General features: G+C 38.4%; 212 protein-coding genes, 3 tRNA genes and 1 pseudogene (1 of these 216 only partly in view). 102 read left to right on the top strand and 114 right to left on the bottom strand.

The window, feature by feature from the left end; genetic code table 11:
• Positions 1-9: 9 nt before the first annotated feature.
• On the bottom strand, positions 10-987 hold the full coding sequence (locus AC1DDK_RS11325; RefSeq protein WP_337716559.1) for an IS110 family RNA-guided transposase: 978 nt from the start codon (positions 985-987) through the stop codon (positions 10-12).
• Between the two features lie 407 nt (positions 988-1,394).
• Here AC1DDK_RS11325 and AC1DDK_RS11320 point away from each other — a divergent pair, with 407 nt between their 5' ends.
• Positions 1,395-4,592, top strand: coding sequence for a TonB-dependent receptor (locus AC1DDK_RS11320; RefSeq protein WP_337717036.1), 3,198 nt, complete (start codon positions 1,395-1,397; stop codon positions 4,590-4,592).
• Positions 4,593-4,738: 146 nt separating this feature from the next.
• Here AC1DDK_RS11320 and AC1DDK_RS11315 read toward each other — a convergent pair.
• A tRNA-Asp gene (locus AC1DDK_RS11315) sits at positions 4,739-4,883 on the bottom strand.
• 57 nt (positions 4,884-4,940) lie between these two features.
• Positions 4,941-5,048 (bottom strand) — tRNA-Asp (locus AC1DDK_RS11310).
• 152 nt (positions 5,049-5,200) lie between these two features.
• Here AC1DDK_RS11310 and AC1DDK_RS11305 point away from each other — a divergent pair.
• Positions 5,201-5,674, top strand: coding sequence for an Lrp/AsnC ligand binding domain-containing protein (locus AC1DDK_RS11305; RefSeq protein WP_048908245.1), 474 nt, complete (start codon positions 5,201-5,203; stop codon positions 5,672-5,674).
• 88 nt (positions 5,675-5,762) lie between these two features.
• Here AC1DDK_RS11305 and AC1DDK_RS11300 read toward each other — a convergent pair whose 3' ends face one another.
• From AC1DDK_RS11300 to AC1DDK_RS11285, 4 genes are all read right to left on the bottom strand, one after another.
• Complete coding sequence (locus AC1DDK_RS11300; protein ID WP_172662232.1) at positions 5,763-8,087, bottom strand: Tex family protein; 2,325 nt, start codon at positions 8,085-8,087, stop codon at positions 5,763-5,765.
• Positions 8,088-8,190: 103 nt separating this feature from the next.
• Positions 8,191-9,177, bottom strand: coding sequence for a pyruvate dehydrogenase complex E1 component subunit beta (locus AC1DDK_RS11295; RefSeq protein ID WP_477633906.1), 987 nt, complete (start codon positions 9,175-9,177; stop codon positions 8,191-8,193).
• A gap of 131 nt (positions 9,178-9,308) precedes the next feature.
• On the bottom strand, positions 9,309-12,182 hold the full coding sequence (locus AC1DDK_RS11290) for a PD-(D/E)XK nuclease family protein (RefSeq protein WP_477633905.1): 2,874 nt from the start codon (positions 12,180-12,182) through the stop codon (positions 9,309-9,311).
• Positions 12,182-15,487, bottom strand: a complete 3,306-nt coding sequence (locus AC1DDK_RS11285) for a UvrD-helicase domain-containing protein (RefSeq protein ID WP_172662234.1) — start codon at positions 15,485-15,487, stop codon at positions 12,182-12,184. Before AC1DDK_RS11285 ends, AC1DDK_RS11290 begins: the two co-directional genes overlap by 1 nt.
• Positions 15,488-15,617: 130 nt before the next feature.
• Between AC1DDK_RS11285 and AC1DDK_RS11280 the strand changes: the two genes are divergently transcribed.
• Complete coding sequence (locus tag AC1DDK_RS11280) at positions 15,618-16,157, top strand: thioredoxin family protein (protein WP_172662235.1); 540 nt, start codon at positions 15,618-15,620, stop codon at positions 16,155-16,157.
• 8 nt (positions 16,158-16,165) lie between these two features.
• Here the strand turns inward: AC1DDK_RS11280 and AC1DDK_RS11275 are convergent, their stop codons facing one another.
• The 3 genes from AC1DDK_RS11275 to AC1DDK_RS11265 form a co-directional block, all read right to left on the bottom strand.
• The gene (locus AC1DDK_RS11275; RefSeq protein ID WP_288884306.1) at positions 16,166-17,872 is read right to left on the bottom strand and encodes a glycoside hydrolase family 3 protein; all 1,707 of its coding nucleotides are present in this window, start codon (positions 17,870-17,872) and stop codon (positions 16,166-16,168) included.
• 253 nt (positions 17,873-18,125) lie between these two features.
• Positions 18,126-18,758 carry a porin family protein gene (locus AC1DDK_RS11270; RefSeq protein ID WP_172662237.1) on the bottom strand — a complete coding sequence of 211 codons (633 nt, stop codon included), beginning with the start codon at positions 18,756-18,758 and terminating at the stop codon, positions 18,126-18,128.
• A gap of 274 nt (positions 18,759-19,032) precedes the next feature.
• Positions 19,033-19,647: a porin family protein gene (locus tag AC1DDK_RS11265; RefSeq protein ID WP_172662238.1), complete on the bottom strand. Its 615-nt coding sequence runs from the start codon at positions 19,645-19,647 to the stop codon at positions 19,033-19,035.
• A 308-nt stretch (positions 19,648-19,955) separates the two neighbouring features.
• Between AC1DDK_RS11265 and glpK the strand changes: the two genes are divergently transcribed.
• From glpK to AC1DDK_RS11250, 3 genes are all read left to right on the top strand, one after another.
• Complete coding sequence (gene glpK, locus AC1DDK_RS11260) at positions 19,956-21,446, top strand: glycerol kinase GlpK (RefSeq protein WP_172662239.1); 1,491 nt, start codon at positions 19,956-19,958, stop codon at positions 21,444-21,446.
• 32 nt (positions 21,447-21,478) lie between these two features.
• Entirely contained in the window at positions 21,479-22,210 is a 732-nt protein-coding gene (locus AC1DDK_RS11255; RefSeq protein ID WP_172662240.1) for an MIP/aquaporin family protein, read from the top strand.
• Positions 22,211-22,361: 151 nt separating this feature from the next.
• Positions 22,362-22,571: a hypothetical protein gene (locus AC1DDK_RS11250; protein WP_172662241.1), complete on the top strand. Its 210-nt coding sequence runs from the start codon at positions 22,362-22,364 to the stop codon at positions 22,569-22,571.
• A gap of 88 nt (positions 22,572-22,659) precedes the next feature.
• On the opposite strand, the gene AC1DDK_RS11245 is transcribed toward AC1DDK_RS11250, so the two are convergent.
• Positions 22,660-22,827, bottom strand: coding sequence for a hypothetical protein (locus AC1DDK_RS11245; RefSeq protein ID WP_477621950.1), 168 nt, complete (start codon positions 22,825-22,827; stop codon positions 22,660-22,662).
• A 155-nt stretch (positions 22,828-22,982) separates the two neighbouring features.
• Here AC1DDK_RS11245 and AC1DDK_RS11240 point away from each other — a divergent pair, with 155 nt between their 5' ends.
• A complete protein-coding gene (locus AC1DDK_RS11240) occupies positions 22,983-25,562 on the top strand; it encodes a hypothetical protein (RefSeq protein ID WP_288883826.1) in 2,580 nt (859 codons plus the stop codon).
• Positions 25,563-25,689: 127 nt separating this feature from the next.
• Here the strand turns inward: AC1DDK_RS11240 and AC1DDK_RS11235 are convergent.
• The 3 genes from AC1DDK_RS11235 to AC1DDK_RS11225 form a co-directional block, all read right to left on the bottom strand.
• Positions 25,690-25,777, bottom strand: a tRNA-Ser gene (locus AC1DDK_RS11235).
• Positions 25,778-25,824: 47 nt separating this feature from the next.
• Positions 25,825-27,255, bottom strand: coding sequence for a pyruvate kinase (gene pyk, locus AC1DDK_RS11230; protein ID WP_172662243.1), 1,431 nt, complete (start codon positions 27,253-27,255; stop codon positions 25,825-25,827).
• A gap of 139 nt (positions 27,256-27,394) precedes the next feature.
• A complete protein-coding gene (locus tag AC1DDK_RS11225; RefSeq protein WP_048908234.1) occupies positions 27,395-27,814 on the bottom strand; it encodes an IPExxxVDY family protein in 420 nt (139 codons plus the stop codon).
• Positions 27,815-27,972: 158 nt separating this feature from the next.
• Between AC1DDK_RS11225 and AC1DDK_RS11220 the strand changes: the two genes are divergently transcribed.
• Genes AC1DDK_RS11220 through rnc form a run of 3 tightly spaced genes read left to right on the top strand, consistent with a single transcriptional unit; the run spans position 27,973 to position 30,270 of the window.
• On the top strand, positions 27,973-28,209 hold the full coding sequence (locus tag AC1DDK_RS11220; protein ID WP_008508386.1) for an acyl carrier protein: 237 nt from the start codon (positions 27,973-27,975) through the stop codon (positions 28,207-28,209).
• A 27-nt stretch (positions 28,210-28,236) separates the two neighbouring features.
• Positions 28,237-29,490 carry a beta-ketoacyl-ACP synthase II gene (gene fabF, locus AC1DDK_RS11215; protein ID WP_048908233.1) on the top strand — a complete coding sequence of 418 codons (1,254 nt, stop codon included), beginning with the start codon at positions 28,237-28,239 and terminating at the stop codon, positions 29,488-29,490.
• Between the two features lie 51 nt (positions 29,491-29,541).
• Entirely contained in the window at positions 29,542-30,270 is a 729-nt protein-coding gene (gene rnc, locus AC1DDK_RS11210) for a ribonuclease III (protein ID WP_172662244.1), read from the top strand.
• Between the two features lie 9 nt (positions 30,271-30,279).
• On the opposite strand, the gene AC1DDK_RS11205 is transcribed toward rnc, so the two are convergent.
• Entirely contained in the window at positions 30,280-30,945 is a 666-nt protein-coding gene (locus AC1DDK_RS11205) for a hypothetical protein (RefSeq protein WP_246269683.1), read from the bottom strand.
• Positions 30,946-31,104: 159 nt separating this feature from the next.
• On the opposite strand from AC1DDK_RS11205, the gene AC1DDK_RS11200 reads away from it, so the two are divergent.
• Genes AC1DDK_RS11200 through nadD form a run of 3 tightly spaced genes read left to right on the top strand, consistent with a single transcriptional unit; the run spans position 31,105 to position 33,143 of the window.
• Positions 31,105-31,968, top strand: coding sequence for a YicC/YloC family endoribonuclease (locus AC1DDK_RS11200; protein WP_172662430.1), 864 nt, complete (start codon positions 31,105-31,107; stop codon positions 31,966-31,968).
• Positions 31,969-31,997: 29 nt separating this feature from the next.
• A complete protein-coding gene (gmk, locus tag AC1DDK_RS11195; RefSeq protein WP_172662246.1) occupies positions 31,998-32,567 on the top strand; it encodes a guanylate kinase in 570 nt (189 codons plus the stop codon).
• Positions 32,568-32,570: 3 nt separating this feature from the next.
• On the top strand, positions 32,571-33,143 hold the full coding sequence (gene nadD, locus AC1DDK_RS11190; RefSeq protein WP_172662247.1) for a nicotinate (nicotinamide) nucleotide adenylyltransferase: 573 nt from the start codon (positions 32,571-32,573) through the stop codon (positions 33,141-33,143).
• Here nadD and AC1DDK_RS11185 read toward each other — a convergent pair.
• Positions 33,140-33,853 carry an SAM-dependent methyltransferase gene (locus AC1DDK_RS11185; RefSeq protein ID WP_337717038.1) on the bottom strand — a complete coding sequence of 238 codons (714 nt, stop codon included), beginning with the start codon at positions 33,851-33,853 and terminating at the stop codon, positions 33,140-33,142. The genes nadD and AC1DDK_RS11185 overlap by 4 nt on opposite strands.
• 298 nt (positions 33,854-34,151) lie before the next feature.
• Here AC1DDK_RS11185 and AC1DDK_RS11180 point away from each other — a divergent pair, with 298 nt between their 5' ends.
• The gene (locus AC1DDK_RS11180) at positions 34,152-35,456 is read left to right on the top strand and encodes a DUF6600 domain-containing protein (protein WP_288883833.1); all 1,305 of its coding nucleotides are present in this window, start codon (positions 34,152-34,154) and stop codon (positions 35,454-35,456) included.
• 117 nt (positions 35,457-35,573) lie between these two features.
• Positions 35,574-37,154 carry a peptide chain release factor 3 gene (locus tag AC1DDK_RS11175; protein WP_172662250.1) on the top strand — a complete coding sequence of 527 codons (1,581 nt, stop codon included), beginning with the start codon at positions 35,574-35,576 and terminating at the stop codon, positions 37,152-37,154.
• A gap of 3 nt (positions 37,155-37,157) precedes the next feature.
• Here AC1DDK_RS11175 and AC1DDK_RS11170 read toward each other — a convergent pair whose 3' ends face one another.
• The 11 genes from AC1DDK_RS11170 to AC1DDK_RS11120 form a co-directional block, all read right to left on the bottom strand.
• On the bottom strand, positions 37,158-38,411 hold the full coding sequence (locus tag AC1DDK_RS11170) for a pyridoxal phosphate-dependent aminotransferase (RefSeq protein WP_337717039.1): 1,254 nt from the start codon (positions 38,409-38,411) through the stop codon (positions 37,158-37,160).
• A 20-nt stretch (positions 38,412-38,431) separates the two neighbouring features.
• Positions 38,432-39,763 carry an argininosuccinate lyase gene (gene argH, locus AC1DDK_RS11165; RefSeq protein WP_172662252.1) on the bottom strand — a complete coding sequence of 444 codons (1,332 nt, stop codon included), beginning with the start codon at positions 39,761-39,763 and terminating at the stop codon, positions 38,432-38,434.
• A gap of 30 nt (positions 39,764-39,793) precedes the next feature.
• Positions 39,794-40,861: a M20 family metallo-hydrolase gene (locus tag AC1DDK_RS11160; RefSeq protein ID WP_172662253.1), complete on the bottom strand. Its 1,068-nt coding sequence runs from the start codon at positions 40,859-40,861 to the stop codon at positions 39,794-39,796.
• 6 nt (positions 40,862-40,867) lie between these two features.
• Positions 40,868-41,686 (bottom strand): pyrroline-5-carboxylate reductase, encoded by an 819-nt coding sequence (gene proC / locus AC1DDK_RS11155; RefSeq protein ID WP_172662254.1) that lies wholly within the window; start codon positions 41,684-41,686, stop codon positions 40,868-40,870.
• A gap of 2 nt (positions 41,687-41,688) precedes the next feature.
• Positions 41,689-42,477: an acetylglutamate kinase gene (argB, locus tag AC1DDK_RS11150; RefSeq protein ID WP_172662255.1), complete on the bottom strand. Its 789-nt coding sequence runs from the start codon at positions 42,475-42,477 to the stop codon at positions 41,689-41,691.
• Positions 42,478-42,492: 15 nt separating this feature from the next.
• Positions 42,493-43,455: a Rossmann-fold NAD(P)-binding domain-containing protein gene (locus tag AC1DDK_RS11145; protein ID WP_172662256.1), complete on the bottom strand. Its 963-nt coding sequence runs from the start codon at positions 43,453-43,455 to the stop codon at positions 42,493-42,495.
• Entirely contained in the window at positions 43,452-44,585 is a 1,134-nt protein-coding gene (locus AC1DDK_RS11140) for an aspartate aminotransferase family protein (protein WP_477633904.1), read from the bottom strand. The genes AC1DDK_RS11145 and AC1DDK_RS11140 overlap by 4 nt, the downstream gene beginning before the upstream one ends.
• Before the next feature lie 121 nt (positions 44,586-44,706).
• Complete coding sequence (gene argC / locus AC1DDK_RS11135) at positions 44,707-45,678, bottom strand: N-acetyl-gamma-glutamyl-phosphate reductase (protein ID WP_172662258.1); 972 nt, start codon at positions 45,676-45,678, stop codon at positions 44,707-44,709.
• Entirely contained in the window at positions 45,668-46,861 is a 1,194-nt protein-coding gene (argG, locus tag AC1DDK_RS11130) for an argininosuccinate synthase (RefSeq protein ID WP_048908220.1), read from the bottom strand. The genes argC and argG overlap by 11 nt, the downstream gene beginning before the upstream one ends.
• An 11-nt stretch (positions 46,862-46,872) precedes the next feature.
• A complete protein-coding gene (locus tag AC1DDK_RS11125; protein ID WP_048908219.1) occupies positions 46,873-47,577 on the bottom strand; it encodes an N-acetyltransferase in 705 nt (234 codons plus the stop codon).
• A gap of 347 nt (positions 47,578-47,924) precedes the next feature.
• Positions 47,925-49,127, bottom strand: coding sequence for an NAD(P)/FAD-dependent oxidoreductase (locus tag AC1DDK_RS11120; protein ID WP_477633903.1), 1,203 nt, complete (start codon positions 49,125-49,127; stop codon positions 47,925-47,927).
• Between the two features lie 111 nt (positions 49,128-49,238).
• Here AC1DDK_RS11120 and AC1DDK_RS11115 point away from each other — a divergent pair, with 111 nt between their 5' ends.
• From AC1DDK_RS11115 to AC1DDK_RS11105, 3 genes are all read left to right on the top strand, one after another.
• Positions 49,239-50,387: a M28 family metallopeptidase gene (locus tag AC1DDK_RS11115; RefSeq protein WP_172662260.1), complete on the top strand. Its 1,149-nt coding sequence runs from the start codon at positions 49,239-49,241 to the stop codon at positions 50,385-50,387.
• A gap of 76 nt (positions 50,388-50,463) precedes the next feature.
• Positions 50,464-50,769, top strand: a complete 306-nt coding sequence (locus AC1DDK_RS11110) for a YbaB/EbfC family nucleoid-associated protein (RefSeq protein ID WP_048908217.1) — start codon at positions 50,464-50,466, stop codon at positions 50,767-50,769.
• Positions 50,769-51,446, top strand: a complete 678-nt coding sequence (locus AC1DDK_RS11105) for a metal-dependent hydrolase (RefSeq protein ID WP_172662261.1) — start codon at positions 50,769-50,771, stop codon at positions 51,444-51,446. The genes AC1DDK_RS11110 and AC1DDK_RS11105 overlap by 1 nt, the downstream gene beginning before the upstream one ends.
• A 54-nt stretch (positions 51,447-51,500) precedes the next feature.
• On the opposite strand, the gene polA is transcribed toward AC1DDK_RS11105, so the two are convergent.
• Entirely contained in the window at positions 51,501-54,314 is a 2,814-nt protein-coding gene (gene polA / locus AC1DDK_RS11100) for a DNA polymerase I (RefSeq protein ID WP_337717043.1), read from the bottom strand.
• Between the two features lie 116 nt (positions 54,315-54,430).
• Here polA and AC1DDK_RS11095 point away from each other — a divergent pair, with 116 nt between their 5' ends.
• Positions 54,431-55,123, top strand: a complete 693-nt coding sequence (locus AC1DDK_RS11095; RefSeq protein WP_172662263.1) for a hypothetical protein — start codon at positions 54,431-54,433, stop codon at positions 55,121-55,123.
• A gap of 8 nt (positions 55,124-55,131) precedes the next feature.
• On the opposite strand, the gene AC1DDK_RS11090 is transcribed toward AC1DDK_RS11095, so the two are convergent.
• From AC1DDK_RS11090 to trmB, 4 genes are read right to left on the bottom strand one after another with little or no spacing between them, the layout of a single operon-like run.
• Positions 55,132-55,692, bottom strand: a complete 561-nt coding sequence (locus AC1DDK_RS11090; protein WP_172662264.1) for a DNA-3-methyladenine glycosylase I — start codon at positions 55,690-55,692, stop codon at positions 55,132-55,134.
• A gap of 3 nt (positions 55,693-55,695) precedes the next feature.
• Positions 55,696-56,037, bottom strand: a complete 342-nt coding sequence (locus tag AC1DDK_RS11085; RefSeq protein ID WP_172662265.1) for a carboxymuconolactone decarboxylase family protein — start codon at positions 56,035-56,037, stop codon at positions 55,696-55,698.
• A gap of 51 nt (positions 56,038-56,088) precedes the next feature.
• Positions 56,089-56,415: an MGMT family protein gene (locus tag AC1DDK_RS11080; RefSeq protein WP_172662266.1), complete on the bottom strand. Its 327-nt coding sequence runs from the start codon at positions 56,413-56,415 to the stop codon at positions 56,089-56,091.
• Positions 56,416-56,441: 26 nt separating this feature from the next.
• Complete coding sequence (gene trmB / locus AC1DDK_RS11075) at positions 56,442-57,092, bottom strand: tRNA (guanosine(46)-N7)-methyltransferase TrmB (RefSeq protein ID WP_172662267.1); 651 nt, start codon at positions 57,090-57,092, stop codon at positions 56,442-56,444.
• 167 nt (positions 57,093-57,259) lie between these two features.
• Between trmB and fcl the strand changes: the two genes are divergently transcribed.
• Complete coding sequence (gene fcl, locus AC1DDK_RS11070) at positions 57,260-58,189, top strand: GDP-L-fucose synthase (protein WP_288883836.1); 930 nt, start codon at positions 57,260-57,262, stop codon at positions 58,187-58,189.
• 38 nt (positions 58,190-58,227) lie between these two features.
• Positions 58,228-59,160, top strand: a complete 933-nt coding sequence (locus AC1DDK_RS11065) for a hydrogen peroxide-inducible genes activator (protein ID WP_172662269.1) — start codon at positions 58,228-58,230, stop codon at positions 59,158-59,160.
• 31 nt (positions 59,161-59,191) lie between these two features.
• On the opposite strand, the gene AC1DDK_RS11060 is transcribed toward AC1DDK_RS11065, so the two are convergent.
• From AC1DDK_RS11060 to AC1DDK_RS11040, 5 genes are all read right to left on the bottom strand, one after another.
• On the bottom strand, positions 59,192-59,602 hold the full coding sequence (locus tag AC1DDK_RS11060; RefSeq protein WP_477633902.1) for a VOC family protein: 411 nt from the start codon (positions 59,600-59,602) through the stop codon (positions 59,192-59,194).
• Between the two features lie 78 nt (positions 59,603-59,680).
• Positions 59,681-60,253, bottom strand: a complete 573-nt coding sequence (locus AC1DDK_RS11055) for a Crp/Fnr family transcriptional regulator (protein ID WP_337717044.1) — start codon at positions 60,251-60,253, stop codon at positions 59,681-59,683.
• Positions 60,254-60,341: 88 nt separating this feature from the next.
• Positions 60,342-60,947, bottom strand: a complete 606-nt coding sequence (locus AC1DDK_RS11050; RefSeq protein WP_172662272.1) for a superoxide dismutase — start codon at positions 60,945-60,947, stop codon at positions 60,342-60,344.
• Between the two features lie 146 nt (positions 60,948-61,093).
• Complete coding sequence (locus AC1DDK_RS11045; protein ID WP_172662273.1) at positions 61,094-61,567, bottom strand: nucleoside deaminase; 474 nt, start codon at positions 61,565-61,567, stop codon at positions 61,094-61,096.
• On the bottom strand, positions 61,568-61,903 hold the full coding sequence (locus tag AC1DDK_RS11040; RefSeq protein ID WP_172662274.1) for a tRNA-binding protein: 336 nt from the start codon (positions 61,901-61,903) through the stop codon (positions 61,568-61,570).
• 101 nt (positions 61,904-62,004) lie between these two features.
• On the opposite strand from AC1DDK_RS11040, the gene AC1DDK_RS11035 reads away from it, so the two are divergent.
• Both AC1DDK_RS11035 and AC1DDK_RS11030 read left to right on the top strand, forming a co-directional pair.
• On the top strand, positions 62,005-62,640 hold the full coding sequence (locus AC1DDK_RS11035) for a LysE family translocator (protein WP_477633901.1): 636 nt from the start codon (positions 62,005-62,007) through the stop codon (positions 62,638-62,640).
• Positions 62,641-62,672: 32 nt separating this feature from the next.
• Positions 62,673-63,857, top strand: a complete 1,185-nt coding sequence (locus AC1DDK_RS11030) for a class I SAM-dependent rRNA methyltransferase (RefSeq protein WP_477633900.1) — start codon at positions 62,673-62,675, stop codon at positions 63,855-63,857.
• Between the two features lies 1 nt (position 63,858).
• On the opposite strand, the gene AC1DDK_RS11025 is transcribed toward AC1DDK_RS11030, so the two are convergent.
• From AC1DDK_RS11025 to AC1DDK_RS10995, 7 genes are all read right to left on the bottom strand, one after another.
• Positions 63,859-64,098, bottom strand: coding sequence for a DUF6814 family protein (locus AC1DDK_RS11025; protein WP_048908201.1), 240 nt, complete (start codon positions 64,096-64,098; stop codon positions 63,859-63,861).
• 21 nt (positions 64,099-64,119) lie between these two features.
• The gene (locus AC1DDK_RS11020; protein WP_337717046.1) at positions 64,120-65,655 is read right to left on the bottom strand and encodes an MFS transporter; all 1,536 of its coding nucleotides are present in this window, start codon (positions 65,653-65,655) and stop codon (positions 64,120-64,122) included.
• An 87-nt stretch (positions 65,656-65,742) separates the two neighbouring features.
• On the bottom strand, positions 65,743-66,798 hold the full coding sequence (locus AC1DDK_RS11015; RefSeq protein WP_172662278.1) for a nucleoid-associated protein: 1,056 nt from the start codon (positions 66,796-66,798) through the stop codon (positions 65,743-65,745).
• A gap of 8 nt (positions 66,799-66,806) precedes the next feature.
• On the bottom strand, positions 66,807-67,598 hold the full coding sequence (locus AC1DDK_RS11010; protein WP_048908198.1) for a TerC family protein: 792 nt from the start codon (positions 67,596-67,598) through the stop codon (positions 66,807-66,809).
• A gap of 85 nt (positions 67,599-67,683) precedes the next feature.
• A complete protein-coding gene (locus AC1DDK_RS11005) occupies positions 67,684-68,985 on the bottom strand; it encodes a hypothetical protein (protein WP_337717048.1) in 1,302 nt (433 codons plus the stop codon).
• Complete coding sequence (locus tag AC1DDK_RS11000) at positions 68,982-69,509, bottom strand: hypothetical protein (protein ID WP_337717050.1); 528 nt, start codon at positions 69,507-69,509, stop codon at positions 68,982-68,984. The genes AC1DDK_RS11005 and AC1DDK_RS11000 overlap by 4 nt, the downstream gene beginning before the upstream one ends.
• 1 nt (position 69,510) lies before the next feature.
• Positions 69,511-70,056 (bottom strand): RNA polymerase sigma factor, encoded by a 546-nt coding sequence (locus tag AC1DDK_RS10995; RefSeq protein WP_172662280.1) that lies wholly within the window; start codon positions 70,054-70,056, stop codon positions 69,511-69,513.
• 232 nt (positions 70,057-70,288) lie between these two features.
• On the opposite strand from AC1DDK_RS10995, the gene aspS reads away from it, so the two are divergent.
• Positions 70,289-72,034 (top strand): aspartate--tRNA ligase, encoded by a 1,746-nt coding sequence (gene aspS, locus AC1DDK_RS10990; RefSeq protein ID WP_337717052.1) that lies wholly within the window; start codon positions 70,289-70,291, stop codon positions 72,032-72,034.
• Between the two features lie 44 nt (positions 72,035-72,078).
• On the opposite strand, the gene AC1DDK_RS10985 is transcribed toward aspS, so the two are convergent.
• The 9 genes from AC1DDK_RS10985 to AC1DDK_RS10945 form a co-directional block, all read right to left on the bottom strand.
• On the bottom strand, positions 72,079-72,528 hold the full coding sequence (locus tag AC1DDK_RS10985; protein ID WP_172662282.1) for a hypothetical protein: 450 nt from the start codon (positions 72,526-72,528) through the stop codon (positions 72,079-72,081).
• On the bottom strand, positions 72,506-72,895 hold the full coding sequence (locus tag AC1DDK_RS10980; RefSeq protein ID WP_172662283.1) for a phage holin family protein: 390 nt from the start codon (positions 72,893-72,895) through the stop codon (positions 72,506-72,508). Before AC1DDK_RS10980 ends, AC1DDK_RS10985 begins: the two co-directional genes overlap by 23 nt.
• Before the next feature lie 23 nt (positions 72,896-72,918).
• Positions 72,919-73,185, bottom strand: a complete 267-nt coding sequence (locus AC1DDK_RS10975; protein WP_048908192.1) for a YtxH domain-containing protein — start codon at positions 73,183-73,185, stop codon at positions 72,919-72,921.
• A gap of 52 nt (positions 73,186-73,237) precedes the next feature.
• A complete protein-coding gene (locus tag AC1DDK_RS10970) occupies positions 73,238-74,290 on the bottom strand; it encodes an AI-2E family transporter (protein WP_172662284.1) in 1,053 nt (350 codons plus the stop codon).
• 11 nt (positions 74,291-74,301) lie between these two features.
• Entirely contained in the window at positions 74,302-75,759 is a 1,458-nt protein-coding gene (locus AC1DDK_RS10965; protein WP_172662285.1) for a hybrid sensor histidine kinase/response regulator, read from the bottom strand.
• A gap of 13 nt (positions 75,760-75,772) precedes the next feature.
• A complete protein-coding gene (locus AC1DDK_RS10960; protein ID WP_172662286.1) occupies positions 75,773-77,410 on the bottom strand; it encodes a sensor histidine kinase in 1,638 nt (545 codons plus the stop codon).
• A gap of 1 nt (position 77,411) precedes the next feature.
• Complete coding sequence (locus AC1DDK_RS10955; RefSeq protein WP_477633899.1) at positions 77,412-78,812, bottom strand: sigma-54-dependent transcriptional regulator; 1,401 nt, start codon at positions 78,810-78,812, stop codon at positions 77,412-77,414.
• Positions 78,813-78,982: 170 nt separating this feature from the next.
• Positions 78,983-79,765, bottom strand: a complete 783-nt coding sequence (locus tag AC1DDK_RS10950; protein ID WP_172662288.1) for an enoyl-CoA hydratase/isomerase family protein — start codon at positions 79,763-79,765, stop codon at positions 78,983-78,985.
• Between the two features lie 3 nt (positions 79,766-79,768).
• The gene (locus tag AC1DDK_RS10945; protein WP_172662289.1) at positions 79,769-80,188 is read right to left on the bottom strand and encodes a cobalamin B12-binding domain-containing protein; all 420 of its coding nucleotides are present in this window, start codon (positions 80,186-80,188) and stop codon (positions 79,769-79,771) included.
• Between the two features lie 79 nt (positions 80,189-80,267).
• On the opposite strand from AC1DDK_RS10945, the gene AC1DDK_RS10940 reads away from it, so the two are divergent.
• Positions 80,268-81,929, top strand: a complete 1,662-nt coding sequence (locus AC1DDK_RS10940; protein ID WP_477633898.1) for a glutamine--tRNA ligase/YqeY domain fusion protein — start codon at positions 80,268-80,270, stop codon at positions 81,927-81,929.
• A 99-nt stretch (positions 81,930-82,028) separates the two neighbouring features.
• Here AC1DDK_RS10940 and AC1DDK_RS10935 read toward each other — a convergent pair whose 3' ends face one another.
• Positions 82,029-82,862 carry an N-acetylmuramoyl-L-alanine amidase gene (locus AC1DDK_RS10935; RefSeq protein WP_337717055.1) on the bottom strand — a complete coding sequence of 278 codons (834 nt, stop codon included), beginning with the start codon at positions 82,860-82,862 and terminating at the stop codon, positions 82,029-82,031.
• Positions 82,863-82,988: 126 nt separating this feature from the next.
• On the opposite strand from AC1DDK_RS10935, the gene AC1DDK_RS10930 reads away from it, so the two are divergent.
• A complete protein-coding gene (locus AC1DDK_RS10930) occupies positions 82,989-84,671 on the top strand; it encodes a dipeptidyl-peptidase 3 family protein (protein ID WP_172662292.1) in 1,683 nt (560 codons plus the stop codon).
• Positions 84,672-84,802: 131 nt separating this feature from the next.
• Here the strand turns inward: AC1DDK_RS10930 and AC1DDK_RS10925 are convergent, their stop codons facing one another.
• From AC1DDK_RS10925 to gltX, 8 genes are all read right to left on the bottom strand, one after another.
• Positions 84,803-85,171: a response regulator gene (locus AC1DDK_RS10925; RefSeq protein ID WP_172662293.1), complete on the bottom strand. Its 369-nt coding sequence runs from the start codon at positions 85,169-85,171 to the stop codon at positions 84,803-84,805.
• Positions 85,172-85,196: 25 nt separating this feature from the next.
• The gene (locus tag AC1DDK_RS10920) at positions 85,197-85,763 is read right to left on the bottom strand and encodes a chemotaxis protein CheB (protein WP_172662294.1); all 567 of its coding nucleotides are present in this window, start codon (positions 85,761-85,763) and stop codon (positions 85,197-85,199) included.
• Positions 85,760-86,581, bottom strand: coding sequence for a CheR family methyltransferase (locus AC1DDK_RS10915; RefSeq protein WP_172662295.1), 822 nt, complete (start codon positions 86,579-86,581; stop codon positions 85,760-85,762). Before AC1DDK_RS10915 ends, AC1DDK_RS10920 begins: the two co-directional genes overlap by 4 nt.
• Positions 86,582-86,947, bottom strand: coding sequence for a response regulator (locus AC1DDK_RS10910; protein WP_172662296.1), 366 nt, complete (start codon positions 86,945-86,947; stop codon positions 86,582-86,584).
• Positions 86,948-86,951: 4 nt separating this feature from the next.
• The gene (locus AC1DDK_RS10905; protein ID WP_288884268.1) at positions 86,952-90,539 is read right to left on the bottom strand and encodes a response regulator; all 3,588 of its coding nucleotides are present in this window, start codon (positions 90,537-90,539) and stop codon (positions 86,952-86,954) included.
• Between the two features lie 13 nt (positions 90,540-90,552).
• Positions 90,553-91,677, bottom strand: coding sequence for a hybrid sensor histidine kinase/response regulator (locus AC1DDK_RS10900; protein WP_048908180.1), 1,125 nt, complete (start codon positions 91,675-91,677; stop codon positions 90,553-90,555).
• Positions 91,678-91,818: 141 nt separating this feature from the next.
• Positions 91,819-92,655 carry a KPN_02809 family neutral zinc metallopeptidase gene (ypfJ, locus tag AC1DDK_RS10895; RefSeq protein WP_288884270.1) on the bottom strand — a complete coding sequence of 279 codons (837 nt, stop codon included), beginning with the start codon at positions 92,653-92,655 and terminating at the stop codon, positions 91,819-91,821.
• A gap of 65 nt (positions 92,656-92,720) precedes the next feature.
• Complete coding sequence (gene gltX, locus AC1DDK_RS10890) at positions 92,721-94,229, bottom strand: glutamate--tRNA ligase (RefSeq protein WP_337717057.1); 1,509 nt, start codon at positions 94,227-94,229, stop codon at positions 92,721-92,723.
• 48 nt (positions 94,230-94,277) lie between these two features.
• Between gltX and AC1DDK_RS10885 the strand changes: the two genes are divergently transcribed.
• The 6 genes from AC1DDK_RS10885 (at position 94,278) to AC1DDK_RS10860 (ending at position 99,088) form a co-directional block, all read left to right on the top strand.
• Positions 94,278-95,498: a sensor histidine kinase gene (locus AC1DDK_RS10885; RefSeq protein WP_172662300.1), complete on the top strand. Its 1,221-nt coding sequence runs from the start codon at positions 94,278-94,280 to the stop codon at positions 95,496-95,498.
• Positions 95,476-95,979 carry a DinB family protein gene (locus AC1DDK_RS10880; RefSeq protein WP_288884272.1) on the top strand — a complete coding sequence of 168 codons (504 nt, stop codon included), beginning with the start codon at positions 95,476-95,478 and terminating at the stop codon, positions 95,977-95,979. The genes AC1DDK_RS10885 and AC1DDK_RS10880 overlap by 23 nt, the downstream gene beginning before the upstream one ends.
• Positions 95,976-96,398 (top strand): hotdog fold thioesterase, encoded by a 423-nt coding sequence (locus AC1DDK_RS10875; protein ID WP_172662302.1) that lies wholly within the window; start codon positions 95,976-95,978, stop codon positions 96,396-96,398. Before AC1DDK_RS10880 ends, AC1DDK_RS10875 begins: the two co-directional genes overlap by 4 nt.
• A 161-nt stretch (positions 96,399-96,559) precedes the next feature.
• Complete coding sequence (locus tag AC1DDK_RS10870) at positions 96,560-97,717, top strand: ATP-binding protein (RefSeq protein ID WP_477633897.1); 1,158 nt, start codon at positions 96,560-96,562, stop codon at positions 97,715-97,717.
• Positions 97,718-98,139: 422 nt separating this feature from the next.
• On the top strand, positions 98,140-98,502 hold the full coding sequence (locus AC1DDK_RS10865; RefSeq protein WP_246269685.1) for a hypothetical protein: 363 nt from the start codon (positions 98,140-98,142) through the stop codon (positions 98,500-98,502).
• A 31-nt stretch (positions 98,503-98,533) separates the two neighbouring features.
• Positions 98,534-99,088, top strand: coding sequence for a DUF2911 domain-containing protein (locus AC1DDK_RS10860; RefSeq protein WP_337717059.1), 555 nt, complete (start codon positions 98,534-98,536; stop codon positions 99,086-99,088).
• A gap of 2 nt (positions 99,089-99,090) precedes the next feature.
• Here the strand turns inward: AC1DDK_RS10860 and AC1DDK_RS10855 are convergent, their stop codons facing one another.
• From AC1DDK_RS10855 to AC1DDK_RS10840, 4 genes are all read right to left on the bottom strand, one after another.
• Positions 99,091-99,471, bottom strand: coding sequence for a hypothetical protein (locus AC1DDK_RS10855; protein WP_288881249.1), 381 nt, complete (start codon positions 99,469-99,471; stop codon positions 99,091-99,093).
• Positions 99,462-100,049: an RNA polymerase sigma factor gene (locus tag AC1DDK_RS10850; protein WP_172662306.1), complete on the bottom strand. Its 588-nt coding sequence runs from the start codon at positions 100,047-100,049 to the stop codon at positions 99,462-99,464. The genes AC1DDK_RS10855 and AC1DDK_RS10850 overlap by 10 nt, the downstream gene beginning before the upstream one ends.
• 134 nt (positions 100,050-100,183) lie before the next feature.
• Entirely contained in the window at positions 100,184-100,507 is a 324-nt protein-coding gene (locus AC1DDK_RS10845; RefSeq protein ID WP_172662307.1) for a DMT family transporter, read from the bottom strand.
• A gap of 70 nt (positions 100,508-100,577) precedes the next feature.
• The gene (locus tag AC1DDK_RS10840; RefSeq protein ID WP_288881255.1) at positions 100,578-101,144 is read right to left on the bottom strand and encodes a Crp/Fnr family transcriptional regulator; all 567 of its coding nucleotides are present in this window, start codon (positions 101,142-101,144) and stop codon (positions 100,578-100,580) included.
• Positions 101,145-101,289: 145 nt separating this feature from the next.
• Here AC1DDK_RS10840 and AC1DDK_RS10835 point away from each other — a divergent pair, with 145 nt between their 5' ends.
• The 6 genes from AC1DDK_RS10835 to AC1DDK_RS10810 all read left to right on the top strand — a co-directional run bounded on the left by AC1DDK_RS10835 (position 101,290) and on the right by AC1DDK_RS10810 (position 109,296).
• Positions 101,290-101,643, top strand: coding sequence for a DUF6249 domain-containing protein (locus AC1DDK_RS10835; protein WP_172662309.1), 354 nt, complete (start codon positions 101,290-101,292; stop codon positions 101,641-101,643).
• A 274-nt stretch (positions 101,644-101,917) separates the two neighbouring features.
• Positions 101,918-102,538, top strand: a complete 621-nt coding sequence (locus tag AC1DDK_RS10830; protein WP_172662310.1) for a TetR/AcrR family transcriptional regulator — start codon at positions 101,918-101,920, stop codon at positions 102,536-102,538.
• Entirely contained in the window at positions 102,535-103,851 is a 1,317-nt protein-coding gene (locus AC1DDK_RS10825; protein WP_172662311.1) for a TolC family protein, read from the top strand. Before AC1DDK_RS10830 ends, AC1DDK_RS10825 begins: the two co-directional genes overlap by 4 nt.
• 21 nt (positions 103,852-103,872) lie before the next feature.
• Positions 103,873-104,916: an HlyD family secretion protein gene (locus AC1DDK_RS10820; RefSeq protein WP_288881261.1), complete on the top strand. Its 1,044-nt coding sequence runs from the start codon at positions 103,873-103,875 to the stop codon at positions 104,914-104,916.
• A 2-nt stretch (positions 104,917-104,918) separates the two neighbouring features.
• Positions 104,919-106,466, top strand: coding sequence for a DHA2 family efflux MFS transporter permease subunit (locus AC1DDK_RS10815; protein ID WP_288881264.1), 1,548 nt, complete (start codon positions 104,919-104,921; stop codon positions 106,464-106,466).
• A gap of 241 nt (positions 106,467-106,707) precedes the next feature.
• Entirely contained in the window at positions 106,708-109,296 is a 2,589-nt protein-coding gene (locus tag AC1DDK_RS10810) for a phosphoenolpyruvate carboxylase (protein WP_172662314.1), read from the top strand.
• Between the two features lie 128 nt (positions 109,297-109,424).
• Here AC1DDK_RS10810 and AC1DDK_RS10805 read toward each other — a convergent pair whose 3' ends face one another.
• The 4 genes from AC1DDK_RS10805 to AC1DDK_RS10790 all read right to left on the bottom strand — a co-directional run bounded on the left by AC1DDK_RS10805 (position 109,425) and on the right by AC1DDK_RS10790 (position 111,962).
• Positions 109,425-109,676 (bottom strand): DUF6952 family protein, encoded by a 252-nt coding sequence (locus tag AC1DDK_RS10805; protein ID WP_048908165.1) that lies wholly within the window; start codon positions 109,674-109,676, stop codon positions 109,425-109,427.
• Positions 109,676-109,984, bottom strand: a complete 309-nt coding sequence (locus tag AC1DDK_RS10800; RefSeq protein ID WP_172662315.1) for a thioredoxin family protein — start codon at positions 109,982-109,984, stop codon at positions 109,676-109,678. The genes AC1DDK_RS10805 and AC1DDK_RS10800 overlap by 1 nt, the downstream gene beginning before the upstream one ends.
• Positions 109,985-109,997: 13 nt before the next feature.
• On the bottom strand, positions 109,998-110,630 hold the full coding sequence (locus AC1DDK_RS10795; RefSeq protein ID WP_172662316.1) for a peroxiredoxin: 633 nt from the start codon (positions 110,628-110,630) through the stop codon (positions 109,998-110,000).
• 162 nt (positions 110,631-110,792) lie between these two features.
• Positions 110,793-111,962, bottom strand: coding sequence for a hypothetical protein (locus AC1DDK_RS10790; RefSeq protein WP_172662317.1), 1,170 nt, complete (start codon positions 111,960-111,962; stop codon positions 110,793-110,795).
• A gap of 120 nt (positions 111,963-112,082) precedes the next feature.
• Between AC1DDK_RS10790 and AC1DDK_RS10785 the strand changes: the two genes are divergently transcribed.
• Positions 112,083-113,483 (top strand): aldehyde dehydrogenase family protein, encoded by a 1,401-nt coding sequence (locus tag AC1DDK_RS10785; protein ID WP_477633896.1) that lies wholly within the window; start codon positions 112,083-112,085, stop codon positions 113,481-113,483.
• Here AC1DDK_RS10785 and ygiD read toward each other — a convergent pair whose 3' ends face one another.
• Together ygiD and AC1DDK_RS10775 are read right to left on the bottom strand one after the other, a co-directional pair.
• Entirely contained in the window at positions 113,484-114,311 is an 828-nt protein-coding gene (gene ygiD / locus AC1DDK_RS10780; protein WP_477633895.1) for a 4,5-DOPA-extradiol-dioxygenase, read from the bottom strand. It lies immediately after the preceding gene.
• Positions 114,312-114,363: 52 nt separating this feature from the next.
• Positions 114,364-114,936, bottom strand: coding sequence for a YceI family protein (locus AC1DDK_RS10775; protein WP_172662320.1), 573 nt, complete (start codon positions 114,934-114,936; stop codon positions 114,364-114,366).
• 147 nt (positions 114,937-115,083) lie between these two features.
• Between AC1DDK_RS10775 and AC1DDK_RS10770 the strand changes: the two genes are divergently transcribed.
• The 4 genes from AC1DDK_RS10770 to AC1DDK_RS10755 are packed head-to-tail and all read left to right on the top strand — an operon-like array spanning position 115,084 to position 118,753.
• Positions 115,084-115,770 carry a peptidylprolyl isomerase gene (locus AC1DDK_RS10770; protein ID WP_288881274.1) on the top strand — a complete coding sequence of 229 codons (687 nt, stop codon included), beginning with the start codon at positions 115,084-115,086 and terminating at the stop codon, positions 115,768-115,770.
• On the top strand, positions 115,767-116,537 hold the full coding sequence (locus AC1DDK_RS10765) for an exodeoxyribonuclease III (RefSeq protein ID WP_477633894.1): 771 nt from the start codon (positions 115,767-115,769) through the stop codon (positions 116,535-116,537). Before AC1DDK_RS10770 ends, AC1DDK_RS10765 begins: the two co-directional genes overlap by 4 nt.
• A 3-nt stretch (positions 116,538-116,540) precedes the next feature.
• Positions 116,541-117,785 (top strand): imidazolonepropionase, encoded by a 1,245-nt coding sequence (gene hutI / locus AC1DDK_RS10760; protein WP_288881278.1) that lies wholly within the window; start codon positions 116,541-116,543, stop codon positions 117,783-117,785.
• Entirely contained in the window at positions 117,785-118,753 is a 969-nt protein-coding gene (locus tag AC1DDK_RS10755; RefSeq protein WP_288881280.1) for a formimidoylglutamase, read from the top strand. The genes hutI and AC1DDK_RS10755 overlap by 1 nt, the downstream gene beginning before the upstream one ends.
• On the opposite strand, the gene AC1DDK_RS10750 is transcribed toward AC1DDK_RS10755, so the two are convergent.
• The 7 genes from AC1DDK_RS10750 to AC1DDK_RS10720 all read right to left on the bottom strand — a co-directional run bounded on the left by AC1DDK_RS10750 (position 118,714) and on the right by AC1DDK_RS10720 (position 125,333).
• Entirely contained in the window at positions 118,714-119,292 is a 579-nt protein-coding gene (locus tag AC1DDK_RS10750) for a 5-formyltetrahydrofolate cyclo-ligase (protein ID WP_288881281.1), read from the bottom strand. The two genes, AC1DDK_RS10755 and AC1DDK_RS10750, sit on opposite strands and share 40 nt — an antisense overlap.
• Positions 119,293-119,376: 84 nt before the next feature.
• Positions 119,377-119,937 carry an elongation factor P gene (gene efp / locus AC1DDK_RS10745; protein ID WP_048908156.1) on the bottom strand — a complete coding sequence of 187 codons (561 nt, stop codon included), beginning with the start codon at positions 119,935-119,937 and terminating at the stop codon, positions 119,377-119,379.
• A 156-nt stretch (positions 119,938-120,093) separates the two neighbouring features.
• Entirely contained in the window at positions 120,094-120,708 is a 615-nt protein-coding gene (locus AC1DDK_RS10740) for an ABC transporter ATP-binding protein (RefSeq protein WP_172662326.1), read from the bottom strand.
• Between the two features lie 11 nt (positions 120,709-120,719).
• Positions 120,720-121,505: an acyl-ACP--UDP-N-acetylglucosamine O-acyltransferase gene (gene lpxA / locus AC1DDK_RS10735; protein ID WP_477633893.1), complete on the bottom strand. Its 786-nt coding sequence runs from the start codon at positions 121,503-121,505 to the stop codon at positions 120,720-120,722.
• Positions 121,502-122,914 carry a bifunctional UDP-3-O-[3-hydroxymyristoyl] N-acetylglucosamine deacetylase/3-hydroxyacyl-ACP dehydratase gene (locus AC1DDK_RS10730; RefSeq protein WP_477633892.1) on the bottom strand — a complete coding sequence of 471 codons (1,413 nt, stop codon included), beginning with the start codon at positions 122,912-122,914 and terminating at the stop codon, positions 121,502-121,504. Before AC1DDK_RS10730 ends, lpxA begins: the two co-directional genes overlap by 4 nt.
• Entirely contained in the window at positions 122,914-123,990 is a 1,077-nt protein-coding gene (gene lpxD / locus AC1DDK_RS10725) for a UDP-3-O-(3-hydroxymyristoyl)glucosamine N-acyltransferase (RefSeq protein ID WP_048908152.1), read from the bottom strand. The genes AC1DDK_RS10730 and lpxD overlap by 1 nt, the downstream gene beginning before the upstream one ends.
• Positions 123,991-124,109: 119 nt before the next feature.
• Complete coding sequence (locus AC1DDK_RS10720; RefSeq protein WP_172662328.1) at positions 124,110-125,333, bottom strand: HD domain-containing protein; 1,224 nt, start codon at positions 125,331-125,333, stop codon at positions 124,110-124,112.
• 103 nt (positions 125,334-125,436) lie between these two features.
• Between AC1DDK_RS10720 and porX the strand changes: the two genes are divergently transcribed.
• The 4 genes from porX to AC1DDK_RS10700 all read left to right on the top strand — a co-directional run bounded on the left by porX (position 125,437) and on the right by AC1DDK_RS10700 (position 129,396).
• Positions 125,437-126,990 (top strand): T9SS response regulator signal transducer PorX, encoded by a 1,554-nt coding sequence (porX, locus tag AC1DDK_RS10715; RefSeq protein WP_172662329.1) that lies wholly within the window; start codon positions 125,437-125,439, stop codon positions 126,988-126,990.
• A 2-nt stretch (positions 126,991-126,992) separates the two neighbouring features.
• Complete coding sequence (gene tsaE / locus AC1DDK_RS10710; protein ID WP_172662330.1) at positions 126,993-127,409, top strand: tRNA (adenosine(37)-N6)-threonylcarbamoyltransferase complex ATPase subunit type 1 TsaE; 417 nt, start codon at positions 126,993-126,995, stop codon at positions 127,407-127,409.
• Positions 127,410-127,474: 65 nt separating this feature from the next.
• A complete protein-coding gene (locus AC1DDK_RS10705; RefSeq protein WP_477633891.1) occupies positions 127,475-128,701 on the top strand; it encodes an alanine dehydrogenase in 1,227 nt (408 codons plus the stop codon).
• 8 nt (positions 128,702-128,709) lie between these two features.
• Positions 128,710-129,396 (top strand): M15 family metallopeptidase, encoded by a 687-nt coding sequence (locus AC1DDK_RS10700; RefSeq protein ID WP_172662331.1) that lies wholly within the window; start codon positions 128,710-128,712, stop codon positions 129,394-129,396.
• Position 129,397: 1 nt separating this feature from the next.
• Here AC1DDK_RS10700 and AC1DDK_RS10695 read toward each other — a convergent pair whose 3' ends face one another.
• On the bottom strand, positions 129,398-130,636 hold the full coding sequence (locus tag AC1DDK_RS10695; RefSeq protein WP_337717065.1) for a D-alanyl-D-alanine carboxypeptidase: 1,239 nt from the start codon (positions 130,634-130,636) through the stop codon (positions 129,398-129,400).
• A 122-nt stretch (positions 130,637-130,758) separates the two neighbouring features.
• Between AC1DDK_RS10695 and AC1DDK_RS10690 the strand changes: the two genes are divergently transcribed.
• From AC1DDK_RS10690 to AC1DDK_RS10680, 3 genes are all read left to right on the top strand, one after another.
• On the top strand, positions 130,759-132,012 hold the full coding sequence (locus AC1DDK_RS10690; RefSeq protein WP_172662333.1) for an aspartyl protease family protein: 1,254 nt from the start codon (positions 130,759-130,761) through the stop codon (positions 132,010-132,012).
• 18 nt (positions 132,013-132,030) lie between these two features.
• Positions 132,031-132,972, top strand: a complete 942-nt coding sequence (locus AC1DDK_RS10685; RefSeq protein ID WP_216854442.1) for a hypothetical protein — start codon at positions 132,031-132,033, stop codon at positions 132,970-132,972.
• 98 nt (positions 132,973-133,070) lie between these two features.
• On the top strand, positions 133,071-133,262 hold the full coding sequence (locus tag AC1DDK_RS10680) for a cold-shock protein (RefSeq protein ID WP_008241764.1): 192 nt from the start codon (positions 133,071-133,073) through the stop codon (positions 133,260-133,262).
• A 66-nt stretch (positions 133,263-133,328) separates the two neighbouring features.
• Here AC1DDK_RS10680 and AC1DDK_RS10675 read toward each other — a convergent pair whose 3' ends face one another.
• Positions 133,329-134,141, bottom strand: coding sequence for a glycerophosphodiester phosphodiesterase (locus AC1DDK_RS10675; protein ID WP_477633890.1), 813 nt, complete (start codon positions 134,139-134,141; stop codon positions 133,329-133,331).
• Between the two features lie 92 nt (positions 134,142-134,233).
• Between AC1DDK_RS10675 and AC1DDK_RS10670 the strand changes: the two genes are divergently transcribed.
• The 5 genes from AC1DDK_RS10670 (at position 134,234) to AC1DDK_RS10650 (ending at position 143,875) form a co-directional block, all read left to right on the top strand.
• A complete protein-coding gene (locus AC1DDK_RS10670; RefSeq protein WP_337717069.1) occupies positions 134,234-137,551 on the top strand; it encodes a hypothetical protein in 3,318 nt (1,105 codons plus the stop codon).
• Positions 137,552-137,562: 11 nt separating this feature from the next.
• The gene (gene ybeY, locus AC1DDK_RS10665) at positions 137,563-137,997 is read left to right on the top strand and encodes an rRNA maturation RNase YbeY (protein ID WP_172662336.1); all 435 of its coding nucleotides are present in this window, start codon (positions 137,563-137,565) and stop codon (positions 137,995-137,997) included.
• A 295-nt stretch (positions 137,998-138,292) separates the two neighbouring features.
• Positions 138,293-140,155, top strand: coding sequence for an ABC-F family ATP-binding cassette domain-containing protein (locus AC1DDK_RS10660; RefSeq protein WP_477633889.1), 1,863 nt, complete (start codon positions 138,293-138,295; stop codon positions 140,153-140,155).
• 85 nt (positions 140,156-140,240) lie between these two features.
• On the top strand, positions 140,241-142,103 hold the full coding sequence (mnmG, locus tag AC1DDK_RS10655) for a tRNA uridine-5-carboxymethylaminomethyl(34) synthesis enzyme MnmG (RefSeq protein WP_172662338.1): 1,863 nt from the start codon (positions 140,241-140,243) through the stop codon (positions 142,101-142,103).
• A 143-nt stretch (positions 142,104-142,246) separates the two neighbouring features.
• Positions 142,247-143,875, top strand: a complete 1,629-nt coding sequence (locus AC1DDK_RS10650) for an Ig-like domain-containing protein (protein WP_172662339.1) — start codon at positions 142,247-142,249, stop codon at positions 143,873-143,875.
• A gap of 1 nt (position 143,876) precedes the next feature.
• Here the strand turns inward: AC1DDK_RS10650 and AC1DDK_RS10645 are convergent, their stop codons facing one another.
• Together AC1DDK_RS10645 and nadB are read right to left on the bottom strand one after the other, a co-directional pair.
• A complete protein-coding gene (locus AC1DDK_RS10645) occupies positions 143,877-144,386 on the bottom strand; it encodes a gamma carbonic anhydrase family protein (RefSeq protein WP_172662340.1) in 510 nt (169 codons plus the stop codon).
• A gap of 2 nt (positions 144,387-144,388) precedes the next feature.
• Complete coding sequence (gene nadB, locus AC1DDK_RS10640; RefSeq protein WP_172662341.1) at positions 144,389-145,975, bottom strand: L-aspartate oxidase; 1,587 nt, start codon at positions 145,973-145,975, stop codon at positions 144,389-144,391.
• A gap of 503 nt (positions 145,976-146,478) precedes the next feature.
• On the opposite strand from nadB, the gene nadA reads away from it, so the two are divergent.
• A complete protein-coding gene (gene nadA / locus AC1DDK_RS10635; RefSeq protein ID WP_172662342.1) occupies positions 146,479-147,471 on the top strand; it encodes a quinolinate synthase NadA in 993 nt (330 codons plus the stop codon).
• Between the two features lie 134 nt (positions 147,472-147,605).
• On the top strand, positions 147,606-148,646 hold the full coding sequence (thiL, locus tag AC1DDK_RS10630) for a thiamine-phosphate kinase (RefSeq protein WP_172662343.1): 1,041 nt from the start codon (positions 147,606-147,608) through the stop codon (positions 148,644-148,646).
• Here the strand turns inward: thiL and AC1DDK_RS10625 are convergent.
• Both AC1DDK_RS10625 and AC1DDK_RS10620 read right to left on the bottom strand, forming a co-directional pair.
• Positions 148,641-149,966 carry a DNA recombination protein RmuC gene (locus AC1DDK_RS10625; protein WP_288881327.1) on the bottom strand — a complete coding sequence of 442 codons (1,326 nt, stop codon included), beginning with the start codon at positions 149,964-149,966 and terminating at the stop codon, positions 148,641-148,643. The two genes, thiL and AC1DDK_RS10625, sit on opposite strands and share 6 nt — an antisense overlap.
• Positions 149,967-150,037: 71 nt before the next feature.
• The gene (locus AC1DDK_RS10620) at positions 150,038-151,177 is read right to left on the bottom strand and encodes an NAD(P)/FAD-dependent oxidoreductase (RefSeq protein ID WP_337717075.1); all 1,140 of its coding nucleotides are present in this window, start codon (positions 151,175-151,177) and stop codon (positions 150,038-150,040) included.
• Positions 151,178-151,263: 86 nt separating this feature from the next.
• Between AC1DDK_RS10620 and AC1DDK_RS10615 the strand changes: the two genes are divergently transcribed.
• Positions 151,264-151,959, top strand: a complete 696-nt coding sequence (locus AC1DDK_RS10615) for a zinc metallopeptidase (protein ID WP_172662346.1) — start codon at positions 151,264-151,266, stop codon at positions 151,957-151,959.
• On the opposite strand, the gene apaG is transcribed toward AC1DDK_RS10615, so the two are convergent.
• The gene (gene apaG / locus AC1DDK_RS10610; protein WP_048908132.1) at positions 151,956-152,342 is read right to left on the bottom strand and encodes a Co2+/Mg2+ efflux protein ApaG; all 387 of its coding nucleotides are present in this window, start codon (positions 152,340-152,342) and stop codon (positions 151,956-151,958) included. The genes AC1DDK_RS10615 and apaG overlap by 4 nt on opposite strands.
• A gap of 32 nt (positions 152,343-152,374) precedes the next feature.
• Positions 152,375-153,382 (bottom strand): tRNA dihydrouridine synthase DusB, encoded by a 1,008-nt coding sequence (dusB, locus tag AC1DDK_RS10605; RefSeq protein ID WP_172662347.1) that lies wholly within the window; start codon positions 153,380-153,382, stop codon positions 152,375-152,377.
• A 53-nt stretch (positions 153,383-153,435) separates the two neighbouring features.
• Between dusB and AC1DDK_RS10600 the strand changes: the two genes are divergently transcribed.
• The 3 genes from AC1DDK_RS10600 to AC1DDK_RS10590 are packed head-to-tail and all read left to right on the top strand — an operon-like array spanning position 153,436 to position 155,364.
• Positions 153,436-154,368, top strand: a complete 933-nt coding sequence (locus tag AC1DDK_RS10600; RefSeq protein WP_288881334.1) for a CPBP family intramembrane glutamic endopeptidase — start codon at positions 153,436-153,438, stop codon at positions 154,366-154,368.
• Entirely contained in the window at positions 154,349-154,555 is a 207-nt protein-coding gene (locus AC1DDK_RS10595) for a putative signal transducing protein (protein WP_172662349.1), read from the top strand. The genes AC1DDK_RS10600 and AC1DDK_RS10595 overlap by 20 nt, the downstream gene beginning before the upstream one ends.
• Positions 154,555-155,364, top strand: a complete 810-nt coding sequence (locus tag AC1DDK_RS10590) for a phosphatidate cytidylyltransferase (RefSeq protein ID WP_172662350.1) — start codon at positions 154,555-154,557, stop codon at positions 155,362-155,364. Before AC1DDK_RS10595 ends, AC1DDK_RS10590 begins: the two co-directional genes overlap by 1 nt.
• Positions 155,365-155,613: 249 nt before the next feature.
• Here the strand turns inward: AC1DDK_RS10590 and AC1DDK_RS10585 are convergent, their stop codons facing one another.
• Together AC1DDK_RS10585 and mfd are read right to left on the bottom strand one after the other, a co-directional pair.
• Complete coding sequence (locus AC1DDK_RS10585; RefSeq protein WP_048908127.1) at positions 155,614-155,832, bottom strand: DUF3820 family protein; 219 nt, start codon at positions 155,830-155,832, stop codon at positions 155,614-155,616.
• A gap of 11 nt (positions 155,833-155,843) precedes the next feature.
• Positions 155,844-159,185 (bottom strand): transcription-repair coupling factor, encoded by a 3,342-nt coding sequence (mfd, locus tag AC1DDK_RS10580; RefSeq protein ID WP_477633888.1) that lies wholly within the window; start codon positions 159,183-159,185, stop codon positions 155,844-155,846.
• Positions 159,186-159,264: 79 nt separating this feature from the next.
• Between mfd and AC1DDK_RS10575 the strand changes: the two genes are divergently transcribed.
• The 5 genes from AC1DDK_RS10575 (at position 159,265) to AC1DDK_RS10555 (ending at position 163,590) form a co-directional block, all read left to right on the top strand.
• Complete coding sequence (locus AC1DDK_RS10575) at positions 159,265-159,591, top strand: DUF2752 domain-containing protein (protein WP_172662352.1); 327 nt, start codon at positions 159,265-159,267, stop codon at positions 159,589-159,591.
• Positions 159,584-159,943: a TM2 domain-containing protein gene (locus tag AC1DDK_RS10570; protein ID WP_477633887.1), complete on the top strand. Its 360-nt coding sequence runs from the start codon at positions 159,584-159,586 to the stop codon at positions 159,941-159,943. The genes AC1DDK_RS10575 and AC1DDK_RS10570 overlap by 8 nt, the downstream gene beginning before the upstream one ends.
• Positions 159,944-160,041: 98 nt before the next feature.
• Positions 160,042-161,139 carry a Nif3-like dinuclear metal center hexameric protein gene (locus tag AC1DDK_RS10565; protein ID WP_172662354.1) on the top strand — a complete coding sequence of 366 codons (1,098 nt, stop codon included), beginning with the start codon at positions 160,042-160,044 and terminating at the stop codon, positions 161,137-161,139.
• On the top strand, positions 161,139-161,882 hold the full coding sequence (locus AC1DDK_RS10560) for a zinc ribbon domain-containing protein (protein WP_048908124.1): 744 nt from the start codon (positions 161,139-161,141) through the stop codon (positions 161,880-161,882). Before AC1DDK_RS10565 ends, AC1DDK_RS10560 begins: the two co-directional genes overlap by 1 nt.
• 199 nt (positions 161,883-162,081) lie before the next feature.
• Entirely contained in the window at positions 162,082-163,590 is a 1,509-nt protein-coding gene (locus tag AC1DDK_RS10555; protein ID WP_337717080.1) for a YfgM family protein, read from the top strand.
• 9 nt (positions 163,591-163,599) lie between these two features.
• Here AC1DDK_RS10555 and AC1DDK_RS10550 read toward each other — a convergent pair whose 3' ends face one another.
• The 4 genes from AC1DDK_RS10550 to rsfS all read right to left on the bottom strand — a co-directional run bounded on the left by AC1DDK_RS10550 (position 163,600) and on the right by rsfS (position 167,949).
• Positions 163,600-164,682 carry a 3-oxoacyl-ACP synthase III family protein gene (locus AC1DDK_RS10550; RefSeq protein WP_477633886.1) on the bottom strand — a complete coding sequence of 361 codons (1,083 nt, stop codon included), beginning with the start codon at positions 164,680-164,682 and terminating at the stop codon, positions 163,600-163,602.
• A 65-nt stretch (positions 164,683-164,747) separates the two neighbouring features.
• On the bottom strand, positions 164,748-165,392 hold the full coding sequence (locus AC1DDK_RS10545; protein ID WP_048908122.1) for a LutC/YkgG family protein: 645 nt from the start codon (positions 165,390-165,392) through the stop codon (positions 164,748-164,750).
• 61 nt (positions 165,393-165,453) lie between these two features.
• Positions 165,454-167,544 carry an ATP-dependent zinc metalloprotease FtsH gene (ftsH, locus tag AC1DDK_RS10540; RefSeq protein WP_172662356.1) on the bottom strand — a complete coding sequence of 697 codons (2,091 nt, stop codon included), beginning with the start codon at positions 167,542-167,544 and terminating at the stop codon, positions 165,454-165,456.
• 30 nt (positions 167,545-167,574) lie between these two features.
• Positions 167,575-167,949 (bottom strand): ribosome silencing factor, encoded by a 375-nt coding sequence (rsfS, locus tag AC1DDK_RS10535; protein ID WP_048908120.1) that lies wholly within the window; start codon positions 167,947-167,949, stop codon positions 167,575-167,577.
• A 41-nt stretch (positions 167,950-167,990) separates the two neighbouring features.
• Between rsfS and AC1DDK_RS10530 the strand changes: the two genes are divergently transcribed.
• The 4 genes from AC1DDK_RS10530 (at position 167,991) to pfkA (ending at position 172,156) form a co-directional block, all read left to right on the top strand.
• The gene (locus tag AC1DDK_RS10530) at positions 167,991-168,764 is read left to right on the top strand and encodes a biotin--[acetyl-CoA-carboxylase] ligase (protein ID WP_172662357.1); all 774 of its coding nucleotides are present in this window, start codon (positions 167,991-167,993) and stop codon (positions 168,762-168,764) included.
• 29 nt (positions 168,765-168,793) lie between these two features.
• The gene (locus AC1DDK_RS10525; protein ID WP_172662358.1) at positions 168,794-169,243 is read left to right on the top strand and encodes a protein-disulfide reductase DsbD N-terminal domain-containing protein; all 450 of its coding nucleotides are present in this window, start codon (positions 168,794-168,796) and stop codon (positions 169,241-169,243) included.
• A gap of 218 nt (positions 169,244-169,461) precedes the next feature.
• A complete protein-coding gene (locus AC1DDK_RS10520) occupies positions 169,462-171,180 on the top strand; it encodes a protein-disulfide reductase DsbD family protein (RefSeq protein ID WP_477633885.1) in 1,719 nt (572 codons plus the stop codon).
• On the top strand, positions 171,173-172,156 hold the full coding sequence (gene pfkA / locus AC1DDK_RS10515) for a 6-phosphofructokinase (RefSeq protein ID WP_477633884.1): 984 nt from the start codon (positions 171,173-171,175) through the stop codon (positions 172,154-172,156). The genes AC1DDK_RS10520 and pfkA overlap by 8 nt, the downstream gene beginning before the upstream one ends.
• A gap of 35 nt (positions 172,157-172,191) precedes the next feature.
• On the opposite strand, the gene AC1DDK_RS10510 is transcribed toward pfkA, so the two are convergent.
• Entirely contained in the window at positions 172,192-172,512 is a 321-nt protein-coding gene (locus tag AC1DDK_RS10510) for a YbjQ family protein (RefSeq protein WP_048908115.1), read from the bottom strand.
• Between the two features lie 43 nt (positions 172,513-172,555).
• Positions 172,556-173,074, bottom strand: a complete 519-nt coding sequence (locus AC1DDK_RS10505; protein ID WP_246269689.1) for a 5' nucleotidase, NT5C type — start codon at positions 173,072-173,074, stop codon at positions 172,556-172,558.
• Between the two features lie 161 nt (positions 173,075-173,235).
• Here AC1DDK_RS10505 and AC1DDK_RS10500 point away from each other — a divergent pair, with 161 nt between their 5' ends.
• From AC1DDK_RS10500 to trmD, 3 genes are all read left to right on the top strand, one after another.
• Positions 173,236-173,826, top strand: a complete 591-nt coding sequence (locus AC1DDK_RS10500; RefSeq protein WP_172662361.1) for a 30S ribosomal protein S16 — start codon at positions 173,236-173,238, stop codon at positions 173,824-173,826.
• 182 nt (positions 173,827-174,008) lie between these two features.
• Complete coding sequence (rimM, locus tag AC1DDK_RS10495; RefSeq protein WP_048908112.1) at positions 174,009-174,536, top strand: ribosome maturation factor RimM; 528 nt, start codon at positions 174,009-174,011, stop codon at positions 174,534-174,536.
• 15 nt (positions 174,537-174,551) lie between these two features.
• A complete protein-coding gene (gene trmD, locus AC1DDK_RS10490) occupies positions 174,552-175,229 on the top strand; it encodes a tRNA (guanosine(37)-N1)-methyltransferase TrmD (RefSeq protein ID WP_172662362.1) in 678 nt (225 codons plus the stop codon).
• Here the strand turns inward: trmD and AC1DDK_RS10485 are convergent.
• Entirely contained in the window at positions 175,226-175,585 is a 360-nt protein-coding gene (locus tag AC1DDK_RS10485) for a hypothetical protein (RefSeq protein WP_172662363.1), read from the bottom strand. The genes trmD and AC1DDK_RS10485 overlap by 4 nt on opposite strands.
• A 131-nt stretch (positions 175,586-175,716) precedes the next feature.
• On the opposite strand from AC1DDK_RS10485, the gene AC1DDK_RS10480 reads away from it, so the two are divergent.
• The 5 genes from AC1DDK_RS10480 to AC1DDK_RS10460 all read left to right on the top strand — a co-directional run bounded on the left by AC1DDK_RS10480 (position 175,717) and on the right by AC1DDK_RS10460 (position 179,518).
• Positions 175,717-176,025: a hypothetical protein gene (locus AC1DDK_RS10480; RefSeq protein ID WP_337717082.1), complete on the top strand. Its 309-nt coding sequence runs from the start codon at positions 175,717-175,719 to the stop codon at positions 176,023-176,025.
• 47 nt (positions 176,026-176,072) lie between these two features.
• Positions 176,073-176,366, top strand: a complete 294-nt coding sequence (locus AC1DDK_RS10475; protein ID WP_172662365.1) for a hypothetical protein — start codon at positions 176,073-176,075, stop codon at positions 176,364-176,366.
• Between the two features lie 202 nt (positions 176,367-176,568).
• A complete protein-coding gene (gene rplS / locus AC1DDK_RS10470) occupies positions 176,569-176,916 on the top strand; it encodes a 50S ribosomal protein L19 (RefSeq protein WP_048908108.1) in 348 nt (115 codons plus the stop codon).
• A 247-nt stretch (positions 176,917-177,163) separates the two neighbouring features.
• A complete protein-coding gene (locus AC1DDK_RS10465; RefSeq protein WP_172662366.1) occupies positions 177,164-178,390 on the top strand; it encodes a Glu/Leu/Phe/Val dehydrogenase dimerization domain-containing protein in 1,227 nt (408 codons plus the stop codon).
• Positions 178,391-178,393: 3 nt separating this feature from the next.
• Positions 178,394-179,518, top strand: coding sequence for a mechanosensitive ion channel family protein (locus AC1DDK_RS10460; protein ID WP_288881364.1), 1,125 nt, complete (start codon positions 178,394-178,396; stop codon positions 179,516-179,518).
• Positions 179,519-179,594: 76 nt separating this feature from the next.
• Here the strand turns inward: AC1DDK_RS10460 and AC1DDK_RS10455 are convergent, their stop codons facing one another.
• The 3 genes from AC1DDK_RS10455 to AC1DDK_RS10445 are packed head-to-tail and all read right to left on the bottom strand — an operon-like array spanning position 179,595 to position 183,068.
• Positions 179,595-180,254 (bottom strand): phosphatidylserine decarboxylase family protein, encoded by a 660-nt coding sequence (locus AC1DDK_RS10455; RefSeq protein ID WP_172662368.1) that lies wholly within the window; start codon positions 180,252-180,254, stop codon positions 179,595-179,597.
• 46 nt (positions 180,255-180,300) lie between these two features.
• A complete protein-coding gene (gene hpt, locus AC1DDK_RS10450; protein ID WP_337717084.1) occupies positions 180,301-180,858 on the bottom strand; it encodes a hypoxanthine phosphoribosyltransferase in 558 nt (185 codons plus the stop codon).
• 32 nt (positions 180,859-180,890) lie between these two features.
• Positions 180,891-183,068, bottom strand: a complete 2,178-nt coding sequence (locus AC1DDK_RS10445; RefSeq protein ID WP_172662370.1) for a transglycosylase domain-containing protein — start codon at positions 183,066-183,068, stop codon at positions 180,891-180,893.
• Positions 183,069-183,229: 161 nt separating this feature from the next.
• Between AC1DDK_RS10445 and AC1DDK_RS10440 the strand changes: the two genes are divergently transcribed.
• The 3 genes from AC1DDK_RS10440 to AC1DDK_RS10430 are packed head-to-tail and all read left to right on the top strand — an operon-like array spanning position 183,230 to position 185,285.
• A complete protein-coding gene (locus tag AC1DDK_RS10440) occupies positions 183,230-184,306 on the top strand; it encodes an Mrp/NBP35 family ATP-binding protein (RefSeq protein WP_172662371.1) in 1,077 nt (358 codons plus the stop codon).
• A 37-nt stretch (positions 184,307-184,343) separates the two neighbouring features.
• The gene (locus AC1DDK_RS10435; protein ID WP_048908103.1) at positions 184,344-184,589 is read left to right on the top strand and encodes a NifU family protein; all 246 of its coding nucleotides are present in this window, start codon (positions 184,344-184,346) and stop codon (positions 184,587-184,589) included.
• Positions 184,590-184,643: 54 nt separating this feature from the next.
• Positions 184,644-185,285 (top strand): peptidase associated/transthyretin-like domain-containing protein, encoded by a 642-nt coding sequence (locus tag AC1DDK_RS10430; RefSeq protein ID WP_172662372.1) that lies wholly within the window; start codon positions 184,644-184,646, stop codon positions 185,283-185,285.
• On the opposite strand, the gene def is transcribed toward AC1DDK_RS10430, so the two are convergent.
• Genes def through AC1DDK_RS10405 form a run of 5 tightly spaced genes read right to left on the bottom strand, consistent with a single transcriptional unit; the run spans position 185,282 to position 189,778 of the window.
• On the bottom strand, positions 185,282-185,848 hold the full coding sequence (def, locus tag AC1DDK_RS10425; RefSeq protein ID WP_048908101.1) for a peptide deformylase: 567 nt from the start codon (positions 185,846-185,848) through the stop codon (positions 185,282-185,284). The two genes, AC1DDK_RS10430 and def, sit on opposite strands and share 4 nt — an antisense overlap.
• Before the next feature lie 18 nt (positions 185,849-185,866).
• Entirely contained in the window at positions 185,867-187,096 is a 1,230-nt protein-coding gene (locus tag AC1DDK_RS10420; RefSeq protein ID WP_337717085.1) for a M16 family metallopeptidase, read from the bottom strand.
• Between the two features lie 36 nt (positions 187,097-187,132).
• A complete protein-coding gene (locus AC1DDK_RS10415; protein ID WP_172662374.1) occupies positions 187,133-187,585 on the bottom strand; it encodes a hypothetical protein in 453 nt (150 codons plus the stop codon).
• Positions 187,586-187,622: 37 nt separating this feature from the next.
• Complete coding sequence (locus AC1DDK_RS10410) at positions 187,623-188,801, bottom strand: hypothetical protein (protein ID WP_172662375.1); 1,179 nt, start codon at positions 188,799-188,801, stop codon at positions 187,623-187,625.
• A complete protein-coding gene (locus AC1DDK_RS10405) occupies positions 188,798-189,778 on the bottom strand; it encodes a DUF2157 domain-containing protein (RefSeq protein ID WP_337717087.1) in 981 nt (326 codons plus the stop codon). The genes AC1DDK_RS10410 and AC1DDK_RS10405 overlap by 4 nt, the downstream gene beginning before the upstream one ends.
• Before the next feature lie 140 nt (positions 189,779-189,918).
• Between AC1DDK_RS10405 and htpG the strand changes: the two genes are divergently transcribed.
• The 9 genes from htpG to AC1DDK_RS10360 all read left to right on the top strand — a co-directional run bounded on the left by htpG (position 189,919) and on the right by AC1DDK_RS10360 (position 198,086).
• Positions 189,919-191,808 carry a molecular chaperone HtpG gene (htpG, locus tag AC1DDK_RS10400; RefSeq protein WP_337717089.1) on the top strand — a complete coding sequence of 630 codons (1,890 nt, stop codon included), beginning with the start codon at positions 189,919-189,921 and terminating at the stop codon, positions 191,806-191,808.
• Positions 191,809-191,987: 179 nt separating this feature from the next.
• Positions 191,988-192,692 (top strand): DUF4397 domain-containing protein, encoded by a 705-nt coding sequence (locus AC1DDK_RS10395; RefSeq protein ID WP_172662377.1) that lies wholly within the window; start codon positions 191,988-191,990, stop codon positions 192,690-192,692.
• Positions 192,693-192,841: 149 nt separating this feature from the next.
• A complete protein-coding gene (locus tag AC1DDK_RS10390) occupies positions 192,842-193,378 on the top strand; it encodes an RNA polymerase sigma factor (RefSeq protein ID WP_235207316.1) in 537 nt (178 codons plus the stop codon).
• On the top strand, positions 193,365-194,615 hold the full coding sequence (locus AC1DDK_RS10385) for a porin family protein (RefSeq protein ID WP_172662378.1): 1,251 nt from the start codon (positions 193,365-193,367) through the stop codon (positions 194,613-194,615). The genes AC1DDK_RS10390 and AC1DDK_RS10385 overlap by 14 nt, the downstream gene beginning before the upstream one ends.
• 33 nt (positions 194,616-194,648) lie before the next feature.
• Positions 194,649-195,236: a TlpA family protein disulfide reductase gene (locus AC1DDK_RS10380; RefSeq protein ID WP_172662379.1), complete on the top strand. Its 588-nt coding sequence runs from the start codon at positions 194,649-194,651 to the stop codon at positions 195,234-195,236.
• A gap of 96 nt (positions 195,237-195,332) precedes the next feature.
• Positions 195,333-195,695 (top strand): hypothetical protein, encoded by a 363-nt coding sequence (locus AC1DDK_RS10375; protein WP_337717091.1) that lies wholly within the window; start codon positions 195,333-195,335, stop codon positions 195,693-195,695.
• A 39-nt stretch (positions 195,696-195,734) separates the two neighbouring features.
• The gene (locus tag AC1DDK_RS10370; RefSeq protein ID WP_477633883.1) at positions 195,735-196,328 is read left to right on the top strand and encodes a penicillin-binding protein activator LpoB; all 594 of its coding nucleotides are present in this window, start codon (positions 195,735-195,737) and stop codon (positions 196,326-196,328) included.
• Between the two features lie 29 nt (positions 196,329-196,357).
• Complete coding sequence (locus AC1DDK_RS10365; RefSeq protein WP_337717096.1) at positions 196,358-197,791, top strand: COG3014 family protein; 1,434 nt, start codon at positions 196,358-196,360, stop codon at positions 197,789-197,791.
• A gap of 31 nt (positions 197,792-197,822) precedes the next feature.
• Complete coding sequence (locus AC1DDK_RS10360; RefSeq protein WP_337717097.1) at positions 197,823-198,086, top strand: hypothetical protein; 264 nt, start codon at positions 197,823-197,825, stop codon at positions 198,084-198,086.
• 26 nt (positions 198,087-198,112) lie between these two features.
• Here AC1DDK_RS10360 and AC1DDK_RS10355 read toward each other — a convergent pair.
• From AC1DDK_RS10355 to ruvX, 9 genes and pseudogenes are all read right to left on the bottom strand, one after another.
• A pseudogene (locus AC1DDK_RS10355) lies at positions 198,113-198,280 on the bottom strand (magnesium chelatase subunit ChlI family protein); the annotation flags it as partial.
• Positions 198,281-198,319: 39 nt separating this feature from the next.
• Entirely contained in the window at positions 198,320-198,514 is a 195-nt protein-coding gene (locus AC1DDK_RS10350; RefSeq protein ID WP_337717099.1) for a hypothetical protein, read from the bottom strand.
• Between the two features lie 79 nt (positions 198,515-198,593).
• Entirely contained in the window at positions 198,594-199,934 is a 1,341-nt protein-coding gene (gene ffh / locus AC1DDK_RS10345) for a signal recognition particle protein (RefSeq protein WP_172662385.1), read from the bottom strand.
• Between the two features lie 95 nt (positions 199,935-200,029).
• Positions 200,030-201,028 (bottom strand): DUF3078 domain-containing protein, encoded by a 999-nt coding sequence (locus AC1DDK_RS10340; protein ID WP_172662386.1) that lies wholly within the window; start codon positions 201,026-201,028, stop codon positions 200,030-200,032.
• Positions 201,029-201,432: 404 nt separating this feature from the next.
• Positions 201,433-202,185 carry a hypothetical protein gene (locus AC1DDK_RS10335; protein ID WP_172662388.1) on the bottom strand — a complete coding sequence of 251 codons (753 nt, stop codon included), beginning with the start codon at positions 202,183-202,185 and terminating at the stop codon, positions 201,433-201,435.
• Positions 202,186-202,235: 50 nt separating this feature from the next.
• On the bottom strand, positions 202,236-203,141 hold the full coding sequence (locus AC1DDK_RS10330; protein WP_337717101.1) for a glucosaminidase domain-containing protein: 906 nt from the start codon (positions 203,139-203,141) through the stop codon (positions 202,236-202,238).
• Positions 203,141-203,821 (bottom strand): glucosaminidase domain-containing protein, encoded by a 681-nt coding sequence (locus tag AC1DDK_RS10325; RefSeq protein WP_288881390.1) that lies wholly within the window; start codon positions 203,819-203,821, stop codon positions 203,141-203,143. Before AC1DDK_RS10325 ends, AC1DDK_RS10330 begins: the two co-directional genes overlap by 1 nt.
• A gap of 3 nt (positions 203,822-203,824) precedes the next feature.
• On the bottom strand, positions 203,825-204,460 hold the full coding sequence (locus AC1DDK_RS10320; protein WP_477633882.1) for an O-methyltransferase: 636 nt from the start codon (positions 204,458-204,460) through the stop codon (positions 203,825-203,827).
• Between the two features lie 20 nt (positions 204,461-204,480).
• Positions 204,481-204,897 carry a Holliday junction resolvase RuvX gene (gene ruvX / locus AC1DDK_RS10315; protein WP_337717105.1) on the bottom strand — a complete coding sequence of 139 codons (417 nt, stop codon included), beginning with the start codon at positions 204,895-204,897 and terminating at the stop codon, positions 204,481-204,483.
• Between the two features lie 220 nt (positions 204,898-205,117).
• On the opposite strand from ruvX, the gene AC1DDK_RS10310 reads away from it, so the two are divergent.
• From AC1DDK_RS10310 to AC1DDK_RS10290, 5 genes are all read left to right on the top strand, one after another.
• On the top strand, positions 205,118-206,266 hold the full coding sequence (locus AC1DDK_RS10310) for a DNA polymerase III subunit (protein ID WP_337717107.1): 1,149 nt from the start codon (positions 205,118-205,120) through the stop codon (positions 206,264-206,266).
• 2 nt (positions 206,267-206,268) lie between these two features.
• The gene (locus tag AC1DDK_RS10305; protein ID WP_288881399.1) at positions 206,269-207,738 is read left to right on the top strand and encodes a PSP1 domain-containing protein; all 1,470 of its coding nucleotides are present in this window, start codon (positions 206,269-206,271) and stop codon (positions 207,736-207,738) included.
• Entirely contained in the window at positions 207,731-208,204 is a 474-nt protein-coding gene (locus AC1DDK_RS10300) for a gliding motility lipoprotein GldH (protein WP_288881402.1), read from the top strand. Before AC1DDK_RS10305 ends, AC1DDK_RS10300 begins: the two co-directional genes overlap by 8 nt.
• Positions 208,205-208,535: 331 nt before the next feature.
• A complete protein-coding gene (locus AC1DDK_RS10295) occupies positions 208,536-208,808 on the top strand; it encodes a hypothetical protein (protein ID WP_337717108.1) in 273 nt (90 codons plus the stop codon).
• An 18-nt stretch (positions 208,809-208,826) separates the two neighbouring features.
• Positions 208,827-209,285 (top strand): hypothetical protein, encoded by a 459-nt coding sequence (locus tag AC1DDK_RS10290; RefSeq protein ID WP_337717111.1) that lies wholly within the window; start codon positions 208,827-208,829, stop codon positions 209,283-209,285.
• Between the two features lie 298 nt (positions 209,286-209,583).
• On the opposite strand, the gene AC1DDK_RS10285 is transcribed toward AC1DDK_RS10290, so the two are convergent.
• Positions 209,584-210,885: a UDP-N-acetylmuramoyl-tripeptide--D-alanyl-D-alanine ligase gene (locus tag AC1DDK_RS10285; protein ID WP_288881408.1), complete on the bottom strand. Its 1,302-nt coding sequence runs from the start codon at positions 210,883-210,885 to the stop codon at positions 209,584-209,586.
• Between the two features lie 58 nt (positions 210,886-210,943).
• Here AC1DDK_RS10285 and AC1DDK_RS10280 point away from each other — a divergent pair, with 58 nt between their 5' ends.
• The 7 genes from AC1DDK_RS10280 to AC1DDK_RS10250 form a co-directional block, all read left to right on the top strand.
• Positions 210,944-213,430 carry a M14 family metallopeptidase gene (locus tag AC1DDK_RS10280; protein ID WP_288881410.1) on the top strand — a complete coding sequence of 829 codons (2,487 nt, stop codon included), beginning with the start codon at positions 210,944-210,946 and terminating at the stop codon, positions 213,428-213,430.
• Positions 213,431-213,739: 309 nt separating this feature from the next.
• Positions 213,740-216,919 (top strand): SusC/RagA family TonB-linked outer membrane protein, encoded by a 3,180-nt coding sequence (locus AC1DDK_RS10275; protein WP_477633881.1) that lies wholly within the window; start codon positions 213,740-213,742, stop codon positions 216,917-216,919.
• Positions 216,920-216,929: 10 nt separating this feature from the next.
• The gene (locus AC1DDK_RS10270; RefSeq protein WP_288881415.1) at positions 216,930-218,441 is read left to right on the top strand and encodes a SusD/RagB family nutrient-binding outer membrane lipoprotein; all 1,512 of its coding nucleotides are present in this window, start codon (positions 216,930-216,932) and stop codon (positions 218,439-218,441) included.
• A 29-nt stretch (positions 218,442-218,470) separates the two neighbouring features.
• The gene (locus AC1DDK_RS10265; RefSeq protein WP_288881417.1) at positions 218,471-219,115 is read left to right on the top strand and encodes an immunoglobulin-like domain-containing protein; all 645 of its coding nucleotides are present in this window, start codon (positions 218,471-218,473) and stop codon (positions 219,113-219,115) included.
• Between the two features lie 15 nt (positions 219,116-219,130).
• Positions 219,131-219,616 carry a lipid-binding protein gene (locus AC1DDK_RS10260; protein WP_477633880.1) on the top strand — a complete coding sequence of 162 codons (486 nt, stop codon included), beginning with the start codon at positions 219,131-219,133 and terminating at the stop codon, positions 219,614-219,616.
• Between the two features lie 451 nt (positions 219,617-220,067).
• Positions 220,068-223,223 carry a SusC/RagA family TonB-linked outer membrane protein gene (locus tag AC1DDK_RS10255; protein WP_337717113.1) on the top strand — a complete coding sequence of 1,052 codons (3,156 nt, stop codon included), beginning with the start codon at positions 220,068-220,070 and terminating at the stop codon, positions 223,221-223,223.
• A gap of 5 nt (positions 223,224-223,228) precedes the next feature.
• A protein-coding gene (locus tag AC1DDK_RS10250; protein ID WP_172662403.1) for a SusD/RagB family nutrient-binding outer membrane lipoprotein crosses the window boundary here: on the top strand, positions 223,229-223,934 show its beginning. The gene runs 776 nt beyond the window's last position; the window shows 706 of its 1,482 coding nt (coding positions 1-706); it begins with the start codon at positions 223,229-223,231; the stop codon falls past the right edge of the window.

The raw sequence follows: 223,934 nt of genomic DNA, 5'->3' as shown, positions 1-223,934 counted from the left end.
TCTCGATTTCTATGACAAAACCAAATCATTTTTATAGATGGTTTGGTTTTTTATTACAGCGAATATCCTATGGATGATTTTGTTTCTTACCGCATTTAAAACGCTCATCTTGTTCTTTCCCTCCTGAACTTTTCGTTTATAATATGTCCCCAGATCATTATTTAGCCTTATCGAACTCATTGCCGCAAGGTGGAGCAGGCTTTTCATCCCTTTATCTGCAAATACCGACACCCTGGGCCTATATCTTATTGAGGTTCCCGATTGATGGTCAAATGGCACCACTCCACAGTAACATGCCATTTTGCGTGGGTCGCTGATCGATGTAAAGCCCTCGGTCTTTGCAATCATCATCCATGAGACCACCTTTCCAACTCCTGGAACAGACCGTATAAGTTCCGCTTTGCACTTGAGTTCGCTATCCAGCATAATGTTCATTTCAATATCGGATTCAATCTTCTTTATCTGCACATCGATCGATTCAATGAGCTTTTTATTCAGTTTTAGCAGTTCTTTGTCCAACGCGATTGACTTCATCATCTTATAATCATGTTGCTGTCTGACAAAACTGCTTTTCATTGCTACCCTAGTTGCCCGCTCGGTTAGCAGAACTTTAAGCCTTCTTATCGATAACGATAACTGGCTCCATTGTTTAGTTCCTTGCTGGTTCTTTTCGATGTAGCTACAGATCCGAAGCGAATCAATCTTATCGTTCTTTCCTCGTGAGAGACCAAGGCTCTTCTTCAAGTGCAATGGTGAGAGCACATAAACGAATAGTTCTAGCTCGGCTAGAACCTCAAACAGGTTCCAGTTGTAGCGCCCGGTATTCTCCATAGCAACTACGGTTCCTACTGTTGTGTGCTTTTTAAAGAACAATCTAATGGGTTTTAGCTGGTTCTGAATGTTGAAATACTCAACCTTTCCATCAGTCTTTAAACAGATATCTAATGTTTTGCTGCTGATGTCGATTCCAATAAAAATCTTTTTCATAAATTTGTTTTAAGAATTGAAATGAGAATTCATCAGTTCGGCTCAAGTCCTTAATAATGGGTCATTAGCCCTAATTTCTATTTGAGTTCCTGATGAAAGGGAGGCAGAAGTCTAAATCGAGACATGAGTCCAAACTCTGACGAAAGGATAGTTTACTTCTGCTTCCTTCTCATTCTAAAAATAATCAAAACAAATCTAAAGGACGTAGGAGAGATCTCTTGAACTCTGGCATAATCAAGAGATCTCTCCTACGTCGAGATGACGAAAGCTTTAAACTCCTGTGATTGGTAATCTATTTCGTAGCATCATTAATATCCAAATCGTTGCAGAATTTCTTAATATAAATCTATTTCTGAGCTAATATTCCAACCCTAATTTCGTCATCAAAAATCAACCTACTAACTCAGATGATGAAAAATTTACTATGTACAGCTCTCCTGCTTCTATTCTGTTGCTTTGCCCAAAATAAACTCCTGGCACAAACAACACAAACTTCAATATCAGGAACCGTTACTGATACTCAAAAAAAACCTGTTCCGGGCGTATCTGTCAGGGTTCGTAATGAATCTACAGGATTTAACACCTCCACCACTACCAACAGCAATGGTGTGTATACCTTTAAAGAACTTCCCCTTGGGAAACCCTACACTATTACTGCAACTTATGTAGGTTTTGGCGACCAAAAAATAACCGGCTACTCATTAAATCAGGGTGATGCCCTGAAAATCAATATCACCATGCAGGATGCAGTAGAAAACCTGGCAGTAGTAGAGATTGTAGGATCAGGACTTAAAAACAAAACTGAAAACCTCGGTGCTGCAACCACCATTACGGCCAGAGACATTGAGAAACTTCCTGTTAACGGCAGGAATTTCACCAATCTTATGGACTTGTCTCCTTTAAGCCGCGGTGGCACAATATCTGGCCAGCTGGGCTCTTCTACTAATTACACTATTGATGGTATGACGGCTAAGAATCCAACTTCAGCAGGTTCTACCACCAGCCGAAGCGGTGCACCTTATTCTTTATCTATGGAAGCTGTCCGGGAATTTCAGGTAGTCACCAACCAATATGACGTAACCTTTGGCAGAAGTGGCGGTGGGACCATTAGTGCAGTAACCAAATCGGGTACGAATACTTTTAGTGGAGGAGCATTTACTTATGGCCGGGCAGACTGGCTGGCAAGTCCTTATGCAATCAATGGCAACAAACGCCAATCTGATTTCTCTACCTATCAATATGGATTTTCATTAGGCGGTCCGATCATTAAAGATAAACTGCATTTCTTTGCTGCATGGGACCATCAGCGTGATGCAAGGCCTTTGATGATTGCCAATCTGGAAACCGACGCCGATATTACTCGACTGAGGATTACTCCTGCCACACTAAAAGAGTTTGTGGATATCGCCCAGGATAAATATGGGGTAAAGGGACGCCAGACTGGAGAATTTGATAAGCTACGCGGTTCAGATGCAGGTTTTGCAAGAATCGACTGGCAAATCAATGAGAAAAACCTGTTGACAATCAGAGACAACTACACCAATGACCGCAACAAGCAGGGCCTGGAAGACAATAGCCCGATCAATTTGTACGAATCTTATGGAAATGACCAAAACGTAGATAACAGCTTACTGGCTACTTTACGTTCATCCATCAATTCCAAACTAACCAATGAGCTAAAGGTACAGCATTTGTACACCTACCAATTAAGCAGTCCAGGTGATCAGTTGCCTGCCGCAAACATTCCAAGAGCCGTTGTAGAAAACGTAATTTCAAGTATTAATGGAGCCAATGCAGCAACAAATATTCAGATAGGTGGTCACCGTTTTGCACAGGAAGGTTTTACTAATAATGTATTACAGATTGTAAATAACCTGTATTACAACACAGACAAGATTAAATATACTTTTGGCGCAGACCTAATGTATACCCGTGCACATTCTGTTTACGGAAGTGAGCTGAACGGCAGGTTTTGGTTTAGAAATACCGCAGATCTGGCCAATCCGGCAAACAATAGAACTGCCTTGCAGAATTTCAATGACCTTAAACCATACAGATACACAAGGGAAGTGCCTTTAGTGGCCGACCCAAGTGTAACTCAGGGAATCTTCAATACCGCTCTTTATGGACAAATGCAAACGAAGCTTGCAACGGGCCTGGAGATGACGGCAGGTATTCGTGCCGATTACAGTTTCTACCCTGCTGCGCCTCTGAATCAGTTGGTTCTGGATGAGCTTGGTTTACGCACAGACAACTCGCTGTCGACTTTCCAGATTCAGCCAAGACTGCAGTTCACATGGGATGTGAATGAGGAGCACAGGGATTTCATCAGGCTTGGTGCTGGTATCTTTGGATCGGACATCAATAATTACATGACGATCAACAACAGGGTATTTGACGGAACGCGCATTGCCTCAGTTGATGTGAGAGCACCGAATGTGCCAATACCAAATTTCATAGATTACCGCAATAACCCTCAGAATGCGCCCGGACTGGAATTGTTTGACATCCCGGGTGTTAACAAACTTCTCACGATCAACACTAACGCAAGTGATGCCCGCGTGCCAGTAGTTTATAAAGCAAATGCTTCTTACTCACATTTTATTAATGAGAAATTTAAAGTCACTATAACAGGTTTTGCCACATTAGGACGCAACAATTACGTATACGTAGATCGCAATATGGCAGTAAATCCATTCTTTAGATTGGAAAATGAAGGCGGCCGAGGTGTGTACGTTCCGGCAGCAAGTATTACCAACGCTGCACCAGACTGGCAACAGGGGCGTATTAGTCAGAAGATCGGTAGGGTATTGGAAATGAACAGCAAGGGGCGTGTAAACCAGTTCGCAGCAGTTCTGGATGCTACTTATCAATACTTTAAAGACGGAACAATCACCTTTAGCTATACATTAAACGATACCAAAGACAATACTTCTTATAATGGAAACGTAGCGAATACCGCGACACTAGCCTTACCTGTAAAAGATAATCCAAGAGACCTGAGTAAGATGAGTTATTCAGACAACCACTTCAGACATAAAATTGTATTCTATGGCACACTACCTACCTTCTATGGGGTAAGTGTAGGTATTCGTTATTCAGGTATCGGTGGCACACGCTATTCTCTATTGTCGGGCGGTAATACTAATGGCGACTTTGTTTCGGGAACAAATGATCTTGCTTTTATTTTCGACAGGAACAACACTGCTGTACCAGCCAACATTCAAACTGGTTTAAAGGCCATCATGGATAATCCTAATGCAAGTCAGAGCCTTAAAGACTACATCAACAGGTACAGCGGTCAGATCGCTGAGCGGAACGGCGGTATCAACGGGTTCTATGGCATTTTTGATCTTAGAATCAGCAAGAAATTTAAAGTTTATAAAACCCACAGCATTGAAATTTCAGGAGATCTTTTCAACGTAGCCAATCTCTTGAATAAGAAATGGGGTGTGAACGAATCAATGGGAAACCAGGCACTATATTCAGTTAATTCGTTCAACAACACAACCAACCAGTTTGTTTATAACGTAAACAATTCTGGTATTGCCAATCCATCAGGCAATCCTTATCAGGGGCAGATCGGTATCCGCTACGGTTTCTAAGCTTTCGATCTCAAAAACAAGAAGGGTGTGTTTCACAATCTGAAACACACCCTTCTTGTTTTGCATTAAATAGGTCATAACAAAAAAAAGAGTGGCCCTATCCGGGGTCACTCGTTTTTTAACTAACTTATTATTCATAAAAAAACTGGCTGTTGGGGAAGGAGTCGAACCTTCAAGGGGTAGTTAGCTACAGTTCAAAAATTAATTTGTGGTCAACCCATAAACTGCGTTTATCCATTTATCCCCACCACCGAGACAAGAAGGCGTGTCTGCCAATTTCACCACCCAACATTATATAAAGTACTAATTCTTAAGTAGTAGGTTTAGGTTGATTTAACTACTTAATAGCTGTAGGGGAAGGAGTCGAACCTTCAAGGAGTGGTTAGCCCTTACGGGTTTTCCAAATTCTCCACCACCGAGACAAGGAGGTGCGTCTGCCAATTTCACCACCCTACAGAGTATAAACAAGTTTTAAAGAACTATTTTTTGTTACTTGCTTGATACAAATGTAACAACAACCTATATACGTTGCAAATATTTTAAACATTTTATTTTATTTTTACGATATTTCTAATTAACTTAGAATATTGTTACCAAATATCAAAACGATGCTTAAAAAAGAAACCCAAAATTTAGAAATTGATAACCTGGATATTGATATCTTGAAGCAGCTGATGCATGATGCAACTAAGCCTTACACTGAAATTGCTAAAGATCTGATTGTTTCTGGTGGAACAATACATGTCCGCATGAAAAAACTTCAGGAAATGGGTATCATCAAAGGGTCACATCTCATTATTGATCCGCAAAAGGCTGGTTACGACATCTGTGCCTTCCTTGGTATCTATCTTGAAAAGGGAATTCAATATAAAGATGCTGTAGAGCAACTAAGCAAAATTAAAGAAGTTGTAGAACTCCATTACACTACCGGTGCCTATAGTATGTTTGCCAAGATCATTTGTCGCGATACGAGCCACCTTAGACATGTATTAAACGAAGAAATCCAGGCTGTATCTGGCATACAACGTACAGAAACATTAATCTCTCTTGAAGAAAGTATCAAAAGACAGATTGAGCTGTAGTTAACAAAATGAGATTACCAATGACGTTTTTTTAAATCGTCCGTCATCTCCACGATAGGAGAGATGACGGACTGCAATGCTCTTTTTACTATTTAAACATGTTTTTCAATGCTTCAAGCTTCAATTGTAAATCCCCATCTGGTAGCGGTTTATCTTTCTTCCCTCCAACACCATTAGTTTGAGGTTTTGACGGCTTTCTATGTTGATCCGGTTTACCTGCACTTACCGGTTTTTTAAAGCTATTTGGTTTTTGATCTGCCTTTTTAACCTGAGGCTTTGGAGCAGCGGTGGCTGTTTTCATAGAAAGCGAAATACGCTTTCTTGCCACATCCACTTCAACTACCGTAACTTCTACTTTTTGATGAACTTTAACAACATCATTGGCATTGGTTACAAATTTATTGGAAAGCTGACTCGTATGCACTAATCCATCCTGATGAACTCCTATATCTACAAAGGCTCCGAAATTGGTAATATTGGTAACAATGCCAGGCAATTTCATACCGATCTTTAAATCAGCTATTGCATTTATGCCATCAGTAAAGCTAAATATTTCGAACTGCTCACGAGGATCTCTTCCTGGTTTTGCAAGCTCACTCATAATATCATTTAAGGTTGGCAAACCAATTTCTTCACTTACATATTGCTGAAGTTTGATCTGTTTTCTTAATTCAGCATCCTTCATTAACTGAGCTACGCTGCAGTTCAGGTCTCTTGCCATTTTATTAACCAGGGCATAGCGCTCTGGGTGAACAGCGCTAGTATCAAGCACATGCTCAGCATTTCTAATTCTCAAAAATCCAGCGGCCTGCTCAAAAGCCTTGTCTCCTAAACGAGGTACCTTTTTAAGGCTTTCTCTATTTTTAAAAGCACCATGCTCATTACGATAACTTACTATGTTTTGTGCAAGCTGCGGACCAAGCCCTGATACGTACGCCAGAACCTGTTTGGATGCCGTGTTTAACTCTACGCCTACAGCGTTCACACAACTCATTACAGTGTCATCTAAAGAAGCCTGCAGCTTATTCTGATCTACGTCATGCTGGTACTGCCCTACACCTATAGACTTAGGATCTATTTTAACAAGCTCTGCCAACGGATCCATTAAACGACGTCCAATTGAGACTGCCCCACGAACGGTGATGTCCTGAGTTGGAAATTCTTCTCTGGCAACCTCAGAGGCTGAATAGATAGATGCACCATTTTCATTAACCATCACCACAATTACGTCGGCTATAGCCAACCCACGGATAAACACCTCGGTCTCTCTGCCTGCAGTTCCATTTCCAATAGCGATAGCCTCAACATTGTGCTTAGCACATAATTTTTTGATGGTTTCGGCAGCTTCAAGAACACCTCTTTGACCGTTATGCGGATAGATAGCAGTATTTTCAAGTAATTTACCTTGCATATCCAAACAAACAACCTTGCATCCGGTACGGAATCCAGGATCTATTGCCAAAACATTCTTTTGTCCCATTGGAGCAGCCAGCAGCAATTGCCTTGCATTCTCTGCAAATACACGGATCGCTTCTTCATCGGCCTTTTCTTTTGAAATACCGCGAACCTCTGTTTCCATTGCTGGGCCCAGCAAACGCTTATAGCTATCTTGTATGGCTAATTTAACCTGTGCTGAACTGCCATTGTTGCTTTTCACAAACTGCTTCTCCAGAATTTGAATTGCTCCCTCTTCCTCAGGCATGGTTTCAAGCTTTAGAATATCCTCATTTTCTCCTCTGCGCATTGCAAGGATTCTATGAGAAGGGGCTGTTTTAAGTGGCTCGTTCCAGTCAAAATAGTCTTTGTATTTAATCCCCTCTTCTTCTTTTCCCTTTACCAGGGTCGATTTAAAAATCGCATTGTTTTGAAAATATTTTCTCATTGATGTTCTTGCATCAATGTTTTCATTTATAATTTCTGCAATGATATCTCTAGCCCCGGCAAGCGCTTCATCTGTTGATGATACGCCAAGCTCATCATTAAGAAACTTACCGGCTTCAAGTTCCGGATCTTGTTTGCTTTGCTCAAGTATGGCAATAGCAAGAGGCTCCAAACCTTTTTTACGGGCTTCTGATGCTCTGGTTTTACGCTTTGGTTTATACGGAAGGTAGATATCTTCAATGGTGGCAATATTTGTTGCCGCGTTTATTTTTGCTTCAAGCTCTGGTGTAAGTTTTTCAAGTGCAGCAAGTGCTTTTAAAATTGCTTCTCTACGCTTATCGAGCTCACGAAGCTGCTGAAACCTGTCGCGGATGGCGGCAACCTGTACCTCATCCAAACTCCCTGTCATCTCCTTGCGGTAACGGGAAATAAAGGGAACAGTTGCTCCTTCATCCAATAATTCAATAGTAGCGATAACCTGCTTTTCCGCCACTGCGAGTTCAGCAGCGATTATTGTAGAGTGATTACTCATTTTGATCTCTATTTGATGTTGTAAAGTACAGTGGGGTCAAAAATAAAAAAAATCCCGCAGAGGGTTTAACCAGCGGGATTATATTTCTTTTAAATAATTAGTCTTATTTTGCTACGTACATAACTTCTTTTACAGCTTTAACTACCTTTTCTGCATTAGGTAAGCTAGCCGCAATAAGAGTTGGTGCATAAGGCAACGGTACATCTGCACAAGTGATACGCAATACCGGAGCATCAAGATAATCGAAAGCATTTTTTTGGATATTAAATGCAATTTCAGAAGAGATAGAAGCCAATGGCCAAGCCTCTTCAACAATTACCAAACGATTGGTTTTCTTAACAGATTCAATGATAGTTGCATAATCAATAGGACGTACAGTACGTAAATCAATTACTTCAACACTAACGCCTTCTTTAGTTAATTCTTCTACAGCTGGGTTTACAACACGGGTAAGCATCTTGCCAAAAGTTACGATGGTTACATCAGTACCTTCTTTTACAACGTTAGCCTTACCTAGAGGAATATAAAATTCGCCTTCAGGAACTTCGCCTTTATCGCCGTACATAACCTCAGATTCCATGAAGATAACCGGATCAGGATCAATAATAGATTGTTTAAGCAAGCCTTTAGCTTCGTAAGGAGTAGATGGAACTACAACTTTTAAACCCGGACAGTTTGCATACCAGTTCTCAAAGTTTTGAGAGTGCTGAGCACCTAACTGACCTGCATTTCCAGTTGGTCCGCGAAATACAATAGGCACAGAAAACTGTCCGCCACTCATAGATAGCATTTTTGCTGCACCATTAATGATCTGATCTATAGCAACCAGAGAGAAGTTAAAAGTCATGAATTCTATGATTGGAACCAATCCGTTCATTGCTGCGCCAATAMCTATACCGGTAAAGCCCAACTCAGCTATAGGCGTGTCTATAATGCGTTTGTCTCCAAATTCATCCAACATTCCCTGACTAACTTTATATGCACCATTATATTGTGCAACTTCTTCGCCCATCAAAAAAATGTTCTCATTTTTGCGCATTTCTTCGCTTAAGGCCTCACGTAAAGCTTCTCTAAATTGAATCTCTCTCATTGTATATTCAAATGTTAATTGCGGCAAACTTAGATAAAATTGTTTTTATATGCAATTTATTCGCACCACTGCCCGCCTTTGAAAAGAAAGTTTTACACTTGAAATATATCCATAATGGTTTAATTCCTTAACTATCTCTGACAAATGTCTTTATAAGGGCAATACGAGCAGTTTTCTTTATTCTCAGTTTGCAGAAACGGAATGTTTTCATCAAACAGTTCATTCAGCTTTTCATTTAATTTATCAGCAAACATAGATTTAAACGCTTCAAGGCTCTGATCCTGCAATACCAATCCCCCTTTTTGCTTTTCTTTAAATAAAGTACCCTCTTTAAAATCTCTAACGGTATAAAGATGAGGCTCTACATATTGCCTACCTTTAACCTGCTCATACACATACGTGTAGAATAATGTTTGTATAAGAGCTTTGTTATGATCTTTTGCCTGATCCTCGAAAAGAGAAGGAAAATCTTTGTACTTAAGCTGATCTTTGCCTGTTTTATAATCAACGATCCTGATCTTTCCATCTTTTACATCAACGCGGTCAATGATACCGTACAGCCAGATATTACGATTCTTTCCTTCTGTATCAATTGGATAAAGCATCACATAATCGCTTTTATTTTCAAGTTCCTCTATTTTAAAAGGCGTAAGCTTTTCATCATTTCTTAAAATTTTAAGCGCATACTGCTCTAATACCTGTAACACAATTTGTTGCAAAGCCGGAGTTTGCGTTCCCGCTTTGGCCGCATTAAGCTTAAGTTCTTTAGCCAGGGCAAATTCACAAATATCTGACAGCTTCTTTTCCCTTTCCTTAATAAAATCGGCGGTTATCTCAGCTCCTACACTAGGCTCATAAAAAACTTCCATTACCGTATGTAGTGCACTTCCAATTAAATTGGCTTCTATTCTATCCGGTAAATCTTTAGGCTCCTTTAACCCGGCAATATTTTTATAGAAAAACCTTAGAGAGCAGGTATTATAATCTGTAAACGCAGTAGCAGATATTTTCTTGTCGTATTTGGGGGTAGAATTTCTTTTGAAATATTTCTCCAGTCCTTTTAATACATCTCCCTTTTTTTCTACAACAATTTTCAGGTTTCTGGGATTCTCAATTGATTGGTTCTGCTGCACCCTATGCGAAAACGTACAATTGGTTTCGAACTCCAGCTGTTTTACAAATCGGCTTTCCTCTCCTGTACTTTTCTCGTCTGTAACACCATTATAAACCAGTGTAATTTTTTTGGCAACATGCAGTAACMTATAAAACAGGTAAGCCGAAATTGCATTCTGATGTTCAAGTATAGGCAAACCAAAAGCACRTCTAATATTATCAGGAATAAATGAGGGGTTATTATTGATTTTAGGAAGGATACCTTCATTTACACCTAAAACGATAAGTTCATCAAAGTCCAGGTTCCTGCTTTCCAAAAGTCCCATTACCTGCAAACCGGCCAAAGGTTCTCCTTCAAAGGGCACGGTTAATCCTTGAAGTGCTTTTCTGATAAGCTTAAAAACAAACCTCGGATTCAAATCCTTTACTCCCTCTGCTTTTAGCTCTTCAAAACTATCTGTAAGTGCATTAAGTGCTTTTACTGCTTCGGTACACAATAAGCTGTCCATTCTTTGCAGCTTGCTTTCTTCTGAAACGTATAATAATACACTTGCAAGATGCCTTATCGTTGTAAAGGAATCGACAAAAGTGTTGAAGGTGATGGTTGCGATCTTGCCCATCCGCAAGAGTTCTGCTCTATCAAAAGATGCCTTTTTCTCATCAACAACTTTATTATGCAACTCATTGCGTAGATCCGGGTCAATAGGAATCAACGGATTAAAAAGGAAAGATAAAACATGCTTATAGTTAACCTCTGCATCAGACAACAGGGCTTCCTGGATACTGAGCCAAAGATCACATAAGCCATATAAGGCCGATTGCTCAAAAGGATAGCCCATAGTAACATTCACACTATCGTCGTCAATAGTTTGCAAAGCCGGGATTAGCAACTTTTCATCGGCAAGAATAATTGCTTTTCCACCTGCACTTTTAGCCCCATTTTCTGATAAAAGCTCCGAAAGTAACTTGCCCTGAGCAACATTACCCAGTGCCTGCACAACAACAAATTCCTTTGCCGCATCGTTCAGTCTTGCCAGCGCTACTTTAAACTGGTTAACCAGTCCAACAGTATGTATATTTCTTCTGATAAAATGTCCGGCTTCCTGCAATGGATTTGAAAAATAATGCGCGTCTACATCAAAATAGAAAGAACACCATCCTTTTTCCTGCCACTGCTTAAAAAACTGCTCTTCCGCTTTTGACAAAGCGTTGAAACCAACAAATACAGTATGTTTAAATGCTTTTAAAAATTCGGGATCTGAGTTCTTACCTTCTGCAAGGTTACGGTACATCCTGGCATTGGTAACCAGATTTTCCTTAGCTAATCTTGAGTGAAAATTAACATAAAGCAAGGGCATTCTTTGCCATAGCTCTATAAACCTTTCTTGCATTTGGTTCTGCTTTTTTGCAGAAAAAGAGCCCCAGAATGTTCGCATAAACTGTAATTGCTCCTCATCAAAGTTTGGGAATTGCAGTTGCAGTTCGGCTATATCTTCAATTAACCCAAATATCTCTTTAGCATTGGCCAGATAATAATCTACCTGACTAAAATCGCCAAGAATAATTTCTGCCAGCGGATAAAACTCATCCGGCGAAACATCTTCTTTGCCCTCTCCTTTTAATAGTTCATTATAACAGGTATATAAAACAAAGAATTGTTTAAGCTGACCTGCAGGAACAAGTACCGTGCCTCGTGAAAGAAATTCCTGAATAGTATACATCTGTGGGCTCCAAATTGGCTTACCGCTCACTTCTGCAAGGTATTTCTTTAAGTATAGCTGAGGTCTTTTATTGTTAAAAACAATGGCTACATCCTGTAGTTCATTACCAAAACGTTCTAAAAGATCGGCGGCAACTCTGTTCAAAAACTTTCCTTCGTTCACACTTTCCATTACGATACTTTTAATAATTTTCCTGTTTCGGCATACCAGATGTAAGCGTCTATTTGTTTAAACTCATCCATTTTCAACAGGTTTTCCCTGTAATGATTGATATCGTCTATGTATTTATTATGAGGGGCACCAAATTTAAAATCGAGCAACACAGCCTTATCCTCCATTACAAAAAGCTTATCCGGACGTTTCACTTCTCCCCCCTCCAAAATCATATCTCTTTCACTAATTATGCTTTTAGAATTCTTAAACCACTCTGCTATTTCCTGTTGATTGATCACATCTATAACTGCTTGCTTTACTTCATCACGCTCACTGCGCCTGATCAGACCTTCCTGCATTTTCACCGAGATCAATTTATCAAGATCTTTTAAATCTGTAATGGTTTCCAGAATACCATGTAACACTACTCCTTTTCGTTGGCGGGCATTAAACCAACCATCATCATTATTCTTTTGGTAATTAAACTTAGAAGTCAGGCGCTCATTCACATAATAATTAGAAACCTTTATGGCGCTTTCATTAATTTCAGATGCTTTTTTAACTGCAGGCCGTAATTCTCCAAAAGACATCAGGTTTTCTTCAAGTACAAAACCTGATTCCTCTTCATTTTTAAAAAGGTTCAGTAATATATTCTGAAGCTCATTTTTAACCGTACTTTCCTTTTTCTTCTCTACAGTTGTTGTTTTAGGGCATACCAGATATAAATATTCTCTTGCCCTGGTGGTTGCTACATATAATGTATTTAGGGCATCCATATAGTTTAGCAGCATTTCTTCAAAGTACTCACGTGCAAACGCTGTAGACGCAAGTTTACTGCTATAATCCACTGGTAAAGTACTAAAGTTTTCAAACCCTGCCTGTCCGGCATTTACCCATAGTATTTTCTTAATAAATCCACTTGGGATATTTAATTTCCAGTTTAAAAATGGAATAATTACCGCCTTAAACTCTAATCCTTTCGATTTATGAATGGTCATGATTTGCACCGCATCCTGATCATCAGCGTTAGGCAAAGCTTTATTTAAGCCTTCTTCATCCCACCATTCCAGGAACCTACCCAGACCCTGATCACCTCCTCCGGCAAAAACACCTATCTGATCTCTAAGCGCCATAATAAAAGGAATATGATTTTCATTCCGGCCCGTCCCCAATCCAAAAAACTGCACCATTCTTTCCATTAAGCTGGTCATAGGCAACTGCCTGAAATTCTCAAAACCGTTGCAGAAGTCCTCAGGAAAATAAGAGGTAAGATTTTGAATAGGCTGACTAGCAATATCCATCCAATCCTGAGCAGTTAGCGCTACTTTCTCATCCATCCCTTCCGGGTTGTTAATCTGGCTATACAACCTTGCGCATGTAGCCCGATAAATAGCCTGTTCATCCTCTCTTGCCACCAACATTCTAAATATATTGATCAGCAACTGGACGGCAAGGTTAGACGATATCTTTAAAGCATCTCCGGAAATAACCTGAAACGTTTTGCCCGCAGCGGCCGATAAATCGTCTTGTCTATCCAATAAGGCTGAAATCATTATTTCTGCCTCTCTATTAGTCTTTACCAACACACAAATATCTTTCATAAAAAACCCATGAACCGATAGCAGTTCAATGATTTTGTTAACGGAATGAATAGCCGCAACGGGACTTTCATCCTCTGACTCTGAATCATCTTCCTTGTTCAGAAATTGCATCTCGATTTTACCCCCCGTTAGCGTTTGAGGAGTAACGTTTTGAAAGCTTCCTTCATAAGCGCTATCAATAATTTGGTTATACTCCTGATTCCAATAACTTAAAAGATCTTCTCTCTGCGTCTCTGCCAGGATTCCATTGAGTTGTCTTTGCAAAATAGATGGCAAATGGCTGTACAGAAAATTGTTAAATGCAATCACATTAGCTGTACTTCTCCTGTTAAACTCCAGGTTTTCCTCTACAACATTATGCGCCTGCACATCATGTCTTACATTACTATGCAAAATGCGCCAGTCGCCACTACGCCATCTATATATTGACTGCTTTACATCACCTACAATGAGGTGCTCGGTAGTATTCCCTTCAAATTCTGATAGCGCATTTCTAATAAGTGGCAAAAAATTAAGCCACTGCATGGTGCTGGTATCCTGGAATTCATCGAATAAAAAATGCTTATACCTATTTCCCGTTTTTTCCCAGATAAAAGAAGGATTTTCCGCATCCGCTCCAGTTATGCCAACCAATAACTGTTGGGCATCACTGATAAGGAGTGCTTTATTTTCGGCCCTATAATTTTTTAATTGCTGTGCCATTTCCTGCATCAACCGTAAGTAAGAACTGTTTTTATGAATGGCCAGCCATGTTGAGTATTGTTCGGCACCTTCCTGATAAAAGTCGACCATTTTCTTTAACCCTGGATTAAGGTCATCATACAACTGCCTTACTCCTGATGTATCCTTTAATGAGGTATGCGGCCACTGCTCAAAATCATCAACCATATTGGCCAGGGCAGGAAAAATACTATAATCTTCATTCAATATCTTATCCAGCTTTAACAAAGGATTAAGAGATTTACGTGCCAGTTCTTCGGGCAAAACACCAGAAAGATCAAATATGTATTTCAGGTCCGTAGCTTGGTCAAACAGGGTTTTATTAAATGCTTTTATGCCAGAGGTTACAGTTTGTTTTAAAGTATTAAATTCTGCCGATCTATCTTCTCCCATAAGCAACATCGCTTCCTGAAAAGGATAGTATCGTTCTTTAAAAATCTCATTGGCCAGATCCTTTAACGCACGCTGATAATTCCAGTCCTTACCATCGCTTATCCTGTCTATGGCAAGCGCCGTTACCCATTCCAGCAATTCAGGATCAGCTTCCATCTGTAAGTTCAGTGCTTTAACCAGCTCCTCCTTTACTTTGTCATGATTCATTTCCAGCTTATATCCACTATCCAGATTTAGTTCAAAAGCAAAGCTTCGAATTACCTTTTGCACAAAGCCATCAATTGTGCTTACAGAGAACCTACCAAAATCATGAAGTATGTTGCTGTAAATTATCTGTGCTTTTGCTTTAATATCCTCATCAGAAAGCTCAGGATAACTAGCCTTTAAGAGCGGCTTAAAATCTGAGGGATCGCCTTTTGCTATCGCTTGTAAGGCCCCCAATATCCGCTCCTTCATTTCGGCTGTTGCCTTATTTGTAAAGGTAACTGCAAGAATTTCCCTGTATTTACCCGGGCCGCTAAATAAAAGTGTAAGGTAATGCAGGGTTAGGCTAAAAGTCTTACCCGATCCGGCAGATGCTCTAAGCAATTTTAAAGGTTGTTGAGGCATTACGTAAAGCTATAACTTATTTAGAAAAATATGGCTACAAATAAAATCTACTATTTAACTAGAGAATATTAAACTGGTATTACAATTGATGTTAGCTATTCTATTAATTTTGCAATTAAATTACTGAACAATGAAAAGGATAGCCTTAATACTACTTATTGCCATAGCAACTGTAGGCGCAAGCTCTGCACAAGAGAAAAAAGAAGCGGTACATATTTATAATCCACAGGCCAATGCCCGTGCAGATATTGATGGCGCTGTAGCTAAAGCTAAAAAAGAAGGAAAACATGTGTTTTTGCAAATTGGTGGTAACTGGTGCAGCTGGTGTATTGCTTTTCATAAAATGGTTGACAATACGCCTGAATTAAAACAATTCATTAACGACAACTACGAAGTTGTTTTGGTAAACTACAGTCCTGAAAACAAAAACGAGGCTGTGCTTGCCAGCCTTAATTACCCGCAACGTTTCGGATTTCCTGTTTTTGTAATACTTGATGGTAACGGAAAATTATTGCATACCCAAAACTCTGCTTACCTGGAAACGGATGAGAAAGATGCAAATGGCAAAAAGAAAACGGGACATAGCGTAAAAGCTGTTACCGACTTCTTGAAAAACTGGACGCCAAAAGCAGTTGATCCGGAAACTTACAAACAACAAAAAGCAAAGTAATTTAACAATTACTCTTTGTCTCCATACTTAAAAAAAGCATTCACAGTAACGGGCAGTCTCCCTGTAGGAATCAGTTGATTCTTAATTACAGATGCGGCCGCCTTTTGCATGAAATCCTCTTTTTGATAGGCTACTATAAGCCCTTTGCTGTTCTCAAGACCAGGCAATGCCGATAGGTTATACGGATTGGCAAACAAAGCAAAAATTGCATTACTTAACGACATATCCTTAATAAACATCTTCAAGTCGTTACTTAAAATCATCCCGTTTCCAGGCCTGATACGAGTATCATGAATGCCAACAATTACCTGATCAAAAACATTAATGTATCTCAAAACCTTTGCAATAGCTGTAGCATTGGCGTTCCTATCCAGTGTATAGAATACAGAATTTTTATAGTAAGCCCCTAGATCACGTTGAAAATCTGTAACTCCAGGTGTACCTAAACTGATGATTACCGTTCTTCTATCCTTAGACAATTGACTAATATTTGCCTTGCCCCTTAACAGCGTCATAGAAGCATCAGCCAGCTTTTGCAAAAGCACTTTACTTTCCGGTCTGTTTACATCAGCAACCACATTTCTTTCATTAATAGAATCGCGGGCATTTAAGCCCGCCCAGTATTTAGCCGTAAGGATCTTTTTAACACTTTCGTTAATTCTATCCATGCTAATCCGGTCTTGTCTAACCGCTTTACGAACTAGTTTTATTGCTCTATCGCTATTTTCTGAAAGCTCCAGAATATCGTTACCTGCAATTACACCCATTACATCAGCTTCTCCGTCCTTAAAATATTTAACCACCCCTTTCATGCCCATAGCGTCAGAAATAATCAGTCCCTTAAAACCCAATTCCTGTTTTAAAATACCAGTAACAATGGGTTTTGATAATGTTGAAGGCATATTCGGTGTGTTGTCTAGTGCCGGAATATTCATGTGTGCAATCATAACACCTGCAGCACCCTGACGAATTAATTCTCTAAATGGATAAATCTCCAAACTATCCAAACGTGCTTTAGAAAACTTAAGCTGAGGAAGGTCGTAATGAGAATCTACATCGGTATCTCCATGTCCGGGAAAATGTTTAATACTAACCAATAGACCCCCATCCTGCATTCCCCTCATATATTCGCCAGCCTTTGTAGCTACGTTGTATTTATTTTCTCCGAAAGAACGATAGTTTATAACCGGATTTTTAGGGTTATTATTTACATCAACATCAGGTGCAAGATTCATGTGCATACCAATGCGTTTATAATCTTTAGCCACTTCCAGGCCCATTTTATATAACAGCTCTTTATCCTGAATTGCTCCTAAGGCCATTTGGTAAGGATAAGAGATAGTGCTATCTAAACGCATCCCCAGACCCCACTCTCCATCAGAAGTAATCAATAAGGGTACCCTTGATAATGACTGATATTGATTTGTTAAAATAGCTTGTCGGCCAGGTCCTCCCTGAAAAAACACCAAGCCACCAACATCTTCCTTTTTAATTACGTTGGCAATAGAGTCTTCATAAGCCTTCCCCAAATTGGTGTGTGCTCTCACAAAGAACATTTGGGCAATTTTCTCGCGTCTATTCAATTTATTGAATACAGAATCAACCCAGTGATTCTTCTCTGTTAAAGTTTGTAAATAAGATTTTTTTTGAGCCTTTGTTGACGATACTGAGATAGATAAAAGGAGGGTAGCAATAAGCAGATGTTTAACGTTCATTACGGCAATGGATTGTTTAAATTTCAAAGTTATAAAAAAAGCACCCTATTCAGGATGCTTTTTAAGGTTAAATAGGAATATTATCCTCACACACAATTAGGGATTAATTTCGTTCCTGCTCTCGTTGGTTATCTTTTTGAAGTATGAAGAAGAAAGAAATATCTCTTTCATAACTTTTTAAAGTTACATGCAATTTTTGATATTTTTGCAAAGACCTCAATTTCTTTTACTTACACTTTAAAAACCGGCCAACTTAAAAAGTGTAACCTAATGATAATGCAAATCCTTTATTCTTAATCTTATCCTGGTTTACATCATCCTTAAGAGCCTTTTGGAAGTCCATCATATATCGTGCGTTAACATTGATATTTGGTGTGATACTATATCCCAAACCAACAGCACCACCGGCCAGCGACTTACTAAAATTCTCTGTATCGGTCGATTCTCCCTCAATACCATTATTGAGTGCACCTGTCGATTTTTGTGAAAGAAGGAATGATACCTGAGGGCCTGCAAATACAGTTAGTTCCGGAGTAGCCTTATACCCTATTAATACAGGAACATCTATATAAGATACCTTGGTATCAAAATCCACCCCGTTTTCACTTAATTTAGCACCTTTTTGTATAAACATCGCTTCTGGCAAGAAGGCAAACCCTCCGCCCATAGGTAAATCGGCATAAATACCTGCCTGAAATCCGACCCTTGAGTCTGTTGAATAATCTTGGCCACCCCACTGGATTTTGCCCATATTCATCAAGTTGGCACCGGCTCTAATACCGAAGCTCATTTTGTCGTTAGCAGCCGACTGTGAAGTCTGTGCATTTGCCTTAAAAGCTAAACTGCTTACTGTTAATCCTAGTCCTATAATGAATAATTTTTTCATAATTTTCTGTTTAAAATTCACAGAGTGTATTGTAATAACCATGCCAAAGACCCCAAAACCAATCATCTAAAGGGAGGCAAACAAATAAACAAACAGCTCATTTACTGCTGTTTACAAACAAAACCAAACACTCATCAGAACCTAATGAACCCGTGCGTTGTGAGTGTCTCGGAATTGATACACTCTAATGGGATTAGCATAAACAAAAGAGCCCGACCATTAATAGTCGGGCTCTTCCGTAAAAATTGAGTATCTAATTATCCAACCGAAACAATTAGAATTTCAATCCTAATCCTACAGAGAACACCTGGTTCTTGTATTCAGGAGTTTCTTTTGATCCATTCTCGTTGTTCTTTTGGAAATCCAATGCATAACGGCCATGAATGTCTACCTTATCAGTTACATCATATCTGAATCCAATTACACCTCCAACCAGACTTTTCTTAAATCTATCCGATTTATCTTCAATAATTGTTTCTTCAGCAGTTCCAAATCCATTTTCAAATTTGTTTTTAGTTGAAGTAAGGAAAGATACCTGAGGACCAACCACTAAATTCAATCCTGAACCACCAACGTTAATACTTGCTAAAATAGGAATATCAATAAAATGAGTTGTTTGCGTAAATTCACCAAAAGGAGTCTCTGCTTTATACCCTTTTGTAGAATACAGTAACTCCGGAGTAAATGCCAATCCTTTAATCAGATTAATATCCAAAGTAATACCGGCATTGAAACCAGGATTAACTTTTGTTTTAAAATCATTATTACCGTCACCTTTAATAATGTTCGGTAAGTTTAAGCCTCCCTTAATACCCAATCTGATTGGGCTCTGTGCATTTGCTGCACCGGCTACGAATAGGCCAATGGCCAAAACAATTAATTTTTTCATTTTGTGTAGTTTTTCATGTTCATCAGAAAGAAATGTGCCAATTTTAAAAACAACGCCACTATATCCTCTTTAAACACTGTCTACCACCCATTTAAAACTTGTTACAACATCAATTTTTGCCTCTAAATATTATCTTCCAATTCGTTGGCTTCCTATTAAATTGTATCTAATTTGATACAAACAATTAAACATACACCTCTTCAAAACTATAGATCAGAAAAACAAAATAATTTCACACGACTTGCTTTTACTTTCGATAATGATTTCTTATACTTACGTTTTATTACACATTATTCCAAATATAAAGTATGAGCAAGTATATTCTATCCTTAGATCAGGGAACTACAAGTTCGAGGGCAATTGTTTTTGATAAAGAAGGAAGCATTATTTCAATTGCACAGAGAGAGTTTAAGCAAATATATCCTCAACCAGGATGGGTAGAGCATAATGCTACAGAAATTTGGTCTAGCCAGGTTGCTGTAGCAACTGAAGCGATCATAAAAGCCAGTATAACGCCTAACGACATCGCTGCCATAGGCATCACTAATCAGCGAGAAACAACGGTATTATGGGATAGAAAAACCGGAGAACCACTACACAACGCTATTGTATGGCAAGACAGACGCACGTCTGCCTACTGTGATGAGTTAAAAGCGCAAGGCCTGGCCAAAAGCGTACAGGAAAAAACAGGGCTTATTATAGATGCCTATTTCTCGGCCACAAAAATCAGATGGATACTGGAAAATGTTCCCGGAGCAAGAGAAAAAGCTGAAGCCGGAGATATCGCCTTTGGAACCATAGATTCATGGCTGATATGGAAACTAACTGATGGCAGGGTGCATGTTACTGATGTGACCAACGCATCAAGGACAATGATTTATAACATCCACACCCTTGACTGGGATCAGGAATTGCTTGATCTTTTTAATATACCACGCAACATCCTTCCCGAAGTAAAATCATCAAGCGAAGTCTATGGAGAAACCACAGGCAATGTACTTGCAGCCAAAATACCTATTGCAGGGATAGCTGGCGACCAACAAGCCGCTCTTTTTGGTCAAATGTGCACAGAAGTAGGTATGGTTAAAAACACTTATGGAACCGGATGCTTTATGTTGATGAATATTGGAGATAAACCTATAGTATCGCAAAACAACCTCGTAACTACCATTGCCTGGAAAATAAACGGAAAAGTACAATACGCATTAGAAGGAAGCATATTTATAGGGGGAGCAGTTGTACAGTGGCTAAGAGATGGGCTAGGCTTAATTGCCACATCAGCCGATGTAGAAGAACTGGCTTTAAGGGAAGCAGACACAGGTGGTGTATACCTTGTTCCTGCCTTCGCAGGTCTTGGGGCTCCACATTGGAATCAGGATGCCAGAGGTACCATTACCGGAATTACCAGAGGCACGAATGCATCTCACCTTGCCAGAGCAGCCATTGAAAGTATCGCTTTCCAAACAATGGAGGTGTTAAAGGCTATGGAAGCAGATTCAGGACTTAGAATTAAAGAGCTAAGAGTAGATGGGGGTGCAACTGCCAACGACATACTTATGCAATTTCAGGCTGACGTGCTTGAAACAACAGTAATCAGACCCCAGGTAACAGAGGTTACCGCCTTGGGAGCGGCATATCTGGCTGGCTTGGCTGTTGGCTACTGGAACAACATGGACGACATTAGCGGTCAGTGGAAAATAGATAAGAGCTTTAAAGCCGGAGAAGCGAAAAATATAGAAGAGCGTATTAAAGGATGGAATAGGGCTGTAAAGGCAGCAAAAGCGTACGCTGAAAATTAACCAAACTAGTAACATATTTAAATCTTATCAGCATGTCTGCATTTTCAGCCGAAATCCTCGGCACTATGTTTATGATTTTATTGGGCAACGGTGTTGTTGCCAATGTGGTTCTAACCGGAACTAAAGGAAACAATGGTGGCTGGATGGTAATTACCACAGCCTGGGCACTTGCCGTATTTGTAGGCGTAGTTATTGCCGGCCCATACAGCGGAGCTCACCTTAATCCAGCTGTAACAATTGGTTTGGCTATTGCAGGAAAATTTAACTGGGCAGATGCCCCGACCTATATTGCGGCTCAATTTATAGGCGCGATGCTGGGATCCTTTCTGGTCTGGCTTTTATTTAAAGATTTTTACAGAGGAACCGCAGACAAAGGAGCAAAACAGGCTACTTTTTGTACAGCACCAGCTATACCAAATACCATTTCAAATTTGATTAGTGAAATAATAGGCACTTTTGTGCTGATTTTTGTGATATTTCACTTTACAGATGCGTCATTAGGTGCAGATAAATCTCCAATTGGTTTAGGTTCCGTTGGTGCCTTGCCAGTAACCTTCCTGGTTTGGGTTATCGGATTATCTCTTGGTGGTACAACAGGATATGCCATTAATCCGGCGAGAGACCTTGGCCCTCGAATTATGCACGCCGTGCTTCCGGTTGCAGGTAAAGGTGGAAATAACTGGAATTATGCATGGATACCAGTAATCGGGCCTATTATAGGTTGTTCATTAGCCGCTTTGTTATATTTATGTATAAAAGTTTAGTTTTGCGACCGTAGGAGCACTATTTAAATTGAGGTTAAAATATTACATTAGAGTAAATTTTCTCGTGTTGACAAATTACAGATTTTTATACCTTTGTAATTGGGATAAGTCTATTCGTTAGACATACTAAACAAATATAAATTAACGCTCTATGGCCAAACACATACTATTGTCGTATGAACCAGATCCAAGTACAGCACATAATGCCGTTGGTATCATATACATATTAAAGATTCAACGCATAACCTGGTGGGGCTTAAGGAAACGTATTATCGAACATCATGCGCTAATTCCGTTTCATTCAGATGCTCAAAAGTATTTTGATGCGTGGAACGCTGACATTGGCAAGGAAATCAAATAAATCAATTAACAAAAATTCTGACTCAGTCTCCCTTTATTATTAGCGGTAATTTCTGCATAAGGAATCGGCCAGTCAAAGTTATCCAAACTTAGGTATTGCCCCATTCATCAGGCTTGCCACTGCGAGCCAGGTAAAGCGACACCCGAATCAGTTTAACATTCCTCCATTCTTCCCAATACAATTCGCGGGCACGTTCATTCATAATATCCCCAATGGTAACAGCCCCATGATATATATATAAGTTCAGGTGAAACAAACAAGTTAGAGGAACAGATATTCTTATCGAAGCGAAGATGTCGAAAAACAATAATATCAAAAAATGCAAATAATAACAACTTTTGAACAGTAAGGATTTGTCATGGACCTATATTTTTGTGCTCAACCAATTATAAACATTGAATCGATTTACTTATGATATGTAAACAATTTAACCTTGTTTGGAGAAACTATCTGAAATATAATCCTGATAAAGCCATAATAGCATTCGTTTTATTGATAAACTTTTTAGGGAGCAACTGTTCGGCAATTGCACAAGGCAAAGATTACCCGTCGATAACAGCAGAAAAAAATGGTACTCCAAACCTTTTTTCACCGGATCCGATAATCGACTATACCTGGAGTGATCCAAAGGCAAGTGACGGTATGGAAACTTATCAGTTGTCTCCAAAAAGTTGGACAGTCTCTAATACCAGGAACTTTAATATGTCCGATTTCAAACTGAATCATAGCATCATAGTAAACGGCGAGGGCGATATTCGTTTTGATTTCGGACAGAACAATGCCGGTTGGTTAGAATTTGACAGCCCAGACCAAATTGGGAGTGTAGAAATGAGCATTAGTGAATACAATGAAACACCTGATTACCCAGCAAATTACCCAACAAAGACTGCTCGTCCAAAAAAGTATGGAAATACCTATCGGCTTGAATTGAATCCTGAATTATATGAAGGAGTAAGATTTGGCTGGATACATGTCCGGTCATTCTCAAAAACCTGGAGAATTACCTCAGTACGACTTATTTGTCAAACCAAACCGGTTAACTATAAGGGACGTTTCTCATGTAGTGACACAACACTTACACGCATATGGTATACGGGTGCATACACGGTAAAGCTAAACCTACTTAAGGATTATCTGGGCGCGATTTTAATGAATCGCGGCGATAGATTTTCCTGGACAGGGGATGCGCATCCTGCTCAGGCAGCTTCTATGGTTGCCTTCGGGAATTTCGACTTTATCAAGAAGAATATTGAATATACTTCTACTCAGAGTAACGGCATCAGGAGTTATGCGCTTTACTGGGTTCTGAGCCTGATAGATTATTATAGGTATACTGGTGATACCGAAACATTGAACAATTATATTGCCAACGTGTGTGTAAAACTGGATGATGCCTACAAGGTTTACGGAACCGATCCAAATCTGGAGTTTTTCGGCTGGGATGAACGTTTGGGATCAGGATTTGAGCACCCCAATCTTCCCGAGCCACAAAATGCCTACAAAATGCTTTCCATACGCGCATGGAATGAATTTTCCGAAGCCATGGCTACGTGTGGACGCAAAGATCTTCAGGAAAAATATCGTGGATATGCAACTGAAAAAATCCTTGAATTGAAGAAAACTCATGAATGGTATCATTCCTTTGGTCTCCATGCCGGAGCAGATGCCATTACAACCAATCTTTTGAACGATAAAGAAAAAAAAGCGATATATAATAGAAATTTTACTGACAGGGTAAATCGGGTTTCGTATTCTCCGTTCAATCAATATTTTGTTATCCAGGCATTTGCGAGGATGAATAAATATGACGAGGCTTTAAGTTCCATACGTGATCTTTGGGGAGGTCAGTTAAGATACGGGGGCACCACATTTTTTGAAGACTACCGTCCATCATGGAACTCAGTAATCAGTACCAATGGTCCGGTGCCCAACAACCAGTGTGGTTTTACCAGCCTTTGCCACCCATGGGGTGCAGGAGTTACAAAATGGCTTAGCGAAGAAGTGCTCGGCATAAAGCCGACTGCTCCCGGCTTTACTACATTTGACATACTACCCCACCTTGGCCGAACGTTGACAGATGTCTCAGGAAGAACTCCAACCCCACTCGGCGATATCAGCGCAAATTTTGATATTTTAACTGGGCTATCTGTCATATCCACCCCTGCCGGCAGCATCGGAAGAATTGGCATTCCAAAAGCTGAAAAAAAAATTAGTCGCATCACGATCAATGGCAAATTGGCCTGGGATGGGAAATATCATTCAGTATCGGGCGTTTCCGCTGCGAGAGAGGATACGCATTTTTTGTACTTTACCGGTGTACGCCATGGCACATATAAAATTGTCACAACCTATTTAGGTAACACACCAAAATATCCTGAACCTATTGAACAATATCCTGCAAAGTTCATGGGTATGGATACAACCACGAGCGGAAATTGGGGTAAGATCTTTGGAAAAGACGGCTATGTCCTTTGCAATTATAATGGAGCTGGAGTCGATAAAAGAGCGCTTCCCAGCTATGTTTCCGCTGTTTCTTATTACAAAGTCAAGGGTAACGGCGAACCGCTCAATACAGTATGGGAACCTAAGACCAATGACCAGCGGGCGTTAGCTCCAGATGCAGGAAACGGAACACCCAGAACTGCCTCCTGTCTCTACAGTGCAGACGCTGATCAGATCGGGTACACTTTCACCTGTACCATTGACATCAAAGGCGTAAAAAACCATCAGGTATCGCTCTACTTTGTCGACTGGGATAAAAAGCGCAGAAAAATTTCGGTGGAGATGTTCGACGCAGCAACATCAAACCTAATCGCCCCGGTAAAAATAGTTGAAAATTCCATCGGTGGAACCTACCTGAAGTTTGCTTACAATAAATCCGTGAAATTCAGGATCAATATGGTTAGGGGCGATAATGCAGTATTGAACGGAATATTTTTTGATCCTGTATCAAGTAACAAACCTATCAGGCAAGAAAGGAGTGGCTATTGAAATATGGACTATTTATAGCCTGGGTTTGTTTTATAGATATCATTTGCCGAACCAGGTATAAATTAAAGCAAATAGGGCTGCTCGACATCGAACAACCCTATGAGTTTAAAAATTCATTTGCATCTTGCGGAGAGTGAGAGATTCGAACTCTCGATACCCTTTTGAGGTATACACACTTTCCAGGCGTGCTCCTTCAACCACTCGGACAACTCTCCTTTTTTCAGGATTGCAAAAGTAGTATTTTTTTTCCTGTTACTGAATATTAATCAATAACAGTGATTTTTAACATATTTGTTTTGCCTTTCTGTTCCATTGGAATAGCAGCAGTGTTAATAATCACGTCTCCTTTTTTAACCATTTTGTATTCCTTAAGCAGGCTGTTTACATCTTGAATGGTCTCATCAGTACTTTCAAATTTATCGTAATAAAAACCTTGAACACCCCATAAAAGGCTCAAAGTATTTAATAGAGATCTGTTACTGGTAAAGATATAAGTTAATGCCTTAGGTCTGTGGCTTGAAATTTCAAATGCAGTATATCCGCTCACGGTCATAGAAACGATACCAACTGCGTTTGTTTGCTTAGACAGGAAACAAGCAGTATCGCAAACTGCATCGCTTAAAAAGCTCTCAGATTTTGGTTTAAGGAACTTTTCAGGGTGGAATGGATAGTTATTAGTTTCGATATTCTGAATGATCTTCTGCATAGTCTCAATAACGATAAGCGGAAACTCACCTACTGAGGTCTCGCCACTTAGCATTACTGCATCAGCACCATCAAGAACAGAGTTAGCAACATCATTAACCTCAGCACGGGTTGGCCTAGGTGTAGTAATCATACTTTCCAACATTTGGGTAGCAATAATTACCGGTTTCGAAGCAGCTCTGCACTTTTGTACAATCATTTTTTGTAACAAAGGAACTTCTTCCATTGGCATTTCAACTCCCAGGTCACCACGGGCAACCATGATACCATCAGAAACAGCAATGATTTCATCGATATTAGCGATTGCCTCGGGTTTTTCGATTTTAGCGATTACACGGGCAGTTTTACCTCTTTGCTTGATGATGTCTTTTAATTCAATAATGTCTTCAGCATTACGAACAAATGAAAGTCCAATCCATTCTACATCGTTTTCGAGAACAAACTCAAGGTTTTTTCTGTCTTCAACTGTAAGAGAAGGAATAGAAACTTTTGTATTAGGTAAATTCACACCTTTTCTTGAGGTAAGAATACCACCGTGAACTATTTCGCAAAGAACTTCGTCTTTAAGGTTAGTTTCGATAACACGCATTTGCAGCTTACCATCATCTAAAAGGATGATTTCGCCAGCTTTTACATCTTTTGGAAAAGTATCGTAAGTGATGTAAATCCGTTCTTCATTTCCTATGCATTCTTGCGTAGTAATGATGGTACGGTTTCCATTAACTAAGTTGATACCACCATCCTTAACCATACCAATCCTAATTTTAGGCCCTTGTAAATCGGCAAGGATACCTACATTATAATTGTATTTTTCATTGATATTACGAATGGTATCCAATACTTCCTGATGATCTGCCTGAGAACCGTGAGAAAAATTTAAACGGCAAACGTCTAATCCGGCGTTAAACATACTGTATAAAACTTCCGGTTTAGCTGAAGCAGGGCCCAGGGTGGCCACAATTTTTGTTCTGGAATGAAATGGTTTCATTTAGTTACTTAAATTTATTATTGACGCGCAAATCGATGATTTTTCACATAAAAAACCCATGCTCGTCTGATTATTAATGTTATTTGTCTGATAATGTAAGTTCAAATATAGTGTATTTAATACACCTACAATATAAAATTTACATTATCAAATTTTCCCTCGACTTCAATTTGCGCGGATCTATCTGCGCAGCTACCTGAATATCAGGTAGTTTATTCAATCCGTTGATTATAAAATTAAGATCTTCTTTATCAATGTACTGATGAATAATCATAAAAAAATCTACTTTATTCATTTCAGGAATTAAAAACCCTTCGGCATTTCGGTTGTTAAGGATATAATATTCAATTTCACCTTGTTCAACGTAAAAATAATACTTTGAAAACGGTAATGGGTCTTCATCAATATTAAAGTAAACCTCGTGATCCTCAACCTTTTCAAAATTAAAATTAAGACTAGTATTTACTTTATGACAAAGCATATAATCCTTTAGCGATGCAGTAATGGCAATTAGTACAAAATCGAGGTCTAATGATAGTTTTAAATAAGTTTTGTTCAAAACGCAGTATATTTACGGGATTACGAAATTATAAAACTAATTTTACTTTAATGTTCGAAATAAAAACATTAAAATTGATAGAGAAATAAAAACATTTGAAATGTGTAAGAATTTATTTTTCTTTGCACTGAATTATTTAACCATTAAATTATAACATTATGTCTGATATTGCTTCAAGAGTTAAGGCTATTATCGTTGAAAAATTAGGTGTGGATGAAAGCGAAGTTACACCAGAGGCTTCTTTCACTAACGATTTAGGTGCGGATTCTTTAGATACAGTAGAACTTATTATGGAGTTTGAAAAAGAATTCAATGTAGCAATCCCTGATGATCAGGCTGAGACCATTGGTACAGTTGGTCAAGCAATTGCTTACTTAGAAAAAAACGTTAAGTAAAATACGGTCTCCGTATAATCCGTATAAATGGAAGTAAAAAGAGTAGTAGTTACAGGGTTGGGTGCGCTCACTCCTATTGGCAGTACAATCCCGGAATTCTGGGATGGCCTGTTAAATGGGGTGAGTGGCGCTGGCCCCATTACAGGTTTTGACACCTCAAAGTTCAAAACCAAATTTGCATGTGAGCTTAAAAACTTCAATCCAGAAGATTTTTTGGACAAAAAGGAAGCGCGCAAGCTAGATCCATTTGTTCAATATGCTTTAGTAGCCACAGATGAAGCTGTAAAGGATGGTAATTTCGATTTTTCACAAATCGACACCAACCGTGTTGGCGTAATTTGGGGCTCAGGCATTGGCGGCTTTAAAACATTTCAGGATGAAATGAAGAACTTCTTTTTAGGCGATGGTACTCCGCGCATGAATCCGTTCTTTATTCCGAAAGTAATAATTGACATTGTTCCTGGCCATATTTCTATAAAATATGGACTTAGGGGGCCTAATTTTGCTACAGTTTCTGCATGTGCTTCATCTACAAATGCAATGATCGATGCGTACAATTATATTCGTTTGAATATGTGCGATATCGTGATTAGCGGTGGATCTGAGGCAATCATTAACGAAGCAGGTATTGGTGGTTTTAATGCAATGCATGCCTTATCGACCAGAAATGATGATCCTCAAACAGCTTCAAGACCGTTTGATAAAGACCGGGATGGCTTTGTTGCCGGCGAAGGTGCAGGAACCATTATTTTGGAAGAACTGGAACATGCTAAGAAAAGAGGTGCTAAGATCTATGCCGAATTAGTTGGGGGTGGAATGAGTGCAGATGCTAACCATATTACAGCTCCACATCCGCAAGGACTAGGCGCAAAAATGGTAATGACAAACGCGCTTAAAGATGCTGGTTTAACTACTGCGGATATTGATTACATTAATGTTCATGGAACCTCAACTCCTTTGGGAGACATTTCTGAGACTAAAGCTATCGTTGATTTATTTGGAGAAGATGCTTATAAATTAAACATCAGCTCTACAAAATCTATGACAGGACATTTATTAGGTGCTGCAGGTGCCATAGAAGCAATTGCATCTATCCTTGCAGTAAAAAATGACATAGTACCTCCTACTATTAATCACTTTACTGATGACCCTGCGTTTGATCCGAAATTAAATTTCACATTTAATGTGGCACAAAAGAGACCTATCCGCGCTGCTTTAAGTAATACTTTTGGCTTCGGAGGTCACAATGCTTCTGTGATTTTTAAAAAATACGAAGAATAAAAAGCACTTTGCGGAGGCTATTGTTAGCCTCCTTTAATTTTGCAATAATTAATGCCATTATTTGACCTGTATAAGCTTTATCTATCATCCGATAAAGACTTTATAAAAAAGTTGAACAACATTTTAGGCTTTGTGCCTGGAAATACTGTTTTGTATAAAATGGCGTTCAGGCATAGGTCTGTGGCAAAAATCCTAAAAAACGGTAGTAGGAGTAGTAATGAACGTTTAGAATTTCTAGGCGATGCTATTTTAGGCTCTGTAATTGCCGAATTACTGTTTAAAAGCTATCCTTATAAAGAAGAAGGCTTTTTAACGGAAATGCGTTCAAAAATTGTGAATCGTGCCAACCTTAATCAGCTTGCCAGAAAAATGGGCTTTGATCAATTGATCGTTTTTGATCAAAAAGCTGTAAATATCCAAACCAAACATCATTCTATGCTGGGAGATGCATTTGAAGCGCTTGTAGGCGCCGTGTATCTTGATAAAGGCTATAATTTCACCAAAGACTTCCTACTTAAAAGAATAGTGAAACCGTACATCGATATTCACACCCTGGAGCTCACTGAAACTAATTTCAAGAGTAAATTGATTGAATGGTGCCAGCGTCATGGAAAAGATATATCTTTTGATATGGTTCAAAATAGCGAAGGCGAAAGCACAAAGTTATTTACAATACAGGCAGTTATTGAGGGTGAAAGCTTCGGTACGGGCAGGGATTACAATAAAAAGAATGCCGAAAAGCTTGCGGCAGAAAAAGCCTGCGAGGCCCTTTCTATTTAGAATTTTAGCTTATTTTTTTAAGGTGTCTGTATACGATTTATAAGACTCTTTTATGTATTTGACCGCGTCGTATTCTGTCCAGTTTTTGGCTTTCTCGTATTCTGGTCTATAATCAAGCATGTATTTTTCCAATGCTTCTCCTTTTAAATCGGTATTGTTCTGAATGATAACTTCATTAAAGAATCCATCGATTAAAGACTGTTGCATCTCCGTTTCATAATAACGTCCAAATCTTCTTGCATTTTTTGGCGTCCGGCCTAACAATTCATAAACAGCAGTAAGCGGTTTAAAAAGAAATGACAAAAGTGGAGGCTTTCCCTGATAGAATGAGCCTTTATTTTTAAAATCCCTCTTTATATCGTTCAATTCCTGTTTTTTGCTTTGCCCCGTAATGTTAACCTCTCTAAGCGTTCTTCCCCTATCTAAATAAACAATGAGGTCTTTACCCGCAGGCACAACAGCCTCGGCATCCGAATATTCAATTTTAATTACTAAAAGCGTATCGCCCTGTACGGCTCTGATCTGGAACAAACCAAAGTCGCTGCTTAAAACTGATAATCCTGTTCTTTTATTTATAATTTGTGCGGCTGCAACACGTGTAGAGGCTCCTTTTTCCATTACTGCTCCCTTAAGAACAAACTCTTGCTGAGCTGAAACAGAGGATATGGATGTCACAAAGAACAATAGGAATACTAAAATATTTAAATAACCAGGCCTTATCATCTAACGAATATTTTTTGTAAACTTAACCATTGTTTGCCAATGAACTAAGTTAAAAAAAGTTAAATGAGTTTGAAAAGGCAATAAATTATATCTTTGCACATGATAAAATCAATGACAGGGTATGGCCTGGCCTCTACTGACCACGAAAACGTAAAGTTTGCAGTAGAGATAAAATCTTTAAACAGTAAGTTCCTGGAACTGAATTTAAAACTACCCAGGGCTTTCTCGGATAAGGAGTTATTGCTGCGTAATATCTGCAGCAAAGAAATTGAACGTGGAAAAGTAAGCGTTTCTATAAACATAGAACGCAGTGAAGAAAACTTAAAAGGTGCAACTATTAATGCTGCCTTATTGAGCAAGTATTACAAACAGCTTGAAGAAATCAATATCCAGTTAGGGGCCAATTCTAACAACCTTTTACAGGCGGTTCTTAATTTCCCTGAGGTAATCAGTTATTCTGACGAAGATGTTAATGAAAATGACTGGGACATTTTAAACAATACGTTTATTAAGGCCCTTGAAAGTTTTAATCAATTCAGACTTGCCGAGGGTGTTGTTTTAAAGACTGATCTTGAATTGAGGATTAAAAATATTCTTCAGTTCTTTTCCGAAATTGAAGTTTTGGAACCGCTTAGAATTCCTCAGATCAGAAGCAGATTAAATCAGTTTCTTGAAGATAATGTGGGAAAGATAAACGTAGATCAGAACCGTTTAGAGCAAGAGTTAATTTATTATATTGATAAACTTGATATTACCGAAGAAAAGATTCGCCTAAGAAGTCATTGTGATTACTTTATTGAAACCTTAAAAAGCAAAGACGCAAATGGGAAAAAACTTGGTTTTATTTCTCAGGAAATAGGTAGAGAGATCAATACCATGGGTGCAAAGGCTAACGATGCGCAAATACAGCAGTTGGTTGTGGGTATGAAGGAAGAGCTCGAAAAAATAAAGGAACAACTATTAAATGTTTTGTAAGCCATTGGCTGAAAAACAACAACACAAAAATGAAACAAGGTAAACTTATCATATTTTCTGCACCATCGGGAGCCGGAAAAACAACAATTGTAAAACACTTACTTAAAAAATTTCCTTCACTAAGTTTTTCTATCTCTGCAACAACACGCCAGTTACGTGGAGATGAGAGAAATGACAAGGATTATTATTTTATCTCTAAAGAAGATTTTCTGCACAAAGTTGCTCATCAGGAATTTGTAGAATTTGAAGAAGTTTATAACGGTACTTTTTATGGCACTTTAAGGTCTGAAATTGAACGCATCTGGAATGATGGCAAACATGTGATATTTGACATTGATGTAGAGGGTGGATTGCGCCTAAAGCGCAAGTATGAAGATGATGCCTTAGCTATCTTTGTTCAACCGCCTTCTTTACAAGTGCTAAAAGAACGTTTGAGCGGCCGGGGTACTGATAGCGCCGAAAAACTACAGGAACGTTTTATAAAGGCTGAAAAAGAGCTTGGCTATGCAGATAAATTTGATGTTATCTTAAAAAACTACGAATTAGATACCGCATGTGCCGAAGCTGAAAAACTTGTTGGAGATTTTATCAATAGCTAAATCATGAAAACAGGGTTATTCTTTGGTTCATTTAACCCCATACATACCGGACATCTGGTAATTGCTAATTATATGGCAAGCTTTACGGGGCTAAAGGAAGTTTGGTTAGTGGTTTCGCCTCATAACCCACTGAAGAATAAAAACGGTCTGACTAATATGTATGACCGATTGGAGATGGCCAAGCTAGCGACCGAAAACTCAGAAAAAATCAGGGTTAGCGACATCGAATTTGCCCTTCCGCAACCTTCTTATACCATTGATACGTTGACTTATTTACAGGAAAAGTATCCTGGGAAAGAATTTGTATTAATAATGGGAGCAGATAATTTGGTTTCCCTTAAAAAATGGAAAAATTACGAGGTTCTTTTAAAGAACTATCAAATATATGTATATCCCAGACCTGGTATAGATATTGGTGAATGGGAAAATCACCCTTCAATTGTTATTACTGAAACTCCACAGATGGATATTTCATCTACTTTTATTCGCAAGGGGATTAAAGAGGGCAAAAATGTTCAATATTTTACCCCCGACAATGTTCTTGCTTTTATAGAAAGCAAAAATATGTATCGTTAAACCTGACGGTACAGCAAAAAGATTGTAGGCTTTTTATGCAAATCTATTCGTTCTTTCCTCCACAATGCAATTGGCATTGTTTTAATGTATTCTTCATCTGATGTAATATTGCTGGCAACACTAAGTAATGTTGGCGGTTGGCAACTCTTTAATACATCTTCAAATAAATGATTATTCCTGAAAGGCGTCTCTATAAAAATTTGGGTCTGTTTATTTTTATCTGCTAATTGTTCCAGTTCTTTAATTTTCTTCCCTCTTTCTACTTTATCAATTGGTAAATAGCCATGGAAAGTAAAACTTTGTCCGTTAAAGCCAGAGGCCATTAATGCCAGTAAAATAGAACTTGGACCAACAAGAGGAACTACTTTAATACCTCTTTTATGTGCTTCTGCAACTATATCAGCTCCCGGATCTGCAACACCAGGACACCCGGCTTCGCTCATTAAACCAACGTCTTTCCCTGTCATTAGTTCCTTAAAATATGGGACAAAGGAGTCGTTGCGTTTATGTTTACCATAATCATGAATTACAAGATCACTCTGAGGTACTTTTATTCCAGCTTCCTTCAAAAACTTACGCGCTGTTTTCTCATTTTCAACAATGTAGGTATTTATGGAATTGATGGTATCTACAAGAAAGCTTGTAAAAGATTTATGGGCTGCGTTTTCTGCCAGAGGTACTGGAATAAGAAATAAGGTGCCTTTTGTCATAGATTTTGTTTTGCTTACAAAAGAAGAAAATAATTTGCTGGAAAGCGCATTTGGTGAAGTAAATATTATAAGCAAAGGGTAATCTTCCATCTGAATATAGCCGCTTGCAAATTATTTTTCGTAATTTGTTTAAATGGAAAACCGATTATACATTGGCCTAAATAATACTTAAACCAATAAAATTACGCCATACCTCATAATCGTAATGTAATATTTCTTAAACAGATTAAACTTTTTAGATTATTTGGAACTCAAATTGATAGATAAAGATCGTTAGGTAAATTTAAACACACACACTATGAAAAACATCATCAAATTACCGGCTATTGTGCTGGGGCTTATGCTCCTCTTAACCGGGACCGCACAGCGGGTTATGGCACAAGACGAGGATATCTCCTTGCAATCTTTTTACGACGAATTATCGCCTTATGGCACTTGGATTCAGGATTCTCAATATGGCTATGTTTGGCGACCAGATGTAGAACAAGCAGACTTCAGACCGTATTATTCGAATGGCCGATGGGTTATGACAGAATATGGTAACACATGGGTTTCTGATTACGACTGGGGATGGGCTCCTTTCCATTATGGAAGATGGGTTTATAACCGCTACAGCCAATGGGTATGGATTCCCGATACCGTATGGGGTCCGGCATGGGTAAGCTGGAGAAGCGGTGGCGGCTATTATGGATGGGCTCCTATGGGTCCTGGCATGAATATTAATGTTAACATCAATATTCCGGATCTTTGGTGGGTATTTGTTCCTCAAAGAAATATCTATTATAGCAACTTCCCACGTTACTATTCGCGTAGAAACGTAACTATCATTCACAATACAACTATCATCAATAATGTTTATTCAAGAAACAGCCGTAATTATTATACTGGCCCAAGGGCAGATGACATCAGACGCTCGACCAGACAGGCAGTTCCTGTTTATAACATAGATAGAAGCAGCAGACCCGGCAGAAGTAGTATTAGCGGAAACAAAGTTGAAATCTACAGGCCAAATGGCAGAAGTAGCAGAGAAACTAATGCCGGAAATGTAGCTCCAAGAAATCCGGTTCGTGGCGAAGGGTATGCAAGTCCTAGAACTGACCGCAGCAGCAATGATAGAAGTAATGTTGATGGAAGAGTAACTAATGGTAGGGTATCAAGAGATGGTAGCCAACCAACTGACAACAGAACAAATGAGGGCACAAGAGTAAACAGCCGTCCTGAAAGAGTACAGCAAGAAAACACTTCTCCTTCTCAAAGACCTGCTCGTTCCACAAGAGAGAATCAGGCTCAACCGAGACAGGAAGCTCAACCTCAGCAACAAAGACAGGAGCCGGTTCAACAGCCAAGACAAGAAAGGATTCAGTCGCAACCTAGACAAGAAGCGCAGCCTAGGCAAGAGCCGGTTCAACAACCTAGGCAAGAAAGACCTCAGCCTAGACAAGAACAACCTAGGCAAGAACAGACCAGACCTCAGCCTCAACCTCAAAGATCTGAAAGGGTTGAGCAAAGCAGGCCTTCCAGAGGATCTGAAAGCCGAGGAAATGGGGGCGGCGGAAGAGAAAATAACTCCTCTTCAAGATCATCCAGAAGCGGAAGAGGCTAGATAAATGTTATAAAGAAAAGCCGGCATAAATGTGCCGGCTTTTCCTTTTACACATTCCACACTTTTTTTTCCTTATCTTTGCAGCCTTTTATCAAGCACAACACGCTTAAACTCTTTATGATTAACCCGGAAATAGAAAAACGAAAAACATTTGCCATTATCAGTCACCCCGATGCAGGTAAAACTACATTAACAGAGAAATTTTTACTTTTTGGAGGGGCTATTAATACTGCCGGGGCAGTTAAACGGAATAAAGCAAATCAAAGCAATACCTCCGATTTTATGGAAATAGAAAAGCAACGTGGAATATCCGTAGCTACTTCTGTAATGGGATTTGAGTATAGCAACAAGCGCATCAATATATTAGATACCCCTGGTCACAAAGACTTTGCTGAGGATACTTATCGTACCCTATCGGCAGTTGACAGTGTTATTCTGGTAGTAGACTGTGTAAAGGGTGTTGAAGAGCAAACTGAAAAGTTAATGGCTGTGTGCCGGATGCGTAATACCCCTGTGATCATCTTTATTAATAAGATGGATCGTGAGGGTAAGGATGCATTTGATCTGCTTGATGAAATTGAGAATAAACTTAACATCAGCTTATGCCCTCTTTCCTGGCCTATTGGGCAAGGACATACTTTTAAAGGGGTTTATAGCATTTACAATAATCACCTGAACCTATTTGAACCAGATAAGACTAAGATTAGCGAGCCTGTTATTGAAGTAAGCGATCTGAACGATGAAAACCTGGGTAAGTTTTTAAAGCCGAAGGAGCTTGATGGCTTAAAAGGTGACTTAGAACTGGTAGAAGGCGTTTATGGTAAGCTTGACAAAAGCATGTACACCGAAGGTTTGCTTGCTCCTGTATTTTTTGGAAGTGCTATTAACAACTTTGGTATAAAAGAGCTTTTAGACACTTTTGTTCAGATTGCCCCAAGCCCTAGAAGCCGGGAAGCTGAACAGCGTGAGGTTCTGGTTAATGAAAAGAACTTTTCAGGCTTTGTTTTTAAGATCCATGCTAACTTAGACCCTAAACACCGTGACCGTATTGCCTTTTTAAGAATATGTTCAGGAAAATTTGAGCGTAATAAATTTTACTTCCATACCAGACAAGGTAAAAAACTAAAATTCTCTAACCCAATGGACTTTATGGCCAATGAGAAGAGCATTGTAGAAGAGGCTTGGCCAGGTGATGTTGTAGGATTATATGATAGTGGCAATTTCAAAATTGGCGATACCCTTACAGAAGGAGAACAATTGCAGTTTAAGGGCATTCCCAGCTTCTCTCCTGAAATATTTAAGGAAGTTGAGAATAGAGACCCTCTGCGCACTAAACAGCTGGAAAAAGGCATACAACAGCTTACCGAAGAAGGCGTTGCTCAGCTATTTATACAACAGCCTGGAAACAGAAAAATAATAGGTGCTGTTGGAGAGCTTCAATTTGAAGTTATTGCCTTCAGACTTGAGCATGAATATGGTGCTAAAGCATATTTCAGAACCTTAAGCTATGGCAGATCAAACTGGGTAACATCTAAAGACAAGAAGAAATTAGAGGAGTTCCTAAAACGTAAGCAACAGCATATTGGTCAAGATAAAGATGGCAACCCCGTTTTCCTTGCAGATAATGAATTCATGATCAATATGACCATGAGGGATTATCCGGATATCGAATTTCACAAAACTTCGGAATTCAAATAGCTTTTATTTTAGCTTTCCTAGCGCGGCTTTAATTCTCGGTAACATATCTTTAATATCCTGCAAAGAGCATCCACCAACAGAAGCTCTGAACCAGGCCATTGATTCGTCGTTTCCAAAAGCCGAAAAAGGGACCAGCGCTGCCTGAGCTTCTTTAATTAAGTAGAAATTTACGTCTGCACTGTTTTTAATCAAGTCTCCGGATGGTGTTGTTTTACCTATGTAATCGATTTTAAGCGTCAAATAAATAGCTCCCATCGGAATTACAGAATCCACATTAAAGCCTTCTGATTTTAATTGCTGAAAGCCATTATGAAGCTCATCCAGACTTATTTGAACTTGCTCTTTAAACGAGCCCAGGAAAAGATCAACAAGATTGTTGTTTTTAAAGTACTTAGCTACCGCTACTTGCTCTGCCTTAGGTGCCCATGCACCAATATGACCTAACAATGCCTTCATTTTACTGATAATAACTTCCGGACCAAAAGCCCATCCTACCCTAACACCTGTGGCAGAAAGGCATTTAGAAATTCCATCTATATAGATTACATACCCTTTTAGTTCTGGACGTAAACTTACCGGATTAACATGTGTGCGGCCAAAGGTTAGTAAAGAGTAGATCTGGTCGTATAGGATATATAGGGGCTTTTCGTTTGCTCCTCTTGATTTGTTTTCTTCAATCACCACTTCACAGATCTCTTCAAGCTGCTCCTGAGTAAACATTGTACCGGTAGGATTTAATGGAGAACAGAGCGCAAGTAACGTTGCTCCTTTTAAATGTGGCCTTAACTGATCTGCAGTGGGCATAAAGTTATTCTCTACCGTAGTTACTACAGCTATACCTTTTGCTGATGAAAGGTGACAATAATGATTATTATTCCATGATGGTGCAGGATAAATCACCTTATCGCCAGGATCAATTAAAGCGAGGTAAGTGGCATAGATCAAGGGTCTTGAACCTCCTGCAATTAAAATATCAGATACAGAATAGTTCAATGAATACCTGTCCTTTAAAATGTCTACTACCGTTTCGCGAAGGGGTAAGATACCATCAGCAGGCGGATAATTGGTATGGTTATGATGGTAAGCATCAATAATCTCGTCTTTAAGTTCAGCAGGGATTGGAAAAATCGAAGGATCAAAATCTCCAATGGTCAGGTTTGCAATCTGCGCTCCTTTTCGCTTCATATCATTAACCTCGTTACCAATTTTAATGATTTCAGAGCCTATAAGGGTGTTTGCTAATACTGATACATTCATTTCTTATGCTTTATTTATAGTTAAGATAGCAATTGCTGAATAGCTTCTTTGGTTTTTTCAAATTTAAACTGAGACAGGATCTCGTCCATCATGTCTTCAATATCACTATTGCATAGGTTGCCAATGCTTCCCTCATGAGTATGGTGTATTTCTGTGCCAGGTATAAATGTTCCGTTCTCTATTGACTCACCTACGATTTTATAGGCCTCTCTGAAAGGAGTCCCTTTTAATGCCAATTCATTTACCACTTCTACACTAAACAAGTATGCATACTTTTTATCAGCCAATATATTGTCTTTAACAGTGATGTTTTGCAACATGAAAGTGGTCATCTCCAAACACTCGTTTAATGAGGTAATTGCAGGAAATAGATTTTCCTTTAATAATTGAAGATCTCTATGGTATCCCGAAGGAAGATTGGTGATCATCATAGCAATTTCGTTTGGCAAAGCCTGTATCTTATTGCAGCGAGAACGAATCAGTTCAAACACATCAGGGTTTTTCTTATGAGGCATGATGCTAGATCCGGTGGTTAGTTCATCAGGGAAGCTAATGAAACCAAAGTTCTGGTTAATGAATAAGCAAACATCCATAGCCATTTTAGCTAATGATGCTGCTACAGATGACATGGCCTGTGCCAGAATGCGTTCAGTTTTCCCTCTACCCATTTGAGCATACACTACATTATAATTTAGCCTTTCGAAGCCTAATAATTCAGTAGTCATTGTTCTGTTTAATGGGAAAGAAGAACCATATCCTGCTGCAGATCCTAAAGGGTTTTTATTACAGATCTTCCATGCCGCCAGCATTAATTCCATATCATCAACCAAGCTTTCAGCATATGCGCCAAACCACAATCCAAAAGAAGATGGCATTGCTATCTGCAAGTGGGTATAACCTGGTAAAAGTTTATCTTTATGCGTGTTGCTTAATTCCAGTAGCTGGCCAAATAAAACAGAAGTGTTGCCAACCATTTCTTCGATGCAGCTTCTAAAGAAAAGTTTAAGATCAACTAAGACCTGGTCATTACGAGATCTACCGCTATGGATCTTTTTACCCGCATCTCCAATTCGTTGGGTAAGCAGCCATTCTACCTGAGAATGTACATCTTCTACCGTATCATCAATAGTAAATTTACCGGCTTCAATATCGGCATAGATATTTTTAAGTTCTTTTTGAATTGCCTTAAGCTCATCCGCGGTAAGTAATCCTATACTTTCAAGCATTTCAACATGTGCAAGGGAACCAAGCACATCAAAAGCAGCCATTTGCAAATCCAATTCCCTGTCTTTACCGACGGTAAAGGTTTCAATATCTTTATTTACGTTTACGTTTTTTTGCCAGATCTTCATTATAATCTATTATAGATACCAAAAATACAATTATTTGCCCTTTATTACCGGCTTAAGCATTTCAATATAAAGCTCAATCCCCTCGGCAATCTCGTTTACATAAACGTATTCATCAGCCATATGAGAACGTGCTGAATCGCCAGGACCAACCTTTACTGAAGGGATACTCAACAAAGCCTGATCTGAAGTTGTTGGAGATCCGTAAGTTGTTCTTCCAAGTGCAATGCCCGACTGAACCAACGGATGTTCTTTATCTATTGATGATGGTTTTAATCTTATAGATCTTGGAGTTACTTCACAATCTACATTGGTACGGATAATTTTTAATACCTCTTCATTGGTATAGGCATCTGTTACGCGGACATCTACAGTAAAAGTACATGTAGCCGGAACAACATTATGCTGAGAGCCGGCATTGATGATTGTAACCGACATTTTTAACGGACCAAATACCTCAGAGATTTTAGAAAAGCGGTAGTTTCTGAACCACTCAATATCTTTAAGGGCTTTATAAATTGCATTGTCTCCTTCCTCACGTGCAGCATGTCCCGCTTTTCCCGTTGAAGTACAGTCTAATACTAACAACCCACGTTCAGCAATTGCAAGATTCATTTGCGTAGGCTCCCCTACTATCGCAAATTCCAGTTCACCTAAATCAGGGAGTACACATTCCAAACCGTTGTTACCTGAAATTTCTTCTTCGGCCGTTGTAGCCAAACAAATGTTATAGCTCAATTCTTCCTGATTATAAAAGTAGAGAAATGTTGCAATAAGCGATACCAGGCATCCTCCTGCATCATTACTTCCCAACCCGTATAATTTGCCGTCTTCAATAGCTGCATCATAAGGATCACGCGTATAGCCTGAATTTGGCTTTACGGTATCATGATGAGAATTTAAAAGCAAGGTAGGTTTACGCTTATCAAAGTGCTTATTATATGCCCAGATGTTATTAAGCTTCCGGTAAGTTTTTATATCACGTTGCTGCAAAAACTGTTCAATCGCATCAGCCGTCTTATCTTCCTCTTTACTAAAAGACTGAATGCCTATTAGCTCTTTTAACAATTCTAAACTATCTTTTTGCAGTTGTTCTATCATAAGTAATTATTCTTTAGTGTATAAAGCCCCGGCTTTGATTGCCGATAACTTAATACCTTTAATTAAAGATGAGCTGAAGCCATTATGCTCCATCTCGTTTAATCCTGCTATTGTACACCCTTTAGGGGAAGTAACTTTATCGATTTCCTGTTCAGGGTGTGACTGCATTTGCAATAGCAGATCCGCAGCACCTTTTGCCGTTTGCACAGCCATTTTTAATGCTTCATCGGCATGGAAGCCAATTTCTACTCCACCCTGTGAAGCTGCTCTTATTGCACGTAAGAAAAAGGCAATTCCACAGGCACATAGTGCAGTTGCAGAAGTCATCAGGTCCTCGTTAATTTTAACAACAGCCCCAACAGTTTCAAACATTCTAACGACCTCATCTACGTTCTCTTTAGACGCATTATCGGTGGCCACACAAGTCATGGATTGGCCTATAGCTATAGCTGTATTTGGCATTGCCCTTACAACCTGTACAGCATCTCCCAGTTTATTTCTGATATCAATACAGCTTACACCTGATGCAACAGAAATGAAAACCTGTTTCTTTGGATCAACAGCTGGGCGTATTTGATCTAATAATTGATTCAATTGCTGAGGCAAAACCGCCAGAACAATAATATCAGCCGCAGCAACTACGGCAGCATTTTCGCCGCTAACCATAAATCCCTGATCAGAAAATGCAGTTAAATTAGAAACATTGCGCCTAGTCAAAGTAATCTGACCGGGTTCTGCATAACTCGCCTTAACTAGCCCTTTGGCTAAAGAGACACCAATATTTCCGCTTCCTAAAATGGCAATACTGCCTTTAAACTGGTTCATAATTATCTGATTAATCGGGTTCCGAAATTCTGTTGATCTATTTGTGGCAATTCATCTGCTTTGCCAATATATACTGCACTAACTCCACTTTTTATAGCTTCAAAAGCATTATGTAATTTAGGTATCATTCCGCCCGAAACTACGCCTTCATTTTTCAGGGTTTCAAATTCACCCATTCTAATCACCGGTACTAAAGACTGGTCATCATCAATATCCCTCATTACTCCGCGCTTTTCGAAACAGTAAATTAAAGACGTATCATAAAGGGAAGACATAGCAACAGCAACTGCAGATGCAATCGTATCTGCATTGGTATTTAGCAATTGTGAAGCACCATCATGGGTTATCGCACACAATACAGGAACCAGGCCAGCCTTTAGCAGACTATCTAAAGTATCTGAGGAAACGGAAGTCTCATCAAGATCTCCAACAAAACCATAATCAATATCCTTTACAGGTCTTTTAACAGCTTTTATTATGTTTCCGTCTGCGCCGGTTAAGCCAATAGCATTGCTGCCCTTAGCCTGTAACTGGGCAACCATATTCTTATTAATCAATCCGGCATAAACCATGGTAACTATCCGAAGCGTTTCTATATCAGTTATACGCCTTCCTTCTACCATTTTGGCCTCTACGCCCAATGAAACCCCCAGTTCAGTTGCAATTTTACCGCCGCCATGAATTAAAATCTTATCTCCGGGAAGCGCTGTAAAATCAAGCAAAAACTGATGTAGTTTTTCTGAATTATCTATAACATTCCCGCCGATTTTAATTACACTGAGTTTCTTCATATGGTTACCAGATTATTATAATTTTTCTAACATTTGTTTTAATACGGCCTGTGCTGCCCATAAACGATTTCCCGCTTCATGGATAACCAACGAGTTAGGGCCATCCAATATTTCAGAAGAGAGTTCAAGGTCTCTGCGAACAGGCAGGCAATGCATTACTTTTGCATTATTTGTGCCTACTAATTTCTCATTATTAAGCATCCATCCTTCCGGATAGGTAAGTACTTTTCCGTACTCCTTAAAGCTAGACCAATTTTTAACATAAATATAATCCGCCCCTTTTAATGCTTCATCTAAACTATGTGTAATGGTTGCACCAGGAGTAAAATCTTCACTTAATTCATATCCTTTTGGCTGAGCAATGGTAAAATCAAGCATTCCATCCACTTGAGCCTTACACATCCATTCTGCAAATGAGTTAGGAACTGCCTGAGGCAAGGCCTTAATGTGGGGTGCCCATGCTAGTACCACTTTTGGTCTAGCTGCACCACCCCAGGTCTCTTTAATTGTAACAAGATCAGCTAAACTTTGTAAAGGGTGACGGGTAGCACTTTCTAAACTGACTACAGGAACATTACAATATTTAATGAATTTATTAAAAAAGTCCTCATTATAATCTTCATCTCTGTTTATCAGCTTAGGAAAAGAACGCAAGCCTAAAATGTCGCAATATTGCCCCATTACAGCTGCTGCCTCACGAATATGTTCAACAGTAGTTCCGTTCATTACCACACCATCTTGTGTTTCTAATGCCCAGCCCTCTTTATCCATATTCATCACCATCACATTCATACCAAGGTTTAGTGCAGCCTTTTGAGTACTCAAACGCGTGCGCAAACTTGGATTTAGAAAAACCAGACCAAGAGTCTTATTCTTTCCTAAATGCTGATGCGAATAAGGGTTTTCCTTTAGTGCCAATGCGTCTTTAACCAATTGGCCGATGTCTTGTACATCATTTACTGAGGTGAATTGGTTCATCCTTTTAAAGCAATTTTAAATTCTTTCAAAAATTGATCTGCTTGATCCTTAGTTAAATTTAATGCAGGCAAAAGTCTAATTACGTTAGGCTTAGCTTCACCTGTAAATATTTTATGTTTAAATAAAAGCTCTTTTTTAACGTGTGAAAGGCTTTCAGGAAGGTCTATGCCTATCATTAAACCACGTCCACGTACTTCCTTTACTTCTTCAATTTTCTTTAATTCCTCGATCAGGTAGCTTCCTACTGTTTCGGCGTTTTTCAATAAATCATTTTGTTCAATGATCTCAAGAACAGCCAAAGCAGCTGCGCAAGCAAGGTGGTTACCGCCAAAAGTAGTACCCAGCATACCATGCCAAGGCTTAAATTTTGGTGCAATAGAAATTCCGGCTACAGGGAAACCGTTGCCCATTCCTTTTGCCATAGTGTAAACATCAGCGTTAACACCGGCATAATCATGAGAATAGAACATTCCTGTTCTGCCATAGCCACACTGAACACTGTCTGCTATGTAAACCGAATTATACTGATCACAAAGGAAACGGATCTTTTGTAAAAAGCTTATCGAAGCTTCTTTTATACCGCCAACACCTTGAATCCCTTCAATAATTACAGCTGTAATATCATTTCCAAATTCAGCAAATGCCTGCTCCAGGGCAGCTGTATCATTATGAGKAAGAAAAACAATATTATCGGTTTCATTTACTGGAGCAATAATTTTAGGGTTATCAGTAGCCGAAACTGCTAAAGATGTTCTACCATGAAATGCGCCTTTAAAGGCAATTATTTTCTTTCTGCCATTGTAAAAAGAAGCTAATTTTAAAGCATTTTCATTAGCCTCTGCACCAGAGTTACACAAAAACAATTGATAGTCTGTTTTTCCGGAAACCTTTCCTAATTGTTCAGCTAACTGCACTTGTAAAGGAATCTTAACAGAATTAGAATAAAAACCAACCTTATTAAGCTGGTCGGTTAAACGCTGCACATAGTGCGGATGGGTATGGCCTATTGAAATAACAGCATGTCCGCCATAAAGGTCCAGATATTCTTGTCCTTCAGCATCCCAAACGGTACTGCCTTGTGCTTTTACTATTTCTATATTATTTAATGGATATACGTCKAATAAGTTCATTTTTTTAGATTTTTGCTCCGCGTCATCCTGAATTTATTTCAGGATCTCGAAGTAGCATGGGTTAAATGGTTAAATGGAAATCCGGGATCCTGAAATAAATTCAGGATGACGAAACAACAAATTAAAATGCAGCTGCTTTTAGCCGGAGTCCAGTACCTTCTTCTAATCCAAATATCAAATTCATATTTTGTACTGCCTGCCCACTTGCTCCTTTTAACAAATTATCTATTATACTTACAATAAAGAGTTTATTGCCATGTTTTTCTACATGCACTAATCCTTTATTTGTATTTACCACCTGTTTTAAATCAATATTTCTTTTACTTACATGAGTAAAAGGATGTGATGCATAAAAATCTTCATAGATACGCTGTGCCTCCTCTGCAGTCAAATCACTCTCAAGATACATTGCTGCCAAAATACCTCTTGTAAAATCACCACGTTGCGGAATAAAGTTTAAAACTTCATTAAAACCGGGCTCAAGTTGTTTCAAACTCTCTCCTATCTCATTAAGATGCTGATGTTCAAAAGCTTTGTATACTGATAAGTTGTTATTGCGCCAGCTAAAATGAGAGGTTGAAGCCAAGCTTTGTCCAGCTCCGGTTGATCCTGTTGTTGCGTTGATATGCACTTCGCTTTTCAACAAACCCTTTGATGCCAAAGGCAGTAGTCCCAACTGAATACAAGTTGCAAAACAACCCGGATTAGCAATATAACTTGCCTTCTGTATTGCTTCACGATTTAATTCCGGTAAGCCATACACCCATTTATTTCCGGCATTCACTTTTAGTCTGAAATCCTGACTCAAGTCAATTATCTTAATGCTGCTATCAATAACGTTTGCAGCTAAAAATTTCTTCGCATCACCGTGTCCTACACAAAGAAACAAAACATCAATATCCGACGATAATTCATCTGTAAAGCGCAAGTCAGTATCGCCAAATAAATCTGTATGCACATCCGAAATATGGTTTCCGGCATTACTGTTACTATTTACGAATACAATATCAACAATTGGATGGTTCACAAGAATACGAAGCATCTCGCCACCTGTATATCCTGCACCGCCAACTATACCTGCTCTAATCTTCATGACTGTTTACTTTATGCCAGATCATTACCTGGTTACCAAAAATCTTTGAGAAGCCTTTAACATCTTCGCCACTCCATGCGTTGTTCATTTCGCCATAGCTACCGAATTTATTGCTCATCAAATCGTGTTCTGATTCAATTCCGATAATATTGAAACGATAAGGCAACAACTCAACAAACACATTTCCGCTAACTGTTTTCTGTGTATCGGTTAAAAAAGCCTCAATGTTTCGCATAATAGGGTCGTGGAATTGACCTTCATGTAACCAGTTACCATAGAAAGACGACAGTTGTTCTTTCCATGAAAGCTGCCATTTTGTTAGAGTATGTTTTTCTAGCGTATGGTGAGCTTTAATGATCACCATTGGCGCCGCAGCTTCAAAACCCACACGTCCTTTAATTCCTATAATTGTATCACCTACATGGATATCTCTGCCAATACCATAAGGCTGAGCTATTGCCTGTAATTTCTGAATTGCTCTAACCGGCTCAAAAGTTTCGCCATCAATAGCTACCAGTTCACCCTTAGTAAAAGTTAAAGTTAATTTGCGAGGTGTTGTTACGGAAACCTGAGTTGGCCATGCTTCTTCTGGCAACGTCTCATTAGAGGTTAAAGTTTCTTTTCCTCCTACAGATGTTCCCCATAAACCTTTATTAATAGAATATCTTGCTTTTTCAGCGCTATAATGAACACCATGGTTGCTCAAATACTCTATTTCCGCTTCGCGTGACAGCTTTAAATCTCTGATAGGAGTAATAATCTCTACATTCGGAATGATGATATTAAAGATCATATCAAAACGAACCTGATCATTACCTGCACCTGTACTTCCGTGAGCTACGTAATCAGCACCTATTTTCTTAACATAATTTGCAATTGCAGTAGCCTGACTTACACGTTCTGCACTTACCGATAATGGATAAGTTGCATTTTTTAACACATTCCCGAAAACCAAATATTTAATACAGCTGTCATAATAGTTTGTCGTTTCGTCAACCACAGCATGAGAAGCTACACCTAAAGCATAAGCACGTTTTTCTATTTCCTCTAATTCTTCATCAGAAAAACCACCAGTATTTACAATAACAGAATGCACTTCTAATCCGCGATCCTGGGCTAAATAAATACAGCAAAATGAGGTATCCAAACCTCCGCTAAACGCTAAAACAACTTTCTTCTTCATCTTTATAACAGCTATTTAAATAAAACGGTAAACATTAAAAACAGAGATTTTAAACCTCCTTTATTTTCGGGTTTTGAACTAAGTACCAAGCGTTGCTTAATGCGCATAAAGCGCTCGTAAAGCTTAGGCTTCTTGTGCAATTCCTCTGCAAATTTCTTGGCAACATCATGTTTTTGTTCTACAGGATCATACAGCATTGCAGTACACATGCAATTTTTGCGTTCCTTCATCTTTAGAATTTCGAAGTTCACACAACTTTGACAGCCTTTCCAAAATTCCTCATCCTGAGTAAGCTCTGAATAAGTTACAGGTTCATAACCAAGATCAGAATTGATTTTCATTACAGCCAATCCTGTAGTTAAACCAAAAATCTTTGCTTTAGGATATTTTTGTCTCGAAAGCGCAAAAATCTTCTCTTTAATAGCATGAGCAAGTCCCGCTTTTCTGTATTTAGGACTAACTATTAAACCTGAATTGGCTACAAATTGTCCATGTGTCCAGGTTTCTATATAGCAAAACCCAGCCCATGAGCCATCCTTATGGAAAGCAATTACAGACTTCCCGTCTAAAATTTTATTTGCTACGTACTCCGGAGAGCGTTTAGCGATACCTGTACCTCGAGCTTTTGCCGATTCTGCCATTTCTTCGCAAATTTCTTCTGCAAAGACACGATGTTCAGGAAGTGCAACTTGCACTATAAAATCGTTTATATTCATTAATATGATAACGAAAAAAAATAAATGTTCTGATTAATTGTTTTTTGAGAGGCAATCCTCTGTGGAAATGCGTAGAGACATTACGCAGAGATTTACTCAAATCCGCGGCGTATAATTTTGCCGGTTAGTGGTTACAAAAAAAACGGGTCGCAAACGTTCAATAAACAAACTTCTGGAAGCAATATTTTTTGCTTCTACAATAGAAAGTTTATGGGTCGCGTGCTTAATCATTTTCTGTGTATAATAATTCTTTGAATGAGTTGAGGCGCAAAGGTTTAAATAAATATCGAGTTGTGCAATACGTTTTTAATTTTTTTACATTTTTATAATGAAAATCTGCACTTAATTTAACGTCCAAATCTGAAGAAATGAGACAGAATATTTGGCCTTCCCTCCATTATCTCAATAATCATATCCATTCCCATTACCGAAAAAGTAATTCCATTACCCCCAAAACCGAGCAAAAAGTGGCTTTTAGGGTATTTAGGGTGCATTCCTATGTATGGTAAACCATCTTTTGTTTCACCAAAAGTACCAGCCCAGCAAAAGTCCTCAACGAATGAACTATTGGGTAAATATTTTTTTAACGTTTTTTCCAATCTTTCTTTTTTTCTGCTCAAAAGCAGATCTCTTCGAATTGCATTTTTAAAATTTTCATCTTCACCGCMAACAAGAAATCTTCCATCAGCCGTTGTCCGCATATATAAATATGGAGAATCTGTATTCCAAAACAAGGTTCTTTCGTAAATCTCAGGATGTAAATCCTGTCTTTCACTAACCATTGCATAGGTACTTTTCAATTGCACCACCTTATCAGAAAGCATATTTTGAGTTTCATATCCTGTGCAATAAATAATATGTTTTGCAGCTATTTCAGCTCCAGTATTTAATTGAACCTTTACGGCATCCTTTTCGTATTTTACTTTTTTCAATTCAGTTTTATCAAACACCTTTAACCCTCTTTCTGAATTATAGCGCAGCAAATCGTGGGTCAAACAAAAAGCATCCACACTACCCCCATCTGCAGAAAGAATTGCTCCTTCGGCCACAATGCCATATGTAGCCTTTATTTCTTTTTTGTCTAGCCAGTTCACCTCAATACCAGCCATTTTGCGGGCTTCATACTCCTGCTTTAGCCATTTAACATCCTTACTTTTCCCTGCAAAATAAAGGGATTCCTTTTTTTCAAATCCACATGATGAATCAATCTCTTTTACCAGATTCTCCAGTTTATAAATAGAATCTCTGCAAGCAAGGTAGCTCGCAATGGCACCGTGCTCTCCTATCAATTCTTTTAATTTATATAGTGGTACATCAATTTCATATTGAAGCATGGAGGTAGTTGCCGAAGTACTGCCATTAGCAATTTCTCTTTTATCAATCAATATCGTCTTATAACCTTTAGCTATGCAGGCATGCGCCATTAAAGCCCCGGTAATCCCTCCGCCAACAATCAGCACTTCACAGTTCGCATCTGCCCTTAAAGAGGGGTAGGAGTGCATTATTCCATTTTTTACCAGCCAAAACGGCTCATTTGAGCGAACATCCATAAATTTCAATTAATCAAACTATAACAATCTTGTTTGATATGTGTTTTAGATTCGCAAAATTTAAACTTTATGTAAGTTTAACCATATATTGAATTTTCCTTTGGGGTTATTATGAAAACGCATTTCTTAATATTATTTCTTTTTATCGCAGGACCTGCGCTTTCGCAGGACATTCACTATGCCCACGAAATGGTAAAGGAGCTCAGCTCAAAAGAACTTTGGGGCAGAGGGTATACCAATAATGGAATGGCAAAGGCTGCAGATTTGATTTGCTCAGCATTTAAAGCTTACGGGCTTAGCCCGATGAACGGAACGGATTTTAAACAAGCATTCTCTTTTCCTGTAAACACCTTTCCTGGAAAAATGCAGGTTACCATTAATGGCAAGAAACTTAGTCCTGGTAAAGATTTTATTGTAATGCCCCAAAGTATCGGAAAAATAGCCAAAGGAAAGTTTGAACAAAAAGACAGCATTACGTTTGCCGATTCAAGCGAGCGCGTAATTGCCATACTTAAGGATAAACTCACCTGGTCTGTTGCTCCTGAGCAAGGCGACTTCACCGGCATAGAAATAAAAAAAAACGCCATCAAAGGCCTTCCTCTTAACTTTCAAATCAACGTTGAAAACTCGTTTATCCCCGAATTTAATACGGCCAATATCTGTGGAGTAGTAAAAGGAACTACAAAACCCGATTCCGTATTGGTTATAACGGCTCATTACGATCATTTAGGTGGTATGGGTAACAAAACCTATTTCCCCGGGGCCAACGACAATGCCAGTGGCATTTCTTTTTTACTATCTCTGGCAAAATACTACGCCGCCAATCCACAACCTTACACAATGGCGTTTATTTGTTTTGCCGGAGAAGAGGCGGGATTACTTGGATCCAAATACTTTACAGAGTACCCATTGCTTGCGCTCCAAAAAATCAGGTTTCTAATTAATGTTGATATGGTAGGAACAGGAGAAACAGGCATTACCGTTGTAAATGCAACAATCCACCAAAAGGAATTTTCATTATTAAATCAACTCAACGATAAAAACAAATACCTGAAAAAGATCAATTCAAGGGGCAAGGCGGCAAATAGCGATCACTACTTTTTCACTGAGAAAGATGTTCCTGCCTTTTTTATTTACACTACCGGAGGCATCAGTGCGTATCATGATATTTACGACCGGTCTAAAACCCTTCCATTAACAGAATATCAGGATTTATTTAAGCTCTTTGTCGACTTCAATGCGGCATTAATGAATAAATAACCCATGTTTTTCATTTTATTGGCTTTACTTTAAACCAAATTCCTTTAATTTCGTTTTATAATAAAAACAACAACTTATGTTTGATAAATTAATGGCAGCCCAGCAGAAGGCTGACGAAATAAAAAAAAGACTAGATACGATCTCTGTTTTTGGAGAAGTTGAAGGTGGTGCAATACGCGTTACTGCAACGGCAAACAAAGCGATCACAGCAGTTGAGATCAGCGAAGAATTCCATAAGCAGGCCGACAGAGAAGAACTTGAAGAATTACTATTGACAGCTATTAATAAAGCCTTAACACAAGCAGATCAGGTTAGTGCGACAGAAATGCAGGCAGCGACTAAAGATATGTTTGGCGGATTAGGCGGAATGTTTGGACAATAATGAAATATACATATTATGGCCAATCCTGCTTCCTGCTAGAAGCCGATGGCAAAAAGTTTCTTTTCGACCCTTTTATCACACATAATCCGCTCGCTAAGCATATAGATATTAAAAGTATAGAGGCTGATTATATCCTGGTAAGTCATGGCCATGGCGATCACGTTGCCGATCTCGTGGAAATTGCAAACCAAACCAATGCACTTGTTATTGCGATAGCAGAAGTTGCTGATTGGGCCGGCAAGCAGGGGATAAAAAATGTACATGGAATGAACTTTGGAAGCCAAAACTTTGATTTTGGAAAGCTAAGAATGGTGTGGGCTACACATTCAGCAGCTCTACCCGACGGTACCTGCGGCGGAAATCCGGCAGGTTATGTACTGGAACTTGAAAATAAAACCATTTATTTTGCAGGAGATACCGCACTAACGATGGAAATGAAACTTCTTGCTGAGCTTTATAACCTAAGTTATGCAATCCTGCCAATTGGAGGTAACTATACAATGGATGTTGATGATGCCATTATCGCTACAAAATATATTGATTGCAACACCGTGATTGGTGTGCACTACAACACCTTCCCTGTAATAGAAATTGATACAGAAGAAGCCTTAGCTAAATTTAAAAGAGAAAATAAAGTTCTATTATTGCCGGCAATTGGCGAAACCATTGAGCTTTAAAATAAAAAGCCTCGTTATGAAAATTCAAAACGAGGCTTTTTTTATACGCATTAATTAATGCGCCGCTAACCAGTTATCTCCTTCGCCAATTTCAACTTCAATTGGAACGGATGTTTTAATCGCTGTTTTCATTCTATATGAAATGATCTGTTTCATTGCTTCAACTTCAGATCTAAGCACATCAAAAACCAACTCATCATGCACCTGCATGGTCATTTTTGATTGAAGGTTCTGATCCTGAATATCCTTATGAATATTGATCATGGCCACCTTAATCATATCTGCTGCAGAACCTTGTATAGGTGCATTTATGGCATTTCGCTCTGCAAAACCACGTACTGTCTGGTTGGCAGAGTTGATGTCTCTTAAATATCTTCTTCTGCCTAAAATGGTTTCCACAAATCCATTTTCGCGGGCAAAATTCATCGTGTCCGACATGTATTTTTTAATCCCCGGATATTGCTCAAAATACTGCTCAATAATGGCCGCGGCCTCTTTACGTGGAATGCCCAGGTTTTGCGACAAGCCAAAAGCAGATTGGCCATAGATAATCCCAAAGTTTACCGCTTTTGCATTCCTTCTTTGGGTAGAATCAACCTCTTCAATTGAAATGCCATATACCTTTGCTGCTGTTGCGGTATGAATATCGATACCCTTACTAAAGGCATCCAGCATGTTTTCTTCTTTACTGATCTCAGCGATAATGCGAAGCTCAATCTGAGAATAATCCGCAGAAAGCAGCACGTGATCTGCATCTCTAGCAATAAATGCTTTGCGCACCTCTCTACCCCTTTCCGTACGGATTGGAATGTTCTGCAGATTCGGGTTATTAGAACTTAACCTTCCTGTTGCGGCAACAGCCTGATTATATGAAGTGTGAACGCGACCAGTCCTTGGGTTAACTAGTAAAGGCAAGGCATCAACATAAGTAGACTTTAATTTTTGCAGCTGTCTGAAATCTAAAATATCCTGAACGATGTCACTTTTATGAGCGAGGGCCAATAACACATCCTCACCGGTTTGGTACTGACCTGTCTTTGTTTTTTTTGCTTTAGGATCTAACTGTAGTTTATCGAAAAGAACCTCTCCCAGTTGTTTTGGTGAGGCCAGATTAAACTTAATACCACACTTATCATAAACATTCTGCTCAAACCTTCTGATGTCTAGCTCAAGCTCTTTAGAATAGTTAATCAAGGTGTCCATATCTATTCTAACCCCCTCTTTTTCAATATCCGCAAGCACATAGATCAAAGGATTTTCAACATCAGTGGCAAGCTGTTCTGCATTAAGCTGTTTAAGCATTGGCTTAAACACGTTGGCAAGCTGCAAGGTTATATCGGCATCTTCAGCCGCATAATCTACCACCTGCTCAACTGGAACATCCCGCATATTCCCTTGCCCCTTTCCTTTGGCACCAATAAGCTTAGTTATTGAAATGGGCGAATAGCTCAAATAATTCTCGGCCAGCACATCCATGTTATGTCGTGTGTCCGGATCAATCAAATAATGTGCAAGCATGGTATCAAATAGCTTTCCTTTTACAGATACACCATACCATTTAAATACAAGCATATCATATTTAATATTCTGTCCTATTTTGGCTATATTTTCATTTTCAAGAACAGGCCTAAACTCATCAACAATTACCTGGGCTTCTGCTCTTTCTGCCGGTACAGGGATATAATATCCTTCCCCTGGCGTTATACTAAACGAGATTCCCACCAGATCTGCAAGGTTGGCATCCGTTCCTGTTGTTTCTGTGTCAAATGAGATGCTTTCCTGCTTTAAAAGGAAGTCCACAAGCTCCTTACGCAATTCCGGAGTATCTATTAATTTATAATTATGTTCCGTATTTTCAATTGTTTTAGCGGCAACGGCTTGTTCAAATACTTCCGAAATAACTATAGTAGTTTTAGTTTTTACCTCAACTTGATCTGCCACATTACCAAAAAGATCAATTTGTTGTGATCCCCCTGTTTTACCTTCGGCTACATTAAACCCATCACCAAAAACGCGCTTACCAATTGTTCTGAACTCCAACTCCGCAAACAACGGCTCCAATAATTCTCTGCTAGGTTCTTCAAGCTCTAAGGCCTTTTCATCAAATGGAACGGGAACATTAAGTATAATGGTGGCTAATTTCTTAGAGATCATCCCCTGTTCGGCGTAGGTCTCCACATTTTCACGCTGTTTTCCTTTAAGTTCGTGTGAATTTGCAATAATGTTCTCTATAGAACCATATTGTTTAATCAATAATTTCGCAGTTTTTTCTCCAATTCCCGGAATTCCGGGAATATTATCAACCGCATCGCCCCATAAACCAAGAATATCAATTACCTGTTCAACATTTTCGATCTCCCACTTAGCCAGTACTTCTTTTACACCTAAAATCTCCATCTCATTACCCATTCTCGCAGGCTTATAGATAAAGATGTTTTCAGATACCAATTGTGCAAAGTCTTTATCCGGCGTCATACAATACACCTGAAATCCGGCTTTCTCAGCCTCTTTTGCCAAAGTTCCAATAATGTCATCCGCCTCAAATCCATCCTTTGTAATTACTGGAATATTAAACCCTTCTATCAGCTTAAAAATATATGGAAGTGCGGCCGATAAATCCTCTGGCATTGCTTCTCTGTGAGCCTTATAGGCTTCAAAATCGGTATGCCTTTCAGTAGGTGCTTCAGTATCAAATACAACCGCTATATGTGTTGGTTTTTCCTTTTTAAGTACTTCCAGTAAAGTATTTGTAAAGCCCATAACTGCCGAAGTGTTAACTCCTGTAGAAGTAAACCTTGGGTTTTTACTCAGTGCAAAATGGGCCCGGTAAATAAGCGCCATGCCATCAAGAAGGAAAAGTTTTTTCATTGGTATCTGATTCGTTTAATGATCGTGAAAGTTACTACTTTCAACATATCTCAAAGTTAATAATAGAGATCGGATTAGATAACAAACACAAAAGAAATTCCGTTATTTGAGTAATTATGAAAAGAGCAATTAAAACCTTCGCCTTATTAACGACGCTTTTGGTAATCGCATTACGCTCATCAGCACAAGATGCAGTAGTCATTGCCTCTGGAGATTTTGTAAGAGGAACCATACAGGGCACCAATTTTTCGACAGTTATTCTTAAAAACGACGACGAGACCCTCGTTCAGTATAAAGCCAGCGACATTAAAGAGTTTTTATGGAATGGGGAAACCTATGTTAGCAAGCCCATTGTAATTAAAAAGAAAATGGAGCATCGGTTTTTTAAAATTATAGAACAGGGCGCAGTAAATTTATATGCAATTGGTGGCGCCACAAGTATTGAACAACCGCAGCCAAAAAGAGCACGAATCAGGCCATCTGTTGGTATTGGCACAGGAACCGGTGGTTTTGGAGGAGTAGGTGGCGGTGTTGGTATTTCATTTGGAGGAGGCAGAAGAAACGATGCTGAGCAAACTAATCGTAACCTCCCGACAGCCTATTTTATTGAAAAATTTGGAACAGGACCAATGCAGGAAATCCCTGCTGATGGCAATTCATCGGGAAAAACAGACCTGATTAAAAGTATTCTGCTTCAAAAACTTACCAACGATGAAGATCTTGCTGAACGTATAAAGGCAACAGAAGCTTTTGATGCCAAACTCATAAAAGCTTTTGTTGCAGCATATAACGATATGCAGAAAAAATAATCTCTAAATTATCGGCTTATACAGCCTTCAACATGGTCATTTACCATACCCGTAGCCTGCATATGGGCATAACAGATTGTGGTTCCAAAAAATTTAAACCCTCTCTTCTTCATGTCCTTGCTAATTAAATCTGATATCTCTGTTCTTGGAGGCACATCTCCTAAAGACTTAACCCTATTCAGAATGGGTTTCTTATTTGGCAAAAAGCCCCACATATAGTCGGCGAATGAACCAAATTCCTTTTGTATGCCTATGAAAAGCTTTGCGTTGTTTATTGCTGCATTAATTTTCAATCTGTTTCTAATAATACCGGCATCATTCATTAACCTTTCCACATCCGCCTCGACAAATGCGGCAACTTTTTCTACATCAAAGTCCGCAAAGGCTTGTCGATACCCATCTCTTCTTCTTAGAATAGTGATCCAGCTTAATCCGGCCTGGGCACCTTCAAGAATTAGAAATTCGAATAATGTTTTATCGTCGTAAACAGGCTTTCCCCATTCTTCATCATGATATTTCACATACAAAGGATCAGTTCCACACCAACCACATCTAACTATTTCTGCCATTATTTAAAGACTAAGTTCATCCCAATATTCAACTGCCCTTCTGTAATGAGGAATTACAATAGAGCCCCCAACTAAATTAGCGATCATAAATACTTCGTTGATCTCCTCATTGGTTACTCCTTCATCGTAACATTTTTCCAGGTGATATTTTATGCAATCATCACAACGCAAAACCATTGACGCCACAAGACCAAGCATCTCTTTAGTTTTTACATTTAATGCTCCTTCCGCATATGTGGTTGTATCTAAAGCAAAAAACCGCTTTATGTTTGTATTTGCGGTTTCCATAATCCTGTCATTCATTTTAGAACGATAGTCATTAAACTCTTCTACTAATTGTCCCATTATATTAAAATTAATTCCACGTGCCCGTTCATCAAAGTTTTTATTTTAAGGCTACAATTCAACCAGAGGATCCCAGAAATGCTGTCTAAAATTCTGGATTTTATCATTTTTAACTACTACTCCTTCTTTCTCCAGCATTTCCTGCATCAGATCGGGCTCAGAGAAATGGAATTTACCAGTGAGCAACCCACTGCTGTTAACCACCCTGTGAGCAGGTATTTCCGGATGGGCCAAATGTGCATTACTCATTGCGTATCCCACCATTCGGGCCGAACCGCCTGCGCCTAGACTTTTAGCTATGGCTCCATAAGAGGTTACCCTTCCTTTAGGTATTAACCTCACTAACTCAAAAACCTGGTCATAAAATGATTGTTCCATCTAATCAATTTATATTCAGTTCTAAACTAATCAAAAGAGAACTGGATGTAATTTATATTCTTATCATGTTTCAGATAAATCCTTTCGTAATGCGTTTTAATAGCTAAAACTGCATCTGCATACTCTGATTTATACAATTGATCCGTATTTTTATGGCAAACTAACCCTAGCTCCTGAACTTTCTCCACAGTATAAAGATACAAACCGTCGTTGTCAGTTTTCAAGTTTATTTTACCTCCCGGTTTTAAAAAAGTTCTGTACTTATCTAAAAACCCTGGAAACGTTAAGCGTTTTTTCTCACGACTATCCTGTGGTTGCGGATCAGGGAAAGTTATCCATATTTCGTCTACTTCATGTTCGCCAAAGAACTCCACAATATCTTCAATCTGAATCCTCAAAAAAGCTAGATTTGATATTCCCTCGTCCATGCCAGTACGTGCGCCACGCCAAATCCTGTTTCCCTTAAGGTCAACACCAATAAAATTTTTCTCAGGAAACATCTTTGCCAATCCAACAGAGTATTCGCCCTTACCGCACGCGAGTTCTAAAACAACAGGATTGCTATTTTTAAAATGCTGAGACGCCCATTTACCTTTTAATTCTTTACCTGCATCAAGCTGATAAACATTAGGAAAGGTATCTATTTCCGCAAATTTTCTTAACTTATCTTTACCCACTACTAAAATTATTTTTATGCAAACTTAAACAAATAGTTATTTCATATATTCCGTCATCCTGAATTTATTTCAGGACCTCGCATTAGCAAGGCTTTCTGCATTTCCAATTCTAACCTCTATCGATGCCAACAGGATTTTGTACTTTTGTAATAATCATTAAAAGCAAATTGGAAAAGAACGCAAAAATATATGTAGCTGGTCACCGTGGTATGGTTGGCTCCGCAATTTATCGTAAGCTGATCAAAGAAGGTTTCACAAATTTAATCATCAGAACTTCAGCAGAATTAGACTTGCGCAATCAGCAGGCTGTAACCGATTTTTTTGAATCAGAAAAACCTGAGTACGTATTCCTGGCAGCTGCCAAAGTAGGCGGTATTATTGCCAACAATACTTACCGCGCAGATTTCCTTTACGAAAACCTTTGTATCCAAAATAACGTTATCCACCAATCATATAAAACAGCTGTAAAGAAGCTGATGTTTTTAGGTTCAAGTTGCATTTACCCTAAGCTTGCACCACAGCCATTAAAAGAAGACTACCTGCTTACAGGGTTACTAGAAGAAACCAACGAACCTTATGCTATTGCTAAAATTGCAGGTATAAAAATGGCCGACGCTTACCGGTCACAATATGGCTGTGATTTTATTTCGGTAATGCCCACCAATTTGTACGGGTATAACGATAACTATCACCCACAAAACTCACATGTCCTCCCTGCTTTAATTCGGAAATTTCACGAAGCCAAAGTTAATGGCACACCAGAAGTTATCATCTGGGGATCCGGAGCTCCAATGCGAGAATTTTTATTTGCTGATGATCTGGCCAATGCCTGTTATTTCTTAATGCAAGAATACAATGAGCCTGGTTTTGTAAATGTTGGAACAGGAAAAGACCTGACGATAAAAGACCTTGCATTATTAATTAAACGCATTGTTGGATTTAAAGGAGAACTAACCTTTGATAGTAGCAAACCAGACGGAACCCCACGCAAATTAATGGATGTTTCTAAATTACATTCACTCGGATGGAAGCATGAGATAGAACTTGAAGAAGGAATTAAACTGGCTTATCAGGATTTTTTAGCTAAGCATAGTTAAAATTGATATCTTTGCTAAAGAGAATAAACTTTAGCTATATGACCTTAGTTCAACTAGAATACATTGTAGCGGTAGATACTTACAGAAGTTTTGTAGGCGCTGCCGAAAAGTGTTTTGTTACCCAGCCCACCCTCAGTATGCAGGTACAAAAGCTTGAAGAAATGCTAAATGTAAAAATCTTTGATCGAAGTAAACAACCCATAATTCCGACAGAAATAGGTGCGCAGATTATTGAACAGGCTCGCCTCGTTCTTCAGGAAAGCCACAAAATTAAAGAGATTATTAGTAGCCAGCAGCAAGATGTTGTTGGTGAACTTAAAGTAGGTATTATACCCACAGTAGCCCCTTATCTGTTACCAAGAGTAATCGCTGCAATGATGGAAAAATATCCCGATCTAAAACTTCTGATTTGGGAATATACTACAGAAGATATCATTCATCATTTAAAAACAGGAATACTGGATTGCGGAATATTGGCCACTCCACTTGGAGACGGCGCAGTAGAAGAAGCTCCATTGTATTACGAAAACTTTGTTACTTACATCAGCAAAAACAGTAAACTTTATAAAAAGAAAACCATAGATGCCGATGACCTGGAGGATGAAAATATCTGGTTGTTAAACGAGGGACATTGTATGCGGTCGCAGGTATTAAACATCTGCAGATCAACCAAGCAAAATCGTCTGCAAGGGCTTACCTATAATACAGGAAGTGTCGAAACGCTTATCCGCATGGTAGATATGAATAATGGCGCCACTCTGCTGCCAGAGCTTGCACTAGAAGAGTTAAGCAACAAGCAGCTAAGCAAGGTAAGGTATTTTAAATCTCCTGAACCTGTCCGTGAGATCAGCCTTGTTACCCATAAAAATTTCATAAAAAAAAGAATGCTTAATGCGTTGAGAGAAGAGATTTTGGCAGTTATACCAAAAACAATGCGCCAGAAAAAGAAAAAGGATATTGTAGGGATATAACTTACATCCCTACTTCACTAACTTACACCCTTTACTTTTCTGCATGAAGTCCGACTTTGTTTCCTTCTGAGTCAATAATAATTGCTATATATCCCGMGGGAATTAGTGTTTTGGGAGCAATAATTTTTCCTCCTGCCTGTTCCACTTTGTCAAGAACAGTTTGAATGCTTGGACTCGCATTAATGTAAACTATCGTCCCGTTACCAGATGGGCTGTTTCTCTCTGTTTTTGACAATACTCCTGTAACTCTCCCTGATGTTGCCTGAACAACATTAGGATCAAACGGAAAGAAAACGGCTTCGTCGTGCCCATCTGCTCTTTTAACCATTTCAATGTCTAAAATGGTTTCATAAAAAGTCTTTGCTCTTTCAGTATCTACTACTGGGATTTCAAACCAAGTCAAAACATTGGTGTTTTTATCAATTTTCTTAAGTAATTCCATGATGTTTCTTTTATAAAAGCCTATTACTACAAAGTTGATAAATGAAAAGGCTAATGACCTGTGACAATCGTCACAAAATCACGAAAGAGTTCTTCTTTTGCGTATTCTGCTTAAGGTTTCCCTTGAAACACCAAGAAATGAAGCCAATTGAGATAGTGAGACCCTTTGCAGGATTTCAGGATGTTTGGTTTCTATATATTCCAGGCGTTCCTGAGCCGAATAGATCTTAAATAGGTTTGCAAATTCTTCCTGTTTAGAGGCAAACAAGCGGATGCAATTACGCCCTAAAGTCTCTATTTCAATCGCCTGTTTTGCAGCCTGAAACAATTTATTCTTATCAAAAACGACTACTGTTAATGGCTCACAGGCGATGATATTAAATTCAGATTTCAGCCCATTGCCAAAACTGTTGACGTTTGTTGCAATATCATTTTCAAAGAAAAACCCTGTGTTTTTTACAACTCCATCAATTTCATAATAGCTTTTACAATAACCATCATCTATATAAAATAGTGAATTACAGACCTGTCCCTCTTTTAATAGGAACTCATTTTTCTTCAACTCTTTTTTGTTTAACGCAGGTTGAAGCAATTCCCAGCTTTTATCAGAAAACGCCGTTAGCGAATGAATATATTTTAATAGACTGTTCATTTGTTCAGATAACGCAAATCAAAAAAGGCCCCTATGATTCGCATCGGGGCCTTTTATATAGTTTCCGTCTGACGGAAGTTTATGTAAATTATGCTTTTTTGAAACGTTCTGCAACAGCATCCCAATTAACTACATTCCAGAAAGCTGCAATATAATCAGGACGTCTGTTTTGATATTTTAAGTAGTAAGCGTGTTCCCAAACATCCATACCTAAAATTGGTGAACCTTTTACTTCAGCGATATCCATTAATGGATTATCTTGATTAGGAGTAGAAGAAACTACTAATTTTTTATCAGCACCAACGCTTAACCAAGCCCATCCTGAACCAAAACGGGTTGCACCTGCTTCAGCAAATTTAGTTTTGAAATCAGCGAAAGATCCAAAAGCTGCATTGATTGCTTCAGCTAATTCACCTTTAGGCTCGCCGCCTTTATTTGGACCAATAACTTCCCAGAATAAAGAGTGGTTATAATGACCGCCGCCATTGTTTCTAACAGCAGCAGGAAATTTAGAAATGTTTTTAACGATTTCTTCGATGCTTTGGCTAGCTTCCGGCTTGCCTTCTAAAGCTTTATTTAAGTTGGTAACGTAAGCCTGGTGATGTTTACCATGGTGAATTTCCATAGTTTGTTTATCGATATGCGGTTCTAATGCATCTGTTGCGTATGGTAACGCAGGTAATTCAAAAGCCATATTATTTATGATTTAAGTTTAAAAAATATTTTCKGACAATCCTGGTTCAATTGTGTTTCAAAAGTTTAGGATTAAACACCAGAAAACAATTCAACTGAGCAAATATAACATTCGGAGGTTAAGTTTTGTTCAATTATTTGTCAATATTAACCCCTTTTATTTATAAAAAACCGTTTCATCAGATTTCCGCATTGCATGGCCAAAACATTTCCTTGCAGAATTGTTTTTGGATGCAATAAAGATGCTCCTTTGGTCGTAAAACCTCTTTTTGGTTCCGGGGCACCGTAAACGATGCGACCTATTTGTGCCCAATAGCTTGCGCCTGCGCACATTACACAAGGCTCAACGGTTACATACAGGGTGCAATCTTTTAAATATTTGCCACCAAGAGTTTGCGAAGCTGCTGTAAATGCCTGCATTTCTGCATGTGCAGTTACGTCATTTAACTGTTCGGTTAAATTATGCCCGCGCCCCACTATCCTGCCCTTACATACCACTATTGCTCCAATTGGGATTTCTTCTGCGTCAAATGCTTTTTGAGCTTCCTGAAGCGCTAAAAGCATGTAATGCTCGTCTTCTGCGGCAGGGTTCTCTTCTTCTGAAAAATTATAATAACTCATTTAGCACAATTTACTGCCATTAGGCACTTTACCATTTAGGGCTGTTAATACAATATCTCCATTTTCGTCAGCAAAGCCTGTTACCAAGAACTCTGACATAAATTTCCCTATCTGTTTTTTAGGAAAATTAACCACTCCTACTATTTGTTTACCAACCAACTCTTCTTTAGTATAATGTGCTGTAATCTGGGCACTACTCATTCTGATTCCAAGCGCGCCAAAATCTACCTTTACTTTATAAGCTGGCTTCCTCGCCTCCGGAAAATCAAAGACTTCAAGAATAGTTCCTGCCCGAAGTTCTACTTTTTCAAAATCATTCCAGGTTATTTCTTCCATGCGATAAAATTACAACTTCTCGGCAATACTGCCTATCATATCTCTGCTCTTCTGCATATATTTGTAAAGCAAGGCCCCTTAACATAACAATTCCAACCCCAATGATACCGTTTAAAGAGATTTCCTATTTTGCCCTGGCCGCGTTGATCCTTGTGATCAGCCCCRGTCCAAATATGATCTATTTAATATCCCGTTCCATTACCCAGGGACAACGATCGGGGTTAATTTCACTGGCAGGAATCATATCTGGTTTTCTCTTTCACATTGTTATGGTTTCTGCAGGTCTAACAGCTGTACTCTTTGCCGTCCCTTTTGTATACACTACCATTAAAACACTGGGGGTACTATATCTGTTGTACCTGGCCTATCAGGCAATTAAGCCAAACGGAAAAAGTCTTTTTGAAGTCAGACAAGACCTGGCTAATGACAAACCAGCCAAATTGTTCAAAATCGGGGTATTAACCACTGTATTGAATCCTAAAGTTGCTGTATTCTATTTATCTTTTTTTCCTTACTTTATAAAACAGGAATATGGTTCTGTATTCATACAAAGCCTGCAACTCGGCATTACCCAAGTAAGCATCAGCTTTACGATTAACTTTATCATCGTACTAACTGCCTCAAAAGTCGCGCTGTTCTTTTCAAAAAGCCCGGGCTGGGTAAAAATCCAGAAATGGTTTATGGCAAGTGTTTTGGCTTCGTTAGCTATAAAAATGGCATTAAGCAAAGAAAAGTAGCTGCTAGCCCCCCTTTTTTTTATCTTTGTGCCATGATCGATGTAATACTCAAAAAAGGCAAAGAAAAAGCTGCCGTACTTCGCCACCCCTGGATTTTTTCCGGTGCACTTGATAAAGTTAAAGGTAAGCCTTTAAATGGCGAGATTGTATCAGTATGGTCGGCAGAGAAAGAGTTTCTGGCTTATGCCTATTACAACGACCAATCCAGAGTGGCATTGCGCCTGCTAGAATGGGACCAAAATACCGAAGTAAACAAAGCCTGGTATCAGCAAAAGCTTAAAAGCGCAATTGCGTCCCGCAAACACGTATTAAGTGAGAATACCAATACCTGCAGGCTTGTATTTAGTGAGGCTGATTTTTTACCGGGCTTAATTGTAGACAAATATGCTGATTTCCTTTCCTTGCAGATTTTAAGTGCAGGTATAGAAACAGTAAAAGATGATATCATCGATATTTTAAGGGAAGAGTTAAACCCCATCGGAATATTTGATAAAAGCGATGMCGGAGCACGTAAACACGAAAACCTGGAGGTTACACAAGGGTTGTTATGGGGAGAGACACCTCCCGAGTTTATTGAAGTGAAGGAAAATGGAGTTGTTTACCACATCAATATTGCGGATGGGCAAAAGTCAGGCTTCTATTGCGATCAGCGAGACAACAGATTAATTCTTGCGGAATATACTAAGGACAAAACGGTATTGGATTGTTTCTGTTATAGCGGTGGTTTTTCATTAAACAGCTTAAAACAAGGTGCATCTCATGTAACCAGTGTAGACAGCTCTGCTCTTGCCATAGAAACACTGCAGCACAATCTTACGCTTAACGGACTTTCGCAGGATAAACAAACCAGCATCCAATCCGACGTAAACAAGCAACTGCGTGTATTTAAAGAAGAGGGTAAGAAATTTGATGTTTTAGTACTTGATCCACCAAAATATGCACCATCACGTTCTGCATTAGACAGAGCTGCACGTGCCTATAAAGACTTAAACAGACTTGGCATGCTTCTGCTTGAAAGCGGTGGTATCCTTGCTACTTTCTCGTGCTCTGGTGCAGTAGATCTTGAAACTTTTAAACAGATTATCGCCTGGGCAGCATTAGATGCAGGTAAGGAAGTGCAAATCATTAAGCAGTTTAGTCAGCCCGAAGATCATCCTGTGCGCATTTCTTTTCCAGAAGGTGAGTATTTAAAAGGCTTGCTCTTAAGGGTATTGTAGACTAATCTTCCGGAAGTTTATCGTACTCCCCTTTTAGGGCATAGTAGCCGAAAACAACAAGCCCTGCACTGATGGGGATAAAAATAAACAGGATAATACCCCACTGTAAAGCTGTGTTTGTTTTTGCCACTCCTTCTGGGGCAAGGCCTACTTTTTCAATAGCCTGTATAAACATAAATATGATAGATGCCGGACCTAGTAAGATCCAGAATATTCCTAATGCTTTTTTTAATCCGTTCATGGTAATTTCTCTTTTAATTGATTAATGATCAGCCTCGCCATGGTCCGGCTTTTTATTCGATAAATAAATCGCCCCTATAATAAAACTTAATGCGGCTATTCCAATTGGATACCACAAGCCAGATAATGGCGTAGAACCCGAGAAACTAGCTATAAGCGTTGCAATAAACGGCACCAACCCCCCAAATACGCCATTACCCACGTGGTATGGCAGCGACATGGATGTATATCTTATTTTGGTTGGGAACAACTCTACTAAAAATGCAGCGATAGGACCATATACCATTGTTACCAGCAAAATCTGAAAGAAAATAAGGAACACAAATTTCCAGAAAACAGGAGTAGAAAGCTTTTTATCCTTAAAAGCATCAGGCGAAATACTTTCAGGCTTACTTAAATCAGCGTATTTAGTATGCGCCTGTATTTTTGTAAACGACGCTCCACTTAATAAAGTAACCTGAGATGCGGTGGTAATTAAACTATCTGAAGTATTCTCAATCAAGGTTTTTGTTACCGCAGGATTGGAAATTTCTTTAATATCTTTCTGCTCGATCTTGGTTACATCTGTATCATCAAGGAATATCTGATATATTGGCCGGTAAAAGATAATCCCCAGCAACATCCCTGTCAGCATAATCCACTTTCGACCCACCTTATCGCTCCATGAACCGAATATTACAAAGAAAGGCGTTGCAAAGGCTATACCCCACAAAAGAATGTATCTGGAGTCGTTAAAATCGACCTTACAAGTGTTTTCAATAAATGATTGGGCATAAAACTGACCGGTGTACCAAATAACCCCTTGCCCCATGGTTGCACCAAAAAGAGCCAGTAGCACCATTTTAAAGTTTGCTTTGTGGCTAAAGCTTTCTTTCAATGGATTTTTAGATATATTGCCCTCTGTTTTTAATTTAGTAAACATTGGCGACTCATGCATTTTCATTCTGATGTAAATGGAAACGCCTACCAGTAAAATGGATAATAGGAATGGAACTCTCCAACCCCAGGCAGCAAAATCTTCGGCACCTAGCAGGTTTTTAGTTAACACAATTATCCCTAATGAAAGGAACAATCCTCCGGTTGCCGTAGTTTGAATCCAGCTGGTAAAGAAACCACGTTTATTTGCAGGGGCATGTTCAGCCACATAAGTAGCGGCTCCGCCATATTCACCACCAAGGGCAAGGCCTTGTATCAATCGTAAAATCAACACCAAAATTGGCGCAGCATAACCAATACTGGAATAGGACGGGATAAGCCCAATAAGAAAGGTTGATCCACCCATGAGTACCAGAGTCAAAAGAAAAGTATATTTTCGACCAATAAGATCGCCCAAACGGCCGAACACCAAAGCACCAAACGGCCGCACAATAAACCCAGCAGCAAATATTGCAAGGGTATTTATTAATGCTGAAGCTCCTGCATCTGCAGGAAAAAGCTGTGATCCGATAATGGTGGCCAGACTGCCGAAAATGTAGAAATCATACCATTCGATTAGTGTACCCAGGGACGACGCCCCAATTACTTTGAAAATGCTATTCTTTTGTGGTTCAACGTTCATATTATAGTTTAGGATATTTGGCTTACCACTAAACTACAATTATTTATTAATTACCGACAAACATTTTAACTATAATGCCAAAGCCGGTTACTCTTCCTCTCTGAAATAAACCTTATAGTAATTCATAGATTTATCATCGTCGAAACCTTTTTCTATCAGCTCTTTATCTCCATGGATATAAATATGAAAGTTCTTATCCAGTTTAAGCACACTTTTAAAAACACGCGCCTGTTTCTTTACCGCAGCGCCTGAGATATCAAAACTATCTGGAATAGGTGCATCAAATTCTTCTTCGTAATTTTTCTTATAGTTTTTAAAGGCCTCAATCCCTTCAGAATTGCCAATAACTTCATTCGAGAACTCATCAATATCAAAGCTTTCTTTCTCTTTAAAGTATTTCATAGACTTGTTTAATAAATCTATTTTATCGGCCTTAGAGATATCAAATTCCTGATCCAGTTTCTCCGTAACAAAGTTTTTGTATACACCCAATACATTGTTTGTCTGGTTGAAATTATCATTTCTCGTTTTCAATTTCAGAAACTCATCTTTCCAGTAAACAGCCTCTGCACTACGGTTTGTTTGATCTATCACCGCTACTCTGAAGCCTTCTTCTTTATCGGTATTAAAAATAAGACAGCCTTTATCAAGCTTATTGATGTTAATAGCATCCTGTTCGTAGCTTAAACCAAATCCGCTATTTTCTGGATATACTTTTAAATAAGTCTCTTTAGTTTCTGATTTAAAGATACCAATAGCATCATGAAGCTCACCTTCTATCTGCACATTTTCGAAATAGGCAAGATAAAGCTCTCCCGATTTTATTTTCGGATGCCCTGATACATCGTACAGGTATTTAGCAAGTTCTTTACTGTTTTCGTGAAAGGTTTCGCCTTTTTCAAATATTTCTGACGCAAAATGATATACTTCATTTAAGTTCAGATCTGAGTTGGGATGAAAGAAACGATAAATCTCGTTTACCTTTTCGTACGGACCAAGAAAATACTGCTGTAATAGGTTGCTCAACATATTGTCTTGTATTGCTACAGACTGCTCAGACAACACGTAAAATTCGTCTTGCGATTTATTTCCAATTCTATGTATGGAAAGCTCAGCAAGGGAGGCTTCAAAAAAAGAAATCATTAATGGTATTAGTTTTTAGTTTCCTCTTCACGAGGGGTATTTCTCAACTCAATAGGTTTTTTCGCATTTTTCTTCATTTTCAAATTCAGCATCTCTACTAAAACTGAAAAAGCCATAGCGAAATAAATATATCCCTTAGGAATATGCTGATCTAAACCTTCTGCCAATAGCGAAACACCAATTAACAACAGGAATGACAAAGCAAGCATTTTTACAGTAGGATGATCGTTTACGAAATTACTGATTGCACTAGCCGAGAACATCATTATAATCACAGCAATAACAACTGCAGCAATCATTATTTCAACGTGTTCTGCCATGCCTACGGCAGTAATTACCGAGTCTAAAGAAAATACAATATCTAAAAGCAAAATTTGAATGATTACACCGGCAAAGGAGTGAACCTTCCCCTTTATTTCTTTTTCTTCTTCACTTTCCAGTTTATCATGTATTTCATGAGTACTCTTATAAATTAAAAAGAGCCCCCCTACAATAAGGATTAGATCACGCCCCGATATCGAAAGTTTTGCTAACCATTCTGCGTTAGAAACACCTATTAAATTGCCTAGATTAAACAATTCGGATGTTAATGTCATCACCCAGGTAAGTGACAATAATAAAAGAACACGGGTAATCATTGCAAGAGCCAAGCCCAATTGTCTGCCTTTTTTTTGCTGATCAGCTGGCAATTTGCCCGACAGGATAGAAATAAAGATAATGTTATCTATCCCCAAAACGATCTCTAAAACGGTCAGGGTCAGTAGTGATATCCAAGCTTCCGGGCTGCTCAAAAATTCCATAGTTTTTAAATTATATTTTGAAGCTAAGATATAAAAAAAGCTTGCTGAATTATCAACAAGCTTTTGTAGTGTTTGGTTTATAATTTTATTTAAATGATACTGACCCGTAATCAGAATTGACCTTTACTCTGGCACCACCTCCATTACCTATTTTACCGGTATAGTTTTTAGTTGTCGACCCTCTATCTCCTCCATCAGTAATTCTTGCAGAAACCCTGTCGCCATAATTAAATGAAGCATAGCTGGTATGCACATCAAAATCGGCATTAAATGAATTGTTAAAATTAATAGAGATACCTAGGTATCCACCGTCAACAGTTAGCAATTTGCAACCATTGGTTACCTCATCAATACTTAGTTTGTTGTATTGCATATCGAACTTTCCATCGCCTCTTAAAGTTCCAATGCTGGCGCTTGTATATTGGGCATTCAGATCCAGATTGCCTACTGATGAAATGCTGATATTGTTATATTGCTGTCTGATTTTGGCATTTCCCTTAATGGCATTTATATTAACATTCGCATATTGAACATCAAGGTCAAGGTTTTCTACAGATCCTAGGGTAAGGCCTGAACCATATTGTTGCTTAATAATTGCATTTCCTTTAATGTTGGTTACATTAACTGCGGCATATTGGGCATCGATGTCAAGCGTATTGGCTGCGCCTATAGTTAATCCCGATCCATATTGGTGTTTCACAATGGCTTTGTTTACAGATTGAACATTATTGTTGCCATACTGAACAGAGATGTAGTTATTGGTGCTATTTAAGTTCTGCGCTTTGAAATTGCCATATTGTACTTTTACATAGAGTGGCCCGTTTAGGTCACCCATAGTTACATCACCATAATTTTGCGACATGGTTAATGCATTTGATGCGGGCATGTAAACAACATAATTAATCTTCACTTCTCTGCGCCACCTTCGACCATTTCGACTTCCATTGCCCCAATTGCCATTTTTTTGCTCCATTGTGGTTTTAAAAACAATCTGGTCTCCAGATTTTCCGGCTTCTATGGTAGTGTTATCCAACAATTTCTGGGCTTCTGCATCATTGCTGCTGTAAGCTTTAATATCAACATCTACTTTTACTTCTTTTCTGTCCCATACTTTAACCAGTATTGATCCGTATTGGTTACTCAGTATAATTTTATCAGAATTATCTGCAGGAAATGTTTTGCTGAATGTTTTTGATCTCATCGGATCATCATCCGCTTCAGTTGTGCTTTGCACAAAGCTTACAGGCGCCTCAATATTGATGTTTGTTTTCTGCGAAACATTAACGGCCAGTTCTGTATTTCCGTTACTTTCAATATTTACAGATTGTGCATTGGCAAAGCTTGATACAAGCAGCAGGGCTGCAAGAATTCCCCCTAAATTTTTCATATTTTATTTTCCCTTTTATATTGACTGACCTCGTTAATAATAGATAACTGCTGATTTATTACCTGTAGCTGAAGCTCAAGATTCTTTACCATCGCTCTCACAACTAGCTTCTGATTTGGGCTGCTCTCCAACTGTTTCTTTAAGTTCTCGTAGTCGGCGCCCAGTTTTTGTAAATCGGCACTAAACTCACTGTATAGTTTTGGATTTTCCTGTGCATAAACCATCAGGCTATCTTTTTTCTGCGCAATAAGGCTGGCAAATTTCATCTCTTTCTGCGCATATCCCTGATTTACATCGGCTATTTCTACACCTGTTTCCCTGTTACGATAAGTATATATAAAAGTAACTGTCATCACCACGATCAGGGATGCAGCTATAGCGAACCACAACGGCACCCTCAAAGGCTTTTTTACTTTTTCTTTGTCTAATGCTGTTTCAATTTTACCCCACAACTGATCTGATGGTGTTCCAACATCAAAAGATTTTTTATGTTCTCTAATATACTCTTCTAACTTTTTGCTCATCTTATGCTCCTCTCTTTTCTAATAAGCCGTTCAACTTCATTTTGGCTCTCATATACTGTGTACGTGATGTATTTTCTGATATTTTTAGGATATGTGATATTTCTTCATGGTCATATCCTTCAAATAAGTACAGCGTTAACACCACCCTATATCCATCTGGAAGCCTGGCCACGGCCTCTCTGATTTCATTTACCTTAAATTCTAAATCTTCTTCATCCTCTGCCTCGGTATCCGCAATATCTACTTCATCAATGTTTATAAATTCTGCTTTTCGTTTCCTCAGCTGATTAATTGATTTATTAATGATGATCTGCTTTAACCATAATCCAAAAGTAGTTTCGCCTCTAAAGGTTTCTATTCTTGTAAAGGCATCTAAAAACCCCTCCTGCAAAACGTCTTCTGCCTCGGCTTCATGATTAACTATCCTCAGAGCTACATTGTACATAGCTTTAGCATACAATTTGTAAATTTCAAATTGTGCTTTCCGATTGCCTTGTCGGCAATCGGAAACTAACTCTACGTGTTTATCTATGTATACTGTTTCCAATGTTTTTCTGATTCGTTTAATATGACAACTACTTTTTTAAAACGTTGCATGTAGTATTAAAAAATTTTCATTTTCTTGATTTTACAGGCTACCATCCTCACCTCTTCTAAGCATAGTCATGACTTTTTTTCTTAATTCAAACAGATAATCAATTAAATATAGCAAGTAAAATCGCCAGCATTTAAAATATGTGGTTCAAAATGAATATTTTTGCCGCTTAATAATTTTAATAATGTTAAGAACAACTACTTGCGGCGCTTTAACCATTAAGAACTTAGGAGAAAATGTAATCCTTTGCGGTTGGGTACAGAAATCAAGAGATTTAGGAGGCATGACCTTCATAGATATCCGTGACAGATACGGGATTACCCAATTGGTTTTCAATATGGATGATAATCGTGAATTATGTGAAGCTGCCCGTGGTTTAGGAAGAGAGTTTGTAATTAAAGCCAGCGGATTGGTGGTAGAACGCTCTAACAAAAACCTTAAAATGCCAACAGGAGAGGTTGAGATAAAAATCACTGCCCTTGAAATATTAAATGCAGCTAAACTACCTCCCTTTTTAATAGATGATGAAACTGACGGCGGTGATGACTTACGAATGAAATACCGCTACCTTGATTTGCGTAGAAATCCGGTTCGTAACAACATGATATTACGCCATAAAATGGCGCAGGCAGTTCGCCGTTATTTAGATGGATTAGACTTTATAGAAGTTGAAACACCGGTACTTATTAAATCTACGCCTGAAGGCGCAAGGGATTTCGTTGTTCCAAGCCGTATGAATGCAGGTGAGTTCTATGCACTTCCGCAATCTCCGCAAACMTTTAAACAATTGTTAATGGTATCTGGCTTTGATAGATACTTCCAAATTGTGAAGTGTTTTAGAGACGAGGATTTACGTGCTGACAGGCAACCTGAATTTACCCAGATAGACTGTGAGATGTCATTCATTGAGCAGGAAGATATACTAAATACTTTTGAAGGTTTGATCCGCACTTTATTTAAAGAAGTTAAAGATTTTGATTTACCGGAAGTACCAAGAATGCAATATGCAGATGCAATGCGTTTTTATGGTTCTGATAAGCCCGATACCCGCTTTGACATGCAATTCGTTGAGATTACCGACCTGGTTAAAGGCAAAGATTTCCCTGTTTTTGACAATGCAGAACTGGTTGTTGGTATTAACGCAAAAGGTTGTGCCGGCTATACCCGCAAACAGGTTGATGAGCTTACAGACTTCATCAAACGCCCCCAAATTGGTGCGACAGGGCTCATTTATTTAAGACACAATGAAGATGGCTCATTAAAATCATCTGTAGACAAGTTTTACAATGAAGACGAGCTAAAGAAATGGTCAGCAGCGTTTAATACTCAGCCGGGTGATTTAGTATTAGTTATGGCTGGCATTCAAGACAAAGTGCGCAAACAATTGAGCGAGCTACGTTTAGAGATGGGGAATCGTTTGGGTTTACGCGATAAAAATAAATTTAGCGCTTTATGGGTACTCGACTTCCCTCTATTGGAATGGGATGAAGAGACCGAGAGATACCACGCAATGCACCATCCATTCACCTCTCCTAAGCCGGAAGACATTGATCTTTTAGACTCTAAACCAGGAGAAGTAAGAGCAAATGCCTATGATATGGTGGTAAATGGAACTGAAATTGGCGGTGGTTCAATTCGTATCCATGACAGGGCTTTACAGGCATTAATGTTTAAGCATTTAGGTTTTTCAGCTGAAGAAGCACAAAAGCAATTTGGATTCTTAATGGACGCATTTGAGTTTGGCGCTCCACCACATGGCGGCATTGCATTTGGATTCGATAGACTATGCTCTATTTTTGCTGGTCTTGATACCATCCGTGATGTAATTGCTTTCCCTAAAAACAATTCCGGTAGGGATGTTATGATTGATAGCCCTTCTACAATTGATGAAAAGCAATTGAAAGAATTGAAAATAAAGACAACGGTTTAGTTGTTAAAAGAGAAAAGGGAGTTCAAACAACTCCCTTTTCTCTTTTAATACGTTTCACTGTCAGGTGGAATACCATAATCAACATCCGCGCCTTCTTTCTCTTTCTTTTTCTTAGAACCAGTAAACCACGATTTAACGGAATTAAAAATAGCTGACAAATGTTCTGCATCTAAGGTTTTTCCTACTTTATTCGATGCCAGTCCAACAAGGGTTTTAGTAAGAAACCCGGATCCTCTGAATAATGTAGTATTCATAATAAAAGGCAAGATATAAGACATCACGCTACTGCTCAGATTCAGTTTATCATCCATCTTAAGAAAAGCTGACGGAGTTGCATATTTTTTAATTAATCCTCCTAAAGTAAACTGCCTGAAGTACACTTTGGTGTCATTAAACAATACTTCTTCCTGCATTGTATATTCAGCCTTTAGGCTAGCTACCGTTGCGTGCAGGTCTTCCAGGTTCCGAATATTATATCTTCTTATCTTCTTCATCCTTATCCGCCAATTTGTTAAAGTAATTTCTGATAGTAAAGTTAATTATTGCCTTCTCGATGTATTTTTCTTTCGTGTAATAAACAATCAGCGCCAAAAAGACATAGATTAATGCCACACAACCAAAACCCCTTGCATAGCTTCCAAGCAGGTCTGACAAGAATAAGGCTAACGTAAAGGTACCAAACAAGAAAGCAAGTATAAAGCATATAGCTACTACAGCATTGGTTACCAAATCTGCAAATATCTTCGAAATCTTCTCCACAAGATATAAGCGAGTATACTCGACCCTGGTATCTAAATAACTCTTTGCATCTTCATATAAGTCCTCAATGCCCTTTTCCTTATTTTCGTGATTTTCCTCCATGCTGCTGGTTTAAAGCTTGTTTATTAAGCGTGTTCTACATCGTCAACAAATTCCTCTTCAGATTGACGAAGCTTGCTTTTAACAGACCCTACAACCTTATCTTTCAAACTGGCCAGATGGTTTATTTCATCTGCGGCTTTATCTCTGATAGAATCTCCAAGATCTTTTAATGATTGACTTAATTTATCTCTGGTATCACTTCCTTTTTCAGGTGCTAAAAGTAATCCCAATGCTGCACCCGCAGCCAAACCGGCTAAAAGCCCTATTAATACTTTTGAATTATCACTCATGACATTTTAATTTATGTTTAACATTTATATTCTATTTCCGCTCTCCGTATTATTATAACTCGCCATGCTCTGAAATTGTTTTAATTCTCTCCAATCTTTCAGATGCCATAGCGCTTGTTTCATATATTTTTATCAATAATACAAAATAAGATATCAATAATGGGCCAAATACCAACCCCAATATCCCAAATAAAGGTATACCAATAACTACGCCAATTACAGTGGTTATGGGATGAATATTTCCAATCCGCTTTGCAATCATAAAACGGATTACATTGTCGATGTTAATGATCACCACAAATCCAAATATCAGCATTGCCCAGCCAGCAAAATTGTTGCCTTCTGCAACTTGCAACAACGCAGCCGGCACAAAAATAACCGGAGGCCCAAGTATTGGAACAAACGATATAAAGGCCGTTATCACACCCCAAAATACCGGATCAGTATAACCTAAAACATAAAAGGCAAGCCCCAAAAGAGATCCCTGTACCAAAGCAATAAACCCCTGACCTACAACATTTGCATAGGTTGTGTTTCGCATTTCTTCGGCAAATCGTTGTGCGTTTTGCTCTCTAAAAGGCGCATATTTTACCAGAGCAGATTCAAATGTTTCTCGCTCTACCAGCATAAAGTAGAGTAAAAAATACATTAAAAGTAAGCCCAGAATAATATTAAACGCTCCGGTAATAAGTGAAGGGAATAATTCCGTGGCCCATACCCCAGCTTTTTTCACTCCCTCTTCAACAAGATTTTGAAGATCCCCATCGATTGGGATCAGGTGCTTTAGTTTAAAAATAACATTTTTAAAATATGATGGATCACTCTGCAGTTCCGCAATCTTATTGATCATCATACTGCTTAATGCATAAAAAGGGAGGATGATAACAATTACTGAAACAAAAAGCAATAAAATGGCCGAAAAACGTCTATTCATCCCCTTCTCGTCAACAAAGTAGATAAAGGCGGGCCGCAATAATGTATACAAAACAAGCGTGCTTAATATCGACCCAAAAATACCTTGTAAAGAAAATGCGATTAAACAGCCCAGGGCTATTATAATTACAAGATTGATATTATTCCTCTGCTTATATGTAAATATTGACATAATTCTTTAGGTTAAAACCAGAGCGTTCCTTCATGATATATCGGAATGCGAATCAGGAATAAACTCCCTTGTGCAAGTTGCTTAAGTTTAATGGAACCATTGTGAGTAGTTAATACACGTTGGGCATGGGTAAGCCCCAATCCGCTGGCACGTTTTTTTGTTGTGAAAAATGGTTCAAAAATCTTTTCCTTATTTTTTGGATCTACCCCCATACCATTATCCTCTATGGCGATTTCATACATCCCCTTATCAGCTGTGCATGTAATGTGAATAATTTTGGGGTAACTCTGCATGGCTTCCGCCGCATTTTTAATAACACTAACCAACGCATTTTTTATTTTAGGTTTATCGAGTAATACCTTCTGCTCAGATTGATGAAATTGCCTTGTTAACTTTATATTGTGCCCAACTATTAAATCCTCCACATCAGAGATAGCTTCCTCTATTACCGTTAATATATTATGCCGCTGAAGATTTAAGGTTTTTGTTTCAGTGCTGGAAATGAAGTTTTGCATCAGTTGGTTCACTCTGTCGCAATTACTTTTTATAATTTCCAGGTACGATTGAATTGTTTCATTACAAATAATTGCAGGATCAGCCGCCAGTTCGTCCAATGCAAGGTTTATAGTGCTTAAAGGATCCCTGATTTCTTCTCCAAGTCCTTTTGCAATATGTTCTGAAATTGACATTTTACCCAGGCTAACAGATCGTTCCTCTAAGTTCTTTCTATGGCTCAGATCATGAATAATGGTATGATAAACCTCTTTCACATTTACCATATCCGTTTGAATAAATGAAGATAAGCTACAGCAGTACACCTCTGATTTACTTGAAATCAATTCGCACTCAAAACCACTTAGAGAGCCATTGCTTTCCATTAGCTCCCTAAATCTTTCTCCTTCTTCTGTATTATTAAAAATTGCACTTGTATTTAATTGCAGTATTACTGATCGCTCATAATCAAGAAACTTTAATCCCGCACTATTGATATCATAAATTCTTCCTGAGGAGTCAGACACGAGAATTGGATCTTTTGCCTGTTCAAAAATGGCCCTGTATTTCCGTTCACTATCCTTCAACGCCTTTGTTGCGCTCGCTTCCTTAATTGAATATCGAATACTTCTATCCAATGAGGAGGAGTCTATCTCATCTTTCACCAAGTAATCAGCAGCACCAATATTCATAGCTTGTTCGTCGATAACCAAGTCGCCCTTACCTGTAAGTATAATTATTGGTTCTTCACATCCAGAGTTAATTGCTTCATTTAGCAAATCTATTCCTGTCCCCTTTCCCAATCGGTAATCAACCAGGTAAACATCAAATTGCTTCTTTAAAATGGCATAAATCCCCTTCTCATAACTGTTGACCCACGACAGCTCATATGACGCCGAAGTCTGATCAAAAACCTCCTTTGTAAGGATGTAATCATCTTCATCATCATCTATTAATAAAACTCTTACCTGCCTCATTCTCAGATTATTTTCATTTATTTTGTTTCTTCGGAAGAATCACCACAAAAGCAGTCCCTTCACCAGGTTTGCTTTCTGCAAAAATAAAACCAGAATGATTATCCGCTATCCTCTTACATATAGCCAACCCAATACCTGTCCCTTCGTAGTCAACTCTTGAATGTAAGCGATGAAAAATGTCAAATATTTTCAAAGCATCTTCGGTTTCAAAACCAATTCCATTATCTTTTACTTTAACAACACAATATAACTGGTTTTTGTTAATCTCAGCTATATTCAATTCATGCCCATACTTGGTGGTTCCAAATATTGAAATGTTGGGAACCTCATTTTGACTTGTGAACTTTAAAGAATTTCCTATCAAATTTTGAAAAAGTTGTACTAGCTGGCTTTCAACACCTTCAATTTCGTCCTCTTCAAAATCAATGTCAACTATGGCTTTCTTAAGCTCTATTGTAAAATCAAGATCGCTTAATGTCTTTCTTACAACATCGCCAAGTTTAAGTTTAGAATAACTTTTACTACCCCTTGTTAGCTTGGAAAATGCCAGAAGGTCATCAATTAACGCACGCATTCGCTCAGAGGCTCCCCTCATTCTACCGATGTAATCCTGAGCCTCTGCATTCATCTGCTCACCATACTTATCTTTCAGCCGGTCTCCAAAAGCTTGTATCTTTCTTAAAGGCTCCTGTAAATCGTGTGATGCAACATAAGCAAATTGTTCTAAATCCTGATTAGAGCGATTCAGTTCAACTACTTTTTCTTCAAGCTGTACCTGAGCTTCTCTTAATTGCGTTACGTCCTGTGTGTTTCCAATATAGGCATAGTTATCATTTAAACCTATTCGTTTATGCTCTGCTGTAGTAAGCACATGCCGGATCTCTCCTGAAGGCAACACAATTCTATAGTTTATTTTAAAAGAGATTTTATCCTTTTTGGCCTTATAAAAGTTATCCATAAAAAGCTGGAGATCATCCTCGTGAACAAGCCTTTTATAAAATGCAAAATTGACGAATACTGAATGAGGAAGAAAACCATGTATGTTATACATCTCATCAGACCAAAGAATAAACTCCTTACCATCCATCCATTCCCAACTTCCGCTATGCGAAACCATTTCTGCTTCTCTTAATAACGATTCGTTTATCTTGAGCTTTAAAACAGCTTCTTTTAACTCAGTAATGTCCTGGATGGTACCAACAAGTTTGTCTTCACCCTCGATATAAAACCCCTGACCCAGCACGTATTTTCTTTTACCTGAAGGTTGTATGATCTGGTATTCAACAGCAAAAGATGTTTTATTATCAATCGCAGATTTTAATTCTTTAGATACCTTTTCTCTATATTCAGGTGCTATAACCTGTTCATTAATGTGTATATCAGGTAAAAAATCATCATTTTTAAATCCGTACACTTTATAAAGCTCTTCTGACCATTTAACTTGCCCGCTTACTACAAAAATCTCCCAGCTTCCAAGGTGGGTAATTCGCTCGGCAAGATTAAGAACTTCAACTCTTTCTAAAAGATACTTATTCTGCTTTTGTAGCGCTGCGACTTCATCTCTTAGCCCACCCACTACCAACATACTCCTAAAAAGGAGATATCCCAGGATCAATAGCCCGATAAAGATGACAATAACTACCAGTAACACTTTATGTATCCAAATTAATCGCTCTCATTTTGTTGTACAACGTTTTTCGGTCGATATTTAGAATTTTTGCTGCCTTTGTTTTATTAAAATTTACTTCTCTTAAAACTTTTAAAATAGCATCGTACTCAGCTTCAAGAGCTGCATTTTTCAAATCCCTCGGTTTTTCGATACGAGAAATTGAACTTTCAATAGCTGATGCTTTGGCATAGGTTGAGATTTCAAGAGGAAGTGCCTTTAATTGTATTTCCTGGTTCTCAGTAAGCAAGGTCGCCCTTCTAACCACATTTTTAAGCTCTCTTACATTACCTGGCCAATTGTAGGTAAGGAAACAATCTACAACCTCTTCAGAAAACCCCTGTACGTTCCTCGACAATTCCTGATTTGCCACATCCAAAAACGTATATGCAAAAACCATAATATCGTCACCTCTCTGACTTAACGGAGGCAAACCGATAGAAAATTCATTGAACCTATGATAAAGGTCCTCTCTGAATTTCCCTTTCTGAATAGCATTGGAAAGATTTTCATTTGTTGCAACAATAATCCTTACATCCAAATCAATCTCTTTGGTGCTACCTATTCTTTTAATTTTTCTCTCCTGTACAGTTCGCAATAAAGCAGCCTGGATATCATAAGAAAGGTTCCCTACCTCATCCAGAAAAAGCGTTCCTCCATTCGCCATTTCAAAATGACCGATTTTAGTATAAAGGGCTCCTGTAAATGACCCCTTTTCATGACCAAAGAATTCGCTACCAGCCAATTCTTTAGTAAGTGAACCACAATCCATTGCCACAAACGGGCGATCTTTCCTTGGACTATTTAGGTGGATTGCTTTTGCTACAGACTCTTTTCCTGTACCGCTTTCGCCTGTTAAAATAACACTATAGGAAGTTGGCGCAACCAATTGAATCTGCTTCAATAACTCTTTTGAAGCAGGGCTTTGGCCCGCAACAAAATTATCCACCTGCTTGTAGGCTTGTTTTGCTGCCTTTTGTTTAGTCGTTTCGGAAGAGGTTTCAGATTGATTTGTGTTTAATGCAATCTGAGTTTCTATTGCCTTATTAATTGTATTTAAAATTTCATCGGGATATAGAGGCTTAGTAATATAATCATATGCCCCTAATTTAATCAGTTCTACTGCAAGCTTAATATCCGAATAACCTGTAATAATAATAACTCCGGTGCTAGGATAGCTTTCCTTTATCTTGATCAGCATTTCTCTCCMGTCCGTATCCTCAAGTCTATAATCACATAAAACAAGGTCATAAGCTTCTTTAGCCAGGTAATCCATTGCCGTCACACCGCTTGTAGCCGTTGATACACTAAAGGAATTTCTGGTTAAAAACTTGGATAACAGCACGCCGATGTTTACCTCATCGTCAACAATTAATATTTTTCTCATATTACCTAAAAAATTAGAGCGCATTTTATGAAATAAATATAACTAGTTTTTTTTATCTGGGAAATATTTTCTACAGTTTTATAAAAAAAGTATACAATTTTTTTCTCACTTTATGACAAAACCCCAATAAATCCCTCAAAGACTTAATGAGGTTCAGCGAATTGAGGACTTTATTTCCCGAAAAATACCGGCTTTCTTTTCTCAAGAAATGCGGTAGTTCCTTCTTTAAAATCCAAAGTACCAAAGCATTTACCAAATTCCTTTATCTCGGTATCAAACCCATCAACATCGGGTAATAATGATGCATTTACGGCTTTTATAGCACTGGCGATTGCTAATGGGGCTCTTAATTTTATTTTATTTAATATCTCTTCGGCCTTAGCAATAAGCTCGCTCTGAGGAACTACATAATTCACCAACCCTATTTTTTCTGCCTCTGAAGCAGTGATCATCTCTGCTGTTGTAATGATCTCAATTGCTTTTCCTTTACCTACCAACTGAGTTAACCTTTGTGTGCCCCCATATCCGGGAATTAAACCAAGACTAACTTCCGGTAAGCCAAGCTTTGCATTCTCAGAAGCAATACGTAGGTGACAAGCCATAGCCAATTCTAATCCTCCTCCTAAAGCAAATCCATTAATTGCTGCAATTACCGGCTTAGGACAATTCTCGATAGCATCAAACACGCTATTTTGTCCTACTCGTGCAAGCTCCTCTCCTTCGGCAATATTGTAGTTGGAAAATTCTGAAATATCTGCCCCTGCAACAAAAGCCCTCTCTCCGGCACCGGTAATTAAGACTCCTCTTACCTCATTGTTGTCTGCGGCAATTGAAATTGCTTCAGCTAATTCAGCCAATGTAGCTTTATTTAAGGCATTTAATTTATGCTCGCGGTTTATAGTAATATAAAGAATCTCATCTGTTATTTCCAGTAAAATGTTCTGATAAGTCATAATCTAAAAATTTCTGTTTTCAACAACCCAATTTTTAATATAGTCTACTATAGTAACCATTGTAGTTCCGGGGGCAAACAACTCTCCTACACCCATCTCCTTAAGCTTTTTTATGTCATTTTCAGGAATAATACCTCCGCCTGTCAGCAAAACATCTGTTAATTGTTTTTGCTTCATGATCTCTACAATTTTCGGAAAAACAGTCATATGAGCTCCTGATAGAATGGAAATACCAATTGCGTCTACATCTTCCTGCAAGGCGGTATTTACAACCATTTCCGGCGTTTGGCGCAATCCGGTATAAATCACTTCCATACCGGCATCTCTGAGAGACGTTGCAATAACTTTTGCCCCTCTGTCATGCCCGTCGAGCCCAACCTTCGCGACTAAAACACGTATTGGCCTGTTTAACGTTTTGCTCATAATTTATACTAATAGTAGGTGGTAAATGTAAGTAAATTAGCGCTTTTATGTTAACTTTGGCGCTAAATTTACAGTTTTTATGAGTGAAGAAAGATCATTGAACTTTATTGAAGAAATCATTGAGAACGATTTAAATAGCGGAAAATACGAAACACTAATCACACGTTTTCCACCAGAACCGAATGGATATTTGCATATAGGCCACGCAAAAGCTATATGCTTAAACTTTGGGCTAACAAAAAAATATGGTGGCTACACAAACTTAAGGTTTGATGATACCAATCCGGTTACAGAAAAAACCGAATATGTAGACAGTCAACAGGCAGATATTAAATGGCTGGGCTTTGAATGGAAAAACGAATTATATACTTCTGATTATTTCGATTCACTTTATGAATTTGCCGTAACCCTTATCAAAAAAGGTTTGGCCTACGTGGATGACAGTACCGCGGAAGAAATTGCTGAATTAAAAGGAACACCAACTGAAGCTGGTAAAGACAGTCCATACAGAAACCGCAGCATTGAAGAGAATCTTGATCTCTTTACCCGAATGAAGGGTGGTGAGTTTCCAGACGGCACCTGTACACTCCGTGCTAAAATAGACATGGCCAGCCCCAACATGATTATGAGGGATCCGGTGATCTATAGGATTAAACATGCTGAACACCACAGAACAGGAAATAAGTGGTGTATCTACCCAATGTACGATTTTGCACATGGACAAAGTGACAGCATCGAAACCATTACGCATTCTATTTGTACGCTTGAGTATGTGGCACATCGCGAATTGTACGATTGGCTAATCGAGAAACTTGAAATATTTCCATCAAAACAATACGAATTTGCGCGTTTAAACCTTTCATATACTGTTATGAGTAAGCGCAAGCTGCTTCAATTGGTAAATGAGGGTGTAGTAAGTGGATGGGATGACMCCCGCATGCCAACAATAAGCGGATTAAGAAGACGCGGATACACCCCGGAAAGTATCAGAGAGTTTTGTGACAGAATTGGAATTGCCAAAAGAGAAAACCTTATAGAGTTAAGTCTTTTAGAATTCTGTGTGCGTGAGCATTTAAATAAAACAGCGAACAGAGTTATGGCGGTGCTTGACCCGATTAAGCTGATCATTACCAACTATCCTGAAGGACAGAATGAAATACTAATAGGAGAAAACAACCCTGAAGCAGAAGATAAAGGCGGAACAAGAGAAATCCCCTTCAGCAATGAATTGTGGATTGAGCGAGAAGACTTTATGGAAGAGCCCGCCAAAAAATGGTTCAGACTTGCGCCAGGAGCAACCGTAAGGCTTAAACATGCTTATATTGTAAAATGTGAAGACTTCAAGAAAGATGCGAATGGGAATGTGACTGAAATATATTGCACTTATATCCCGGAATCTAAAAGCGGCGAAGATACCAGTGGCATAAATGTTAAAGGTACCATTCACTGGGTGAGCAGTAAACATGCAAAAAGCGCTGAGATCAGAATGTACGATCGTCTGTTTACCTCTGAATCTCCGGATTCCGAAGAGGGTGATTTCAAAGACTATCTTAATCCGAACAGCATTGAGGTTATAAAACAAGCATATATTGAACCTTATCTTGCAAATGCAGATAAGGATGCGCGTTACCAGTTTATCAGAAAAGGGTACTACTGCCTAGATAAAGATTCTATTCCTGGAAACTTGATCTTCAATCGTACCGTTTCCTTAAAGGATGCCTGGGCAAAGGCTAACAAATAGGCTACACCCGTCATCTCGACGATAGGAGAGATCTCTTGCTCATGTAGTTCAGGAGATCTCTCCTATCGTCGAGATGACGAATTCATAATGATCTCCATCTTACATATACTTCTTGTACAAGTTAAACAGAATTAGTTTAACTGCAGGGGTTAACTCAGGCGTTACATCTGTTTGCACAAAGTGGATCTTAAACGCCACAATTGCTGCAGGCAAATTGCTCACATCATACCCAATTATTTTTAGCGCAAGAGTTGCATCGAAATTATCTGGTGGCATTACAAGCACACTGTCGTACCATAATCCATACCCTTTTTCGGCAAACCTCTTCCAGGGGAAATTAGTGGGATCAACCTTTCTCCTTGGTGCCAGATCTGAATGGCCTATAAAATTTGCCGTTGGAATTTTATACCTGCTTTTTAAGGTCGACAGCAAAGTCATCAGACTTTGTAACTGCACTTCAGAATAAGGTTCAGTTCCCGAATTATCAATCTCTATTCCAATAGAAGACGAGTTTAGATCCGTATCGTTACCCCATTTTCCCACACCTGCGTGATTAGCTCTTAAATAGTCATTTACCATTTGAATAACCTTTCCGTCCCTCCCAACTACATAATGAGCGCTCACCTCTGTTTTAGCAATGGTAAAAGTTTTTATTGTCTGATCAGAAGATTTCTGGGCAGTATGATGAAGAACTACAAAGTTTGGTCTTCGTATACCGAAATTCACAGATCCAACCCAAGATTGAAGCGTCGGATCAGAAAGCACAACGCCTTGGCCTACTGGTGGCATTGATTTTATTGCTTCAGCAAACTCYCCTGCCTTTTTCTTATACACTTTATTTGTAGCTGCGTATTTACCTGCAGAGCATGATGCAAGCATAAGCATTGCTAAAATGTAGGGATAGCCTTTTTTTAATTTGATCTGATATACCATAATGAAAAGATAGAAGGCGTGAAATTACTATTTTTTACTATTTTAGTCGCAATTAAATCTGCACTATCAAACCTGTCTTGCCTAAAAGCAGGTCATATAGTCATAAAAGTACTAATATATTCATATATGAAAAACATTAGCAAAGCAAGCCTTTTTATTGCTGGATGCTCAATCATTGCAGGAATTGCTTCGTGCGGTAGCCCGCAGGACAAAAACACAAAAACAACAGAAAAGAAAACATCATCAAACGACAGTTTACAGAAGTATGTAAATGAGCGACTAGATATTTATGAAAAGGTAAAACTCACTACCAATTTAAATGACCTGACTATTAATGAACGTAAAATACTTCCTCTGCTAATACAATCTGCTCAAATAATGGATGAGCTATTCTGGAAACAGGCATACCCTCAGAGAGATAGTTTACTAAACACCATAAAGGATGAAAAAACAAAATCTTTCATCTGGATTAACTATGGGCCATGGGACAGACTTAATGGCGACAAGCCCTTTGTTGCGGGCATCGGCCCTAAACCGGATGCGGCTAGCTTCTATCCTGCGGGAATGACTAAAGAAGACCTCAAAAAATCTGACGCAAAAGATAAATACGGGCAATACTCTGTTATAAAAAAGGATAGCACAGGAAAACTAAATTCAATTCCTTACCATGTTCTTTTTGCTGCAGAATTACAAAAAGCTTCAAATCTTCTAAAACAAGCTGCACTGCTTGCAGAAGACGCGGGGCTTAAAAAGTATCTGAATCTACGTGCCGATGCGTTAGTAACAGACAACTATACTGCAAGCGACTATGCATGGCTAGACATGAAAACCAACAACCTTGATATCATTATTGGTCCTATTGAGAATTATGAAGACAAATTATTCAATGCTCGTGCCTCTTACGAGGCTTATGTATTGATAAAAGACAAGGTATGGAGCAAGCGTCTTGCCAAGTATGTAAGCATGCTCCCTCAGCTACAGCAAGGCCTGCCTGTTGATGCTAAATACAAGAAAGAAAAGCCAGGTACAGACTCCGAGCTAAATGCTTACGATGTGATCTACTATGCGGGTGATTGTAATGCTGGTTCAAAAACAATTGCAGTAAACCTTCCAAATGATGAAATTATCCAACAAAAGAAGGGCACAAGGCGTTCACAGCTAAAAAATGCAATGAAAGCTAAGTTCGACAAAATTCTAATACCTATAGCCCAAGAACTTATCGACAAAGATCAGCAACAATACATCAATTTCGATGCTTTCTTTGCCAACGTAATGTTTCACGAGGTTGCTCATGGCTTAGGAATCAAAAAAACAATTACAGGTAAGGGATTTGTTAAAGAAGCTTTGCAAGAGCAATATTCATGGCTTGAAGAAGGTAAGGCGGATGTTTTAGGGCTTTACATGGTAACCGGATTACTTAAAAAGGGAGAACTGAAAGGCGACATTAAGCAGTTTTACACCACATATATGGCGGGCATACTTCGCTCAGTAAGATTTGGAGCTGCAAGCGCACATGGAAAAGCTAACATGCAATGCTTCAATTTCTTTAAGGAAAATGGGGCTTTCATCAGAAATGAAAATGGCACATACAAGGTCGACTTTGCTAAATTTGAAATGGCTATGAATAAATTAAGCGGCTTAATTATAACCCTTCAAGGAAACGGGAATAAAGCGGCTGTAGAAAAGGCTCAAAAAGAAAAGGCTGTTATTTCAACTGAACTTCAAACCGATCTTGATAAATTAACCAAAAAGGGAATCCCTGTTGATATCATTTTTGAGCAAGGCGTTGATGTTTTGGGTGTGAAGTAACCTAAGCGAAATTCTTTCGTCATCTCGACGATAGGAGAGATCTCTTGAAGTAGCATAAAAACGAGATCTCTCCTATCGTCGAGATGACCCGCTATCCTCTTACCACTATCGTCTTAAGATCCTGTCTTCCTTTAAACGGAAAGGTGTTTGTGAATGATATCCTCCAATTCTTGGATATCAAAAGGTTTAGACAAATAGCCATCTGCCCCAGCTTCTGTTGCAAGCGCCTGTACATCGTTATTTGCAGAGAAATAAATTACAGGTATACCTTTCAGTGCCTCATGGCCTTTAAGCGCTCTGGTTGCGTCAATACCCCCCACATCCGGCAGCCAATTGTCCATAAAAATAATATCCGGTATATATGCCAACACCTGATCTATAATATTATTAGAGGTCGAAGATGTCTTAATATCGAAACCTGCATCTTCCAGAATAATTGTACATAATTCTAAAATTTCTGCATTATCATCAAATACAAATACTCTTTTATTCTTCTCCATTTGCGGGTATGGTTAACTACAACGTTTAGGGCAACAAATTTATGAATTCTGCTATATCTTCTATGCTTAAAACATGATCTATTTTTACGTTAGCTTGAGCTTGGGCAGGCATATATGCTACTTGAGCACTATTTGGATCCTGAATCAAGGTTGTTCCACCCCAAAGCTTAACACTTTTCAACCCATTTACACCATCAGCGTTCGATCCTGATAGCAAAAGACACACTAGGGTATCTTTATAAACCTCTGCTGCGGTTTGAAATGTTGCGTCTATTGCCGGTCTGGAATAGTTTATTTTTTCGGAATAATCCAAAGAAAATGAACGATCCTGCTCAATCAGCAAATGATAATCTGACGGAGCTATATAAATAGTGCCAGCAATTAACGGCTCTTTTTCGTCTACCTCTTTAACCTTAAGCTTAGTTCTGGTTGACAACAATTCAGGCAATAAAGAATCTGCGCCATGTTTACGATGGATAACAATGACTATTGGGAATTTTATTGCAACATTAACTAATGGAAGCACTTTTAAAAGCACATCCAAACTCCCTGCAGAGCCTCCGATAATAAATGCTTCACATTTTTTTATCATTGTATTTTCCTCCAGATCTTCTCTGAATCCAATCGTTTATACTTGTCCGAAATGCCCGAAAAATTAATTGTTTCCTTTGTTCCAAGTGCTAAATACCCCAGCTCTTCAAGGCTCTCATCAAAAAGGTTTAGCACCTTCTGCTGTAGTTCCCTATCAAAATAGATCAATACATTTCTACATAAAATGAGCTGAAACTCATTAAAGGAGTAATCAGAAACCAGATTATGTGTTGAAAATATGATCTTACTTTTTAAGTCCTCATCAAATTTAGCAAGCGAATAATTCGCTGTATAATAACTTGAAAAATCCTTTAAACCTCCAGATAAAATATAGTTCTCAGAATATTGCTTCATGCTATTCATGCCAAACATTCCTTGTGCGGCCTTTTCCAACACAATTGGGTTTAAATCTGTTGCGTAGATTAAAGATTTATGCAGCAGGTTAAGTTCTTTTAAAATAATTGAGATCGAATATGCCTCTTCTCCTGTTGAGCAGCCCGCCAGCCAAATTCTGATAAATGGGTATGTGCCCAACTTTGGCAATACAACGTCTCTTAATGTTTTAAAAAAAACAGGATCTCTAAACATTTCAGTTACATTAACTGTAATCTGTTCTACAAACCGTTTAAAATATAGATTATCGTTATTTATCTTATATCTGAACTCAGCAAAACTTACGGCTCTATCCAAACTGTACAGTCGTATAATTCTTCTCTTTAAAGATGCTCTGGAATACCCGGTAAAATCATACCCATACTTTTCCAGAAGGTCTGAAAGTAAGATCTCAACATGATCGTCGTTAATTACAGAGAGTTCCAATTATATATACTTTATGAGTAAACTTGTTAACTCTTCAACATTAATAGGTTTAGAGACATAGCCGGCAGCCCCCGCATTCATACACCGTTCTCTATCTCCAACCATGGCCTGGGCCGTAACAGCTATAACAGGAATATGTTTAATTTCCGGACTTTCATCTATTTTAGCTATTGCCTCATATCCATCCATTCCCGGCATCATCATGTCCATTAAAACCACTGCAATCTCTTTATTCTCTTTAAGCAGGTCTATTCCTTCTTCCCCTCCGGTTGCGGTTAAACATTGGTAGCCTTTTGCTTTTAAAACAGCCGATAACGCAAAAATGTTCCTGTTATCGTCATCAATTATCAATATCTTTTTCGCCATATAGCTACACTTTGTTGTAAAGCCAAACACGTAATAACGAGATTAGCTGATCAATATCAACAGGCTTAGAGATGTAATCAGACGCCCCTGCGGCAATACATTTTTCCCTGTCGCCCATCATTGCTTTGGCAGTAACAGCCAAAACCGGTAATTGTTTATATGCAGGGATTTTCCTGATCTCTTTAGTGCTTTCATATCCGTCCATCTCGGGCATCATCATATCCATTAGCACAATATCTATCAATGGGTTCTCTTTGAGCATTTGTAGCGCTTCCTTTCCATCCGTAGCTGCTAAAACTTTCATTTTATGTTGTTCCAATGCTTTTGTTAATGAGAATATATTTCTCACATCATCATCAGCAATCAGAACTGTTTTGTTATTCAGCACCTCATAAAGGCCTCCAAGTTTTTCAGTTGCCTGTTTTTTATGCTTACCATCCAATTCCTTCTCCTCTATTAGATGCAAGAACAGTCCGGCTTCATCTAGTATTCTTTGATAAGAATGGGCTGTTTTTACTACAATTGAATCGGCATATTGTTTAATCCTACTCTCCTCGCCCTTCGATAAGTTTTTCCCGGTAAAGATGATGATAGGTAAATTTTCCAATCCTTCACTTTTCTTAATCGTTTCAAGCGTTTCATATGCATTTTTATCTGGTATACCCATATCCAGAATCACACAATCCACTTCTTTTTCCTGTAACGCACCAATCCCTTCTTTAACATTATTAGCAACCTGAGTGTTGATGTTATAGTTACTCAAGAAATAACTCAAGGCTTGGGCATGCTGCTTGTTTTCTTCAACAATAAGAACTTTTTTGGGTCCTTTAGTTAATGCTTGTTCAAGCTTTTGGAATATCTGCGCCATATGCTCAAGAGCTACAGGCTTATTTATAAAATCTACCGCTCCCTTTAGCAAACTTTCCTTTTTAACCTCAAGAGATGACATAATATGAACTGGAATATGTCTGGTTTTAGGATTTGACTTCAGCTCCTCCATTACCTGCCATCCATCCTTAACAGGAAGTTGAATGTCCAATAAAATAGCAAGAGGGTTATAGTGATTGGCCAGTTCAATCCCAACATCGCCTCTAACGGCTACAATCCCTTTATAATTTCTTTTTCGGGTAAACTTCAAAAGCGTTTTCGCAAACGCAGTATCATCTTCTACTATTAAAATTACTTTATCGTCTTCTTTAATATCGTTCCTGTCGTCCTCAACCTCTTGTGGAATATGGTCAACAGTAAATCTTTCTAAAATAACCTCCCTTTGTTTTTCAAGGGGAGCGAAAGTATCGGTTTCCTGCTCTTCTTGTTTTTTAACTGCAGCCAATCTATCAATGGGTAAAGCGAACGTAAACTCACTACCTACATTTTCTTTACTGGTAAGCTCAATTTCTCCTCCCAACAGTTTCGATAGCTCCCTGCTTATAGAAAGGCCTAGCCCGGTACCGCCAAACTTCCTTCTGGTCGAACCGTCGGCCTGTTGAAATGCTTCAAATATAAGCCCAAGTTTATCTCCCGGAATACCTATGCCGGTATCTGTGACTTTAAACAAGATGAACTTATTCGTATCGTCTCTTTTAACCGTTAATGAGACCTTGCCATGATTTGTAAATTTGATCGCATTAGACAGCAGATTCTTTAAAATCTGCTCAAGTCGCATTTTATCTGTATTAATAACACCCTTGGTCTCCTCAGCATCAATAACCAACTCAAGCCCTTTATTCTTTGCCAATGGCTCAAATAAAGACCGCATATCAGTTATTACCTCATTAACACTAATATCATCAAACTCAAGTTTCATTTTCCCAGCCTCTATTTTAGAGAGATCCAGTATTTCGTCAATAAGCCCCAACAACCCCTGTCCTGAGCTTTGAATCACATCCGCATACTCCACATATTCCTTATCAAGCTCCTTATTCTCCGACATTAATTTAGACAAGAGTAATATTGAGTTTAGAGGAGTACGCAATTCGTGCGACATGTTTGCAAGGAATTCCGATTTATACTTGGTGCTTTGCTCCAATTGCTCGGCTTTCTGTTGTATATCCAGATTTCGCTCCTGAATGAGTTGATTCTTCTCTTCCAATAAACTGGTTCTTTCCTCAAGTTCCTGATTGCTCTGCAATAATTCTTCCTGCTGCACCCTCAGCTCTTCCTCAGAAGTTTGTATTTTTTGCGTCTGAGCTTCTAATTCGGCATTGAGTCCCTCCAGTTCACTATGCTGGGCCTGCAACTCTTCGGCCTGGGCCTGGGTTTCCTCTAAAAGCTCCTGTAATTTCTTGCGATTCTGTGCAACATGTACTGCAATTCCGATATTATGCGAAATATTGTTAAAGAACTCCAATTGAAGGGGGGTGTAAATATTCAATGAACCAAGTTCCATTACCCCAATAGTTTCATTATGTCTAACCACAGGAAAAGCAACAACATTTCTTGGTTTGGTAGCGCCTGTTGCATAGCTAATGGTCATTTCGCCCTCGGGAATATCATTGATCAAAATTTGTTTCCCCGATTTAAACACCTGTCCCGCAATACCTTCTCCGGCATTTAACCTATACTTTTCTCTATCTATTATCAGAGAATAGCTTCCTGCAAGATGTAATTCCGAATCATCTCCCGCCAGGTAAAAAGCTGCAACAGCACTATTCGTATGTACTATAATGTTCTCAAGAATATCATTAGCAAGCTCCTCTACGCTTTTTTCTCCAACCATCTTATCATTAAGAGTGGCAATGCCCGATTGGAGCCATTCTTTATCGGCCAAAAGGGCAAAAGAATACTGAAGTGATTCGGCCATTGAATTTAAGGACCCCGCTAAACTACCCAGGCCATCTTTTTGTTCCGCATTCATCCGGATCTGGTAATCGCCATTAGAAATTTGAGCAGCAATGCCTTGAATAACTTCAATCCTATTGGCTATCTCCTCATTCTTATCCTCCAGCTCTTTTTGTAATTGCCTTCTGGTATTAAAATCTGAGGAAACTCTTTTGTAGAAAATCACGGTAATCAAAATGGCAAAAAAAGCAGCTATAAGAATTAAAATTGGGGTATAGCCCGCCATCTTATTCATATTAGCGGTCCGTTCATCAAGCAATCTCTTTTCTTCAGCCTGCATTCTTTTAATAACAGTCCTCGACTTATCCATGTAAACCTTTCCGTCAAGTAATTGGGCAGTAGAAACACTTTCGCCTTTACCTTTTAACGCTATGGTTTTTTCAATAATACTTAACCGGTCATCAATAATCCCCTGTAACTCCTTCGCATTTTGCTGCTGAAAAGGATTGTCCTTTGTATCTGAGCTTACTTTGCTTAAAAGATCAATTGCGGTTTGCCTTGCACCGTTATAAGGCTCCAAAAAAACCTTATCACCAGTCAGCAAGTATCCTCTTTGTCCTGTTTCTGCATCTTTTAATGTCGAAATTACACCATCAAGGTTCGTCATAACTTCATTGCTATGCGAAACCAGATCTGCATTTTGAATCAGGTTCTTTATACTAATAAAAGACGCAAGTGATGAAATAAAAAGGATCAATAATGATAGCCCTAAACCAATTCGTAGATTATTTCTTAAAGATTTTTCTTTCATAAATTAATGTCTTTTAATCCGTTTCAGTGCCAGAATTTACAGGTAAAATGAAATAAAACTCAGATCCCTCACCAAGTGTACTTTTAACCCCAACTTCCCCGCCATGCCGTTTTATGATTTCGGCAGAGATGAACAGTCCAATGCCCAGACCCTGAAAATGGATTGAGGTTTCTTCCACTCTATAAAATTTATCGAAAACCGATTTTTGCTGGTCCGGGGCAATCCCGATCCCAAAATCCCTTACCCCCACGTACACCTTATCAGCAATCACGTCTACGTGAATATGAATTTCATTTGTACCAGGAGAGTATTTAATCGCATTTGTTAAAAAATTAATAATTACCTGTTCAATCCTCATTTCATCGGCATAAACCTCAATGCCTACTTTCCCTTTCCTAATGATGTTAAACTCAGGATTAGCCTGACGAATAATGTCGATTACACTATCCAGCAGATCATCAATTGCAAAGTCTTTTTTGTTAAACTTAAGTTTCCCGCTTTCGATTTTTGATATATCCAATAAATCGGCAATCAGCTCGTGAAGCTTTTCTAACTGGATTTGTGCTTTCTCAAGATGTTTTTTGACTGTGGGGATGTCTCCCTTTTCTACGCTTCTTCCCAGCAATTGCATGTACCCCTTAACACTTGTTAATGGCGTTTTTAATTCATGACTGGCGATACTGATAAATTCATCTTTTTTACGTTCGGCTTGCTTTCTATATTCTATTTCATCCAGTAATGCCTTTTGAATTTCAATCAGCTTCCTGCTCTGCTCATAGATGCGGTAAAACGTTTTTACTTTTAAAAGCAAAATATCCATATCAACGGGCTTGGTAATGTAATCGAGCCCGCCAGAAGAATAACCCCTGGTAATAAATTTGAGTTCTTTATTTACGGCAGATAAAAAAATTATAGCCGTTTCTTTGGCCTTACTGTACCCTGAAATAGCTTCCGCTACTTCAAAGCCATCCATCCCGGGCATTTGCACATCCAAAATAATCAGGACATATTCATTCTTAAGAACTTTTTTTAAAGCTTCTTCACCTGAGGATGCGGTATCAACTTCAAAATTATGCCTTTCAAGAACCCTTTTTAAAGAGATAAGGTTCTCTGGCGTATCATCTACAATTAATATCATTATTAAAGGGGAATAAGCTTCTAAATAGCATTAGCAAAATAATTTGTATAATAGTTTTGTTCTAAAGTTATACAACTCTTGATAATATTAAGCGTTTAAACTTATATATATATCAAAAAAATTGCAAACCTGCGAGCTTATTTATAATTGTTTTGAACTGAATGTATCCCCTTGGTTAATATCTCCGGTCTCAAATCCCTTCTTAAACCAATACATTCTTTGTGCAGATGTACCATGAGTAAATGCATCAGGAACAACCTCTCCTTGAGCCTGTTTCTGCAATTTATCATCACCTATTGCATTCGCTGCATTTAAAGCTTCGTCAATATCTCCCTCTTCTAATTTAAAGTCTTTTAAGTTTTGAGCATGATGTGCCCATAAGCCCGCAAGAAAATCCGCCTGTAATTCCAGTTTAACAGACAACCGATTGTACTCAACCTCACTTACCTGCCCTCTGGCCTTTTGCAATTTATCAGAGATACCCAACAAATTCTGAACGTGATGGCCTACCTCATGAGCAATTACATAAGCTTGTGCAAAATCACCGGCGGCACCAAATCTGTCTTTTAGATCCTGATAAAAGGACAGGTCAATATATACTTTATGATCTCCCGGACAATAGAATGGACCAACCGCCGAGCTTGCATTTCCACAGGCCGACTGTACCATATTGGTAAACAAAACCATTCTTGGCTTTTCGTATTCCTGTCCCAGGCTTTGAAATTGCTGTTCCCAGACTTGGTTTGTAGACTCAAGAACGCCATCCACAAACTTACCTTCCGCATCAGTCGGGTCTCCTTGTTTACCCTCAGATTGTGTCACATTATTTACAGGCAACTGGCTAACCAGACCTGTCAAATCTTTTCCGAAGAGAAGACCTAAAACTACAATGATAATACCAACGCCACCACCAATGGTGCCGCCACTCATACCCCTTCTATCGTCGATATTACCACTTCCTTTTCCGAACCACTGCATATAATTATTTTTTAATTTGATAAGACAAGAATCCGAGACAATTGTCATACCAAATTACAAAATAATTAGTTAAACGCAGTCAATGCATTCTTTATTCTTTGCACAGTTTCAGCTGCCCCTAAAACAAGGGCAATATCAAATACGCCGGGACCGAATTTACCACCAACAAGCATTATTCTAAGTGGCAGCATTAGCTCCCCCGGTTTAAATTGATGTGTGCCAGCTAATTCTTTAAATTTCTCTTCTAACTCTAAAGCAGTAGCATGATCGGTTACCAATAAAGTATACGCATCAAAAAATGCAGCCTTCTCGGCTGTCCACTTTGGTTTTACCGCAGCCAGGTCATATTCAGCAGGGGCCACAAAAAAGTAAGCGGCCTGAGTAACAAAGTCGCTCAACAAATTACATCTATCTTTAACCAAATCAATTACTTTCAGCAAATAAGCATCATCTTTAACCGTAACACCTTGATCCGCAAATGCTGCTTTTACTGTAGGTAATAATTTTTGGGCATCAGCATTTTTAATCCATTCATGGTTATACCACTTGGCTTTTTCGAAATCAAATTTTGCTCCGGCCTTGCTTATACGTTCAACCGAGAACTTATCAATTAATTCTGCTAAAGAAAACAATTCCTGATCTGTACCATCATTCCAGCCAAGCATTGCCAATAAATTCACAAACGCTTCAGGCATAAAACCAAGTTCTTTAAACCCTTTGGTTAAATCACCGCTTTTTGGGTCAGTCCAGTTTTGTGCATAAACCGGGAAGCCTAATCTGTCGCCATCACGCTTACTTAGTTTTCCGTTCCCATCTGGTTTTAATATCAGTGGCAAATGAATCCATTGAGGCATTATATCTTCCCATCCAAGGTAACGCCACAACAAGATATGTATTGGAGCAGACGGAAGCCACTCCTCGCCTCTAAAAATATGACTGATTTCCATTGCGTTATCATCTGCAACAACGGCTAAGTGATAAGTAGGCATCCCATCGGCCTTTAATAAAACTTTATCGTCAACTAAATTTGTATCAAAACTTACATGCCCCCTAATCAGATCTGTAAAAGAAACCAGTTCATCTTTAGGCATTTTAATACGCACAACGTGCGGGGTATTATTGGCCAAAAGTTCAGCTACTTCATTTTCGCTAAGTGTGAGGGAATTGCGCATCCCTTCGCGTGTTGCTAATCCGTAAGTAAAATTAGGAATCTCCTTACGTTTTGCGTCCAGTTCTTCCGGGGTATCAAAAGCATAGTAAGCATAGCCATCAGCAATTAACTGATCCGCATACTGTTTGTAGGTTGCTTTACGTTCACTTTGACGATACGGCCCAAATTCCCCACCTTTTTGCGGGCTCTCATCTGGCGACATCCCACACCATTCCAAACAAGAAACGATGTATTCTTCTGCTCCCTCAACAAAACGCGTCTGATCCGTGTCTTCAACACGCAAAACAAACGTTCCGTTATGTTTTTTAGCAAACAGATAATTAAACAAAGCGGTACGTACACCACCTAAATGCAGCCCTCCTGTCGGACTAGGGGCAAATCTTACTCTTACTTTCTTTTCCATAATAACACTGCAAAGATATATTTTTGTAATTTGCATTTTTCATATTCTATGAATCCTTACGAGAAAAAACGACGATGGAAGTTCTTTTTGCTGTTCTTTGCCATTATTATTGGAGCAGCATCTGTTTTCTACAGCGACTTCTTTGTTAAAAAAATGGAGCGGGAGGAGCAATTACAGCTTCAACTCTATGTAAAAGTAACAGAGCAGTCGCTGGTTATGTACGATGATGACCGCTATACCAGTTTGATAGAACTCATCAGAACCAATACCAAGCTTCCGGTTATCATGACGGATTCTACAAAGATGGAAATCCTTAGTTTTCAGGGGCTGGATTCGACTAAAACAAACTACGATCTCGAAAAAAAGACAAACGTTACTTACGATCCTGCCTATTTCGCACGTGAATTAAGAACCATGAAAAAACAGCATCCTCCTACTCCAATTACAGGGTTGGATGGCACCCGATGGTGGATTTTCTATAAAGATTCGCCTACCCTAACACAGCTTCGTTACTTCCCTTATATACAATTGGGGGTAATTGCCCTATTCCTGCTTACAGCATATGTAGCTTTCAGTTCTGCTCGTAAGGCAGAGCAGGATCAGGTATGGGTGGGTATGGCTAAGGAAACAGCACATCAGCTGGGCACCCCCATATCGTCGCTCATGGCCTGGGTTGAACTGATAAAATCGAGATTCGATGCAGAAGACGATCCGCTCATTGCCGAAATGGAAAACGACATTAAACGCCTTGAAGTAATTACCGACCGTTTTTCAAAAATAGGCTCCAAACCAATAGTAGAAGACCACGTGGTATACACCGTTATCTATAATTTTGTAGAGTACTTTAAATTGCGCACATCAGACAAGATCATCTTTACCATTAACGGCGATGAGCAGGTGCGTGCATTATTGAACGTTCCATTATTTGATTGGGTAATAGAAAATTTGCTTAAAAATGCAGCCAACGCCATCGAAAACGAAGGCACAATTACCATAAATATCATAGAAAATCTGACCAAAGAAGAGGTCTTTATTGATGTAACCGATACCGGAAAAGGAATTGCAAGATCTAAATTTGATGCCGTTTTCCAACCCGGCTATACAACCCGAAAACGGGGATGGGGCTTAGGGCTATCTCTAACCAAGCGCATTATCGAGAACTATCATAGCGGACAAATATTCGTTAAAGAATCTGAATTAGGTAAAGGCACAACATTTCGTATCGTTTTAAAAAGCAGTATAACTTATGAACCGACCTCAAACACATGAGTACCCCGCCTGGGCTGAAACATACATTAAGCTTGTAGGCGAAGATGTAATTGAATTACTGGAAAAACAAGCCATCGAATTTCCAGATTTTATAAACTCGTTGATAGAAAAGGCAGATTACGCCTATGCCCCCGGAAAATGGACCATCAAAGAATTGATCGGCCATATCATTGATACTGAGCGTGTATTTGTATACCGGCTAATGTGCTTTGCCCGCGGAGAACAACATGCACTTCCCGGCTTTGAAGAAGATGATTATGTAGCAAACGCTCATTTTTCAGATAGAAGTCTATTGAGCCTTTCTGAAGAATTTGCGCATTTACGTAAGTCGAATCTTTATTTAATTAAGTCGTTTACAGAAAAAGAGCTTAACAGAAGCGGAACGGCTTCTGAAAGACAAATCACGGTAAGAGCAATCCTTTTTGTAATGGCAGGCCATATTATGCATCATGTTGGTATTATTAAAGAAAGGTACTTATGATCTGGTTTACAGAATTTTCACCGGCAAAGCTAAATAACCAGCCCAAAAATCACATGGGAGGCTTTTTAGATATACAGTTCACCGAAGTGGGCGAAGATTTTTTAACAGCAACCATGCCGGTTGATGAGCGCACACACCAGCCTGCCGGAATTTTACATGGCGGGGCTTCTGTCGTGCTGGCCGAAACCCTTGGCAGTGTTGCTTCCTATATGTGTATTGATCCGGAAAAGTATGTGGCTGTAGGTTTAGAGATCAATGCAAATCATTTGCGCCCGGTAAAAAGCGGCCTTGTAACCGGGATTTGCAAGGCCCTGCATATTGGTGCAAAAACCCATGTATGGGAAATCAAGATTTATAGCGACAAAGGCAAAATGAATTGTGTAAGTCGGCTTACTGTGGCAATCATCAATAAGCCTTGATAAAAGTTGATTACAAAAAAGGCAACAGAATATGTTGCCTTGTGAATAATTCTATAGAGCATCTATTTAGGCTCAAAACAGAAGCCATGCAAATTCAAAATAAATCTCATGCAAATTCAAAATAAAATACATGTAAATTCAAAATTACCGTATATTTGATAATGGAAAAATTTATTACACGACAGATTTCCAGACATATACATCTGCAAAAAAATAAATTCCCAATCATCGCTTTAACTGGTCCCAGGCAGTCAGGGAAAACTACATTATTAAAAGAATTATTTCCTGAATATCGCTATATATCATTAGAAAATCCAGATATACGCGCCTTCGCAACAGATGATCCTATTGGATTTTTAAACCTATATAACCAGCATGTTATTTTTGACGAGGTGCAACGCGTACCCCAACTTTTTTCTTATATACAAGGTATCGTAGACGACAGTGGACAAATGGGTCAATTTATCCTATCAGGCTCTCAAAATTTCCACCTGTTAAACAGTATCACACAAACGCTAGCCGGACGGGTAGCTCTATTTAAACTTTTACCATTCGATTTTTCTGAATTAAAAAACGCTGGTATCCAGAAAAATTCCTATTCTCAAACAGCGGTTAAAGGATTTTATCCCGCTATTTACACCCGAGAAATCGATCCTGTAGTATTTTACGCCAATTACATCCAAACCTATATAGAAAAAGACGTAACCGAGTTGTTAAATATCCGCGATTTAAACCTTTTCCGTACATTTATTGGTTTGTGCGCGGCTCGTGCTGGGCAACTGTTAAATATTAGCGCGCTGGCTAACGAATGTGACATTTCGCAACCTACCGCAAAAGCATGGMTTTCTATTCTCGAAAGCAGTTATATTACATTTCAGCTACAGCCTTATCATCAAAATTTCAATAAACGTCTGGTAAAAAGTCCTAAGCTTTATTTTTATGATACAGGTTTACTTAATTACCTGCTAGGCATCAGAACACCAGAAGATTTTGAACAAAACAGACTCAAGGGCAACCTTTTCGAAAATATGATCATTGCCGAATATCAGAAGAAAAACAATCATCAATATCTCCATCAGGATTATAACTTCTGGCAGGCAAGTAATGGTAGGGAAGTAGATTTATTAATAAAAACACACAATGGCTTTGACATTTTTGAAATCAAGGCAACTCACACCATTTCTGCCTCTTTATTTAAAGAGTTAGATTATTTTGAAGAATTAACGACTGGATTATTTATCAAAAAGCACTTAATTTATGGTGGTGATGAAGATCAGAAACGTACTAAATATGATGTAATCAGCTGGAGAAATACTTAGTTGTATTCTTTAGCGCCATGTTCCCTTCCTGGCGAACTACAACATACTACCTAAATTATTTTCAATCAAAAACGGAATAGACAAGGGAACCTGACCCCTGTCCACTTATTAACTAACATTCCGTAAGAGGACGGAAAGATCTTTATATTATAACAGCAATATTTATCCTCCGCATCCCAATTATTGAGATAAAATTAATCTGGATTCGAAATTTAATGCGGTAATATACCTCCGTATTCGGAAGTTTATGCTCAGAACGAATCGTAAGATTTTTACTCCTATATCTCTGTATCTTTGGTATGGCTCCAGGCAACCCCTGCATTTTTTCCCAATACCGGTTATAAATAGCAGTAAACACAACTTGGTCTCCAGACTTCAATAAGCCTGAGAGCTCCTGATMAGAATAATTACTGTAAATAGCCATGAAAAATAAGTCCCTTTCTGTAAAGCGATACAAACTCCCGCACATAAAGGGTATTTACATCTGCTTCGTATCAGATTGGGATCTGCTTAGGAGAAAAGGTGCCTTTTGCCCAACAATTAGAGATAAATTATACACAGATAAAATAAATCAATATCTTTGCGGCCTAAGTATTTTAACAATGACTGAACAAGAAAACAACAACAGTTTTGACTGGGTTTACTACATTTTAGGTATGTTTTTTGGAATTTTAACAGCCTTTATCATTTCCGGAAGTTTTGGGTATGCAATTCTTGGCGGTATCGTCGGTTTTATTTTTGGTGCCATTTTCTTAAACGGAATCGTTAAAGGCCGCGAATATTAAACTACATTTTTCTTTACTACACCTTCTCCCTATGAAGAAAATAATGCTTTTTGCTCTGTTTGCAATATTTGCCGGCAACACAATGGCGCAGGATGTAAAATTCCCGGCTATTGATTCGAGCCCTGCTGATATTGCTTATTTCCCTTTAAGTGTTGCAAAGGCTAAGGACGATTCTAAACCATTAATCAAAGTCGTCTATTCTCGCCCTTCAAAAAAAGGTCGGGAAATTTTTGGTGTACTTGAGCAATTTGGCAAAGTATGGCGTGTAGGTGCAAATGAATCGACAGAAATTAAATTCTATAAGACCGTAGTTATTGCCGGCAAGAAGATAAAAGCTGGTTCTTATAGCTTATTTGCCATCCCAAATAAAGACAACTGGACACTTATCATCAATAAACAGACTGATAAATGGGGCGCTTTTACTTATAATCAGGAAAAAGATTTGGTAAGAGTTGATGTTCCGGTAAAAACGCTAACCAGCACGGTTGAGTCACTGTGTATTACTTTTAAATCACAGGAAAAGGGCGCTAATTTAATTATTGCCTGGGATAAGACCTTTGTGGAACTCCCTATAGAAATAAAGTAGTTTTATTGAAGGCTCTTGCCTTTTTTTCTTCTCAGGATACTATCGAAATAGATCAATGCAATAACTACATCTATAAACAGGAAAGCAGTTAAAAAACCGGGAGTCAAGGTTTTGTCAACCGCCCCGGTTAGGTCAATTTTAACTTTAGGCAGTTCGTATGTAACAGTGCTATTGCCTATTGCATATATAAAAACCCCTGCAATGAAAGCTCCAAAAATAGCAGCTATACCATAAATAATTCGATTATCTACCCGTGTCTTTAGAGCTACAGGTTGCTTTTCAAGCTTTATCTGCTCCATCACGTTACGAGTAAAAGACATTGATGGCTCTTCCATCTCCATGCCTTTCAGTAACCTGGTTAATTCTTCGTCTTTTAATTCCATAATAATTCCTTTACCTCGTCTTTTAATAAAAATTCTAACCGCTCTTTTAGTCGCGCCCTTGCTCTGTGCAGCCTGACTTTAACTGTATTTGCCGGCATATTTAGTGCCGCCGCAATTTCTTCTAAACTTTGTTCGCCCTTATAAAACAACGTAACTATCGCGATATCATCGTTAGAAAGCGTAGAAATTGCCTCATCAAGATATTTGTTTGTAGATTTCCTTTCGGCCAGGTTATCACTCAAATCAGATTTATGTCCTTCCAGCTCCAGTTCATTTTCATTTCCGTGTATTGATTGTGTATCAATTCGCTTTTTCCGTAAAAAAGACATAGCCGTGGTATAAGTAATGGTATACAACCATGTAGAAAATTTAGACGTTTGCTTAAAGGTACCTAAGGCTTTGTATGCCTTTACAAAGCAATCCTGAGCAATTTCTTCTGCATCTTCCCTGTTTTTAGCAAAACGTATAGCAAGCGTAAATACAAAGCGCTGATGGCGTTTTACCAATTCCGAATAAGCGGAGGTATTACCCATCAGGACTTCTGCAATTAGGTCTTGATCTGTTTGCTGTTGCTGCATATACAGCTATGACGCCGAGGTAGGCCTGCAGGTTACAACAATTGATAAAAACTAATGGCTTACATTGGCCGTGATCTCCTTTGGTTAATCAAAGGAGATGACGAAGGTTGCTGCACCACACTTAAGCCCAAAACCTAATGGCTTCCAGCAAAGAATTTTAACCCCAGAATAGACCCAATTAGCGTTGCGATAAAAAAGATGCGCCAGAAATTGGCAGGTTCCTGAAAATACAATATTCCAACTATTACAGTTCCTACCGCTCCTATACCTGTCCACACTGCGTATGCCGTTCCCATTGGTAAAGTTTGGGTGGCTTTATTTAGGAAGTAAAAACTTAACGAAATACAAACAGCAAAAGCCAAACTCCATTTAAAGTTGGTAAAGTTATTGGATAGCTTTAAACAGGTGGTAAATCCAACCTCAAACAATCCGGCAATTATTAAAATAATCCAGCTCATAATTTTTTTTTCTGCAAAATTAGGCCGAATTAACAGGCCATTTTTTTACAAATGTTAAAAAATGAGTTTGCTATTTTATTTCTGCACGGATTCGGCTAAGCGTAACCTGGGTAACGCCAAGGTAAGAAGCAATATATCCCAGTTGGATTCTTTGGATCAAATTAGGTGAGTTTTTTAGCAACTCAGCATAACATTCTGACGCCGATTTAAATAATCTGGAAATATAGCGTTCTTCGAGCTTAATCAGCTCAAGCTCTGCCAGCTTTCTGCCCCAGTTTGCAAGGTCTATATTTTCCAAAAATAAGCGTTGTAAGGCTTCATCTTTAATTTCATAAAGAGTACTGTTCTCTAACAATTCTATGCTCTCGTAGCCCGGCTGTCCATTTATATAGCTGTTATAGGAAAACACAAAATCGCCTTCAAGGCCAAACCAAAAGGTGATCTGGTTATCCCTTCCTTCGCAATAAGCACGCGCAATGCCTTTCTGGATAAAGTAAGCCGAGCGGCCTATATGTCCCGCTTCAACTAAAACCTTATTTTTTGGCAGCGCTATCTTATGCATTTCACCAAGCAAAAGCTTAAGACTATCGGGCTTTAGCGGATAAATGCTGTTTATTTTTTTTATAAGCTCATCCAATGTATCTCAAAATTTAAATAAAGATAAAATAACAGCGACAAACATTTTTTTAAAATCTGTGTAACCTGAAATATTTTGATGTAGTCATAGCACACAGAACACAGATTCAAAACAACAGAATATTTAAAATATAAAATAGAATAACATGGGACCAGAATTAGTATTTATATCGCTTTTTGTTTGCACAACAGCAATGGTTTTTGGCATAAGATACATGTCTAACAAAGAAAAAATGGCAATGATAGAGCGCGGAATAGATCCGGGAATTGCCCGATCAAGGCAAAGCGCCCCTACTCCTTTTTTGAGTTTAAAATTTGGATTACTGATGGTTGGTTTAGGATTGGGTATACTAACTGCACTATTTTGCGTGCTGCAAGCAGGTATAGATGATGAAGAGGCTGTAGCAGTATATTTTGGATCAATCTTCATTTTTGGAGGCCTGGGGCTAATTGTATCTTATGTTGTAGAGAAAAAATGGCTTGATCAGCACAACAACTAAAATTACGGTAAGAATGTTTTTAGAGAGCCTGCTCATATTTGAGCAGGCTTTTATATTTTGTATCGCACAATTCGTCATCTCGAATGCATGTGAGAGATCTCTTCAACCTGCATAACCAAGAGATCTCTCACATGCATTCGAGATGACGGAAAGAGTGGAGGATACGACGACATGTGCTGACTTTTGTCAACCCAAAGTCAACAAACATTTTCTATATAAAATTAGATATAAATTAATCAATCGATTGATTAATTTTGCCTCACAATTTGATTACATGGAAAAAGCAGATAAGAGATCGAGTATTCTGGAGGCAGCTTCAAAGCTGTTTGCTGAATTAGGATATGAAGGTGCCTCAACCCGTCAGATTGCGAAAGAGGCAGGCGCAAATATGGCTATGATTAACTATTATTTTGGGTCAAAAGAAGGCGTATTCGTTGAAATGATGAATAACCGGATACAGGGATTCAAAGAGGAACTGAATAGCATTAGCAAAGACCGCCTATCGGGAATGGAAAAACTGTTAAAAGTAGTTGATGGCTATGCCACACGCATACTTTGCAATCACACTTTTCATAAAATGATGCATAGAGAGTTGTCTTTATCTCAAAGACCAGAAATGTTCATCACCATCAAAAATGCAATGGCCGAAAATCTGTTGGTTATCCAGCACATTATTGAAGATGGAATTGAAGATGGAAGCTTCAAAAAAGTGGATGTAAAAATGCTTATCGCTACTGTAATGGGAACCATAAGTTATGTAGCCATCTCCCCTTCTAAAATAACATCAGGAACTACGCTCGACATCAACAACAAAGAAGACCGAAAAATCATCACAGATCGTTTAATTACCCATTTAAAGGATCTCATCACTATTTATCTAACACCCCAACAATGATACGCAACACAATTAAATTAAGCCTTGTGGCTTTTCTGCTCCCTGGAATGCTATATGCCCAAAACATAAAAAAGCTAAGCCTACAGGAAGCAATTGAGTTAGGCATAAGTAACAGCAAGAATTTAAAACTATCACAAAGTAAAATTGATGAAGCTGTTTCTAAACTCGCATCAGTTAAAGACAACGCACTGCCTACAGCCAGTGCTTCCTTTTTATACAACCATGCCGAGATCCCCACTAATAAATTAAGCATTGGTGGCGCAGATCCAATTAATTTACCCAACAGAGCAGATGCATTTATAGGAACTGCCGCGGTGGAACAATTAGTATACGGAGGGGGTAAATTAAGGTATGCAGAAGCATCAACAAAATTGCTTACCGATGTTGCCCGTTTAGATGCCGATAAAAACAAAGAAGAAGTTAGCTACGCAGTAATAAACACTTACTATTCGTTGTTTAAAGTATTGCAAAGCAAAAAAGTAGTTGCCCAGAATCTGGAATCTATTGCCGGACAATTAAAGCAATCGCAGCGCTTTTTTGAGCAGGGAATAGTAACTAAAAACGATGTTTTAAGGTTTCAATTACAACAAGCCAATGTTTCGCTAACCGAAATGGAGATCGAAAACAACAGGAAAGTAATTAACTACAACCTGGATATTTTATTAGGGCTGGATGAAAACACGGAGATAGAAATTGCTGATCCGGATAATGCTTTAAAACCGGTTTCGCCATTAACATCATACATCGATTTGGCCTTATCCAACCGTCAGGAACTAAAACAGGCCGATTTGCAGAATAAGGTTGCAGATATGAACATCAAATCCATTCAGGCAAATACAATACCTACAGTTGGTGTTGGCGCAAACTTGTACTACATTAACCCAAGCGGGAAATTTATCCCTCCAACCAATCAGTACATTGTACCAATGACGCTTGGAGCCAATATTTCATGGAATATCGGAAGCTTATGGACCAATAAAAACAAAGTAACCGAAGCTCGCATTCAACAGAAAAATGTAGGTATCCAAAAAGATATTTTATCAGATCAGGTGAAAACGGAGATCAACAAAAATTATCAGGATTATCAACTGGCTTTAAATAAAATAAAAGTGCTTGAAACTTCTATTGCACAGGCTACTGAAAACGACAACTTACTGGCTTCGAAATACAAAAACAATGTTGCCTCAGCCATCGACCGCATTGATGCAGAAACGTTGCTTTACCAAGCCAAAATCAATTTAGAATTAGCTAAAGCAGATGCCGGACTGGCCTACTATACGCTATTAAAATCAACAGGAAAAATCGCCCAATAACTACCATAACAAATTACAGCAATGACAACTGAAAAGAAAAAGAAAAACAAAGTTATACCAATCATATTAGGGGTATTAATTGTAATTGGAGCCATATTTGGCACCAAAGAGTATATTTACTACAGCAAACACGTTGATACGGATGACGCACAGATTGATGGAGACATTAGCCCGGTAGTTGCACGTGTTGGAGGCTATGTAAAGGAAATTAAATTTGAAGAAAACACCGCTGTAAAAGAAGGCGATATCTTGGTTAAGCTTGATGATAGCGATTACAAAGTAAAGCTTGAGCAGGCCATGGCCGGACAAAAAGGTGCCAGTGCTGGCGTGGGTGTTTCTGAATCACAAATTGCGGCCACTGCAGCAAATACAAGTACTGCAAGGGCTAATATTGAAGAGGCAAGAGTTAAATTATCATTAGCCCAAAAGGATTACGATCGTTATGCAAACCTGATTAAAGATGGCTCTATTACCCAGCAGCAATTTGACCAGGCTAAGGCGCAAAAAGAATCGGCCCAAGCTGCATTTACTGCCGCTAACGACCAATATACTGCCGCAGTTAAGCAGGTTGGTACTACTCAGTCGCAGTTAGCAGTAAGCAATACTGGAGTTAGCCAGCATCAGTCGGAAGTTGATTTTGCTAAATTGCAGCTATCATATACCGACATTAAAGCACCGGCAACAGGAATTGTTTCTAAAAAGAATGTTCAAAAAGGGCAGCTGGTACAGGCCGGTCAGTCTTTGTTTTCTGTTGTAAATGAAAACAGTATTTATGTTACTGCAAACTTTAAAGAAACCCAGCTTGAAGAAATCAATCCCGGGTTAAAAGTTAAGGTAGAGGTTGACGCTTATCCGGATGCCGATGTACAGGGAGAGGTTTACAATTTTGCGCCTATTACCGGTGCAAAAGGCTCTTTGTTACCTCCCGACAATGCTACAGGTAACTTTGTAAAAGTAGTACAACGTGTGCCCGTAAAAATAAAAATCACTAAAGCACCTAAAGAGATCATGGCAAAATTACGCCCTGGTATGAGTGTTAAGGTTTCTGTTTCTATAAAAGACTAAAAATGGCCGAGAAAGGTTTAAAAAAGTGGATAATAACCTTTACAGTGATCACAGCTTCCTTACTGGAGCTGATTGATACCACTATTGTAAACGTTGCTATACCCCAAATACAAGGTAACCTGGGCGCCACCCTAGAGGATGTTGCCTGGCTATCTACCGGCTACGCTGTAGCTAACGTAATCGTATTGCCTATGTCGGGATGGCTGGGTAGTCGTTTTGGCCGTAAAAACTATTTCCTGTTCTCTATTATACTTTTTACCGTTGCATCATTTCTTTGCGGAAATGCAACCAACCTCGAAGAGCTGATCCTGTTCCGTATATTACAGGGGCTAGCCGGAGGAGGCTTAATTTCAACTGCTCAGGCCATATTAATTGAGACCTGGCCACGAGAAGATGTTGGTATTGCCACAGCCTTGTTTGGATTGGGCGCCGTTGTAGGGCCTACTGTAGGGCCAACAATTGGTGGTTATTTGTTAGAGATCAGTTCATGGCCGTTAATTTTTTATGTAAATATTCCCGTCGGCATCCTGGCGGCCTATTGTACCTATATGTTTGTTCGAGAGACACCTAAGGATGGAAAGGGTATGCCTGTAGATTGGTGGGGTATTGCATTACTTGCCGTTGCAGTTGGAAGTTTACAGACCGTATTGGAAAAAGGCGAAAGTGAAGACTGGTTTGCCACCCCTTATATCACAGCACTTGCAGTTACATCTGTCCTTGGCTTACTGCTGTTCATTTGGAGGGAGCTGAGCACCGACCACCCTATTGTGAACTTTAAGATTATGCGCCACAGGAGCTTTTCAGTGGGTATGTTTACCTCGTTTATCCTGGGCTTCGGGCTTTATGGGTCCGTTTTCGTGTTCCCTGTATTTTGCCAGAATTTACTGGGCTTCTCGCCTCTCCAAACGGGCGAATTGTTGTTCCCTGGTGGTTTATGTACCATCGTGATGATGCCATTTATTGGGATTTTCCTTAAAAAAGGCATTCCGGCTCAGTTTATGGCAACCATCGGGATGTTCCTCTTCTTCGTATTTTGTTCTATGCTGAGTAAATCTACCCTGCAATCAGGTACCAATGATTTCTTTCTTCCTTTAATGATAAGGGGTGTTGGTATGGCATTATTGTTTGTACCGTTAACCACTTTGGCCATTCAGGATCTGAAAGGTGCCGAGATTGGACAAGGCTCTGGTTTGAACAACATGATGAGACAACTTGGCGGTTCATTTGGTATCGCTGCATTAACTACTTTGATACATGTTCGTCAGGGTTTTCACCGCAGCAATTTACTCGTAAACATTAATGAATATAACCCTGCATTTACCGATCGTTTTAATGGCTTTATAAAGAATTTTATGGCCAAGGGATATAACTATTTAGACGCAAAAGCTTTGGCCGCAAAGGCCGTTGAAGGTGTGGTTACAAAACAGTCATTACTGCTCACTTATAGTGATGCATATTGGGTGGCGGGACTGATCCTTTTATGTTCAATTCCGCTGCTGTATCTTCAAAAGTTCAAAAAGAATGTTGAAGTTCCGGCAGACTTACACTAAACAAAACAGCCGTTAAGAAAATCTTAACGGCTGTTTTACCCCAAAAAATTAACAATTAAATTGCTTCATTTATTGCGTTTCCGCCCTCAAATCAGCACATAAGTTTAAAAGGATTTGTTTAACCTCTATGGTACTAAGTTAGTTTTTTTTGCAAAAAAATCAAAATTAAATTAATAGCACTTTGGGGTCTTTTTTTTGAATCATTTTTGGTAGCTTAAGCGCGAAAAAATACCCTTTAAATATGATGCAGAAACAACGCGCAAAAGGTCAGAGAGAATCAGTATTTAACAACGAAGTAGTATCCAGATTTGAACTCTATAACAGCCTTTTCCTTACCCTTCCTTTTTACAAGATTAAAGATACCGGCACACTGTTGCCATTATTTATAAAATACTGTGAAGATGGTGTAAATAACCATGAAACTCCGGCAGAAATTATTAATGCTTTTTTCAAGAAGTATACGCAAAATAACGGAGCTAAGGACGTGATTGATCTTCTGTTCAGATTTATCCAATATATTGAGCGCCAGGTGGTGTTATTTGATGCTGTTGAAGATGCATCTTTTAACAAACTTAATGCTTCTGATGAGCATAATGCATTGCTTTCTTATCTAAAAAAAGGAATTGATGACAGCTCTTTAAATCAGAAAATAGAAAAACTGATTGAGGAATTCTCTTTAAGACTTGTTTTAACCGCACACCCAACTCAATTTTATCCCGGAAGCGTATTGTCTATCATCACAGACCTTACCGCAGCCATTAAAATTAACGACATCACCAGCATCCACCTTTTGCTTCAGCAATTAGGTAAAACGCCATTTTTCAATAAAAAATCACCAACCCCGGTTGATGAAGCGCTAAGTTTAGCATGGTACCTCGAAAATGTGTTTTATTTTGCTGCAGCAAATATCCAATCGGAAATAGACAAAAGCCTGAACGATTACAGCCTTGACTCTAAAAAGATTATAGAATTAGGTTTTTGGCCGGGTGGCGATAGAGACGGTAACCCTAATGTACATACCGAATCTACCGTGCAGGTATCAAAAATGCTTCGCCAGATCTTGTTCAGATGCTATTACCGCGATTTTAGAAACCTAAAGAGACGCATCACCTTTAGAGGTGTGGATGAGCCTATCGCGATAGTTCACGATGTATTATACAAAAATGCATTTGATCCGAATATTGAAATGGAAAACATTTCAGACTTTCTGATCGAACACCTGAATAAAATTAAAAACACACTGATAGATAGCCACGACGGCCTGTTTGCCGATATCGTTTCTGACCTGATCCGTAAGGTTGAGCTTTATGGCAGTCACTTTGCCTCACTTGATATCAGACAGGACAGCAGGGTATTAAGAGACGTGCATGCCTATTGCCGACAAAGTAAACCGATCAATTCTATGTTCCCTGAGAACTACGACAGCTTATCGGAAGAAGAAAAAATCAAGACCCTTTCCTTTAAAAGTGCCAGAGTATCGCATAGCGATAAGGCCGATTCATTGGTTCAGGATACGCTTCAAACCATTACTGAAGTGAAACAAATACAGCAAAGCAATGGAGAACTTGCCTGCCACCGATTCATTATCAGTAATTGCCAGCAAGCGAGCGATATTTTGCAACTCATAGAGCTTTTCTTATGGAATGGATGGGAAGAAGATGATCTTTCTATTGATTTTGTTCCGCTATTTGAAACAGTTCATGACCTTGCTGATGCGGCTACAATTATGGAAACCTTGTATTCTCATCCGTTTTACAAAAAACATTTAAAGAAAAGAGGGAATAAACAAGACATTATGCTGGGCTTCTCTGACAGCACAAAAGATGGTGGTTATTTAATGGCAAACTGGTCCATTTTTAACGCCAAGGTTGCTTTAACAGAAACGGCAAACAAACACAATATTCAACTTGCATTTTTTGACGGTCGCGGTGGTCCGCCTTCAAGAGGTGGAGGTAAAACGCACCGTTTCTATGCCTCTATGGGTAAAGAGATAGCTAATAAAAACATCCAGCTTACCATTCAGGGACAAACAATCAGTTCTCAGTATGGGTCTATAGACAGTGCCGAATTCAACATTGAACAATTAATAAACGCAGGTATTTCTGCGGGTATTAAGGAGAGACATAATATTTTATTAGATCCTGTTCATAAAAATCTTTTGGATATAATGGCGCAGGAAAGTTATGAATCATTTGTAGCCCTGCGTAAGCATCCATTGTTTTTAAGTTACCTGGAGAAATTCTCGCCACTTACTTTGTTGTCTAAAATTACCATCAGCAGCAGGCCGGTAAAAAGAAATTCTGGTGGCGCATTAAAACTGGAAGACCTGAGAGCGATAAGCTTTGTTACTGCATGGAGCCAGCTTAAACAGAATATTCCAGGATTTTATGGTATGGGTACGGCATTAAAAAGCCAGGAAAAAGCAGGAAACTGGGATAAGGTTGTTAAAACCTATCAGGAATCCGGCTACTTTAAAACCATCATAGACAACTGTATGATGTCTATGAGCAAGTCTGACTTTGCTGTTACGGCTCATTTTATAAACGACAAGGAATACGGTGCTTTCTGGAAGATTCTTTTTGATGAATTTACGCTTTCTAAAGAGATGCTTTTAAAGTTGGCGGGTCATGAGACACTAATGGAGAATTATCCTGTAGAAAAGCGCTCTATTGCCGTTAGAGAGAAGATCGTACTGCCTTTGGTGCTTATCCAGCATTACGCTTTAGAACAGCTACAGAACGAAATTACAGAGGAAGAAAAACAATCATATGAGAAGCTTGCCATCAGAACGGTATATGGCATTGTAAATGCCGGACGTAACCTGGCATAAGATGGTCCCGTCATCTCCTTTGATTAACCAAAGGAGATGACGGGCGGAATGACGAGTGTGCTAAAAAAGTTTAAGCAATAAAAAGGGGGATCTCACACTGAAATCCCCCTTTTTATTATGTTGCTAAATTAATGCCTGTCAATTGATCCCATTACTTTTTGACCAAATGCATTTAATGCATCTTTTTCAACTGCTCCTGCTTTTACGTTCTCATGAACTTCAAGCGCTCCGCAGATATTGGTGATCATCTCTCCTGCTACATCAATTTCTTCCTCACTTACCCCTCTGAATTCACAAAAAGCTTCTAAAACTGATAAAGTTGCCTCAAGATTTTCTGGAGTAGTATTTTGGAATAGCTGTCTTATAACCGGAATTTTCATTATTTTATTTTATTAAATAATTCGCTTAATACTTCTGCTTTGTTCGTTTGAACCTGATCTACCAAAACGCCGCCTTCAAAGGCTGCAAAAGTTGGTAAATTGTCAACCGTTGCCAGTTTACGTGAAGCCGGAAGTTTTTCGGCATCCACAATTAAGAAAGCAACATCTTCGTTTTCAGCAGCTAGTTTCTTAAACTTAGGCTTCATGATTCGGCAATTCCCGCACCACGATGCAGCATACTGAACCATTACTTTCTTGTTTTCAGCAACATATTGTTGAAGATTATCTTCTGTTAATTCTAAAAACATAATTTTTAATTGATTAGTTAGCGCTTAAATATTCAGCAACGCCAGTTCTGTTTGCATTCATTGCTTCTTTTCCTTCTTCCCAGTTTGCAGGGCAAACTTCGCCATGTTTCTGAACGTGAGCGTAAGCATCAATTAAACGTAAATATTCTTTAACATTTCTACCTACTGGCATATCGTTAACGCTTTCATGGAAAACTTTGCCGGTTTCGTCAATTAGGTAAGTTGCTCTGAATGTAACGTTTGATCCAGAGAAGATTTCGTTTCCTTCTTCATCATATTCAACCTCTTGCTCAACAATACCTAAAATGTTAGACAATTGTCTATGAGTATCTGCTAAAATTGGATAAGTAACGCCTTCAATACCACCATTATCTTTTGGAGTGTTTAACCATGCAAAGTGCACTTCGTTTGTATCGCATGATGCACCAATTACAATTGTATTTCTTTTTTCAAAGTCAGGTAAAGCTGCTTGAAAAGCGTGCAATTCTGTTGGACAAACAAAAGTAAAATCCTTTGGATACCAGAATAATAAAACTTTTTTCCCTTTGCTTACTGCTTCTTCAAATACATTGATCTTTAAATCGTCACCCATTTCTGACATCGCATCGATACTAACACTTGGGAATTTTTTTCCTACTATAGCCATAATTATATTTTGTGTTTTATTGTTGTTTTTGATGGTGCAAAGGTAAGCCTATCTGTACTCAAAAACAACCATATTCAAGATATAACAGATACTTAATCTTGATAGGCACATAGACACAAACTATAACACAGAAAAACAAATTAGTTTTTATCTATTTGTGTTTTACCTCATTATTCTTCCTGCTTTATCAGTATTAACAGCAAATGGTTTTAGATATTCGTTTACCAGAACGGCAAACTCTCTTCTTGTAATATTTCGCGCAGGATCGTATTCCGTTTTAAACTTATATACAGTTTTCCAGTTCTTCTTAATCTCGTCTTCGGTATTCTTTGGCGATTTCCCTCCCACATAACAAACAAGGTTTAGTGTTGCGCCGATAGTCATTTCGGGCTCCTTATGTTCATCAAACCAGATCTGTGCCTTATAATAATACTCCTTAACAGGTTCTTTTATTTCTGCGGTTGATACCGTCCGCTCCGGTTCAAAATTAGCCACTCCGTTAACTATATCTGCTTTTAAAAATCCCGAAAGACCCAGAAACTGAATAGATTTCCAATTGGTATCAGTTGGTTTAATATCTGAAAATGGCATTAGGGACAACTGGTACTTCATTAGCTCGCCCTGAATCTCCTTTAACGGAGCCTGAGAGGTTTTAGTTTTGAAAAAAGCAGCATAAGCAGCCACAGCTCCGGCAGCCTGTCCTGCGGCGATGCTTTCAATTCCTGAATTTAGCAGCACAAGATTATCCTGTTCAGGAATAAGCAGATCGCTTAGAAATAGCTGATTTGAGGACGTATTTCCTGTATGTTCACCAGAGGCAATACTTGTTCTGTAAAGATTGTTATTATAAGTAAGGGAATGCCACGACTTATTTACATTTTGCAAAGGAATAGCAGCATTAACCTTTCCTGTTTTATCCGCATTAACCATGGCAATAGCCTTTATTGTTCTGCCGTCACTTAGCTGCGCACTCCAGCCGCTTCCAGATCTTTTTAATTTTATCCAGTTCGCATTTTTTATTATTGTCAGGTTTTTAAGTGTGTCTGTCCATGATTTTATCGCGGAGTTGATTTCGGCTTTATCTTGGGGCTTTTGCCTCTTAATCAGGCTGGCTTCTATCCCAGAAGATAAATTCCCTGAGGCGAGTGTGGCTTCAAAATCTTCTCCCGGTAATAATAAAACTGTTTTAGCACCAGAAACACTTGATTGAATGCTTGCTGCCAATGCACCCCTGCCATTACCAATAACCAAAACCCCTGTTTTAACGGTCTGGGCATTCCCCAACTGGAGAAATAATATAGTGGCTAGTACAGTAAAAAATCCCCTTTTCATTTTGTATATTTATTTTACATGTGCAATATCCCTTAAATCAATCTATTTTCAATACAATAGTAATTAAGGACAATTAATTTAACCTATTTTAACAATTTTAGGCCGGTTTGGCAAGCTAACATGACGCAAACGATCAACTCTGTTTTTAATGCCCAGCAAGCGCATAAATATACGCTTAGGACCAGTAATGCCGCACAAAGAATTAATAAATTAAAGGCATTAAAGCGCGGTATAGAAAAGCATGAGGCTGAGGTATATGTTGCTTTACAGCAGGATCTTCGCAAAAGCCAGTTTGAAGCTGCCGTTACCGAACTGATTTTTACTTATGCTGAAATTGATTTTGCGATTAAGAACGTCAAAAATTGGATGAGGCCTAAATACATTGGCAAAACAATAACCAACCTTTTTGCAAAAAATAGGCTTTATTATGAACCAAAAGGCGTTTGTTTGATCATTTCGCCGTGGAACTATCCTTTTCAATTGCTGATGGCCCCCTTAATCTCTGCCATTGCAGCAGGGAACTGCGCTATATTAAAACCATCAGAGCTCAGCCCGGCAACCAGCTCAGTTATTGCACGGATTATTGCCGAATGTTTTGAAGAGCAGGAAATCTGCTGCTTTGAGGGCGATGCCTCGGTATCAACAGCTTTGCTTGAACTGCCATTCGATCATATTTTCTTTACAGGAAGCACCGCCATTGGAAAGGTGGTGATGGAAGCCGCTGCAAAAAACCTCACTTCTGTAACATTGGAATTAGGAGGGAAATCTCCTACTGTAATTGATGGTACCGCCAACTTAAAGAGTGCAGCAGAAAAGATTGCCTGGGGGAAATTGATGAATGCCGGACAAACTTGTATTGCACCTGATTATGTTTTTATTCCGGAAGAAAAACAAGCTGAATTTATTGGGCATTATAAGGAATCCGTAAACAAAATGTTCTGCAACGGGAACAATACCATCGATCACTCCGTTTATGCTAAAATTATAAACGACAGGCATTTTAAAAGATTAACAGGACTGATTGCTGATGCAACAAATAAAGGCGCCAATGTGGCGTTTGGAGGCGAAACAGACCAGGGAAATAACACCATTAGCCCTACGGTTCTTACGCGAATCAGCGATGATTCAAATATCATGAACGAAGAAATTTTTGGCCCTCTATTGCCAATCATTACTTATAAAAGTTTAGATGAAGTAATTGACCGCATCAACAAAAAAAGCAAACCGCTGGCCCTATATATATTTAGCGATAGCAAAGAGAACATCCACCGTATTATAGCAAATACCAGTGCAGGTGGCACCTGTGTTAATGATGTATTAATTCATATCTCAAACCCGAAATTGCCTTTTGGGGGGGTAAACGGAAGCGGCATGGGAAGTTGCMATGGAGAATTCGGCTTCAAGTCGTTCAGCCACGAAAGAGCTGTTGTTTTCCAATCTAAGTTAGATATGACCGGGATGATTTATCCTCCTTATTATGGCAAAGACTGGGTATTAAAGTGGCTGAAAAAACTAATGTGATTAGCCTACCTTAACAGAAGTCATGGTTAATGAACCGCCGACTGCCTTATCGTTAAATAACGAAACTTCCTCATTATCATTTTTCAGACCAAGGGTATACATTAAGGGCAGATAATGCTCCGGAGTAGGGATGGCCAGCATAGCCTCTTTACCAAGCGATTGATAGTTCATCAAGGGATTGTGCTCATTGTTTAGAATCAGGCTTTTAAACTTATCGTTCATTTGTAAAGCCCAGTCATAGCCTCCGCCATTTATCATTTCCCAGCTCATCATCCTAAGATTGTGAACCATATTTCCGCTCCCAAGAATTAAAACCCCCTTCTTTCTTAAAAGTTGCAATTCCCTGGCCAGCTCATAATGATAGCGCGCATCCTTGGTATAGTCGATGCTCAATTGCAATACAGGGATATTTGCMTCTGGGTACATGTGTCTTACAACAGTCCATGCACCATGGTCAAGCCCCCAGTCATGATCCAGGCCAACTTGCGTATGTTGTATAAGTCCTGCCGTTTCAGCAGCAAGTTCCGGATTTCCGGGTGCGGGATAAACTACATCAAAAAGTGCCTGTGGAAACCCGCCAAAATCATGTATAGTTTTAGGGAAATCCATGGCAGTAATGTGCGTGCCTTTGGTAAACCAATGTGCAGAAACCACCAGTACTGCTGTTGGAACTGGCATATTTTGAGCCATAGAGGCCCATTTGTTGCTAAACTCATTACCCTCAATCCCATTCATTGGAGATCCGTGCCCCACAAATAGAACAGGCATAAGGTTTTCCTGAATTGGCAACCCGCTTGTGAATGTTTTGAATTGAGATAAGTTAGTCATAATGAGTAGAAATTAATACAGGCCGTCTTATCCAGACGGCCTGTAAAATCAATTATTTTGCCTGAACAAATTCCAGGTTTAAGGCTATTTTAACGTCTTTACCTACACCCATTCCTGTTGGATCATATTTGATATTATAATCTAAACGATTAATGGTTGTGTTAGCTGAGAAACCTGCTTTGGTATTTCCTTGCTGATCTTTAGCTGTTCCGCCGAATACTACATTGAACTTAACATCTTTCGTTACATCACGAATTGTCAATTTTCCACTCAATTCATAGTTATTTCCTTTCAATTTTTTAAATGAAGTGCTTTCGAAAGTCATGTATGGAAAAGTTTCAGCATTAAAAAAATCATCAGATTTTAAGTGCTTATCGCGAGGTTCAACACTTGTAGAAATACTGTTTACATCAACTGAAAAGCTGATTTTTGCATCAGTTAAATCCTCTTTAGCTGCAGTAACTGCGCCATCAAACTTTTTAAATGATCCATCTACAAATGAGATTCCCATGTGTTTCACTGAGAAATTTATAAATGAGTGCATCGGATCTACCGTCCACTTTGTTTGTGCGAAAGACGCAACACTGATTGAAATTGCAACCAGGAATAAAAATACCTTTTTCATAATTTTTTTGAGTTTTAATTTTACAAAAGTACACCTCTGGGTTTTAGCCGGCCTTGATGTATGGTAAGAAAGATAATCAATAAAATTGAAGCTTCCCACATTTCAATAAAGCCATTTTTAACTTACCTTAGCTCCAAAGTAATATTAATGAACAGGATTCTAGCCTTACTACTATGTCTGGGTGTTTTCTCTGCTTTCGCTGCAAAGCCAAAACACCAATACGTTAAAATTAAAACGGATATGGGCGAATGTATAATCATGCTTTACAATGAAACTCCCCAGCACCGGGATAATTTTGTATCCCTCATTAAAAAGGGTGTTTTTGAGGGCACTTTATTTCATCGGGTTATCAAAAACTTCATGATTCAGGGGGGCGATCCGGATTCAAAAGTTGCAAAACAAGGGGAATTGCTGGGAAATGGAACTGTAGGCTATACCATTCCCGCTGAATTTAGAGACAGTTTATTTCATAAAAAAGGTGCGCTTGGCGCTGCAAGAGACGACAATCCCGAAAAGGCATCAAGCGGATCTCAGTTCTACATTGTTCAGGGTAAAAAATTTACAGATCAGGGATTAGATTCATTAGAAACGAATCGCCTCCATTTCAAAATACCGGTTTGGCAGAGAGAAGTCTATAAGAATTTAGGCGGCACACCACATCTGGACAGAAATTATACTGTTTTTGGTGAGGTTGTTCAGGGCTTAGATATGGTTGATAAAATCGCTGCTGTTTCCAGGGATTCAAACGACCGCCCCTTTGCTGATGTGAAGATGTCTGTTTCTGTATTAAAAAGGCGCGCAGCTAAAAAATTAGAAAAATTATATAATTTATGAAGATCATCTCTTACAATGTTAACGGCATTCGCTCTGCATCAACAAAAAATTTTTTTGGGTGGCTACAGTCAACCGATGCCGATATGGTTTGCTTGCAGGAAGTGAAGGCCCTGCCTTCTCAAATTCCGGAGATACTTGCCTTAATTGAGCAATTAGGGTATCATCACTACTGGTTTCCGGCAGAGAAAAAAGGATATAGCGGAGTGGCTATCCTTACCAGAATAAAACCAAATCATGTGGAGTACGGTTGCGGAGAAGAATGGATAGATAAAGAAGGACGTATTTTAAGAGCTGATTTTGACGGTTTCTCTTTAATGAGCCTCTACATGCCATCTGGATCCAGTGGGGACGACAGACAGGTCAAGAAGTACGAATTCATGCATTTCTTTGATACATATATTGGAGACCTGCGCAAGGAGTATCCTAATTTGATTATTTCAGGCGATTACAACATTTGCCATACCGCCATCGACATTCACAACCCAAAATMAAATGCAAACTCTTCGGGTTTCTTACCTGAAGAACGTGAATGGATGGAGCTGTTTTTAAACAATGGGTTCATAGATACTTTCAGGCACTTTAATAAAGATCCGCACCACTATACTTGGTGGAGTTTTAGAGCAAATTCAAGGGCTAAGAACCTGGGGTGGCGCATCGATTACCATTTAGCAACCCAACCTCTTTTAAATAGGCTGAAACACGTTTCAATACTTCCCGACGCAATTCATTCGGATCATTGCCCTGTTCTATTAGAGCTAAATCCCTAAACCATGTCTGCCCTCTTAATAACAGATATTGACACGCTTGTAGGCACTCACCCTAAAAACATTTCTGTTTTAAAAGGTGGTGCTATGAATACTTTGCCTGTTATAAACAACGCCTGGATATTATGTGAGGGGGGATTAATAACTGGTTTTGGCAGTATGGACAACCTACCTGCTGATCTGCCTACATCATTAACCTCCATTTCTGCTAAAGGAGGTTATGTTTTTCCCTCTTGGTGCGACTCACATACACACATTGTATTTGCTGCTTCCAGAGAAGAGGAATTTGTAATGAAGATTAAAGGAAAAGGCTATGAAGAAATAGCGGCTGCAGGGGGTGGTATTTTGAACTCGGCCCGTAAACTCCAGCACGAATCTGAAGATCACCTATTCGAAAGCGCCTCCATCAGGCTAAACGACATGATTAAGCAGGGAACCGGAGCCGTTGAAATTAAGAGCGGCTACGGACTAACTTTTGATAGTGAATTAAAAATGCTTAGGGTAATCAGGCGGCTTAAAGACGCTTTTAAAATTCCTGTTAAGGCGTCGTTCCTTGCTGCTCATACTTTTCCTGAAGACTATAAAAAAGATCGTAACGGATACATTAGGCTTATTATAGAGCAAATGCTCCCTGGAATAGCTAACGAAGGACTGGCAGACTATATGGATGTTTTTTGTGAAAAAGGCTTTTTTTCTGCGGAAGAAACGGATAAACTTTTAGAAGCCGGTGTGAAATATGGATTACCGCCTAAAATTCATGCAAACCAATTGTCTATATCAGGCGGCGTTCAGGTTGGTGTAAAACATAATGCGATTTCCGTGGATCACCTTGAAGCTACCGATGAGGATGTGATTAACTGTTTAAGCACAAGCAATACAATTGCTACCCTTCTTCCATCTTGTTCTTTGTACCTTGGTATTCCCTTTGCAAATGCCCGCGGCCTAATTAATGCGAATGTTCCCGTGGCATTAGCCTCTGATTTTAACCCCGGCTCTACGCCTTCAGGAAATATGAATTTTGTGGTTTCGTTAGGCTGTATTAAATTAAAGATGCTCCCGGAAGAAGCTATTAATGCCGCTACTTTAAATGGAGCTGCCGCAATGCAGTTATCAGATGTTGCAGGAAGCATTGCAATAGGGAAAAAAGCGAACCTTTTCATTACCCGCCCCATGAGTTCAATAGCTTATCTGCCTTATAGTTTTGGGCAGTCGCAAATAGAAAAAATCATTTTAAACGGAGAAGTAAACTAATGGATGGACTTAGAATTTATTCGAATAAGGATATTCTAAAATTAGTCAATATCCGCAGCCGCGAAACAAAATTAGGTGAGCGCGTGAAGGTCATTGCTACTTTAGAAGATCTGAATACTTCCGAGGCCCGTTTTGTATTACTGGGAATTCCTGAAGATATCGGGGTAAGAGCCAATTACGGTCTGTCGGGCACATCTACAGCATGGGGTCCGGCGCTTAAAGCTCTTCTTAATACCCAAAGTAACCGCTTTTTAGATGGGTCAGAATTAGTCGTTCTAGGCCATTTTGAGTTTACTGAACCCCAAAATAATACGATTGAAGCATTCCAGAAAAAGGTATCAGAAATAGATAATCAAGTTTACGAATGTGTTCTTAAAATTATAGCTGCAGGCAAAACCCCCATTATTGTTGGCGGAGGGCACAATAATGCCTATCCCATCATTAAAGCGCTGGCCTCAGTCCACAAGAAGGCTGTTGATATACTCAATATAGACGCTCATGCCGACTTAAGAGAGCCAAAAGGCAGGCATAGTGGCAATAGCTTCAGTTATGCCTTAAAAGAGGGTTATTTAGCCAAATACGGGATCTTTGGATTGCACCATAATTACAACAATGAAGCAATTCTAAAACAAATAGAAGAGAATGAAAAAATACAGGTTGTTTTCTTTGATGATATCTTATTGTCGGACGCTACAGTAACCCTTTGGACCCCATTCATCAGTGCCTTTAAAAATCCTGGTCTAGAAATCGATCTTGATAGTATAGAGAATATGCTGTCAAGTGCTGCTACGCCTTCCGGATTTAGCTTAAATGACATCAGAAAGCTCATTCTTCGGTCATCAAAACAATTTGCCTATTTGCACATATGTGAAGGCGCAAGCGAAATGGCCGATGGAAGAACCAGTTCCTTTACTGGCAAAAGTATTGCCTACCTGATCACTGATTTCCTGAAATCATACACCCTATGAGGTGTAATACATAAATCCATTTGGACATCATGTTCATTTACATCCTCTATATCATCTCCTGATTCGAAAAAGGAAACACCCACCTTAAGTGTGGTCAAGCCCTGTAGAAACCTGTCATAAAACCCTTTCCCATAGCCAACCCTATAGCCTCTTTCATCAAAAGCCAATAATGGAATGATCACCATTTCCACATCCCCACTGTGGAGTTCTCCTTTTTGAGGCTCTAGAATATCATATAAGTTCTTTTCTAAACCATCCTTCCCTGAATAAACATAATTGTGCATTAAGGCCGTTTCAAAATCTGCTTTTGGGACAATAATTTTTATATCAGGATGGTTATTTCTAAGCCAATCGATGAAAAGAAATGTATCTGGTTCGTTTTTCTCAACTATGGGTAAAAAAACATGGATTGTCTTCACCTCCGAAAAATCAAGTCTTGAAAAATGAGCTAATAATTGGTTACTAAGTGCAGGTATTGCCGAGGGGGAGAGTAATTTTCTCTTGTTCAATGCTAATTTCCTAAGTTCTGCCTTTTTCATTTAAACAAATATAAAAAAAGATGGCTTCGGGAACCACTCCGAAGCCACAATCAACCTAAACCTAAAACTAAACTATGAAAATTCTTATTTTACTCTTTCTACGTAATCGCCAGTGCGTGTATCTATCTTAACTTTATCGCCTTGATTGATAAACATTGGCACTTTTATTTCAACTCCGGTCTCTACTGTTGCATATTTAAGTGCGTTTGTAGAGGTATCGCCTTTAACTGCTGGCTCAGAGTACGTTATTTCTAATTCAACATGTGAAGGTGTTTGTGCCATAATAGGCTCGTCACTTTCAAATGCGATAATTACATTCATTCCTTCTTTCAAAAAGCGAAGGCTTTTACCAAATAACACCTTTGGTATGTTAAACTGCTCGTAAGTAGTATTATCCATTACTACAAGTGCTTCACCATCTTCATACAAGTATTGGTAATCGTTGGTTTCAACACGGCAAATCTCAACATCTTCATCAACACGGAACCTATATTCTACAAGTTTCCCTGTTTTTACATTCCGCATTCTTGCTTGATAAAAAGCGCGTAAATTACCTGGTGTACGGTGTAGAAACTCTTCTACTTGCACTAATTCTCCGTTAAAACGAAGGATATTACCATTTTTTACTTCTGATGCTTTTGCCATTTTATTCTGAAATTTTGCCTAAACCACCGGCTCTTTTTCGTGCCGCAAAGGTATAAACTATTTATTAATTCTACAATAGTAATTTAAAAATATTTTTTTATCGTTCTTTAATGCCCAAATCGACCGCTTTTGCACTTATCACAAATATAATTTTTGTTATTTATAATCCGTTATTTGAACGAAATGGTTACAAAACGAATACTCAGCTTCCTGATTTGAGCCTACTATTACAAGCCGGTCAGCCGTAAAACGTGCGATCAGTTCATGATACCATACAACACCTTGCTTATCTAAGTTTGAGGTCGGCTCATCCAATAAAAGTATTGGTGTATCTGTACAACATGCCAGAACGAGCTTGGTTCGCTGTTTCATTCCAGACGAGAAGTGTTTTAGTGCCTTGTCTTGCGATTTCTTTAATCCAAGCAGATCCAAGACCATCTCTTCATCAAAGCCCTTCTGCAGCGTCTTAAACCTGAAATGGAAATCGATGGTTTCCTGCAGCGTAAATTCTTCGATCAAATCTAAATACGGTGCCGCAAAACTGATATATTCATAGATTCGCTCTACGGGTATATTCTTCTGATTATTATAGGTTATAGCACCCTCCGACGGAGATAAATTTCCCAGTACAACACTCAAAAGTGTCGATTTTCCAGAGCCATTTGGGCCTAAGATTGCGTATTTGCCGCCAGAATTAAATTGATAATTTATTCCTTTAAAAATCCATTCCTGGTTAAACCTTCGCCCAATGTCCTCTAAAGTAATTGTCATTGATTGATCAATTAGCTTCCAGAACCAAAGCCCTTCATTACACCTCTGTTTGAGTTTCTAATAAAATCAACTATTTCATCACGAATTTMTGTTGGTTTAAATTCTGCTTCAATCATATCCAACGCTTTAGTAACGTTATTATGTTTCACAAATAAAACCCTATAGATCTCCTGTATCTCGTTAATCTTTTCAGACGAAAAGCCTCTCCTTCTCAAACCTACTGAGTTAATTCCTGCATACGAAAGCGGCTCTCTTGCTGCTTTAACGTAAGGCGGAACATCTTTCCTTACCAGGGAACCTCCGGTAACAAAGGCATGGGCACCAACTTTTACAAATTGATGGATAGCCACTAGTCCTGCCAGTACTACATAATTACCAATGGTAATATGGCCTGCCAAGGTGGTGCTATTAGAAAAAATGCAGTAATCTCCAACTTCACAGTCATGAGCGATGTGAGAATATGCCTGTATAAGGCAATTACTTCCTATTACCGTCTTCCACTTGTCTTTTGTTCCCCTGTTTATAGTCACGCACTCTCGGATAGTGGTATTGTCTCCAATCTCAGCTGTGGTTACCTCACCAGCAAATTTTAAATCCTGAGGCACACCAGAAATTACTGAGCCCGGAAAAACCCGGCAGTTCTTTCCAATACGCGCTCCATCCATAATGACTACGTTAGAACCTATCCAGGTTCCCTCACCAATCTCTACGTCCTTATGTATCACTGCAAAAGGCTCTATTACCACATTATCGGCAATTTTTGCCTGAGGGTGTATATACGCTAGGGGTTGTATCATGCTACTGGTTCGCTATCTTTTACTTTTACAATTTGTGCCATCATCTCTGCTTCCACAACTACCTTGCCTCCAACCATTCCGACACCCTTCATCTGGGCAATTCCCCTTCTGATTGGTTCCATCAAATCGCATCTGAAAACAATAGTATCGCCTGGCGATACTTGAGCCCTAAAGCGTACATTATCTATTTTTAAGAACAAGGTAAGGTAATTTCTTGGATCTGGAACTGTGCTCAGAACCAAAATACCTCCGGTCTGCGCCATTGCCTCAATTTGAATTACTCCCGGGAACACTGGCGCTCCAGGGAAATGTCCTTTAAAAAACTCTTCATTCATGGTAACATTCTTAACGCCAACTACGTGTGTTTTAGAAAGTTCCAATATTTTATCAATAAATAGAAAAGGTTGTCTGTGCGGTAAAATATCCATGATTTGAACCACGTCGTAAAGTGGTTTTACCGATGGGTCATAAACGTGCTGTACCTTTTTGTTTTTTTCTTTTTTGATTGCTGCTTTAATCTTTTTTGCAAAGGCAACATTTGCTGCATGACCTGGGCGGGCAGCCATAATATGGCCCTTTAAATGCACTCCAACAAGCGCAAGATCACCTATCATGTCCAACAATTTATGTCTGGCAGGTTCATTTTGATACCTTAATTCCRTGTTATTTAAGATCCCCTGTGGAGCAACCTCTATCGCCTTTCTATTAAAAATAGTGGCTAAATGGTCTAGTTCCTCTTTGGTAACTTCTTTGTCAACAATAACTATGGCATTATTTAAATCACCTCCTTTAATCAGATTATTTTGTAATTGATATTCAAGTTCGTGTAAAAAACAAAAAGTTCTGCACGATGCAATTTCCTTTCTGAATTCAGCAATACTTGAAATGCCAGCATGCTGACTGCCTAAAACAGGTGAATTATAATCTATCATACAGGTAAACCTATAGTCGTCAAGCGGCATTGCTACAATCTCAACTTTTCTATCCGGTTCTGTATAAGTTATATTATGTGGTATTTGAAAGTACTCGCGATCGATATCTTGTTGCTGAATTCCGGCTGCTTCTAGTGCTTCTAGGAATAGGATTGCGCTGCCATCCATAATTGGCGTTTCCGGACCATCCACTTTCATAAGCACATTATCCAGATCCATACCTACAAGCGAGGCCATTACATGCTCAACGGTACTTACACTTGCGCCATTCTGAGAAATAGTTGTGCCTCTGGCAGTATCAGTAACATTATCACAATCTGCATCAACTATTGGCGCTCCTGGTAAATCTACTCTTTGGAATTTAAATCCATGATTTTCAGGTGCGGGACAAAAAGTTAATGTAACATTTGCTCCGGTATGCAGGCCTACCCCTTTTACGGAAACCTCGTTCTTAATGGTCTTTTGCTTAACGTTCATTATTTATCTTGTATTGTACTGTTTTGCTCAATTAACGCTTTTAATTGTGCGATAGTTGTTTCTAAGGCTGCTATTCTTTTTTCAACAGCAGGTAATTGTTTAAATATTACAGATGCGCGCATCCAATCTCTTAGTGGCTGGGCAGGGCTGCCGTGCCATTGTTTATTTTCTTCTGTTGTACTAAAATTAATACCCGCCTGTGCGCCAATTTGTGTTCCCTTAGCTAATGATAGGTGACCCGCAATACCAACCTGTCCTCCAACAACGGATTTCTCACCCAGTTTGGTACTTCCCGAAATTCCGGTTTGCGCGGCAACAACACTGTGTTCACCAACATCAACATTGTGGGCAATTTGAATAAGATTATCCAATTTAACCCCTTTTCTAATGAAAGTGGATCCCATTGTTGCCCTATCGATCGTAGTATTCGCGCCAATCTCAACATCATCTTCAATAACCACATTGCCAATTTGGGCAATTTTTGAATAGGTCCCGTCAGCTTGTGGGGCAAACCCAAAGCCATCACTACCTACTACAGTGTTTGCGTGTATAAAAACCCGATCTCCAATAACTGACCGGTTATAAATCTTTACCCCCGGAAAAAGTGTACACCCCGTTCCAATTTTGGTATCAGGGCCCACGTAAACCTGAGCAAGTATTTTCGAGTTATCTCCTATTTCTACGTTTTCTGCGATATAAGAAAAGGCTGCTATAAAGACATTTTTACCCAATTTTGCAGTTGGGTGCACAAAGGATGGCTGTTCAATTCCTGATGAGTCATTAACCTGACTAATCACTTCATTGTACCTGTCTAACAACACAGAAAATGCACTATAAGGATCTGCAACCTTAATTAAGGTACTTTTTACAGCCTGTGCAGGCAAAAAATCTTGACTAACAATAACTACAGAGGCATTGGTAGAATATAAATAGTTCTCGTATTTCGGGTTGGACAAAAAGCATAAAGATCCCGGCTTGCCATCTTCTATTTTAGAAAGCTCTTCGACTTTTACATTTTCGTCGCCCTCAATGGTGCCATTTATAAATTCGCTTATCTGCTTGGCAGTAAATTGCATTTTACAAAGTTATATGTTAAATTGATATGAACAAATAAACCTATTTAGGTTATTATAATTCCATCTTAGATTAAGAAACTAAAAACGGGATTAAAAACTAATTATTTTGTTAAATTATGCTAAATAATTCTCGGGTAGCAAAGTATGTGCTTTTTCACTGTTTTGTCTAAAGATTCTAAGTTAGATAAATCTGATGCTTTTGCAATATCAATTATGATATTGTTTTTTAATAGGATATTAATATTGCTGTTCCCCGCATCATATGCCCTGTTTCTTATTACATCGGTAAAAACAAAATAGGACACTTCATCATCATTAAGTTTCAAAAATTCCGCGGTGTTCTCCTTAAGCACATCTACTCTGTTCTGATCTGGAGCATCATTTGTAATTTCAACTTTATAAAGATTCCTGTTAGTAAGCATTTTGCACAATTGGGCCAATATTCTATCCGGATGGTCTCGCCAAACTTTAATGGAGGCAAAAATGTCCTGATCATCAAGTTGGGCGAACATATTTAAATGAATCTCTTCAGAAAAGAAACTTGTCTCCGTAACGTCATTTATTAAAAAATGCTGAAGCGCAGGTGTTGCAAAAAGAGCCTCTCCCTTAACTGCAAGTTCCTTTGCGCGTTTCAAAATTTTCACCAGCACCATTTCTCCTGCAATAACTGTTTTATGCAAATAAACCTGCCAATACATCAGTCTTCTGGAAATCAAAAAGTTCTCTATTGAGTAAATTCCCTTTTCTTCAATTACCAGGTTATCGTCCAGCACATTAAACATCTTAATGATGCGGTCAAAACTGATTACACCTTCGCTTACTCCGGTAAAAAAGCTATCCCGGTTCAGGTAATCCATTCTGTCAAGATCCAGCTGACCAGAAACAAGTTGAGCCAGAAAATTCTTATGGTATTTGCCTTTAAAAATATCAATTGCCGGGGTTAATCTTCCGCCAAATTCTGCATTAAGCTTTTCCATAATAAGCATGGAAATATCTTCATGCTTTATTCCGTTAACCAACGAATACTCAAGCGCATGCGAAAAAGGCCCATGTCCGATGTCATGTAGTAAGATTGCAATTGTGGCAGCCTCTTCTTCTTCCTTATTAATCTCATGCCCTTTGCTTCTTAAAATTTCAATAGCCAATCCCATCAGATGCATTGCCCCTAAAGCGTGGTGAAATCGGGTATGTAACGCTCCCGGATACACCAAATGGGTCATCCCCAATTGCTTTATATACCTCAACCTTTGAAAATAAGGATGAGAGATGAGATCAAATACTATTTCTGAAGGAATATTTATGAAACCATAAACAGGATCATTTATTATTTTCTTTTTGTTCAATCCTTAAAAATAAATTATACGGTACAAAAATTGCTATTTTTATCCATAGTAAGAAAGACACAGTCTCTTTTTGACAAATTAATTCACATTATAAAATACGATAATGCAGGAAACCAAGATTCTATGGGCCGACGATGAGATAAACTTATTAAAACCACATATATTACTGTTAAACGAAAAAGGATATCATGTTACCACCTACACTAATGGTAACGATGCCCTTGAAGCATTTGGGAAAGAACACTTTGACCTGGTTTTTCTTGATGAAAACATGCCTGGTATGAGTGGTCTCGAAACCCTTACCGCAATAAAAAACATTAGAAATGATGTTCCGGTTGTACTAATTACCAAAAGCGAAGAAGAAAACCTGATGGAAGATGCCATCGGGTCTAAAATAGATGACTACCTTATTAAGCCCGTTAATCCGAAACAGGTTTTATTAACCATAAAGAAAATTATAGACAATAAGCGTCTTGTAAGCGAAAGAACCTCCATGGCTTACCAACAGGACTTCAGGCGCCTGGGAATGACTTTAAACGATAAGTTAAGCTACGAAGAGTGGGTAGATGTTTATAAAAAATTAGTCTTCTGGGAACTTGAGCTAGAGAAACTTGATGATCCGCAAATGCACGAGATTCTGACAATGCAAAAGTCAGAAGCAAATATGCAGTTCTCAAAATTCATTGAAGACCATTACTTAGGCTGGGTTAATGGCAAAGGCAAAGCCCCCTTGCTTTCAAACGAGTTATTAAAGAAAAAAGCATTCCCTTTAATTAATAACAATGTTCCTGTCTTCTTTATTCTTATTGATAACTTAAGGTACGATCAATGGCGGATTATTAATCCCCTGATTACTGAACATTTCCGTTTGGACGAGGAAGATACGTATTCAAGTATCTTACCTACTGCAACCCAATATGCACGTAATTCGATATTCTCTGGGTTAATGCCGCTGGAAATGGAAAAACGCTTTCCTGGATTATGGCAAAACGATGATGATGAGGGCGGAAAAAACATGCACGAAGGTGCCTTTTTGGCAGATCAGATTAAGCGTAGCCTGCGTAAAGATTGTAAATTCAGCTACAACAAAATATTAACTTACGACGACGGGAAGGCCCTTAATGAGCAAGTGAACAATTTGCTGCAAAACGAGTTTAATGCTATTGTATATAACTTTGTCGACATGCTATCGCATGCCAGAACAGACATGCAAATGATTCGTGAGCTGGCCAACGACGATGCCGCCTACCGTTCACTAACCCTCTCATGGTTTGAGCATTCTCCTTTAATGGATCTTTTGAAAAAAATCTCTCAGAAGAATGTTAAGCTGATTATCACGACAGACCATGGAACAATAAGGGTAAAACATCCAAGCAAAGTTATTGGCGATAGAAATACCAATACAAATCTTCGCTACAAGCAAGGGCGTAACCTTAATTTTAATGCAAAAGAGGTTTTTCTTATTAAAAATCCTCACGAGGCCCAATTGCCAAAAATTAATATTAGCTCCAATTATATCTTTGCAAAAGAAGACCGTTATTTTGTTTACCAGAACAACTATAACCAATTCGTAAATTACTACAATGAAACCTTCCAGCATGGGGGTATTTCATTAGAAGAGATGATTATACCAATTGCCACATACAGTTCAAGATAATAATGAATATTAATGTAAACAGCTTATCTGATTTAGATCAAGCCGCTATTGCCCTGTTAGATTTTGCCGGAACTGAAAAAATATTTGTTTTTGAAGGAGACATGGGGGCTGGAAAAACAACTTTTATTAAAGTCATAGCAAAAGCGCTTGGCGTAAAAGAACTGGTTTCAAGTCCAACCTTTTCCATTGTAAACGAATACGAGGGAAAAGGCAACATCTTTTATCATTTTGATTTCTATCGTATTAAAAACCTCCAGGAGGCATACGATATTGGCTACGAAGAGTATTTTTTTTCAGGAAATACCTGCTTTATCGAATGGCCCGAAAAAGTTGAAGAGCTTTTACCGGAGCACTATATTAAAGTTGAGATCAAAATGTTAAGTGAAAACGAGAGGGTACTGTCCATCAATAAAATATAAAATGGCAAACCCTGATTTTTAGGTTATTTTTCTTAATTTCAAGCTAAAATATCACATAAACAAATATGGCTACAGGATTACGCGAAGGTATGGCCTCCATTGCTCAAAAAGGGCTTTTACAACCCAAAGAGACAATGTCAGAAACCAGTCAGAAAAGCAATAGTTTGTATATTGGCATTCCAAAAGAAATCTCTTTCCAGGAAAACCGAATTGCACTGACTCCTTTATCGGTTGCCCTCTTGGTTAACAATGGGCATAAAGTTATAATTGAAACCGGCGCTGGCGTTGGTTCAAATTTTTCAGATAACGACTATAGCGAACAGGGTGCGATTATCTCTTTTAATAAAAAGGATGTATTTAATGCTGATATCCTGGTTAAAATAGCCCCGCCAACTTTAGAAGAGGTTGCCCTCATGCATAAAGGACAGACTTTAATATCGGCGCTTCAAATGGGCGGACTAAAAGAAACCTATCTAAAAGCGCTTCTTAATAAGAAAATCAATGCCATTTGCTTTGAAAACCTTAGAGATGAAGGAAATATTCTAAGCGTAGTACGTGCAATGAGTGAAATTGTTGGAGCAACCTCTATTTTCATCGCTGCAGAATATCTCAGCAATGTAACAGGAGGAAAAGGATTGATGCTTGGGGGCTTTACAGGCGTTCCGCCAACCGAGATTGTAATTCTTGGCGCAGGAACCGTTGGAGAATATGCCGCGCGTACAGCCCTTGCGCTAGGCGCGGAGGTAAAAGTATTCGACAGTTCTATTTATCGCTTAAGACGCCTTCAAAATAACCTGGGAAGCCGGGTATTCACCTCTGTAATGCAACCTATAGTCCTTGGTAAAGCAATTACTACCTGCGATGTTGTTATTGGCGCCATCAGAGCAACTCACGGAAGAAGCCCCTGCATTGTAATGGAAGAAACCGTAACCCGAATGAAACCCAATTCGGTTGTAATCGATGTAAGCATAGACCAGGGTGGTTGTTTCGAAACCTCAGAAGTCACCAATCATAAGGACCCCGTGTTTAGGAAACATGATGTAATCCATTATTGCGTTCCTAATATCGCTTCTCGGGTGCCTCGCACGGMGTCATATGCCCTCACAAATATATTTACACCAATTCTTGTAGATATAGGTGATATGGGCGGATTAATGAATGTGGTTTGGAGCAAGCCCGGTATCAGAGAAGCGCTATACATTTATCAGGGGCATTTAACGAACAAAGACCTTGCTAACATGTATAACCTTCCATACAAGGACATTGAACTGCTTGTGGTCTCAAATCAATAGCTCCTGGCATGAGGAAATACCTGTACCTGCTACTGCTTTTCATTTTTCCGTTATGCACAAAAGCGCAAAAACTTAAGGCCAACCCTTACGGTTTACAAGTCGTCAATTCATATGAAGATTACCACTCATCCTATGCTAAAGACCCAAAGAATAAATTAATAGAAATCCAAAAAGCAATTCCGAACATTAAGCTCGATATCAGGTACGCCACCAAAAACAACTTCATGAATCAGGTGATGTACAAAGAGGCCCGGGCTTTTGCAAGGAAGCCTGTTGTTGAACAGCTAAAAAAGATACAATTTGCCCTTAACAAAAAAGGCTACGGCTTAAAAATCTTCGATGCGTATCGGCCATATACCATTACACTTGCTTTCTACCAAAAAGCTAAAGACAAAAATTTTGTCGCTAACCCTAAAAAAGGATCTAAACACAACCGGGGCTGTGCCATAGACCTAACACTTATCGATTTAAAAACGGGAAAAGAACTTCAAATGCCGACACCGTACGACAGTTTTGCGGCCCAAGCCTCACCATCTTACTCAAACCTGCCAGCACCAGTAATAAAAAACAGAACATTACTGATAACAACAATGCAAGCCTATGGATTCCGTGTAATAACAAATGAATGGTGGCATTTTGATTTCGTTGGATGGAAAAAATATCCCCTCATGGATATTCCATTTGAAAAGCTATAACCTAAAAGTTTTCATGCACGTAGGTTATAATTTTGCCCATCTCATTTCTCACTCCGGTTGTAGACGAAACAAAATTATTATTCATAAAGGAGAACAGATATATCTTGTTTTTTTTGGTCACAACATAACCGCTCTGACAGTGAACATTCGATAGCGTTCCTGTTTTGCCAAAAACAAAGGGATCATTGGTTTTAGGATAGGCATTTTTTAAGGTTCCGCTCTTCCCACCGGCCGGGAGCATCGCAAATAATCTCTTTTGATCATTCACCTCTTTGTAAATAAGCTCCAGAAGCTTAATAATATCCCTTGGGGTGAATAAATTATACCTTGACAAGCCAGAACCATCAATCCATACGGGTTTATCCTGTAGCTCCTTTAAATAGGTTTTTTCGATGTGCTGTATTGCCGCCTCTGCACTCAAATGCTCGCCAATCTGATTTGAATATACCAGGAGCAACTGTTCGGCAATAAAATTGTCACTTGGAACCAGCATCTCTTTAAAAACAGAATCCGATTTTAAAGAATACAACATTGATGCATTAGCGGGCATATTCATGTTAACTAATTCAACCTTTTTTCCAAGCGTATCCGACAATAATGCTAATGTTGTTTGCAAACTGACTTTATATGGCACGGCCTGCTTATATCCCAAAGGCACAGCTACTGAGGGATAATTAAATCTATTTTCATTGAAATCCCTCTTTACAAGAAAAGAAGTATCTTTTATTGAAGAATCCTGACCTACACAATCAGCAAACAAGGTAGGCGAAACCTTCAATTTACCCTTCTCTTCATTAATTTCAACCAGGTTCCCCATAATCGGGAACTCATTGATCTCTGCCTGATAATAATCATTGTAATCATCCCATTGCCAACCCTTTCCATAAAAATCCCCCTTGTATCTTCCATGCGCAAAAAAGAGTTTCTTTTTTGTAGCTCTTAGAAAATCGAAAGCTTTCGTTCCTTTTAACTGGATTTGTAAAAAAGAAGGATCTCCTGTCCCCCAAAATATAAGGGAATCACCACGCTCAATATACCGCAAGGCTGGAATTGAATCAGGGGTCATTTTTAGTCCCCCATAAAAAGTAAATAATTTAGTGTTTGATGCCGGAGTAAAATATTTATCAGCGTTATTTTCAAAGACCATTTTATCCGCAGACATATCGTATAAAGCAAACCCAACATAGTGTTTTTTTAGCCCCTCAGACTGTTTAAAAAGGCTATTCACCTTTCTGGCCATACGACGGTCAATGGAGCACCCACTTAAAAAAAAGCCCCCACAGACAACCAATAAAAGAAATAAGCTTTTAATTTTAAATTCAGATCTACACATACTGACTACTAATTTATTAAATTAGTTCAATGAATTCGCTTATGCGTGCCGTTAATTTCTTTTTCTTAAAAGTTATTCTGATTTCCATAATAATTGGAATTTGCTCGGCATATGCCCTAAAAGCCCAGCAATTTAGTTTTCATGGTTCTCGTACAAAAGGCGCTGTCAATTTTACCCTTATCCGGAATTTAATTATTATTCCCTTGTACATTAACAACAAAGGCCCGTATAACTTCATTCTTGATACCGGTGTAGGACCATTGGTGATCACAGATACTACAATTGTTAAAGATTTAAACCTCAAAGATCTTCGGCCTATTAAAATAACCGGTCTCGGTAAAGGAATAGAAATCGACGCTTTTCTTTCCAATGAGCTCTCAGCCAAAGTAGGCAAAGCAAGTATTGATTACATCCCTACGGCAATATTAAAAACAGATATTTTAGGTCTTTCAAATTTTATGGGCATCAGAATTTATGGCCTTTTGGGTTACTATTTCTTCAATAGCTTTACAGTCGAAATTAATTACTCTTCTAAAAGAGTAATCTTTAGCTTGCCGGGAACTAAAAAGAAAATAAAAGGAGATATTGTTCCATTGCAAATCATCAATAACAAGCCCTATATCAACGTAGAGCTAGACACCAAAGAATTGGGTATAATAAACGCAAAAGTTGTTGTTGATAATGGTGCCAGTCATGCCATTTCACTTGAAACCTTAAACGAAAAACCTTTCCCTGTCCCTGCAAATTCAATTCCTGCAAATCTCGGAATTGGTTTAAGTGGTCCAATTAGCGGAAATGTTGGGCGTGTGCCCAAAATAAGGATAGGAAACTTCGTGTTAAAGGATGTCATTTCTTCCTATCCTATTTATGATGATGTAGCGGCAAAAACGTTTATTTTAAATCGAAATGGGAATCTGGGAGCCGACATATTAAGTCGGTTCAATGTTACTTTTGATTATGCAAATGAAATCATGTACCTCAAACAGAATCAATCCTTCAAGCGGCCGTTTGAACACGATATGTCGGGTATCGAAGTCTATGTAGAAGAAGACCCAAACAAGCGATATTTCATCAGCAGAATTGAACCCAATTCTCCGGCCCAGTTGGCAGGAATACATGAAGGAGATGAGATTATATCCATCAATTTTTCTAGCGCCAAAACCCTAAACCTTAATGACATTACCAAAACATTACGCTCGGGAGATGGCAGGGGCATTTTCCTTTCCATAAACAGAAATGGAGAGCTCCTTATCAAACTTATAAAATTGAAGAAACGGATATAAATATTTATTTTTACAAATATGACGAAGATACCCCGTTTTAAATTATTATTCAGCTTAATCTTACTCACTACATCTTATGCCTGCAACAGCCCTAAAGAGGAGAAAAAAGTCGTAAAAAAACTTTCATTTGATTCAATCATTGGAATTAGATATCAGGAAGTAAAGCGTAGATTTAGCAACGGCCTTTCTTTCAATGAAATGGGATTCCAGCAGGAACCATCGTGGATCATTCAGTTTAAATCAAACGATACAGTGATGGCTTATAGTCCTCAAAAGAAAAAGATGCAGCCCTTTTTTCTCATGTTTGATCATGGCGATGTATATAATTTTGCAAATGAATACTTCCGGATAAAAAAAGTAAACAAAGATAGCCTTGTGTTTCAAAGGCTTCATCTTCAAAAAAAGGAAATCTCGAAAGACATCAGATCTGATGTTAACATAACTTACTATTCCGATAATTATATAAAAAATGTATTAAAAACAACTGCAGAGGAGCTGCAAAAGCCCTCCAAAGCCGATACACTTTATGTTCAATGGCTCTCTGCAAAATCAAATCGCAACCCGAAAAATTTAGATAGTGCGTTCGCGGGCCGGCAGCCGGTGGAGTTTACCCCGGTAAGCAAGCTAATTAAAGTAAAAAAAATCACAACCGTTGACCCCTTTATGGGCAGAACACAATCCTACGATTATTTATTCCCGGAATATCGTATCGACATTGATAAGGCTTACAAGGACTTTGCATACGCATTTAATGTGCTTGTAAATGCTAATGGCAAAATGTATTTAACTTCATTTGGAAACGTTTTGCCAGAACACAAAGAGGCAAGAAAGAAATCATTAGAAGCAATTATCAATGTCTATCTTCAAAATCTACTGAGGGTTACACCGGGAAAAACACTTGGAATACCCCACTCTAGCGAAATTAAATTGGTTGTTCAGGGCAAAAAAGACAATAAATGATGCTTTTCGCATTTTATATTAATCAAAATATAAAGCACTTGCATTTTAATAAAAAAATAATATGTACATTGCACACTTAATTTTTAATAAATAATACAATGCAAGAAGGAACAGTAAAATTTTTTAATGTAACTAAAGGTTTCGGATTCATCATTCCAGCAAACGGAGATAGCGAAATTTTTGTACATTCAACAGGCCTTATCGATGAAATTCGTGAAAACGACAAAGTTGAATACGATGTTGAAAGCGGTAAAAAAGGGTTGAATGCGATTAATGTTAAAGTAATCTAGATTATTAAAAACATAAATTGTACAGCATCGCAGATAACCTGCGATGCTTTTTTGTTTTATAGCCTTTTATTTATTCTCCGTCTGTGTTGCTTTGATGGTCTCGAAAGCCAATTCAGGTTCGTTTGTAGTTATAAACTCCACCTTATTCTTAAGCAGCCATTTCATGTCCTCAGCATTATTAACTGTCCACGCATTAATAGTTAAACCCAATTCTTTAGCCTTAGCAAACCACTCTCCTTTTTGGTAAACGCTGTAGTGATAATCCGCACCATAAAATCCATCGGCTTTAAGTTTATCTAAAGATGCATCTCCATTCAAATAAGCCACCCTAGCCTTAGGGTCCAATTCCAAAACCCGCTTCAGAACATCATAGCTAAAACTAATGTAATCAACCCATTCTTTTGCTTTCAATTTCTTAACCATTGCAACTGCACGGTCAGTTAATTTCTGATCTCTTTCCGGATCTGCTTTCGATGGTTTTATCTCCAGAATCAACTTCATTTTCTTCTGCTTTATTCCCTCTTTTAAATACGCTTCCAGAGTAGGAATATTTTCGCCATTTGGATGTTTTTTAGTCAAAAGCTCTTTATACGTTACTTGCGCAATATGAAGCCCATAAAAGTCCGGATCGTGGTTAATAACCAAAACGCTATCCGAAGTCATATKAACATCGAATTCAGAACCATAACAGCCCAATCTTATCGCTTCTTTTAGAGAGGCAATAGAGTTTTCAGGTAAATTATTCTTTTTCCATGCCCCACGATGCGCAATAACAGGATTATTATTCCATGAACTTCCCTTAACAATTGCTTTAGGCTCCGGATCAAAACTTTTCGTAAATACAGCCATAAGGGTAATGACTAAAATTGATGATTTCATAAATATACTTTTTCTAAAAATACTCGTTAAATGTTTATCTAAACGTTTTCTTAAAGTTATTTTTTAACTTTATTACCCATTCCACTGTTTTAATGAATAATAATTACGCCATTTTAATAGCTAAAGTTAATGAGTTTACGCAAAAGTTTTATCTGAATAAGCTGGTGCGGGGGTCTATCTATGCAGCAGCCTTGCTACTTCTGGGTTATCTTTTCCTCTTTCTGTTTGTTTATTATACAAACCCTGGTGTAGGCACTAAAACCTTCCTTTTTTTTTCGTTTATAGTGTTTTCTGTAGCAGTAATATCATTTCTCATTATAAAACCAGCACTTTCTTACTTCAAACTAAGTAAGAATCTAAGTATAGAAGAAGCGGCTACATTAATTGGCGATCATTTTTTTAATGTAAAAGATAAGTTACTAAACACCCTTCAGCTTCAGGCGCTTGCCAATCAGCATCCAAACAACAATCAATTGATTTTAGCAGGGATTGATCAGAAAATAATGGAACTCAGACCCGTTCCTTTTGCAAGCGCAATCAAACTAAAAGACAACAAAAAGCACATTAAATACTTCCTCATACCTCTCTCTGTTATCCTGCTAATTGGCATAATTGCACCAGCCATATTAAGAGAAGGAACTAGCAGTTTTGTTCAGTACAATAAAGAAATTCTCCCTAAAGCTCCTTTTGATTTTGTGATGTTAAACAAAAGCCTAATGGTTCCGCAGGGCGATGACTTTACGCTTAAACTTAAAACCACAGGAAACGAACTCCCTCAGGAAGTATATGTTTCAGATGGAGCAAATACCTATAAATTAGAAAAAGAAGGCAACAACCGCTTTACCTATATATTCAAAAACCTACAAAAGAATAAAAACATTCAGTTCTCTGCCGGGGGCTTTAACTCTATTTCTCATACAATTGAGGTTAAACCCCGTCCTTCCGTACTCAATATTACAGCTAAACTCCAATACCCCGCATATCTAAACAAAAAAGAAGAAACCATCCAAAATGCAGGTGATTTATTAATCCCTGAAGGAACGATAGTTACCTGGTTGTTAAACACAGAGAACAGTAGTGCGCTTAACTTTATCATTGGGGGCAAGCAGTACGCTTTAAATTCTAGTAGCAATAGCTTTAGTTTTACCAAAAAGCTACAAGAAAATACAGGATATCAAATTACTCCTAAAAACAGCTTTATAAACAGCAAAGACTCTCTCTCTCATCAAATAGCCATTATTAAGGATGAATTCCCTAACATCTCAATAGTAGAAACCCCAGATTCTGTTAGTAGCAAGGCCTTATATTTTTCGGGGAATATATCAGACGATCATGGATTTAGTTCCTTAAAATTTCAATACAATATCAAAGAAAATGGTATCCTAAAAAGCACTGTCACAAAATCCATTTCAATAAAGAAAAATCAACAGGAAGACGCATTTTTCTATCTATGGAATCTAAACGAGACGCCTCTAAAGCCCGGACAAGCACTAGAGTACTATTTTGAGGTGGCAGATAATGATGCGGTAAACGGAGCTAAAAAGACTAAATCAGCGATAAAGATATTTGAAGTTCCCACCCAACAGCAGGTTGCCGAAAAAATAAACCAGGGAAACACAGAGCTGAAGCAGAAAATGGAAAAAACCATCAAACTGGCCTCCGAAGTTGAAAAAGACAGCAAAAAGCTTGGAGAAACGCTGCTGGATAAGAAACAACTCTCTTTCGATGATAAAAAACAGATAGAACAACTGCTGGATAAGCAGCAGCAACTTGAAAAAGCAGTTGAGGAAATCAAGTCATTAAATGAAAAAAACACACTCCAAAAAGAAGAGAACAATGCTTTAAAAGACGAATTAATGGAGAAACAAAAGAAGATTGATGACCTGTTCAACAATGTTCTTAATGAAAAAACCAAAGAGCTTCTTCAAAAGCTTCAAAACCTAATGGACGAGAACAATAAGGATCAAACTCAAACTGAGTTGTCTAAAATGCAGATGGACAACAAGTCTTTAAAGAATGAACTTGACAGGATATTAGAGCTTTACAAGCAATTAGAATTCGAACAAAACTTAAAAAACAACACAGACAGGCTAAATGACCTTGCTAAGGAGCAAAAAGAATTATCCCAAAAAAGTGCAGAAAAAGACTCTGGGCCCAACAAGCTTAAGGAAGAACAGAAAAAACTCTCTTCTGAATTCGACGACATTAAAAAAGAACTCGAGAAACTAGATGAGAAAAACCAGCAAATGGAGCGTCCAAATCCATTTAAAAATCCTGAAAAAGAAACATCCGAAATCAAACAACAACAAAAGGACAGCGAGAACAAACTAGATCAGAACAATAAAAAAGATGCGTCCAAAAGTCAGCAGAAAGCGGCCGAACAAATGGAAAAGGTTGCTAAACAAATGGAACAGATGCAGCAGGAATCTGCTGAAATGGAAAGTAACCTGAGTATTGCCGAGCTGCGTCAGTTATTAAAAAACCTGCTGAACACCTCTTTTGATCAGGAAAAGGTAATGCTGAACCTAAAAGGAATGAATAGCAATGACCCTCTTTATACACAGAACGTGCAGAAACAACGCAGTATTAAAGACAATATGAAAACCATTGCCGATAGTTTATTCTCTTTAAGTAAAAGGGTGCCACAAATTGAAACTGCTGTTAATGAAGAAATGCAGAAGATTAACTTCAATATTGATAAAAGCCTGGAAAACCTTGGAGAAAGAAACACTGCCATGGCAAACAGGAATCAGCAGTACACCATGACGTCAGTAAACAACCTAACCTTAATGCTGAATGAAGCGCTGGACCAGCTCCAGAATATGAAGAAAAACACCAAAGGAGGCGGGCAAGGAAAAGGAAAAGGAGGCAGCATGCAGCAACTTCAGCAAATGCAAAAGCAGCTTAACAACAGCATGCAAAAGGCACGCGATGAGCTTCAGAAGAACGGGAATAGAGGCTCTGTACCAAAAGGGCAAATGAGCCAGGAGTTTGCAAAAATGGCCCAGCAACAACAAATGATAAGAGAAGCACTTCAGAAAATAAATCAGGAGCAAAATAAAGACGGAAAAAATGGGCTCGGAAACCTCAATCAAATGATAGAAGACATGAAGTCTACTGAGAATGAGTTAGTTAACAAAAAAATAGAACAGGAAACCCTTAATCGTCAAAAAACCATTCTTACAAAACTACTTGATGCAGAGAACGCGCAGCGAGAACAAGATCAGGATGCTAAAAGAGAGGCAAAAGCCGCTAAAGATTTCCCCCCTTCTTACAAACAGATGCTCGAAAAATTTAAAAAACTTCAGCAATCAGAAACAGAATGGCTGCAGAAATTGCCTCCTGATTTAAACTTCTTCTATAAAAAGAAAATAACAGAGTACTTTAAATTGCTAAATTCGCCCCAATAATTTATGATCTGATGAGCAAACCGAGCATTAATTTTTTTACAGAAGACACCAATTATACCATAAAAAAGAAGACCGTTATTAAGGATTGGCTCAAATCTGCCATTGCAGCAGAAGGATATCTTTTAAAGGAATTGAATTTTATACTTTGCTCCGACGAATATCTGCTGCGTATAAACCAGGATTACCTTAATCATGACACATATACTGATGTAATTACTTTTGACAACTCAGAAGAGCTTAAAACGATTGTGGGCGACATATTTATCAGCATCGAAAGAATAAAGGAAAATGCGGCAACATTTAAGCATACCGTTGAGCAGGAATTGTGTAGGGTCATGATTCACGGAGCACTTCATCTTTTGGGATATAAGGACAAAACTAAAGCAGCAAAAACACTCATGACTGCGCGCGAAGACCACTATCTTGCGCTTTTATCTAATCCTTAATATTTGGCTGTTTTTAGGCTTTTTGCCGGGACTTGGCTTTTTTACAGCATAAGTATTGGATTGTCCGTTGTTATTGCTTCTAACGCCCGCTAATAGAGCCGTTTTTTAACCCTTTTTATCTTCAAAAGTACCATTGTTCTTATTTTGAGGAGGCTATTATAACATTTTCGTTACAATCAAGTTATGTTACTGTAAGATCAAAATCCTCTATATTGAATAGGCCCAACTATATACCAAATAATTATTGCTTACTTTTGTAGTAATTTCTTATCTATAATCTCGTTAAACACAGACTTTGAGCACACTAATTGCAGCCGAAAACTTAGGCCATGCTTATCACGATGAATGGCTTTTTAAAAACTTAACTCTGGGCATACAAACCGGTCAGCGCGTAGCGCTAGTTGGAATAAATGGCGCCGGAAAGAGTACCCTATTAAAATTACTTGCCGAAAGATTCTCTCCTCTTGAGGGTAAAATTGTAAAAAATAAATCCGTAAAGATCGGATTTCTTGATCAGGAGCCATCTTTCACTGAAGGTCACTCCATTAGTGATTTCATATTTTCATTGGAAAACAAGCAACAACAACTTATCAAAGAATACGAAGAGCTGATAGAAGACCCCAATCCAGATGAAAGGACACTGAATCGCTTATATGAGGAATTAAGCGAACACAACGCCTGGGAGTATGAGCATGAGATAAAAACCATTCTTAGTCGGATGGGGATCACTCATTTACAACAACAAATTTCTACACTTTCTGGCGGACAGAAAAAGCGTTTGGCCCTGGCGAAACTCCTTATTGAGGATCCTGAGATCTATGTATTAGATGAGCCAACGAATCATCTGGACATAGATACGATTGAATGGTTAGAGAAATTACTTACATCTGGAAATAAAACGATCCTATTGGTTACGCACGACCGTTATTTTCTGGACAATGTATGTAATACGATCGTTGAGCTAGACAGAGGAAAAATATATAACTACAATGGCAACTATGCCTACTTCCTTGAAAAGAAATCTGAAAGAGAAGCTGCTGATGAGAGTACTTTTCAAAAGAACAAAAATCTTTTAAAGAAAGAATTAGAGTGGATGAGAAGGATGCCACAAGCACGTACCACCAAATCTCAGGCAAGAATTGACGCATTTTACGACTTAGATAGCAAAACAAAGCAACGAACTGACAATCAAAGTATTACTTTAAATGTAAAAATGTCACGCCAGGGAAACAAAATTCTTGAGCTAGACCATATTGGGCAGTCATTTGATGATAAAAAAATCATCAGTGATTTCAGTTATACATTTAAACGCGCCGACAGAATTGGTCTCGCCGGGAAAAACGGAACGGGAAAATCCACTTTGCTAAATATTATTACCGGATTTCTTAAACCTGAAAAAGGAAAAGTCGGGACTGGAGAAACAACTGTTTATGGTTACTATAAACAAGGAGGTTTAGCTTTCAATGAAAAAGAACKTGTTATTGATATTGTAAAATCTGATGCCGAATATATTAAAATGGCAGACGGGCAAACCATATCCGCCTCGCAACTATTAACGCTATTTCTCTTCCCGCCCAAGAAGCAACATGGCATGGTCGAGAAACTAAGCGGTGGAGAAAAGAAGCGATTGCACCTGATGAAAGTATTAATGCAAAACCCAAATTTCTTAATTCTCGATGAGCCTACAAATGATCTTGATATCGACACCTTAAATGTTCTTGAAGAATTTCTTGAGAATTTTCCAGGTGTGCTAATACTTGTATCGCACGATAGATATCTGTTAGATAAAATGAGCGAGCAATTATTTATAATGGAGGGAAATGGTGAAGTGACGATTTACAATGGAAATTATTCGGAATACAGATTAAGTTTAGATGCTGCAAAAGAAAAACCAGAAGTAAAAAAGAAAGAAACGCAAACGCCCGCTCCTACCCCAGTGGCACAAAAAAAATTAAGCTACAAGGAGCAAAAAGAATTAGAAGATCTGGAAGCAAGGATTCCTCAAATTGAAACAGAAGTAGAAAGGCTAACACAATCATTGTTAGAAATCGATAGTTCAAACTATATTGAAATTCAAACCGTAACCAAGTCTATCGAAAGCTTAAATACCGAAATGGACATTGTAATGGAGAGATGGCTCGAGCTTTCAGAGAAATAAATTAATAACTTTACAAACACGTTCCACGTGAAACGCTCCGGAAAATCATCGCAGAGTTTCACGTGGAACATACAAAATATAAGCTATGTTTAATGAATATGATGTAATTGTTGTCGGTGCAGGACACGCAGGTTGCGAAGCTGCAGCGGCAGCAGCAAACCTTGGCTCCTCTGTTCTATTGATCACGATGAACATGGAGACCATTGCACAGATGAGCTGTAACCCGGCAATGGGCGGAGTAGCCAAAGGACAAATAGTTCGGGAGATCGACGCTTTGGGCGGGTACTCCGGGATTATAAGTGACAAGACAACTCTTCAATTCAGAATGCTAAATCTTTCTAAAGGTCCGGCGATGTGGAGTCCAAGAACTCAAAATGACCGCAAAAGATTTGCCGAAGAATGGCGACTAGCTTTAGAGCGTACTCCAAATGTTGACTTTTGGCAAGATATGGTAAGCAGCCTACTCATTAAAAACAATACTGTAGTTGGAGTTAAAACTTCCTTAGGTGTCGAGATAAAAGGCAAGTCTGTAGTACTCACAAATGGAACATTTTTAAATGGCGTTATCCATGTTGGCGAGAAAAAATTTGGCGGCGGCCGCACCGGAGAAAAAGCAGCAACTGGAATTACCGAACAACTTACAGAGTTAGGATTTGAAGCCGGCAGAATGAAAACTGGCACCCCTCCCCGAGTAGATGGAAGATCCTTAAACTACAGTGTTATGGAAGAGCAATGGGGCGACGAAAATCCGGGCAGATTCTCTTTCACAAACGTAGCCAGACCGACCGAACAACGTTGCTGCTGGATCACCTATACAAACTCCGAAGTGCACGAGACCTTAAAAGAAGGCTTTGAAAAATCACCAATGTTTACTGGTCGCATCAAAGGCCTTGGTCCAAGATACTGTCCTTCCATTGAAGACAAAATCAATAGGTTTGCCGAACGTGAAAGACATCAAATATTTGTGGAGCCTGAAGGCTGGAATACTTGTGAAATATATGTAAATGGATTCTCTACCTCGCTACCAGAGGATGTACAATACAAAGCACTAACCAAGATTCCAGGATTTGAAAATGCCAAAATGTTCAGGCCAGGTTATGCCATTGAGTACGATTATTTCCCGCCTACCCAACTATCTTTAACCCTAGAGACCAAATTAATCAGCAATTTATTCTTTGCTGGCCAAATAAACGGAACAACCGGATACGAAGAAGCTGCTAGTCAGGGTTTTATAGCAGGAATCAATGCCCATCAGAAGGTAAAAGACAAACATGAGCTCATCATGAAGCGCTCTGAATCATATATCGGTGTTTTAATTGATGATCTTGTAACTAAAGGCACCGAAGAGCCATACAGAATGTTTACATCCAGAGCGGAACACAGACTCTTACTTAGACAAGATAACGCAGATATCAGGCTCTCCCCTATTGGCCACAGTCTGGGTCTGATAAACGATGAACGTCTGGATCTCGTTAAGCAAAAAGTAGCTAATTCAGATGCAATTGTAGAGTTCTCCAAAAAACAGGCAATTGATATGAATCAAGCAAATGCGCTCTTGCAAGATTTAGGAACAAGTGCGTTAAATCAGACCGTTAAAGTATTTAATCTTTTAAGCCGACCGCAAGTAGGAATAAATGATATTAGAACTGTTAGTCCGAACTTCAATGAATTTTTAGATCAGTTTGATAAAGAAACTATTGAGCAGGCWGAAATAAAAATCAAGTATGAGAGTTATTTTGAAAAGGAACAGGAAATTGTAAATAAAATGCAAAAGATGGAAGACAAGGATATTAATCCAAATTTTGACTATTCTCAATTAGTATCTTTATCAAAAGAAGCTCGCGAGAAATTGTTGAAAATAAAACCAAGAACGCTCGGACAAGCGTCCCGAATTTCAGGTGTTTCGCCTTCCGACATATCCGTTTTAATGGTACATATCAGCAAATAATACATAACTAACTGGATAATAATAATTTAGGTGTTAAAATAATAGATAAAAATAAGGCTCATTTTAAAGCGATATAAACCACTTTTAGAAAAAAGTAATGATATCTATTAAAAACAGGTTTAAATTCAATACAACTCATATAAATGGCTAAAAACAACAACATAGTCTTCTTAAGGAATTTCGCTATCCTATTTTTGATAGTTTCTTTAATTTACAGCTGTGCAAGTATTCAGCAACCTCAGGGTGGGCCCAGAGACACCACCCCACCTAAGGTCTTAAGCATGCTACCAAAAGACGAGACTACAAATTTCACATCCAAAAAAGTTGTTATAGAATTTGATGAGTATTTCAAATTACAGAATGAGTTTAAAGAATTTTCTGTTTCACCTGAAATGCCTAAACCTCCAGTTCTAAAAACGAAGGGAAAAAAATTAGAAATATCCTTTCCGGATAGTCTCGAAAAAAACACAACATATACTTTAAACTTTGGAAAGTCTGTTGCCGATGTTAATGAATCTAACGTAGTCAAAAATTTGACCTATGTATTTTCAACAGGTCCAAAACTTGATTCATTGAGCATAAAAGGAAAAGTAACAAATTCATTAACGGGTGAACCGGAGTTAGACGCCGTTGCATTTATACTGCCCCTAAATAGAGATACACTATTCGGAAAAGGTAAGCCATCTATTTATACCCTTACAGATAGCAGTGGTAATTACAGCTTAAAGAATTTAAGGAGCGATACCTATAAATTATACGTCCTCAAAGAAAAAAGTGGTGATAAAATCTATCAGCAAGCGACAGACGAAATTGGTTTTCTAAAGGATTCCATCGTTTTAACCAAGAATATGGATAGCATGAATTTAAAGGTATTTAAAGAGGATGCTACCGTATTTAGAATCGTTGACAAACGCCTGAATCCAGATGGAAGTATACTGTTAACTTTTAATCAAAAACTAAAGAAGCCGGAAGCAATAATTCTGGATCCTCCCGCCTTAGATGCTTCAAAGAAAATTAAATTTAGTAAGAACAACGATTCACTAAAAGTTTGGCTTACAGATTTAAGCTTCGATTCAACAAAAGTAAGCATTAAAGAAAACGGAAAATTGCTTCAAACAGCAACATTAACCAGAGGTAAAAAAGAAACATATACCAGATCATTAACGGCATTAAATAATCTTGATAACCGCGCTTTGCCACCAGGCAGAACCCTAAAATTTACCTTCAATTTTCCAATAGAAAGCTTTGATGCAAGCAAAATAACATTACTGGAAGACTCTGTAGATACCAAAAACTTCACCTTGACTAAAGACAGTTTAGACCAACTCTCCTACTATTTCAGGTATCCGTGGAAACAAAAAACCATGTATGATATCACCTTCGCTCCTGGCGCATTTACAGCCATTTTTAAGGCTCAGAACAAGGAAATAAAAACTTCACTTGAGCTTGGCAAGAAAGATGATTACGGAACACTAAAAGTAAAAATTGTACCTCCTGAAAAACAAAAAAGTTATATTCTGGAAATTATTGATGGCAACAAAAGCATCGTAAATACAATAGTTGTAAAACAAGATACATCTGTAACTTTCAGTAATTATAAAGGCGGAAAATATTTCATAAGAATAACCTACGACACCAATAAAAACGGCGTCTGGGACACAGGAAGTGTTGCCCTGGGATTACAGCCCGAAAAAATATGGAATGAGCCTAAAGAGTTATCAATCAGGCCTAATTGGGAAAGAAATGAGGTAATTACTATTCCAAAAGAATAAACTATCTGAACCAGTCAGAATACATGATATAATTGTCCGGTAACTTATTTAATAAAGCCCTTTGCTCATCAGTAATGGGCTTTATTTTTTTTGCAGGTGTACCTGCATAAATAAATCCGCTTTCACAGTGCGTATTCTCTAATACAACAGCTCCTGCAGCAATAATAGTATAATCCTCAACAACTGCATTATCCATTATGATAGCGCCCATGCCCACCAATATATGGTTGTTTAGCGTACATCCATGTACAATTGCATTATGACCAACAGATACCCTATTTCCTATCCTGGTGGCCGCTTTAAGGTAAGTAGCATGAATAACAGCACCATCCTGAATATTACTGTCATCACCAATCGTAATCTTATTTACATCCCCTCTAATCACGGCATTAAACCAAACAGAGCAATTTTTTCCCATAATCACATCTCCAACTATTGTTGCATTAGGAGCAATAAAACAATTGTCACCCCACTTTGGATGTACATCTTTAACTGGTAATATAACTGGCATAATTAAAAAATTGTATCTGTTAATTGTTCTGAATGATTAGGATAATCAGTAGTAAAATGAAGTCCTCTGCTCTCTTTTCTGGCCATAGCCGATTTTATAACGATGAACGCTACCTGAATTACATTTCTTAGCTCACAAAGTTTTACAGAGACCTTATTTCCTTTATAAAAATCCTCTGTTTCCTGATGCAATAAATACAAACGTCTCATGGCCCTTTCCAACCTGAAATCAGAGCGAACTATACCAACATAATCACTCATTAATTTCTGAGTTTCTCTTAAATTATGAGTTACTAATATGTCTTCATTTGATTGTGTAACCCCATGATCATTCCATTCAGGAATATTATCAGGAATCACGTTATTCATAAAATTAGCCACAGCATGTTCAAATATACGATGAGCAAACACAGGAGCTTCCAATAACGAATTAGAGGCCAACCTGTTGGCTCCATGTAAGCCTGTCGAAGAACATTCGCCACAAGCATATAAATTCTTTATAGATGATCTTCCAAACTCATCAACCAATATCCCACCACACATATAATGAGCCGCTGGAGTAACCGGTATCAGATCTTTGGTCATATCTATACCTATAGACAAACATTTAGCATATATATTAGGAAAATGGGCCAAAATATCAGCCTTTTTTCTATCCGTTATATCCAGATAAACGAAATCCTCACCCGATTTTTTCATCTCAGAATCAATAGCTCTTGCTACTATATCCCTTGGCGCCAAAGACCCACGCTTATCATACTCATACATAAACTCCTCACCATTTTTTCTTCTAAGCACACCTCCAAAACCCCTTACAGCTTCAGAAATCAGAAAAGCAGGATACTCCCCAGGATGATATAAAGCTGTTGGATGGAACTGAATAAATTCCATATTCCTTACTTTTCCTTTAGCTCGATAAACCATTGCCATTCCGTCACCAGTAGCAATCACCGGGTTTGTAGTGCTGGAATAGATATGTCCGGCACCTCCAGAAGCCATGATAGTCACATTAGCTAATATCTTTTCCACATCGTTAAGCTCTGTATTAAAGGCATATATCCCATAACAGTTAATAACCTCAGTGGCTTTATCAACATGTATCCCAAGGTGATGTTGAGTAATTAACTCCAAACAGAAGTAATGTGTTAATATCTCTATGTTCTCATTCTGATGAATTTGCTTCAATAACACACTTTCAATTTCATAGCCTGTTACATCTTTATAGTGTAGAACACGATGTTCAGAATGCCCGCCTTCCTTGGCCAGATCATACACTCCGGTACCATCTTTATCAAAGTTAGTCCCATAGTCGATGATCTCTTGTATACGCTGAGGACCCTCAGTCACAACTACTTCTACAATATGTTTATCACATAAACCATCTCCGGCAATTAATGTATCTTCAATATGCTTCTCAAAAGAATCATCTTTATCTACAACAACAGCCACTCCGCCCTGGGCATATTTAGTATTAGATTCGTCTTCGTTAGACTTAGTAACAATTAATACTTTGCCATATTTAGCTGCCTTTAATGCAAAGCTCAAACCGGCAATACCTGATCCTATGACCAAAAAATCTACTTTTCTCATTAAAATGTGTTATTTCCACTCCTTTGTTAACAACGTTGATATAATTGTTAACTACTTGTCTAAATAAATAGAACAATTTTATTTGAATGTTTAAAGCTAAGCTAAAATGGTAATTCGACGCAATATTTTAACTTATTTTTAAGCATAAACGTATAGGTTATTAACTTTTTATTCACCAACTAAGAATACACATATTGGTATTGATAAGTTTTAGAGTGAATTAATATATCGTTGTAAATCAGCCGATATTTTTATTAAAAATGTAATCTAAATGTTAATAAGTTACTAATAACTCATAAAAAAGCATTTTTTTGAAGTACTTTTAAACAATACTAACACACTAATAAACAATAGAAATCTATTTATATATAATAATTATATTTTATTGAAGTGTTGAAAGCTCCGTACATTTACAAAAGTTCCAAAACAGATAATTAAAATTTATCCTGTTCTTTGCTGCACTAAAAAAGAAATATTAAAAAAGAAAATATCAACTCATTAAAATGGACACCTTAGAGGAAATTAACAGAAAAGGTTTTGTAGATGAAAAGATCGATCCCACACTTGACCTTTTTGAGGAAATTGAAAAATTAAAAAGGGAAAAGAATGCGATAATATTAGCTCATTATTACCAAGACCCTGATATTCAGGATATAGCAGATTATATTGGAGATAGCTTAGGGCTTTCTCAGGAAGCTGCTAAGACTGAGGCAGATATCATTGTTTTTGCCGGAGTGCATTTTATGGCAGAAACAGCTAAAATTCTTTCTCCCAATAAAACTGTTTTGTTACCAGATGTAAAGGCTGGATGCTCATTAGCAGATAGTTGCCCACCACATTTATTTAAAAAATTTAAAGAAAAATATCCTGATCACCTGGTCATAACGTATGTAAACTGCACAGCAGAGCTGAAGGCACTGAGTGATATCGTATGTACCTCCACAAATGCTGTTCAAATTGTTGAAAGTTTACCAAAAGATCAGAAAATTATCTTCGGACCAGATAAAAATCTTGGTGCATGGGTAGCAAAGAAAACCGGTAGAGACCTGGTACTGTGGAATGGAGCATGTATGGTGCACGAAATATTCTCCAGAGAAAAAATAACAAAACTTAAAGAGCGCCACCCTAATGCAAAGTTTATTGCGCATCCTGAATGCGAAGAAGCTGTATTAAAAATGGCCGATTACATTGGTTCAACAACAGGATTGTTAAAATATTCCATAAATAACGACGCTCAGGAGTTCATTGTAGCAACGGAAAGTGGCATTATTCATCAAATGGAGAAGGCTAATCCCGGAAAAACCTTTATTCCTGCACCGCCAAATAACAGTTGCGCATGTAATGAATGCCCGTATATGAAAAGAAACACGTTAGAAAAACTGTATTTGTGTTTAAAAAATGGATCTCCAGAGGTAACAGTACCTGAAGATATCATTGTAAGAGCAAGAAAACCAATTGAAAGAATGCTTGAGATATCTGCAAGTTTGGGGTTGTAGTAGCCAAAATTAGATTGGTTAATCGTCATTGTTGCCCGTCATCTCGACGATAGGAGAGATGACGAATCGCATAAAAAAGAATGTTGGTAACTATGTTAATTCAATATAAAACAGTAGTTTAAAGAAATAAGATAATGTTTGAGAATAAGGAAAGAACTGATATTTCAGAGTTGGGAGAATTTGGGCTGATAAAGCATTTAACAGATACTTTTAAAATAAGACATGAAAGCAGTATAAAAGGCATAGGTGATGATGCAGCAGTATTAAATTTTAACAACAAAGAAGTGCTGATTTCTACAGATCTGCTGCTTGAAGGAATTCATTTTGATCTTGCTTACGTACCGCTAATTCATTTAGGTTACAAAGCAGTTCAAGTAAACCTAAGCGATATTTATGCAATGAATGGTATTGCAACTCAGGTAACCGTTTCTATCGGTTTATCGAGCAAATTTACTTTAGAAGCAGTTGAAGAAATTTACAAAGGAATTGAACTCGCCTGTAATAAATTTAACATCGATCTTATTGGAGGAGATACCTCAGCAAGTAAACAAGGATTGGTAATTAGTGTAACCAGTATTGGCTATGCTGAAAAAAATGATGTTGTTTATAGAAATGGAGCTGGTGAAGGTGATCTCTTATGTGTTTCCGGAGATTTAGGCGGTGCTTATGTTGGGATGCAAATATTAGAAAGAGAAAAGCTTATTTTCCTTGAAAATCCTAATATCCAGCCAGATTTAGAGGGTAAAGATTACATTATTGAACGTCAGTTAAAACCTGAAGGAAGAAGAGATATAGTTGATCTTCTGGCACAAATGGAAATAAAACCGACCTCAATGATTGATGTATCAGATGGATTGGCTTCTGAAATATTACACATTTGTCAGCAATCTGAAAAAGGATGTAACCTTTACGAAGAGAAGATTCCAATAGATCCAATGACTTACGAAACTGCACGTGAACTTGGTTTAGACCCGACGGTATGTGCTTTAAGTGGTGGCGAAGACTATGAATTGCTATTTACAATTAAACAGGAAGACTATCCTAAACTAAAAAATGATGTTGATATCACCATTATTGGTCACATCACTGATAAAAATTCGGGATGTAAAATGATATCTAAGTCCAATGTTGTGCATGAATTAAAGGCACAAGGGTGGAATGCATTTAAATTATAAACTATCTTCCTCATCAGGTAAGGTAGAATCCAGAAATTTGGTGTCAATCTGCTTAGTAGCTTTGGCACCTAATTTCTTAATTTTCTCTGAAGTATTGGAAAGGTTTCCGGCACCGGTAGAGAGCTTATTTAAAGCTTTATCATAAGCATCCTGGCTTTGCTTAATGTTCTTTCCTATTCCCTCCATATCAGTTAAAAAGCCAACAAATTTATCATACATATTGCCACTTAAACGGGCAATTTCAAGTACATTTCTATTTTGTCTTTCCTGTTTCCAAATACTTGCGATGGTTCTTAAAGTAGCCAATAAAGTAGAAGGACTTACAATAACTACTTTTCTGTCCCAGGCATAATTAAAAAGCTCGGCATCCTGTTGTACCGCAATGCCAAAAGAAGATTCAATGGGTATAAATAACAATACAAAATCGGGTGAATTGATCTGATAAAGATCATGGTAGTTCTTGGCAGATAAACCTTGTATATGAGCTTTTATAGAAGCAAGGTGTTGTTTTAAATACAAATCTTTATCATCATCAGTATCCGAACTAACCAATCGTTCATAAGCCAATAAAGATACCTTAGAATCAATTATTATATGTTTATCATCTGGAAGGTCAATAATAACATCCGGTTGCATTCTACCCCCGTCAGATGAGTTCAAACTGGTCTGTATTCTATATTCCCTATCCTTTACCAGCCCAGATCTTTCCAAAACACGTTCCAGAATTACTTCTCCCCAGTTTCCTTGTTTTTTATTGTCGCCTTTAAGGGCCCTGGTTAAGTTATTTGCATCTTCCTGAATTTGCTTGGTCTGATCCATTAATTGGGAGATCACACCTTTCAAAATATTTCTTTCGTCTGATTCAGATTTATAAACCTTATCAACCTTTTCTTCAAAAGCTTTAATATTTTCTTTAAATGGATTTAGAATAATATCAAGATTAGTCTTGTTTTGTTCTGTAAACCTTGCTGTCTTTTCTTCGAGCACTTTATTGGCTATATTTTCAAATTCCAACTTAAATCTTTGTTGTAGTTCCGCAATATATTTATCCTGCTCAATCTGCCTTTCACGTTGTGCAATTAGCGATTCTTCAGCTTTTATTACCTTACTGCGCTCATTCATATAATTGAGGCGAAGATCATTCAATTCATCTTCCAGTTTCAATTTTTCATCCTTTAACCAATTCATCGATTTTTGATGTTCCAATTCCTTTAACTCCAAAAGAGCAATATGATTTTGATTAGCCGCCGGTTTCTTAAACAATAAAAAAATAAGTGAGGCTAAAATGATAACTAATAAAACTATTCCTGCTATTTCCATACTAATATTGTTATCAAATGTGACCATAATAACTTTAAATTGCAAAAATAAATAGTATTTTATTGATTAGGTTATAGTGAATCTATAACAAGCCGGGCGGCATCTTCTCCGGTTTGAGTGCCCATTGCAATTCCCATTCCATTACACCTAACAGCACAGAAAACATTGGGTTTTACTTCTTTAATTATAGGATTTATAGTAGACCCAAATGCCATAATTCCGCTCCAGGTTTGCTCTATTTCAAAAGGTGTTTCAGGTAAAATTACATCCGATAACAATTTTATTAGCGCATTCTGTACCAACTCGGTGGTTCCAAATTCAGTGGTTTCCTCAGCTTTAAAATCAAGGTTTCTTCCGCCTCCTAAAAGAAGCCTGCCATATATATTTCTAAAATAATAATACCCTTTATCGTAATGAAAAGTACCCTTTATTTTTAAGTTCTTTATTGGTTTTGTAATGATCACCTGACCACGTCCGGGAATTACATCTAAAGAAGGCAATAGCTCCTTTACAAATGCATTCGTACAGATCAATACCTTTTTACATCTAAAATTTCCGTCTGGGGTTAAAATGACTTGTTCATCGCCTTCTTCTTTTAGCGCAGTGACTGTACAGGAATTAAAAATACTTATCCCTTGTGATGCTGCTTTATTAAGCAAACACTGCATCATTTTCCCGGTATCTATTTGTGCCTCCAAACTATTTTCTAAAAGGATGCTCACATCTTTAAAACCAAACTCAGAAATTTTACTTGCTGCAGTTTTAAAAACCTCCTGCTTGCCCGATATTTCCTTCAAAATATGGTTATAATGGCCAATTTTGGAGACACACAATGAAGATAATTCATTTTCTAACGGCTTAAATAATTCATAACCGCCATAATTTTCATAAGATATTGAACTGTCTCCCAATAGCTTTCTGAGCTTTAGGAGGCCATTCCAGCGTTTATCAATTAAATTGTATAAACCGTCGGTTCCTATAATTTTCTCCTGTTCTATTAATTCAGAAATACTGCCGAAACAAGCAAAGCCAGCATTCTTTGTGCTCGCTCCCGAGGGTAAGAACCCCCTTTCTAATACAGCTATACTTAAATGTGGTATTTCTTTTTTTAAACTAATTGCAGCGTTCAAACCCACAATTCCGCTTCCTATGATAATAATATCATAATTAAAAAAGTGCTGTTTTTCCCAATAAGAAATCAATGCCGACATAATATAAAATTATGTTATTTTTTGATTATCAGATAAATTGGGAACGCTTTTTGATTAAAACCTAATGAGATTGCAAAACTAAAAAAATGGGAATTTATTTGATTTTAATAATCCCGGTTCTAATATTAAGCATGTTTGTACAATGGAGATTTAGAAATAAGTTTTCAAAATATGCTGAAATGCACTTGAATTCGGGATTTTCGGGAAAAGAGGTTGCAGAGAAAATGCTGCACGACAATGGGATATTTGATGTAAGGGTGATGAGTACCGATGGACAATTATCAGATCATTATAATCCTTCAGATAAAACAGTTAATTTAAGTACAGATGTCTATTATGGGCGGAGTGTTGCAGCAGCAGCAGTAGCTGCTCATGAGTGCGGGCATGCCTTACAACAGGCTAAATCATATAGCTGGTTAAATCTTAGAACCAATATGGTGCCTTTGGTAAGCCTAACTTCAAACCTTTTACAATGGGTATTAATTCTGGGCGTTTTATTAATTGCATTTACTTTTAACCCTGTTGTTTTAACAATTGGAGTAGTTGGATTAACACTAATAACTATTTTTAGTATAATTACCCTACCGGTAGAGTTTGATGCCAGCAGAAGAGCGCTTATATGGCTAAAAAACAATAAAGAGATACTGTATACAGCAGAAGAAAATACACAGGCTAAAGATGCACTTTGGTGGGCGGCCATGACTTATGTTGTAGCCGCGTTAGGTGCCATGACTAATCTTATCTATTACCTTTCCATATTATTTGGAAGGCAAAAAGGTTAGTTTAATCTGTAAGAAGCTATTAAGCTAAATTTAGGAATATCAACTGTAAATTCAGTATCGTCAAACAGACGGCTCATTAAATAGCTGCCGTTCATGGTACCCATATCAGTTGTTAAGTTACAACCAGATACGTAAGAATGGCTTTCTCCAGGTTCAATTACAGGCTGTAAACCAATAACTCCTTCGCCTTCTACTTCTCTTTGAACACCGCTGGAATCAAAAATGAACCATTGACGTCTTTTAAGCTGTATAGCGTAATCTGAAAGGTTTTCTATATTGATGCGGTAGGCAAATACATAGTGATCATTTGCTGGATTAGAATATTCATCCTGATACACGGTTTCTACCGAAATTTTAACACCATCTGTTATTGCTGTAACCATTACAATTTTATTTTTTAAATGTTTTTCAAAAATCACGCCATTTCCCCAACCGGGAGAATGTTATGATACTTATCTGCCACTTCGTCCAGGATACTATGTATTGTTTCTATGTTATCCTCTTTGACAAGTAACATTCTATAAGGTTTAAAGTCTGGCAAACCTTTAAAGTAGTTTGCATAATGGCGTCTCATTTCGAATACACCAACTTTAGGTCCTTTCCATGCAATTGATTTCTCAAAATGCGTTCTGCATACTGTTACACGCTCTTCAACACTTGGTCCGGCTAAAATTTCGCCTGTGTTAAAAAAGTGTCTTATTTCCCTGAATATCCATGGATATCCAATAGCAGCCCTGCCAATCATGATGCCGTCAATCTCGTATTCCAGTCTCCAGTCTGCCGCTTTTTGTATGCTATCTACATCACCGTTACCAAAAATTGGAATTTTTATGCGTGGATTACGTTTAATCTCTCTTATCAGTGTCCAGTCTGCCTCGCCTTTATACAGCTGAGCTCTGGTTCTTCCATGAATTGTTAACGCTTGGATACCAATATCTTGTAATCTTTCTGCAACTTCTTCTACATTCTTGGTATTATCGTCCCATCCAAGTCTGGTTTTAACCGTTACAGGCAAATGTGTAGCTTTTACAACAGCCTCGGTCATCTTAACCATTTTGTCAATATCCTGCAGCAAACTAGCACCCGCGCCCCTGCAAGCAACGTTCTTAACGGGGCAGCCGTAATTGATATCCATCAGATCAGGATTGGCCAGCGTAGCAATTTCGGTAGCCTCTCTCATATGATCAATCTCACTTCCAAATATCTGTATGCCAATAGGGCGCTCATATTCAAAAATATCAAGTTTAGCCCTGCTTTTTGCAGCATCCCTTATTAATCCTTCCGACGAAATAAATTCGGTATACATCATATCTACCCCGCTTTGTTTACAAACAAAACGAAAAGGAGGATCGCTCACATCTTCCATCGGTGCAAGCAATAAAGGGAACTCTCCCAGGTCAATATTTCCTATCTTTACAGACATTTTTCTATCTTCAATGCAAATTTCAAAGTGCAAAGGTACAAATAATCAAAATAATGAATTTCATAGAAAAGCAACGAGACGAAAATAGTCCTTATACGCAGCTACTTATGCTCATTGGATACATAATAGCAGGCCTTTTTGCTTTTTCTATTATTGCGCTCATAATTATAGTTGCCATATATGGACTAGGATCGCTTACCGATCCTGCAATACTTTCTGGTGCTGAAGAGAAATATCGTCCTGCATTACAAATTTTGCTGGCCGCTACTTCTGTCGGAATGTTTTTGGCCCCGCCATTATTCCTGGCCTTAACAGAAAGAAGGAAAATAAATGTATTCTACGGGTTTAAAAAGCCAGAACCGAACCTTTTGCTCATCGTTTTATTAATTATGATAGTTTCTATGCCCGTTATGGAGTGGACGGCCATGATTAATCAAAAAATGGTACTTCCCGATTACTTGAAATGGATCGAAACCTGGATGAGAGAAAAAGAAGACCAGGCCATGCAAACCACCCTGCTCCTATTAAAAATGAAGCACATCAGCGAGCTTGTAGTTAATCTTTTGTTAATTGCATTATTACCAGGCATAGCAGAGGAATTGATGTTTAGAGGGGCTGTACAGCGCTCATTCTTAAGAATTTTTAAAAACCCGCATGTCGCAATTTGGACTTCAGCCTTCCTTTTCAGTGCTATACATTTACAGTTTTATGGCTTTTTACCACGTTTCTTATTGGGTGCCGGCTTCGGATATATCTATTATTGGAGTGGTAATTTATGGTACTCAATGTTAGCCCATTTTTTAAATAATGCTTATGCAGTATGTGTAGCATGGTATATGCAAAAAAACAATATACCTTTGTCTGAAGCAGACAACACAAGTCATTTTGTCTGGTATGGATACCTGATCAGTTTCATTTTAACGATTTTTGTATTCCAATTTTTTAAAAATAAAACATCAAAAACTTATGAGCAGCAATTGGATTAAGGTTTATGAAACAGAAGATCAATTTAAGGCTGAGATTCTTAAACAAGGATTAGAGGCAATTGATATCGATGCTGTAGTATTAAACAAACAAGATTCATCTTACAAAACTTTTGGCATCTTAACAGTCCTTGTACATCCAGATGACTCCGAAAAAGCGAAGGAATACATTTTAGAAAACAATATTTAATGAAAACCAGAGCAATAACTGCGTTCTTTTTTACCATAGTGATGTTGGGATCCATCTTTTTAGGTGGCTATACCTTTACCTTTTTTTACCTGCTTTTAAGTCTTGCTGCGCTATTTGAATTCTTTAAACTGATCAAAACAGCAGGAATAAGACCACACCGAAATATTGCACTTTTTGCTGCCACACTAGTATTTTTAATGACCGCAGGATACCATTATCTGCAATTTGAAACCAAGTACCTGTTGCTTTTAGTACCACTTTTATTTTCGGTATTCATCAGCGAACTCTATAAAAAAGATAAAATACCCTTTGCCAATATATCCTATACTTTTGTGGGGTTTGTATATGTAACAACCCCATTTTGTTTCTTTTATTCACTTGGTTTTTTGGCCAGCAGTGCTGAATATAGCTTTCATTTACCATTGTCCTTTTTACTGATGCTATGGGCCAATGATACAGGCGCTTACCTGTTTGGAATGAAATTCGGTAAAACACGACTTTTTGAGCGTCATTCGCCAAAAAAATCATGGGAGGGTTTCTTTGGAGGAATGTTTACCAGCGTGCTCGCATCTTACCTTATATCTTTACAATTTACAGAAATAAGCAGCTGGGTTTGGGCCGGAATGGCACTTTTAATAGCAAGCTTTGGCACACTTGGAGATCTTGTAGAATCAATGCTGAAACGAAGCCTTAATGTAAAGGATTCAGGTACTTTCTTACCGGGACACGGTGGCCTTTTAGATAGGTTTGATGGCCTCTTGATTGCCGCCCCTGTGGTGTATACCTATTTGTACCTTTTGCTCCATTAATTTTAAAAAAATACCGGGTTAATATCAGGTCTGAAAACGGCTGGATTGTTGCTTTACCAAAATCAATAATGAATGCATGTTAAGTTCATATTAACACCGTGTTTTTCTGGTAAAACATGGACTAGACATGGAGTAGACATGGACTCAACATGGACTTTGAAGATTTTGTACTTAAACAAGAGCCCTACAACACTATAACGATAAATAAAAAAATAGGCTAAAAAACAAGAATTTTGGAGAGAAATGAGACTAACGATTGGGGTTCTTTAGCGGTTGAAGCAAATACTCCAGGCCGTTAAGTTTAATCTCATAAAGTGTTGCAATCATTTCGCCAAGTTTCCCGGGAGGAAAACCTTCTTTATGAAACCAGATCAGGTAAGATTCCGGCAGATCGCATATAATACGTCCTTTATATTTGCCAAATGGCATTTGCATGGTAACCAGATCTTTCAGTATTTGCGGATTCATTTCGCTTTAAATTAATTAACCACCATTTCGAGCATTTCTACTGCTTCATCAACTGTGTTAAGGTTATCAAAGGCAATCCTTAAGCTGTCTTTAACTTCTTTTAAATTACATAGCCGGGGGTGGATTTGTGCAAAGTGCAATATTTTATTGAACATTGTTGAATCAAAAAACGAAGATTGTTTGTCTGTTATGAAATAACCGCGTAAAGTGCCTTTTTTGAAGGTTATTTTTTCAAAAGCCAGTTTTTTGGCCACCCATTGCAATCTCAATACATTCAGCATGGTTTTAACTGGCTTTGGAACCGGACCAAACCGATCTTTTAAACTCAGCTCAAATGCTTTTAACTGGGTTTCGTTCTCTATTTTAGACAACTCGGTGTATAGATTATACCGCTCGGTAATGTTGGTTACATAATCGTCTGGAATGTATAATTCCAAATCGGTATCTATCTGTGTAAAGGTAACAAAAGGGCGTTCCGGCTCATCTTTAAACAGGCCTTTAAACTCATCTGCTTTGAGCTCCTGTATGGCTTCATCAAGTATTTTGTGATACATTTCGAAACCTATTTCGGCAATAAAGCCACTTTGCTCCGCTCCTAACAGGTTTCCGCTGCCGCGGATGTCCAAATCCCTCATTGCGATGTTAAAGCCGCTCCCGAGGTCTGAAAACTCTTCGATGGCACTAAGTCTTTTGCGGGCCTCAGAAGTTAAGGTAGAAAGTGGAGGACTTAGCAGGTAACAGAAAGCTTTTTTGTTGGACCTACCTACCCTGCCACGCATCTGGTGCAGGTCGCTTAGCCCAAACATATGTGCATGGTTAATGATGATGGTGTTTGCGTTTGGAATATCCAAACCTGCCTCAATAATTGTTGTGGCAACCAATACATCCTTTTCGCCATTTATAAAATCAAGCATTACATCCTCAAGCGCGTCGCCATCAAGCTGCCCGTGGGCAATACCTATGCGTGCTTTTGGAACCAGGCGTTGTATTAAACCGCCCAATTGCGGAAGGTCGTTTACGCGGTTATGGATAAAGAATACCTGTCCGCCACGATCAAGTTCAAATTGAACGGCTTCCTGAATCAGTTTATCGTTAAAAACGTGTAATTCTGTATTTACAGCTTGCCTGTTTGGTGGCGGAGTGCTCATGATGGAAAGATCCCTCGCTCCCATTAACGAAAAATGGAGTGTACGCGGAATTGGTGTGGCGGTAAGGGTTAGGGTATCTACATTCACCCTCAAAGCCTTCAGTTTTTCTTTCGATGCTACACCGAACTTCTGTTCTTCATCGATGATCATGATGCCCAGATCTTTGAATTTTACATCCTTGCTCAATAAACGGTGGGTACCAATAATGATATCTACTTTGCCATCAACAACAGCTGCAAGCGTATCTTTTATCTGTTTATTGGTTTTAAAACGGTTAATGTAGTCGACATTGCAAGGGAAGCCTTTTAAACGACCCGAGAAGGTTTTAAAGTGTTGTAAGGCCAAAATGGTGGTAGGCACCAATACTGCTGCCTGTTTGCCGTTTGCAACGGCTTTAAAGGCCGMACGTATAGCGATCTCTGTTTTACCAAAGCCTACATCGCCACACACAAGCCTATCCATTGGATGCGGGGCTTCCATGTCTTTTTTAACATCGTTTGTCGCCTTTTCCTGATCAGGGGTATCTTCGTAAATGAAAGATGCTTCCAGTTCTGTTTCCAGGTAGCCATCTGGATCGAATGCAGTACCAACCTGCGATTTTCTTAAGGCGTATAGCTTTATCAGGTCGCGGGCTATATCTTTAACTTTTTTTTTAGTGGTCTTTTTAAGCTTGTCCCATGCCTCGGTTCCCAGCTTGTTCATTTTAGGGGCAGTACCATCTTTTCCGCTGTATTTTGCAATGCGGTTTAGGGAGTTGATGTTTACGTAAAGCAGGTCGTTGTCGGCATATACCAGTCGAATCATTTCCTGTGTTTTTCCGTTTACTTCTACCTTTTCCAGGCCGGCATATTTACCTATTCCATGGTCTATATGGGTCACAAAATCGCCTGGCTTTAAATCTCTGAGTTCTTTTAAAGTTATGGCCTGACTGCGCTGATAGCCTCTTTTGAGCTTGTATTTGTAAAAACGATCAAAAATTTGATGGTCAGTATAAAAGGCCACATGTTGTTGCGCGTCAACAAATCCTTCTCTTAAAGGGATGTTTACCGGGGTAAACTTTGCCGTTTTATCTATATCGTCTAATATGGCGTATAAACGTTCGGTTTGCTTGGTTGAGGAGCTAAAAATGAAGTTATGGATGCCTTGCTTTTCATTTTCTTTGATGTTGTGAATAAGCAGGTTAAAGTCTTTATTAAAGGATGGCTGTGGCTTGGTTTCGAACTGAAAAACCTGATCTGTTTTGTAAAAAAATTGTTTTCCAAATTCTACCAGAAGAAAATCCTGCAGCATGTCGGCCATCATTTTTTCGTCGGTAAAGGCAAATTTAGGGTCAATCCAGTCTTGATTTTCCGCTTTTTCTTTAACCGGCAAAGCTTTCCAAAGCTCAACAGCCTTTTTGTAGCCGGATTTAACAATGTCGAGGGTAAATTCTACATCTCTAAACCAAAGCTGGGTGTCTTTTTCTATATAGTCGAGCAAGCTGATGTTGCTTTCTGTAAGGTATTTTGATTGAACATTTGGGATGATGGTGAAGGTTTTTACATCTTCTACAGAGAGTTGACTTTCTATTTCGAATGTGCGGATGCTTTCAATTTCATCACCAAAAAATTCTATACGATAAGGCAGGTCATGTGAGAAAGAAAAAATATCTACTATGCCGCCACGGATTGAAAACTGACCGGGTTCGTAAACGAAATCGGTACGGTTAAAATCGTAGTCTATCAGGAACTCATTTATGAAATCGATGCCTAGTTTAGCGCCCAGACTAATTTCGAGGGTGTTTTTTTCGAGAAGAGAACGGTTTATTACCTTTTCTGCAAGGGCCTCGGGGTATGTAACTACTATTTTGCCGTATTCAGAATGGTGGTTTAGTTCGTTTAATACTTCGGCCCTGGCCAGTACATTTGCGGTGTCAACCTGTGTAAATTCAAAAGCTTTGCGGAATGAAGAAGGAAATAAAAGTACTTCTTTATCCAGAATACTTTCCAGATCTGCAAGAAAATAAGATGCCTCTTCCCTATCCGGTAACACAAATAAAATTGGTTTATGGAGCAGAAAATAAGTAGCTGTTGCAATTGTTGCATCGGCAGAACCAACTAGTCCTTTTAGCTGAAGTTTATTACCTTTGCCCGCATTAAGGGCTTTTGCCAATGCTACAATGCGTTCATCTGTTTTGTATCGATTAATCAGGTCGCGGATGTTCACAATGCAAATGTAAGATTTATGATTAGCTTTAGATGTAACAAAGTCTCTATTAATCAATCTAAAATAAAAAGAGGATAACATGAAAATGCTGAGCCGCATACCATTAGAACTCATTTTTTGGATAACGGCTTTAGTATTGCTGGGATTAGCGCAACCACAGTTACATGGCCATGAACATCACTTTACCCTTTGTCCGCTAGCAAACATGGGGATAGATTGGTGCCCGGGATGTGGAATTGGAAGAGCTTTAACGCAGCTGTTTCATGGTAATATTGCAGAGAGCATTAAGCTCCATTGGTTTGGAATACCTGCCCTGCTGATTATTGTATACAGGATTGTTGTGCTGATAAAATTAAGTGTTAAAAGGAATAAAATTTTAAAATATAAGGAGGAAGGATATGTTTGATTCACCATTTATGTCATTGCCGGGTATCACACCTCAGGAATATTCGTACTTGCAAACTGCAACTACAGGATTTAGTGAACAACAGTTGAGAGGGTTTTTAATGATTTACGGAAGTAAAAGAAGAAATCCGGACGATATGGTGCTGTATTGCATTTTAGGCTTCTTTGTACCAGGATTACCAAGGTTTCTGGTAAACCAGATTGGTATGGGAGTGCTGTATTTCTTTACAGTTGGGTTATGTTTTATAGGAACGATTATCGATTTAATAAACCATAAGACCCTTGCTTTTGAATACAATCAGCGTATGGTGTTTKAAAGTTTACAGATGGTTAAAATGGGGAATATTCAATAGAATAGTACACTTTAAAATAAAAAGAGATTGTACAGCGTGTGCAATCTCTTTTTATTTTAAAGTGAAATTTTGTTGTGCATATTGTAAATTTACAGCCTATGAGGTTAGCGATTTTAATAAAGCATCTGGAAGAATTTGCTCCATTGAATTATCAGGAAGATTATGATAATTCTGGATTACTTATCGGAAATGCTGATCAGGAAATACACGGGGCGCTTGTTGCCCTCGATTGCACGGAGGCCATTGTAGATGAGGCCATTGCTCAGAACTGTAATTTGATCATCACCCATCATCCTATCGTTTTTAAGGGGCTCAAAAAGCTTACCGGGAAAAACTATGTTGAACGGGTTGTACTAAAAGCGATAAGGCATAATATTGCGCTTTATGCTATTCATACAAACCTAGACCATGTAAAATATGGTGTTAACGGGGTGATCAGTCAGCGGTTGGGGCTAAAAAATATTAAGATTTTAAGTCCGAAAACATCGTTATTAAAAAAATTGGTGACATTTTGTCCGACTGCTCAGGCTGCTGCAGTACGATCAGCTTTGTTTGAGGCAGGCGCTGGCGGTATTGGTAATTACAGTGAATGTAGCTTTAATGCAGAAGGCACAGGAACATTTAGGGCCGGAGAAGACACTAATGCCTTTGTTGGCGAGAAGGGTGTTCGGCACCATGAGTCAGAAGTAAGGATAGAAACGGTTTTTTTGGTTCAGGATGAGAGAAAAGTGCTTCTGGCCTTGTTTGAAAACCATCCTTATGAGGAGGTTGCCTATGATATTTATCCTTTGGGAAATAGATTGGATACTGTAGGTGCCGGAATGGTTGGCTGGCTGGAACACGAAATGGACGGAAAAGACTTTCTTCATTTAGTTAAAGACAGAATGGATGCCGAGGTAATAAGACATACTAAATTGCTGCCTAAAAGGATTAAAAAGGTGGCTGTTTGTGGTGGATCGGGAAGTTTTTTGCTTAAAGATGCCATTGCAGCCGGTGCCGACGCTTTTGTAACCGCAGATTTTAAATATCATGAGTTTTTTGATGCCGATGAAAAATTGGTTATCGCTGATATCGGACACTTTGAAAGTGAACAATTTACATCTAATTTGTTGATAGATATTATTCAAGAAAAATTTCCTAACTTTGCAATCCGTTTAACGGAGCATAACACAAACCCCATAAATTATTTCATTTAATGGAACAAACTGTAGAGCAAAAGCTAAAAGCTTTATACGAATTACAAACTCTTCATACTAAGATCGATAAAATACGTCAGATACGTGGTGAATTGCCAATGGAAGTGGCTGACCTTGAAGATGAGGTTGAAGGACTGGAAACACGTATACAAAAATTCAAAAGTGAATTGGATGATACTGAAGACGCCATTGTAACGCGTAAAAATATGATTAAGGAAGCTCAAGGCCTGATCAAAAAATACGAGACCCAATTAAAAGATGTTAAAAACAATCGTGAATATGATGCTTTAACTAAGGAGGTTGAGATCCAGACGCTTGAGATTCAGGTTTGCGAGAAAAAGATCAGAGAGTTTGGTTTTGATATCACTCAAAAAACTGAAGTTTACGAAAAAGCACTTGCTGATTTAGAGTCGAGAAGAAAAGATCTTGATATCAAAAAAGGAGAGTTGCAAACAATTACTGCTGAAACTGAAAAAGAAGAGCAGTCGTTAAGTAAAAAAGCTGAAAAAGCTGAAACTCAAATTGAAGACAGACTTTTAACTGCATATAAGAGATTAAGAGGAAATGCTAATAACGGCCTTGCTGTTGTTACTATCGACCGTGATTCATGTTCAGGTTGTTTTAACCAGATTCCTCCTCAGCGTCAATTAGATATCCGTCAACGCAAGAAAATCATTGTTTGCGAGCATTGTGGAAGGATTTTAGTTGATGAGGCACTTACTCAGGAAGAGTTACCGGCATAACACGTGCCGTCATTCTGAATTTATTTCAGAATCCCTCTTGAGTATGTTTTTGAATAGCCCCTGCTAGATTCTGAAATAAATTCAGAATGACGAGAGAAAAAAAGAAGGTGTATCATTATCATATGATACACCTTCTTTTTTGTGGAAGAATTTTTGCTTACAGCAAAGCATTAAGATTTAGTTAATCCTTGCCTTAGTTATGAATATGATTTCCGGTTCTGTATATAAATGTGTGCTGATTGTTTTTTTGTTGCTTTCGCCAACAGCTATTTATGCAAATTTCGACTTTAATGCCAATTGCTTAAAAGCCTACCAGAACATATTTGAGCTTAAGCTGAGCACCGCCAGACAGCTGATTGCTGCTGAGAAGAAGATTCATCCTGACAATGGGTTGGTTCCTTTACTGGAAAACTATGTTGATTATTTTTATTTGCTTACCACGGAAAGCAAGACGGAATTTGACAAGTTAAAAGAAAATAAATCTACACGGTTAGACCAAATCGCTGATGGTGATAAGTCATCACCATACTATTTATATGCGCAGGCCGAGATAAACTTACAATGGGCTTTAATTAGGGGGCGATACGGTGAATACTTTACTGCCGCAAGGGAAATTAAAAAGGCCAATGGCTTATTACAGGATAACAACAAGAAATTTCCGGCATTTACATTAAACGCAAAAGGGCTAGGCCTGATCAATGCTTTTTTGGGTAACCTGCCAGATGGAATTTTGAAGAGCACACTTTCTACGTTCGGTATAAAAGGGAATCTTCAAAGCGGAATAGCAATGCTCGATAAGTTGTCGGAAAGCCTGCCCAAATCTAAATTTGAGCCATTCTATGAAGAAGTGGTGTTCTATTACGTATTTGTGCTGAATGATATCGCACATAGCCCTTCGGCCTACAGCAAAACAATGAAATACACCTCCAGAATTGCAGAGAGTAGTCTGTTAAAAACATATTTGCAGGCATTGGTGTGCTCAAAGAACGGCCACAATGATGAGGCCATCAGTATTTTAAATAACAGACCAACAGGTGCGGAGTATCAATCTTTTCCTTATCTGGAGTTTTTGCTGGGTTCTGCAAAGCTCAATAAACTTGACTATTCATCTGGACAGAACTTTGTCCGTTTTTTGCAGCTTAATAAAGGGGCTAATTACATTAAAGACGCAAACCTGCACTTAGGCTGGGTCTCGCTACTAAAAGGCGATACGGAGGCTTATACTGCGTTTATGAACAAGGTTAAGTCGGCAGGCTATACTTATCAGGAAAAGGATAAGCAGGCGCTTAATGAAGCGGGCGAATCAATACCAAATAAAGAGCTTTTAAAAGCAAGGCTGTTGTTTGATGGCGGCTATTACAATAAAGCACTGGAGGAGCTAAAAGACAGCAAAGGGGATAGTTTTGCCTCTGCCAGGGATAAAACGGAATACTATTATCGTCTGGGGCGTATAAATGATGAGCTTGGAAAGGACGATATAGCGCTTACCAGCTATCAGAATGCCATTAATACAGGAAAAAACCTGAAGTACTATTTTGCAGCAAATTCTGCATTGCAGATTGGTAAGATTTACGAAAAGAAAGCAAACTTCTCAAAGGCTAAAGCTTTTTTCAATGTTGCCATTCAAATGAAAAACCACGATTATGAAAGCAGCATTGAGACGCAGGCAAAGGCCGGTATCAAAAGAATTGATAAAAATGCTGACTAAAACTATAGCTTAAAAACGATAAACAAAAGCATTGATGTGCATGCCTGCCCCTACAGAGGCAAATACAGCGTAATCACCTTTCTTTACTTTATAGCCTTCTACCTTTTCTTTTAGAACCAGATCCAGCAGTGTTGGTATAGTAGCTACAGAGCTATTTCCTAACCATGAAATGGTCATAGGAACTAGATTTTCCGGCACCGTATCCAAATCATAAAGCTTAAATAAGCGTTTCATAATGGCGGTATCCATTTTCCCGTTAGCCTGATGTATGAAAACAATTTTAACATCTTTAATGTCTATTTCTGCTTTGTCTATAGCTTTTTTAACTACTTGAGGAACGTTTATAACGGCAAACTCATAGAGCTTGCGGCCATTCATTTTAAGATAGGTGTTGCCATTACACTCGCTCGGGTTGTTGCTTTTGCCCATTACCAGTAACGAACCATAATCGACCGCATAGGTTTGTGTTTTGTGAGCAACAATGCCTAATGGGTTTTCAGATTCCTGAGCTTCAAAAATAACAGCTGCTGCACCATCAGAGAAGATCATGCTGTCGCGGTCATGAGGATCGGTTATTCTGGAAAGCGTTTCTGCACCAATAACCATTACTCGTTTTGCATCGCCACTTTGAATGAGATAGTTGGCTTGTATGGCGCCTTGAACCCAGCCCKGGCAACCAAATATGATATCATAGGCAACACAATCGGGATTTAGGATATGCAGGGTTTGCTTTACCTTGGCGGCCAAGGAAGGAAGGATATCCATACGATTGCTGCCGCTTTTTACGTCTCCGAAATTATGGCAGAATATGATATGATCTAAAGTTTCTTTGTCTATTCCGGCATCGTCAATTGCGCGTTGAGCAGCAATAGCTGCAATGTCGCTATTTACAATATTGTCATCAACATAGCGTCTCTCAAGAATCTCTGTGATCTCTGCAAATTTATTTATTACTTCGTTGATGTCTTTTTCCAAAGCCACTCCATTATCGTAAAATGTGGAGGTTAAAAAAGAGTCGCCAGAAATGATGTTTTCGGGAATATAGCTACCTGTACCTGTAATAACCGAGTGTAAGTTTGTTTTATTGCTCATTATGAACCGCAGACTGTTTTGGTATACAGTATAAAAATAGAACTATTATATTAGAAATAAAAATTTTAAGAGAAATCTTCAATTAAAAATACAAATAATTCTTTTGGTCCGTGTGCTCCAAGAACCAATGTTTTTTCAATATCTGCTGTTCTGCTTGGTCCTGTTATGGTGCTGATCATTGATGGGATTTGACTACCGTATTTGTCTTTGATGAGCTTAAAAGCATCTTTAAGATCCATTACAAGCTGTCCTGTTCTGGCAATAACAATGTGATGATGAGGGAAGATACTAAGTCTGCGACCGGCTGCATTTTGGTTGGAAACCATTACGGAACCATTACGTGCAATAAGGGCTTCACACAAAGTAATTCCAACTTCGGCCAGGTCAAAATCTTTGTCTGTTTTATAAAAAGGGAATTCGTATTCTGTTAAGAGTTCTTGTAATTCAGGCTCCCAGCAGTATATTTTACGCCAGTTAAAGCGGTCTGCAAGCTGAAGGATGTTTTCAATAAATTCTATTCCGTTTTCGCAGTAGATGAAATTGCCCGAAACGGCGGTAAGTTGTTCTGCAAATAATACCTCCGGATACTCTGTATTTTCTGTGTACAGTGGGGTATCTTCTAAATTTGGATAAGGGTTGTCTCTTTTTTCAAGAAGCGCCTTCCTTATCTTTTTCAGCATTAACTCTTTGGAGGAAATATTTTCTTGCATAAAAAAAGGGATTTGCAGCCATTTCGCAATAAACGAAATGGCTGCCCCATAAATATTGTAATTAAGACTCTGTATTCGTTGGCGTAATAGAAGCTGAAGGATCTGTAGTTTCTCCAACACCTTCATGTAAAAGGCCTTCTGCTGCAGGTTTTTGATCACCTGTACCGTTTACAAACTCGTCGTAAGTGGTGCGGTTATCAAAAGGACGTTTTCCTAAGATTTCTTCTAAATCTGCCTGGAAAAGAATCTCTTTTTCTATTAGTTTCTGAGCAAGCTTTTCTAAGCCATCTCTTTTATCTGTAAGTAATTGTTTTGTTCTGTCGTAAACCTGTGAAATAAGGATACGTACTTCGTGGTCAATCATTTCAGATGTTTTCTCTGAGTACGGCTTATTAAAGTTATACTCATTTTGAGGATCGTGGAACGACACGTTACCAATAGTGCTGTTCATACCATAGATGGTAACCATTGCGTATGATAGCTTGGTAATTCTTTCAAGGTCATTTTGAGCTCCTGTAGAGATTTTACCGAACACAATGTCTTCAGCTACTCTACCACCCATTGTCATACACATACCGTCAGTTAATTGCTCTGTAGTATACAGGAACTGCTCTTTAGGTAAGTATTGTGCATATCCTAATGCGGCAACGCCACGAGGAACTATAGATACCTTTACAAGTGGATCTGCATGTTCCAGGAACCATCCTGCAATTGCGTGACCAGCTTCGTGATAAGCAACGATTCTTTTTTCTTCTGGTGAAATGATTTTGTTTTTCTTCTCTAAACCACCAATAACACGGTCAATTGCGTCCTGGAAGTCTTGCATGTCAACGCTTTCTTTGTTGCGACGGGCGGCGATAAGTGCAGCCTCATTACAAACGTTGGCGATTTCTGCTCCGGCAAAGCCTGGAGTTTGAGCAGAAAGTTTTTTAGCATCAACTTCCTGAGAGGTTTTAATAGGGGTAAGGTGAACCTTGAAGATCTGCTCACGACCAACCAAATCAGGTTTGTCAATAGAGATTTGTCTGTCAAACCTTCCCGGTCTTAACAAGGCTGTATCCAATACGTCAGGTCTGTTGGTAGCAGCAAGGATAATGATACCAGAATCGGTACCAAAACCATCCATTTCAACCAATAGCTGATTTAATGTGTTTTCACGCTCATCGTTACCACCCATCATGCTGTTTTTACCACGGGCACGACCAATTGCATCAACCTCGTCAATAAAGATGATACATGGTGCTTTATCTTTAGCCTGTTTAAACAAATCACGGACACGTGATGCTCCAACACCCACAAACATTTCTACGAAATCAGAACCTGAAAGTGAGAAGAAAGGAACTTGCGCTTCGCCGGCAACGGCTTTAGCCAATAATGTTTTACCAGTTCCCGGAGAGCCTACTAATAGCGCTCCCTTAGGTATTTTACCACCCAGGTTGGTATATTTTTTAGGGTTTTTAAGGAAATCTACAATTTCCATTACCTCTTGTTTTGCTTCTTCGAGGCCGGCAACATCATTAAATGTTACGTTTACCTGGCTCTCTTTATCGAACAGGGTTGCTTTAGATTTCCCGATATTGAAAATCTGACCGCCACCGCCACCTGCACCACCGCCCATACGGCGCATAATAAAGATCCAGAAGCCAATGAACAACAGAACAGGGATAATTACAGTGAAGAACCACGAGTTAAATGAACTTTGTCTGGTTTCTTTTTCTGCTAAAATCTGCTGATCGGGAGGAAGGTTTTTCTGAGATTCCTTTAATTGCGTATCCAGCGCGTCCATTGATCCGGCCGTAAAATAAGCTATAGGGCCTGTGTTTGTTCCAAAATTGCTTTTGTTTTGGTACTCTTTGTACTTAGGCTGATTTAGCTTGTCTTTTTTAATGTATACCTCAATTTTTACAAGATCTTCGTGCTTGTAGGCTACTAATTTTTGTACATCACCCGGCAAAAGCATTTCTTTTTCAAAAACGCGGTAGGTAATTGGTTTGCTGGTATCGGCATTGAATAGGAACTGCAATAATATCAGTCCTAAAATAATAGCTGCATAAACCCAAAAAATATTGAATTTTGAACCTTTTTGAGGCTTCTTCGGAATATTTGGAATTCTCTTTATTAGTTTGGGTTTTGTATTCGGGTTCTCTTTCATCGTTATATCAAAAAATGTGGAAGTAAATGATTATGCGCTTTTATAGGAGGTTGCCTGGGCATCGCCCCACAGGTCTTCTATCCCATAAAAGTCTCGCTTTTCAGTTTTAAATATGTGGACAACAACGTCAAAATAATCCAGGATTATCCATTCGGCAGCATCTTGTCCTTCTTTGCGCCAAGGATTAGTTTGAGTATTTTTATAGATTTCTTCTTCTACGCTATCGGCAATTGCCTTAACCTGAGTGGCTGAATTAGCGCTGCAGATAATAAAATAGTCAGAAACGGAACTGTTAAGATCTCTTAGGTCCAGGCGGACAATATCATTGCCTTTTTTTTCCTGTATGCCGTGTACGGCTATTTCTGAGAGGTATGTAGAAAGGTTTACGATTTTCTTTTTTACCATTAAAATGTTTTAATTTTGATAAACAAATATACAATCAACACTTGCAAAATAACACTTTTTCAACATTATTTGTTGGTCAAAATCTTATCAGATTATCAGCCGTTGATTCTACCAATAACTTTTTGAAGATGATGGTGTCAAAATCCGAGCCATTACCGGAAGGAACTGTTATTATGGCAGATAACCAATTTGCGGGCAGAGGACAACAGGAAAACACCTGGTACAGTGAGCCCGGATTAAACCTGACATTCAGCATCTTTCTAAAACCGGTATTTCTACCCATAAACAAGCAATTTATGCTAAATATAGCGGTTAGTAACGGCATTAACAAGGCTTTAGGCCGCTTTGTAAAGGACGGAATAACGGTAAAATGGCCTAACGATATTTACTATAATGACAGTAAAATAGGAGGCGTTTTAATTGAAAATAGCTTGTCTGGGAATAGTTTTAAATCGAGCATTGTTGGCATAGGAATGAACGTTAACCAGCAAAAATTTGATATTGAGAAGACCAAAGTAGCAACATCGTTATATGAAATTTTACAGCACGATGTTAATTTAATTGAGCTATTAGCTGAAATTTGCAGTCATATTGAAAGTCAGTACCTTCAATTGAAAGGAGGAAATTACAATAGACTGATGAAAGAGTACCTTGAAAACCTGTACAGATTTAATAAACTGGGTTTTTACAGACAGAATGGCGAGGTTTTTGAAGCTACAATAACCAGAATTACTGAAGCAGGACAACTGGTTCTTTTAAGCTCTGGTAAGGAAAGAGTATATAACTTTAAAGAGGTTGAATTTTTAAAGGATTAAGGGACATAAAAATTAAAAAACAATTACAGATGAAAAGAATAAGTTTGGTATTAACATTAGTCTTATTTACAGTTCTAGGGGCGGTAGCTCAAATTGAAAAACCTGTAACATGGGCTTACGCAGCTAAGAAAGTAAGTAAAACAGAAGCAATACTTTATATTAAGGCAAATATTGAAGATGGCTGGCATATTTATTCTCAAAATCTGAAACCAGGGGGCCCGAGTAAAACAACTTTTACCTTTACTCCATCAAGTGATTACGCACTTAATGGAAAGACTACAGAGCCTAAGGCAATAAATTATTACGATGAGAATTTTAAAATGAACGTTAGCTATTTTGGCAACGGGGTTACCTTTCAGCAAAAAATCAAATTGAATAAAGGTGCTACTACTGTGAAGGGAAAAGTAGAATTTATGGTATGTAACGATAAACAGTGTTTGCCTCCTGAAGAAGTAAGCTTCAGCATACCGGTAAAATAAGCTGATACAGATAAAGAAAAGGGTGTTTTGAGTTTTCAGAGCACCCTTTTTTTATTTCAAGGGTTTTAAGGGATTATTAGCTAATAGTAAAATTAACGCTTAGCGGTTACAACACCGTCTTTAAATAAAAAATTATAAGTAATTTCACGCCCTCATCATGAAAATGAATATAATGGCGGGGTTTTTCATGGGTTTTAAAATAGGTAATAGGAATGCGGATGAAAAAAACACTTTTAGTACTGAGCTTGTTCTTTCTTTTTATTGTAACAATGACGGGGCATGGATTTGCCGCTACTCAGGTTCAGGATTCAACCGGAACGGATGATCTGGTTTTTACGGAAGTTGGTTCTGCTCAGGATAGTGCAGTAAACAACATTGTAAAAGACACGGTAAAAAAAGATACTATAGCACAGAGTGCATCTATAGATCAGGCAAAGGATAAGCCGGCAACTGCTGTTGTATCTGATGAGGCTAATCATAAGAAAACACTTTGGCAAACTTTTATCGCCGGTCTTGTTGGTGGGTTTTTAGCATTTTTAATGCCTTGTATTTTCCCAATGGTGCCGCTTACCATAAGTTATTTTACCAAAAGGGCGGGCAGCAAGAATAAAGGAATTGGGCAGGCAATTATTTACGGCCTCTCTATTATTGTTATTTATGTTGCTTTCGGGCTGTTAATTACGGTATTATTTGGATCGGCAGGCCTAAACGCGTTGAGTAGTAGCGGACTGTTTAATTTCTTCTTCTTTATTCTACTGGTCGTTTTTGCCATCTCCTTTTTTGGCGCATTTGAGATTACATTACCAAGTTCTTTCGTTAATAAAATTGACAATAAGGCAGATAACAGCAAAGGTTTAGGAGGCATCTTTTTTATGGCTGCATCTCTGGCTTTGGTTTCCTTTTCGTGCACAGGACCTATTATTGGAACTTTGCTTGTAGATGCGAGTTCAAAAGGTGAGTTACTTGCCCCGGCTGTAGGGATGTTTGGTTTCTCGCTGGCACTAGCGCTTCCATTTACCTTGTCGGCGATCTTCCCTGGCTTTTTAAGCAGCATGCCTAAATCAGGGGGATGGTTGAATAGCGTGAAGGTTTGCCTTGGTTTCCTTGAGCTTGCTTTAGCGTTGAAATTCCTTTCTGCTGCCGATTTGGTTTGGCATTGGGAATGGTTCGACCGTGAGGTGTTCCTGGTGCTGTGGATCGTGATTTTCTTCTTAATGGGTATTTACTTATTGGGGAAACTCAAGTTTTCGCACGACAGTGATCTGCCATATGTATCGGTACCACGATTATTCCTTGCCATACTTTCGTTTTCGTTTGCCATTTACATGGTGCCTGGTTTATGGGGGGCGCCGGTAAGCGTTTTAAGTGGACTTGCACCGCCAATGAATACTCAGGATTTTATCCTTAACGGGAACGGCTCATCGCAATCAAAAGTGGATACCGAGTTTCCTTCTAAAGTGAAATACGATGATGTATTTAAAAAACCAATTGGTTTTACTCCGTTTTTTGATCTGGAAGAAGGCTTAGCTTATGCTAAAAAGGTAAACAAGCCTGTTATGATAGATTTTACAGGCTGGGCATGTGTGAACTGCCGCAAAATGGAAGATAAAGTATGGATAGATGCCGAGGTAGGACGTATAATTAACGAATACGTATTAATACAGCTTTATGTAGATGAGCGCAAAATTAAAATGCCGAAGGAAAAAGTTCATTATTCGGAGATTCTGAGAACAACAACAGATGATCTGGGCAAGTGGAACGGTGATTTCCAGGCTACAAAATATGGATCTAACTCTCAGCCTTTCTATGTATTGGMAGGACATGATTTAATTCCCTTAGTTAAACCACAGGGGGCGATTTTTGATGCAAAAGAATATGCTGCATATTTACAAAGTGGTTTAGATAAATTCAAACAAGCTGAAAAACCAAATGAATAAGATTAAAAACATAGGTGTATTAACATCTGGAGGCGATGCTCCCGGAATGAACGCTGCAATACGAGCAGTAGTAAGGGCAGCAATTTACTACGATTTACAAGTTACTGGTATTTTAAGAGGCTACGAAGGACTGGTGAATGGCGACTTTATTGAAATGGACCGTAAGTCGGTAGCAAATATCATTCAACGTGGAGGAACGATTTTGAAAACGGCAAGGAGTGATTCATTCCGAACCAAAGAAGGAAGGCAACAGGCGTACGATCAATTAAAGAAAAATAACATAGACGCATTAATTGTTATTGGTGGTGATGGTACTTTTACGGGAGCAGATTTGTTTACACACGAATTTGATTATCCTGTTATAGGTTTGCCTGGAACTATTGATAATGATCTGGAAGGAACTGATTTTACAATAGGTTATGATACTGCAATTAATACCGTTATTAATGCTGTAGATAAAATCAGAGATACTGCAGAATCTCATGACCGTTTATTTRTTGTTGAAGTGATGGGCCGTGATTCTGGTCTTATTGCTTTAAGAAGTGGAATAGGGGTAGGTGCTGAGGCGATTATGATACCTGAAGCAAATATGGGTATTGATGGTTTGGTTACCAGACTTGAGACCGGACGTAAGGATAAGGCATCGAAAATAATTATTGTTGCCGAAGGTGATGAGATCGGTGGCGGCTTTAATGTTGGCGAGGTTCTTAAAGAGAAATTTCCGGCGTATGACATCAGGGTTTCTGTACTGGGCCATATTCAGCGTGGAGGTAAGCCAAGCTGCATGGATAGAGTTTTGGCTAGCCGCTTAGGTGTGGTTGCTGTAGAGGGGATCTTAGCCGGACAGACAGGCGTAATGGTTGGACAAAAGAATAAAGAGATTGTTTTTACGCCATTTAATCATGCTATTAAGCATATTGATGCAAAAGAAATAAGTCCTGCCTGGTTAAAACTGGTAGAGATATTGTCACTATAATAAACAAAGGCCCTAAATTTTAGGGCCTTTGTTTATTATTCTATTACTACAGCGGTTCCTGTTGCAGCAACCATTAACATGCTGCCGCCGCTACCTACTGTTTCATAATCTAAATCTACTCCGATTATGGCATTTGCACCCATTGCGGCTGCGTATTGCTGCATTTCATTAATCGCAGTATTTTTACCTTCTCTTAATACTTGTTCATACGATCCCGATCTGCCTCCAACGATGTCTCGTATTCCGGCAAAAAGATCTTTAAAAATATTGGCACCGATAATGGTTTCGCCACTTACAAGGCCTATGTATTTAACTACTTTTTTGCCTTCTACTGAATTGGTTGTTGTAATTAGCATCTTTTAATTGGTTTTTAGGTTTGATGATGATTTTGTGGATTTGTTACAGTAATTTATCCAGAACCTGCTGCCAGGTATCTACACGCTCGTAATCTTTTAACAGTAAGTTGTGTGGCGAAGAGAATAATAGTTTCCGGCCTTTAAAACCAGCGAAATTTTTAGCCCTGTCATCAATCATTACATCTACATCAACAATTTTATCACCGCAGAACATGATGTTTCTCCAGGTAATAAAAGGAAAATGTTCTGCCAGCCAGTCAAGTTTATCTTCAAGAGAGTTTCTAAATTCTGTTGCTGCCGAAACGATATATATATCATGATGTTCCTGTAATTTTTTTACAGCTTCTACACTTCCTTCAATAAGCGGAAGGTCTCTAAAAAAGCCCTTTTCATTAATATAATCGAACCATTTATTGTTAATATGCTCGGGCATATGATGGTAAACTTCATTTCCCGGTTCAATAATCAAGTCGAGCGGGATTCCGTAATCCCGGTTATAAAGGTGTATAAATTTGTGTATCGGATCGGCTAAAACCTCGTCCATGTCTATGGCTATTCTCATTTGTATATCGTTTGCTCCAAATATCTTTAATTGGGGAGACAGTTATGTTAAATGAATTTAAAATTATTGCATCTTGTTAATCATTAGTATTTTACTTACTTTTGCAACCCCGCAAGCACGAAGCTCCGGGAACTATGTTGAATACATAAACTAAAAGAGAAATGGCAACTAAAATCAGATTGCAAAGATTCGGTAAAAAAGGTAAACCTTTTTTCCACGTTGTGGTAGCGGATTCCCGCTCACCAAGAGATGGTAAATTCATTGAGCGTTTAGGTTCATACAACCCAAACACCAATCCAGCTACTATCGATCTTAACTTTGACAAAACTTTAGACTGGGTAAACAAAGGTGCTGAACCTACGGATACTTGTCGTGCTATCCTTTCTTACAAAGGTGTTTTATACAAAAAACACTTAGAAGGTGGTGTTAAAAAAGGTGCGTTAACTGCAGAACAAGCGGAAGCTAAATTTGCTGAATGGTTAAGCGCTAAAGACGGTAAAATTGAAGGCAAAAAAGAGGGCTTAACTAAATCTAAAGATGAAGTTAGAAAAGCTGCTCTAGCTGCTGAAGCTAAGAAAAATGCTGACCGTGCTGCTGCCCTTGCAATTAAAAATGCACCGGTAGAAGAGGTTGTAGAAGAAGAAGTTGTTGAAGAAGCTCCAGTAGCTGAAGCTGCAACTGAAGAAGCTCCGGTAGCAGAAGAAACTCCTGCAGCAGAAGCTACAGAAGAAAGCAAAGAAGAAGAAGCATAGTATTTTTGTTATTCTGAATAATAGCGAAGAATCTTTTATATGATTTCTTCGCTATTTTTTTATTTAAAGGTTTTATGAAAGGCTGATCTTCATTTCCGTCATCTCGACGATAGGAGAGATGACGGAAGCTGAGGTGATGGTACTGTAGGAATACAACAAGACCAAAAATTAACGATACACCAATGAAAATAGAAGAAGCGTTTTATATAGGATACATTACCAAAACAAAGGGATTAAAGGGAGAGGTTCAGCTGTTCTTTGAATATGATGAGCCTGAATTACTGGAACTTGATGTGATTTTTGCTGATATAAATGGCAAAATGGTGCCTTTCTTTGTATCGTCTTATAAGCTTCAGACTAATAATACAGGGAATTTCTATTTTGACGACATCGATCATATAGACAAGGCCCAGCCTCTGTTAAGAAAAAAGGTATATCTGCCTTTAACAAAAATGCCAGATCGTTCTGATGAAGATTTTCATTATAATGATTTAAAAGGCTTTGTTGTTTTTGATGAAACACATGGGGAGCTTGGCGAAATTATTGAGGTAAATGAATACCCTCAGCAATTTGTTGCAACGGTAGCCTATCAAAGTAAGGAAATCCTGTTTCCTTTGAATGATGATATGATTGTTGAGATTGATGAGGATGAAGGCACTATGCTTGTTGATTTGCCCGAAGGCTTATTAGACATATATATCAATCCTTAATTTTATCTTTGCACCATGCGTTTTGACATTATAACTGTTTTGCCGGCTCTTTTGGATAGCCCTTTTGCCCACTCTATTTTGCAACGTGCTCAAAAGAAAGGTATTGCTGAGATAGTGGTTCATAACCTTAGAGATTATGCCACGAACAAGCAAAAAAGTGTAGATGATTATCCTTATGGTGGTGGTAGCGGCATGGTGATGTCTATTGAGCCTTTTGCCAGGTGTATAGAAGGGCTAAAGGCTGAACGTGATTACGATGAAGTAATTTTTATGAGCCCGGATGGGGTGACTTTTAACCAGACGATTGCAAATGAATTATCGGGCAAGGGCAACATTATGATTCTATGTGGTCATTACAAGGGCATAGACCAGCGCGTAAGAGATTTATTTGTAACACGTGAGATTTCTATCGGAGATTATGTTTTGTCGGGAGGAGAGCTTCCTGCAGCAGTTTTGGTTGATGCCATTGTAAGGCTTATTCCTGGTGTTTTGAATGATGAGACATCGGCTTTGTCTGATAGCTTCCAGGGAGAGCTACTGGATGCTCCTGTTTATACGAGGCCGGCTGACTGGAACGGACATAAAGTTCCTGATGTGCTATTAAGCGGTCACGAGGCAAAGATTAATGAATGGCGCCATGATCAGGCTTTGGCCAGAACACAACAACGTCGCCCTGATTTACTCGAAGACTAGTTTCCTTTGCTCAGGAGCGAAATAATTTTATCCTTATCTTTTATTTGATCTTTTAATGCGGTAAGCATCTCTTTGCAATTTTTCAAATTGCTCTTTAGATCGGTATACTCTGCTTTTTGATCGCTTACAAGGCTTTCTACGCTTTTGTTGCTGTACGGTATTACTGTTGTTTGAAAAAACGTGGCAGGCGGTACGTCAAGGACCTTTGAAAGGGTTATAATGTCATTATATTTTATTGATCCCCGGGTTAAACTCAGCTTCAGGCCATCAAAGGTTTTGTCCATTTTTTCAGCAAGCCAGGTCATGGATCTGCCTTTTTCTTTGAGTAGCTCATCGACTATCCGCTTTAATGCCATAAAAAAATTCGTATAAATTTGGCTAACACTTAAAATATTTGGTGTATTTATGCTATAAAATTATGAATAGCATTACATTTTTTTGATAAAAATACAAAAAATAAGTATAACCAAATTAAACTAACGTAAGTATGAAAAAAGTAAAGATCAGCGACAGTGCACCGAGGAAGTACAAGATTAACGAGTGTTTGCTAAAAAGATCGATCGGCCACCGCCGCGAAGCGATTAGAAAACTGCCCAAATATTTAAGCATCTCACTCAACACGCTTCATAATTATCGGAACATTCTTTTTAGTGATTCTCAGGATATTCCTCATGAAATTGTGGTGCTGTTTGAGCAATTATTTGAACTGCAGACAGGAGGATTGCTGAATAAGCCAATAAGAGGTAAAACGCTTGATGAGCTGATAAATACTGAACTACAGCAAAGTAGGGAATGATGTGTAGAATAAATTCAAAAAAACTGACTAACTGACAAGATTATATCATGAAAGAACAAAGAAAATATAAAATTGATGAAGCAATAAGAAAGTTAAACTTACCAAATTATAAGGCAGCACTAAGGATTATCCCACGTGAACTGGGAATTGCTTCTAATACTTTTCATAATTACAGGAAGCTAAAAGTTACGGATAAGGCAGATATTCCTTACGAAATGGTAAGAAAACTTGAGATTATGTTTCATATGAAAATAGGGGAGCTGGCCAACTCAAAAATTTGTTGTCAGGACTTAAGCGTGTTGATAATGGAATATAATAGCTCTGAGTCTGTTAGCGCCTAGCGAATAGTACTGGATACATGCTATTTACAGACGCTTTACCGGTCTAATTATTTATCTGAAAAATGAGTAGATTTGCTTTTGAATATGTGGAAATAATAAAGAATGTGGAAAAAAACAAAAATCGCTTTTATTTCTAAAATAAAATTCCTAATATTGCAGTCCGATTTTAAACAACAAAAAATCGGCTTAATAGCTTAAAATCATGGATTTAGTAAAATTTGTTGAAGAGCAGGTAATCGCAAAAAATGAGTTTCCTGCATTCAAATCAGGAGATACAGTGAGTGTTCACTATAAAATTCGCGAAGGTAATAAAGAACGTATTCAAATTTACCAAGGTGTAGTATTACAACGTAATAGCGTTGGTGCTAATGAAACGTTTACCGTTCGTAAAATGTCTAATGGTGTTGGTGTTGAACGTATCTTCCCGATAAATTCTCCAAACATCGCTAAAGTTGAAGTTAACAGTCACGGTAAAGTTCGCAGATCGAAATTATTCTATCTACGTGAGTTAACTGGTAAAGCAGCTCGTATCAAATCTAAAAGAGTTTAATTTCTTTAGAAAAAGCATATTAACCTTCCCGATTGTATCGGGGAGGTTTTTTTGTTTGCCCCGAAACCACTCTGTTCCGAGTAAATTATTACGATTTATCATTATTTTAATGATGTATCGTAAATGCACAGTTGCTTTTATCTAAGTTTGCTGTAACTAACTTATCGGATTTAACTAAATGCCTCATTATACCCGCTAAAGGTATAACGATGTTGTCAGTTTAATTCTGGAACTAACTGGAACATTGATGAAAGAACTATTAAAAAAATTTGAGGATAAACGACCTGAGATTGTTTTTGAGTGGAAAGACAAGGAATCTGAAGCCGAAGGCTGGGTAGTTATTAATTCACTACGCGGCGGTGCTGCGGGTGGAGGTACCCGAATGCGTAAGGGGCTAGACAAGAGAGAGGTTGAGTCTTTAGCAAAAACAATGGAGGTGAAATTTACCGTTTCGGGCCCACCTATAGGCGGAGCTAAGTCCGGAATTAATTTCGATCCTGCAGATCCAAGAAAAGCGCAGGTTCTTGAAAGGTGGTATAAGGCTGTAATGCCTTTGCTAAAAAGCTATTATGGCACCGGAGGCGATTTAAATATTGATGAAATTCATGAGGTTATCCCTATAACTGAAGATTATGGCTTATGGCATCCGCAGGAAGGGGTGATCAATGGGCATTATCAGGCTAGAGAGAATGAGCGCATTCATCAAATTGGTCAGTTACGCTATGGCGTTTCAAAGGTTCTTGAGGACTTGAACTACACTCCGGATATTAAAAGAAAATATAAGGTAGCTGATATGATTACAGGTTACGGTGTAGCAGAATCAATTGGCCATTTTTATAAGATCTGGGGAGGTGAGCTGGCAGGGAAAAAAGCAATTATTCAGGGTTGGGGTAATGTTGCTGCTTCGGCAGGATATTATCTGGCTCAAAATGGCGTAAAAATTGTTGGAATAATTGATCGTGTTGGTGGACTGATTAACACTAATGGCTTTACTGCCGAGGAAGTTATTGGTCTGTTTAACAACAGAACAGGCAATACGCTGATAGCTCCTTCGTTGTTGTCTTTTGAAGATGCCAATAAGGAGATATGGGACATCGGGGCAGAAATATTTGTTCCCGCTGCAGCCTCGCGTTTGGTAAAGCAAGAGGAGGTAGATCAGTTGATAATTGGTGGGCTTGAAGTGATTGCCTGTGGTGCAAACGTACCTTTTGCGGATAAGGAAATTTTCTTTGGCAGCATTATGGAACATGCGGATAATCACGTTGCTGTGATTCCTGATTTTATTTCTAATTGCGGTATGGCCAGAGTATTCGCATATTTAATGCAAAGAAATGTTGAAATGAGTGATGATGCTATTTTTTCCGATGCATCTGAAGTAATATATAAAGCAATGAAGGCTGTTTATAAGCACGATACAGCTAAAACCGGCTTGTCTAGAACGGCCTTTGAAATCGCACTAAAACAATTGGTATAAACTATGGATATTAATATTTTCGATCAGGTATTTTGGGGGAACACAGTAAAGCAATACTGTCTTTTTGGAGGGTTCATTTTATTGGGCCTGATTTTTAAAAGACTGGTATCTCGTCTGTTTAGTCTTTTGATTTTTACAGCATTTAAAAAATTTGCTGAAAATATTAAAGACGACACATTTGTATCGCTGCTTTTAAAGCCTATCGAATCTTTCATTACGTTTTGTACATTTTACCTTGCCGTAAATCAATTAAAATATCCTTTAGATGTTATCGTATGGCACAAGGCGAAATCTAAGCTTGAGGTGACTATAGGGGACTGTATCGATAAGATATTTTTGTTCTTCATCATTCTATCTATATTCTGGATTATTTTAAGGATAATCGACTTTATAGCGCATGTTTTAAAGTATAAGGCATCGTTAACCAATAACAAGGCTGATGATCAGTTAATTCCATTTTTAAAAGAGCTAACAAAAACTTTAATCTGCTTTTTAGGCTTCTTTGTGCTGTTGGGTTTTGTTTTTGAAATCAACGTGCTAACATTAATTACGGGATTAGGCATTGGAGGTATAGCTATAGCCCTGGCAGCTAAAGAGAGTTTAGAGAATTTAATAGGCTCTTTTACGATATTTCTGGATAAGCCCTTCACTGTAGGGGATGTGGTTAAGGTTGATGGAATTGAGGGAACGATAGAAAAGGTTGGCTTTAGGAGCACCTGGCTGATAAGTCCGGATAAGACAACAATTGTTATCCCGAACAGGGCAATGATTGATGGAGTACTGGAAAATGTTACTTTAAGGAATTACCGACGGGTAAACTTTCAGATAGGACTAACCTATGAAACGAAGAGTGAAGACGTAAAAAACATTGTAAATGCCATTAATGAATATTTAAATGGAAATGCCAATACAAAAGACGGGTATGCGACCTTTGATAATTTCGGCGATTTTGCATTACATGTACAGGTTGTGTATTTGGTGATAAATATGGAGCACAGCCAGTACGTTAAGGTAAAAGAAGAAATTAACTTTAAGCTGATTGAAATAGTAGAGCGGTATAAATCTGAGTTCGCTTACCCAACACAACGGTCGGTATCGGATGCTCCTGCTATTGAAAATAAGGGATAAAAGAGGGTTCTGGTCGTCATCTCGACGATAGGAGAGATGACGGGGTTCCCGGCTAACTATGAGGATACCAAATTCTTTAAGAAAGTTCAGCCAAAACGGTAATACCGCCTTTTACGACCTGATCGAGCTCAAGATTAACTTTGGTGCCAATTGGTAAAAATATATCTACTCTTGAACCAAATTTAATAAAGCCGAATTGTTCAGACTGCTCAACATTATCCCCCTCTTTAACATACCAAACAATGCGTCGGGCAAGTGCGCCTGCAATTTGTCTGAATAATACCGGAGTGCCATTTTTGTGTTCTACGACAACGGTTGTACGTTCGTTTTCTGTTGATGATTTCGGGTTCCATGCAGCAAGGTATTTGCCCGGATGGTATTTGAAGAATTTAACTACCCCAGAAATAGGGTTTCTGTTGATATGTACATTTACAGGCGACATAAATATGGATACCTGTAATCTTTTGTCTTTAAAATACTCGCCTTCCTGAGTTTCTTCGATCACTACAACTTTACCGTCGGCAGGGCAAATTACCAGATTATCACCCGTTGTAAAGTTACGGCTGGGGTTTCTGAAGAACTGTAGTACGGTAATAAACAGTGCAAAAGAAAAAATATAAATGAACCACCTTAACCAGGTAATGTCTGCAAATTTATAGTCAACAACTGCATTAATTATAAAGATGAAGAGTAGTGAAACAGCTATAGTGGTATATCCTTCTTTGTGTATGGTCATTCTTGTAGAAATATGTTTGGTGCAAAATTGGGAAAAAAATATCGGATTACGGTAAAAGAGGAGCAACAGTTTTGGCTCTGTAGATATCAGTAAGGTTTCTTCCGAGACCATTATAGTCTAGTCCGTAGCCCACAACAAATTCATTACTGAGTTCGAAGCCTACATATTCCAGTTCTTCAATTGGGCGTTTTAGGGCAGCTGGTTTTAATAAAAGGGAACAAACTTTAACAGATGCAGGGTTTTGTTTATATACTTCAGCAAGTATATAACTGAGGGTAAGTCCGGTATCAACAATGTCTTCAATCAGAATAACATCTCTATCCTTTAGGTCGTTAGGCAAACCAAAGGTCTCCCTGATGTTACCACTGCTTTCTGTGCCCTCATAAGACGAGACTTTGATAAACCCGACTTCGCAGGATATGGTAATCTCTTTTAAAAGATCGGCCATAAACAAAAAACTTCCGTTCAAAACGCCAATAAATATAGGGCAACGATTCTCGTAATCTACATTTATTTGGATGCCGATTAAGCGGGTTCGCTTAGCGATATTGTCATTTTGAATTAAGATTTCGAATTCTTTATCTTCTATTTGAATTTTGTTCATAGTTACGAGATTAACCAATAAGAGGGCGGCTGTTAGTTTTCTTTTTTCTGCTTTTCGAGCTCCTCTTCCAGGGCTTTTTCTTTTCTTCGCTGCTCTCTTTTTTCTTCTCTTAGTTGTTTCCGGGTTTTCTTCACTGTATCAACAGTTATATTCGGTTTTGAAATAGAATCTTTCTTTGCTTCTCCGCCAAATAACCGGTCAAACAGATTTTTAGAGGCATCATGTGTTTCTATTGCAGGTAGAGGGTCATCATTGTCAAAAGCATTTGTATCAATGGTGGTGGTGTCTGGCAATAAATATTGTCGTAGTCCTTCTCTTAGATGTACGTTATAGAAGCCATAACCGCTGGTATCAGGAGGAGTTAACCCTCTTTTGGCCATAATGTTCCCGATGTATTTAAAGTACGGATACATATAGTCTTTGAGGCCACCATCACCTCTGAACTTATATAAGGCTATTTTAGGTCGGGGAACTATATTTGCAAGGAATATGCCTTCTCCAATATTTAGGTCTGACGGTCTTTTTCCAAAATAATGTCTTGTAGCTTCACCGATACCGTAAACATTCTGCCCCATTTCAATAATGTTAAAATAGACTTCTAGCATTCTGTTTTTAGTAATAAGGTGGTTGTTTTCTATAAGCCAAACAATTAATATTTCCTCTGCTTTGCGGGCAAGGGTTTTTTGTCGACTTAAAAAAATGTTCTTAACCAATTGCATCGAAATGGTACTGCCACCACGAACAAACCTTTTCTCTTTAAAGTTTACTGCAAAAGATTTGCGAATCGATTCCTGAACGAACCCTTTATGTGTAAAGAAAGAAGGGTCTTCGGAGGTTAATATTGCATTTTTAAAGTTGCTCGAGACCTCTGAAAGCGGGGTGTAATTAGGATTGGAAGGGCCTATCATGATATCCCGCATCGGCTTTCCGCGCTCGTATGGTGTGTATATAAAGTCTTTATTAATTTTCTGCAGATTAGTTTTACCTAATTTTAAGATCTTAAAGTTTGCAGGTGTTAATCCCGAGTAAAACTTAACACTATCAGGCAAAGAGCTGTCAAGATAAAAGTCAAGATCGTACTTAAGCTTCCCGCTCACTTTTAATCCTTCCAGCGATTCGAATAGTCCATGCGGAAAAGAGTTGAAAAGCTCCTGGGCATCTTGCTCCGGAGCACGAACTTTTACCTCATAGATCTTGTTAGGAGATAGTGTATATTTTAAGTATGGGTGTATCGTCGCATTTTTTAAAAGAATTGTTGAAGAGCTATCCAGTGCAAGGTAGTTTTCTCCGATAAGCATATCGGCATTAATCTTTGCATCGGGGACAACGATATCATTGGACGCAATTTTTGGATGATTGATAAGTAAGTTCTTTACCGACCATGAGCCTTCTATTTTGAAAGCATCGCCACTATAGTCTGCATTTTTCATCTCTGTTCTGACGGTGTCAAAGCTAAACTTAGCGTGCAGTTTATCATTAAGATATTGAAGCTGAACAGGACCTTTGTCTGCAAACAGCATCACATCGAGCTGTTTTTTCCCCGGCTTTAATTTCCCGTTTATATGCCAGGTTGCGTCTTTATCATTTACAAGTATTGTAGAGGTTAGGTCGCCATCGTCTATTGTTGCGGTGGTGGTTAAGAACTTTAAATGGGCGGTGTCGTTATCATTAACGGCTAACATCAGGTTTTTAACCTCCATGTTGTCCGGTATTTTATAAAGAAACTGATTAAGTAGGTTGTGGGCTAAATCACCAAGATCTACCTTAGATTTTTTCTCTGTACTATCTTTCTTTTTACGTTTTAGAATGAAGTCGAGATTGCTAAGTGAATCTTTAAATACAATATTTATTTTGCCGGTATTTAGGGTAACTTCAGATAATTTTACATTGCCAACAATTAAGGGAAACAGTTTTACACCTACAGTTAGATCATTGATGGTGGTTAAGGTATCTCTATCTTTAGGTACAATTGTAATATTGGTCATGTGAACGGTACTAAGACCACTAAAGCCAGCCGTTCCAATTTTAATATTCAGATTAAAGTCTTTGTCGGCCTTGGCAATTGCTTTGGCCATCATTGTCTTTAGTAAAGCTTCTCTTTTGTTGTAAGCAATGGCACCAACCGTAATGCAAACCACTAGAAAACAGCCTAAAACCCACGCTCCTATCTTTATGTATTTTTTAGGGATATTAATTTTTGGAAGATGCATGCTGTAGAATAAAATTTTTATTGCTAAACGTTAAATACAAATGTTTATTTCGTGTTAAAATTACACTAAAAACGCTAAAGTCAATTAAAATTATTCACCCATTTGCAATAATGTAACGAAGAGCCATGAATGCTTGGGGAGTTTTAGTTAAATTTGTAACAATGATTATTAGCCAAGAACAAGTCCTTGCTGCCTTGAGAAATGTTGAAGACCCTGACCTTAAGAAAGATCTGGTGACTTTGAACATGATCAAAGACTTAAAAATAGAAGATAAGAACGTAAGTTTTACCTTAGAACTGACGACTCCTGCATGTCCTATGAAGGATATGCTTAAGAATGCCTGCCTTAACTCGATTAAACATTTTGTTAGCCAGGAGGCAGAGGTGACTATCAATATTACTTCGAGGGTAACCAAGCCAATGGATAGCACCCAGTTAAAAGACATTAGAAATATCATTCTGGTTTCATCTGGAAAAGGTGGTGTAGGGAAATCGACTGTTGCAAGTAACCTGGCCGTGTCTTTAGCTGCTGATGGAGCAAAGGTTGGCCTGATAGATGCGGATATTTACGGGCCATCTGTGCCTACAATGTTCGATCTGGTTGGTGCAAAGCCAAGTGCGAGGGAAACGCAAGACGGTAAAACGCTGATCTTGCCAATTGAAAAGTATGGTATAAAATTACTGTCGCTAGGTTTTTTTGCAGATCCTGATCAGCCAGTGCCATGGCGCGGACCGATGGCTTCGAATGCAGTAAAGCAGTTGTTTAATGATGCCGATTGGGGTGAGCTTGATTACCTGATCGTAGATCTTCCTCCGGGTACCGGAGATATCCACATCACCATTACGCAAAGCTTTCCAATTACCGGGGCTGTAATCGTTACCACTCCTCAGCAGGTGGCTTTAGCTGATACCAGAAAAGGGTTAGCTATGTTTAAAATGCCGGGCATCAATATTCCTGTTTTAGGAGTTGTCGAAAATATGGCTTATTTTACACCTGAAGAATTGCCAGAGAATAAGTATTATATTTTTGGTAAAGATGGAGGTAAAGAATTGGCAAAATCTTTTGATGTGCCGTTTTTAGGTGAAATTCCAATTGTACAAAGTATTGCAGAAGCAGGAGATAATGGAGCGCCTATAGCCTTAAATACAGAGAGTGTGCTTTCTGGAGCATTCGCAGAAATAGCAGGAAAAGTAGCGCAGCAGGTAGCTATAAATAATGCACAAACTGCTAATTGCTAAAAATTTACTATTTTTATACTTTAATAAAATATAACCAATGAATTTAACAGAACAAGTAGAGCAGGCACTAGAGACCATTCGTCCGTATTTAATAGCGGATGGTGGAGACGTTGCGATTGAAGAGATTACGCCGGAGAATGTAGTTAAATTAAAATTATTAGGTAACTGCGGATCCTGCAAAATGAGCTTTATGACAATGAAAGCGGGCATTGAACAAGCAATTATGAAGGCAGTACCACAAATTACTTCAGTAGTAGCTATAAATTTAGCTGAGCCAGTATAAACGATTTAACACTATTTAACTAGCCGTTTTACCAAATACAGCTAATTTTGTAACATGAAGTATTCGTTCACCTTAATATTGCTTCTTTTCGTTTCCTCGGTATTTGCACAGCAAATAACTACGGATAAGAAATTGATCCAATTTTCCGGAATTATTACCGATGTGGATAGTAATACTGTTGTGCCTTACGTTACGGTTACAAATTTATCAAACAAGGAGCAGCGTTATGCGGCCAATTATAAGGGCTTCTTTTCTTTTATCGCCCATCCCGGAGATACGATTTTGTATACTGCAGTAGGTTATAAAGATTTGCTTTTAGCTGTTCCCTCTGTAATTAATGATACTAAGTACACGGCTATGATTAAGCTGAAAGCTGAGATCATCAACCTTCCTACCGTTCGGGTTTATCCCTGGGCAACTGTGGAGGAATTTACGAGAGACTTTATGTCTATGAAGATAGCAGACGATGATTACGCTATCGCTGCTAAAAACCTTTCACAAGAAAGCCTGTCTGGTTTAATGCAAACCCTTCCAAGAGATGGTGGAGAAATTCAGAGCACGAATTTCAGGACAAATCATGAAAGGTCGCTAAACAAGAACATGGTTCAAACGAATCCTTTGCTTAATCCATTTGCATGGGGTAAACTAATGCAGTCTATCTTTAAGGGAGATAAGAGTAGAAGCGCCGATAATTAGCGCTTTTTACCTTTGTGTTGATTAGGGAAACGCATCTTATAATCGGCCTTTATATTGCCTTTAGAAATTGCATCTAACTTACTTTGAAGCATTCTTTTACGCAATAATCCTAATTTATCTGTAAATAAAGTGCCTTCTATATGGTCGTATTCGTGTTGAATAACACGAGCAGGCATACCTGTAAATTCTTCGGTATGAAGCTCCCAGTTCTCATCATAATATTCAATAAGAACATTTGGTTTACGGGTCACATCTTCTCTGATGTCAGGAATACTTAAGCATCCTTCATTAAAAGCCCATGGTTCTCCGGTTTCTTCCAGAATTTCAGCATTGATAAATACCTTTTTAAAACGGTTTTTATCTTTTTCATCGGCGCCAGTATCCACAATAAACAGGCGTATTGGTAACCCAATCTGAGGGGCTGCCAAGCCAACACCGCTTGCATTATACATGGTGTCGAACATATTGGTGATTAGCTGTGCCAAATCCGGGTATGTCTCATCAATTGGAGCGCATACTTTTTTCAAAACCGGATCTCCGTATGCTACAATGGGTAACTTCATTCTGCAAAAATACAAATATTACCCTAAAGGATAAAAAGTTAGCGCACTAAGATTACTTTCATCTAATATTTCATTGGTAATATTACCAATATCTGTTGTTGATACTGCCTGTATCTTGCTGAAAACGGTTTCGAGATCATCTATTTTATCGTAGTCGATAAGGCTTTTGGCCATAGAAATAATGAGTCCGATTCGGTTTTCTTCGCCCAGGGCAATCTGTCCGATGAATTTATTCTTAGCTTTTTGGAGTTGTACTTCGCTGAAGTGATTATCGCGAAGCTTTTTCAGTTCTTTAAAAATAAGCGCACTTGCCTTATTTACTTTTTCCTTATCAGTGCCAAAATAAAGGGTAAAAATACCTGTATCACTTAATGGACTATAGCCAGATTCAATGGTATAGGCAATTCCATACTTTTCTCTGATTTGAAGGTTCAGGATAGAGCTCATTCCATTGCCCCCAAGAAGGTTGTTTAATAATAACAGACCTGTTTTATAAGGGTGATGTAAAGAGTAAGCCTGAGAGCCTAGCATTGCATGGGCTTGCTGGATTGGCTTATTGAATGTTTTAGTAACAACAGGAGCCTTTAATGGGGTTTCTCTGGTTGATGTATGCAGGTTAGCCGGGATTTCCGAATAGTGTTTTGCGCCAACTTTTACAACCTTATTTAAAGAATAATTGCCCAATACCGCAATTACCATCTTATCTGTATGATAGTTTTCTTTTATAAACTGATGAATGTCTTTCTGAGTGATTTTGCTTACGCTTTCTGTTGTCCCCAGTATATTGCGTCCAAGTGCGTGTCCCGAAAATACCAAATCCTCAAAATCGTCATAAATAGCTTCTTCAGGCTGATCGAGGTAGGAGGCTATTTCATCCAGTATCACACTTTTCTCTTTATCCATTTCATCTTCAGGAAATGTAGAATGAAAAACGATATCGTTAAAAAGCTCCAGGGTTCTGTCCAGATAGGGGTTTAGAAATGAAGCATGGATGCATGTATACTCTTTTGTGGTATAGGCATTTAAGTCTGCGCCAACACTTTCAAGTCTATTTAATATTTGATTTGTACTGCGCTTTTCGGTACGCTTAAAAATCAGGTGCTCAATAAAATGGGCCAGTCCTGGATTTTCATCGTTCTCATCTCTGGAGCCACTATTAATAATAATACAGGCATGAGATATTGCTGATGCAGATGGTACATGAAGTATGCGGATGCCATTAGGCAAGGTGTGAACGTTGTATTCCATTAATTGTGCAAAGATACAGAGAAATATATCATGCGATTATAATTTTTCTGTGTCCGGATAGTTCAGGTTTAGGACCTCAATAATAGCCTGTTTGTTTGGCCTTGCTGATAACAGGAGCATAAAGAAAACCACTCCGGCAATCAGAAACACAATGTTGCCACTTACCAGAAACCCAACAATATTTAACAGTGCCGGAAGTTCGAATAGAGCTGTGCGCATTAAAAAAGCCACTTGATATTTATTGATCTTGTCATCTGCAGAAAGTCCATGAAGATTAGATAATTGCTTTTTGAACAGGAACTGCCCTAATGCAATTGAAACAAGACCAATCAAAGGGAATAGCGGGAAGAATATATCATTCTGATTCAAATCAGCATCCAGGTAAAGACGATCTTTAACGGTTAGATACGAGGTGGCTGCCATTAAAACGATGGCCAGGCAGAATGCAAGATGTATGGTTTGCATTGCTTTTAATTTGGAAGAGTTCATTCTTAAAGCATTAAGTTAGCTCAAGATAACGATTTCTTTAGAAATTACCACTGGCGCCACCACCTCCAAAGTCTCCACCACCAAATCTGGTATTTTCGCCCTGAGGCTGGGTGCCAGAGAAAGTTTCAGATACAATGAGTGATTCTACTTTTAGCTTGTCCATAAAATTCCCGTCTTCTAAATCTTCATAGGTAAAGCCGTGTTTAGGTGTTTTAAGGTATTTCATTACCATATAACAAATCCCCAACAGGATGATCCCGACAATGCTAAGCGCACCTTCAATTGGCATGAGATGGTAGTAGTTTCTGAAAGTAAATGCTGCTGCCGCTACTAGGATCAGGCCTGTTCGTAATATGATTACGTCTTTGTTTTTTATTCCAAGCCCTAAATAAATAAAAGGGATAAGGATAGTCCATGCCCAGAAGAAAAATCCAAAGGGAACAGGAGCCGGTTCTGCGCTATTGTATATGCCTTCGCTAGCAGGGCTAAGCGATTGTACCACGTAATAATTTCCTGCCAGATATAAAACAAGCAAACTTACAATTTGAACTACATATAAACAGCTGGTGTAATAGAGGCTAGCTTTTTTTCCGATACTCCGTTTGGATAAAAAATAAATTCCTGAACAGACGATCATCATTAAAAAGGGCATGGTTGCCATTCCCCATGAAAAAAGGTCTTTCCAAACGAAAAAGATAGTGGCAATAAGCGCTAAAAGGCCTATTGCTGTCATTAACATATCTGTAAAGCGGACAGCATAGAACAGTGCTAATAAACATAAAAAGAATGAAATTCGTGAATAAGGGAAATTATTGCTTACATCTGCTTGTAGTATAATAAATGCAGTTAAAACCAGTCCTCCTGAAATCCACATTAAGGCATCATCAACTCCTGATTTAAAATGATTGCTTTTTCTTACCATTAGCTCGAGAGCGATGTAAGTAAGAATCCCCACAAAAAAAGAAAAGCCCCATTTGTCAATAACATTCGTGTCGCTTACCATAAGCATCAGTAATCCAATGGAAAAGGAAACAATGATGCAGGTTAGAATAAACAGACCTATTCTGATAAAAATATTAGGAGAATAAAATCCTACAGGATGTTTATCCTCTATTTCCTTTTGCTCGTTAATACTTATTGCTTCTGCTTTACGGGCCTTTTGTGCTTCTTCTCTAATTAATAAATTAGCCAGCCAAATGTTGTTATAAATAATCATACGGCTTTAATTTTCTTGTTGAGGTTAATTAATAGAAATATAATACCAATTGCAGAGGCAATAAAATACATAAACGAAAGGGTGATTGATGCATCATCTTTCATCGCGAAAAGCCCCCTTACTACGAGGGTGCTAATGGCTATATAAGTATAGATAACAACCAGTAACAAGAAGTAGAAAGACTGATGTTTCATGGCATCTTTATAAATGTAGAAGGCCAGTGCAAACATGGCAACCATGAATAGAAATGAAAAGGCCGAATCATAATAAAAGAAGTAGCCTGCTAATAGCGATATAAAGGAAAGGTGTACACCGAAATGTTGGTAAGTAAACCTGAAGTGCTTTTTAAAGTTAAAATAGACGCTCAGGTAGGCAGCAAGAAGTAGTAATAATCCTAGAAACAGATAAGTATATATAACGGTCTGACTATTAAAATCAGCGTTTAACAGCAATTGCTTTGGGGTTACAGATACGCCCATCCAAATGGCTAGATTGGTAATTCCCATGGCTAAAATACCCAGATGATCAAACTCATAGGCAATATAAAACAATGCAACCATCGGGATGAAAGTTGCCATTCCGTAGTTGGTGCCAAATACGGTATACTGGAACTGCAAATAACCAACAAATGATAAAAAGCTAAGGCAGCCCAGAAGGAGGATATAATCAAAAAATGAGTTCGGAGATTTTATCAATTCTTTGCTAAAGGGCTTCTTATTTTTGAAGCAATAAAAAAAACATCCGCCACTGATGGCAGCAATGATCAATAAAATGACCTGATGGCCAATTGTATCTATGTTTTTATAGATGAGAATACCCATGCCGGAACTTAACAGCATAACACCTAGGTAAAGTAAAGTTTTTATCTCCCAATGCAAGGAAAACAATGTAGTTCGGGAGGCATTTTTGACCTTTTCGAATGATTCTTCGGAAATACTGCCTTCTTCAAAAAGCTTTTTAAAAAATTCAATGTTCATTGGTTGAGATGTTGATCATAGGATACTCAAGTATACAAAAAAGATGTCGTGTAAATGTTACTTACTGTCAATTTGACAACAAAAAGTAATTTGGAACATCCATTGATAGTGAGCCTATGTACTTAAAAATGAGTTAACATATGAGCATAGAAGAAAAAGGAACGATATCCATTCACACGGAGAACATTTTCCCAATCATCAAGAAATTCCTGTATTCCGATAACGAGATCTTTTTAAGAGAACTTGTTTCAAATGCCGTTGATGCGGTACAAAAAATTAAACGCTTAGCAGCCCTTGGTCAGTATAGCGGAGAGCTGGGTAACCCTTTAGTAGAGGTTGCTGTTGACAAAGAAAAGAAGACCATTACCATTACCGATAATGGTTTGGGGATGACTGCCGAAGAGATCAAAAAATACATCAATCAGGTCGCGTTTTCGGGAGCAAGTGAGTTTGTAGAGAAATTTAAAGACGCCAAAGATGCTAATGAGATCATTGGTAAGTTTGGTTTAGGCTTTTATTCGGCCTTTATGGTATCTGATTTGGTAGAGATCCAAACACTTTCTTATCAGGAAGGCGCAGAGCCGGCAAGATGGGTTTGCGATGGCAGTACCGAGTTTGAAATTACTGCAGGCAGCAAAACAACACGCGGCACTGAAATTATCCTCCACATAAATGCAGAGTCTGAGGAGTTTTTAGACAATCACAAAATAGAAGAGATTCTTGATAAGTATGGCAAATTTTTACCTGTACCCATTAAGTTTGGAACAAAAACAGTTCAGGAGCCAGATGGTGAAGATGAAGAAGGAAAACCAAAAACTATAGGAGTTGAGGTTGATAATATTATCAATACAACCAATCCGATCTGGACTAAGGCGCCTGCAGATTTGTCAGACGAAGACTATCTTGCATTTTACAAGCAATTATATCCATTCTCTGAAGATCCATTGTTCTGGATCCATTTGAATGTAGATTATCCTTTTAACTTAACCGGAGTATTGTATTTCCCTAAAGTGAAAAATGATTTTGATATGCAGCGCAATAAGATCAAGTTGTTTTCGCGCCAGGTATTTATTACCGATGAGGTAAAAGATATTGTGCCGGAGTTCTTGATGTTATTACATGGTGTTATTGACTCACCTGATATTCCTTTGAACGTTTCAAGAAGCTTTTTACAGGCAGATAGTAATGTTAAAAAAATCAACAGCTATATCACTAAAAAAGTTGCTGATAAACTTCAGGAGCTGTTTAACAAAGACCGTAAAGGATATGAAGAAAAGTGGGGAGATATTGGTCTGTTCGTAAAATACGGAATGGTAAGTGAAGAGAAATTTAATGACAAAGCAAAAGATTTTGCATTACTTACAAACACCAAGAACGAAAACTTTACGCTTGATGAGTATCGTGAAAAAGTTAAAGATTTCCAAACTGATAAAAACGGACAGGTAGTTTATATCTACTCAAACGACCCTTCAAAACAAGATAGCTTTATTCAATCGGCCAACAAAAAGGATTACGATGTGTTGTTGATGAATTCTGCTATTGATAATCACTTTGTTAGTCACCTGGAGCAAAAGCTTGAAAAAACTGCTTTAAAGCGTGTAGATTCGAGCGTAGCTGATAAATTAATTGAAAAAGGCGATGCTATTGAGTCTGTGCTTACTGAGGAACAAAGTAAAACGGTGTCGAGCATTTTTGAAAAAGCAATAACGAAACCAGGCATGCACGTAGAGGTGGTGGGCTTAAATCCGGATGAATTACCTGTTACGGTAACTATGGATGAGTTTATGCGTCGTATGAAGGACATGGCACAAATGGGTGGCGGAATGGGCTTCTATGGCAATATGCCCGACAGTTATAAGGTTGCTATTAACGGAAACCATAAATTGATTGGAAAGATCCTTAAAACAGATAACGAGGAAGAACAGAGCCTGCTTGCTAAACAAGCGGTGGATTTAGCTTTGCTTGCTCAGGGAATGTTAACAGGAGCAGAATTAACAGCTTTTGTAAGCAGAAGCGTTGAGCTGATCTAGGCTTTTAAATCTATAATGTATTTATATCCCGCCATGAATTTTTCATAGCGGGATATTTATTTTTAAGGCTGGTGTAGCGTTTTGACGGTCAGAGTCGTTTTAGTGAAAAAAAGTGTTAATGGCCATTAACCATTTAGTTTATTAATCGTAAAAAACAACCCTTAAAAAGATAGTACATTATGGAAATTTCAAACAAATTTAAAGCGATATCGAAAACACTTATTGCTGCGGTTACCATCTCAGCAGTATTGGTGTCTTGTTCAAAGGATAAGATAGACTATACACCACAACCGATATCTGCTATGGATGTTATCCATGCTTCTCCAACTACTGAAAAATTAGATTTTTATATTGGAGATACCAAGGTAAACAACGATGATTTTGCTTACACCAACAGAATTGACTATAAGCAAATTTATTCAGGAGAGAGAGACGTAAAAATCACCAAAAAAGGATCTTCTACCAGCGTTTTAACAGAAAAATTAAAATTAGCCGATCAAAAGGCATATTCACTTTTCATTATCGATTCATTTGATAAAGTAAAGTTCTTGTTGGTTAAAGATTCTGTTACCATGCCAGGTGCCGGTAAAGCGAAACTTCGTTTCATAAACCTTAGCCCTGACGCTCCTGCATTAAGTTTATCGATAGTTGGAAAAGATGTGCCAGTAGCTACTAATAAACAATTTAAAGAATATAGTAACTTTGAAAGTGTTGATGCTGGTGATAAAGTATCATTCAAAGTTAAAGACGCTGCCGGTGCTGATGTTGCAACGTTGGCTGATCAAAAAATTGAGAACGGAAAAGTTTATACCATTTGGGTAAAAGGACTTAAGGCAGCTACAACAGAAGAAATGAAGGTTGGAGCAGCTATTTTTACTCACTAACAATAAGATTTAATAAGCCGGCCTGCAATTTAAGTCGGCTTAAATTAAATTTATTTGGTTTGCTGTACGCTATATGATATGATTATAAGAAGAATTCTTAATTGTGCTGAAGAAGAATGCTCGGGCTTGAGGATATTATAGCGGGGTGTTTGAAGAATGACAACAAGAGTAAAGAGATGATCTATAAATCATTCTATGGCTATTTAATGGGCGTTGTTTTGCGTTATGTTAACGATAGAAATGACTCGGAAGAGCTTGTAAATGACAGTTTTATAAAGATTTTTAAAGGAATAACGCAATTTAGTTTTCCAAAAGATAACACCGAATTACAAAAGGCCTTTAAGGGCTGGATAGCAAGAATTTCATCAAGAACAGCAATAGATTTTTTAAGAACAAAAAGGACATACTTGTATGTTGATGATATTAGTGAGGATCAGCAACCGCTTACACAAGTCAATGCTGTGTCGCAATTAAATGTGCAAGACATTTTAAAGCTGCTTAATCAATTGCCGGAAACACACCGGCTTATTTTTAATATGTATGAAATTGAAGGTTTTTCGCACGATGAGATATCGAAAATGTTGAACATTCCAGAGAGCTCAAGCAGGGTATACCTTACACGAGCCAAGAATAAGTTGAGGGACCTGTATTCTAAAACATTAATTAATTCATATGCAACCAATTGAACATATGAAAGGATCTGAAGATGAGTTAATAGCTCATATAAAGGAAAGTCTGACAGGGCATGAGGAGGAGTATGTTCCGGGCTCATGGGAAAACTTCAATCAAATTGAAGGGAAAAGGAATGCAAAAGTATTATGGTTGTGGCGCTTAAGCAGCGCGGCGGCAGTAATACTTATTGCCGGTGCAGCAATTATACTTTTCACCAACAAAACAACAGATGTATTGCCTGTACAAAACGTACAACATAAGCAAAAGGAAACACCTGCCCCTTCTGTAAAAATTGAAGAGAACATTGTACAAGAAGCAGATTTGCCGATAGTGGAGAAGGAACATGAGCAATTAGCTGCGGTAAGAGAAAGCAATAATATATCTGTTTATACCGCTGCTCAAGAGCCTTTAAATACCCTTTCGGCCTCCTCTACAGAAGCAATTGCTGAAAAATCCAATCCCGTTGTTGTACCTTCGGTTCGCGTTCCAGATACTAAGCAAGAGATTGTTAAAACAGAAACGAAACCAATAGCAACGGAAAATAAAACCACTCTTTTCCAGGAGTTTCTAAACAATGAAACCAAAAAGAATCAGGGAGAAGTGCTGGCAAAATCATCGGCTCCCCGAAAAGAAGACAAATGGGAAATGGGACTTGTTGTTTCGCCATCATTTGGAAATACAAAAAAACTCAACATGGGTTATGGGGTAAGTATGGGATATGCTTTATCAGACAAAATCTCCTTAAACTCCGGCGTATCATATAGCGAAATGGCCGCATCAAGAAGCCTGCCTGCTCCTGTAAGTACCGCTATTGCTGGCGAAAGTAAAAATTTAGAATCAATAGAGGCTAAGGTAACCGGTATAGATATTCCGCTTGAACTGAAGTACCGTTTAAGTAAAAACCTGTATGCCAATGTTGGAGTATCTGCATTTGCCGTAATTAATCAGAAACAGAGCAACAGTTACATTCAGGAAAAATTGGTAGAGCGTGCTGTAAGTTCTGGTGGTGATGGATTGGCGGAGCTTAAGACATTTGCCGTAAATGAAAGGGTAGTAGAACCAGCACAGGATTCTGAAATTAAAGATGGAAGGTATATCGGATTCTATAATTTTTCATTTGGCTATAAACAAAAGATATCTAAAAATAAAGCCGTATCAATAGAACCTTTTATGAAAGTTCCAATGAAAGAGGTTTCTAAAGAGAATTTGCGATTAATAGGCACAGGCGTAAGACTTAAGCTGGATTTTTAGCGTTTATTTTTAAACGCGTAACTTTGCCTGGCTATGAAAGAGATGATGACGAAGAAAAATATTGTTAATGCGGTCTTTATAGCATTGTTTCTGGTGATTTTATTTGTTCCTTCGGCCAAGGCATTTCTAATGCAGGGCTTAATGGAAATCGGGTTGTTCAAACCTAAAACAGCACCAATAGCAAAGGGAACACCTCCGGCAGATTTGTCGGGAATTAAGTTCGAAGACAAGACCGGGAAGGTTACAGACCTCGGCTCATTAAAGGGCAAAGTAATTTTTATTAATTTCTGGGCTACCTGGTGCCCTCCGTGCCTGGCAGAAATGCCATCTATCAACAAGCTTTATGAACAATACAAGAATGATAAGGATGTTGTATTTATAATGGTAGATGCTGACAGCGACTTAGCTAAAGCTCAACAGTATATGGACAAGAGAAGTTATCAAATGCCGGTTTATTCTGTAGCAAGCAATATTCCGGAAAATCTTTTTAAAGGAGCATTGCCTACAACAATTGTTTTTGATAAGCAAGGTAGGCTATCTTATAATGAGTCTGGGGCAGCCAACTATTCAAGTTCAAAATTCATTGAATTCATTGAACAATTAAAGGGCCTTAAGATTTAACATTTTTTAACTCGATTATTGACATTTGGATTGTAAAACTATAAACAAATCAATAAAAATATTAAGTAATTTTGCTTTTAGTTAAACCTTTATATTATGAAAAGGACTTTGATGATTATTGCAGGCTTAATAGCCGGAGTTACATATAGCTATGGACAACAAGCCAGCCTGGTTCAGGATCAAAACCCCAGATACGAAGTGGCAAGAGCTAAATACATGAACGTGTCCGACTCTTTAACCAGAGATCAGGGAACTACTGTTCAAAATACCTATAAAGCATACGATTGGTACGAAGCAAGAGAAGAACGTCGTAAACTTCGTCGTGAGCGCAATTATGAGAGCAGCTTGTACAGCTATCCCTATTATGGGAACTCTTATTACTACCCATCGTTAAATTTCGGATGGGGCCGCCGTTATAACAGCCATTGGGGCTATTACGGAACGGGCTGGGGATGGTAACTAAAAATACAACATTTACATACAATCATATTTAATAAAATGCAGTTAAAAAAAATATTAACCCTTGCTGCCATTGCAGTTTCTGGTATAATGATCTCTTCATGCTCCAGACAAGTAACAAGAATTAACACTACAGATACTGTTGATGTTAGCGGAAACTGGAACAATACAGATTCGAGAATGGTTGCTCAGGAAATKACCCAAAGTGTTTTGGGAGCCAAATGGCTGTCTACACATCTTGAAGCTAAAGCAGGTAAAAAACCTGTAGTGGTTGTTGGTCTTGTTCAAAACAAAAGTCATGAACATATAGACGCAGAAACATTTGTGAAAGATGTTGAACAGGCATTTGTTCAAAGTGAGCGTGTTCGTTTAGTGCAAGGGGGTAAGAAAAGAGAAGAGCTGCGTGCAGAGAAAGCCGACCAACAAGATAATGCTTCTGTTTCTACCATGAAGAAATTCGGATTGGAAAATGGCGCCGACTATATTTTGCAAGGGTCAATCAATTCTATTGTGGATTCACATAAACGCAAAAAAGTAGTTTATTATCAGGTAAACCTGGAGCTTACAGACATACAGACCAATGAGGTTGTATGGATAGGCGACAAGAAAATTGCTAAATACGTTAAGAACTAGCAGGATGCTGATCCGGCTAAAATAACAGTATGACAAATAATAGTAAGAATAAGCTTAAGGCATCAGTTCTTTTAGGATTGATGCTTTTTCTTTTTAGCTGTGCCTCTTATAATGAGAAAATCGCAGGTTATTATAAACAAATCGCGACTGGAAATTACAATGAGGCAGTTAAGGAGCTTGATAAGAACCGCTTACTTCAGAAACCGCGGAATAAGCTGCTGTTTTTAATGGAGAAAGGGAAATCGAGCCACTTGATTGGTGATTATGAAAATAGCAACCGTTACTTTAATGAGGCCGACCAGCTATTGGAAAATGGAATTGGCGGTGCTATGGATGCGGTGGTGGGTACTCTTGTAAATCCCATGACACAGGCTTATAAAGGAGAAGACTTTGAAAAGTTTATGATCCATTATTATAAAGCGCTTAATTACCTGTATCTGCATAAAACCGAAGACGCCATAGTTGAGGCCCGAAGAATTACTTTGCAATCGCAGGAACAAGGCGACAAGTTTAATGATAAAGAGAGCAGGTATTCTAAGGACGCATTTTCATTAATGCTTCAAGGCCTTATTTATGAAAGCGATGGAGACGTTAACAATGCTTTTATAGCCTACCGAAATGCTGCGGAGGTTTATTTGAAAAGCCCCGACAAAACGTATTACGGCACGACCCTGCCTAAAGAGCTTCAGTTGGATGTACTTAGAATGGCGGATGCAAATGGTTTTAAGGCTGAATTAACCCGGTTTGAGGAACTGTTTAACTTAAAATATCAACCAGAGCCATCATCAGAAGGAGGAACGCTTATTCTCTTTTGGGAAAATGGATTGGCACCTGTTAAGCAACAGGAAGAGTTTATTTTTTCCCTTATCAGAGGATCTAATGGAGATTTGGTATTTACCAATTTAGCAGGCACCTTGTTTATTCCCTATAATACGGCCTATGGAAGTGGTGACATTAATTTAAACTCAGTTAATAGCCTTAGGGCTACATATCCTAAATACGTTGCTCAGCAGCCTTATTTTACAAGCGCGACTATTACTGACGGGCTGTCGACCATAAACTTTGAAAAGGCAGAAGATATTAATCAGCTTGCGGTTAAAACACTTGATCAACGTTTTGCAAAGGAGATGGGGAAAGTGCTTACCCGTTTGGCGGTAAAGAAAAGTGCAGAATATGTACTTAAAGCCAGTGCTAAGGGAAATGGAAAGGACGGCAAAGACAATTCTTTACTTGAGGGGTTGGGTTTTGGAATGCAGTTGTATAGTTTGCTTTCGGAGAAAGCAGATACCCGAAACTGGCAAACCTTGCCTAGTGAGATCAGATATGCAAGAATTCCTTTAAAAAAAGGAGATAATACCATTACGCTTGATTTAAAAGGGGCTAATGGCAATAATGAAACAAAAACAATTAACATAACCGGAACCGGAAAAATGCAGTTTTATAATTACTCAACGCTGCGTTAACAGTGCATCCGGAAATAAAAAGAATAAAACTATGCAACAGCCCTTCGACATTAGCATTGGAGATGTAGATTATGCCGTATTTCCAGAAGGAAATGATACTTATGTGATCTTTAAAGACGGCAAAGAATACGTGCACATACAAAAAGACACCGATTTACAATGGTTAAAGCTTGATCCGGAAACAGCTATTCCTGTTTTTGAAATAGATGAAGAAATCAACAACATCGGCAGAGAGATTATGGCTTACGTTCCTGAAGAGGAAGACGAAGAAGATCTGGAAGATGAGCTTGATTAACCAGCCCAACGGTCGCGGTCAAGGCTTCAACAGTGTATTGCTTCTGCCAGGTGCTCTAATTCAACATCCTGGCATCCTGCCAGATCTGCAATAGTTCTGGATACTTTTAGGATACGATCATAAGCCCGGGCGGATAGTCCCAGCTTTTCCATTGCCTGCTTTATCAATACTTGTCCGGCATTATTTATCTTGCAATTGCTGCTTCCATTGAATTATCCGGGGGCAGCAAGCCTTTAAATCCAATCTTTTACCTCGGCTTTTAAACCAGCCGATTGAATAGCGCTTTCAGCCCATCTTAAACTTTCTTTAATGGCATTGTCGGGCAAATCAACAATATGATGCCTGTTTCCCCCTCCAATACTTACTTCTATGGTAGTGGTTAAAGCATTAACCCCGAAAATAGCGCTTCCAAACGTCTTGGTGAGCATAATTTTGCATACAATATTGTACTGCTAAACGATACTGATTTAGACATTAAGTGGCTGAAATTTGTGAAATTTATTGAAATTACATTTTGCCCTGAGGCATCTTTGGCATATTCCTCATCATTTTTGCAGCTGCGGCCGGGTTAGAGAATTGCTTCATCACCTTACGCATATCTTCAAATTGTTTGATCAGTTTGGTTACCTCTTCGATTTTTGTTCCCGAACCTTTGGCAATACGTAAGCGTCTGCTTTGCTGAATGCTATCAGGGTTTTCGCGTTCGAATTTGGTCATCGACTGAATTACTGCCTCAACGCTTTTGAATGCATCATCTTCAATATCCACGTTCTTCATCATTTTGCCAACACCAGGTATCATGCCCATAAGGTCTTTCATGTTACCCATTTTTTTGATCTGCTGGATCTGATTGTAGAAGTCGTTAAAATCAAACTTGTTTTTACGGATTTTCTTTTGAAGTTCGGCAGCTTCTTTTTCGTCGAACTGCTGTTGTGCACGTTCAACAAGGGAAACTACGTCGCCCATGCCCAGGATCCTTGAAGCCATCCTTTCAGGATAGAATACATCAAGAGCTTCCATTTTCTCGCCTGTACCAATAAATTTGATCGGCTTGTTTACTACAGATTTAATTGATAGTGCAGCACCACCGCGGGTATCACCGTCTAATTTTGTTAATACAACTCCGGTAAAGTCTAATCTATCGTTAAATGCTTTTGCCGTGTTAACCGCATCCTGCCCGGTCATGGCATCAACAACAAACAGGATTTCGTGCGGTTTAGTACTGGCTTTTACGGCGGCGATCTCATCCATCATCTGCTCATCTATTGCTAAACGACCGGCCGTATCTATAATGATTACATTATTATTTTGTTTTTTACCTTCAGCAATACCTTCTAAGGCTATGCCAACGGGATCTTTAGAAGCAATGTTCGAATAAACAGGCACTCCAATCTGCTCACCTAAAATCTGCAACTGATCTACTGCAGCAGGGCGATATACGTCGCCAGCTACCAATAGTGGTTTCTTGCCTTTACTTTTAAGGAAGTTGGCTAATTTACCGGTAAATGTAGTTTTACCAGCACCGTTTAACCCGGCAATAAGTATAATAGTAGGATTGTTCTTTAAATCTAATTCCGTTACCTCGCCACCCATTAAAGCGGTAAGTTCATCGTTCATTACCTTAGTAAGTAACTGGCCTGGCGAAACGGCTGTAAGAACATTTAAGCCTAATGCTTTCTCTTTTACCTCATCGGTAAAGCTTTTAGCTGTTTTATAATTTACGTCGGCGTCTAATAAGGCTTTACGGATTTCTTTCATGGTCTCGGCCACGTTGATCTCTGTAATACTTCCTTGTCCTTTTAAAACCTTAAACGCACGGTCTAACTTATCCTGTAAATTTTCAAACATTTTCTTTAATGCTTAGTGTTCAATTTTTTGTGAATTGCAAAGTTATTAATTTTGCATGATACAGATAACAATATCGGTAATCTTTATGTAGAATATTAACGAGGGAAGGTAAATGCCACACCTAGCGCTAGCGCCTGACTCGCCTGAATCTCCGGATCGGAGTCTTTATCAAATAATCCTACGCCCGTAAGTGTCACATTCATTAATCTGTTTATCTGAGATCTTAACTCTACATCTAAACGATGATCAACGTGTACCAAGGGCCTGTCGTACGGAATAAACATTTGGTATCTGGCTTTCAGATTTACATTCTTAAATATTTGCTTGTCAAAATTACTTACGATCTGAAAAGCGAGCTCGTTCTTGAAGTTTTTGCCGCGTTCCACACCATAATTACCTCCATTATACTGTTGATTGACAGTTGTGTCCAGTTTAAATGTCTGTTTTGCAGTACCTGTACCAATCCTTGTTGAAAAATACCCAACAGGCTTATATTCGAAACCGATTGATTCGGTTAAATATCCTGGGGACATGAATTTAGAAACAAGAGAGGCTTGCTCTTCGTTGTTACCGTCTCTATAATAGGCATAACCTCTATCAAACTGCGACTCAAACGTAACCGACCCAAAGAAATACCAGCTTTTAGATAATCTTAAATCTGCTTTATTATCCCAGAAAATCCTATCCCTTGTTTTCTTTTGCAGCTGGTCTTTGTTTTTGACTTTACCATACTCAAGCATTACCTCACTTATATAACCGTAGCCTTCTTTTCTATATTCAGCACGATAGTTAACAAGCCCGCCAACGGCAAGAGAGTTTACTCCCCCGGCTTTCCAGTTGTTTGAAAAACTACCTTGATTGACGTTAATCCCAACAGAGGTTCTTATCTTCCAATAGTTGATTTTTTCGGCAATCACTACCGGTGGAATTTTTACAGGTGTATAGTTCAGTATTCCTGTCCTTGATGGTAAAGGACTACGCTTTAGTTTTATCTCCAGGCCTTTGGTTTCAATAGGCACAGTATCAATCTCCTGAGCGATCAGGCTTGACGAGGTGATAAACAGTAACAAGAGGCAGATATTAAAACTCTTCATTACTACAAAGAAAAACAAAAATGTGACTTATTAAAAGTTTATTAATAAACTAATTGCAAAACTTACTCTTATCTATGGTTTTTTACTGACGAAACGAATCCACGCAAATGCTTTTCTATGAGATAAATACGATAGATCGGCATCAAAACAGTATGCTTCTTTTTCAAAAGGGATATTGAAATAAGCTAAATAATGATTTTTATATCTGATCAGATTGATCAGGTACATTAGTAAATACAAAAAATAAAAAGGAAGAATAAGCAACTCAAGCTGTTGTCTAAAATGTATCCGCTCATGATTAATTAATACCTTATCAACCTTTAGCGTCTTGTTTTTTAGAATGATGAAAGGGAAAATAGCCATTGCATTGGCCGGTAGTTTGGATAATATGAGAAAGAAGGGCCTCAAAACTCTTCTACTTTTATTTTAGGGAGTGGTTGTAATCTAAAAGCAGCCGGATTCCGCTTATAGCTGGCATAGCTGTTCCTTAAATATACAACAAAAGCATAATCTGAAGCGGTTAAAACGAATTGATAAGTAGGTCGGTATTGTTGCATAAAATCTTCCATTTCATAGTCGCCTAATTGCAGTACCTTCTTAACATAATCTGGCGTAAACCTATAATCTATAATCGCCTCATGGTAATCCCGCTCAAGTATTTTTTGAAGATGGCGGGCATTTTTACCATCTCTGCTGAGCAGATTGTAAATTGCATCAATACCCAAACCTGCGCCTCCCAATCCAAGATTAAGCAAATCTTTTGCTTTACCCTTGTCCAGCGCATACTTATACTCTTTTAATGTATTGGCGTGCGATTCTTTAGGAGTATATTTTCGGCCGGTAATAGATACCTCACGTAAGTTAATTCCTAGCGATTTCAATTGAAAGTACACTGCTTTCTGACCATTATGAATAAGCGTATCGACCGCATAACCTTGCAATACTGCATACAGCGTGTCGCCTACGGCAGCATTTATAGAAAACTCGCCCTTTGGGGTATTGTAAATCCCTTCGTCTTTGCTGGCGTTGTAGATGTATACTTTAGCCAGGCGGAGTTTGGAATCTTTGTCGACCACAAAGCCTTTTACCGTATTGGTTTGGGCAGTTGCAGTAAGCGCAATGCAATAAAGGAGTAATAACAGGCTAAAAAATCTCATTGGAGATACAAAACTACAAGATAACTATCTGCGCTTAATAAACATTAACATTATTTAACTAACACAAGCTTTTGCCCAATCTTAATGCCCGTGTCTGCAAGGTTGTTCAGTGCTTTTATATCGTCCACTGAGATGTTAAAGCGTTTTGATATGTTGTAAAGGGTGTCTCCCTGTTTTACCGTGTAAGGATTCTCCAGGGTTGTTGAGCCAACAGGATCAGGAGTGTTAATTACTACAGCAGGGGTACTTATTTTTAATGTATCAGGAGTTTTAATTACTTGTTTTGAAGGAGGTGTAGCCACAGGGGTGAATTTTTTCTTTTCCTGAGGGATGTTCGCGTTGATTTCTGAGAAAACACGGTCTTCGCGTTTTAGTTTTTCATTCTCAGATTCTGGCAGATCATAAAAATATAACTGATACTTTTCGATAGTATTTATCAGCAGATCCGGATACTTAGGGTTTGTAGCATAGCCAGCTTGTTTTAAACCTACAGCCCAGTTTTTATAATCGTTTTTATCAAGCTCAAAAAGAGCACTGTAACGCTTTCTTCTTAAGAATTCAGAATGATCCCTGTAAGATTCTCTGGCATCTTTATAAACCCGAAAACAGTCATTAGCCTTATCGTCGTCTTTATAATATCCCTTTCCTTTCCATTCAGAAGTACATTTGATGCCAAAGTGGTTGTTCGCATATTTTGCTAAACTGCTATTCCCACTTCCCGATTCAATAATGCCCTGGGCAAGTGTAATACTTGCCGGAATGCCATATTTATTCATCTCTTCAATTGCTACGCCTTTAAATTCATCGATATACATTACTGTAGTACGCGATTTATATTCCGGGTTTGCTTTGTCTGCAGCTTTTTCGATTGCTTTATTGTTGCGACTGTACTTTTTTGTTTTACAGGCAGAAAAAAATAGCACTGCGGAGGCCAGGATGATTATTCTTTTGTTCATTATAGTCTAAGTTTTTGTCCGGGTTTAAGTGCAGCGCCTTTTAACCCATTTTTTTTCATTAGTGAGGCTGCGGTTGTTCCCCTCAATTTTGCTATTTTATTCAGGCTATCGCCTCTTTTAACCGTATATGTTGATCTTGAGGTTTTTGCTGATCTGGATCTGGTGGCAACGACAGGTGCAGGTGGTTCAACATAATCGTCGGGCCGTTCATCGTATTGGGAAAGGTCATTTTTTTTAATGATCCCAATGATCTGTGATGCCCATGTTCTGCTTCTGGCATAGCCACCACGCTGTATACCTCTGGCCCAGTTTCTGTAATCAAACTGGTCATATTTCTCGAAAAGTGAAGTAAAGGACGATCGGCTTTTTAAGAATTCCAGAAAGCTATCATAAGACTTCTGAACAGAAGGATAACCCTTATAGGATGAACGGATTTCGGTATTGCTGTTCGCGCCTTTGATCCCGAAATGATTGTTAAGGTATCGGGCAATTTTACTTGTACCAGATGCTGATTCGTGTATGGCAACAGCAAGAATAACACTGGCAGGTATTTTATGTTCCCGCATCAGTGTTTGAGCATATTCAGCATGCTCTGCAATATATTCTGCTGTGGTTTGGGCGCCTACACTAAATGTTATGGAGATAGCACTAAGCCAAACTAACAGTAATGATTTAAACATACCTTATTTTTTTCTGATGATAAATAACCCATCTCTAACAGGCAAAATGAGTTTTTCTACACGGTCATCTGCCGCAATTTTGTCATTAAATGTAGTGATATTTTTAGTGTCTTTATCCTGATTGGTGTTCAGTACTTTTCCACTCCATAGCACATTATCCACTATAATAAGCCMACCAGGCCTGATTCTGTTGAAAACAAGATCATAGTAAGTGCCATTGTTTTTCTTATCAGCATCAATAAACACAAGGTCGAAGGTTTCTTCCAATGAATTCACAGTTTGGGTTGCATCGCCAAGAATGTATTTTATTTTGCTGTTATAGTCAGATTGAGCAAAGTTATGGCGTACCATGTCTTCGAGCTCCTCATTTATATCCAGTGTATAAATAATTCCTGTCTCTGTTAATCCTTCAGCAAGGCAAAGGGTGGCATAGCCGGTAAAGGTGCCGATTTCTAAAATTCGCTTAGGGCTTACCATTTTACTTAAAAAGCTAAGCACCCGTCCCTGATAATGGCCTGAAAGCATGCGTGGCATCAGCACTTTTAAATTGGTCTCTCTATCTATTTTTTGCAGCAACTCGCTTTCTGGTTCACAGTAATTAAGCAAGAGCTGCTGCATGTCATCGCTGATTAAGCTCATATAATTTTAATAAATGCAATCTATAAACGGTGCTGTTCCATAAAATATTGCAAAATAATAGTAGCCGAGATGGTATCTACGCGCTCTTTATTTTGCCGGTCTTGTTTTTTTAATCCGCTTTGCATAATTGCTTGATGGGCTAGTTTAGAAGTAAACCGCTCATCAATCCAATGTTGGGGGATATCAGGAAAGGTTCTTTTTAAGGTTCTGGCAAAGCCTTTTACATGCTGAGCAGACTCAGAAGGAGAACCATCCATTTGCTTTGGATCGCCAAAAACAAAGGCTTCTACCTGTTCTGTTAAAAGATATTTTTTCAGATATTCTATAGCGTCTTTGGGGTGTATGGTATCGAGCCCTGTTGCAATAATTTGCAGGGGGTCTGTAACGGCTAGTCCGATACGCTTGGTTCCATAATCAAATGCTAAAATTCTGGGCATGTGGGCAAAGATAATAAAATCCGGGAGGTACCTGAGCTTGGGCTAATGTAGGACAGATTGGGGCTAGATTCGGGTTTGCTTCGGGAAACAGGTACTTTTACCCGAAGCAAACTCAAATCTGTCTCGAACTAGCGTCGAACCAGCAACATTGTATGCAGGTATTTTGTCAACTTTAATAGCTGTTATAGCCAAGTCTTAAAATTTTGCTATTTTGCACCAAATGCAGTTTAAGAATATCATAGGTCAGGAAGCTATAAAACAGCAGTTGATACAAACATTTGCTGAGAATAGGATAAGTCATGCGCAGTTGTTTCTTTCGTCAGAAGGAAGTGGTGCTTTGCCTTTGGCAATTGCCTATGCTCAATACATTAACTGTCTTGATAAACAGGCTGATGATAGCTGCGGCGAATGTTCTTCGTGCAGAAAATATGAAAGATATATTCACCCTGACTTGCATTTTTCTTACCCGTTTTTTGCTTCTAAAGATGTAAGAACAGCAGTAGATGTTTTAGATGAATGGCGCAGTATGGTGCTTGCCGATCCTTATTTTGACATGGATATTTGGCGATCCAAATTAAGTGCGGAGAATAAACAGGCAAATATTAACATTGCCGAGTGTCATGATATCATCAAAAAATTAAGTTATAAAGCTTTTGAAGCTGAGACGAAAGTACTGATCATGTGGCTGCCCGAATATCTGGATAAAGAAGGAAACTCCTTATTAAAGATTATTGAAGAACCACCGCAAAATACCCTGTTTATTTTAGTTGCAAACAACCAGGAACAGATTCTTTCTACCCTGTTGTCGCGGACGCAGATTGTTAAAATTCCTAAACTGCCACATGCTACTGTTGAAAGTTATTTGATGGATGAATTTGGCTTGTCGGAAAATCAGGCTACAGAATATAGCTTTCTCGCAGATGGGAATTTGATTGAAGCCAAGCAATTGGTGGCCAATACGCAAAATGAAAATGCCGATAAATTTGCCGAATGGTTAAGGATGGGTTACGGCAACAGGGTTTTGGACTTAACCAATTTTGTAGATCAGATTGCGGGCTGGGGAAGAGAAAATCAAAAGAATTTTTTAAAGTACGGGATTAGCTTTTTAAGAGAATGCAGCCTGTTGTTAAGTGGTGCAGAAGAGCTGGTTAAGCTGCCCGGTTCAGCTATGGACACGGCTAAAAGGTTATCGACCCACGTACTTAATCTAAGTATGGCAGATGCCATTATTTCGGAATTGGAAAAGGCGCATTATCATATCGAGAGAAATGCAAATCCTAAAATTCTGTTTTTAGATGTATCTTTACAACTAGTAAAAATAATTAAGTTTAAAACGCTCCCGAAAGGGACTCAATATATATATAGTTAATTATGGGATGTGGAAGTTGTTCTACAGGTGGCGGATGTGCCCCCTCGGGTTGCAAAAGTAATGGCTCTTGCCTTACTGGAGGATGCGGAAAAATGGAAGTTTACGACTGGCTGTCTAATCTTGACATGCCTTCAAATTATATACCTTTTCAAGTAATAGAAGTTAAATTTAAGGGTGCCAGGAAAGAATTTTTCCTGAATAGCGAGAACATCTACCTAGAAATAGGTGAGTTAATTGCTGTTGAGGGCCCTACCGGCGGTTATGATATCGGCCATGTTTCCTTAACGGGAGAATTGGTACGCATGCAAATGAAACGCCGTAAAGCAACTATTGATCAGGTAACCAGAAAAGTTTACAGAAAAGCTACTGAAGCAGACGTTGAAAAATGGAAGATCGCTAAGGCTTTGGAATGGGAAACCATGCATAAAGCACGTACCCTTGCTTTAGATTTACGTCTATCTATGAAAATCAGCGATGTTGATTATCAGGGAGATAAAACTAAGGCTACGTTTTTTTATACCGCAGAGGGTCGTGTTGACTTTAGGGAGCTGATTAAAAAGATGGCCGAAACGTTTAGAATCCGGATTGAAATGCGCCAGATTGGAATGCGTCAGGAAGCCGGAAGGTTAGGAGGAATTGGGTCTTGTGGTCGCGAACTTTGCTGTTCTACATGGTTAACCAATTTCAAAACGGTATCAACAGCTGCGGCCAGATATCAGAACCTTTCTTTAAATACTTTAAAGCTTGCAGGGCAATGTGGCAAGTTAAAATGCTGTTTAAATTATGAACTGGATACCTATTTAGATGCTTTAAAAGACATTCCTGATCGTATTGAAAGCCTGCAAACTGAAATTGGCGTTGCCCGCCACCAAAAAACTGACATCTTTAAAAAGATTATGTGGTTCAGTTATCCTAATACAGAGGATTGGATTCCGCTAAAAGTTGACCGTGTAAAAGAAATCATGGCAATGAATAAACGTGGGCAAAAACCAATTAATCTTAAAGAAGAGGCTGTTGAATTAACTCCGGTAGCTGTTGTAGAGAAAATACCTGATTACGAAAATGTTGTTGGGCAGGATAGTTTAACCCGTTTAGACGATAAGCCTAGAAATAAAGGCAACAAGAACAATAGAAATAATCCTAACAAGGCCAACGAAAATAGAAATAGCGGAAACAGACCTGAAAAGGGACCAAGACCTCCTCAAAATGCTAAACCTGCACAGGGGCCTAAGCCAGCTGTACAAGGTGCCAGACCAGAGAAAGGGCCTAAGCCTGCACAGGGAGCAAAGCCGGTTCAGCATCCGAAAAAAGGTCAACAGCCTAAACCAGTTAATAAGCCAATAGTTCAAGCGGCCGAAGGTACGATCAATGAACAACCTGGTGCGGCCACTGGTCAGCCATCGGCAAACAGGAATAGAAATAGAAACAATAACCGGAGGAAAAAACAAAAGGAAAAGCCTAAGGATGAATAATTTTAAAGTTTTACTGCTGTCCTCAGTTTTAATCGTTTTCTTTTTTAGCGGATGCGATACCAATACGCTCATGGACAGCAACATGTCTATGCCTGCACGTAACTGGAGTTATCCAAATAAGGTTAAAACATTAGTTGAAATTACGGATAGCAGTAAGCCTTATAATATCTATTTTAAATTGCGCCTTACAGCCGATTACAGGTATTCAAATATTTTTGTTCTATTTCACATGAGTGGAGCGGGACAAAATAAGCACACCAGACGGTATGAATATAGGTTAGCGCAGCCCGATGGGCAGTGGAACGGTTCGGGTTCAGGTAATTTGTTTACCTATAATTTGCCTTTGCTTACCAACTATAAATTCCCTGCTGCCGGTAAATATCAGTTGGAAATAGAGCAGAATATGCGGGATAATCCGCTTGCTGAGATCAGTGATGTGGGAATAAAGGTATCTATTTATCAGTAGAGTACAGTTTTTATAAACATTCAAAATATGTTAAAAATCTATTGCTTTAATTTTGTTTTTTGTGAAATAAGTATTAGGTTTAACTAGCGCTTAATCTTCATGAAAAATGCTCTCAAAAAATGTTGAAAGTAATAATCTTGAAAAAGGTAGCATCGCCTTTATAATAAAAAAAATAATCCATCTTTTTTATTATACCAAGTATTTATGTCCTCGTATTGCAAATCAAAACCCTCAGGTTAATCACTCTGTGAGGAGCAGTACTTTTACGATGATTTATAGTAAAAATTATACTAAAGTTGTTCTAATTTTTTTTATTTCTTTTGTCATATTGATGACCATAGGAGTAATCTACATAGGGCATACAGGCAGATCCGAAACGCTTAACTATCAATTTAATGGAAAGGTTGATAGTGTTAGATATAATATCAAAGGGCAGGCCTATGTCTCAATAAACGGTGTTGAATATTATCTTTTTGATCCTGATTGGAATTTTGATCATAACAGAATTCAAATAGGTGATTCACTGGTTAAGAGAAAGAATTCGATGATAATTGAATTATTTAGACGAAATGTTTTGGTGACTATTGAGGGGAAGGATAATTAATAATAGATTTGTTATACGATGAACTTAAAAATACAAAGGGTATTGCTTTTATATATAGTGGCAATAGGACTCACTATCTCGGCTTGCACATTTAGTCGTACTTATGTGGATAGAGCTGACGATACTCAAGAGGGGAAACAGGTTGTCAATAATTTTTACAATAATATTTCAAACAATAATTACGATGCTCTTGATTTAATGACCAGTGGTGCATTGGTAAATACAGCAGGGAAAAATGCAGTAAGTAAAATAGTGAAACTTATTAATCGTAAGGTTGGTAATTATAAAAGCTATTTGATTGTGGATAGTAATACAACGCGAACCGAAGGAAGTAATAACAAAACAATTTTTAGGTTCAAAGTAAAAGTAGCTTATCAACATGGTACCGTTGATGAAGTAATTGGATTGGAAAAATTAGATGACCTTGATATAAAAGTGATATCTTATAATGCCTATTCAGATTTATTAATACGTTAGAAAATAGTTATACAATTTTTTGAAATGGGCTTATCCGTATGTAGCTATACAGAATAAAAGAGGCGAGATAGTCGTATGGGGTATAATATCGGCCTTCATGCAATTCTTTATCTGAAAATTTCATCGTATTACGAAGGTCAACAAATGCAATATTATAATAGTTTAGGAATCTCTTGAAATAGTATAAGTAAAAAGAATCCCAATATATGGAGATATTTAAACCAGTGCACTACATTTAAATTTTAAGGCAATTGAAAAGAGGAGGCCATGGTTTTATTGACTTCTGTCTCGCTTTTCTCTATAATATGGGAAGCAACTGCTCAAGTGCCATACCTCGGGATCCCTTTAAAAGTATCATATTATCCTTTATAGGGTGCGTTTTTAAGAACTCTTGAGCTTCTGAAGGAGCGGTAAAGAAAACCCCTTTATATTTATCCTTTAGTGCGTAAAAATACTTTCCAATAAAGATCAGTGTTTGTACATTAAGTTGCTCAGCCTGCTTAGCAATAAGCTCATGCTGTTCTGCAGATTCATTGCCCAGTTCAAACATATCTCCGATAATTACAGTTTTTTTGTCGGCAGTTAAAAGAGAAACGTTATTTAGGGCAGCGGTCATACTGCTCGGGTTTGCGTTATAAAAATCACAGATCACAGTATTGTTCTCCGTTTTTGTGATTTGTGAGCGATTGTTGTTAGGGTAGTATCCGGAAAGACCTTTGTTTATTGCTGAAGGAGTAACATCGAAAAATGCCCCAATGCATATGGCCGCCAATATGTTTTCGAAATTGTAAGAGCCTGTTAGATTAACAGATGTTTGGTAGCTGGCCCCTTTGTCTGACCATGAAATTTCAATTAATGGATCTGTTTTGATCAGCTTTCCCGATATTGTATCTGTTGATTCTGTGCCGTAATAGATAACCTTATCAAGATCAGCAGTAGTACTCATTTCCAACAGATAGTGGTTATTTCTATTTATAAACGCAAAACCATGATTGTTCTTTAAATATGCATAAAGTTCTGCTTTTCCTTTTTTAACACCTTCAAATCCTCCAAAGCCATCTAAGTGTGCCATGCCTACATTGGTAATTAAACCGTGAGTAGGCTGCGCTATAGTGCACAGAAACTCTATTTCTTTTTGGTGGTTGGCGCCCATTTCTATTACTGCAATCTCGGTGTCAGTTGTTAGTGATAAAATAGAAAGAGGTACACCAATATGATTGTTTAAGTTTCCTTTGGTGGCAAAGGCATTATATTTTTCTGAAAGAACGGCCTTTATTAGTTCTTTGGTGGTTGTTTTGCCATTACTACCAGTTAAACCTATAACCGGTATATTTAACTGTGAGCGGTGATGTTTGGCAAGATCTTGCAATGTAGTCAGTACATCGGGCACTAAAATGCATTGCTTGCTGGTTTTGTATGAAAGGTTATCTATTATGGCATAGGCAGCACCGTTTGTAAGTGCTTTCTCTGCAAAAGTATTTGCATCAAAATTATCACCCTTTAGGGCAAAAAACAAGCAATCGGGAGTTATATTCCTTGTGTCGGTACATATAACAGGGTGCTTTAGATAATGCTGATAAAGGGATTCGATGGCAGTCATAGATAAAATGAATAATTAATATGGTAAAATTAGTATTTTGGAGTCTTAATTCATCAATATGAGATACTTCTTCCTTTCTTTTTTGTTTTTGCTTGTTGGTTTGAGTGTTGCAGATGCTCAAACAAAGTCTCCGGATGAGTTTTTAGGGTATGCCCTTGGAAGTAAATTTACATCGCACGATAAGGTTGTCGATTATTTTAAGTACATAAGTGGTAAAGAAAAGAACATAAAGATTGTAAGCTATGGCAAAACTTACGAAGGAAGAGAGTTGTTAGTTGCAGTGATATCCTCTAAAGAAAACATAGATGATTTAGAGCAAATCAGGAAATATAATGTAAGTCTGAGTAAGGCAGAATCATTCACAGCACAGAAAGGTAAACAGCCGGCTATATTGTGGTTAAGCTATAATGTACATGGGAACGAGGCCAGCTCTACTGAAACAGCTATGAAAACCATATTTGACCTTGCTGAAGCAAAAACAAGCGACATTAAAGACTGGCTAAAGAATACCGTCATAATTATAGATCCATGCCTTAATCCGGATGGTAGGGAAAGGTATGTGAATTATTTTAACTCGGTTAGCGGACATAAGCCCAATTCTAACCCAATGGCAAGAGAGCATTCTGAGCCTTGGCCCGGTGGTAGGTCGAACCATTATTATTTTGATTTAAACAGAGACTGGGCCTGGCAAACACAAATTGAAACACAGCAACGCCTAAAGTTATATCATGAGTGGATGCCCGAGGTTCATGTGGACTTTCATGAACAAAGTTATAATGAACCCTATTATTTTGCACCTGCGGCCGAACCGATTCATCAGGATGTTACCCCCTGGCAGCGTGAGTTTCAGGTCACTGTTGGGAAAAACAATGCTAAGTATTTTGATGAGAACGGATGGCAGTATTTCACTAAGGAACGCTTTGATCTGCTTTATCCATCGTACGGAGATACGTATCCATTGTACAATGGTGCAGTAGGAATGACTTATGAACAAGGGGGAATTGGGGCCGGACTGTCTGTAGTAACTACTGATGGAGATACGCTTACGCTTAAGGAAAGGATTAGTCACCATTATACTACGGGTATGGCTACTATTGAAACGGTTTCAAAAAATGCCGATAAGCTGGTAAAGGAGTTCAAACTCTATTTTGAAAAAGCGGTTACTAACCCTCCGGGTATTTATAAAACATATATAGTGAAAGCCCAAAACCTGAGTAAAGTTAAAAAGCTTGCTGAGCTCCTAAAAAAGAATGGCATTGCGTATGGGTTTGGATTGGATAAGAACATGCGGGGGTATAATTATGAAACAAAGAAAGTAGAAGGCTTTAAGGTAGATAGGAATGACCTGATTGTAAATCTGCAGCAGCCCAAAGCTGTTTTGGCTAATGTGTTATTTGAACCTCAAACAGCTGTTAATGATTCTAATACCTATGACATTACTGCATGGGCTTTGCCATACGTTTACGGTTTAAAAGCATACGCAAGTAAAGAATCTGTAAAAGGAACTTATCCGGCTTTAGAAGAACCCAAAGAGCAGTCTGAAATAGCAGATAAGCCTTATGCCTGGATTTTTAAGTGGAATTCGATCGAAGATGCGCAGGTGCTTATTGCATTACAGCGGGCAAACATTAAGGTAAGATCGGCTGAACAAGCGTTTACTATTGGTACGAAGGTGTTTCCTGCCGGATCGTTGTTGGTGTACCGAACAGAGAATGAACGGCAGGTAAAGGGGCTTTCGTCTAAGATCGCCAGGATACAAAAAGACCTGAATGCTGTGGTTTATACTTCTGCAAGTGGCTATGTAGATAAGGGAAAGGATTTCGGATCAAATGTTTATCCTATTCTAAATGTACCTAAAGTAGCTATTGTAACAGGTACAGGGATCTCTACTCAAGGTGTTGGTGAGGCATGGCATTTCTTTGAGCAAGAATTGAACTACCCCGTTACCATGATAACGGCTAATAACATAGATAAGTTGGATATTAATAAGATAAATACCTTGATTATGCCAGATGGTAATTACGGGGAAGATATTAACGAGAAATTGGAGAGTTGGATTGAAAACGGTGGGAAAGTAGTTCTGTTTGAAGATGCAATTTCAAGTACGCTGGGGAAAAGACCTTTTAATATTAGGTTGAGAGAGAGTGTAAAAAATGACATAAAGGTTAATGGGGCAAGAAAGTATGGAGAACGCAATCTTGATGATTTGTCGGAAACGATTCCCGGAGCTATTTTTAAAGTTAATCTGGATCAAAGCCACCCAATTTCCGCTGGCTTGGGAGATTATTATTATGCTTTGAAAACGGATGATAAAATCTATGAGCTTTTGAATAAAGATTGGAGTGTAGGTGTCTTAAAATCAAATAGTTATATGTCTGGTGTGGTGGGGAAAGGCGTATTAAAAAAGCTGGATAACGGGATGTTGTTCGGTATTCAATCGGTCTCAAAAGGGACGGTTGTTTATCTTGCGAGTGATATACTTTTCAGGTCGTTCTGGGAAAATGGAAAACAGATGTTTACCAATGCCGTATTTCTGGTTAACTAGATATTATTGAAAATGAGCCTGTTTATGTTGAAATTATAAATCTCCTTAGTTAAACTTTATACTATATAGTGTTAAAATATGTTAAATATTTTGGCAAGATGAGATGTCACTTTGTTTTTTGAACATTTTCCGTGCTTATTGGTTAATATTCAGAATAAAATTTCGTAAAAGCTGTGTTTTTCAATATTCATGATCTGTTTTCTGTGTCATATTTGTGTCATTTAAATTTGGCTATTCTTAAATTATTTATGCTCGCATATCAAATGCGTATATTTAAGCATTATTAACTAACCTAAATTCTAACTTTTTATGAAAAAACTTTTACAAAGTTTGTTCATTTTGGCATTCATAGCAGGCTCTGCTATGGCACAAAATCGAACAATTACTGGTACGGTTACAGACAAGGAAGACGGCAAGCCGCTTCCGGGAGTAACTGTTGTAGTTAAAGGCACAAAAAATGGTACTCAAACTGGAGGCGATGGTAAATACGCATTGTCTGTACCCTCAGCTTCCGCGGAACTTGTTTTCTCTTACTTGGGCTACGTTTCTCAAACAGTAGCTGCTTCTGGAAACACTGTTGATGTTGTTTTACAATCCGATTCTAAATCCTTAACAGAGGTTGTTGTAACAGCCTTGGGTATTAGCAAAACAAAGAAAACAATCGGTTATTCAGAAACTACAGTTAAATCTGAAGATATTAATAAATCGGCCCCGGTAAGTATGTTGGGTGGTTTGCAGGGTAAAGTTGCAGGGGTAACGATATCAAATACTTCAGGTTCACCAGGTGGTTCAACTAAAATTATCCTAAGAGGTTACACCTCAATAAGCGGGGGTAACCAACCTCTATATGTTATTGATGGGGTTCCTTTGGACAATTCAAGCATTGGATCAGACGAGAGCTATGACTTTGGTAATAATGCCAACGATATTAACCCGAACTCTGTAGAAAGCATGAGTATCCTTAAAGGATCTGCCGCTACAGCGTTATACGGATCAAGAGGATCAAACGGTGTAATTTTGATTACTACTAAAAAAGGTACAGCAGGTAAAATGGTTGTTGATTTTTCGCACGCTACAACCATTACGCAAGTGGCATCGGTATTTAAGCCCCAATCTACTTTTGGTCAGGGATGGGATGGTACATTCATCGAATCTGAAAATGGTAACTGGGGTCCTAAGTATGATGGGCAAATGAGAACCTGGGGTGCAATAGTTGATAACTCTCAACTATTAAAACCGTATTCATTCATTAAAAATAATGTTAGAGATGCGTTAACAAACGGAACAGAGTTTAATAGTAATATTTCCTTAAGTGGGGGAAGTGATAAAACTACCTATTATTTTTCTTATGGAAATGTAATGAGTGACGGTTATCTTCCTTCTGATAATGATTCGTATAAAAGGAATAACTTTAGTGTTAAGGCAGCAACTGTAATTGGCAATTTTAACATAGAAGGATCTGTGAACTATGTTTCTAAAACACAAAAATTTGTTGCACAAGGACAAGGTATATCAGGAATTGGTTCTTCGTTTTATGAAGATATTCTGCAAATTCCGCAGGATATTCCAATTAAAGATCTAAGAGATTATAAAAACAAGTTCTTTAATGTAGACAACTACTTTACTCCTTATGCAGAAAATCCATACTATTCTATATATGAGAATKGTAGTCGTTACAAAAATGACCGTATTTATGGGAATGTTAATTTTGGCTTTACTGTAAATGACTGGCTGAAGTTACAATTCCAACAAGGAGCTGATGTTGATAATGCCGGGGATAGACAATGGCACAACAAAAATGCACCAACTTTGGGTAGTTACAATGATGGTGGAAACGTTGAAGGTGCTAAAAGAGCTGCAGATGTTGGTAGAGTGATAGAAGAGTCTATTAAAACTTTTGAATATGACTCTAAACTTAATGCGATATTCAAAAAAACCTTCTCTGATTTCGATATAGACGGAGTAGTTGGGGTTAACTATAATGACAGAGGTTCGCGTTTTCTTACTACAGCTGTAGAAGATCTGGCCATCCCGGGATTCTTTAGTCTTAGTAATTCGGCAAATAAGCCAACTAGTACAGAAACCGAAAGACACAGACGTTTGTTTGGTGCTTATGCTTCTGCAACCTTGGGGTATAAAAACAACCTTTTCTTAACTTTAGCCGGAAGGAACGACTGGTCATCAACATTGGCAACAGGAAACAATAGTTATTTTTATCCTGCAGCGAGTTTGGCATATGTTGTTTCTGAAGCATTTGATATGAAAAGCACTCCAATAAGCTTCCTTAAACTAAGGGCAAGTTATGGAGAAACAGGTAGTGATACTGATCCATACAGGGTTTTTGATGTTTTAAATGCAACCAACGTTACATTAGGTTTTGGTAACATTAGATTTCCGGTAGCTGGAGTGGCAGGATATTCTATTGCAAATACATTAAATAATGTTAACCTTAAACCAGAGCGTGTAAAAGAGTACGAGTTTGGTGGTGATATCAGGTTCTTATCTGATAGAATTGGCTTAGATGTTGCCTACTTTAATAGATTAAGGGTTGATCAAATTTTACCTGTTCCAATTGATCCTGGAAGTGGTTACTTATTCCAGATCTTGAACTTTGGTAAAGTTAGGGTGAGAGGTATTGAGGCAGCACTGAATATCAAACCGGTTAAAACAACTGATTTTAATTGGGACCTAACCTACACGTTTAGCAGGCAGCGCAATATGGTTATGGAGCTACCGGCAGGTTTGGATAAGGTTATTATTAATAATGCATATGATGCAGATTTAGTGGCAATAAAAGGAAAACCACTTGGTGTTTTTCAAGCTCCCGGCCCAGAATACTCTCCTGATGGAAAGATTGTGGTAGATGGAACCGGATTCCCTGTAGTTGCAGCTACAAATAAAGAATATGGCAATATCCAAAGAGATTACTCTATGGGATTAACAAATATGTTTACCTATAAATCTTTTAGTTTAGGCTTTACGCTCGACTATCAAAAAGGTGGGGTATTTTATTCTGGAACAGCAGATTTGTTAAATTTTGTTGGTGCTGATGTTAAATCAACATTTAACGATCGTCGCCCTTTCATTGTTCCTAACTCAGTACAGAAGATTACTGATGCGAATGGAAACCTGATCAGATATGAGGAAAATACGACCCCAATTACAGAAGGTTTGATTGATGATTACTATTATCCAACAACAAATAAAGCAATGGTATATAGTAACCGTATTCTGGATAAAACATTCCTGAAATTAAGAGAAGCCTCATTAAGCTACACCTTGCCGAAAACTATTGCGGGCAAAATAGGCGCAAACAGAGCTATTTTTACTGTTTTTGGAAGAAACCTACTTACCTGGTTACCTGAGTCGAACAGAACAATTGACCCTGAGGTTTCTAACCAGGGTGTTGATTTGGCCAGTGAGTTCGGTGAATTTAGAACGGCTCCTCCAGTAAGGTTCTTCGGAGCATCCTTAAGAGTTACATTTTAATATTTGAACGATGAAAAAAATTAATATACAATATAAACCACTGATTTTATCAGCACTGATTTTCTTAACGTTTGGATGTAAGAAAACATTGGATGTAAATGTTGATCCTAATAACCCGCCAATAGAGCAAGCCTCTCCAGAGGTGTTGTTTCCGTCGGGAATTATGGGGACAGCCGGGATTGTAGGGGGCGAGTTGACAATACTTGGAGGCATATGGTCTCAGTATTGGACTCAATCAAATGCCTCTAATCAATACAAAACAATTGATACTTATAATTTGACTAGAGTCGATCTGAATGGCCCTTATGACAGATTGTTGTCTGGATCACTTGCCGATTTCAATTTGTCTATAAAGCTGGCACAGGAGAGAAGCGATTGGAGATACAATTTAATGGCTACAGTTATGAAAGCCTACACTTATCAGGTACTAGTTGATATTTACGACCAAGTTCCTTATACTGAGGCATTCCAAGGTGCAGCGAACCTACAGCCAAAGTTTGATGATGGCTATAGTATTTATGTTGCTTTATTGGCTGAAATCGATGCAGCCCTGGCTAAAGATTTTTCAGCACCGCTAACAACCAGCCAAGCTAAAGGTGATTTTCTATTTAATGGCGACATGGATAGCTGGGTTCAATTTGCGAATACATTGAAATTAAAAATGTATTTAAGAATGGTGAATGCAAAGCCAGCTGAAGCGCAGGCTGGAATTACCAAGCTTTATGCTGATGGAGCTAACTTTTTAACAATGAGTGCTGGTATTGCTGAGTTTGAAGGAACGCCTAACAATAGTAATCCTTTCTACGAATATAATATCAGAAGATTAAATACAACTACTAACGTCCGAGCAAGTAAAACACTGACTACCTGGTTGGTTAAAAATGGAGATTTAAGAACTGTTACTTATTTTGGAACAGCAACTCCTACGGCAATGCATCAGGGTGATTTTGCTGCAACAGCTCAAGAACAACCATCATATTCATCTGCAACAGTTGCCGCTCAAGATGCAACTGATCCAGTATGGTTTATAAATGAGTCAGAATCTTATTTCATGCAGGCTGAGGCGTTAGAGCGTTATTTTGGCGGTTCAGGAGCAAAAGCTAAATATGATGCCGGAGTAACCGCTGCATTTGCAGAAGCGTCTCAAAGTGGAGGTGCGGCATTTATTGCTCCAGGAGGAAAGTATGCATATAAAAGCGCAGGCTCGTTTGAGGATAAGTTAGAGCAAATTATCGTTCAAAAATGGGCTTCGCTACCAAGATCTGGACATACTATAGAAGCGTTCTTTGAGCAACAAAGAACTGGTTATCCCAAAAACAGCCCGGTTTACTCAACAGATCCGTCTTACGATCCTGAGAACGCCGCCTTACCTAATCATAGAGGAGAATGGGTTTATGCTAAGAATGGGGTTACAGCTGGTAAGTTCCCGAAAAGGTTAGTTTTTCCTGCATCTTCGAGAGATAGAAATAAAAACACGCCAGCTGAAGTTCCAATCTATACAAAAGTTTGGTGGGGAAAATAGGATATTGATTAATAATTTAGAATAGAATCATGAAAAGATATTTAAATATAATTGCTATAGGAATTTTGGTCATGACGTTTCTGTCATGCAAAGACGATTCCTTTAACTATCCTGAAGGAACGGTTGGAATCTCAAAGGTTACTGTTTATCCTATATTAACAGTAAATGGCGACCAATATATGTTTGTGGCCAAGGGTGGGACTTATACTGATCCAGGGGTTGTGGCTAAGGTTGGTGAAGATGAAATCGACGTTAAGACCGACGGACAAGTTAATACTGCAGCTGCAGCGGTTTATACACTTACGTATTCTGCCGCAAACTCTGATGGTTTTTCTGCATCACAGGCTAGATATGTTGTTGTGTATGATACCAAAGCAGATGCTGCCGGGAATGATTATTCGGGTACTTATAAAAGAGCTGGTTTTGCTACTTTTGCGGTATGGGCCAAGGTAGCTCCAGGAGTTTATTTTATTACAAACCCTGGCGGTGCCGTAGGAAATACAGATAAGGTTGTGGCAATCAATCCAACTGGATCGACAATACAAATTCCACCGCAAGGTTCACCTATGGGCGCTTTCAGTTCCACGGTTGGAACAATGAACGGCGGCAGTTACTCATGGGCTTTGGATAATGCCGGATATGGACCTGCTGTTAGATCATTTAGTAAACAATAATCAAAATCATAAGACATGAAAAAATATACATATATACTAGCACTTTTTGTAATAATGCTTTCTGCATGTAAGAAGGATGAAGTTATTGGCGGCACTGCTGTTCAGGACATGTCTGGAGAATGGTGGGTGCAAATAGATGGTGAGGGAGGCTACTATCAGCTTATAACTTATAATACCGCAGATAATTCTTCTACTCAAATGTGGATGKATGCAAGTGGTTTTTGGGCAGGCCCTGGTCAGCATGTATCTTCTAAAATTAATGTGAACGTTCAGGACCTAACATTTTCGGCAGAAAATGCCCCTAATGTAGGAGAATATGAATCTGATGAACCATTAACAATGACAATTACAAATGGTAAGATCATTAAAAATGGCGCTATAGGTCCTTCCTCAAAAGCTGTAACAGATTCGATTTCATTAACAATTAAATTTTCTGATGATCCAGATTCTTATAATCTTAGAGGCTACCATAGAACAAAATTCTCTGGGGATGATCATTAATCCATTCAGATAAATAAAAAAAAGCCAGCCAAAATTGGGCTGGCTTTTTTATTTTAAAGAAGCCGATAGCTTATTTATGCTCAGGCTCATCTTATCCTTATATATTTCTTAGCAGCTAGAATGTTGGGACTTCACCTAGTGTCCTAAAATTGGCCATAGCATAAAGTGCGCCAAAATTATCACGGCATTTCTCTTTAATTCCTATGTAATATTTGCAACAATTTTTAATTCGTTAAAAGTCGGCATTTTTTGATATATTCGAAATCAAATCAACTTTTGCGGATTATATTCGAAATTTTGTTCTCTTTATGGTGTATTTTTTGAATTTTTGATAACATCTCTTCGTGTCATTTTATTGTCATTTGTTTTTGTGGGGCACAATAAAAATATGCTTGCATATCAAAATCGCTATATATTAGGCCATTATTAACTAACCTAAATTTATTATTTTATGAAAAAACTTTTACAAAGTTTGTTCATATTGTTGTTCGTTGCAACTTCTGCAATGGCGCAAGACCGAACAATTACTGGTACGGTTACGGATAAGGAAGATGGAAAACCACTTCCAGGAGTAACTGTGTTGATTAAAGGCTCCAAAGTTGGAACCCAAACAGGTGGAGATGGTAAGTATGCTATCTCTGTACCATCAGGTTCTACCGAATTATCTTTCTCCTACCTAGGCTACACTGTCCAAACACTAGCAATCTCTGGGAGTACCGTTAACGCAGTTCTGGAATCAGATTCTAAAGCCTTAACTGAAGTTGTTGTAACTGCGGTTGGTATAGCAAGGCAGGCTAAGTCTCTTGGTTATTCTGTTACAACTTTAAAGGGAGATGAATTAACAAAGGCTAGAGAAACAAACGTAATCAATTCCCTGGCGGGTAAAGTTTCGGGTGTTAGGGTTACTGCTCAATCAGGAACAGTAGGTGGCTCTTCTAAGATCATCATTCGTGGAGCTTCTTCATTTAACTCGGGTAGTACTTCCAACCAACCGATATTTGTAATCGATGGTTTGCCAGTGGATAATAGTTCACAGCAAGTTAATACCATTTCGACTAGTTCGGTTCCTCAGGGTAGCGCTGGATCAGATTACGGAAATAGAGCCGGAGATTTAAACTCTGACGATATCGAGTCAATGACTGTTCTTAAAGGTGCAGCGGCGACAGCACTTTATGGTGCTCGTGCAAAAAACGGAGCGATTGTAATTACGACGAAAAAAGGTAAAAAGGGACAAACTACCATTACGGTAAATTCTTCTACTCGCTTTGATAATGTATTGAAATTACCTAGTTTTCAAAACGAATATGCCCAAGGTGTTCAAGGTGTATATAGCAGCGGGCCAACTGTCAATAGCTCTAGTTTGAATGGATGGGGACCAAAAATCATTGAAGTACAAGACAAAACTTTTACTAACTACCTTGGTCAACAGATTACATTACAAGCATATCCAGATAACGTAAAGGATTTCTATAATACTGGAAAAACCTATATCAACTCTGTTTCTTTTGACGGTGGCGGCGACTCTGGTGATTATCGCTTTGGTTATACCAATACTACTCAAGACGGTATTATTCCTAATGAAAAGTTGAAAAAGAATGTTGTAAGCTTTAATGCGGGCAGAAATGTTGCGCCAGGGCTTGATGTACGAACAAATGTAAACTACACACGTACTGTAGCAGACGGTCGTCCGGTACAAAGTTCTAACAATCCAAGTGTACTTCAATCAATTGTTTATGGTCTTCCTAGAACGATCGATACAAAGGTGTTAAAAGACAACTATTTCGATCCGGTTACCAAACAACAAATTGCGCTAACACCTACAAGAACTGGTAACAACCCTTATTGGGTAGTTAACAATAACAACTTCTCAAATGTTGTTGATCGTGTATTTGGTAATGCAATAGTAACCTATAAACCTTTGAATTGGTTAACGATTTCAAATAATTTGGGTACTGACTTTTACAACGAATTTAGAAGAGGGGTAACCAGACAAGGAACAATTGGATCTTTGACAGGTGATTTCTATGCAGCAAATATTTACAATAGAATCATTAACAATGACCTGTTGCTTACTGTTGACCAAAAATTAACAGAGGATCTGAGCTTGAAAGTAATTGGTGGATACAATGTCTTTGAAAACTTCTACCGCAGAGACCTTTCAGATGCTCAACAATTAATAGCTGATCAGCTATATAATTATGCAAACGCAGGAAGTGTGGTTACCACAAATACTTCAAATCAGAAACGCATTCAAGGTGTATACGGTGACGTGGGCTTATCTTACAAAGATTATTTGTTTTTAAACGTTACAGGAAGAAATGACTGGTCGTCTACTTTACCTGCGAACAATAGATCATATTTTTATCCGTCTATAAGCTCGAGTTTTGTATTTAGTGAGTTACTTCCAAAGAGCGAATGGTTCAACTATGGTAAATTAAGAGCGAGTTACGCTAACGTAGGTAGTGATACCGATCCTTATCAAGGCGTATTCCAATATTCTCCAATTAGTGCGGCATTTGCTCAATATGGTTACGGTTCTACGTTCCCATTCAATGGAGTACTTGCGTTCAGTAGCCCAGCTACGATTCCGAACCTTAATTTAAAACCACAAAATCAGGCCTCATATGAAGTTGGTGCTGAATTGAGGTTTTTACAAAGTCGTGTTAATTTGGATGTGACTTATTATAATACGAATACTTCTGACCAAATCGTAAGACTTCCATTGCCACAATCGACAGGTTATTCTGCCGCATTATTGAATGCAGGTTCTGTGAAAAACTCTGGTGTAGAGGTTTCGTTGGGATTGATCCCAGTAAAAACACAAGATTTTACTTGGAACATGGATGTTAACTTCTCCAGAAACGTGCAGAAAATCGAATTGCCTTCCAACCTTGCTTCTTATTCACTAGCCAGCGGATGGAGCGGACTTTCAATCAAGGCAGAGTCTGGCAAATCATTTGGTATTTATGGCGTTGCTTGGTTAAGAGATGATGCAGGAAACCTGGTTATTGATGAAGCAACAGGATTGAGGAAAACAGTGAGCGACAAAAGACTAGGTAATATGAGTCCTGATTGGTTAGGTGGAATTAACAATACTTTCTCTTACAAAGGAGCTTCATTGAGCTTCTTGGTAGACATTAGAAAAGGCGGTGTGATCTATTCTAACTCTGTTTCTTCACTAAGAACAAGTGGTTTAGCTAAAGAAACATTGCTAAACAGAGGAAGAGTATTTATTGATAAAGGAGTTGTTGCTTCTGGAAGTACTTTTGTTCCGAATACAACACCGGTAACAAGTATGCAAGATTACTGGGCACAATACACCACTACAAATACTGAAGCAAATATTTTTGATGCTTCTTATGTGAAACTTAGAGAGGTAAGGTTATCATACCAAATTCCAGCTAAGGTTTTCCAAACAAGTGTTAAATTTATTAAAGGAGCTGAGATTGGTGTAGAAGGCAGAAATTTATGGATTATCCATGATAACGTTCCACACATTGATCCCGAGGCTAACTTCTTCGGAACAGAGAGTGTTGCTGAAGGGGTTGAGTTTAACTCAATACCATCAACAAGAACCATTGGTTTCAATATCAGAATTAAGATTTAATGAAAATGAAAAAAATTATATATACGTTTAGTGTCTTAACTATGTTACTGACGCTATCTTCATGCAAGAAATATCTGGATATAAATACAAGTCCAAATACTGCTGAACAGGTTGACCCGAAATTGCTATTCTCTTACGCAACGGTAGCTTATATGAATTTAAGGTCAAGTGGTGATTTGTACATTCCAATAGGATTAGCGGGTCAGTCTTTAAATGCTGGTGGAAACAACCCAACAGGTTGGTCTGGTGGTGACCCTAGTCCTGATATTTATACTTTTTCTGCAAACTTTTTCAATAACACCTGGGTATCTCTGTATGTTAGGGGTGGCGCAAACCTTCAGCAAGCGATAAAGCTTTCAGAAGCTGCATCTCCTGCAAATAATAATGCGGCAGCACAAAGTAAAGTATTGTTGGCGATGATGGTTTATGACATCACTACTACGTTTGGAGATGTTCCATTTACAGAAGCCTGGAAGGCAGAGATTCTATATCCTAAGTTTGACGATCAGAAAACAGTGTTGGAAGGAACACTGGCACTTCTTGATCAGGCATTAGCACAGTTTGATGAGGCAAGCCCATTAAAAATTGGAGCTAATAATGATGGGTATGATCTGCTTTACAAAGGAGATATCGCTAAATGGAAGAAACTAGCTAAATCTTTGAAGCTGCGTACCTTATTAACAATGGTGGATAAAGATCCTTCTAAAGCTG

It is taken from the genome of Pedobacter sp. 05T44 (assembly GCF_056395985.1).
This window is presented reverse-complemented; position numbering and strand designations above follow the sequence as displayed.

Coding starts and splice junctions, on each gene's coding strand:
- AC1DDK_RS10430 (WP_172662372.1), top strand. CDS start 184,644: ATGAAGTATTCGTTCACCTTAATATTGCTTCTTTTCGTTTCCTCGGTA.
- AC1DDK_RS11010 (WP_048908198.1), bottom strand. CDS start 67,598: ATGGAATTTTTGAGCAGCCCGGAAGCTTGGATATCACTACTGACCCTG.
- glpK (WP_172662239.1), top strand. CDS start 19,956: ATGAGCAAGTATATTCTATCCTTAGATCAGGGAACTACAAGTTCGAGG.
- AC1DDK_RS10290 (WP_337717111.1), top strand. CDS start 208,827: ATGAACTTAAAAATACAAAGGGTATTGCTTTTATATATAGTGGCAATA.
- AC1DDK_RS11285 (WP_172662234.1), bottom strand. CDS start 15,487: ATGCCTCAACAACCTTTAAAATTGCTTAGAGCATCTGCCGGATCGGGT.
- AC1DDK_RS10435 (WP_048908103.1), top strand. CDS start 184,344: ATGAATTTAACAGAACAAGTAGAGCAGGCACTAGAGACCATTCGTCCG.
- AC1DDK_RS11040 (WP_172662274.1), bottom strand. CDS start 61,903: ATGGAAGAAATAACCTGGAATGATTTTGAAAAAGTAGAACTTCGGGCA.
- AC1DDK_RS10950 (WP_172662288.1), bottom strand. CDS start 79,765: ATGACTTATCAGAACATTTTACTGGAAATAACAGATGAGATTCTTTAT.
- AC1DDK_RS10330 (WP_337717101.1), bottom strand. CDS start 203,141: ATGAACAAAAGAATAATCATCCTGGCCTCCGCAGTGCTATTTTTTTCT.
- gmk (WP_172662246.1), top strand. CDS start 31,998: ATGAAACAAGGTAAACTTATCATATTTTCTGCACCATCGGGAGCCGGA.
- AC1DDK_RS10375 (WP_337717091.1), top strand. CDS start 195,333: ATGAAAAGGACTTTGATGATTATTGCAGGCTTAATAGCCGGAGTTACA.
- AC1DDK_RS10800 (WP_172662315.1), bottom strand. CDS start 109,984: ATGTTTTTAGAATTAACAGAAGATAATCTTCAACAATATGTTGCTGAA.
- AC1DDK_RS10825 (WP_172662311.1), top strand. CDS start 102,535: ATGATACGCAACACAATTAAATTAAGCCTTGTGGCTTTTCTGCTCCCT.
- AC1DDK_RS10455 (WP_172662368.1), bottom strand. CDS start 180,254: ATGACCATACACAAAGAAGGATATACCACTATAGCTGTTTCACTACTC.
- AC1DDK_RS10360 (WP_337717097.1), top strand. CDS start 197,823: ATGCAACAGCCCTTCGACATTAGCATTGGAGATGTAGATTATGCCGTA.
- argB (WP_172662255.1), bottom strand. CDS start 42,477: ATGAAGAAACTCAGTGTAATTAAAATCGGCGGGAATGTTATAGATAAT.
- AC1DDK_RS11250 (WP_172662241.1), top strand. CDS start 22,362: ATGGCCAAACACATACTATTGTCGTATGAACCAGATCCAAGTACAGCA.
- AC1DDK_RS10835 (WP_172662309.1), top strand. CDS start 101,290: ATGGGACCAGAATTAGTATTTATATCGCTTTTTGTTTGCACAACAGCA.
- AC1DDK_RS10590 (WP_172662350.1), top strand. CDS start 154,555: ATGAAAACCAGAGCAATAACTGCGTTCTTTTTTACCATAGTGATGTTG.
- AC1DDK_RS10595 (WP_172662349.1), top strand. CDS start 154,349: ATGAGCAGCAATTGGATTAAGGTTTATGAAACAGAAGATCAATTTAAG.
- AC1DDK_RS11270 (WP_172662237.1), bottom strand. CDS start 18,758: ATGAAAAAATTATTCATTATAGGACTAGGATTAACAGTAAGCAGTTTA.
- AC1DDK_RS10830 (WP_172662310.1), top strand. CDS start 101,918: ATGGAAAAAGCAGATAAGAGATCGAGTATTCTGGAGGCAGCTTCAAAG.
- argC (WP_172662258.1), bottom strand. CDS start 45,678: ATGAAGATTAGAGCAGGTATAGTTGGCGGTGCAGGATATACAGGTGGC.
- ybeY (WP_172662336.1), top strand. CDS start 137,563: ATGAGCAAACCGAGCATTAATTTTTTTACAGAAGACACCAATTATACC.
- AC1DDK_RS11175 (WP_172662250.1), top strand. CDS start 35,574: ATGATTAACCCGGAAATAGAAAAACGAAAAACATTTGCCATTATCAGT.
- AC1DDK_RS11065 (WP_172662269.1), top strand. CDS start 58,228: ATGACCTTAGTTCAACTAGAATACATTGTAGCGGTAGATACTTACAGA.
- nadD (WP_172662247.1), top strand. CDS start 32,571: ATGAAAACAGGGTTATTCTTTGGTTCATTTAACCCCATACATACCGGA.
- lpxD (WP_048908152.1), bottom strand. CDS start 123,990: ATGCAATTTACTGCCAAGCAGATAAGCGAATTTATAAATGGCACCATT.
- AC1DDK_RS10480 (WP_337717082.1), top strand. CDS start 175,717: ATGAAAAAAGTAAAGATCAGCGACAGTGCACCGAGGAAGTACAAGATT.
- AC1DDK_RS10305 (WP_288881399.1), top strand. CDS start 206,269: ATGGGATGTGGAAGTTGTTCTACAGGTGGCGGATGTGCCCCCTCGGGT.
- AC1DDK_RS10445 (WP_172662370.1), bottom strand. CDS start 183,068: ATGCATCTTCCAAAAATTAATATCCCTAAAAAATACATAAAGATAGGA.
- nadB (WP_172662341.1), bottom strand. CDS start 145,975: ATGAGAAAAGTAGATTTTTTGGTCATAGGATCAGGTATTGCCGGTTTG.
- ruvX (WP_337717105.1), bottom strand. CDS start 204,897: ATGCCCAGAATTTTAGCATTTGATTATGGAACCAAGCGTATCGGACTA.
- AC1DDK_RS11015 (WP_172662278.1), bottom strand. CDS start 66,798: ATGATTTCTTTTTTTGAAGCCTCCCTTGCTGAGCTTTCCATACATAGA.
- AC1DDK_RS10920 (WP_172662294.1), bottom strand. CDS start 85,763: ATGATAAAAAAATGTGAAGCATTTATTATCGGAGGCTCTGCAGGGAGT.
- AC1DDK_RS10505 (WP_246269689.1), bottom strand. CDS start 173,074: ATGAGAATAGCCATAGACATGGACGAGGTTTTAGCCGATCCGATACAC.
- AC1DDK_RS10410 (WP_172662375.1), bottom strand. CDS start 188,801: ATGATTATTTATAACAACATTTGGCTGGCTAATTTATTAATTAGAGAA.
- AC1DDK_RS10385 (WP_172662378.1), top strand. CDS start 193,365: ATGCAACCAATTGAACATATGAAAGGATCTGAAGATGAGTTAATAGCT.
- def (WP_048908101.1), bottom strand. CDS start 185,848: ATGAAGTTACCCATTGTAGCATACGGAGATCCGGTTTTGAAAAAAGTA.
- rplS (WP_048908108.1), top strand. CDS start 176,569: ATGGATTTAGTAAAATTTGTTGAAGAGCAGGTAATCGCAAAAAATGAG.
- AC1DDK_RS11020 (WP_337717046.1), bottom strand. CDS start 65,655: ATGAACGTTGAACCACAAAAGAATAGCATTTTCAAAGTAATTGGGGCG.
- AC1DDK_RS10500 (WP_172662361.1), top strand. CDS start 173,236: ATGGCAACTAAAATCAGATTGCAAAGATTCGGTAAAAAAGGTAAACCT.
- AC1DDK_RS11110 (WP_048908217.1), top strand. CDS start 50,464: ATGTTTGATAAATTAATGGCAGCCCAGCAGAAGGCTGACGAAATAAAA.
- apaG (WP_048908132.1), bottom strand. CDS start 152,342: ATGGTTACAGCAATAACAGATGGTGTTAAAATTTCGGTAGAAACCGTG.
- AC1DDK_RS10695 (WP_337717065.1), bottom strand. CDS start 130,636: ATGGCCAGAAAGGTGAATAGCCTTTTTAAACAGTCTGAGGGGCTAAAA.
- AC1DDK_RS10415 (WP_172662374.1), bottom strand. CDS start 187,585: ATGAACTCTTCCAAATTAAAAGCAATGCAAACCATACATCTTGCATTC.
- AC1DDK_RS11240 (WP_288883826.1), top strand. CDS start 22,983: ATGATATGTAAACAATTTAACCTTGTTTGGAGAAACTATCTGAAATAT.
- AC1DDK_RS10850 (WP_172662306.1), bottom strand. CDS start 100,049: ATGCAGCAACAGCAAACAGATCAAGACCTAATTGCAGAAGTCCTGATG.
- gltX (WP_337717057.1), bottom strand. CDS start 94,229: ATGGAAAAGAAAGTAAGAGTAAGATTTGCCCCTAGTCCGACAGGAGGG.
- AC1DDK_RS10790 (WP_172662317.1), bottom strand. CDS start 111,962: ATGAAAAGGGGATTTTTTACTGTACTAGCCACTATATTATTTCTCCAG.
- AC1DDK_RS11320 (WP_337717036.1), top strand. CDS start 1,395: ATGATGAAAAATTTACTATGTACAGCTCTCCTGCTTCTATTCTGTTGC.
- AC1DDK_RS10645 (WP_172662340.1), bottom strand. CDS start 144,386: ATGCCAGTTATATTACCAGTTAAAGATGTACATCCAAAGTGGGGTGAC.
- AC1DDK_RS10325 (WP_288881390.1), bottom strand. CDS start 203,821: ATGTTTAAATCATTACTGTTAGTTTGGCTTAGTGCTATCTCCATAACA.
- rimM (WP_048908112.1), top strand. CDS start 174,009: ATGAAAATAGAAGAAGCGTTTTATATAGGATACATTACCAAAACAAAG.
- AC1DDK_RS11280 (WP_172662235.1), top strand. CDS start 15,618: ATGAAAAGGATAGCCTTAATACTACTTATTGCCATAGCAACTGTAGGC.
- AC1DDK_RS10475 (WP_172662365.1), top strand. CDS start 176,073: ATGAAAGAACAAAGAAAATATAAAATTGATGAAGCAATAAGAAAGTTA.
- AC1DDK_RS10700 (WP_172662331.1), top strand. CDS start 128,710: ATGAGGAAATACCTGTACCTGCTACTGCTTTTCATTTTTCCGTTATGC.
- AC1DDK_RS11300 (WP_172662232.1), bottom strand. CDS start 8,087: ATGAGTAATCACTCTACAATAATCGCTGCTGAACTCGCAGTGGCGGAA.
- AC1DDK_RS10340 (WP_172662386.1), bottom strand. CDS start 201,028: ATGAAGAGTTTTAATATCTGCCTCTTGTTACTGTTTATCACCTCGTCA.
- AC1DDK_RS10690 (WP_172662333.1), top strand. CDS start 130,759: ATGAATTCGCTTATGCGTGCCGTTAATTTCTTTTTCTTAAAAGTTATT.
- AC1DDK_RS10255 (WP_337717113.1), top strand. CDS start 220,068: ATGAAAAAACTTTTACAAAGTTTGTTCATATTGTTGTTCGTTGCAACT.
- AC1DDK_RS10865 (WP_246269685.1), top strand. CDS start 98,140: ATGAAAAATAAGTCCCTTTCTGTAAAGCGATACAAACTCCCGCACATA.
- AC1DDK_RS10335 (WP_172662388.1), bottom strand. CDS start 202,185: ATGAGATTTTTTAGCCTGTTATTACTCCTTTATTGCATTGCGCTTACT.
- thiL (WP_172662343.1), top strand. CDS start 147,606: ATGTTTGAGAATAAGGAAAGAACTGATATTTCAGAGTTGGGAGAATTT.
- AC1DDK_RS11185 (WP_337717038.1), bottom strand. CDS start 33,853: ATGACAAAAGGCACCTTATTTCTTATTCCAGTACCTCTGGCAGAAAAC.
- AC1DDK_RS11305 (WP_048908245.1), top strand. CDS start 5,201: ATGCTTAAAAAAGAAACCCAAAATTTAGAAATTGATAACCTGGATATT.
- AC1DDK_RS10965 (WP_172662285.1), bottom strand. CDS start 75,759: ATGAGGCAGGTAAGAGTTTTATTAATAGATGATGATGAAGATGATTAC.
- AC1DDK_RS10885 (WP_172662300.1), top strand. CDS start 94,278: ATGAATCCTTACGAGAAAAAACGACGATGGAAGTTCTTTTTGCTGTTC.
- rnc (WP_172662244.1), top strand. CDS start 29,542: ATGCCATTATTTGACCTGTATAAGCTTTATCTATCATCCGATAAAGAC.
- AC1DDK_RS10815 (WP_288881264.1), top strand. CDS start 104,919: ATGGCCGAGAAAGGTTTAAAAAAGTGGATAATAACCTTTACAGTGATC.
- trmD (WP_172662362.1), top strand. CDS start 174,552: ATGCGTTTTGACATTATAACTGTTTTGCCGGCTCTTTTGGATAGCCCT.
- fabF (WP_048908233.1), top strand. CDS start 28,237: ATGGAAGTAAAAAGAGTAGTAGTTACAGGGTTGGGTGCGCTCACTCCT.
- polA (WP_337717043.1), bottom strand. CDS start 54,314: ATGAAAAAACTTTTCCTTCTTGATGGCATGGCGCTTATTTACCGGGCC.
- AC1DDK_RS11220 (WP_008508386.1), top strand. CDS start 27,973: ATGTCTGATATTGCTTCAAGAGTTAAGGCTATTATCGTTGAAAAATTA.
- AC1DDK_RS10945 (WP_172662289.1), bottom strand. CDS start 80,188: ATGAGCAAAACGTTAAACAGGCCAATACGTGTTTTAGTCGCGAAGGTT.
- AC1DDK_RS10975 (WP_048908192.1), bottom strand. CDS start 73,185: ATGAGTGATAATTCAAAAGTATTAATAGGGCTTTTAGCCGGTTTGGCT.
- AC1DDK_RS10880 (WP_288884272.1), top strand. CDS start 95,476: ATGAACCGACCTCAAACACATGAGTACCCCGCCTGGGCTGAAACATAC.
- AC1DDK_RS10740 (WP_172662326.1), bottom strand. CDS start 120,708: ATGACAATTACTTTAGAGGACATTGGGCGAAGGTTTAACCAGGAATGG.
- AC1DDK_RS10575 (WP_172662352.1), top strand. CDS start 159,265: ATGAAAATGCTGAGCCGCATACCATTAGAACTCATTTTTTGGATAACG.
- AC1DDK_RS10805 (WP_048908165.1), bottom strand. CDS start 109,676: ATGAAAATTCCGGTTATAAGACAGCTATTCCAAAATACTACTCCAGAA.
- proC (WP_172662254.1), bottom strand. CDS start 41,686: ATGAACCAGTTTAAAGGCAGTATTGCCATTTTAGGAAGCGGAAATATT.
- AC1DDK_RS11050 (WP_172662272.1), bottom strand. CDS start 60,947: ATGGCTTTTGAATTACCTGCGTTACCATACGCAACAGATGCATTAGAA.
- AC1DDK_RS10300 (WP_288881402.1), top strand. CDS start 207,731: ATGAATAATTTTAAAGTTTTACTGCTGTCCTCAGTTTTAATCGTTTTC.
- efp (WP_048908156.1), bottom strand. CDS start 119,937: ATGGCAAAAGCATCAGAAGTAAAAAATGGTAATATCCTTCGTTTTAAC.
- AC1DDK_RS10860 (WP_337717059.1), top strand. CDS start 98,534: ATGAAGAAAATAATGCTTTTTGCTCTGTTTGCAATATTTGCCGGCAAC.
- porX (WP_172662329.1), top strand. CDS start 125,437: ATGCAGGAAACCAAGATTCTATGGGCCGACGATGAGATAAACTTATTA.
- AC1DDK_RS10755 (WP_288881280.1), top strand. CDS start 117,785: ATGGATGGACTTAGAATTTATTCGAATAAGGATATTCTAAAATTAGTC.
- AC1DDK_RS10685 (WP_216854442.1), top strand. CDS start 132,031: ATGACGAAGATACCCCGTTTTAAATTATTATTCAGCTTAATCTTACTC.
- AC1DDK_RS11115 (WP_172662260.1), top strand. CDS start 49,239: ATGAAAACGCATTTCTTAATATTATTTCTTTTTATCGCAGGACCTGCG.
- AC1DDK_RS10795 (WP_172662316.1), bottom strand. CDS start 110,630: ATGGCTATAGTAGGAAAAAAATTCCCAAGTGTTAGTATCGATGCGATG.
- AC1DDK_RS10820 (WP_288881261.1), top strand. CDS start 103,873: ATGACAACTGAAAAGAAAAAGAAAAACAAAGTTATACCAATCATATTA.
- AC1DDK_RS10395 (WP_172662377.1), top strand. CDS start 191,988: ATGGAAATTTCAAACAAATTTAAAGCGATATCGAAAACACTTATTGCT.
- AC1DDK_RS10970 (WP_172662284.1), bottom strand. CDS start 74,290: ATGTCAATATTTACATATAAGCAGAGGAATAATATCAATCTTGTAATT.
- AC1DDK_RS10910 (WP_172662296.1), bottom strand. CDS start 86,947: ATGGCGAAAAAGATATTGATAATTGATGACGATAACAGGAACATTTTT.
- AC1DDK_RS10525 (WP_172662358.1), top strand. CDS start 168,794: ATGAAAAGAATAAGTTTGGTATTAACATTAGTCTTATTTACAGTTCTA.
- AC1DDK_RS11180 (WP_288883833.1), top strand. CDS start 34,152: ATGAAAAACATCATCAAATTACCGGCTATTGTGCTGGGGCTTATGCTC.
- AC1DDK_RS10280 (WP_288881410.1), top strand. CDS start 210,944: ATGAGATACTTCTTCCTTTCTTTTTTGTTTTTGCTTGTTGGTTTGAGT.
- AC1DDK_RS10265 (WP_288881417.1), top strand. CDS start 218,471: ATGAAAAGATATTTAAATATAATTGCTATAGGAATTTTGGTCATGACG.
- AC1DDK_RS11005 (WP_337717048.1), bottom strand. CDS start 68,985: ATGAAAAATTTAGGGGGAATTCTTGCAGCCCTGCTGCTTGTATCAAGC.
- AC1DDK_RS11055 (WP_337717044.1), bottom strand. CDS start 60,253: ATGAACAGTCTATTAAAATATATTCATTCGCTAACGGCGTTTTCTGAT.
- AC1DDK_RS10295 (WP_337717108.1), top strand. CDS start 208,536: ATGACCATAGGAGTAATCTACATAGGGCATACAGGCAGATCCGAAACG.
- AC1DDK_RS10380 (WP_172662379.1), top strand. CDS start 194,649: ATGAAAGAGATGATGACGAAGAAAAATATTGTTAATGCGGTCTTTATA.
- AC1DDK_RS10545 (WP_048908122.1), bottom strand. CDS start 165,392: ATGCAAGAAAATATTTCCTCCAAAGAGTTAATGCTGAAAAAGATAAGG.
- AC1DDK_RS11170 (WP_337717039.1), bottom strand. CDS start 38,411: ATGAATGTATCAGTATTAGCAAACACCCTTATAGGCTCTGAAATCATT.
- AC1DDK_RS10600 (WP_288881334.1), top strand. CDS start 153,436: ATGAATTTCATAGAAAAGCAACGAGACGAAAATAGTCCTTATACGCAG.
- AC1DDK_RS11045 (WP_172662273.1), bottom strand. CDS start 61,567: ATGAGTTATTATAATTTTTCAGAAGAAGAGAACCCTGCCGCAGAAGAC.
- AC1DDK_RS10560 (WP_048908124.1), top strand. CDS start 161,139: ATGGAACAAACTGTAGAGCAAAAGCTAAAAGCTTTATACGAATTACAA.
- AC1DDK_RS11265 (WP_172662238.1), bottom strand. CDS start 19,647: ATGAAAAAATTAATTGTTTTGGCCATTGGCCTATTCGTAGCCGGTGCA.
- hpt (WP_337717084.1), bottom strand. CDS start 180,858: ATGAACAAAATTCAAATAGAAGATAAAGAATTCGAAATCTTAATTCAA.
- AC1DDK_RS11085 (WP_172662265.1), bottom strand. CDS start 56,037: ATGGGACAATTAGTAGAAGAGTTTAATGACTATCGTTCTAAAATGAAT.
- rsfS (WP_048908120.1), bottom strand. CDS start 167,949: ATGGTAAAAAAGAAAATCGTAAACCTTTCTACATACCTCTCAGAAATA.
- AC1DDK_RS10440 (WP_172662371.1), top strand. CDS start 183,230: ATGATTATTAGCCAAGAACAAGTCCTTGCTGCCTTGAGAAATGTTGAA.
- AC1DDK_RS10900 (WP_048908180.1), bottom strand. CDS start 91,677: ATGATATTAATTGTAGATGATACGCCAGAGAACCTTATCTCTTTAAAA.
- AC1DDK_RS10405 (WP_337717087.1), bottom strand. CDS start 189,778: ATGAACATTGAATTTTTTAAAAAGCTTTTTGAAGAAGGCAGTATTTCC.
- AC1DDK_RS11325 (WP_337716559.1), bottom strand. CDS start 987: ATGAAAAAGATTTTTATTGGAATCGACATCAGCAGCAAAACATTAGAT.
- AC1DDK_RS10625 (WP_288881327.1), bottom strand. CDS start 149,966: ATGGAAATAGCAGGAATAGTTTTATTAGTTATCATTTTAGCCTCACTT.
- AC1DDK_RS11125 (WP_048908219.1), bottom strand. CDS start 47,577: ATGAATATAAACGATTTTATAGTGCAAGTTGCACTTCCTGAACATCGT.
- AC1DDK_RS10565 (WP_172662354.1), top strand. CDS start 160,042: ATGAGGTTAGCGATTTTAATAAAGCATCTGGAAGAATTTGCTCCATTG.
- AC1DDK_RS11090 (WP_172662264.1), bottom strand. CDS start 55,692: ATGGCAGAAATAGTTAGATGTGGTTGGTGTGGAACTGATCCTTTGTAT.
- AC1DDK_RS11145 (WP_172662256.1), bottom strand. CDS start 43,455: ATGAACCAATTCACCTCAGTAAATGATGTACAAGACATCGGCCAATTG.
- AC1DDK_RS10775 (WP_172662320.1), bottom strand. CDS start 114,936: ATGAAAAAGGTATTTTTATTCCTGGTTGCAATTTCAATCAGTGTTGCG.
- AC1DDK_RS10985 (WP_172662282.1), bottom strand. CDS start 72,528: ATGAAGAAGATAAGAAGATATAATATTCGGAACCTGGAAGACCTGCAC.
- AC1DDK_RS10905 (WP_288884268.1), bottom strand. CDS start 90,539: ATGAAAGAAAAATCTTTAAGAAATAATCTACGAATTGGTTTAGGGCTA.
- AC1DDK_RS11105 (WP_172662261.1), top strand. CDS start 50,769: ATGAAATATACATATTATGGCCAATCCTGCTTCCTGCTAGAAGCCGAT.
- AC1DDK_RS10770 (WP_288881274.1), top strand. CDS start 115,084: ATGAACAGGATTCTAGCCTTACTACTATGTCTGGGTGTTTTCTCTGCT.
- hutI (WP_288881278.1), top strand. CDS start 116,541: ATGTCTGCCCTCTTAATAACAGATATTGACACGCTTGTAGGCACTCAC.
- ftsH (WP_172662356.1), bottom strand. CDS start 167,544: ATGAAAGAGAACCCGAATACAAAACCCAAACTAATAAAGAGAATTCCA.
- AC1DDK_RS10510 (WP_048908115.1), bottom strand. CDS start 172,512: ATGCTAATTACAACAACCAATTCAGTAGAAGGCAAAAAAGTAGTTAAA.
- AC1DDK_RS10750 (WP_288881281.1), bottom strand. CDS start 119,292: ATGAAAAAGGCAGAACTTAGGAAATTAGCATTGAACAAGAGAAAATTA.
- nadA (WP_172662342.1), top strand. CDS start 146,479: ATGGACACCTTAGAGGAAATTAACAGAAAAGGTTTTGTAGATGAAAAG.
- AC1DDK_RS10585 (WP_048908127.1), bottom strand. CDS start 155,832: ATGAATCCGCAAATACTGAAAGATCTGGTTACCATGCAAATGCCATTT.
- AC1DDK_RS11095 (WP_172662263.1), top strand. CDS start 54,431: ATGAAAAGAGCAATTAAAACCTTCGCCTTATTAACGACGCTTTTGGTA.
- AC1DDK_RS10310 (WP_337717107.1), top strand. CDS start 205,118: ATGCAGTTTAAGAATATCATAGGTCAGGAAGCTATAAAACAGCAGTTG.
- AC1DDK_RS11255 (WP_172662240.1), top strand. CDS start 21,479: ATGTCTGCATTTTCAGCCGAAATCCTCGGCACTATGTTTATGATTTTA.
- pyk (WP_172662243.1), bottom strand. CDS start 27,255: ATGAAACCATTTCATTCCAGAACAAAAATTGTGGCCACCCTGGGCCCT.
- AC1DDK_RS10485 (WP_172662363.1), bottom strand. CDS start 175,585: ATGGCATTAAAGCGGATAGTCGATGAGCTACTCAAAGAAAAAGGCAGA.
- AC1DDK_RS10465 (WP_172662366.1), top strand. CDS start 177,164: ATGAAAGAACTATTAAAAAAATTTGAGGATAAACGACCTGAGATTGTT.
- AC1DDK_RS10845 (WP_172662307.1), bottom strand. CDS start 100,507: ATGAGCTGGATTATTTTAATAATTGCCGGATTGTTTGAGGTTGGATTT.
- AC1DDK_RS10270 (WP_288881415.1), top strand. CDS start 216,930: ATGAAAAAAATTAATATACAATATAAACCACTGATTTTATCAGCACTG.
- AC1DDK_RS10930 (WP_172662292.1), top strand. CDS start 82,989: ATGAAAAACATTAGCAAAGCAAGCCTTTTTATTGCTGGATGCTCAATC.
- AC1DDK_RS10460 (WP_288881364.1), top strand. CDS start 178,394: ATGGATATTAATATTTTCGATCAGGTATTTTGGGGGAACACAGTAAAG.
- AC1DDK_RS10855 (WP_288881249.1), bottom strand. CDS start 99,471: ATGGAATTAAAAGACGAAGAATTAACCAGGTTACTGAAAGGCATGGAG.
- ypfJ (WP_288884270.1), bottom strand. CDS start 92,655: ATGCAGTGGTTCGGAAAAGGAAGTGGTAATATCGACGATAGAAGGGGT.
- AC1DDK_RS11000 (WP_337717050.1), bottom strand. CDS start 69,509: ATGAGCAAAAAGTTAGAAGAGTATATTAGAGAACATAAAAAATCTTTT.
- AC1DDK_RS11275 (WP_288884306.1), bottom strand. CDS start 17,872: ATGAACGTTAAACATCTGCTTATTGCTACCCTCCTTTTATCTATCTCA.
- AC1DDK_RS10680 (WP_008241764.1), top strand. CDS start 133,071: ATGCAAGAAGGAACAGTAAAATTTTTTAATGTAACTAAAGGTTTCGGA.
- AC1DDK_RS11080 (WP_172662266.1), bottom strand. CDS start 56,415: ATGGAACAATCATTTTATGACCAGGTTTTTGAGTTAGTGAGGTTAATA.
- AC1DDK_RS10350 (WP_337717099.1), bottom strand. CDS start 198,514: ATGCTCACCAAGACGTTTGGAAGCGCTATTTTCGGGGTTAATGCTTTA.
- AC1DDK_RS10650 (WP_172662339.1), top strand. CDS start 142,247: ATGGCTAAAAACAACAACATAGTCTTCTTAAGGAATTTCGCTATCCTA.
- AC1DDK_RS11025 (WP_048908201.1), bottom strand. CDS start 64,098: ATGAACGGATTAAAAAAAGCATTAGGAATATTCTGGATCTTACTAGGT.
- tsaE (WP_172662330.1), top strand. CDS start 126,993: ATGAATATTAATGTAAACAGCTTATCTGATTTAGATCAAGCCGCTATT.
- AC1DDK_RS11160 (WP_172662253.1), bottom strand. CDS start 40,861: ATGATAGAACAACTGCAAAAAGATAGTTTAGAATTGTTAAAAGAGCTA.
- AC1DDK_RS10555 (WP_337717080.1), top strand. CDS start 162,082: ATGAATATGATTTCCGGTTCTGTATATAAATGTGTGCTGATTGTTTTT.
- argG (WP_048908220.1), bottom strand. CDS start 46,861: ATGAAGAAGAAAGTTGTTTTAGCGTTTAGCGGAGGTTTGGATACCTCA.
- AC1DDK_RS10420 (WP_337717085.1), bottom strand. CDS start 187,096: ATGGAATACAACGTTCACACCTTGCCTAATGGCATCCGCATACTTCAT.
- ffh (WP_172662385.1), bottom strand. CDS start 199,934: ATGTTTGAAAATTTACAGGATAAGTTAGACCGTGCGTTTAAGGTTTTA.
- AC1DDK_RS10875 (WP_172662302.1), top strand. CDS start 95,976: ATGATCTGGTTTACAGAATTTTCACCGGCAAAGCTAAATAACCAGCCC.
- AC1DDK_RS10365 (WP_337717096.1), top strand. CDS start 196,358: ATGACAAATAATAGTAAGAATAAGCTTAAGGCATCAGTTCTTTTAGGA.
- AC1DDK_RS10980 (WP_172662283.1), bottom strand. CDS start 72,895: ATGGAGGAAAATCACGAAAATAAGGAAAAGGGCATTGAGGACTTATAT.
- htpG (WP_337717089.1), top strand. CDS start 189,919: ATGAGCATAGAAGAAAAAGGAACGATATCCATTCACACGGAGAACATT.
- AC1DDK_RS10810 (WP_172662314.1), top strand. CDS start 106,708: ATGATGCAGAAACAACGCGCAAAAGGTCAGAGAGAATCAGTATTTAAC.
- AC1DDK_RS11200 (WP_172662430.1), top strand. CDS start 31,105: ATGACAGGGTATGGCCTGGCCTCTACTGACCACGAAAACGTAAAGTTT.
- argH (WP_172662252.1), bottom strand. CDS start 39,763: ATGAAGATCTGGCAAAAAAACGTAAACGTAAATAAAGATATTGAAACC.
- AC1DDK_RS10925 (WP_172662293.1), bottom strand. CDS start 85,171: ATGGAGAAGAATAAAAGAGTATTTGTATTTGATGATAATGCAGAAATT.
- AC1DDK_RS10285 (WP_288881408.1), bottom strand. CDS start 210,885: ATGACTGCCATCGAATCCCTTTATCAGCATTATCTAAAGCACCCTGTT.
- AC1DDK_RS10670 (WP_337717069.1), top strand. CDS start 134,234: ATGAATAATAATTACGCCATTTTAATAGCTAAAGTTAATGAGTTTACG.
- dusB (WP_172662347.1), bottom strand. CDS start 153,382: ATGTCTGTAAAGATAGGAAATATTGACCTGGGAGAGTTCCCTTTATTG.
- AC1DDK_RS10615 (WP_172662346.1), top strand. CDS start 151,264: ATGGGAATTTATTTGATTTTAATAATCCCGGTTCTAATATTAAGCATG.
- AC1DDK_RS10620 (WP_337717075.1), bottom strand. CDS start 151,177: ATGTCGGCATTGATTTCTTATTGGGAAAAACAGCACTTTTTTAATTAT.